At 63.3% G+C, this 228,138-nt stretch carries 206 protein-coding genes, 3 tRNA genes, 3 pseudogenes and 1 riboswitch (1 of these 213 running past the window's edge); of the genes and pseudogenes, 63 read left to right on the plus strand and 149 right to left on the minus strand.

Annotated features, from left to right (window positions below; all coding sequences use genetic code 11):
* The first annotated feature begins 67 nt into the window (after positions 1-67).
* Positions 68-502: an acyl-CoA thioesterase gene (locus KOM00_RS07595; RefSeq protein WP_216498320.1), complete on the plus strand. Its 435-nt coding sequence runs from the start codon at positions 68-70 to the stop codon at positions 500-502.
* A gap of 8 nt (positions 503-510) precedes the next feature.
* Positions 511-708, plus strand: coding sequence for a hypothetical protein (locus KOM00_RS07600; RefSeq protein WP_216498321.1), 198 nt, complete (start codon positions 511-513; stop codon positions 706-708).
* On the opposite strand, the gene gluQRS is transcribed toward KOM00_RS07600, so the two are convergent.
* The 3 genes from gluQRS to KOM00_RS07615 form a co-directional block, all read right to left on the minus strand.
* Entirely contained in the window at positions 699-1,634 is a 936-nt protein-coding gene (gluQRS, locus tag KOM00_RS07605) for a tRNA glutamyl-Q(34) synthetase GluQRS (protein ID WP_216498322.1), read from the minus strand. The genes KOM00_RS07600 and gluQRS overlap by 10 nt on opposite strands.
* A gap of 54 nt (positions 1,635-1,688) precedes the next feature.
* Positions 1,689-2,000 carry a pyrimidine/purine nucleoside phosphorylase gene (ppnP, locus tag KOM00_RS07610; RefSeq protein WP_216498323.1) on the minus strand — a complete coding sequence of 104 codons (312 nt, stop codon included), beginning with the start codon at positions 1,998-2,000 and terminating at the stop codon, positions 1,689-1,691.
* 72 nt (positions 2,001-2,072) lie between these two features.
* Positions 2,073-2,420 carry a hypothetical protein gene (locus KOM00_RS07615; RefSeq protein WP_216498324.1) on the minus strand — a complete coding sequence of 116 codons (348 nt, stop codon included), beginning with the start codon at positions 2,418-2,420 and terminating at the stop codon, positions 2,073-2,075.
* Between the two features lie 239 nt (positions 2,421-2,659).
* Here KOM00_RS07615 and KOM00_RS07620 point away from each other — a divergent pair, with 239 nt between their 5' ends.
* The gene (locus tag KOM00_RS07620; RefSeq protein WP_216498325.1) at positions 2,660-3,334 is read left to right on the plus strand and encodes a hypothetical protein; all 675 of its coding nucleotides are present in this window, start codon (positions 2,660-2,662) and stop codon (positions 3,332-3,334) included.
* Positions 3,335-3,413: 79 nt separating this feature from the next.
* Here KOM00_RS07620 and glnA read toward each other — a convergent pair whose 3' ends face one another.
* The 3 genes from glnA to KOM00_RS07635 form a co-directional block, all read right to left on the minus strand.
* The gene (glnA, locus tag KOM00_RS07625) at positions 3,414-4,826 is read right to left on the minus strand and encodes a type I glutamate--ammonia ligase (RefSeq protein ID WP_216498326.1); all 1,413 of its coding nucleotides are present in this window, start codon (positions 4,824-4,826) and stop codon (positions 3,414-3,416) included.
* A 38-nt stretch (positions 4,827-4,864) separates the two neighbouring features.
* Entirely contained in the window at positions 4,865-5,203 is a 339-nt protein-coding gene (locus KOM00_RS07630; RefSeq protein ID WP_012531513.1) for a P-II family nitrogen regulator, read from the minus strand.
* 373 nt (positions 5,204-5,576) lie between these two features.
* Positions 5,577-7,658, minus strand: a complete 2,082-nt coding sequence (locus KOM00_RS07635; RefSeq protein ID WP_268898990.1) for a glutamine synthetase III family protein — start codon at positions 7,656-7,658, stop codon at positions 5,577-5,579.
* Positions 7,659-8,012: 354 nt separating this feature from the next.
* On the opposite strand from KOM00_RS07635, the gene KOM00_RS07640 reads away from it, so the two are divergent.
* On the plus strand, positions 8,013-8,756 hold the full coding sequence (locus KOM00_RS07640) for a peptidoglycan DD-metalloendopeptidase family protein (RefSeq protein WP_216498328.1): 744 nt from the start codon (positions 8,013-8,015) through the stop codon (positions 8,754-8,756).
* A 64-nt stretch (positions 8,757-8,820) separates the two neighbouring features.
* Here KOM00_RS07640 and hrpB read toward each other — a convergent pair whose 3' ends face one another.
* The 9 genes from hrpB to KOM00_RS07685 all read right to left on the minus strand — a co-directional run bounded on the left by hrpB (position 8,821) and on the right by KOM00_RS07685 (position 16,283).
* Positions 8,821-11,301 (minus strand): ATP-dependent helicase HrpB, encoded by a 2,481-nt coding sequence (gene hrpB / locus KOM00_RS07645; RefSeq protein WP_216498329.1) that lies wholly within the window; start codon positions 11,299-11,301, stop codon positions 8,821-8,823.
* Between the two features lie 4 nt (positions 11,302-11,305).
* A complete protein-coding gene (locus KOM00_RS07650) occupies positions 11,306-11,980 on the minus strand; it encodes an HAD family hydrolase (RefSeq protein ID WP_216498330.1) in 675 nt (224 codons plus the stop codon).
* Between the two features lie 234 nt (positions 11,981-12,214).
* A complete protein-coding gene (locus tag KOM00_RS07655; protein ID WP_216498331.1) occupies positions 12,215-13,117 on the minus strand; it encodes a phosphatase PAP2 family protein in 903 nt (300 codons plus the stop codon).
* 138 nt (positions 13,118-13,255) lie between these two features.
* A tRNA-Glu gene (locus KOM00_RS07660) sits at positions 13,256-13,330 on the minus strand.
* Between the two features lie 38 nt (positions 13,331-13,368).
* Positions 13,369-13,442: transfer RNA gene (locus tag KOM00_RS07665), tRNA-Gln, on the minus strand.
* 41 nt (positions 13,443-13,483) lie between these two features.
* The gene (locus KOM00_RS07670) at positions 13,484-14,038 is read right to left on the minus strand and encodes a 2-oxoacid:acceptor oxidoreductase family protein (protein ID WP_216498332.1); all 555 of its coding nucleotides are present in this window, start codon (positions 14,036-14,038) and stop codon (positions 13,484-13,486) included.
* 65 nt (positions 14,039-14,103) lie between these two features.
* Entirely contained in the window at positions 14,104-14,844 is a 741-nt protein-coding gene (locus tag KOM00_RS07675) for a thiamine pyrophosphate-dependent enzyme (RefSeq protein ID WP_216498333.1), read from the minus strand.
* A 22-nt stretch (positions 14,845-14,866) separates the two neighbouring features.
* Positions 14,867-15,937, minus strand: a complete 1,071-nt coding sequence (locus KOM00_RS07680) for a 3-methyl-2-oxobutanoate dehydrogenase subunit VorB (protein ID WP_216498334.1) — start codon at positions 15,935-15,937, stop codon at positions 14,867-14,869.
* A 142-nt stretch (positions 15,938-16,079) separates the two neighbouring features.
* The gene (locus KOM00_RS07685) at positions 16,080-16,283 is read right to left on the minus strand and encodes a 4Fe-4S binding protein (protein ID WP_216498335.1); all 204 of its coding nucleotides are present in this window, start codon (positions 16,281-16,283) and stop codon (positions 16,080-16,082) included.
* A gap of 193 nt (positions 16,284-16,476) precedes the next feature.
* Between KOM00_RS07685 and KOM00_RS07690 the strand changes: the two genes are divergently transcribed.
* Complete coding sequence (locus KOM00_RS07690) at positions 16,477-16,983, plus strand: MucR family transcriptional regulator (RefSeq protein WP_216498336.1); 507 nt, start codon at positions 16,477-16,479, stop codon at positions 16,981-16,983.
* Between the two features lie 188 nt (positions 16,984-17,171).
* Here KOM00_RS07690 and KOM00_RS07695 read toward each other — a convergent pair whose 3' ends face one another.
* Positions 17,172-17,960, minus strand: a complete 789-nt coding sequence (locus tag KOM00_RS07695; protein ID WP_216498337.1) for a pseudouridine synthase — start codon at positions 17,958-17,960, stop codon at positions 17,172-17,174.
* Positions 17,961-18,179: 219 nt separating this feature from the next.
* Here KOM00_RS07695 and KOM00_RS07700 point away from each other — a divergent pair, with 219 nt between their 5' ends.
* Positions 18,180-19,151 carry a beta-propeller fold lactonase family protein gene (locus KOM00_RS07700; protein ID WP_216498338.1) on the plus strand — a complete coding sequence of 324 codons (972 nt, stop codon included), beginning with the start codon at positions 18,180-18,182 and terminating at the stop codon, positions 19,149-19,151.
* Positions 19,152-19,251: 100 nt separating this feature from the next.
* The gene (locus KOM00_RS07705) at positions 19,252-20,514 is read left to right on the plus strand and encodes a DUF445 domain-containing protein (protein ID WP_216498339.1); all 1,263 of its coding nucleotides are present in this window, start codon (positions 19,252-19,254) and stop codon (positions 20,512-20,514) included.
* Positions 20,515-20,913: 399 nt separating this feature from the next.
* Here the strand turns inward: KOM00_RS07705 and KOM00_RS07710 are convergent, their stop codons facing one another.
* Both KOM00_RS07710 and dnaE read right to left on the minus strand, forming a co-directional pair.
* A complete protein-coding gene (locus tag KOM00_RS07710) occupies positions 20,914-21,873 on the minus strand; it encodes an acetyl-CoA carboxylase carboxyltransferase subunit alpha (protein WP_216498340.1) in 960 nt (319 codons plus the stop codon).
* Between the two features lie 51 nt (positions 21,874-21,924).
* Entirely contained in the window at positions 21,925-25,401 is a 3,477-nt protein-coding gene (gene dnaE / locus KOM00_RS07715; protein ID WP_216498341.1) for a DNA polymerase III subunit alpha, read from the minus strand.
* 250 nt (positions 25,402-25,651) lie between these two features.
* Between dnaE and KOM00_RS07720 the strand changes: the two genes are divergently transcribed.
* Positions 25,652-26,350: a pirin family protein gene (locus tag KOM00_RS07720; RefSeq protein WP_216498342.1), complete on the plus strand. Its 699-nt coding sequence runs from the start codon at positions 25,652-25,654 to the stop codon at positions 26,348-26,350.
* A 246-nt stretch (positions 26,351-26,596) separates the two neighbouring features.
* Here the strand turns inward: KOM00_RS07720 and hisS are convergent, their stop codons facing one another.
* From hisS to KOM00_RS07735, 3 genes are all read right to left on the minus strand, one after another.
* The gene (gene hisS, locus KOM00_RS07725) at positions 26,597-27,850 is read right to left on the minus strand and encodes a histidine--tRNA ligase (protein ID WP_216498343.1); all 1,254 of its coding nucleotides are present in this window, start codon (positions 27,848-27,850) and stop codon (positions 26,597-26,599) included.
* A 238-nt stretch (positions 27,851-28,088) separates the two neighbouring features.
* Positions 28,089-29,468 (minus strand): GGDEF domain-containing response regulator, encoded by a 1,380-nt coding sequence (locus tag KOM00_RS07730; RefSeq protein WP_216498344.1) that lies wholly within the window; start codon positions 29,466-29,468, stop codon positions 28,089-28,091.
* A 75-nt stretch (positions 29,469-29,543) separates the two neighbouring features.
* Entirely contained in the window at positions 29,544-31,901 is a 2,358-nt protein-coding gene (locus KOM00_RS07735) for a DNA internalization-related competence protein ComEC/Rec2 (RefSeq protein ID WP_216498345.1), read from the minus strand.
* 369 nt (positions 31,902-32,270) lie between these two features.
* Between KOM00_RS07735 and KOM00_RS07740 the strand changes: the two genes are divergently transcribed.
* Positions 32,271-32,726 (plus strand): hypothetical protein, encoded by a 456-nt coding sequence (locus KOM00_RS07740; RefSeq protein WP_216498346.1) that lies wholly within the window; start codon positions 32,271-32,273, stop codon positions 32,724-32,726.
* Positions 32,727-32,730: 4 nt separating this feature from the next.
* Here the strand turns inward: KOM00_RS07740 and KOM00_RS07745 are convergent, their stop codons facing one another.
* From KOM00_RS07745 to sppA, 12 genes are all read right to left on the minus strand, one after another.
* The gene (locus KOM00_RS07745) at positions 32,731-33,618 is read right to left on the minus strand and encodes a radical SAM protein (RefSeq protein ID WP_216498347.1); all 888 of its coding nucleotides are present in this window, start codon (positions 33,616-33,618) and stop codon (positions 32,731-32,733) included.
* 91 nt (positions 33,619-33,709) lie between these two features.
* A complete protein-coding gene (glyA, locus tag KOM00_RS07750) occupies positions 33,710-34,957 on the minus strand; it encodes a serine hydroxymethyltransferase (RefSeq protein ID WP_216498348.1) in 1,248 nt (415 codons plus the stop codon).
* Positions 34,958-35,080: 123 nt separating this feature from the next.
* Positions 35,081-35,527, minus strand: a complete 447-nt coding sequence (rpiB, locus tag KOM00_RS07755; RefSeq protein ID WP_216498349.1) for a ribose 5-phosphate isomerase B — start codon at positions 35,525-35,527, stop codon at positions 35,081-35,083.
* 2 nt (positions 35,528-35,529) lie between these two features.
* Entirely contained in the window at positions 35,530-36,762 is a 1,233-nt protein-coding gene (gene fabF, locus KOM00_RS07760; protein ID WP_216498350.1) for a beta-ketoacyl-ACP synthase II, read from the minus strand.
* Positions 36,763-36,846: 84 nt separating this feature from the next.
* Positions 36,847-37,080: an acyl carrier protein gene (gene acpP, locus KOM00_RS07765; RefSeq protein ID WP_012531540.1), complete on the minus strand. Its 234-nt coding sequence runs from the start codon at positions 37,078-37,080 to the stop codon at positions 36,847-36,849.
* 137 nt (positions 37,081-37,217) lie between these two features.
* Positions 37,218-37,958 (minus strand): 3-oxoacyl-[acyl-carrier-protein] reductase, encoded by a 741-nt coding sequence (gene fabG / locus KOM00_RS07770; RefSeq protein WP_216498351.1) that lies wholly within the window; start codon positions 37,956-37,958, stop codon positions 37,218-37,220.
* On the minus strand, positions 37,958-38,890 hold the full coding sequence (fabD, locus tag KOM00_RS07775; protein WP_216498352.1) for an ACP S-malonyltransferase: 933 nt from the start codon (positions 38,888-38,890) through the stop codon (positions 37,958-37,960). The genes fabG and fabD overlap by 1 nt, the downstream gene beginning before the upstream one ends.
* Positions 38,891-38,992: 102 nt before the next feature.
* The gene (locus KOM00_RS07780) at positions 38,993-39,973 is read right to left on the minus strand and encodes a beta-ketoacyl-ACP synthase III (protein ID WP_216498353.1); all 981 of its coding nucleotides are present in this window, start codon (positions 39,971-39,973) and stop codon (positions 38,993-38,995) included.
* Positions 39,970-41,022 carry a phosphate acyltransferase PlsX gene (gene plsX, locus KOM00_RS07785; RefSeq protein WP_216498354.1) on the minus strand — a complete coding sequence of 351 codons (1,053 nt, stop codon included), beginning with the start codon at positions 41,020-41,022 and terminating at the stop codon, positions 39,970-39,972. Before plsX ends, KOM00_RS07780 begins: the two co-directional genes overlap by 4 nt.
* A gap of 53 nt (positions 41,023-41,075) precedes the next feature.
* Positions 41,076-41,258 carry a 50S ribosomal protein L32 gene (gene rpmF, locus KOM00_RS07790; RefSeq protein WP_015721360.1) on the minus strand — a complete coding sequence of 61 codons (183 nt, stop codon included), beginning with the start codon at positions 41,256-41,258 and terminating at the stop codon, positions 41,076-41,078.
* Between the two features lie 13 nt (positions 41,259-41,271).
* Positions 41,272-41,808 carry a DUF177 domain-containing protein gene (locus KOM00_RS07795; RefSeq protein ID WP_216498355.1) on the minus strand — a complete coding sequence of 179 codons (537 nt, stop codon included), beginning with the start codon at positions 41,806-41,808 and terminating at the stop codon, positions 41,272-41,274.
* Between the two features lie 147 nt (positions 41,809-41,955).
* Entirely contained in the window at positions 41,956-42,837 is an 882-nt protein-coding gene (sppA, locus tag KOM00_RS07800) for a signal peptide peptidase SppA (RefSeq protein ID WP_216498356.1), read from the minus strand.
* A gap of 478 nt (positions 42,838-43,315) precedes the next feature.
* Here sppA and KOM00_RS07805 point away from each other — a divergent pair, with 478 nt between their 5' ends.
* Positions 43,316-43,780, plus strand: a complete 465-nt coding sequence (locus KOM00_RS07805; protein ID WP_216498357.1) for a metallophosphoesterase family protein — start codon at positions 43,316-43,318, stop codon at positions 43,778-43,780.
* Here the strand turns inward: KOM00_RS07805 and KOM00_RS07810 are convergent.
* The 11 genes from KOM00_RS07810 to KOM00_RS07860 form a co-directional block, all read right to left on the minus strand.
* Complete coding sequence (locus tag KOM00_RS07810; RefSeq protein ID WP_216498358.1) at positions 43,777-44,166, minus strand: hypothetical protein; 390 nt, start codon at positions 44,164-44,166, stop codon at positions 43,777-43,779. The genes KOM00_RS07805 and KOM00_RS07810 overlap by 4 nt on opposite strands.
* Before the next feature lie 146 nt (positions 44,167-44,312).
* Positions 44,313-44,699, minus strand: coding sequence for a response regulator transcription factor (locus tag KOM00_RS07815; protein WP_216498359.1), 387 nt, complete (start codon positions 44,697-44,699; stop codon positions 44,313-44,315).
* A gap of 16 nt (positions 44,700-44,715) precedes the next feature.
* Positions 44,716-45,594: an ABC transporter substrate-binding protein gene (locus tag KOM00_RS07820; protein ID WP_239027613.1), complete on the minus strand. Its 879-nt coding sequence runs from the start codon at positions 45,592-45,594 to the stop codon at positions 44,716-44,718.
* 101 nt (positions 45,595-45,695) lie between these two features.
* On the minus strand, positions 45,696-47,954 hold the full coding sequence (locus KOM00_RS07825) for a porin family protein (protein WP_216498360.1): 2,259 nt from the start codon (positions 47,952-47,954) through the stop codon (positions 45,696-45,698).
* Between the two features lie 14 nt (positions 47,955-47,968).
* Positions 47,969-48,970 (minus strand): DmsE family decaheme c-type cytochrome, encoded by a 1,002-nt coding sequence (locus KOM00_RS07830; protein ID WP_216498361.1) that lies wholly within the window; start codon positions 48,968-48,970, stop codon positions 47,969-47,971.
* Positions 48,971-49,804 (minus strand): ABC transporter ATP-binding protein, encoded by an 834-nt coding sequence (locus KOM00_RS07835; protein ID WP_216498362.1) that lies wholly within the window; start codon positions 49,802-49,804, stop codon positions 48,971-48,973.
* A 183-nt stretch (positions 49,805-49,987) separates the two neighbouring features.
* The gene (locus tag KOM00_RS07840; RefSeq protein ID WP_216498363.1) at positions 49,988-50,422 is read right to left on the minus strand and encodes a hypothetical protein; all 435 of its coding nucleotides are present in this window, start codon (positions 50,420-50,422) and stop codon (positions 49,988-49,990) included.
* A 42-nt stretch (positions 50,423-50,464) separates the two neighbouring features.
* Complete coding sequence (locus KOM00_RS07845; RefSeq protein ID WP_216498364.1) at positions 50,465-50,869, minus strand: CoA-binding protein; 405 nt, start codon at positions 50,867-50,869, stop codon at positions 50,465-50,467.
* A 256-nt stretch (positions 50,870-51,125) separates the two neighbouring features.
* Positions 51,126-52,070: a tetratricopeptide repeat protein gene (locus KOM00_RS07850; protein ID WP_216498365.1), complete on the minus strand. Its 945-nt coding sequence runs from the start codon at positions 52,068-52,070 to the stop codon at positions 51,126-51,128.
* 20 nt (positions 52,071-52,090) lie between these two features.
* Positions 52,091-52,894, minus strand: a complete 804-nt coding sequence (locus tag KOM00_RS07855; protein WP_216498366.1) for a hypothetical protein — start codon at positions 52,892-52,894, stop codon at positions 52,091-52,093.
* Positions 52,872-54,029: an acetoin utilization protein AcuC gene (locus KOM00_RS07860; RefSeq protein WP_216498367.1), complete on the minus strand. Its 1,158-nt coding sequence runs from the start codon at positions 54,027-54,029 to the stop codon at positions 52,872-52,874. Before KOM00_RS07860 ends, KOM00_RS07855 begins: the two co-directional genes overlap by 23 nt.
* A gap of 239 nt (positions 54,030-54,268) precedes the next feature.
* Here KOM00_RS07860 and KOM00_RS07865 point away from each other — a divergent pair, with 239 nt between their 5' ends.
* Together KOM00_RS07865 and KOM00_RS07870 are read left to right on the plus strand one after the other, a co-directional pair.
* Positions 54,269-55,489, plus strand: a complete 1,221-nt coding sequence (locus KOM00_RS07865) for an ammonium transporter (RefSeq protein WP_216498368.1) — start codon at positions 54,269-54,271, stop codon at positions 55,487-55,489.
* Positions 55,490-55,622: 133 nt separating this feature from the next.
* A complete protein-coding gene (locus KOM00_RS07870) occupies positions 55,623-56,468 on the plus strand; it encodes a response regulator (protein WP_216498369.1) in 846 nt (281 codons plus the stop codon).
* Positions 56,469-56,521: 53 nt separating this feature from the next.
* Here the strand turns inward: KOM00_RS07870 and KOM00_RS07875 are convergent, their stop codons facing one another.
* Positions 56,522-57,823: an aspartate aminotransferase family protein gene (locus KOM00_RS07875; protein ID WP_216498370.1), complete on the minus strand. Its 1,302-nt coding sequence runs from the start codon at positions 57,821-57,823 to the stop codon at positions 56,522-56,524.
* Between the two features lie 199 nt (positions 57,824-58,022).
* Here KOM00_RS07875 and KOM00_RS07880 point away from each other — a divergent pair, with 199 nt between their 5' ends.
* Positions 58,023-58,295 carry a PilZ domain-containing protein gene (locus tag KOM00_RS07880; protein ID WP_216498371.1) on the plus strand — a complete coding sequence of 91 codons (273 nt, stop codon included), beginning with the start codon at positions 58,023-58,025 and terminating at the stop codon, positions 58,293-58,295.
* 54 nt (positions 58,296-58,349) lie between these two features.
* On the opposite strand, the gene hypE is transcribed toward KOM00_RS07880, so the two are convergent.
* The 15 genes from hypE to KOM00_RS07955 all read right to left on the minus strand — a co-directional run bounded on the left by hypE (position 58,350) and on the right by KOM00_RS07955 (position 75,442).
* On the minus strand, positions 58,350-59,360 hold the full coding sequence (hypE, locus tag KOM00_RS07885; protein ID WP_216498372.1) for a hydrogenase expression/formation protein HypE: 1,011 nt from the start codon (positions 59,358-59,360) through the stop codon (positions 58,350-58,352).
* 79 nt (positions 59,361-59,439) lie between these two features.
* Positions 59,440-60,531 carry a hydrogenase formation protein HypD gene (gene hypD, locus KOM00_RS07890; RefSeq protein ID WP_216498373.1) on the minus strand — a complete coding sequence of 364 codons (1,092 nt, stop codon included), beginning with the start codon at positions 60,529-60,531 and terminating at the stop codon, positions 59,440-59,442.
* Positions 60,528-60,758, minus strand: coding sequence for a HypC/HybG/HupF family hydrogenase formation chaperone (locus KOM00_RS07895; protein WP_216498374.1), 231 nt, complete (start codon positions 60,756-60,758; stop codon positions 60,528-60,530). The genes hypD and KOM00_RS07895 overlap by 4 nt, the downstream gene beginning before the upstream one ends.
* Before the next feature lie 201 nt (positions 60,759-60,959).
* Positions 60,960-63,227 (minus strand): carbamoyltransferase HypF, encoded by a 2,268-nt coding sequence (hypF, locus tag KOM00_RS07900; protein WP_216498375.1) that lies wholly within the window; start codon positions 63,225-63,227, stop codon positions 60,960-60,962.
* 21 nt (positions 63,228-63,248) lie between these two features.
* Positions 63,249-64,106 carry a hydrogenase nickel incorporation protein HypB gene (hypB, locus tag KOM00_RS07905; protein WP_216498376.1) on the minus strand — a complete coding sequence of 286 codons (858 nt, stop codon included), beginning with the start codon at positions 64,104-64,106 and terminating at the stop codon, positions 63,249-63,251.
* A gap of 18 nt (positions 64,107-64,124) precedes the next feature.
* Positions 64,125-64,307 (minus strand): twin-arginine translocase TatA/TatE family subunit, encoded by a 183-nt coding sequence (locus KOM00_RS07910; protein ID WP_216498377.1) that lies wholly within the window; start codon positions 64,305-64,307, stop codon positions 64,125-64,127.
* 164 nt (positions 64,308-64,471) lie between these two features.
* Positions 64,472-64,957, minus strand: a complete 486-nt coding sequence (locus KOM00_RS07915; RefSeq protein ID WP_216498378.1) for a HyaD/HybD family hydrogenase maturation endopeptidase — start codon at positions 64,955-64,957, stop codon at positions 64,472-64,474.
* Positions 64,958-65,246: 289 nt separating this feature from the next.
* Complete coding sequence (locus tag KOM00_RS07920) at positions 65,247-66,926, minus strand: nickel-dependent hydrogenase large subunit (RefSeq protein ID WP_216498379.1); 1,680 nt, start codon at positions 66,924-66,926, stop codon at positions 65,247-65,249.
* 34 nt (positions 66,927-66,960) lie between these two features.
* Positions 66,961-68,292: a Ni/Fe-hydrogenase cytochrome b subunit gene (hybB, locus tag KOM00_RS07925; protein WP_216498380.1), complete on the minus strand. Its 1,332-nt coding sequence runs from the start codon at positions 68,290-68,292 to the stop codon at positions 66,961-66,963.
* Positions 68,292-69,218 (minus strand): hydrogenase 2 operon protein HybA, encoded by a 927-nt coding sequence (gene hybA, locus KOM00_RS07930; protein ID WP_216498381.1) that lies wholly within the window; start codon positions 69,216-69,218, stop codon positions 68,292-68,294. Before hybA ends, hybB begins: the two co-directional genes overlap by 1 nt.
* Complete coding sequence (locus KOM00_RS07935; RefSeq protein ID WP_216498382.1) at positions 69,202-70,311, minus strand: hydrogenase small subunit; 1,110 nt, start codon at positions 70,309-70,311, stop codon at positions 69,202-69,204. The genes hybA and KOM00_RS07935 overlap by 17 nt, the downstream gene beginning before the upstream one ends.
* Positions 70,312-70,526: 215 nt before the next feature.
* Positions 70,527-70,859 (minus strand): hydrogenase maturation nickel metallochaperone HypA, encoded by a 333-nt coding sequence (hypA, locus tag KOM00_RS07940; protein ID WP_216498383.1) that lies wholly within the window; start codon positions 70,857-70,859, stop codon positions 70,527-70,529.
* A 64-nt stretch (positions 70,860-70,923) separates the two neighbouring features.
* Positions 70,924-71,844 (minus strand): sensor histidine kinase, encoded by a 921-nt coding sequence (locus KOM00_RS07945; protein WP_216498384.1) that lies wholly within the window; start codon positions 71,842-71,844, stop codon positions 70,924-70,926.
* A 358-nt stretch (positions 71,845-72,202) separates the two neighbouring features.
* A complete protein-coding gene (locus tag KOM00_RS07950; RefSeq protein WP_216498385.1) occupies positions 72,203-73,570 on the minus strand; it encodes a sigma-54-dependent transcriptional regulator in 1,368 nt (455 codons plus the stop codon).
* 27 nt (positions 73,571-73,597) lie between these two features.
* Positions 73,598-75,442: an MEDS domain-containing protein gene (locus tag KOM00_RS07955; protein ID WP_216498386.1), complete on the minus strand. Its 1,845-nt coding sequence runs from the start codon at positions 75,440-75,442 to the stop codon at positions 73,598-73,600.
* 219 nt (positions 75,443-75,661) lie between these two features.
* On the opposite strand from KOM00_RS07955, the gene KOM00_RS07960 reads away from it, so the two are divergent.
* The gene (locus tag KOM00_RS07960) at positions 75,662-75,943 is read left to right on the plus strand and encodes a hydrogenase maturation nickel metallochaperone HypA (RefSeq protein ID WP_216498387.1); all 282 of its coding nucleotides are present in this window, start codon (positions 75,662-75,664) and stop codon (positions 75,941-75,943) included.
* A 137-nt stretch (positions 75,944-76,080) separates the two neighbouring features.
* Here the strand turns inward: KOM00_RS07960 and KOM00_RS07965 are convergent, their stop codons facing one another.
* Positions 76,081-76,803: a spermidine synthase gene (locus KOM00_RS07965; protein WP_216498388.1), complete on the minus strand. Its 723-nt coding sequence runs from the start codon at positions 76,801-76,803 to the stop codon at positions 76,081-76,083.
* A gap of 18 nt (positions 76,804-76,821) precedes the next feature.
* On the minus strand, positions 76,822-77,742 hold the full coding sequence (gene rsgA / locus KOM00_RS07970; protein ID WP_216498389.1) for a ribosome small subunit-dependent GTPase A: 921 nt from the start codon (positions 77,740-77,742) through the stop codon (positions 76,822-76,824).
* A gap of 298 nt (positions 77,743-78,040) precedes the next feature.
* Here rsgA and KOM00_RS07975 point away from each other — a divergent pair, with 298 nt between their 5' ends.
* Positions 78,041-78,478 carry a GSU0071 family protein gene (locus tag KOM00_RS07975; protein ID WP_216498390.1) on the plus strand — a complete coding sequence of 146 codons (438 nt, stop codon included), beginning with the start codon at positions 78,041-78,043 and terminating at the stop codon, positions 78,476-78,478.
* Here KOM00_RS07975 and KOM00_RS07980 read toward each other — a convergent pair.
* The 6 genes from KOM00_RS07980 to KOM00_RS08005 all read right to left on the minus strand — a co-directional run bounded on the left by KOM00_RS07980 (position 78,427) and on the right by KOM00_RS08005 (position 85,195).
* A complete protein-coding gene (locus KOM00_RS07980) occupies positions 78,427-79,083 on the minus strand; it encodes an HAD family hydrolase (RefSeq protein ID WP_216498391.1) in 657 nt (218 codons plus the stop codon). The two genes, KOM00_RS07975 and KOM00_RS07980, sit on opposite strands and share 52 nt — an antisense overlap.
* 40 nt (positions 79,084-79,123) lie before the next feature.
* Positions 79,124-81,304, minus strand: a complete 2,181-nt coding sequence (locus tag KOM00_RS07985; RefSeq protein WP_216498392.1) for an alpha/beta fold hydrolase — start codon at positions 81,302-81,304, stop codon at positions 79,124-79,126.
* Complete coding sequence (locus tag KOM00_RS07990) at positions 81,301-82,062, minus strand: glycerophosphodiester phosphodiesterase (protein WP_216498393.1); 762 nt, start codon at positions 82,060-82,062, stop codon at positions 81,301-81,303. The genes KOM00_RS07985 and KOM00_RS07990 overlap by 4 nt, the downstream gene beginning before the upstream one ends.
* 87 nt (positions 82,063-82,149) lie before the next feature.
* Positions 82,150-83,640 carry a phosphate acyltransferase gene (locus KOM00_RS07995; RefSeq protein ID WP_216498394.1) on the minus strand — a complete coding sequence of 497 codons (1,491 nt, stop codon included), beginning with the start codon at positions 83,638-83,640 and terminating at the stop codon, positions 82,150-82,152.
* Positions 83,624-84,709: a butyrate kinase gene (buk, locus tag KOM00_RS08000; RefSeq protein ID WP_216498395.1), complete on the minus strand. Its 1,086-nt coding sequence runs from the start codon at positions 84,707-84,709 to the stop codon at positions 83,624-83,626. The genes KOM00_RS07995 and buk overlap by 17 nt, the downstream gene beginning before the upstream one ends.
* An 18-nt stretch (positions 84,710-84,727) precedes the next feature.
* Entirely contained in the window at positions 84,728-85,195 is a 468-nt protein-coding gene (locus KOM00_RS08005; protein ID WP_216498396.1) for a pyridoxamine 5'-phosphate oxidase family protein, read from the minus strand.
* A gap of 286 nt (positions 85,196-85,481) precedes the next feature.
* Between KOM00_RS08005 and KOM00_RS08010 the strand changes: the two genes are divergently transcribed.
* The 3 genes from KOM00_RS08010 (at position 85,482) to KOM00_RS08020 (ending at position 88,852) form a co-directional block, all read left to right on the plus strand.
* Positions 85,482-85,985 carry a chemotaxis protein CheW gene (locus tag KOM00_RS08010; RefSeq protein ID WP_216498397.1) on the plus strand — a complete coding sequence of 168 codons (504 nt, stop codon included), beginning with the start codon at positions 85,482-85,484 and terminating at the stop codon, positions 85,983-85,985.
* A 61-nt stretch (positions 85,986-86,046) separates the two neighbouring features.
* Entirely contained in the window at positions 86,047-88,083 is a 2,037-nt protein-coding gene (locus tag KOM00_RS08015) for a HAMP domain-containing methyl-accepting chemotaxis protein (RefSeq protein ID WP_216498398.1), read from the plus strand.
* Between the two features lie 274 nt (positions 88,084-88,357).
* Positions 88,358-88,852, plus strand: coding sequence for a chemotaxis protein CheW (locus KOM00_RS08020; protein WP_216498399.1), 495 nt, complete (start codon positions 88,358-88,360; stop codon positions 88,850-88,852).
* 332 nt (positions 88,853-89,184) lie between these two features.
* Here KOM00_RS08020 and KOM00_RS21000 read toward each other — a convergent pair.
* From KOM00_RS21000 to KOM00_RS08075, 11 genes and pseudogenes are all read right to left on the minus strand, one after another.
* Positions 89,185-90,893: pseudogene (locus tag KOM00_RS21000) on the minus strand (methyl-accepting chemotaxis protein).
* Between the two features lie 258 nt (positions 90,894-91,151).
* The gene (locus KOM00_RS08030) at positions 91,152-91,397 is read right to left on the minus strand and encodes a response regulator transcription factor (RefSeq protein ID WP_216498400.1); all 246 of its coding nucleotides are present in this window, start codon (positions 91,395-91,397) and stop codon (positions 91,152-91,154) included.
* A gap of 94 nt (positions 91,398-91,491) precedes the next feature.
* A pseudogene (locus KOM00_RS21005) lies at positions 91,492-91,785 on the minus strand (response regulator); the annotation flags it as partial.
* A 123-nt stretch (positions 91,786-91,908) separates the two neighbouring features.
* The gene (locus tag KOM00_RS08040; protein ID WP_216498401.1) at positions 91,909-92,559 is read right to left on the minus strand and encodes a response regulator transcription factor; all 651 of its coding nucleotides are present in this window, start codon (positions 92,557-92,559) and stop codon (positions 91,909-91,911) included.
* Positions 92,560-92,577: 18 nt separating this feature from the next.
* Positions 92,578-93,651 carry a PAS domain-containing sensor histidine kinase gene (locus KOM00_RS08045; protein ID WP_216498402.1) on the minus strand — a complete coding sequence of 358 codons (1,074 nt, stop codon included), beginning with the start codon at positions 93,649-93,651 and terminating at the stop codon, positions 92,578-92,580.
* 2 nt (positions 93,652-93,653) lie between these two features.
* A complete protein-coding gene (locus KOM00_RS08050) occupies positions 93,654-94,541 on the minus strand; it encodes a Rossmann-like and DUF2520 domain-containing protein (protein ID WP_216498403.1) in 888 nt (295 codons plus the stop codon).
* 178 nt (positions 94,542-94,719) lie between these two features.
* Complete coding sequence (locus KOM00_RS08055) at positions 94,720-94,944, minus strand: hypothetical protein (protein ID WP_216498404.1); 225 nt, start codon at positions 94,942-94,944, stop codon at positions 94,720-94,722.
* 159 nt (positions 94,945-95,103) lie between these two features.
* Entirely contained in the window at positions 95,104-95,421 is a 318-nt protein-coding gene (locus tag KOM00_RS08060) for a DUF3553 domain-containing protein (RefSeq protein ID WP_216498405.1), read from the minus strand.
* Positions 95,422-95,657: 236 nt separating this feature from the next.
* The gene (locus tag KOM00_RS08065) at positions 95,658-96,533 is read right to left on the minus strand and encodes a L,D-transpeptidase (RefSeq protein ID WP_216498406.1); all 876 of its coding nucleotides are present in this window, start codon (positions 96,531-96,533) and stop codon (positions 95,658-95,660) included.
* Between the two features lie 184 nt (positions 96,534-96,717).
* Positions 96,718-97,359: a hypothetical protein gene (locus KOM00_RS08070; RefSeq protein WP_216498407.1), complete on the minus strand. Its 642-nt coding sequence runs from the start codon at positions 97,357-97,359 to the stop codon at positions 96,718-96,720.
* Positions 97,360-97,520: 161 nt separating this feature from the next.
* Positions 97,521-98,438 (minus strand): PLP-dependent cysteine synthase family protein, encoded by a 918-nt coding sequence (locus KOM00_RS08075; protein WP_216498408.1) that lies wholly within the window; start codon positions 98,436-98,438, stop codon positions 97,521-97,523.
* Between the two features lie 223 nt (positions 98,439-98,661).
* Here KOM00_RS08075 and KOM00_RS08080 point away from each other — a divergent pair, with 223 nt between their 5' ends.
* The 3 genes from KOM00_RS08080 to KOM00_RS08090 all read left to right on the plus strand — a co-directional run bounded on the left by KOM00_RS08080 (position 98,662) and on the right by KOM00_RS08090 (position 103,525).
* Positions 98,662-101,367, plus strand: a complete 2,706-nt coding sequence (locus tag KOM00_RS08080; protein ID WP_216498409.1) for an MSCRAMM family protein — start codon at positions 98,662-98,664, stop codon at positions 101,365-101,367.
* A 253-nt stretch (positions 101,368-101,620) separates the two neighbouring features.
* Complete coding sequence (locus KOM00_RS20900) at positions 101,621-102,610, plus strand: M23 family metallopeptidase (protein WP_216498410.1); 990 nt, start codon at positions 101,621-101,623, stop codon at positions 102,608-102,610.
* A gap of 159 nt (positions 102,611-102,769) precedes the next feature.
* Positions 102,770-103,525 carry a substrate-binding domain-containing protein gene (locus tag KOM00_RS08090; protein WP_216498411.1) on the plus strand — a complete coding sequence of 252 codons (756 nt, stop codon included), beginning with the start codon at positions 102,770-102,772 and terminating at the stop codon, positions 103,523-103,525.
* A 38-nt stretch (positions 103,526-103,563) separates the two neighbouring features.
* On the opposite strand, the gene KOM00_RS08095 is transcribed toward KOM00_RS08090, so the two are convergent.
* A complete protein-coding gene (locus KOM00_RS08095; RefSeq protein ID WP_216498412.1) occupies positions 103,564-104,022 on the minus strand; it encodes a DoxX family protein in 459 nt (152 codons plus the stop codon).
* 450 nt (positions 104,023-104,472) lie between these two features.
* On the opposite strand from KOM00_RS08095, the gene KOM00_RS20635 reads away from it, so the two are divergent.
* The 4 genes from KOM00_RS20635 to KOM00_RS08110 are packed head-to-tail and all read left to right on the plus strand — an operon-like array spanning position 104,473 to position 109,186.
* On the plus strand, positions 104,473-105,495 hold the full coding sequence (locus KOM00_RS20635) for a hypothetical protein (RefSeq protein ID WP_236026825.1): 1,023 nt from the start codon (positions 104,473-104,475) through the stop codon (positions 105,493-105,495).
* The gene (locus tag KOM00_RS08100; protein WP_236026826.1) at positions 105,414-106,463 is read left to right on the plus strand and encodes a sensor histidine kinase; all 1,050 of its coding nucleotides are present in this window, start codon (positions 105,414-105,416) and stop codon (positions 106,461-106,463) included. Before KOM00_RS20635 ends, KOM00_RS08100 begins: the two co-directional genes overlap by 82 nt.
* Before the next feature lie 12 nt (positions 106,464-106,475).
* On the plus strand, positions 106,476-106,919 hold the full coding sequence (locus KOM00_RS08105) for a response regulator (protein WP_216498414.1): 444 nt from the start codon (positions 106,476-106,478) through the stop codon (positions 106,917-106,919).
* Positions 106,916-109,186 carry a hybrid sensor histidine kinase/response regulator gene (locus KOM00_RS08110; protein ID WP_216498415.1) on the plus strand — a complete coding sequence of 757 codons (2,271 nt, stop codon included), beginning with the start codon at positions 106,916-106,918 and terminating at the stop codon, positions 109,184-109,186. Before KOM00_RS08105 ends, KOM00_RS08110 begins: the two co-directional genes overlap by 4 nt.
* Positions 109,187-109,278: 92 nt before the next feature.
* Here KOM00_RS08110 and KOM00_RS08115 read toward each other — a convergent pair whose 3' ends face one another.
* Both KOM00_RS08115 and KOM00_RS20640 read right to left on the minus strand, forming a co-directional pair.
* Positions 109,279-110,616, minus strand: coding sequence for a sigma-54 interaction domain-containing protein (locus KOM00_RS08115; RefSeq protein WP_236026827.1), 1,338 nt, complete (start codon positions 110,614-110,616; stop codon positions 109,279-109,281).
* Positions 110,511-110,909, minus strand: coding sequence for a response regulator (locus KOM00_RS20640; RefSeq protein ID WP_328758202.1), 399 nt, complete (start codon positions 110,907-110,909; stop codon positions 110,511-110,513). The genes KOM00_RS08115 and KOM00_RS20640 overlap by 106 nt, the downstream gene beginning before the upstream one ends.
* 349 nt (positions 110,910-111,258) lie before the next feature.
* Here KOM00_RS20640 and KOM00_RS08120 point away from each other — a divergent pair, with 349 nt between their 5' ends.
* From KOM00_RS08120 to KOM00_RS08205, 18 genes are all read left to right on the plus strand, one after another.
* Positions 111,259-111,576 (plus strand): STAS domain-containing protein, encoded by a 318-nt coding sequence (locus KOM00_RS08120; protein ID WP_216498416.1) that lies wholly within the window; start codon positions 111,259-111,261, stop codon positions 111,574-111,576.
* Positions 111,577-111,955: 379 nt separating this feature from the next.
* Positions 111,956-112,366, plus strand: a complete 411-nt coding sequence (locus tag KOM00_RS08125) for a YbjN domain-containing protein (protein WP_216498417.1) — start codon at positions 111,956-111,958, stop codon at positions 112,364-112,366.
* Positions 112,367-112,530: 164 nt separating this feature from the next.
* Positions 112,531-113,637 carry a dipeptide epimerase gene (locus tag KOM00_RS08130; protein WP_216498418.1) on the plus strand — a complete coding sequence of 369 codons (1,107 nt, stop codon included), beginning with the start codon at positions 112,531-112,533 and terminating at the stop codon, positions 113,635-113,637.
* A complete protein-coding gene (locus KOM00_RS08135) occupies positions 113,634-114,803 on the plus strand; it encodes a DUF819 family protein (protein ID WP_216498419.1) in 1,170 nt (389 codons plus the stop codon). The genes KOM00_RS08130 and KOM00_RS08135 overlap by 4 nt, the downstream gene beginning before the upstream one ends.
* Complete coding sequence (locus KOM00_RS08140; protein WP_216498420.1) at positions 114,800-115,132, plus strand: hypothetical protein; 333 nt, start codon at positions 114,800-114,802, stop codon at positions 115,130-115,132. The genes KOM00_RS08135 and KOM00_RS08140 overlap by 4 nt, the downstream gene beginning before the upstream one ends.
* A gap of 29 nt (positions 115,133-115,161) precedes the next feature.
* Positions 115,162-115,815: a hypothetical protein gene (locus tag KOM00_RS08145; RefSeq protein WP_216498421.1), complete on the plus strand. Its 654-nt coding sequence runs from the start codon at positions 115,162-115,164 to the stop codon at positions 115,813-115,815.
* Positions 115,816-115,874: 59 nt separating this feature from the next.
* Complete coding sequence (locus KOM00_RS08150; RefSeq protein ID WP_216498422.1) at positions 115,875-116,321, plus strand: hypothetical protein; 447 nt, start codon at positions 115,875-115,877, stop codon at positions 116,319-116,321.
* Positions 116,322-116,346: 25 nt separating this feature from the next.
* Positions 116,347-117,114 (plus strand): M23 family metallopeptidase, encoded by a 768-nt coding sequence (locus tag KOM00_RS08155; RefSeq protein ID WP_216498423.1) that lies wholly within the window; start codon positions 116,347-116,349, stop codon positions 117,112-117,114.
* 73 nt (positions 117,115-117,187) lie between these two features.
* On the plus strand, positions 117,188-117,604 hold the full coding sequence (locus KOM00_RS08160) for a hypothetical protein (protein WP_216498424.1): 417 nt from the start codon (positions 117,188-117,190) through the stop codon (positions 117,602-117,604).
* A 311-nt stretch (positions 117,605-117,915) separates the two neighbouring features.
* Entirely contained in the window at positions 117,916-118,053 is a 138-nt protein-coding gene (locus tag KOM00_RS08165; protein WP_216498425.1) for a hypothetical protein, read from the plus strand.
* A gap of 25 nt (positions 118,054-118,078) precedes the next feature.
* Positions 118,079-119,773: a hypothetical protein gene (locus tag KOM00_RS08170; protein ID WP_216498426.1), complete on the plus strand. Its 1,695-nt coding sequence runs from the start codon at positions 118,079-118,081 to the stop codon at positions 119,771-119,773.
* Between the two features lie 46 nt (positions 119,774-119,819).
* Entirely contained in the window at positions 119,820-120,479 is a 660-nt protein-coding gene (locus KOM00_RS08175; RefSeq protein WP_216498427.1) for a hypothetical protein, read from the plus strand.
* Between the two features lie 180 nt (positions 120,480-120,659).
* Positions 120,660-121,133 carry a nucleoside 2-deoxyribosyltransferase gene (locus tag KOM00_RS08180; protein WP_216498428.1) on the plus strand — a complete coding sequence of 158 codons (474 nt, stop codon included), beginning with the start codon at positions 120,660-120,662 and terminating at the stop codon, positions 121,131-121,133.
* Positions 121,134-121,340: 207 nt separating this feature from the next.
* Positions 121,341-122,579, plus strand: coding sequence for an MFS transporter (locus tag KOM00_RS08185; RefSeq protein WP_216498429.1), 1,239 nt, complete (start codon positions 121,341-121,343; stop codon positions 122,577-122,579).
* Between the two features lie 18 nt (positions 122,580-122,597).
* Entirely contained in the window at positions 122,598-123,200 is a 603-nt protein-coding gene (locus KOM00_RS08190; protein WP_216498430.1) for a transglutaminase-like domain-containing protein, read from the plus strand.
* Between the two features lie 14 nt (positions 123,201-123,214).
* Positions 123,215-124,120, plus strand: a complete 906-nt coding sequence (locus tag KOM00_RS08195) for an MBL fold metallo-hydrolase (RefSeq protein ID WP_216498431.1) — start codon at positions 123,215-123,217, stop codon at positions 124,118-124,120.
* Positions 124,121-124,216: 96 nt separating this feature from the next.
* A complete protein-coding gene (locus tag KOM00_RS08200) occupies positions 124,217-124,615 on the plus strand; it encodes a hypothetical protein (RefSeq protein ID WP_216498432.1) in 399 nt (132 codons plus the stop codon).
* Between the two features lie 111 nt (positions 124,616-124,726).
* Entirely contained in the window at positions 124,727-125,239 is a 513-nt protein-coding gene (locus tag KOM00_RS08205; protein WP_216498433.1) for a lipocalin family protein, read from the plus strand.
* Between the two features lie 108 nt (positions 125,240-125,347).
* On the opposite strand, the gene KOM00_RS08210 is transcribed toward KOM00_RS08205, so the two are convergent.
* Complete coding sequence (locus tag KOM00_RS08210) at positions 125,348-129,796, minus strand: translocation/assembly module TamB domain-containing protein (protein WP_236026828.1); 4,449 nt, start codon at positions 129,794-129,796, stop codon at positions 125,348-125,350.
* A complete protein-coding gene (locus tag KOM00_RS08215) occupies positions 129,793-131,562 on the minus strand; it encodes an autotransporter assembly complex protein TamA (RefSeq protein WP_216498434.1) in 1,770 nt (589 codons plus the stop codon). The genes KOM00_RS08210 and KOM00_RS08215 overlap by 4 nt, the downstream gene beginning before the upstream one ends.
* A 502-nt stretch (positions 131,563-132,064) precedes the next feature.
* Between KOM00_RS08215 and KOM00_RS08220 the strand changes: the two genes are divergently transcribed.
* Together KOM00_RS08220 and KOM00_RS08225 are read left to right on the plus strand one after the other, a co-directional pair.
* Complete coding sequence (locus KOM00_RS08220) at positions 132,065-132,577, plus strand: GNAT family N-acetyltransferase (RefSeq protein ID WP_216498435.1); 513 nt, start codon at positions 132,065-132,067, stop codon at positions 132,575-132,577.
* Positions 132,574-133,779: a M20 family metallopeptidase gene (locus KOM00_RS08225; protein WP_216498436.1), complete on the plus strand. Its 1,206-nt coding sequence runs from the start codon at positions 132,574-132,576 to the stop codon at positions 133,777-133,779. Before KOM00_RS08220 ends, KOM00_RS08225 begins: the two co-directional genes overlap by 4 nt.
* Positions 133,780-133,876: 97 nt before the next feature.
* On the opposite strand, the pseudogene KOM00_RS20645 reads toward KOM00_RS08225, so the two are convergent.
* The 3 genes and pseudogenes from KOM00_RS20645 to KOM00_RS08240 form a co-directional block, all read right to left on the minus strand.
* Positions 133,877-133,942: pseudogene (locus KOM00_RS20645) on the minus strand (hypothetical protein); the annotation flags it as partial.
* The gene (locus KOM00_RS08235) at positions 133,924-134,118 is read right to left on the minus strand and encodes a hypothetical protein (protein WP_216498576.1); all 195 of its coding nucleotides are present in this window, start codon (positions 134,116-134,118) and stop codon (positions 133,924-133,926) included. The pseudogene KOM00_RS20645 and the gene KOM00_RS08235, both read right to left, overlap by 19 nt.
* 28 nt (positions 134,119-134,146) lie before the next feature.
* Positions 134,147-134,434: a hypothetical protein gene (locus tag KOM00_RS08240; protein ID WP_239031683.1), complete on the minus strand. Its 288-nt coding sequence runs from the start codon at positions 134,432-134,434 to the stop codon at positions 134,147-134,149.
* A 162-nt stretch (positions 134,435-134,596) separates the two neighbouring features.
* Between KOM00_RS08240 and KOM00_RS08245 the strand changes: the two genes are divergently transcribed.
* The 3 genes from KOM00_RS08245 (at position 134,597) to murB (ending at position 139,009) form a co-directional block, all read left to right on the plus strand.
* Positions 134,597-135,799, plus strand: a complete 1,203-nt coding sequence (locus KOM00_RS08245) for an exo-beta-N-acetylmuramidase NamZ family protein (protein ID WP_236026829.1) — start codon at positions 134,597-134,599, stop codon at positions 135,797-135,799.
* Positions 135,800-136,221: 422 nt separating this feature from the next.
* On the plus strand, positions 136,222-137,916 hold the full coding sequence (locus KOM00_RS08250) for a methyl-accepting chemotaxis protein (RefSeq protein ID WP_216498437.1): 1,695 nt from the start codon (positions 136,222-136,224) through the stop codon (positions 137,914-137,916).
* 127 nt (positions 137,917-138,043) lie between these two features.
* The gene (gene murB / locus KOM00_RS08255) at positions 138,044-139,009 is read left to right on the plus strand and encodes a UDP-N-acetylmuramate dehydrogenase (RefSeq protein WP_216498438.1); all 966 of its coding nucleotides are present in this window, start codon (positions 138,044-138,046) and stop codon (positions 139,007-139,009) included.
* On the opposite strand, the gene KOM00_RS08260 is transcribed toward murB, so the two are convergent.
* The gene (locus KOM00_RS08260) at positions 139,006-141,504 is read right to left on the minus strand and encodes an ATP-binding protein (RefSeq protein WP_216498439.1); all 2,499 of its coding nucleotides are present in this window, start codon (positions 141,502-141,504) and stop codon (positions 139,006-139,008) included. The two genes, murB and KOM00_RS08260, sit on opposite strands and share 4 nt — an antisense overlap.
* Positions 141,505-141,655: 151 nt before the next feature.
* Positions 141,656-142,333 carry a PilZ domain-containing protein gene (locus KOM00_RS08265; protein ID WP_216498440.1) on the minus strand — a complete coding sequence of 226 codons (678 nt, stop codon included), beginning with the start codon at positions 142,331-142,333 and terminating at the stop codon, positions 141,656-141,658.
* Between KOM00_RS08265 and KOM00_RS08270 the strand changes: the two genes are divergently transcribed.
* A complete protein-coding gene (locus tag KOM00_RS08270) occupies positions 142,332-142,619 on the plus strand; it encodes a hypothetical protein (protein ID WP_216498441.1) in 288 nt (95 codons plus the stop codon). The two genes, KOM00_RS08265 and KOM00_RS08270, sit on opposite strands and share 2 nt — an antisense overlap.
* 307 nt (positions 142,620-142,926) lie before the next feature.
* Here KOM00_RS08270 and KOM00_RS08275 read toward each other — a convergent pair whose 3' ends face one another.
* From KOM00_RS08275 to KOM00_RS08315, 9 genes are all read right to left on the minus strand, one after another.
* Entirely contained in the window at positions 142,927-143,127 is a 201-nt protein-coding gene (locus KOM00_RS08275; protein ID WP_135870683.1) for a cold-shock protein, read from the minus strand.
* A 137-nt stretch (positions 143,128-143,264) separates the two neighbouring features.
* Positions 143,265-143,993, minus strand: coding sequence for a hypothetical protein (locus KOM00_RS08280; RefSeq protein WP_216498442.1), 729 nt, complete (start codon positions 143,991-143,993; stop codon positions 143,265-143,267).
* Between the two features lie 71 nt (positions 143,994-144,064).
* The gene (locus tag KOM00_RS08285; protein WP_216498443.1) at positions 144,065-146,602 is read right to left on the minus strand and encodes a response regulator; all 2,538 of its coding nucleotides are present in this window, start codon (positions 146,600-146,602) and stop codon (positions 144,065-144,067) included.
* Positions 146,603-146,701: 99 nt separating this feature from the next.
* Complete coding sequence (locus KOM00_RS08290) at positions 146,702-147,460, minus strand: NADH-quinone oxidoreductase subunit B family protein (RefSeq protein ID WP_216498444.1); 759 nt, start codon at positions 147,458-147,460, stop codon at positions 146,702-146,704.
* 232 nt (positions 147,461-147,692) lie between these two features.
* Complete coding sequence (locus KOM00_RS08295; RefSeq protein ID WP_216498445.1) at positions 147,693-149,204, minus strand: hydrogenase large subunit; 1,512 nt, start codon at positions 149,202-149,204, stop codon at positions 147,693-147,695.
* The gene (locus KOM00_RS08300; protein ID WP_216498446.1) at positions 149,201-150,634 is read right to left on the minus strand and encodes a proton-conducting transporter transmembrane domain-containing protein; all 1,434 of its coding nucleotides are present in this window, start codon (positions 150,632-150,634) and stop codon (positions 149,201-149,203) included. Before KOM00_RS08300 ends, KOM00_RS08295 begins: the two co-directional genes overlap by 4 nt.
* A gap of 4 nt (positions 150,635-150,638) precedes the next feature.
* The gene (locus KOM00_RS08305) at positions 150,639-151,280 is read right to left on the minus strand and encodes a hydrogenase (RefSeq protein WP_216498447.1); all 642 of its coding nucleotides are present in this window, start codon (positions 151,278-151,280) and stop codon (positions 150,639-150,641) included.
* A gap of 4 nt (positions 151,281-151,284) precedes the next feature.
* Positions 151,285-152,193 carry a respiratory chain complex I subunit 1 family protein gene (locus KOM00_RS08310; protein WP_216498448.1) on the minus strand — a complete coding sequence of 303 codons (909 nt, stop codon included), beginning with the start codon at positions 152,191-152,193 and terminating at the stop codon, positions 151,285-151,287.
* Between the two features lie 101 nt (positions 152,194-152,294).
* Positions 152,295-154,271: a proton-conducting transporter transmembrane domain-containing protein gene (locus tag KOM00_RS08315; RefSeq protein ID WP_236026830.1), complete on the minus strand. Its 1,977-nt coding sequence runs from the start codon at positions 154,269-154,271 to the stop codon at positions 152,295-152,297.
* 398 nt (positions 154,272-154,669) lie between these two features.
* Here KOM00_RS08315 and KOM00_RS08320 point away from each other — a divergent pair, with 398 nt between their 5' ends.
* The 3 genes from KOM00_RS08320 to nrfD are packed head-to-tail and all read left to right on the plus strand — an operon-like array spanning position 154,670 to position 157,175.
* Positions 154,670-155,146, plus strand: coding sequence for a cytochrome c3 family protein (locus KOM00_RS08320; protein ID WP_216498449.1), 477 nt, complete (start codon positions 154,670-154,672; stop codon positions 155,144-155,146).
* Positions 155,143-155,925 (plus strand): 4Fe-4S dicluster domain-containing protein, encoded by a 783-nt coding sequence (locus KOM00_RS08325; protein ID WP_216498450.1) that lies wholly within the window; start codon positions 155,143-155,145, stop codon positions 155,923-155,925. The genes KOM00_RS08320 and KOM00_RS08325 overlap by 4 nt, the downstream gene beginning before the upstream one ends.
* A gap of 2 nt (positions 155,926-155,927) precedes the next feature.
* Positions 155,928-157,175 carry an NrfD/PsrC family molybdoenzyme membrane anchor subunit gene (nrfD, locus tag KOM00_RS08330; RefSeq protein ID WP_216498451.1) on the plus strand — a complete coding sequence of 416 codons (1,248 nt, stop codon included), beginning with the start codon at positions 155,928-155,930 and terminating at the stop codon, positions 157,173-157,175.
* Between the two features lie 269 nt (positions 157,176-157,444).
* Here nrfD and KOM00_RS08335 read toward each other — a convergent pair whose 3' ends face one another.
* The 6 genes from KOM00_RS08335 to rnc all read right to left on the minus strand — a co-directional run bounded on the left by KOM00_RS08335 (position 157,445) and on the right by rnc (position 164,867).
* Positions 157,445-159,448, minus strand: a complete 2,004-nt coding sequence (locus tag KOM00_RS08335; protein WP_216498452.1) for a proton-conducting transporter transmembrane domain-containing protein — start codon at positions 159,446-159,448, stop codon at positions 157,445-157,447.
* Between the two features lie 2 nt (positions 159,449-159,450).
* Positions 159,451-160,128, minus strand: coding sequence for a PTS sugar transporter subunit IIA (locus KOM00_RS08340; protein ID WP_216498453.1), 678 nt, complete (start codon positions 160,126-160,128; stop codon positions 159,451-159,453).
* A gap of 157 nt (positions 160,129-160,285) precedes the next feature.
* Complete coding sequence (locus KOM00_RS08345; RefSeq protein WP_216498454.1) at positions 160,286-161,809, minus strand: NapC/NirT family cytochrome c; 1,524 nt, start codon at positions 161,807-161,809, stop codon at positions 160,286-160,288.
* 273 nt (positions 161,810-162,082) lie between these two features.
* Positions 162,083-162,979 carry a GTPase Era gene (era, locus tag KOM00_RS08350; protein WP_216498455.1) on the minus strand — a complete coding sequence of 299 codons (897 nt, stop codon included), beginning with the start codon at positions 162,977-162,979 and terminating at the stop codon, positions 162,083-162,085.
* 140 nt (positions 162,980-163,119) lie between these two features.
* Positions 163,120-164,172, minus strand: coding sequence for an elongator complex protein 3 (locus KOM00_RS08355; protein WP_216498456.1), 1,053 nt, complete (start codon positions 164,170-164,172; stop codon positions 163,120-163,122).
* Positions 164,169-164,867, minus strand: a complete 699-nt coding sequence (rnc, locus tag KOM00_RS08360) for a ribonuclease III (RefSeq protein WP_216498457.1) — start codon at positions 164,865-164,867, stop codon at positions 164,169-164,171. Before rnc ends, KOM00_RS08355 begins: the two co-directional genes overlap by 4 nt.
* Positions 164,868-165,113: 246 nt before the next feature.
* Between rnc and tmk the strand changes: the two genes are divergently transcribed.
* The 4 genes from tmk (at position 165,114) to metG (ending at position 169,361) form a co-directional block, all read left to right on the plus strand.
* Positions 165,114-165,761 (plus strand): dTMP kinase, encoded by a 648-nt coding sequence (gene tmk, locus KOM00_RS08365; RefSeq protein ID WP_216498458.1) that lies wholly within the window; start codon positions 165,114-165,116, stop codon positions 165,759-165,761.
* Entirely contained in the window at positions 165,762-166,724 is a 963-nt protein-coding gene (gene holB / locus KOM00_RS08370; protein WP_216498459.1) for a DNA polymerase III subunit delta', read from the plus strand. It begins immediately after the preceding gene.
* A gap of 172 nt (positions 166,725-166,896) precedes the next feature.
* Positions 166,897-167,835, plus strand: coding sequence for a PSP1 domain-containing protein (locus KOM00_RS08375; RefSeq protein WP_216498460.1), 939 nt, complete (start codon positions 166,897-166,899; stop codon positions 167,833-167,835).
* Positions 167,832-169,361: a methionine--tRNA ligase gene (metG, locus tag KOM00_RS08380; protein ID WP_216498461.1), complete on the plus strand. Its 1,530-nt coding sequence runs from the start codon at positions 167,832-167,834 to the stop codon at positions 169,359-169,361. Before KOM00_RS08375 ends, metG begins: the two co-directional genes overlap by 4 nt.
* A gap of 189 nt (positions 169,362-169,550) precedes the next feature.
* On the opposite strand, the gene KOM00_RS08385 is transcribed toward metG, so the two are convergent.
* Positions 169,551-170,141, minus strand: a complete 591-nt coding sequence (locus tag KOM00_RS08385) for a YdcF family protein (RefSeq protein WP_216498462.1) — start codon at positions 170,139-170,141, stop codon at positions 169,551-169,553.
* A gap of 105 nt (positions 170,142-170,246) precedes the next feature.
* Here KOM00_RS08385 and rpmB point away from each other — a divergent pair, with 105 nt between their 5' ends.
* The gene (gene rpmB, locus KOM00_RS08390) at positions 170,247-170,438 is read left to right on the plus strand and encodes a 50S ribosomal protein L28 (RefSeq protein ID WP_012531640.1); all 192 of its coding nucleotides are present in this window, start codon (positions 170,247-170,249) and stop codon (positions 170,436-170,438) included.
* 73 nt (positions 170,439-170,511) lie between these two features.
* Here the strand turns inward: rpmB and KOM00_RS08395 are convergent, their stop codons facing one another.
* The 12 genes from KOM00_RS08395 to KOM00_RS08450 all read right to left on the minus strand — a co-directional run bounded on the left by KOM00_RS08395 (position 170,512) and on the right by KOM00_RS08450 (position 184,180).
* The gene (locus KOM00_RS08395; RefSeq protein WP_216498463.1) at positions 170,512-170,892 is read right to left on the minus strand and encodes a RidA family protein; all 381 of its coding nucleotides are present in this window, start codon (positions 170,890-170,892) and stop codon (positions 170,512-170,514) included.
* Positions 170,893-171,045: 153 nt separating this feature from the next.
* Entirely contained in the window at positions 171,046-173,196 is a 2,151-nt protein-coding gene (locus tag KOM00_RS08400; protein WP_216498464.1) for a RelA/SpoT family protein, read from the minus strand.
* 122 nt (positions 173,197-173,318) lie between these two features.
* On the minus strand, positions 173,319-173,525 hold the full coding sequence (gene rpoZ, locus KOM00_RS08405) for a DNA-directed RNA polymerase subunit omega (RefSeq protein ID WP_085813544.1): 207 nt from the start codon (positions 173,523-173,525) through the stop codon (positions 173,319-173,321).
* Between the two features lie 30 nt (positions 173,526-173,555).
* A complete protein-coding gene (gene gmk / locus KOM00_RS08410; protein WP_216498465.1) occupies positions 173,556-174,164 on the minus strand; it encodes a guanylate kinase in 609 nt (202 codons plus the stop codon).
* Between the two features lie 72 nt (positions 174,165-174,236).
* Positions 174,237-175,115, minus strand: coding sequence for a YicC/YloC family endoribonuclease (locus KOM00_RS08415; RefSeq protein WP_216498466.1), 879 nt, complete (start codon positions 175,113-175,115; stop codon positions 174,237-174,239).
* 27 nt (positions 175,116-175,142) lie between these two features.
* On the minus strand, positions 175,143-176,129 hold the full coding sequence (galE, locus tag KOM00_RS08420) for a UDP-glucose 4-epimerase GalE (protein ID WP_236026832.1): 987 nt from the start codon (positions 176,127-176,129) through the stop codon (positions 175,143-175,145).
* 323 nt (positions 176,130-176,452) lie between these two features.
* Positions 176,453-177,901 carry a pyruvate kinase gene (gene pyk / locus KOM00_RS08425; protein ID WP_216498467.1) on the minus strand — a complete coding sequence of 483 codons (1,449 nt, stop codon included), beginning with the start codon at positions 177,899-177,901 and terminating at the stop codon, positions 176,453-176,455.
* 176 nt (positions 177,902-178,077) lie between these two features.
* On the minus strand, positions 178,078-178,674 hold the full coding sequence (locus tag KOM00_RS08430) for a DNA-3-methyladenine glycosylase I (protein ID WP_216498468.1): 597 nt from the start codon (positions 178,672-178,674) through the stop codon (positions 178,078-178,080).
* Positions 178,646-179,362 (minus strand): hypothetical protein, encoded by a 717-nt coding sequence (locus tag KOM00_RS08435; RefSeq protein ID WP_216498469.1) that lies wholly within the window; start codon positions 179,360-179,362, stop codon positions 178,646-178,648. Before KOM00_RS08435 ends, KOM00_RS08430 begins: the two co-directional genes overlap by 29 nt.
* A 24-nt stretch (positions 179,363-179,386) precedes the next feature.
* Complete coding sequence (locus tag KOM00_RS08440) at positions 179,387-181,171, minus strand: putative bifunctional diguanylate cyclase/phosphodiesterase (RefSeq protein WP_216498470.1); 1,785 nt, start codon at positions 181,169-181,171, stop codon at positions 179,387-179,389.
* 197 nt (positions 181,172-181,368) lie between these two features.
* Positions 181,369-181,444: riboswitch (cyclic di-GMP riboswitch) on the minus strand.
* A gap of 186 nt (positions 181,445-181,630) precedes the next feature.
* On the minus strand, positions 181,631-183,646 hold the full coding sequence (locus KOM00_RS08445) for a PAS domain-containing protein (protein WP_216498471.1): 2,016 nt from the start codon (positions 183,644-183,646) through the stop codon (positions 181,631-181,633).
* Between the two features lie 42 nt (positions 183,647-183,688).
* Positions 183,689-184,180 (minus strand): tetratricopeptide repeat protein, encoded by a 492-nt coding sequence (locus tag KOM00_RS08450; protein WP_216498472.1) that lies wholly within the window; start codon positions 184,178-184,180, stop codon positions 183,689-183,691.
* A gap of 714 nt (positions 184,181-184,894) precedes the next feature.
* Here KOM00_RS08450 and KOM00_RS08455 point away from each other — a divergent pair.
* Positions 184,895-186,391: a sigma-54-dependent transcriptional regulator gene (locus tag KOM00_RS08455; RefSeq protein WP_216498473.1), complete on the plus strand. Its 1,497-nt coding sequence runs from the start codon at positions 184,895-184,897 to the stop codon at positions 186,389-186,391.
* Between the two features lie 99 nt (positions 186,392-186,490).
* Here KOM00_RS08455 and KOM00_RS08460 read toward each other — a convergent pair whose 3' ends face one another.
* Positions 186,491-187,459 carry a peptidylprolyl isomerase gene (locus KOM00_RS08460; RefSeq protein ID WP_216498474.1) on the minus strand — a complete coding sequence of 323 codons (969 nt, stop codon included), beginning with the start codon at positions 187,457-187,459 and terminating at the stop codon, positions 186,491-186,493.
* A gap of 243 nt (positions 187,460-187,702) precedes the next feature.
* The gene (locus KOM00_RS08465) at positions 187,703-188,149 is read right to left on the minus strand and encodes a hypothetical protein (protein WP_236026833.1); all 447 of its coding nucleotides are present in this window, start codon (positions 188,147-188,149) and stop codon (positions 187,703-187,705) included.
* 183 nt (positions 188,150-188,332) lie between these two features.
* Between KOM00_RS08465 and KOM00_RS08470 the strand changes: the two genes are divergently transcribed.
* Together KOM00_RS08470 and KOM00_RS08475 are read left to right on the plus strand one after the other, a co-directional pair.
* Positions 188,333-188,497 carry a hypothetical protein gene (locus KOM00_RS08470; RefSeq protein ID WP_216498475.1) on the plus strand — a complete coding sequence of 55 codons (165 nt, stop codon included), beginning with the start codon at positions 188,333-188,335 and terminating at the stop codon, positions 188,495-188,497.
* A gap of 135 nt (positions 188,498-188,632) precedes the next feature.
* Positions 188,633-189,592 (plus strand): CHAD domain-containing protein, encoded by a 960-nt coding sequence (locus KOM00_RS08475; protein WP_216498476.1) that lies wholly within the window; start codon positions 188,633-188,635, stop codon positions 189,590-189,592.
* On the opposite strand, the gene KOM00_RS08480 is transcribed toward KOM00_RS08475, so the two are convergent.
* From KOM00_RS08480 to KOM00_RS08540, 13 genes are all read right to left on the minus strand, one after another.
* On the minus strand, positions 189,537-190,475 hold the full coding sequence (locus KOM00_RS08480; protein ID WP_216498477.1) for a M28 family peptidase: 939 nt from the start codon (positions 190,473-190,475) through the stop codon (positions 189,537-189,539). The two genes, KOM00_RS08475 and KOM00_RS08480, sit on opposite strands and share 56 nt — an antisense overlap.
* Complete coding sequence (locus KOM00_RS08485; protein WP_216498478.1) at positions 190,472-191,062, minus strand: DUF4124 domain-containing protein; 591 nt, start codon at positions 191,060-191,062, stop codon at positions 190,472-190,474. The genes KOM00_RS08480 and KOM00_RS08485 overlap by 4 nt, the downstream gene beginning before the upstream one ends.
* 199 nt (positions 191,063-191,261) lie before the next feature.
* Positions 191,262-194,846, minus strand: a complete 3,585-nt coding sequence (nifJ, locus tag KOM00_RS08490) for a pyruvate:ferredoxin (flavodoxin) oxidoreductase (RefSeq protein ID WP_216498479.1) — start codon at positions 194,844-194,846, stop codon at positions 191,262-191,264.
* Between the two features lie 59 nt (positions 194,847-194,905).
* Complete coding sequence (locus KOM00_RS08495) at positions 194,906-195,067, minus strand: DUF6290 family protein (protein WP_216498480.1); 162 nt, start codon at positions 195,065-195,067, stop codon at positions 194,906-194,908.
* A 40-nt stretch (positions 195,068-195,107) separates the two neighbouring features.
* Positions 195,108-195,980, minus strand: coding sequence for a succinate--CoA ligase subunit alpha (gene sucD, locus KOM00_RS08500; RefSeq protein ID WP_216498481.1), 873 nt, complete (start codon positions 195,978-195,980; stop codon positions 195,108-195,110).
* A gap of 10 nt (positions 195,981-195,990) precedes the next feature.
* On the minus strand, positions 195,991-197,160 hold the full coding sequence (gene sucC / locus KOM00_RS08505; RefSeq protein ID WP_216498482.1) for an ADP-forming succinate--CoA ligase subunit beta: 1,170 nt from the start codon (positions 197,158-197,160) through the stop codon (positions 195,991-195,993).
* A gap of 497 nt (positions 197,161-197,657) precedes the next feature.
* Positions 197,658-199,907: an NADP-dependent malic enzyme gene (locus tag KOM00_RS08510; protein WP_216498483.1), complete on the minus strand. Its 2,250-nt coding sequence runs from the start codon at positions 199,905-199,907 to the stop codon at positions 197,658-197,660.
* A gap of 136 nt (positions 199,908-200,043) precedes the next feature.
* Positions 200,044-201,357: a dicarboxylate/amino acid:cation symporter gene (locus KOM00_RS08515; RefSeq protein WP_216498484.1), complete on the minus strand. Its 1,314-nt coding sequence runs from the start codon at positions 201,355-201,357 to the stop codon at positions 200,044-200,046.
* Positions 201,358-201,756: 399 nt separating this feature from the next.
* A complete protein-coding gene (locus tag KOM00_RS08520; RefSeq protein WP_216498485.1) occupies positions 201,757-203,163 on the minus strand; it encodes a sigma-54-dependent transcriptional regulator in 1,407 nt (468 codons plus the stop codon).
* Positions 203,160-204,971, minus strand: a complete 1,812-nt coding sequence (locus KOM00_RS08525) for a transporter substrate-binding domain-containing protein (RefSeq protein ID WP_216498486.1) — start codon at positions 204,969-204,971, stop codon at positions 203,160-203,162. Before KOM00_RS08525 ends, KOM00_RS08520 begins: the two co-directional genes overlap by 4 nt.
* A gap of 123 nt (positions 204,972-205,094) precedes the next feature.
* Positions 205,095-207,116 carry a heterodisulfide reductase-related iron-sulfur binding cluster gene (locus tag KOM00_RS08530; protein WP_216498487.1) on the minus strand — a complete coding sequence of 674 codons (2,022 nt, stop codon included), beginning with the start codon at positions 207,114-207,116 and terminating at the stop codon, positions 205,095-205,097.
* Between the two features lie 94 nt (positions 207,117-207,210).
* The gene (locus KOM00_RS08535; protein WP_216498488.1) at positions 207,211-208,167 is read right to left on the minus strand and encodes a YbgA family protein; all 957 of its coding nucleotides are present in this window, start codon (positions 208,165-208,167) and stop codon (positions 207,211-207,213) included.
* An 85-nt stretch (positions 208,168-208,252) separates the two neighbouring features.
* A complete protein-coding gene (locus tag KOM00_RS08540) occupies positions 208,253-208,438 on the minus strand; it encodes a hypothetical protein (protein WP_216498489.1) in 186 nt (61 codons plus the stop codon).
* Positions 208,439-208,758: 320 nt separating this feature from the next.
* Here KOM00_RS08540 and KOM00_RS08545 point away from each other — a divergent pair, with 320 nt between their 5' ends.
* Entirely contained in the window at positions 208,759-211,557 is a 2,799-nt protein-coding gene (locus KOM00_RS08545; protein WP_216498490.1) for a hybrid sensor histidine kinase/response regulator, read from the plus strand.
* Positions 211,558-211,565: 8 nt separating this feature from the next.
* Here KOM00_RS08545 and fusA read toward each other — a convergent pair whose 3' ends face one another.
* Complete coding sequence (gene fusA / locus KOM00_RS08550; protein WP_407931684.1) at positions 211,566-213,638, minus strand: elongation factor G; 2,073 nt, start codon at positions 213,636-213,638, stop codon at positions 211,566-211,568.
* Positions 213,639-213,858: 220 nt separating this feature from the next.
* On the opposite strand from fusA, the gene KOM00_RS08555 reads away from it, so the two are divergent.
* The gene (locus tag KOM00_RS08555; protein ID WP_216498492.1) at positions 213,859-214,299 is read left to right on the plus strand and encodes a BON domain-containing protein; all 441 of its coding nucleotides are present in this window, start codon (positions 213,859-213,861) and stop codon (positions 214,297-214,299) included.
* Positions 214,300-214,390: 91 nt separating this feature from the next.
* On the opposite strand, the gene KOM00_RS08560 is transcribed toward KOM00_RS08555, so the two are convergent.
* Both KOM00_RS08560 and KOM00_RS08565 read right to left on the minus strand, forming a co-directional pair.
* Positions 214,391-214,564 (minus strand): hypothetical protein, encoded by a 174-nt coding sequence (locus KOM00_RS08560; RefSeq protein WP_216498493.1) that lies wholly within the window; start codon positions 214,562-214,564, stop codon positions 214,391-214,393.
* Positions 214,565-214,580: 16 nt separating this feature from the next.
* Positions 214,581-214,940, minus strand: coding sequence for a VanZ family protein (locus KOM00_RS08565; protein WP_216498494.1), 360 nt, complete (start codon positions 214,938-214,940; stop codon positions 214,581-214,583).
* A gap of 224 nt (positions 214,941-215,164) precedes the next feature.
* Between KOM00_RS08565 and KOM00_RS08570 the strand changes: the two genes are divergently transcribed.
* Complete coding sequence (locus KOM00_RS08570; RefSeq protein ID WP_216498495.1) at positions 215,165-215,587, plus strand: pyridoxamine 5'-phosphate oxidase family protein; 423 nt, start codon at positions 215,165-215,167, stop codon at positions 215,585-215,587.
* Positions 215,588-215,810: 223 nt separating this feature from the next.
* Here KOM00_RS08570 and KOM00_RS08575 read toward each other — a convergent pair whose 3' ends face one another.
* From KOM00_RS08575 to KOM00_RS08640, 14 genes are all read right to left on the minus strand, one after another.
* A complete protein-coding gene (locus KOM00_RS08575) occupies positions 215,811-216,410 on the minus strand; it encodes a hypothetical protein (RefSeq protein ID WP_216498496.1) in 600 nt (199 codons plus the stop codon).
* Between the two features lie 75 nt (positions 216,411-216,485).
* A tRNA-Leu gene (locus KOM00_RS08580) sits at positions 216,486-216,572 on the minus strand.
* 23 nt (positions 216,573-216,595) lie between these two features.
* Positions 216,596-216,877, minus strand: coding sequence for an integration host factor subunit beta (locus KOM00_RS08585; RefSeq protein ID WP_216498497.1), 282 nt, complete (start codon positions 216,875-216,877; stop codon positions 216,596-216,598).
* Positions 216,878-216,930: 53 nt separating this feature from the next.
* Positions 216,931-218,685, minus strand: a complete 1,755-nt coding sequence (locus KOM00_RS08590) for a 30S ribosomal protein S1 (RefSeq protein ID WP_216498498.1) — start codon at positions 218,683-218,685, stop codon at positions 216,931-216,933.
* 68 nt (positions 218,686-218,753) lie between these two features.
* On the minus strand, positions 218,754-219,605 hold the full coding sequence (gene ispH, locus KOM00_RS08595) for a 4-hydroxy-3-methylbut-2-enyl diphosphate reductase (protein WP_216498499.1): 852 nt from the start codon (positions 219,603-219,605) through the stop codon (positions 218,754-218,756).
* 2 nt (positions 219,606-219,607) lie between these two features.
* Complete coding sequence (gene cmk / locus KOM00_RS08600) at positions 219,608-220,309, minus strand: (d)CMP kinase (protein WP_216498500.1); 702 nt, start codon at positions 220,307-220,309, stop codon at positions 219,608-219,610.
* On the minus strand, positions 220,306-221,595 hold the full coding sequence (gene aroA, locus KOM00_RS08605) for a 3-phosphoshikimate 1-carboxyvinyltransferase (protein ID WP_216498501.1): 1,290 nt from the start codon (positions 221,593-221,595) through the stop codon (positions 220,306-220,308). Before aroA ends, cmk begins: the two co-directional genes overlap by 4 nt.
* A gap of 160 nt (positions 221,596-221,755) precedes the next feature.
* Positions 221,756-222,616, minus strand: coding sequence for a prephenate dehydrogenase (locus tag KOM00_RS08610; RefSeq protein ID WP_216498502.1), 861 nt, complete (start codon positions 222,614-222,616; stop codon positions 221,756-221,758).
* A gap of 12 nt (positions 222,617-222,628) precedes the next feature.
* On the minus strand, positions 222,629-223,708 hold the full coding sequence (gene pheA, locus KOM00_RS08615; RefSeq protein ID WP_216498503.1) for a prephenate dehydratase: 1,080 nt from the start codon (positions 223,706-223,708) through the stop codon (positions 222,629-222,631).
* 93 nt (positions 223,709-223,801) lie between these two features.
* Positions 223,802-224,545: a hypothetical protein gene (locus KOM00_RS08620; protein ID WP_216498504.1), complete on the minus strand. Its 744-nt coding sequence runs from the start codon at positions 224,543-224,545 to the stop codon at positions 223,802-223,804.
* A gap of 178 nt (positions 224,546-224,723) precedes the next feature.
* The gene (locus KOM00_RS08625; RefSeq protein WP_216498505.1) at positions 224,724-225,881 is read right to left on the minus strand and encodes an ABC transporter permease; all 1,158 of its coding nucleotides are present in this window, start codon (positions 225,879-225,881) and stop codon (positions 224,724-224,726) included.
* Between the two features lie 30 nt (positions 225,882-225,911).
* A complete protein-coding gene (locus KOM00_RS08630) occupies positions 225,912-227,078 on the minus strand; it encodes an ABC transporter permease (RefSeq protein ID WP_216498506.1) in 1,167 nt (388 codons plus the stop codon).
* On the minus strand, positions 227,079-227,768 hold the full coding sequence (locus KOM00_RS08635; protein WP_216498507.1) for an ABC transporter ATP-binding protein: 690 nt from the start codon (positions 227,766-227,768) through the stop codon (positions 227,079-227,081). It abuts the gene before it with no gap.
* Between the two features lie 2 nt (positions 227,769-227,770).
* Positions 227,771-228,138: the 3' end of an efflux RND transporter periplasmic adaptor subunit gene (locus tag KOM00_RS08640; RefSeq protein ID WP_216498508.1), read on the minus strand. It continues 850 nt past the right edge of the window; 368 of the gene's 1,218 nt are visible here — the last part of the coding sequence; its start codon lies beyond the right edge, outside the window; the stop codon is at positions 227,771-227,773.

Below are 228,138 nucleotides of genomic sequence, written 5' to 3' on the forward strand. Positions count from 1 at the left end.
GCAGACATCGGAGCGCTCGAGTGAGTCCTTCACCTGCAGATAAAATCAGATTTGAAAAGGAGACCCCATGGAGAACAGAAAAGCGGAGCTGATCGAAACGTTGCTCCCCAAGGATACCAATTCTTACGGTAACATCTTCGGCGGCGTGATCATGAGCATCATGGACAAGACCGCCGGCGTGGTCTGCTGGCGTTATTCCCGCAAGCGGGTGGTGACCGCCTGCGCCCAGCGCATCACCTTCCACACGCCGATCAACGTCGGCGAGGTGATCTACTCCCGGGCCACCATCATCCACGTGGGGCGCACCTCCATGGAGGTCGAGGTGGAGGTGGAAGCGGAGAATGTCACCGACGGCAACAAACGGCTTGCCGCCAGCGGCGTCTTCACCATGGTTGCGGTCGACGAAAACTGGCATCCGGCACCGGTGCCTCAATGGCAGCCGGTTACCGAGGCGGAACTGGAAAAATGGCGCGAGGTGGAGAAAAGGAGAAAAAAAGGGTGAGTTTCCGGATGTCCCTGCTGCTGATGCTGCTGTTTCTGCCTGGATGTGAAACGCTGAACGATGCGATGATCCGGTACACGCTCAAAGAACCAGGACTGAGCGGGAGGATCAGCGACCAGATCAGAGAAGGACTGAAGAAACGGGAACAGGCACCGCCGACGGCGAGACCTCAGGAAACCCCACCCCCCTTTATGGATCAGGGGTAGACAAAAGGCGCGGGGGTGCGGGGGATGGCGGATACGTCGAGATGGGCGATTCCCCACTCCAGAAGCTCCGCCGGCGCCGCATCCTGCAATTCCGGCGGGGGAGCTTGCCCGAGAAAACGGAGCGCCGCGAACAGCAGGCGCCCCCCCTCCCGATCCAGGTCACGGCCGGCAGCGAGGGAAACCGCGTTGTCCCGCTTGCTGAGCTTCGCGCCATCAGGGCCGGTTACCAGCGGCAGATGGTAGTAGGAAGGGGTGGGGAAGCCGAAGATGCGCTGCAGGTAGATCTGGCGCGGCGTCGAGGCCAGCAGGTCAGCCCCCCGCACCACCTGGTTCACCCCTGAGGCGGCGTCGTCGACCACGACAGCCAGATGGTAGGCGTAGGGACCGTCGGCCCGGTGGATCACGAAATCGCCGCAGGATGCGGTGAGATGCTGGCTGTAGCGCCCCATGATCCCGTCATCGAAGGAAATCACCTCGTCGTAGACCTTGATCCGCAGCGCACGTTCCACCTTTTCGAGCGGCAGTCCATTGCGACACAGCCCCGGGTAAACCAGCCCATCTTCGTGGGGGGCCGAGGCGATCTGGGCTATTTCGCTCCTGGTGCAGCCGCAGGCATAGGCGAGACCGCGTCGCTGCAGTTGCTCCGCGGCGGCCCGGTAATGCTCGGTCCGCCTGCTCTGGTACAGCACCTCGCCGTCCCATTGAAAGCCGAGCTTCTCGAGGGTCGCCAGCATATCGTCGGCGATGCCCGGCACCACGCGGGGCAGGTCCAGGTCCTCCATACGTAACAGCCACAGCCCCCCCGCCCTCTTGGCGACCAGGTAGCTGCCCAAGGCGGCGACCAGGGAGCCCAGGTGCAGCGGTCCGGTTGGAGACGGCGCGAAACGGCCGACCTGCTTTTCCGTGTCTGATGCGGTGGATGTCAAGGGTTCACCAGGAGCGCCCCCGCCCCAGGGAAAGCCGGGGCGGGGGCAGCTTTATTAGAGGAAAGAGCAGCAGTAATCGGAGACGGCGGTGACCTTCAGCTTGAAGCTCGAGTTTTCAGGAACCTCGAAGGCCTCGCCACCCTTGACGGTAACCCAGTCGGGGGAGCCGGGGAGCAGCACGGTCATCTCGCCGGACATGATCTCCATCAGCTCAGCGGAACCGGTGTTGAAAGTGTACTCGCCCGGCATCATGATGCCCAAGGTCTTGCGCGACCCGTCGGCGAAGAAAATGGTACGGCTGGTCACCCCACCGTCGAAATAGACATTGGCCTCTTTGACGACCGTTACGTTGTTGAACTCAGACACAGTAACCTCCCTCAATGGTATGAAATCGGGCGCAAACCCTGTAGTACGCACTCCGGCGGAGGCTAGCCGCCTCTACTTCTCCCACTCGCCGCTCTCCCAACGCTCCAAGGCGGCCTGGGCACGAAAGCCCATCAGTCCTGGCTCGCGGGCGATGACAGTGAGCGTCGCCACGCAGCGCTCGGGAGCTTCCCCCATGGCGTAGACGGCCACCATGCCGGCAACGACGGGATCGGGGTCTTCAAGCAGGCGGAGCAGTTCGGCCACCCCACCTTCACGCTGCAGAGCGCGGTAGTAGCGGGTGAGATCGGCGACTTCGGCGGCGGCCAGGTCCTCTGCCATGACTTCCAGGGCCTCGGCATGGCGCACGGCCGCCTTGGCAAACCACCCCACCAGCTTTGTCACCTTCTCATGCTGCTGCAACCCTTCCTCCCGGACATGGCGGCCTCTCGTCTGCCGGACCGCGAAGGCTGAAGGTAGCAGTTTTTCCCTGTGTCTTCAAGGATAAAGACTCCACCCGCTGCCTTTGAGTCGTCCTACTCCACAGGTAATCACACACCCAGAATCCTGCGGTTACTGGGTTTCCTATTGCATTGACAGGAATTAAGACGACCTGTATAGTCCCGCCTAATTAGCTTACCGTTACTGTAAGGAGCCTTTGAATGCTTAAGAAGCAAACAGTACCCGCCTTGGCCATGTCGTTTCTCGTGATGATGAGTAGCGGCTGCACTCACAACATGAGGATCACCAATGCCGATGACTATTTCATTCCTCCCGCCGCTGTGCCTAAGCAGACAGTAAAGCTCGGCGTGACTTCGGCCAACAGCAGTCAGCCCCAGAACAGCCGGTACATTTCCGCCATAGTCGATGCTTTGCAGAGAAACAGTGCCGTCGAGAGGGTCATCTATCCATACACCGCGGCGAACAAGGACCAAGCCGATGCCGTCATCGACCTGTCCGTCAACCCTCGTTACGACGGCAAGGGCTCGAACTTCTTCGTGAACTGGCCGGGCTTCCTGATCTTCGCACCCGCCATCTGGGGCTACGGCTATACCGTCGACATAAGCACCGAGGCCACCATCACCAATCTGAAGAACGGCAAGTCGCAACAGCTATCCGTCCCCGCACATTACGAGTTCAGGCAGGCTGAAATCGACAGGACCTGGACCGAGGTCGGCTGGTTCGAAGTCGGGATCATCCCGCTCATCGGTGGCATCGCCTTCACCGGCTATGACGATGATCTCACCCCCGAGTTCATCAAGAACGTGGGGCCGAGCTACGGTCCGTACGTCGCCACCAAAACCACAAAAGCCGTCTTCGACAGCCTGGGCTACTGAGCCAAGTCAGCAAAGAGCAGACGCAAAAAAGGCGGGGGAAAATCCCCCGCCTTTTTTGCTGCCCGTGTGAGCAAACTGCTTAGATGTCGAAGTACAGGGCGAACTCGAGCGGTACCGGACGCATACGAACCGGGTTGACTTCGGCTTCGGTCTTGTACTCGATCCACTTGTCGATGACGTCCGGGGTGAAGACGTCGCCCTTGAGCAGGAACTCGTGGTCGTCCTTGAGCGCGTTGAGCGCCTCCTCCAGGCTGCCCGGAGCGGACGGGATGGTGGAGAGCTCTTCCGGAGACAGACCGTAGATGTCCTTGTCCAGCGGCTGGCCCGGATCGATCTTGTTCTCGATGCCGTCGAGGCCCGCCATCAGCATGGCGGCGAAGGCGAGGTAGCCGTTGCAGGACGGATCCGGCGTACGATACTCGATCCTCTTCGCCTTCGGGTTGTTGGAGAACATCGGGATACGCAGGGAGGCGGAACGGTTACGGCTGGAGTAAGCCATGTTCACCGGAGCCTCAAAGCCCGGCACCAGACGCTTGTAGGAGTTGGTGGTCGGGTTGGTGAAGGCGCAGAGAGCGCGGGCATGCTTGATGATGCCGCCGATGTAGTACAGAGCCATCTGGGAAAGCCCGCCGTATTTGTCGCCGGCGAAGAGGTTGGTGCCGTCTTTCCACAGAGACATGTGGCAGTGCATACCGGAGCCGTTGTCGCCGTAGAGCGGTTTCGGCATGAAGGTTACGGTCTTGCCATTGCGGTTCGCGACGTTCTTGATGACGTACTTGAACCACTGGAGCTGGTCAGCCATGTCGACGAGCGAGGAGAAGCGCATGTCGATCTCGGCCTGGCCGCCGGTGGCGACCTCGTGGTGCTGGCACTCGACGCGGATGCCGACCTTCTGGAGCTCCATCACCATCTCGTTACGGAGATCGTTCTGGGAGTCGGTCGGAGCTACCGGGAAGTAGCCTTCCTTGTGGCGCGGTTTGTAGCCGAGGTTCGGGAACTCTTCGCGGCCGGTGTTCCAGGCGCCTTCCACGGAGTCAACTGCGTAGAAGGAGGAGTTGGAGTTGGAGTCGTAACGGACGTCGTCGAAGATGAAGAATTCGGCTTCCGGTCCGAAGTATGCGGTGTCGGCGAGGCTGGTCGACTTAAGGTAGTTCTCCGCCTTCTTCGCGATGTTGCGCGGGTCGCGGGAGTAGCTTTCCTTGGTGATCGGGTCGAAGATGTCGCAGATCAGGGAGAGGGTCGGCACCGCGGTGAACGGATCCATTTTTGCGGTGGTCGGATCCGGGAGGATGATCATGTCGGAGGCGTGAATCGGCTGCCAGCCACGGATGGAGGAGCCGTCGAAGCCCTGGCCTTCCTCGAAAGTGTCCTCGCCAAACTCGCTCATCGGCACGGTGAAGTGCTGCCAGATGCCGACGAAGTCCATGAATTTGAAATCGACCATCAGCACGCCGTTTTCTTTGGCGAACTCCACTACTTGTTTTGGTGTCATCTACTGTCTCCTTTCGAATTAAGTAAAGAATCAGCCAATTAGAGAGCGTCCTCGCCCCTCTCACCGGTCCTGATCCGGACTACCTCTTCAACGGGGGTGACGAAGATTTTACCGTCGCCGATACGCCCGGTCTTCGCGGCCTGCTCGATGGCGTCAACGACCTTGCCAACCACTTCGTCAGAGACGATGATCTCCATCTTGATCTTAGGAATGAAGTCAACGACATACTCGGCGCCGCGGTAAAGCTCCGTGTGCCCTTTCTGGCGACCGAAGCCCTTCACCTCACCGATGGTGATCCCCTGGATGCCGATCTCATTGAGTGCTTCTTTCACTTCATCAAGCTTGAAAGGTTTTATGATTGCTTCGACTTTTTTCAAGGCAGTTATCCTCCGCTTGTCGTTCAGTGCGCCGCGAATTATAGATACCTTGCCGTGGAATTGCAAGTTTTAATAAACCGCGGGCTGATGGTTGGTAACTCTACTGCAAGACTTCGGCCAATCGGCAGGATGCCAGCACCTGCGTGACATTCCGGCAACTTAGCCAACCAGGTTCACTATCCGATATCGAAGAGAGCAAGGCCGCTGCCGAAAAACTAGGCAAACAGTTGCTTACAATATATCCGGTGAGCCCTCGGGCTTATTAAACGTTTCTTGTTAAGAACAGTTCTAGCGAGGTACCCGACTGTGGCAAAGCTAAAATAGGAGCCCCCGTAAAGAGGCTCCTACTATCAGCCAGGTCAAGATCCAGAGATTACAGAACGAAAAGCATTTCCCTGTAGGTCGGCAGCGGCCAGTATTTGGCAGCTATGATCTTCTCCAGCGCATCGCCGGTGGCACGCAGTTCAAGCATCTTGGTAAATACGTTTGCCCTGAATGCGGCTGCCTGCTTCTCGGCATCGGCAATGTTCAGGGCGTCTTCAAGTGCCTTCTCAAGCGCCTTGGTATTGGCGCTCATCGCGGCCAGTTTGTCGCTGAGCTCTTCCAGCAGTTCCTTCTGGGTGGAGACATCCAGCTTGCCGGAAACGGCGGTAACCGCATTGATCGACGATGCCACAGTTGTCGCATACTCGAGGGCGGTGGGGATGATGCTGTGGTTGGCCATGTCGATCATGGTCAGGGCTTCGATGTTCAGGGTCTTGACGTACTGCTCGACCATGATCTCGTAACGTGCATGAATCTCTTTTTCGTTGAAGACGTTGTGAGCAGCGAACACCTCGACCGCTTCCTTGGAAACGAGCTCCTTGAGCGCGTCAGGAGTGCTGGGAATGTTCGGCAGGCCGCGTTTCGCGGCTTCCTGCACCCACTCGTCGGAGTAGTTGTTACCGTTAAAGATCACGCGCTGGTGTTTTTTCGCGGTTTCCTGCAGCAGTTTGTCGAGGTCGGCATCGAAGTCGGTGGATTTCTCCAGCACGTCGGCGAATTCCTTCAGCGCCTGGGCAATGATGGTATTGATGATGATGTTGGGGCCCGAGATGGAGAAGGAGGAACCGAGCATCCTGAATTCGAACTTGTTGCCGGTGAAGGCGAACGGCGAGGTCCTGTTCCTGTCGGTGGCGTCCTTGGGCAGCGCGGGAAGGGTGCTTACGCCGATGTCCATGTGACCGCTCATGGAGGACGATTTCGCTACGCCCTTAACGATCTGGTCGATGATGTCGGCAAGCTGCTCGCCGAGGAACACGGAAATGATCGCCGGAGGCGCTTCGTTGGCGCCAAGGCGATGGTCGTTGCCGGCATTGGCGCAGGAGCAGCGCAGCAGCCCGGCGTAGGTGTCGACGGCCTTGATGGTGGCCATGAGGAAGGTGAGGAACTGGGCGTTTTCGTGCGGGGTGTGACCCGGCTCGAGCAGGTTCTGGCCGTCGTTGGAGCTCATGGACCAGTTGTTGTGCTTACCGGATCCGTTGACGCCCGCAAACGGCTTCTCGTGCAGCAGGCAGACCATGTCGTGCCTGAGGGCGACACGCTTGAGAACTTCCATGACCATCTGGTTGTGGTCGGTAGCGATGTTGGTATTTTCGAAGATCGGCGCGATCTCGAACTGGCCAGGTGCCACTTCGTTGTGCTGGGTCTTGGCGGTAACGCCGAGCTTCCACAGCTCTTCGTTCACTTCCTTCATGTACCCCAGCACTCTTTCCTTGATGCTGCCGAAGTAGTGGTCTTCCAATTCCTGCCCTTTCGAGGACATGGCACCGAAGAGGGTCCTGCCGGCCATCATCAGGTCGGGCCTTTGCAGGTAGAAAGACTTGTCGACCAGGAAGTATTCCTGCTCGGCGCCGACAGTCGAGGTAACCCTGGTGACATCGTTATTGCCGAACATCTTGAGAACGCGCACTGCCTGCGCGGACAGCGCTTCCATGGAACGGAGCAGAGGGACCTTCTTGTCCAGGGCCTCGCCGGTGTAGGAGCAGAAGGCGGTCGGGATGCAGAGCGTGACGACGTCGGCCTCTTCCCTCAGGAAGGCAGGGGAGGTGCAGTCCCAGGCGGTGTAGCCCCTGGCTTCAAAGGTCGCCCTCAGGCCACCGCTCGGGAAAGAGGAGGCATCCGGCTCACCCTTGACGAGTTCCTTGCCGGAGAACTCCAGCAGTGCCCCGTTCTCTGTGGGCGAAAGGAAAGCGTCATGCTTTTCCGCGGTGATGCCGGTCATCGGCTGGAACCAGTGAGTGAAGTGCGTTGCGCCTCTTTCAACTGCCCACTCTTTCATTGCCGATGCGACAACATCCGCGATAGAGGGATCCAGCGGCAGACCTTCGTCGATGGTTTTCTTGAGGTTCTTGAAAACAGCTTTCGGCAGTTTGTCTCTCATAACGGACTGGTTAAACACGTTTTGCCCAAACATCTCCACGGTACAGCCTCCTTTTTATGCAGCGGTGTCTAAAAAATAAGCAGAATGCTTATCAAGCAGAATGAGGTTCCAATGACTTACAGGATCATTGCGTCAGGTCTTCAATCTGTAGCAAGAGAAGTGCCCAGTACAACACCCTCCTGATTAATATTTACACACCACTGCGACCGCTGGCGCAGCTGATGTCTATTCCGCGTTCTCGCGGCAGTTCAGGGGCGGCACCTACCAGACAATGAGCGGCGAGCGGGTGAACCTAGTCACCACTTGCCAAGAGCCGGCTGGCATACTATAGTACGGCTTGCTGTAAGCACGAGAGCAGGCAGCCCAGAGTTTAGGCAAAGGATTTAGGTGAAGAAACAGGCAATCGCACTACGGTGGAAGGGAAGATCACGGCTGGCGGGTGTACTGCTGCCTGCATCCTTTCTTTGCGCGCTCTCCGTCTCCCCTGCGCAGGCGGACTTTTTCCGCTACACCGACGAGAGCGGAGTTGAGGTCTTCACCAACACCCCCACCACCAGCGGCGCGGTCCGGGTGCTGCGCGAAGCTAAGCAGCCAAAGCCAAAGGCCAGGATGCAGCAGGCTCCCCCCGTTTCCGCGTCCGGCAAGGAAGCTCCGGACCTTGGCGGGCTGGATGCCAAACTTCCCGTGCAAGGGGTGATCACGTCGGGGTACGGCATGCGGCACGACCCGATCGATGGCGGCCTGAGGCATCACAACGGCGTGGATATCGCAGTGCCGACCGGCACCAGGGTGAAGGCGATTGCGGCGGGGAGGGTGATCGAGAGCGGAGTGCACGGCGGCTATGGAAACCTCGTCACCGTCCAACATGCCGACGGCATGGTTTCCATGTACGGGCATAACTCGCAGCTCGAGGTCAAGATAGGGGACCAGGTGGAGGCGGGGCAGACCGTGGCGCTGTCGGGATCCACCGGAAGGTCGACGGGGCCCCACGTGCATTTCGAACTCTGGAAAAACGGCATCAACGTGACGCGGAACTACCTCGACAACGGCGCCGGCATACCCGAGGTGACCGGCAGCATCAGAAGCTACCTCCACAAGGACGGCTCACTGGTCTTCACCAATATCAACTGAGGCAATTGACCAGAGCCACTTTTCCTCAGGCGTGACCTTCCGCCACATGCGTCCACATCCCCTCTCACATTCTCTTCTTCACATGCCTCGTCGCCTGAGCGTTCCAGGGGTCGTCAGGCCAGGGATGCCTCGGGTAGCGACCTTTCAGCTCCTTGCATACCTCACGATAAGCCCCGTTCCAGAAACTTTTCAGGTCGGCGGTGACCTGGATGGGACGCCTGGCCGGTGACAGCAGGTGGATCAGGACCGGCACCCTTCCCCGGGCCAGCCTCGGCGTCTCGGCCAGCCCGAACATCTCCTGGAGCTTCACCGCCAGAAAAGGTTCCCCCTCCGCCGGGTACTCCAGTGAAACGCGGGACCCGCTGGGGACCTGCAGGTGGGTGGGCGCTTCCCGTTCCACGAGCTGCTGCTGCCGGTAGTCGAGGAGGGCCTTCAAAGGCTGCAGCAGATCTACCTTGGCAAGCTGGGCCAGGTTCCGCACTCCCTGCAGGTATGGAAGAAGCCACTGTCCGGCGCTCTCGGCGAGGACCTGATCGGAGAGGTCGGGAAGGTCCTCTTCGGGTAGCGCCCGGGCCAGGAACCGCACCCGGTTCCGGTACTGGGCGGCCTGGTCGCTCCAGTTCAACCCGCCAATGCCGGCCCCCGAGAGAATCCCCTGCAAAAGCGCCGCGGCAAGCTCTTCCTTCTCGGGAACCGCCACCCGCTCCGAAAGGACGACGGCACCCAGCCGCTCCTCGTCGCGTGCCACCACCCTCCCCTCGCGCTCGTCCCAGAACACCCTGCGTTCCCGCGTTATGGCACCCGCGCATCCCGAGCGGACCGCCTCCAGCGAAACCGCGCTGGCCACGTGAATGTCCCCTTCGCCCGCTCCCCCTTCGACCTCGACGGCAACGATGAAAGGTTGCGCCCTCAGGTTGCTGCGCGGAGAGAGCTTGGCACCGGTGCCGTTGGCCATCAGGTAGCGTCCGGAGCCGGAACTCCTCTCGCGCGCCACCCGATCCGGGTAGGCCATGAGGAGCAGCCTGCCGACGATCGCCGCATCGGCACGCAAGGAACCGTCCGGCACGCCGAGGGCGCCGCGAAAATAGGCGGCCAGGCGTTCAACCGTCCGCGCACCCTGCGGGTCGCGTCGTTCGTGCACCGCGTCCAGCCGGTCCAGCAGGTCGCTTTCGGAGACGCTTGCGCTGCCGCGCGGCATGATATCACGCTCGGAGAGGACGGCAGCCAGCATGCATGCGATCTGCGCCTGGCCAGTCGCGATGGAGCCGATCAGCATGGCGGCTAGGCGCGGGTGCATGGGGAGCGCCGCCATCTTGCGCCCGAGCTCGGTGATCGTGCCGCGCTCATCGAGAGCGCCCAGCGCTTTCAACAGCGACCGTCCCTCGGCAAGATGGGCGGGCGGCGGGGCATCGAGAAAGCTCAGCGAGGCGGGGTCGGCCACCCCCCACTGCGCCAGGTCGAGCGCCAGGGGAGCCAGGTCGGAAACCTTGATCTCGGGGGGAGTGAAGGGAAGGAGCGTGTTCTGGGTGTGCTCGCTCCAGAGGCGGTAGCAGACGCCGGGGGCGACCCTGCCGGCACGACCGGCGCGCTGCTGGGCAGAGGCGGCGGAGATGCGCATGGTGTCGAGGCGGTTGAGGCCGGTGGAAGGATCGTAACGGAGCTGGCGGGAATAGCCCGTATCGACCACCACCCGCACCCCTTCGATGGTGAGGCTGGTTTCGGCGATGTTGGTGGCGAGCACCACCTTGCGGCGGTCTCCTGGAAGGATGGCCCGCTCCTGGGCGGCGAAGGGGAGGTCGCCGTACAGGACCGCGATCATCACCTGCGAGCCGACCTGCCCCTGCAGGATGCTTTCGCAGCGCCTGATGTCCCCCGCCCCCGGCAGGAAGACCAGGACGTCCCCTTCGGTCTCGGCCAGTGCCTTCATCACCCCCGCGCAGGCCGTTTCGGCCAGCCTCGTCGCGGGCTCGGTCTTGAGATAACGGACGTCGACGGGGAATTGGCGCCCTTCGCTGGTAACCAGCGGCGCGCCCCCCAGGAGCCTCGCCACCGGATCGGCGTCGAGCGTCGCCGACATGACCAGCAGGCGCAGGTCCTCGCGCAGCCCGAGCTGAACGTCGCGGCACAGGGCGAGGGAGAGGTCGCAGGTAAGGCTTCTTTCGTGGAATTCGTCGAAGATGACCGCCGCCACGCCTTCCAGAAGCGGGTCGCTCTGCAGCCGGCGGGCCAGGATTCCCTCGGTCACCACCTCGATGCGGGTCGCCTTGGAGACCTTGCGCTCGAAACGGATGCTGTAGCCGACCGTTTTCCCCACCTCCTCGCCCAGACACTGGGCCATGTAGCGGGCGGCGTTGACGGCGGCCAGGCGGCGCGGCTCCAGCATGATAACGCGGCCGCCGTCCAGAAGCGGCGTCCTGAGCAGGGCCAGCGGTACCCGCGTGGTCTTGCCCGCACCGGGAGGCGCCTGCAGCACGGCGACGTTCCCTTTTTGCAGTGCCGCGAGCAGTTCCGGGAGTATGGTGTCGATGACGGCCGGTTTCAACATGGGATCAGACGAGCAGACGCAGCCCCTCGAGGTCGACGCCGGAGAGCGAGTTGACCACGCGGCAGGCACCGGTCAGGCGCTCCCTGGGGTAGCTGTTGGTCACCGCCAGAACCTTCAGTCCGGCCCCGGTCGCCGAGGCGATGCCGGCAGGGGTGTCCTCGACGGCGATCGAACCCGCCGCATCGACCTTGCCGGGGAAGCTTTCCTGGAGCCGCTGCACTGCGAGGCGGTAGCTTTCGGGATCGGGCTTGCTCGCCGCGACCTCGTCGGCGGTCACCTTGACGTCGAACGCCTCGGTCAATCCGAGCTGGCCCAGGATCGGCTCGATATCGCTCTTGAGGGCGCCGCTGCAAAGGGCAAGGGGGAGGTTGCCGGAGATGGAGCGGATCAGCTCAACAACGCCCGGGTACGGTGCAACGCCGCCAGACACGATCTTCAGAAAGGCCTCGGCCTTCCCCTTGATCAGCTCCTTGAGTTCCCGGTCGGCAAGCGCCCGGCCATGCACCCGGAAGGCCTCGCGGAAGGCGTCGCGGTCATCGAAGCCGATGTAGAGATCGAGGTACTCCTCCCAGGAATAGCCCAGGCCGAGCGGTACCAGCAGTTCCTGGAACGCCTTGTAGTGCAGCGGCTCGGTATCCACGATGATCCCGTCGAAGTCGAAGATGACTGCCTTCAGCATGCGAAGCTCCTTAAAGGTGAACAGCGAGAGGGTTAAAAAAATGCCGGTTAGCAGCTTTCCGCTGCAAAAGTACCCCATTGGCAAAAGGGGGTTTAGGGGGATTCGCTTTTGCTTGAGGAAAGACAAATCCCCCCGTCCCCTTTTGCAAAGGGGGACGGGGCAGGTAGCGGAAGATTGTCGCTGATCGGCCTTGTCCTCATCCCCTGCGGGAGGGGCAGAGGGCCGGGGCCGGGTCTAGAACTTGCCGACCAGCGCGACCGCGGGCGCGCCGTCCATGGAGAAGGGTGCCACGGTGACGCTTCCGGCGGGGGCGGAACGATACCTGGTGACGGCAGCGCCGGCAAGCTCCCCTATGGCCGCGCCCAGGACCACGTCGCTCGCCCAATGCTTGCCCTGGTACACCCGCGAAAATCCTCCCAGGCCGGCGGCGGCATAGCAGGCCGCCTTGCCGTAGAAGCTGTCAATTTTGGAGGCAGCCACATGGGCCAGGGCGAAGGAGCTCGCCGTGTGCATCGAGGGCAGCGAGTCGTAGCCGTCCTTGAACTGGAAGGGGCGGTAGCTCGAGTTGTTGTCGGTCTGGTACGGGCGTCCCCGCCCGATGACTCCTTTGAGAACGAAGGTGGCGCCGTCGGCCAACAGCAGCGCCTCCCCCATCTCCTCGCCCAGTTGCATGACCTTCACCTGGTCCGTAAAGGCACCGGTGCCGTAGAAGGCCGCGGCGACGCCCAGGTGGAGCAGCGGGTTGCTCACCGCGTTGCCGGCATCCGTGATCCCCCTCATCACCCCGTGATGTGAACCGGAGAACTCTTCCCTGATGTCCTCATCAAAGATGTAGGTAAGACCAAAGAGACCGGCGGTCACGAAGGTTCCGGTGAGATAGGGATCGACCGGCCCTTTCAGAAAGAGTTTCCCCTCACCTGCGAAGCGGCCGGCCTCTTCCTTGATGGCGGTCACGCTGGTGAAGACATTTTCGGCGGCATAAAGCGGCGTGACGAGCACCAGTTGGCAGATGGCGAGCCAGAAAAGGAGCAGGACGGGTAATGCGCCAGCCAGGAGGCGGCGAGAAACGGTGCGGAGATTTGGTTCAGACTGCTGCGCTGGCGAGGTGCTTCCTGTAACGGTCCCTGTCCTGGTCATCGACTTTCTCCGTTCTGTATTTATCTCACTCTTCGAGCGACTTGGGAGGGGACGGCGACCACTGACGCTACGGCAGCCTGGTCCGCGGGGTACAGCTTAAAAAAAAACAGCGCCCTGCTTCTGGCGCTGTTTTTAAGGTGGTGATCCCAAGGGGACTTGAACCCCTGTTACCGACGTGAAAGGCCGGTGTCCTAACCACTAGACGATGGGACCTGATTATGTAGCAGCTTGCAATGAAGCTGGGGATGGTATGGCTGGGGTACAAGGATTCGAACCTTGGATGACGGAGTCAGAGTCCGTTGCCTTACCGCTTGGCGATACCCCATCGCGAGAGACCAGTTTAATACCAGAACTGAGACGCCAAAGTCAAGCTTCTTTTTTCGCCCTGGCCGCCTCGGCTCCGGTTTCTATCGCCTTGACGTTGGCCGGGATGAACCTGTGGTTGCGCTCCGGGAGCGCCTGGGACAGCGCGGCAGCCAGGGACGTGACCTGCACCGCATCGGTAAGGGCGGCGTAGGCACCCAGAGCCACCATGTTCACCATCCTGGGATCGCCCAACTCGGTTGCTATCTCGTTCATGGGGACCGACACGATCTCTATGTCGGTGCGCCCCAGGGAAGAGACGTCGACCAGGGACGAGTTGGCGATGAGGACGCCGCCCGGGCGAACCCGCGCCCCGAAACGCTCCAGCGACGCCTGGTTCAGCACCACCAGCACCGAGGGCTGCCCCACCACCGGAGAGCCGACCGCGCCGTCGGCGATCACCACCGTGCAGGTGGCGGAGCCGCCGCGCTTCTCGACCCCGTACGCCGGGAAGTAGCTGACGTTCTTTCCTTCATCTAGCGCCGCATAGGAAAGCAGGTTGCCGGCCAGAAGCACCCCCTGGCCACCGAACCCCGCTATCAAGACATCTTTACGCATCCGCGTCCCTCCGGAACATCAGAACCTGTGCTACGTTCTATGTTCTACGTTCTAAGTTACCTGCCCTACGCCTCTTCCTTCTTAAACACGCCCAGCGGGAAGTAGGGGATCATCTCCTCCCCTACCCTGGCGTTGGCCTTCAAGGGGTTCATGCCCCAGTTGGTGGGACAGGCGGAGAGGACCTCGACGAAGGAGAACCCCTTGCCCTCGACCTGGTAGCCGAATGCCTCGCGGATCACCTTCTTGGCCTCCAGGACGTGTTTGGGGGAATCGACTGCTACACGAGCGGAGTAGGCGACGCCGCCCAACTGCGCCAGCAGCTCCGCCATCCTGATGGGGGAGCCGTCCTTGGACTTGTCCCTGCCGTAGGGGGAGGTTGACGTCTTCTGCCCCACCAGGGTGGTCGGGGCCATCTGGCCACCGGTCATGCCGTAGGTGGTGTTGTTCACGAAGACGACGGTGATGTCCTCGCCGCGATTGGCGGCGTGGATGATCTCGGCGGTGCCGATGGCGGCCAGGTCGCCGTCCCCCTGGTAGGTGAAGACGAAGCTCTCCGGTTTGGCGCGTTTGACGCCGGTGGCCACCGCGGGCGCCCTGCCGTGGGGAGCCTCGACCACGTCTATATCGAAGTAGCCGTACAAGAAGACTGAGCAGCCGACCGATGCCACGCCGATGGTCCGGTCCTGCACCCCGTAGAGGTCCATGGCATCGGCCACCAGGCGGTGGATGGTGCCGTGGTGGCAGCCGGGGCAGAAATGGGTCTGCACGTCCTTCAAACTCTGCGGTCTTTTGAAAACCTGTTGCATATGGATCAACCCCTCTCCCGGCCTAGCGCGCCGTCCCCTCGTAGTTCTTCCTGATCACTTCGAGCAGCTCCTCCGGTGACGGAAGGGAGCCCGCTCCCGGCGGCCTGCCGTAGAAGGAGACCTGCGCTGCGGCACCAACGCTGAGACGGACGTCCTCGACCATCTGTCCGGTGTTGAGTTCAACGACGAGCACCTTGCCGGCTCGTCCCGCGGCTTGCGCCAGCGCCTTCTCGGGGAACGGGAACAGGGTGACCGGACGGAACAGCCCCACCTTCATCCCCTCCGCGCGCGCCATGGTCACTGCGGTGTGGGCGATCCGGGAGACGGAGCCGAATCCGGCGACGATGAGGCGGGCGTCTGCGGTCTCGTACTCCTCCGAGATGCACTCCTTCTCCTTCATCACCTGGTACTTGGCGTGCAGGTGCCAGTTGTGGGCCTCCAGCTCCCCGTCGCCCAGGAACAGGGACTTGACCACGCGCTGCTCAGCCCCGCTCTTGCCGCGCACCTCCCACCCCTTGGCCGGGAGCTCGCGAACCGGACGCGGGTTGGGAACCAGCGCCTCCTTCATCTGGCCGATGACGGAATCGCCGAGGAGCATGACCGGGGTACGGTACAGGTCGGCCAGGTCGAAGGCGTGCATGGTGAGGTCGTACATCTCCTGGACGGAGTTGGGGGCGAGGACCGGGATGTGATAGCCGCCATGGCCGCCGCCTTTCACGCATTGAAAGTAGTCCGACTGGGAGGCGTCGATGCCGCCGAGACCGGGACCGGAACGGGATATGTTGATGATGACCCCGGGGAGCTCGGCTCCGGCCATGTAGGAGATCCCTTCCTGCTTAAGCGAGATGCCGGGGCTCGAGGAGGAGGTCATGGCGCGCGCACCGGTTGCGGAGGCACCCAGCAGCATGTTGATAGCCCCTATCTCGCTCTCGGCCTGGATGAACTCGCCGTTCAGCCCGGGCAGTTCGCGGGAAAGGTATTCCGGTATATCGCTTTGCGGTGTGATGGGATATCCGAAGTAGTAACGGCAGCCGGCCTCTACTGCGCCCATGGCAGCGGCCTCGTTTCCCTTGACAAAAAGCCGTTTAGACAATTGACCCTCCCACGGATCCTGCCGACCGAGGTGAAGCACCGAGGTGGAACACCGAGGTCAACGCGGCACGGTCGCTGCCCGCGCGGCGGCCGGTCGCTCAATCAGCAGGTAAAACTGATTATTAAAGTGTTAGCGGAAATGATTATTTGAACACGGTTATGGCAACATCGGGACAGATTTCGGCGCAGAGAGCACACCCGGTACACTGCTCCAGATCGGGAGCCTCGGCCGGAGCATACCCCTGGATATTGACCTTCTCGCAAAGCCTGATCAGCTTCTTCGGGCACGCAATGGTGCAGATACCGCACCCCTTGCAGCGCATTTCGTCTATTACAATTCTCCCCATGCCTTAAGTCCCCTCATTGTCTCCTGGCCTACTCCGACCATGCAATCAGCGCTGGAAACTAGCAGAAATTTGTGAAGCCAGTCAACTTTTTTGTTTACACTTGTGATTTATCACTTGCTTTTGAACCTGTGTATAGTTTAATAATAAGCGTCTAATTTGCGCACCTTAAAACTCTAAAAGGAGGAGCGAAACGATGGCATCATCACTGCTCGAATTGACGGCAAGCATAGTCTCTTCACATGCCTCGGTTACAGAGATGTCAGGCGAAGATTTGCTTCTTGAACTGCAGAAGGTGCACGGCGCCCTGCAGAAGCTCGAAGTGGAAACCGGTGAGGGGGTGGAAAGGGGCGAGGGCAAAGGACCTGCCGTTCCCCTGAAAAAGGCGTTCCAGCCTGATCAGGTGAGCTGCATGCTCTGCGGCAAGAGCGGCATGAAGACCCTCGCACGCCACCTGGCACAGGTGCATGGCATCAAGCCCGGCGAGTACCGCAAGCAGTTCGGTATTCCCAGCAACCAGGCCTTGACCGCGAAGAACTTCTCCGAGGCGCGCAGGAGGATGGCGCAAGAGAAGGGGCTGGCGGACAACCTGGCGAAAGCGCGCGCCGTACGGGCGGCGAAGTTGGCCGCCAAAGGTGGTGCCGAAAAAAAGCCCGCGAAGACGCCGCGCGCGCCGAAACAAAAGCAGCAGATGAGCGCGTGACACGACATGCGATGATGCCTGCTTGCTTTCAGTGGGACGGTTCGGGTTTTCCGGAGCCGGAACGGGACGATTCCGGCGGGAGCTGCCCGGTCTGACGACTCCCCGTGCTTGCAGCTTTGAATATATGTGAAAAAAGCCGCCTCCCAGGCGGCTTTTCTTCTGTTGGACTGCCGGCTCAAGAGAAAGCTTCACCTGCGCGGTGCGGTCTTTCTCCTTGCCACTACTCCCGTTTTCCTGGGGCCGCGTCCGGTGCCGCTTGGGACAGTCTTCCGCCTGAGTTTCGCCACCTCTTCGGCGCTCAAATGCCTGAACTCCCCGGGCTTCATGTCGCCGATCTCGAGGAAGTCGTAGCGCGACCTCTTCAGACGCACCACGTTCAGCCCCACCGCCTCGCACATGCGCCGCACCTGGCGGTAGCGCCCCTCGTGGATGGTGATCGATATCCAGGAGTTGTTCTCGCTTTCGCTCACCGGAAGCACCTTGGCGGGGGCGGTCATGCCGTCCTCAAGCTGCACCCCTTCGGTGAGCTTCCGGATCTGCTCAGCGGAGACGCGGCCGCTCACCCGCACCAGGTATCCCTTGTCAACCTCGTGGCTCGGGTGCATCAGCATGTTGGCGAACGCCCCGTCGTTGGTCAGAAGCAACAGACCTTCGGTGTTGTAATCCAGACGCCCCACGGGGTAGACGCGTTCCTTGATCCCCTTCAAGAGGTCGGTGACGATGGGACGCCCCTCGGGGTCCTTCATGGTGGTCATGTAGCCGACCGGTTTGTAGAGGAGCAGGTAGACCCGCATCTCGGTGACCAAAATGGGCTTGCCGTCCACGGTGATGGTGTCGCTGTCGGGATCGGCCTTGGTTCCCAGCTCGGTGACCACGACGCCGTTCACGGCCACTCTCCCCGCGGCTATGATGGTTTCAGACTCGCGCCTGGAGGCGATTCCGGCCTGCGAAAGTATCTTTTGCAAACGCTCCTGCATCTGTTCTCCTTACCCGGATCTTCCCGGTTTACTAAACGAAGCTACTCATAACATGGTGCTGTAGCAACCGCAAGCTTTAAGCCTTCGATGCCCATGCCTGCCATCGCCGCCAAAGATTATAGATTTCCAATCACACTTTGATACCCTTGCTTGGTTTGAGATCGGATACCCCGGCGTCGCGGCGCCACGACTTACCCATCACAAAGGAGACTCCCGCACATGACCAATCCCTACCGAAGAAACGGCCAGCAGTACCTCTACTTCTCCCAGAAAACAGGCGACAGCGTGTGCGTCATGGACATCGGCAAAGACAGGCCGAGGTTGGTGGAGACCATCAAGGTGGGCATCCAGCCGGAACGGCTCGTCACCAACAGGAGCAAGACGCGGCTGTATGTCGTTAACCGGGGATCGGACAGTATCAGCATAATAGACACGACGACCGACCCCATGGGGATCATTGCCACCCTGTCGCTGGGGGCGGAACCCTACGCGGTATCGGTAGACCCCGAACAGACCAGGGTATTCGTCAGCTGCGGACCGATGGATGCCGGCAGCATCAAGATCGTCGACCTGACCGTCACCCCCCCGGTCCTGAGAAGCACCACGCCCGTGCGGGGCATAGTGTTCCGAGGCATGGCAGTGTCGCCTGACGGCAAACGCCTGTTCGTAGCCGGCGGCCTCAAGGACGACACCATCAACGACAGCCTCTCCGTCTACGACATCACCGGCAGCACGCCGGTACTGATAGCCGCCGTGGCCGGGCAGAACGAAAGTCCGGAATTCGTCTACGTCAACCCGACAGGCTCGTTTGCCATCGCGAGCTTCAGACAGGGGGGGATCAACGTCTTCGATGCGGCCGCCACCCCGCCGGTGCTGCTGTCGACGGTAGGCAGCGGCGAGGTGAACGGCTCGGCGCTGAGCCCCGACGGACGCCTGCTCCTCATGGGCTATGCCGAACCCGCAGGGGGACAAGGGAACTACGCGGTTTATGACGTCTCGACCATCCCCTTGGGCACCGGCCTCTTTTTCACCAGCGCCTATGCGCCCGGACCGATGACCTTCAGCGCCGATGGGGCGCGGTTGTACATGGTGAGCGGCAACGAGCTGGTAACCTTCGACATGACCATGCACCCGCCGGAAGTGGCAAACCACGTCACGGTTACCGGACCGGCAGGAGGCATCACCATTTGAGATCAGTGCAATTCTGGTTATTGCCTTGTTTCCGGCAACCTGATAAAAAGGTGGGCCGCCATCGGCAACCGAAACGCCAGGAAACAAGGAGTAGCCACAGATGGATACCAGACACACAGCACTTAAAAGAAACAAGACCATTGCCGGCGCCCTATTGGTGGGCGCCGCGCTGCTTTTCATCGTGGCACGACTCAACCACGGCACCGGGGCCTGGGGCTGGGTCGCCGCCTTCGCGGAGGCCGCCATGGTAGGCGCTCTCGCCGACTGGTTCGCCGTGGTCGCGCTGTTCCGGCACCCGCTGGGGCTCCCCATACCGCACACCGCCATCGTGGCGGAAAAGAAGGAGAGCATCGCCGACAACATGGGGCGCTTCATCCAGGAGAAGTTTCTCGCCACCGATGTCCTGGTAGAGCGGATGCGGGAATTCGATCCGGCCGGGCACCTTTGCAACTACCTCCTCTGCCGTGACAACGCCGAGGGGGTGGCCAGGGGCATCTCCCGCGTCCTCTCGGAGTCCATCGAATTCCTCGAGGACGAGCGTGTCAACAAGGTGGTGAGCGCGGCCCTAGGCGAGCGCATCGACAAATTCGACGCGGCCACCTCGGCTGGCACCCTCCTGGAGGGCCTGAGGAAGGAGAGCAGGCACCAGGTGGTGCTCGACGAGCTATTGAAGCGCCTGGGGGGGTGGCTGGCGACGCCGGAATCTCAGGAGAAGGTTGCGGTTGCCCTCGACAACTGGGTGGATGCCGAGTACCCCCTTTTGAGCAAGTTCATTCCTAACCGTCCCCAGTTCTCCCGCAACGCCGGCGAAAAGATCGTGCAGAAGGTGAGCGGGTTCCTGGACGCGGTCAACGCTGACCCGACCCACGAACTGCGGCACGAATTCGACCGTGCAGTGGGCGATTTCATCGTGAAGCTGAAACACGACGAGGGGATGAGGACCAAGGTGGCAGAACTGAAGCGGGAACTGGCCAACAACCAGCAGATCTCCCACTACGCGAAGAGTTTAGTCGGCGACCTGAAGAACTGGATGGTGCAGGACCTGGATCGGGAGCACTCCAACATCCAGAAGAAGGTTGCCGACGCGGCTGTGGCGCTGGGAAACACGCTTTCCCATAGCGGCGAGTTGAAAGATTCCATCAACGAGCACCTGGAGGGGGTGGTGAAAAGGTACGCAGGCGATCTGAGAAGCGGCCTCGCCAGACACATCTCCGGGACGGTGAAGGAGTGGGAGAACGAGGAATTCGTCAACGAGATCGAGCTCAGCATCGGGTCGGACCTGCAGTTTATCAGGATGAACGGAACCCTGGTAGGGGGCATGATCGGCATCCTGCTGCATGCAGCATCGCTGCTTCTCGACTGACCCTTCTGATCGCGGCACCCAAAAGGCCAAGACTGCCGGCCTTTCAAGCGGGAGCGGCCACACGAAGAGACGAAGTAAAGAAGGGGGCACGGCTAACATGGCCATGCCCCCTTCATTTCATCATCACATCATCAGTTCATCACTTCAATTCACTACAGCATCGCGTCATGCTGCTCCAGGGCAAATACCCAGTCCGACCGCAATCTGCTACGTTGAACCAACCGACCTCTCCAGATATGCATACCGAACCAGAATTGGCGGGCCGGAGATGTACTCTGACAATGAACCAGGAGTAGACGCAGCAATTCGCGACACCAGCATTTGGGGCGCCGATAGACCACAAAAAAGGCGCACCCCGTTTACGGGGTGCGCCTTTTTTTAAGTTATTTAAACAGACAACTACTCGGCGAAGCGGCTCATCTTCCTGAACTTCTGGTAACGCTGCTCGATCAGTTCCTCTGCGGGAATCGCCTTCAGCTCCTTCAGGTTCCTGGAAAGGGCCTCGTGCAGATTCTTCGCCATCGCCTCGTGGTCACGGTGCGCGCCGCCGGCCGGCTCGGGAACGATCTCGTCGATGACTTCGAGATCCTTGATGTCCTTGGCGGTGAGCTTGAGCGCCTCGGCGGCCTGGGCTCCCTTGGTGCCGTCGGACCAGAGGATCGCGGCGCAACCTTCCGGGGAGATGACGGCGTACACCGAGTGCTGCAGCATCAGGATCCGGTCGCCCACGGCGATGGCGAGCGCGCCGCCGGAGCCACCCTCGCCGGTGATCACGACGATGATGGGCACGGTGAGGCGGGACATTTCCCTCAGGTTCCTGGCGATCGCCTCGGCCTGGCCCCGCTCCTCGGCGCCGATGCCGGGGAAGGCGCCCGGGGTGTCGACGAAGGTGATGATCGGGAGCTTGAAGCGCTCGGCCATCTCCATCAGGCGCAGCGCCTTTCTGTACCCTTCCGGGTTGGGCATGCCGAAGTTGCGGAACACCTTCTCCTTGGTGTCGCGTCCCTTCTGGTGCCCGATCACCATGACCGGCTCGCCGTCGAGCCTGGCCAGGCCGCCCACTATGGCGTGGTCGTCGCCGAAGTTGCGGTCGCCGTGCAGTTCGACGAACTCGGTGAAGATGAGGCTCAGGTAGTCGAGGGTGAAGGGACGGTTGATATGGCGGGCCACCTGGGCCGTCTGCCAGCGGGAAAGGTTGGCGAACATCTCTTGGCGCATCCTCTCGGCCTTCTCCTCGAGATTGGCGACCTCGGCGGAGAGATCGACCCCTTCGGTGGAAAATGCCAGCAGTTCCTGGATCTTCTTGTCCAGTTCCGCCAGCGGCTTCTCAAAATCAAGATAGCTTTGCTGCAGTGCCATATATCTCTATCTCCTTGGTTTCAAATAAAAATAACCACATACGTCCTGAGGCTACTCGAAGGACACGGCATTATAGCCGAAGAGGTTACTCACTTCCACTGTTAATTCTTCGCTGGCCGCCACTTTGTATACATCGGAGAGCCGGATGGTGACTCGCGAACTGTTCTCAATGTCAAGGTGCAGGAAGCTGCGGCAGATCCCCTGGTAGCGGGAGATGATCTCTTTGAGCGTCTTGAGCTTCCCGGGATCGGCCTCCTTGGCGTCGATGGTGAAGTTCACCCTGCGCGTCTCGCGCTCGACCAGGTCGCGCAAGAGAACGATGTCGCTGGCCATGATCTTGGCCCCCTTCTCGCCGTGCTCGACCGTCCCGGTTACGTGCACCGGGTCGTCTCCCTTGAGGAACTCCGAGCAGCGCGCATAGACGTCGGAGAAGACCACCACCTCCAGCGAACCGATCAGGTCCTCGAGGGTGACGAAACCCATCCGGTCCCCCTTCTTGGTCATGATCTCCTTGAGGCTCGCCGGTACTCCGCAGATCTTCACCTCGCTCTTGTCCTTCGCCTCGTTGATGGTGAAACAGTCCACCGTGGAGAAGCGGCGCATGTCGGCCACGTAGCGGTCCAGGGGGTGGCCGGTAATGAAGAAACCGATCGCCTCTTTCTCGCAGCCGAGCCGGTACTTCTCGTCCCACTCCGGGATGTCGGGGAGCCGGTTACCCGACCCGGTGGAGCCGCGCTGGATTTCGGCCATGCCGAAGAGGGAGACCTGGGCGCTCTCGCGCTCCTGCTGCACGCGCTGTCCCTGAGCTGCGGCGTCATCCAGGACTGCCGTGAGCTGTGAGCGCTTGGCCCCGGTGCAGTCGAAGGCGCCGCTTTTGATGAGCGCTTCTATGACCCTCTTGTTGCAACGGCGCAGGTCGACCCGCTCGCAGAAATCGAAGATGTCCTTGAAAGGCTCGTTGCCGCGGGCTTCCAGGATGGCCTCTATGGCCCCCTCCCCCACGTTCTTGACGGCACCAAGGCCGAAGCGCATCGCGGTGTCGAGCACCCGGAAGGAGCGCAGCGACTCGTTGATGTCAGGCGGAAGCACCTCGATGCCCATCTCGCGGCAATCGCCGATGCTCTTGATCACCTTGTCGGTGTTGCTCATGTCCTCGGTAAGGAGGGCTGCCATGAACTCGACCGGGTAGTGCGCCTTCAGGTACGCGGTCTGGTAGGCGACGAGCGCGTAGGCGGCGGAGTGCGACTTGTTGAAGCCGTACTCGGCGAACTTCGCCATGAGGTCGAAGATGGCGGCGCACTTCTTGGAATCGAGGCCCAGCTTTTCGGACCCCTCCATGAACTTCAGGCGCTCCTTCGCCATCTGCTCGGCGTCCTTCTTACCCATGGCGCGGCGCAAGAGGTCCGCGCCGCCCAGCGAGTAACCGGCTAAGGAACGGGAGATCTGCATGACCTGTTCCTGGTAGACGATGACGCCGTAGGTGTCCTTGAGGACAGGTTCGAGCTGCGGCAGGTCGTAGACGGTCTGCTTGCGGCCGTGCTTTCTCTCGATGAAGTCGTCCACCATGCCGGAGCCGAGCGGGCCCGGACGGTAGAGGGCGCAGACCGCGATGATGTCCTCGAAGCAGGAGGGCTTCAGCTTGACCAGGAGCTCCTTCATGCCGCTGGACTCGAGCTGGAAGACGCCGGTGGTGTTGCCGGCCTGCAGAAGCTTGTAGGTTTCCGGATCGTCGTCCGTCAAGAGCGTGATGTCGAAGTTGGGATCCTTGCCGTTACGGATGTGCTTGCAGGCGTTGTCGATGACCGTCAGGTTCTTGAGGCCGAGGAAGTCGAACTTCACCAGGCCGACCTTCTCCACGTACTTCATCGAGTACTGGGTGGTCAGCGAGCCGGTCTTCTGGTCCTTGTAGACCGGGCAGAATTCCTCCATCTGCCTCGGTGCGACAACGAGACCCGCGGCGTGGGTCGAGATGTGGCGGGCGAGTCCTTCCAGGCGCAGGGCGACGGTCATGACCTCGTTCACCTTCGCGTCGGCCGCCATCAGCTCCTTTATCTTGGGCTCCTGCTCGATCGCCTTGTCCAGCGTGATGCCCAAAACCTCGGGGACCAGCTTGGCGATCTTGTCCACGTCGGCGAAGGTGAGGTCCAGGGCGCGCCCCACGTCGCGGATGACGCCGCGGGCGGCCATGGTACCGAAGGCGGCGATCTGGCACACCTTCTCCCTGCCGTAGCGCTCGACCATGTACTGGATCACCTCTTCGCGGCGGTCCTGGCAGAAGTCGACGTCGATATCCGGCATGGAGATACGTTCGGGATTGAGGAATCGCTCGAACAGCAGGTTGTACGGCATCGGATCGATGTCGGTGATCCTGATGCAGAAAGCGACCAGCGAGCCGGCCGCGGAGCCCCTGCCAGGCCCGACTGGGATGCCGTGGTCTTTGGCCCAGTTGATGAAGTCCGCAACGATCAGGAAGTAGCCCGGGAACCCCATGTGCTTGATACAGTCCAGCTCGATGCGCAGGCGGTCGTGGTAGGCCTGCTCCTGCTCGGGGGTCAGGTTCGGGTACTTGATCTTGATCTTCTCGAGGCGCAGCTTGAGACCTTCGATGGACTCGCGCTCCAGCTGCTGGTCGAGAGTCTCCCCCGGCGGCGCCTCGTAAGCCGGGAAGTGGTAGGTTTTGAAGTCGAACTCGTAGTGGCAGCGCTCGGCGATCTTGACCGTGTTTTCCAGCGCCTCCGGGCAGTAGTGGAAGTCTCGCGCCATCTCCTCGGGGCTCTTCACGTAGAACGCCTCGGTGGTGAAGCGCATCCGGCTCGGGTCGCTCATGGTCTTGCCGGTCTGGATGCAGAGCAGGATCTCGTGCGCCTTGGCGTCTTCCTTGTTGAGGTAGTGGCAGTCGTTGGTGGCGACCAGCGGCAGGTTCAGCTCGCGCGCGATCTCCATCACGCGACGGTTGGCGATGGTCTGCTCGGGGAGCCCGTTCTCCTGGATCTCCAGATAGTAGCTCCCCGGGAACATGTCCGCGTACCAGATGGCGGCGGCCTTGGCCTCGTCCATCTTGTTCCTGCCGGCGAGATAGGCGATCTCGCCCTGGAGACAGGCGGAGAGGCAGATCAGGCCTTCCCGGTGCTTCTCCAGCAGTTCCTTGTCGATGCGGGGGCGGCGGTAGAAGCCATCCTTGTAACCGGCGGAAGTGAGGTAACAGAGGTTCTTGAAGCCGGTCATGTTCTCGGCCAGCAGGATGAGGTGGTAGCTGGTGACCGGATCAGCCGCGGTGGGGGCTTTCTTGTCCAGGCGGGAGCCCGGGGCGATGTAGACCTCGCACCCGAGTATCGGCCTGATTCCCTTGTCCTGGGCCTTCAGGAAGAATTCGAGTGAGCCGAACATGTTGCCGTGGTCGGTAACGGCCACCGCGGGCATGTGGTATTCCTTGGCCTTTTTGACCAAGTCGCCGATACGGATGGCGCCGTCCAGCAGGGAGTACTGGGAGTGGAGATGGAGATGTACGAAATTGGCTGGTGCATCCATAAATCGAAGGCCCTAACTAAAAGCGAAACTGATTGATTTGAAAAGACAAAAGGAGCCGTGACTCAGCGGGCTCCAGTTGCTGATGAACAATAAAAATAAGGGAAGTTTTAGCACTAGGCGGCTGTCGATGTAAAGGCCAAAGTATGCGCCCCTGTTGACAAACAGGGAGGATATAATTTAATATCAAATCATACAAGGTCAAACAGTTTGGCTTTCGTAAGGATTCGTGAAACTTAGGCAGGAGGACGCCATGATCACCATCAGAAGAGCAAACGACAGGGGCCACGCCGACCACGGTTGGCTCAACACCTACCACACCTTTTCCTTCGCCGACTATTACGACCCGCGTCACATGGGGTTCAGGAACCTGCGAGTCATCAACGAGGACCGCGTCAGGCCGGGCGTGGGCTTTCCCACCCACCCGCACAGCGACATGGAGATCATCTCGTACGTGCTGGAAGGTGCGCTCGCGCACCGCGACAGCATGGGGACCGGCTCGGTGATACGCCCCGGCGACGTGCAACGGATGAGCGCAGGCACCGGCATCACCCATAGCGAGTTCAACCACAGCAAAGAGGAGCCGCTGCACTTTTACCAGATCTGGATACTGCCGAAGCGGGCCGGGATCACCCCGAGCTACGAGCAGAAGTTCTTCTCGGATGAGGAGAAACGGGGGAGCCTCAGGCTGATCGCCTCACCGGATGGGCGCGACGGTTCCGTCACCATCAACCAGGATGCCAGGCTGTACGCCACGCTCCTGGACGCCGGCGACGAGATCGTGCATCGCCTACCGGCGGGACAGCACGCCTGGGTGCAGTTGGCGCGGGGGAAGGTGTTGCTGAATGGCCATCTTCTGGAGGCAGGAGACGGGGCGGCGGTCAACAGCGAAGAACTGCTGCGCCTGACGGGGAAGGAGGCGAGCGAGTTGCTTCTTTTCGAACTGCCGTAAGCGGCTGGTACGATGCAAACACCAACGCGGCAGGACAGCCCCCTGATCGAGTCGGGAAGCCAGTCCTGCCGCGTTCTGTTTTGGGACCCCGTCCCCCTCCGGGGGAGGGTGGCCGATGGCCGGGTGAGGGAGCCGGCACTGCAGCACTATCTTGGTACACCGCCCTCACCCCACCCCTCTCCCAGCGGTAGAGGGAGAGGGGGCAGGAGGGGGAGTTTGCTGTCGGGTAAAACTGCCCTTGAAAGATTAGGCCCCGCCGGTCATGGCGGCCTGGATGCTCGCCGCATCGAGCGCCACTTCGTCCTGCGTACCGCCGTCCATGTTTTTCAGCGGCGCGGTGCCGCGAGCCAACTCGTCGCCGCCGATGATCAGGGTGAAGCGGGAGTTAAACTTGTCGGCGCGCCTCATCTGGCTCTTCAGGCTTTTGCCTTCGTAGTCGATCTCGACGGCAAAACCCAGGCGCTGCAGGGCGCTCATCAGTCGGAACGCCTCGGGATGCGCCTCGTCCCCAAGTGCTGCGATGAAGAGATCCGGACGGCGCGAAAAATCCTTCTCGGCCAAAAGGAGCGCCACGCGCTCGACGCCCATGGCGAAGCCGATACCGGGGATCTGCGGACCGCCGATGGAGGAGATCAGACCGTCGTAACGACCGCCGGCGGCGACGGCGCTCTGCGCCCCCAGCATGGTGGTGACCATCTCGAAGGTGGTCCTGGTGTAGTAGTCGAGGCCGCGCACCATGCGCTGGTTGATGCTGTAGGGGGTGCCGACCAGTTCCAGGTGTTTCCTCGTCTTGTCGAAGTGGTCGCTGCACTCGGCACAGAGGTGGTCAAGCATCGAAGGCGCCCCCTGGGTCGCCTCCTGGCAGCCGGCGGATTTGCAGTCCAGCGCCCGCAGCGGGTTGGTATCGTAGCGACGTTTGCAGTCGTCACAGAGCTTGTCGATGCGGTCGAGCAGGAACTTCTTGAGCGCCTCGCGGTAAGCGGGACGGCAGCAAGGGCAGCCCAGCGAGTTGATCTGCAGCGAAGGCTCGGTAAGCCCCAGTTCCTGGAAGAAATGGGTCAGCATGGTGAGCACCTGCGCGTCGACCGTCGGAGCGGCGACACCGGTGATCTCGGCGCCGATCTGGTGGAACTGGCGGTAGCGCCCCTTCTGCGGGCGCTCGTAACGGAACATCGGCCCCATGTAGTACAGGCGCGCAACCGGGTCCAGGGCGTGCATCTTGTGCTCGACGTAGGCGCGCATCACCGACGCGGTCCCCTCCGGGCGCATGGTGACCTTGTTGCCCCCTTTGTCCTCGAAGGAGTACATCTCCTTTTCCACGATGTCGGTGGCGTCGCCGATGGAGCGGCAGAACAGCTCGGTCTTCTCCAGGATCGGGATCCTGATCTCGGAAAGCCCGTAAAGCTCGAAAACCCGGCGCGCCGTGGCCTCGATGTGCTGCCACTTCTCGACCTCGCCCGGGAGGATGTCGTTGAAACCTTTAATGCCGGTGATTGCCACGATTAATCCCTCTCTTCACTCACGAAATAAAAAAACCGAACGACTTAACGCAGAGCCGCAAAGCCGCTAAGGCGCAAAGAAAAACTGACGCTGGGGGGGGGAAATCAAACCTAAAGCGTTGGGTTCACCTTTGCGACTTTGCGCCCCTGCGTCTTTGCGTTCAGTCTTTTTGGAAACAAAAAAAACCGGCGTAGACTACTGTCCGGTCCGTTGCAACGTTTTGTCGCCACCGCGCAGGTCAGGGAGGCGTGGACAGCCGTTCCGCATGGAAGGCCCGGTTCTTGCCGGCGCTCTTGCCGCGGTACATCGCCTGATCCGCCATCTCCAGCAGTTCCGCCTTGCTGGTGGCGTCATCGGGGGCGCAGGCGTAACCGAGGCTCACGGTGAGCTTGATGGCGAGACCGTCGGCCTTGGCAAAGGTATGCGCCTCGATGGTCTTCCTGATACGCTCGGCCACGATCGCGGACCCGTCCATCCCGGTCTCCACCAACACGATGGTGTACTCGTCGCCACCGTAGCGGATCACCGCATCGACGTCACGCACGCTCTTTCTGACCAGCGAACCGACCTCGCGCAGCACGCGGCTGCCGATCAGGTGGCCGAAATTGTCGTTCACCGACTTGAACAGGTCGATGTCGAGGAAGAGGATGCCGAGGTTGGAACCGTAGCGCTCGCAGCGCTTCAGTTCCCGCTCCAGCACCACGTCCAGGTAGCGGTAGTTGTACAGGCCGGTCAACTCGTCTATGTAAAGGAGATCCTTGGCGATGTTGTAACGTGCCGCGTTGTCCAGGGCCAGCGAGCCCTGGTCGAGCAGGAAGGAGATGTGTTTGCGGTTGATGTCCCTGGGCAGCAGGACGCCCGGGTCGTTGAACAGGATGATCACCCCCTGCAGCTCGGCCTTCTGCCGCAGGTAAACGCACATGGCCTCGGTGACTCCGTTGCCATAGTCGGCGTCCCCCGGGAGAAAGTTCCTCAGGAGCAGCAGGTTGGAGCTGCCGTCATCCCTAAGATCGCACTCGCTGATCACCGCCTGTCCCAGCAGGTGCGCGTTCAGCTCCTCGATCCCCTTCAGCTCGCGCAGCATGAGCTGACCGTTGTCGCTGAAATAGCCGAGCGCCCGGGTGACACCCACTTCCTTCACCACGGCATCGGTGAGCATCGAGTAGATACGGTCGAGTTCGAGGCAGTTGGCGATGTTCTGGCTCACCTGGAACAGGTTGACCAGTCCCTTCAGCTCGAGGTTCTCGTCCAGGAGCCTGCGCTGCTCCATGCAGTGGGCTACTATGTGGCGGAACTCGTCCTGGTTGATGGGCTTGATGAGATAGTCGGTGGCGCCGTTTTTAAGGGCGTATATGGCGGTTTCCACGTTTGCATGCCCGGTGACCATGATCACCGCAGTAGCGGGATCGAGCCTCTTCACTTCGGAGAGGATGTCGAGGCCCGAGACGTCGCGCATCACCAGGTCGGTGACGACCAGGTGGTACCCCCCCTTGCCGATCATTTCCAGCGCCTCTTCCCCGGAGGCGGCCACTTCGACGCTATAGCCGTCTTCCTTGAGCAGATCTGTATAGACCTCCCGGAAAAAGCTGTCGTCTTCGACTAAAAGAATCCTCTCCATGCAACGGATCTCCTGGAATGTCGGGTTATACGCGGGACAATGCCAGCATAAACTAGCAGATAGGACTCTTGAGTGTCAATTAAAATGCCCCCAAGGGGTCGATAATATAACCACACCGTCCGCTTTGCAGTCCGCCTCGACCGTGCCTTCAAGGTCGGTGCGGCAGATCCTGACACCGTGGCGTTGCAGTCGGTACAGCGTTGCTGGCGCAGGGAGATGGAAAGCGTTCCGGTACCCTGCGGAAATGACCGCGGCAGTCGGCTGCACCGCGGCTATGAACGGCTCGCAGGATGAGTACCTGCTGCCATGGTGCGCCACCTTCAACAGACTGCACCGTCGCAAGCCTCCCCGCTCAAGAAGCTCCTGCTCTTCCCTGACGCCGATATCGCCGGTGAAAAGTACGGATGTCCTGCCGTAGGTCAGCCTGAACACCAAAGATGCGGCATTCGCGTCCGCCTGCAGCGCCGTACCGGCAACCGGCCACAGCGTCTGCAGCTGCACGCCCCCCACCTGCAGGGGTGCCTTTTCCGCTCCAAGCTCCCGCACCGGGACGTCGCGCGCGGCAAGAACCCATTTGAGCTGCTGCAGCTCGGGAGAGGCCAGCGTCAGGGGGTGGACGAGGAATTGACCGACCTCGTAGTTGGCCGCCAGGTACAGCACACCCTGCAGGTGGTCCGGGTGTCCATGGGACAACACCAGGTAGTCGATGCGCCGCGCCGAGAGTGCCCTCAAGGCCGGCAGTAACAGGCGCGATCCCACAGGGGTACCGGAGTCCGTGGCGTTGCCGCCGCCATCAACCAGCATCCACTTGCCGTCCGGAAGGTGAACCAGCGTGGCATCCCCCTGCCCCACACTGAGGAAGGAAAGCCGGAGGGTTCCTTCCGTCGCCCGGGCGGGGGGTACCGCACGAAGCACGAGGACGACCATCAGCGGAATCCCGATCGCTGCACGCCAACGTTTCGATTTGAAGAAGGTGATCGCGCAGAGAACGAGGCATGCCAGCAGGAGGTCCAGGCGGTCCGGGATGTACCCGGTGATAACCGGCGCCCGGGACAACTGCTCGACCACCCGATCCGACCAGCGCACCAGGGCGGCGGCAAGGTGCAGCAGCACGGCCGCGGGCCTTTCCCACAGGCAACTTACAACCAGGGCGCTGAAGCCGAGAACAACCGCGCCGTAGCCCATGAGCGGCACGACCAGGAGATTGGCAACCAGTCCCACCAGCGCTATGCGCTGGAAGTAGTAGGCAACATGGACCGAGGTGGCCAGTATGGCAGCCACTGAAGCGATGAAAAGCAGCAGCAGCCACCACACAACCCTTCCCGCCTTATTTTCGGGGTGGGCGAGGGTCGGCGTCAGGACGGACAGCCCCCAGATGGCCAGGAAGGAGAGTTGGAATGAGACGTCGAAGGCGGTTTGGGGTGCGCAAAACAGCATGGCGCAGGCGGCCAGCATGATGGTGTGGACCAGATCCACTTCGCGCTTCAATCGCAGCGCCGCCACCACGATACAGATCATCAAGACGCTGCGCAGCGTAGCGGGAGCCTGCCCGGAAAGGACTAGGTAAAAGACCACCATCGGCAGGGATGCCAGCATGACGAGCGGCCTCAACTTGAGATGCAGGGCGAGCCATTCCGAACGCCGGGCCAGGTAATAGAGGAATTGGCACAGGGAAAGGAAGAGGATGCCGACATGGAAGCCTGAAATGGAAAGGATATGGTTCACCCCGCAGCGCGCAAATGCCTCCTGCAACTGCTCCGGAACGTCCCGCCTGTCTCCCAGCAGGAGCGCCTTCAGGACTCCCCCTTCTGTCCACGGTTCCACCCTGGTGATGAAGTTCCCCAGCCTCGCCGCCAGCAGGTCGATGTCGTGCAGCCACCCCGCTCCCGGGCGCAGCAGCACCAGGTCCTCCGCGGCAAGGACGAAACCGGTGGCGTACACCTGTTGGTAGGCCAGTCTGCGCACCGAGTCGGATTCGCCAGGCAGCCCAAGGTTGCGCGGCACCCTGATCCGCGAAGCAAACCTTATCCTGTCACCGGTGCTGAGTTCGGCCCGCCCTTCTTTCACGTAGACCAGCAGACGCCCCGATGCCCGCTGTTCCTGGCCGGCAACGCTCACCCCTTCTACCTGCAGATAAACCCTGCTCCCTCCGGTCATGGTCGGCTCAGGCCGGCAATCCAGCACCCCCTCGATCGCCACCGGCCGGTCGGAGGCAAAGCGCTCCAGGCCGGGCCGCGGCCTCAGAAGCGGCTGCAGCGACAGTTGGCCCCACGCGAAAAAGAGCAGGGCGAGGGCGAGCAAAAAGGGGAACCGGGAACTCACGAAGGAGGCGACGAGAACCGCGACAAGGAGGGCTGGCAGGACCCAGGTGGGCGGGAAGGTATTGAGCAGGTGTGTGGTGGCCAAACCTGCAAGCGATGCAGCCAGGGGCACCAGCAGAGGTCTCTCCAGAGGTCACCTCCCCGCTTCAGGGTTGTGAGCGCCATCACAAAAAAATTAAAAACAACACACGTTATAGCAGATGGCACGTGTTGCACAACGAAGCCTGTGCATTCCACTCCTGCTGTTCAGACTTCGCAACGTCCTCAACCACCCGTAATTGCTATAGAATTTCACAACGCAAAGACAGTCTTGTGCAGGTTTAGCACAGACAAGGCATCTCGATGCCTCGCTGGGAATGCGCTGCAAGCAAAGAATTTACTATGAAATTTCAATGACTTACTGCAAGCAACCACCCCGGGACACTTTTGGTACGCCAGTTGAAAAAGAAGAGGAAAACGGCACGACTACCGGGAGGACATCATGGCACACAGAGATCGCAGCACCAATGAAAGGTCCGGATCTTACGCTTATACCATCATGGAAGTACGCCTGAGGAAGAAGGGAGCACCGGAGGGAACCAAGGATGACCTCCGCTTCATGACCGTGGACAGCCACTGGGACACCTTGCGTTTCGTGCAGGACAACATGGATCAGTGCGTGGGGAACGTGGTGCGGCTCAAGCGGACCGAACCGGTGCGCCACACCGTGAATGAAAGCGCCGAGCTCTTCCAGAAGAACCTGGAACCGCTGGTCTCTTCCCTGGCCGCAACCCATGGGCAGGGGGTCATGGACAAGCTCTCGGCCTCGCTGAAGAAGGCCCTGCTGCTGATGGTCATGGAGCGCTATCAAAGCGACCGCGAGACGGCCTGCCGCGTGCTCGGCATCTCCCGCGAGAAGCTGGAAAACGAGTTGAGACTCTGCGGCGTCTCCAGGTAGTCCGCTAGTAGTATTCCTCTTGATAAGAAGGGATTTCCGCACACCAGCGGGGGTCCCTTTTTGCTTGTGCGATTGCTGCGTCGACCGTATCGATCAGGCGCTGCCGGTCTTTCGGGTAGCTCCCGGCGAGCTCGAGGAAGTTCGAGACGTGGTTTGAGCGCAGGATGGTCCCCTGCGGCTCGAGCCCCTCGAGAAGCACCTTCGTCTCCAGCAGGATCTCGCCGTGGCTCAAAGGCTCGATCAGCTTGAGGAAGTCGTCGTTGTGACGCTGGAACATGGTGAGCAGCGAAAAGTACTCAGGTGAAAGGGCGGTGATCCATTGTGCCGTCGCGGCGGCATGTTCGGCGCTCCGCTTCCTCCCGGCAAGCCCCAGGATCGCGGTGACCGACAGCTTCATCCCGGCAGCCATGGCCTTTCGGCACTGCTCGAGCATCTCCTCCGGCGTGAATCCCTTGTCCACCAGGCTGAGCGTCTCGGCGTCGCCGCTTTCCAGGCCGTAGTAGAGGATGCGCAGCTTCCCCGCGCGCAGCACCTGCAGTTGTTCGAGGCTCTTGCCGCTCAGGCTGTTCGGCGAGGCGTAGGCGCCGATCCGGGTGAGGGAGGGAAAGACGGCGTTCAGTTCCTCAAGGATCCGCTCCAGCCCGTTTTGGGGGTAGATCAGCGCGTCGCCGTCGGCGAGGAAGACGCGCCGGACCGCGTCCCGGTAGCGTGGAGGTATTGAGCGGATCTCTTTCATGACCTCGTCCAGAGGTCGCACCCGGAAGCGCTTCATCTTATACATGCCGCAAAACTTGCAGCGATTCTGGGAACAGCCGATGGTGATCTGGAAGATGAGGCTGTGCGCCTCGGAGGGGGGACGAAAGAGGGGCTCATCGTAATTGAAGAAGTACATCGAAGCTCCGCCTGAAAAATGAGGTTTGCAAAAAGGGGGGCGACTCACGTCGCCCCCCTTCCCTTTTTTCCAATATGAAACCGGCCGCCTTCTAGGCGAGGCGGTCGGCGTACATCGGGAAGCGTTTCATCAGCGCGTTCACCTGGGTCTTGACCGCGGCGAGCTTGGCTTCGTCGTTGACGTTGCCCAAAACATCGGCGATGAAGCCGGCTACCTGCTCCATCTCGGCCTCTTTCAGGCCGTGGCTGGTGGCCGCCGGGGTGCCGATGCGGATACCGGAGGTGATGAACGGCGAACGGGTGTCGAACGGTATGCCGTTCTTGTTCACGGTGATGCCGGCGCGGTCGAGCGCCTCCTCGGCGACCTTGCCGGTCAGCTCGGTCTGGGAGAGATCGACCAGCATCAGGTGGTTGTCGGTGCCGCCGGAGGTGAGCTTGAAGCCGCGGCTGGTGAGGCCGGCGGCGAGCGCCTGGGCGTTCTTAACGATCTGCTGCTGGTACTGTTTGAACTCCGGAGTGAGCGCCTCTTTGAAGGCGACCGCCTTGGCGGCGATCACGTGCATGAGCGGGCCGCCCTGGATGCCCGGGAAGATGTTGGAGTTCAGGGTCTTGGCCCACTCTTCGCGGCACATGATCATGCCGCCGCGCGGTCCGCGCAGGGTCTTGTGGGTGGTGGTGGTCACGAACTCGGCGTAGGGAACCGGGCTCGGGTGCAGGCCGGCAGCAACCAGGCCGGCGATGTGTGCCATGTCCACCATGACCACCGCGCCCACCTTGTCGGCGATACGACGGAAGGCCTCGAAGTCGATGATGCGCGGGTAGGCGGACGCCCCCACAACGATCATCTTCGGCTTGTGCTCGACGGCGAGACGCTCGCACTCCTCGTAGTCGATGGTCTGGGTCTCCTGGGAGACGCCGTACGGGACGATGTTGAAGAGTTTACCGGAGAAGTTGACCGGGGAACCGTGGGTGAGGTGGCCGCCGTGGGCGAGGTTCATCCCCAGCACGGTGTCGCCCGGCTTCAGCACGGAGAAGTAGACGGCCATGTTGGCCTGGGAACCGGAATGCGGCTGGACGTTGACGTGGTCGGCGCCGAACAGCTCCTTGGCGCGCTCGATGGCGAGGTTCTCGACCTTGTCGACCTCGTGGCAGCCGCCGTAGTAACGCTTGCCGGGGTACCCCTCGGCGTACTTGTTGGTGAGAACCGAGCCCTGCGCCTCGAGCACCGCGGGGGAAACGAAGTTCTCAGAGGCGATCAGTTCGAGGTTGTACTCCTGGCGCTCAGTCTCGTGCCTGATGACTTCCGCCACTGCCGGGTCGAATGTTTCCAGTACTGACATGTCTGATTTCTCCCTAATCTGAAATTGCTGGTGAAATGAGAAAACGGGACTCTGGGAGTCCCGTTCTTTGCTTAGATCGTGTGTCTTACCCGTGCTGCCGCCGAACCGCCTTGGAAAGCAGCATCATCCCTTCAGTTCGCGCTCCAGCTGGGTGATCTTGTCCAGGCGGTTCTGGTGTCTGCCGGCGGCGTACGCGGTGTCAAGCCAAGCCGTCACCATCTCGCGGGCCTTCTGGGTGTCCAGCACGCGGCCGCCCAGCACCAGGATGTTGGCGTTGTTGTGCTCCTTGGCCATGGTCGCCATGAAGACGTCGGTGGCCAGCGCCGCCCGGATGCCGGGGAACTTGTTGGCCACGATGGACATCCCGATGCCGGTGCCGCAGACCAGGATCCCCTTCTCGGCGCTACCCTCTGAGACGCGGCGCGCCACGGCCACCCCGAAATCGGGATAGTCGACGGAATCGCCGTTGTGGGTCCCCAGGTCCTCGCAGGGAAGCCCTCGTTCTTCGAGCAGCTTCTTTATCTCGTTCTTCAGCTCCAGGCCGCCGTGATCACTACCGAGAACTATCATCCTTACACCTTCTTGAAGAGCAGCGACGCGTTGGTGCCGCCGAAGCCGAAGGAGTTGCTCATGGCGTACTCGACCTTCGCTTCGCGCGCCGTGTTCGGTACGTAGTCCAGGTCGCACTCGGGGTCAGGATCGGTGTAGTTGATGGTCGGGGGCACGACCGAGTTCGTCATCGCCATCAGGGAGAAGACAGCCTCCACGCCGCCGGCGGCACCAAGGAGGTGGCCGGTCATCGACTTGGTGGAGGAAACCATCAGCTTGGTGGCGTGATCGCCGAAGACGGTCTTGATGGCCGTGGTCTCGCCGACGTCCCCGAACGGAGTCGAGGTGCCGTGGGCGTTGATGTAGTCGACCTGCTCCGGGTTTACGCCCGCCGTGCGGAGCGCCATCTTCATGCAGCGCGCCGCCCCTTCGCCGCCGGGGGCGGGGGAGGTCAGGTGGTAGGCGTCGCCGGAAAGGCCATAGCCCACGATCTCGCCGTAGATCTTGGCGCCGCGCGCCTTGGCCGCCTCGTACTCCTCGAGCACCACGATGCCGGCTCCCTCCGAGAGGACGAAACCGTCCCTACCCTTGTCGAACGGGCGCGAGGCGCCAGCCGGGTTCTCGTTGTTGGTGGAAAGCGCCTTCATGACGGAGAAGCCGCCGATACCCAGAGGGGTCACGGTGGATTCGGTCCCCCCCGCGATCATGGCGTCGGCGTCGCCGCGCTGGATCATGTGGTAGGCGTCCCCGATGGAGTGGGTGCCGGTGGCGCAGGCGGAGACGGAAGAGACGTTCGGGCCTTTCGCCCCGTACTTGATGGAGATGTGCCCCGGAGCCAGGTTGATGATCAGCATCGGGATGAAGAACGGGGAGACCTTCTTGTACCCCCCCTCCAGCAGCGCGGAGTGGTAACGCTCGATGGCCGGGAGCCCGCCCAGGCCGGCGCCCACCAGGACGCCAACGCGCTCGGCGTTCTCCTCGGTGATCTGCAGACCGGAATCCTCCATGGCGAAGTGAGCCGCGGCCAGCGCGTACTGGATGAAGAGATCCATCTTCTTGATCTCTTTCTTGTCGATGAAATCCTCAGCGACGAAGTCCTTAACCTCGCCAGCGATCCTCACCGGCAGGTCGGAGGCATCGAAACGGGTGATGGGAGCGATGCCGGACGTGCCGGACACCAGTGCGTCCCAGTTCTTGCCGTTACCGGTCCCCAGCGGGGAGACCACGCCTACCCCCGTGACAACAACTCTTCTCATACTCTGAACTCTCCTTAGGTACTGTTGACTCATGGCCGCCCGGAGGCGGCATGAAAAAGGGGAAGCATAACTCCCCCCTCTCTACTAGGTGTGATCAGTGATGTAGTCGATTGCGTCCTGAACCGACTGGATTTTCTCGGCGTCCTCGTCGGAGATCTCGATTTCGAATTCCTCTTCAAGGGCCATCACCAGTTCAACGGTATCCAGGGAGTCGGCGCCCAGGTCGTCCATGAAGGAGGACTCGTTGGTCACCTGAGCCTCGTCAACACCAAGCTGCTCAGCTACTATCTCTTTAATGCGTTTCTCGATCGAAGCCATTCAATTACCTCCATTTGATTGTAACGTTAGACGTTATTTGATTTGTTATGCCCAAGACTGCTATTTCATAGCATGAAACGTAGAATTTGCAAAAGGTATTTTTGGCGCTGAAAGTAAAAACAACGCCGCTACCCGGCTCACATGTACATGCCACCATTCACCGAAAGAACATGGCCGGTAACGTATGCCGCGGCGTCGGATACGAGGAACAGGACCGCCCCAGCTATGTCGTCCGCACTCCCGAGCCTCCCCATGGGAATCTGCTCCTGGAGCGCTTCCCTGGTCTTTTCGGAGAGCTCCGAGGTCATGTCGGTCTCGATGAAGCCGGGAGTCACCGCGTTGACGGTGACGTTTCTCCTGGCGAGCTCCTTCGCCACCGACTTGGTGAGGCCGATCATGCCGGCCTTGGAGGCGCAGTAGTTGGCCTGACCCGGGTTCCCCATCTCGCCCACCACGGAGGAGACGTTGACGATCCGGCCGAAGCGAGCCTTGGACATCAGCTTCGCCGCCTCGCGGGTGCAGTTGAAGCACCCCTTGAGGTTCACGTCGAGGACCGCGTCCCAGTCATCTTCCTTCATGCGCAGGAGCAGGCCGTCCTTGGTGATGCCGGCGTTGTTGACCAGGATGTCTACCTTGCCGAACGCCTCCACCGACTTCTTGAAGAGGTTCTCCACCTCGGCGACCACCGAGACGTCGACCTTGACCGCCAGGGCCTTGCCGCCCGCGGCGACGATTTCATCGGCGGTCTTGGCAGCGCCCTGCTCGCTGGTGGCAGTTACCACCACGGCGGCGCCCTCTGCGGCGAGTTTCAGGGCGATGGCCCGGCCGATGCCGCGGGAGGCACCGGTGACGACTGCTACCTGTCCGTTCAGGCTCATTACGCGACCTCCGTCATGGCTTTTACGCCTGCTGCGTCCTGCACGTTGGAGCAGGCAGCTTCCTTGTCGATCCTCTTCACCAGGCCGGCCAGCACCTTGCCCGGGCCGATCTCGACGAAGTTGGTGACGCCTGCCGCGACGATGCTCTGGATGATCTGCTCCCAAAGGACCGGGGCGCACACCTGCTCGACGAGGAGCGGCTTCACGCGGGCGGCGTCGGAGTTTGGTTTCGCCTCGACGTTACTGACTACCGGGGCGGTGATCGCGCCCACCTGCACCGACTCGAGCGTCTGGGCTAGGCGGTCGGCGGCCGGCTTCATCAGCGCGCAGTGGAAGGGTGCGGAGACCGGAAGCAGCATCGCCTTCCTGAAACCCCTCGCCTTGGCGATCTCGATGGCGCGGTTCACGGCACCGGTGTGGCCGGCGACCACGATCTGTCCCGGCGAGTTGAAGTTGGCCGGGGAGACCACCTCGCCCTGCGCTGCCTCGGCACAGATTTCTCTGAGCACGTCGGCCTCGGCTCCGAGGATGGCGGCCATGGCCCCTACCCCGACCGGCACCGCGTCCTGCATGAAGCTGCCGCGTGCCCTAACCGTCCTGAGCGCATCTGCGAAGTCCAGCGCGCCGGAGGCGACCAGGGCCGAGTACTCGCCCAGCGAGTGGCCGGCCAAGTAGGACGGTGCGATGGGGCATTCCTGCTTGAGCACCCTGAATGCGGCCACGCTGGCCGCCAGGATGGCCGGCTGGGTGTTCGCGGTGAGTTTCAGATCCTCCTCGGGCCCCTCGAAGCAGAGTTTCGAAAGGGAGAAGCCGAGCGCGTCGTCGGCCTCCTCGAAGGCGACCTTGGCGGTCTTGAAGTTATCCGCCAGATCCTTCCCCATCCCGGCGTGCTGGGACCCCTGCCCCGGGAAGATGAATGCATAGGATTGCATAGGTAACCTCTTTTCTTTAATTAACAGCGCGGCTTGGACAGCGTGTCACAGCTGCCGGCGCCCTCACCCCTGCCCCTCTCCCGAAGGGCGAGGGGAGGCGTTTTACCAGCGCACCAGCGCGGAGCCCCAGGTGAGGCCGCCGCCGAAGGCGTCGAGCAGCAGTAGGTCGCCTTCCTTCAGACGCCCGGCGCGTACCGCCTCGTCCAGCGCGATAGGGATCGACGCAGCCGAGGTGTTGCCGTAGCGGTCCAGGTTGACGAAGACGCGGTCGCCGGTGATGCCGAGGCGCTTGCCGACGGAGTCGACGATCCTCTGGTTGGCCTGGTGCGGGATGAACAGGTTGACGTCGGCGGGGGTGAGACCGTTGGCCTCGAGTGCCTCCATGGCCACTTCGCCCATGGAGCGGACGGCCAGCTTGAACACCTCGTTGCCCTGCATCGTCAGGAAGACCAAGCCGTCGTCCACGTTCTGGTGGGTGGCCGGGTTGCGGCTGCCGGCCCCCTTCTGGTACAGGATTTCCCAGTAGTTGCCGTCGCTGTGCATGTGGGTGGAGAGGATGCCGTTCTCGCCTTCCTGCGCCTCGAGCACCACGGCGCCGGCGCCGTCGCCGAAGAGCAGGCAGGTGTTACGGTCGTTCCAGTCTACTATGCGGGAGAGCACCTCCGCGCCGATCACCAGGGCCTTCTTGACCTGACCCGAGACCATGAACTTCTGGGCGGTGGCGAGGGCGTAGATGAAACCGGAGCAGGCGGCGGAAAGGTCGAAACAGAAGGCGTTGGTGGCCTTGATGGCCTGCTGCACGATGCAGGCGGTGGCGGGGAACGGGAAGTCCGGGGTGAGCGTGCCCACCACGATCATGTCGATCTCCTCCGCCTTTACCCCGGCGGCGGCCATGGCCCGCTCGGCGGCGGCGATGGCGAAGGTCGAGGTGTACTCCCCCTCGGAGGCGATGCGGCGCTCGCGGATACCGGTCCTGGTGACGATCCACTCGTCGGTTGTGTCCACCATCTTTTCCAGGTCGAAGTTGGTCAGCACTTTCTCCGGCACGGCGGAACCGGTACCGGTGATTCTCGGTCTAATCATGAAGCAACCCTTTCTGTGGCGTCCGGATTTTGGCCGGCACGCTCGCGAGGCTCGCCGGGGAAACTCTCGTTGAGTTTTTCGGCCATGCGGCCGTTTACCCCTTTGAGTGCGTATTCATGGGCAAAGCGGATTGCGTTCTTGATTGCCTTGGTGTTCGAACCGCCGTGGCAGATCATCCCCACGCCGTTGATCCCAAGCAGAGGCGCACCGCCATACTCGGCATAGTCTACGGTCTTCTTGAAATTATTGAAAGCCTTGCGGCTTAGCAGGTAGCCGATCTGGGAGAGGAAGCTGCGCTTGATCTCGGCCTTGAGCATCTTGCCCACCGCCTCGGCGAGTCCCTCGGACAGTTTCAACGCCACGTTGCCGACGAAGCCGTCGCAGACAACGACGTCGACGGAGCCGTTGAAGATATCCCGCCCTTCCACGTAACCTATGTAGTTGATTGGCTTTTCGCGCAGGAGGGCGCTGGTTTCCCGGGTGAGTTCGTTCCCCTTGCTATCCTCCTCCCCGTTGGAGAGCAGGCCGACCTTGGGCTGGTCGACTCCCATCACGAACTTGGCGTACACCTCACCCATGACGGCGAACTGGACCAGGTGGATAGGCTTGCAGTCGACGTTGCCGCCGACATCGAGAACGAGGGTCTTACCGGTAACGGTAGGAAAAAGTTGGGCGATTGCAGCGCGGTCGATCCCCTTCATCCTTTTCAGGACGAACATGCCGGCCGCCATGGTGGCGCCCGAGTTCCCCGCGCTTACCACGGCGACGGCCTCGCCTCCCTTTACCAGCTCGAAGGCGACGCGGATCGAGGAATCCTTCTTCTTGCGCACCGCATCGGAGGCGGAGTCGTGCATGCCCACGACCTCGGAGGCATGCCAGACCTCGATGTCCAGCCCCTTGCAGTCGTGGTGGGCCAGCTCGGCTTGCACTTTTTCAACGTCTCCAACCAGAGTTACCGGGATGCCGAACTCTCTGGCCGCAGCTACTGCACCTTCTACTTCAACATGAGGGGCGTTGTCGCCCCCCATTACATCGACAGCAACTCTCATATTTCCCCTAGGGAGCGGATTCCGAACAGTCACGGCTTAGATGGAACGAAATCCTAGAGCTCTTCAGCCTTCAGCACCTGACGCCCTTTGTAGGTGCCGCAGGACGGGCAGACGCAATGCGGAAGCTTCGGGGCCTTGCACTGCGGGCAGGTCGAGACGGTGGGAGCGGTGAGGAAATCGTGTGCACGCCTCATGTTCTTGCGCGACTTGGAGGTCTTCTTCTTAGGTACAGCCATGGTGTTCTCCTTTTTACTTTTCTATCTTGATCTTCTTCAGGGCGGCCATTTTCAGATTTATCCCGCCGCGATCGCAGCCGCATTCTCCGGCGTTCAGGTCAGCTCCGCACTCGGGGCACAGGCCGCGGCACGTCTCGCTGCATAACGGTTTATAGGGTACTTCCAGCATGACCTGCTCGGCGATCTCGGGATCCATTTCGATCTCGTCGCCGCTGTAGGTGGCCGAAACGAGTTCCTCGTCGGAAAGCTCGACTTCCTCGTCCAGCTCCTCACCCTTGCTCTCGGTGTAGAAGATGGTGAAGTCCGAGGAGATGGGGAGATCGTACTCGACGAGGCAGCGGGAGCAGGTGAGGCGCACAGCGCTCTCCACCTTGCCGGCGGCCCTCACATGGTCGTATTCCCAGATCGCGGCGACCCGGGCGTTCACCGGCGCGGTGAAGACACATTCACCGGCTTTTTCCATCGCTACCAGGGTCGGGAAGTGTGAGGCAGGCTCCGACTCCGAGAGGTCGAGCTGCTTCTTTTTCACCTTTTCAATCTCTATCTTCAAAGGAAGATCTCCCCTTTTTCAAAGTTTCCCAGTATATAGATGGCGGTTTTTTTGTCAAGGTAAATCTAAAGAGAGCGGCGGGGCCACAGGCAAGGCTTCAGCCACTGACAGAGCCGGCAAAAAGGGGCTCTCTTTGCCTTCTTCGCCCTACCAACCGAGCCGATAGTCGACGCTCACACCGCTGTCCGAATCAGACAGCACCCCCAACCGCTGGGCCGCACTCTCCACCAGGTAGTCGAGGGCACGCCCTCTCTTTTTGGCCGGCCGGATCAGCCTCGGCTCGCCCTCGATCCCTCCCAGCCGGGCGGCCTCGTCGATCGCGTCCTGCATGGAGCCGATCCGGTCCACGAGCTTCAGGGCAAGCGCCTGCTCCCCCGAGAAGATCCGGCCGTCGGCGATGCTCCGCACCTGGGCCTCCGGGAGCCTCCTCCCCTGCGCCACCGCCTTCACGAACTGGCCGTGGGTGGAGTCGATCACCCCCTGCAGCATCGCCTTTTCCTCGTCGGTCATGGCCCGCGCGGGGGAGCCTGTGTCCTTGAACTTGCCGGTCTTGATGGTGAAGGCCTTCATGCCGACCTTGTCCATCAGCCCCTGCAAGTTGGAGAACTTCATCAGCACCCCGATGCTCCCGGTGATGGTGCCGGGGTTGGCGTAGATGAGGGAAGCAGGTGCCGAGACGTAGTAGCCGCCCGAGGCCGCCACGCTTCCCATGGAGACGACCACCTTCTTCGCCTTGGCCAGGTCCTTTACCGCCGCGTAGATCTCCTGCGACGGGCCGACCACGCCTCCGGGGGAATCCACCCTGAACACCACGGCCTTCGCGTGCTCGTCCTTTTTCATGGCCCGCAACTGGCGTATGGTTTCCTGCCCGTCGACGATGACCCCTTTCAGCTCGACGACGCCTACCCCGTCCCCCCCGGCGAGGGTGTCATGGTCGCCGACCAGGGAGTTGACGATGGCGACGCAGGCGCCGAAAAGAAGGACCAGGCCGAAAACGAAGGCGGCGATCCACAGTAACAATTTCTTCATGACTCCTCCGTCTCTTCCATCTGCAGCCGTTCACTGTAGGGGCGAATGCTCATTCGCCCGCCTTTACCGCATCTGATAACCTCGGCATCTCACGCCATCGGAAGTGACCGGGCAACGGTGCTGGGCAAATAATTATGTGCCCCTACAACAACTCAACCACCACGGGAACTATATATACAAGAGGCGAATATCGTTCGCCCGGCCTCTGCTCACTGTCACGATGAAAGTGATGCAGCGGGATAATGAAACAAGGGCGAATGGTTATTCGCCCCTACAGGATCAAACGTTTACAGCTTATTTTGCTTGTCTTTTGCCATTACTCTGTCCTATATCTGAACAGTAGAGACAGGACAAACCGGTAGGCGCAACGCCAACCACTCTACACTATGCAGGCGACTGCGCAAAAGCAAATATGACTTCAGGCGGACCCGTCGCTATGCAGTGTTCGCCTTAAAGAGATGCGAAACGAAGAGGCACTATGAGAGTACTGGTAATCTCCGACAGCCACGGCAACTACGCCCACGCCTTCAGGGCGCATGAACTCGCCGGTCCGGTGGATCACATCGTTCATCTCGGGGATGGCTGCGAGGATGCTCGCATGATGGAGGAAGTGCTGGAGGTGCCGGTACACCGGGTCGCGGGGAACTGCGACCTGGATCGGCACGTACCGGCGGAACTCACCCTTGAACTGGGGGCATGCAGGTTCCTGCTGACCCACGGCTACCGTCAGCACGTGAAGAGCGGACTGTCCCTTCTGATTAACAGGGGAATGCAACTGGGAGCGTCGGTGGTGCTGTACGGCCATACCCACTGCGCCGCGGTCCAGTCAACCGACGGCATGCTGCTGGTGAACCCGGGAGCCCTGAAGGAGGGGCTGCCCGGGAGCTACGCCATCGTCACCATCGAAGGGGGCACGGCAAAGGCCGAGATCTTCCCTCTCTAGCAGCCGCAGCCGCAGTTGTGGCAGACTTTCCGGTTCTCGGCATCGGGAGCGACGGTCTCCGGCGCGAAAGCGATGCGGTTCACCGCACGCCGGATGTCCTCCTGGAGGTCAAGGCGCGGACTCTGGCCGATGACGTGTCCGATGCAGATGTTGCTGATGCCGTCCGACGGAGAGGCGATGCGAATCGAATTCAACAGGTCGCCGTAGCCGTTCACCTCGATCACCTGCCCGGGGCCCTCCCCCAGTTCCAGCGTGATGCCGAAGCGCTCCAGCTCCTGGGCCAACTCGGCGAATAAGATATCGAAGGTAAATCCCGAAAGGATCGCTTCCCACTCCGGCTTGCTCTTGCTGCGTCCGTAGCAGGTCAGTCTCATCTGTTTTGCCATGCTGTGTAACTCCTAAAACCAAGGGGCCAGGGGTGGTGGCCAGGGACTGATGAAAACCATCCCCTACCTTCTCAACGCCTGTCCTTGTAATAATTTTTTCTCCCGCTGCAGCGATCAACCAAGTCCCTAGTCCCTAGTCCCTGCAGTCAACTCCCCGCGGCCTTTCTCTGCATCGAGCTGAAGATCATATCCAGCACCGCCTTCTGCTTTGCCTCGTACTTGTTGAGAACCGCCAGGCAGGTACCCATGGGAAACTGCTCGTGCAGGTAATCTGAGTCCCGCCCGGAAAGGATCACGATCCGGTTCTTGTCCATCCCGACCGACAGGGCGTAGCTGAAAATCTTGGAACCGTCGAGGGTCGGCATCTCCAGGTCCACCAGCAACAGGTCGACCTTCCCCTGCTTCAGTATGGTCAAGGCCAACAGCGGTTCGGTACACGTTATCACGTCCAACAGCGGGTAGAGCGCATGTATCTTATCCCTCAGTGCTCCCACGAAAGCGGCGTCGTCATCAACGATCAGAATTTTTCCCATCCATACCTCTATGTATCTATTTAAGCACCCGGGTCGCAGCGGTGAGCACCGGGAAGGGGACGTTCAGGTCAAGCAGCCGCGCGGCTTTCAGGTTCACGATCAGGTCCACCCGCTTGGGCGTGGCGACCGGCAGGTGCGACGCCTTCTTCCCGCTCAGGATGCGCGCCACGTACTCGGCCGCGATCTGCCCCTGCTCGACAGGGTCTGCCTCCAGGGAGATGACGGCACCCTTGTGCGCCGCCCCCGGCATCTGCGATATCACCGGGATCTTCAACTCGTTGCAGCGATGGACGATCTTCTCGAAGTAGCGGCTGCCGGCGGTGCATTCGGTAACGTAGACGCAATCGACCCTGGTGGCGAAGAGGGTGGCCAAAGCCGCATCCAAGGCGGTCGGAGAGCCGACGTTGGTTTCCACCAGCACCACCCCCGATTGGGCCGCGATCTTGCGCGCCTCCTTTAGCTGCGCCAGGGCTCCTTCCTCGCGGTTGGCGCAGATGATGCCCAGGGTCTTGATCGACTTGAGCTCCATGGCCGTCTTGATCAGCGTGACCAAGGGAACCTTGGAACTGACCCCGGCGCTGTTGCGCCCGCTGGAGGTCATGCTCTTGGCGATCCCCGTCTCCACCGGGCCGTAGACGTCGGCATAGACCACCGGGATGTCCTGGGCTTCGCGCAGGGCGGCCAGGGTGGCGGAGGTACCGTAGGCGACGATGACGTCCGCGCCGATGGCGTTGAATTTCCTTACGCTGTTGGACCACGAGATGAGGTCGGGGTTCGGAGTCTGGGTGATGACCTCGACGTTGCTCTGATCGTATCCCTTCTGCACCAACGCCTTCACGAAGGCCTTGTGGGCATCCCGGTAGCGCGGCAGGTCGCAGGTCAGCAATGCCGCCACCAGTTTTCCGGCCGCACGGGAGTCCGCCGCGGGGATCACCGCGCAAAGCAGCAGGAGCAGAAGTATGGAACGGACCAGTGTCTTGATACGTTACCCCTTGGTCACCACTTGGCCGCCAGGCCTGCTACGATGGCGTGGACGGTGCCGCTGTAACTCTTGTACGCGGACTTTAGCTCGTTGTAGTCGTTCAACGTGTACTCAAGCGTCGTGGACAGGACGCTCGAGAAGCGGTACTCACCCCGTGCGGAAAGGGAGCTGATGACGGTGTCCTGTTCGGTTATCGCCTTGATTCCCGTCGTGCTGCCGGGGATCACCGTGAAGGTGGTATCACTCGGTGTAAAGGCGGCCGCAGACCTGATCTGCTGCGCCGTTACCGCGAGGTCGCACTTTTCTCCCAGGGTGTACGAGGCGTTCACGCCGTAGACGTGGGACCTGCTGGAGAACTGCGAGGCGGCCTCGCTGCCGTTGAAGACGCCGGTAAAGAGGATCCCCTGCTCCACCTCCTGGTGCAGGTAGGAGTAGTTGGCCCCCACGGTCAGTTTCGGGATGGGCACCCACCACACGCCGATGTTGGCGTTCTCGCTGTTGCCGCTACGGGAGGTCAGCGGGGCGAGCGAGTAGCTGAGGGGCTGGAAGGGGTAGTTTATCAGGAACTTATCGATATCTTTGTTCTCATCCCGGCGCAGGACGGCGTGGCTGGTGAGCCCCCAGCGGTTGTTGAGCGCGTAGGTCAAAAGGACCTTCGCCTCCTGCCGGTTCTGGAAGGAAGCGCCGTAGCTCGGGTTGTCGGTGGTGGCGTAGCTGTAATGGACGCTGCTTCTGAGCCCCTTCACGGGGCGGTAATAGACCGACAGCGACCCGGTATGCGTCGCGGTGCTGTCGGGCAGGGCCCAGGTCGTCGACGAGGGGACCGGGCTGACCTCGCTTCTCCTCTGGAAATCGCCGCGGTACTCGCCGACCAGGGCAAGCTTGAGGCTCGGCCGGTAGGATACGGTGCCGGTTACCAAGTCGCGGGTGGTCTCCACGGCCGGTTTCGCCAGCACGGGATCCACGTAGGAGTTGTTGGTCAGCGGACCGCGATTGCCGTGATCGATCTCCTGGCGCCGGTACTTGAGGGCGAAGGTGTAGGTCCGGCACGGCGTGTAGACCAGGTCACCGGCCGCGTTCTGCAGATAGACCTTCATGCGCCGGACTCCGGTGGTATCGCTCAACTCGGTCAGGTTCTCGCGTTGCTCGAAGCTGTAAGAACCGGACCCGACCAGACCGCCCGCCAGGGAGGAGTGCAGCTTGATCGTGTGGGAAAAAAAGCTGCTGTCGGGGTTCTCGTTGTGCTGCCGCAATCCGCCCAGAAAGTCCGGTGTGCTGTCGATGGCGTTACGCGGCTCGTAGGAGGCTACCGGGGTGGAGAGCCGGTCCTCGAAGTAGCGCACCTTGAAGTCGTAGACCAGATCGACCGGGCCGAGGTGGGAGTCGAGCCCCACGCGCCCCTCCTGGATCTGGTGGTCAACGCTGCGCGGCTGGGCATAGAGGGTGTTGGTCGTTCCCTCAAAGGCGGTGTCCGCGAAGCGCTGCTGGATGGTCCCCTCCTTGACGTAGCGCCAGTAGCCGAGGTTCACGTGCAAGGGGAAGTTGTGCAGCCGGTAACGGAAGTCGGCCCGGTCCTGAACCACGCTCACCCCGTAATCTCGCACGGGATCCTGAACCGCACTGTAGGTGGCCGGAGTAGGCCCGTCGTTCCTGCCAGCCTGGAAACTGGGGGTGAACAGGAGCTCCCGGTCCATGTTGTGGTACAGGGATTCCGTCCTCAGATGCAGGCGGTAGTCCCCCCGGTAGTCCATGAGCAGGTCTCCGTGGTAGTCGTTCTCGTTCAGGTAGAACCCTTCCAGCTCGAGGTTGGTGTCCTTCTCCATGTGCCGGTAGAAGAGCCCGCCGCTGCGGCTGGACTTGAGAAAGCCGTACTCCAGGGCCCGGGCGCGCTCCCCCTCTCCGAAGACGAAGTTGTAGCCCAAAGCCCCGCCCTTTCGTTCCAGCACCTCCACCTGGCGCTCGTCCTCGGGAAGTGGTCCCCCCTCGATTACGTGCGGCTGCACTTCGGGTCCCTGGACTGCCGGATACGGCAACGCCTCCCCTCCGGCAGGCGGCTGGTCCGCAGGCACGGGAGCGACGGCATCCCCCTGCTCCTCTTGGCCCGCAGCGGTGCCGGCCGGTTCGTCGGCGGGAGCGTCCTTTTCCGCCGCCGTAGCCGCCTCCAGGTTCGCGGCCGGAACCGGCTCCAGTTCCGCCGCAGCCACGCCCCCCACGGCCAGGAGCAGAAGCAGCAGAGGCGAGACGAACGTTGATATGAGTGGTTTTTCCACCATCCGGCTCCTTTCCTTTACTGGCGCAGCGTGCCCCTGCCGGTTATGGCCGGGGAGGGGGTATCGGTGCCATGCACCTGGGAATGACAGTCCGTGCAGCGGTTGACGAAAAGTTGCTTCAGCCCCGGCGTGCTGGTGGCCAGGTGCCCGGTGTGGCACTGCAGGCACAGAAACGGCATCGCGGCATTGAGGAGGTTGTTGTTAACCGACCCGTGCGGGGTGTGGCAGTTCATGCAGTTCTCGGTGACGTCGCCATGCTCGAAGGCGAAGGGGCCCTGCTTTTCCATGTGGCACCTGGTGCAGGTTTCCTTCGGGGTGTTCCCCCTGAGCAGGCGGTCCTGCGTCGAGCCGTGCACCTCGTGGCAGTCCACGCAGAACATCTTCTTCTCCCGCAACGGATGGTGCGAGAACAGTGAGTTCTCCGCCTTTACCTCGGGGTGGCAGGTAAAGCACATCTCGGACATCTGCTGCCGGCTCACCTTCTGCTGCGGCCCCTGGTGCAGCTTGTGGCAATCGAAGCAGCTCACGTCGTGCAGCGCGTGCGGACTGGCGTTCCAGTGGGAGAGCACGGGGATCGAGGCGGCCGAGTGGCACTTCAGGCAGATCAGGGACTGGGCCTGGGGCGGGAGGTGCATGATGTCCAGGAAGGTCGTGGTGTCGCACTTCTTCTTGAGGCGGGTGTTCTCCTCGCGGTCGTCGCCCAGATGGGCGATGGCGAGGCTGCCGGGGCCGTGGCACGATTCGCAGTTGACCAGCGGCAGGCCGGTCTCGGGCTTGATCTGCTCACCGTGGACGCTGTGGCTGAAGTCGTCGGTTATCTTGTCGTGGGCGTGGCACTTGGAGACGCAGTTGTTGGTGCCGACGTACTCAGCATCGAGGCGGCCTACGATCATCTTCTCGTAGTCGCGAATGGGGAGGATGGGTTTGCTCTGTTTGAGCTCGGCGCAGGAGACCGACAAAAGGGGGAAAAGCGCCATGAGGATCAAGAATTTGCCGCGGCGCAGAAGACGTGCTGACATCTATTCCCCCCTTATCCCCTTGGTCGTGGTGTAGATGAAGCCGCGCACGATGGGATTCTCGCTGTTCTTTATCTCGCGTGGCGTGCCGATTTCGACCACGGAGCCGCCGTGCATCATGGCGATCCGGTCCGAGATGTACAACGCGAAGTTCAAGTCGTGGGTCACGATCACGGTGGTGTTCCTGGTACTTTCCTTGAGCTTCAGGATCGTGTTCGCCAGTTCGTCCGTGGTGACCGGGTCGAGCTCCGCGGTCGGCTCGTCGTAGAGGATCAAGTCCGGGTTCATCGCCAACGATCGTGCGATGGCCACGCGCTTTTTCATACCGCCGGACAACTCGGAGGTGCGCAGCTCCTCCTTCCCCACCAGCCCGACCATCTCCAGCTTCTGCTTGATGATCTCGCGGACCTGCAATTCCTTGCAGACCCTCTTCTCCCTGAGCCAGAGCCCCACATTCTCCCCGACGGTCAGCGAGTTGAACAGGGCCGAGGACTGGAAAACCATGCTGTAGCGGTAGTCGTGCGCCGCGGGCTTGGCCCCCGCCCCGAAGATGGGGAGGTTGTCGATGTAGATCTCGCCGCTGTCCGGGGTCTCAAGCTTCACGATGTGCTTGAGCAGAACGCTCTTGCCGGTACCCGACGGTCCGATGATGCAGAAGGTCTCCCCCGCCTGGATCTCGAGGTTCACGTCCTTGAGCACGTGGTTGGGCCCGAAGGACTTGTTCAACTGCTCGATCCTGATCCCCACGCCCCTGGTGTCGTGCAGGTTGACCGGCTGCTGGCCGTTCTCGGAGTGAAAGAAAGACCCGGGAAGGCCGTGTTTTAGCTTCTCGAACATCGGTATCCTTTTGAGAACGAAGTGTCATACCGGCCACCGCGATAAGACCGGCTTTGCCAGTAAATTCTGCCACCTGCCGTTGCAAAGAAGCGCGCACATACTACCAGAGTTGTGAGGCCGCTGGCAAGGGGGAATATTTGAGGACACTTAACGTTTACACAATCTTCGTCGGACGCGTGAGAATCAGAAAAGGTAGGGAGAAGGATTGTCGAATTCACGCCTGATCCTGAAGATGTACAAGTTCATGAGGATCAGGGCAATGGACGCGAGCAGCGTCGAGGAAAGGAGATCCCCCTCGGGGACGGGAGAGTCGGCCAGACGGGCGTACTCGGCCGCGGGGATCAGGTAGAGGTTCGCCCAGGCGTTGCAGATGTCGAACAGGTTGTAGCCGATCAGCAGCCAGACGGTGAGCCGCTGCCGCTTGAGCACCCCGAGCAGCAGGTACAGCGAGATCAGGCTGTCGGCGAGGACGAAGCGCTGGGCGGTCCCCCCCTGGTACAGGGTCCCCATGAAGGGGAAGGGGTTGCCGTAGCTGGAAAAGCAGAGCATCAGCGAGAAGGAGGTGAGCAGGACCAGGGGCCAGAGCGAGGCGGGGCGCCTGCCGCTTTCATACGACATGGATCACCCCGCCGTTTCCGAAACCAAAGCGCAACGAGCAGCTCAACGTTTCACCACCTTGACGTGCTCCTTCAGCATGCAGCGGTCCATGACCACCTCGAGCCCGGCCTCGCGGGCGCGCCGCGCGGCCTCCTCGTGGACCACCCCTTCCTGCATCCAGATCACCCTGGCCCCCTTGGCGATGGCCTGCTCCACGATCTCCGGCACGAACTCGGAGCGGCGGAACACGTCGACGATCTCGACCGGCTCGGGTATCTCGGCGAGGCTCGGGTAGCTCTTCTCGCCGAAGACCTCGTCCACGGCCGGGTTCACCGGGATAATGCGGTAGCCGGCGCGCTTGAGATAGGCGGCGACCTCATGACTGGGCTTGCCGGCGTCGGGGGAGAGCCCCACCACGGCGACGGTACGGTACTTGGTCAGAATTTCCTTGATATCCGGAACTTGCATGGGCACCTCCCTTGAGACCAGAGTCAGGATGCGTTGTTGAGATTGCGCGGCACTGACCGCGGGCGCCGCTGGCAGCGAAGCGGTGCCCCTTCTCTTGTCCTTATCAGCGCTCTTCGCGGTTGTCTTGCGTTCGCGTGACCGCTATTGTCAGTTCACCGTTTGCGCATCCCGCTCACGGCGACAAAGAAGAAGATTACCACCATTACGCCGGCGATGAAGATCCAATCTGCCGGGGTCAATCCGAACATAGTTCCTCCTACTGTTCCAGTTGCTGCAGCGTGGTCTTCGCCTCTTCAAAGTCAGGGTTGATCTTCAAGGCTTGGCGCAGGTAAAAACGTGCATCCCCTGCGGCGCCGAGATCCTTGCAGCATAGCGCCAGCAGGTACGGGATCTCGGCCATGGGGAACTCCAGGGCGAACCAGGCGTCGGCCATGACATCGTTCAGGATGGCGGTCGCCTCCTGGTAGCCGCCGTCCTCGCGCAGGGCCATGGCGCCCGCGATAGCTTCGAGGTAATCGACGGCGGGCACCCGGGGCACCTCGCCCCGCTCGATCCTCTCCAGGCGCGCCCTCAGCTCGGCCTGGGCGGTCGCCTCGACCTGCGGCATCAGCGCGCTCCAAAGGGAGGCAGCCTTGTCGTACTTGCCCAGGAGGAAAGAAACCTCCGCCAGGGTGGTCAGGCAACGGGGCTGGTCGCCCCCTAGCTGGCGCGCCCGGTCCAGGTATCCCTCCGCCTTGAACAGGGTGACCGTGGAGAGGTGCAGCGCCGAGAAGCGGCAGGCCTGCTCCAGCAGGGTCGCACCGATCTCCAGCGGGAAGTGCGCGTTCTCCGGCTCCATCAGGGCGAAGATGCGCAAAAGCTTCACGCGCCGCTCCAGGTAGGGAACCTCCACGTCCTTTTCCCCGAGCATCAGGATGTGGCTGGCCAGCTCGGACACGTAATGGGGATACCCCTTGAGCATCTCCGCGTAGAGTTCGCAGTAACGGCAGCCGGGATCCATGCGCAGGGCCTGGTACACCCCTCGCCCCACGGCGTCGTAGCCGGGGAGCTGCCCCTCGAGGGCTTTGTAGTCGTCGTCCAGAAGCGGAATCGGCTCCGGCCCGACGGTGAAGACGACCTTGCCGTCCAGCCCGCTCACCTCCGTCCCCTGGGGGGGGCGATAGTAGGTTATGCCCGTGAGGGGGGTCATTTCTCTTTCCATGAAACGCACTCCTTTTTCCGCTAACGCTCCCGTCCCGGGAACGTGTTGACACCGGCGTGCACGCCGATGGTCTTGTAGATGCGCACCTCGTCCCATGGTTCGTCGAGGATGCCGTCGTGGATGGCCCAACTGCGCCCCTGCACGCTTTTTTCCATCCCCGGCCGACGGAAAGGGGTGGAGCCGTCCAGCCTCTGGTACAAGACTCCGCCCGGGGCGAAGCCGGAGTCGATCTCCTGCATCAGCCTCTTGCCCACGGTGTAGTCGAAGCCGTACTTCTCGTAGCGGATCGCGTTGTCGTAGGTGAGGGGCTCCCCGACGATGAGCTGCATCCCCAACGCCGCGGTGAACCGCTCCAGAAGCGGCAGAAACTCCCCGAACATCCTCAGGCCGCGCCGGGTTTGGTTCGGGAACAGCCCGGCGTCCATGGCGCGCTTCTCCTCCGCCAGGTTGCGCCCAAGCGTCGCGAAGAGGTTGTTTTTGCCATGCTGGTCGAGGTCCACGTCGAAACGGGGCGCCGTCGGGTCCGCTATGGTGCAGAAGGAGAGTTCCATCTGGCCGTGGTGTGTGTCGCACAGCTCCAGGAAGAACACCGGGTCACGGTCCTCGGGGGCGCGGCGGGCCACCAGGCGCAGGAAGCGAAGCCCCTGCGGCGCGATCACCTCGACGCTCCCCCTGCCCCGGATCAGCTCCAGCAGTCGCTCGGGCAGAAGTCTGCCGTAGATCGCCTCCTTCTCCGCGGCAGGCAACCGGTTGATGTCGTACAGGGAGAAGAGCTGCCTCCCCCCGCTGTCCCTCAATACCTCATGTCCGGTATCGTTTGCCATAGTCGCCGATAAGGACCGGGAAGATGTTGTCGCGCACGTAGGCGATGCTCTTCTCCACCGCGTCGAGCGCTCGGTTGCGGTCGTCCTCTTCCGCCCAGTGCATGGCGTCGAGCAGCATCCGGTGCGGGTAGCCAAGCTGCGAGATCAGCTCGACGAACGGTGCGGGGAGGCGCGGGGGGAGTTCCCGGTCGTTCATGATGCCCCAGGCGATGGTCCAGGCCCTGGCCACGTTCATCTGGTCGTAGCCGCCTCCCCCCACGGCGACCCACGGGATCTCCAGGGCGCGCAGCTTCCTCATGATGTAGGAGTAGGCGTGGGTGGTCACCTCGAGACGCGTGAGGGGATCGGTCCTGAAGGTGTCGGCGCCGAGCTGGGTGAAGAGGACGTCGGGGTCGAAGGCCGCGATCAGGGGGAAGGCCACCTCGTCGAAGGCCTTCATGAACAAAGCGTCGTCGGTGTGGGCCAAAAGGGGGAGGTTCACGCAGTATCCCAGCCCCGCGCCCTCCCCGGTCTCGTTTTCAAAACCGGTCCCCGGGAAAAAGTAGACCCCGCTCTCGTGCAGGGAGATGGTGAGGACCCGGTCGTCGGCGTAGAAGGCGTTCTGCACGCCGTCGCCGTGGTGGGCGTCCAGGTCGAGGTAGACCACCGTCTTCCCCTGCTCCAGCAGGTGGTTGATGGCGACCACGGCATCGTTTAAATAGGAGAAGCCCGAGGCCCGCCCGGCCTGGGCGTGGTGGTACCCTCCCAACGGGTTGAAGGCGGCGGCGTAACCCTCCTCGGAGACCAGCCGCGCAGCCTCCAGGGTGCCGGAGACCCCAAGGCAGGCCCAGTCGTAGACGCCGGGGAAGACCGGGTTCTCCACGTCACCCAGCCCGTAGCGGAAGTCGGCCCTGGGCTCGCCGGCCGCGCTGAACTCCCGTAGCCGCTCCAGGTACTCGGCGGAGTGGGCACCGAGCAGCTGCGGCTCGCTCACCGGGCGGGGACGCACCTCGGTCATGGCGGGCAAGTCCAGCAGTCCGTAGGCGTCCATCAGGTCGCGCGCCAGACGGTAGCGCTGCACCTTGAACGGGTGCTGCTCGCCGTAGCAGTACCCGGACAGGTCGGTACAGGCAATGAGTGCGGTCTTGCGCGGCAACTGTCCACCTCCGGCGAAAATTCTGCACAAATTTACCTGCTGGCCGTTTACAGGTCAACCTTTAAATCCTGCCCACGCCTTAAGCACCAATGCCTATTTTCCGGGCATCTTTCCGCCACACTCTCATTAGTCCCGGACCGTCCCACTCGTAATTTCAAGGGCATAACGGCTTGGCAGACTGCTTGCTTGTGTCTGGCGTTCTCCAACGACGGGGAGCGAGATACCAACGGAGGTAGTAAATGAACGGGATGTCAACGATGACGACGCTTGCCAACAGTAGCGATGTACTTTTCCTGATGCTCGGGGCGGTCATGGTGTTCGCCATGCACGCTGGATTCGCCTTTCTCGAAGTGGGAACGGTGCGTCAGAAGAACCAGGTGAACGCCTTCGTGAAGATCCTGACCGACTGGTCCGTCTCCACCGTGGTCTACTTCCTGGTCGGCTTCCCCATCGCCTACGGCATCAGCTTCCTGAAGCCGGTGAAAGAGCTCCTGGGGCCGAACCAAGGCTATGACATCACCCACTACTTCTTCCTGCTCTGCTTCGCGGCCTGCATCCCGGCCATCATATCCGGCGGCATCGCCGAGCGCGCCAAGTTTTGGCCGCAGGTAGTGGCAGGCGCCGTTTTCGCCGGCCTCACCTACCCTCTCTTCGAATCTCTCATCTGGGGCCAGAACTGCTCCGCGCTGCAGGGGCTCTTCAAGCAGTTCGGCGGCGCCGAGTTCCACGACTACGCCGGCTCCGTGGTGGTGCACTCCATCGGCGGCTGGCTGGCCCTTCCCGCGGTCCTGATCCTCGGGCCGCGTATGGGGCGCTACCTCAAGGGTAAATCCCACCCGATCCCGATCAGCAACATTCCCTTCCTGGCCCTTGGCTCCTGGATACTCGCCATAGGGTGGTTCGGCTTCAACGTCATGAGCGCCGGGCACCTGGACAAGATCTCCGGCATCGTCGCCGTCAACTCGCTTATGGCCATGGTGGGCGGGGTGCTGGCGGCCCTCATCGCCGGCAAAAACGACCCGGGCTTCGTGCACAACGGAGCACTCGCCGGGCTCATCGCCGTTTGCGCAGGCTCGGACATCATGCACCCCCTCTTCGCCTTCGTGACCGGCGCCATCGCCTCGGTGATCTTCGTGTACGGCTTCCACATCGAGCAGGAGAAACTCAAGATCGACGACGTCCTGGGCGTCTGGCCGCTGCACGGCATCATCGGCTCCTGGGGGGGTATCGCCGCCGGCATCTTCGGGCAGGAGGCGCTGGGCGGCCTGGGTGGCGTCACCATCGTCTCGCAGTTCCTGGGCTCGCTCTGCGCCATCGCCTTCGCCCTGATCAACGGCTTCATCGTCTACGGCCTTCTCGCCAAGACCGTGGGGATCAGGCTCAGCCAGGAGGAAGAATTCGCCGGTGCCGACCTCTCCATCCACAGCATCGGCGCTTACCCGGAGGAGCACATCCGCTAACCCGGCACGGACGTTCCCGACAAGATCGAGGCCCCCCAAAGGGGCCTCTTTTTTTTGTTTTGTATTTTCCCGAGAAGAATGTATTATTTGCAATGTTAATAAATTCTAATTACAGTAAAAGGCGTACCTTATCATGAAGATACCCTTGGGGCAGTTGCTGGTTCAATCCGGCATCATAACGGTAAAGACACTGGATCGGGCCTTGGCGCGGCAGAAGAGCTGCGGCCTGAGGCTTGGTGGAGTGCTCCTGGAGATGGGAGTGATTACCGATGAGGAACTGCTCGAGGCGCTGGGCCAGCAGTCGGGACTCGAGACGGTTAAGAGGATCCCGCTCGACCACTTCTCGCCGGAACTCCTGGCCCTGGTTCCCGGCGAACTCGCCATGGCGAAGCAGCTGTTTCCGCTCAGGCAGCAGGACGGCGCACTGTTTGTCGCGGCGGGGGACCCGCTGGACGGCGCGACGCTGCGGCAGTTGGAGCGCGGCAGCTCGCGACGCATCGTGCAGTTGCTGGCTACCCCGGACGAGATCAAGAACGCGGTGAAGCTGTATTACCGCCAGGCCCAGGCGCTCGCGGAAATGAAGATCCTGCTGGTGGACGACCCGGCGGCCATGAACTGCGATGTTGAAGGGGCCCTCAGGAAGGAGGGATACCAGGTCTTCATCGCGCGGGACGGGGTGGAGGGGCTGAAGATCGCTTTCTCCCAGAAACCCGACCTGATCCTGTGCGACGCCACCTCCCCGAGGATGGACAGCTACGCCCTGATGCGCGCCATCAAGGCCAACCCAGCCAGCGCCGGAACCCCGATGATCCTGCTCACATCAAAGGCATCTCCCGAAGAGGAGCACCGTGCCCTCAAGGCCGGGTTCCATGACTTCATCGCCAAGCCGGTGATGACCATCCGCGTGGTCTCCCGCGTCAAGCGTGCTTTCGAGATCATGGACAAGTACCGCGAGCCTCAACCGGCTCCCCCCGCCTGAGCAGATTCGCCCAGCTTCCCGGCAGCACCGCCTGTTGCTGCCGGGATCCCTTCCTAGGAATTCTTTCTCCTGGTCAGCTCGATCAACGCATCGGAAAATTTCCCCAGCGCCTCCTTCAGTTCTGCGTCTTTCACGTTCAGAGGCGGTATCAGACGGACCACGTTGCGTTTCAAACCGCAACCGATCAGGATCACCCCCTTGGCCAGACACTCGTCGATCAGGTTTTGGCAGAGCCTGCCGTCAGCGGCACCCGCCTCGTCCACGAACTCCACCCCGACCATGCACCCCATCCCCCTTACCTCGCCGACGCTCGGGTTGTGCATGGCCACCTCCTGCAGGTAGGAAACCATCTTGGCGCCGGCCACACAGGCGCGATCCAGGAGCCCCTCTTCCTTGATCACCCGCAGTGTAGCGAGAGCGGCGGCGCAGGAGACCGGGTTCCCGCCGAACGTCGAGCCGTGGGAGGGGGAATCCCATTTCGTCATGAGCTCTTTGGAAGCGACCACCGCCCCCAGCGGCAGACCGGAGGCGAGCGCCTTGGCGGTGACCAGGATGTCCGGGTGCACCCCGGCATGTTCGCAGCAAAACCACTTCCCGGTCCGGCCTATCCCGGACTGCACCTCGTCGAAGATGAGCAGGATGCCGTACTCGTCGCAGATTTTTCGCAACCCCTTGAGGTAGGTCCTGGGAGCCGGGTAGTACCCCCCCTCGCCCAGAAACGGCTCGACGATGATGGCAGCAACCTCCTCGGGGGGTATCTGGCGCTGGAAGAGCCGGTCGATCTCCTCGAGGCATTTCCCGCCGCAGGCCTCGGCGTTCATGCCACAGGAACAGATGAAGCAGGCTGGATAGCTGACCTGGTACACGGAAGGTAACAAAGGGTGGTAGCGCCTGCGGTAGGCTGATGAGCTGCTGGTAAGTGACAGTGCCCCCATGGTGCGGCCGTGGAAGGCGCCGGTGCAGGAGATGATGGCCTGGCGGCCGCTGGTGTAGCGCGCCACCTTCAAGGCTCCCTCGACTGCCTCGGCACCGGAATTGCCGAAGAAAAGCATGTTCAACCCGTGGGGCGTGACCGAGACGAGTTCTTCCGCTGCCGCCATGGTGGCTTCGCTGTAGTAGATGCCGCCGGCATGGAGATACCGATCGGTCTGCTCATGGACGGCCTGTATCACCCTGGGGTGGTTGTGTCCCAGGTTGAGCACGGCCAGCCCTGAGGAGAAATCGAGGAAGCGCCGGCCATCCTTGGATACCACCTCGGTCCCGCTGCCGTGGGCAATGGTGATCGGGTAATAGTGATGCGCCGGCGGCGCCATGACAGCCAATGCCCTTTGAACCAGCCTGTCGTCCTCGATCATCGTGCACCCCCGAATCAACATTAACTAAGACAAATGAAGAGTAGATGATAGCAGAGTCATGAGGGTGCGCAACACCACCCTTAATCCCTACGGAGAACTTTTTTCGCGGCTGTTGCAAACAGAAAAGATTAGACTACACTAACGTCTGTGCCGAAAACGCCGGTCAAAAAACCAATGAAGGACAAAAAAAGGAGGGGCGATGTACAAGGAAAAAAGAAACTTCGCCAGGCTGGCCTTACACGCGAAAGCGAACCTCCACCAGGGAGAGCGCACCATCGAGGGAGAGGTCGAAAATCTCAGTATGAAGGGTGTGTTCGTGACGGTGGCACGGAAGCTGGAACTCAACGACACCGTGGCCGTTACCATCTATCATACGCTGACGCCGCAGGTGCTCTGTGACTTGAAAGCGAAGGTGGTCAGGGTCACCGACCAGGGGATGGGACTCCAATTTGAAAAGACCCTTCTCGACTGAGAAGGGTCCCGATATACCTGCCTGCAAAGGGGGAGTTGGTCGAGACGTAGCGCCTCAGCAGATGCGCGGCAGTTGTTCCCCTGCCAGCATCTCCACTCCCCTCACTCCACCAACGACGGTTTCCATCTGCACCTTGCCGGACGAAGTCCCGGTGACCTCGCCGATGATGGCGGCATCCTCTCCGAGAGGGTGCCGGCGCATCACCGCCAGGGCCTCCTCGGCCCGTTCCGGCGCCACGAATGCCAGCAGTTTCCCTTCGTTCGCCACGTAGAGCGGGTCGAGCCCGAGGATGGAGCAGACCCCCTTGACCCCCGGGTTGATGGGGAGGCTCTTCTCGTCCAGGGTAACGGTCACCCCCGACTGCAGGGCGATCTCCTTAAGGGTGGTCGCCACGCCGCCGCGGGTGGGGTCGCGCAGCACGTGCAGCGCGCTCCCCAGCGGCAAGAGGCTTGTCACAAGGCCGTTGAGCGCGGCCGAATCGCTTTGGATGCCGCTGTCGATCTCGAGCCCTTCCCGGGCCGAGAGGACGGCGATGCCGTGGTCGCCGATGCAGCCGTTGACGATGACCTTGTCGCCGACCTGCGCCGAGGCGCCGTCGATCTGCAGGTTGTGCTCGACAGCCCCGATGCCGCTGGTGTTGATGAAGATGCGGTCCCCCTTGCCCTTCGGGACCACCTTGGTGTCGCCGGTGACGATGGCGACCCCGGCGGCCTCAGCCGCCTCGCGCATGGAGGCGAGGATGCGGGCGAGCTCCTCCTTGGAGAAACCTTCCTCGAGGATGAAGCCGACGGACAGGCACAACGGACGCGCTCCCATCATGGCCAGGTCGTTGACCGTGCCGTTGATGGCCAGATCGCCGATGTTGCCGCCGGGGAAGAAGATCGGATCGACCACGTAGGAGTCGGTGCTGAAGGCGAGCTTGATGCCGCCGATGTTGAGCAGTGCCGCGTCGTTCTGTCCTGCCACCGGCACGCTGGAGAGTTGCGGGATGATCAGTTCCTCCAGTAGCTGGTGTGAAAGCCTGCCGCCGCTGCCGTGGCCCAGGAGGATGAGGTCGTTGTTCAAGAGGTTCTCCTTTTTCTGTCGGACTTGTCTGACGGGTCTGACCAGTCGGACAGGTCAGAGTCGGACTTTTTTTGCCGGCCTAGCGGCCGTACTTGTACGCGGCGGCGCAGGTCCCTTCCGAGGAGACCATGCAGGCGCCGACGGGGGACTCGGGCGTGCACTTGCCGCCGAAAAGGGGGCAGTCGAAGGGGGAAACCTTCCCCTTCAGGATCTCGCCGCACAGGCACCCCTTGTGCTCCTTCAACTCCTCCACCTGCACCGGTATGGCCAGCTCGGCGTCGAAGGCGGCGTACTTGTCGGCGATCCTCAGGCCGCTCCCCGGCAGCACGCCGATGCCGCGCCAAGGGGCGTCGAACGGGGTGAAGACGTCGGCCAGCATGGCCTGCGCCTTGGCGTTTCCTTCCCAGCGCACCACGCGCGAGTACTGGATCTCCACCTTGCTCTCGCCTGCAAGCGCCTGGCGCACCAGCAGCTCCACCCCCTGCAGCACGTCGGCGGGCTCGAATCCGGTCACAACGCAGGGGACCTTGTACTCCTCGCACAGGAAACGGTAGGCGTCGGCGCCGATGATGGCGCTGACATGGGCCGGGCAGAGGTAGCCGTCGACCTGGAGCTCCGGGTCGGCCGACAGGATGGCCATCGGCTGGGGCATGGTCTTGTGCGAGGCGAGCACGAAGTAGTTCGTCACCCCCTGCGCCTCGGCAGCCAGGATGCTCCCGGCGATGGTGGGGGCGGTGGTCTCGAAGCCTACGCCCAGGAACACCACGCGCTTCCCCGGGTTCCTGGCCGCAATCTGCACGGCGTCCAGCGGCGAATAAACGACCCTGATGTCGGCACCCTTGGCGCGCTCCTCCATGAGCGAGGAGCTGGAGCCGGGCACGCGCAGCATATCGCCGAAAGTGGTGATGACCACGTCCGGGAGACGGCACAGGGCGATGGCCCGGTCGAGGTAGCTGTTGGGGGTGACGCAGACCGGGCACCCCGGGCCGGAGATGAGCTTCACCTGCGGGGGGAGCAGGCTTCTCAGGCCGAACTGGTAGATCGCCATGGTGTGCGTGCCGCAAACTTCCATGAAGACCAGCGGCTTGTCCAAGCCTTTGGTCAGCTCGGCGATGCGACGCGCCAGCCCCTGCACGAGTTCCTTGTCGCGAAAGCTGTCCGAATAGTTCATCCCATCAACTCCGGCGAGTAGACTTCACGCATCAGTTCCAGGGTCGCCTTGGCGTCCTCCTCGTCCAGTTTCGAGATGGCGAAGCCGGCATGCACGATAACGAAATCGCCGACCTTCACTTCCTGGTCCAGCATCATGAGGCTCGCCTCGCGCTTCACGCCGTCGACCTCGGTCATGGCGAAATCGCCATCAATGCTGATCACCTGCATCGGTACACCTACACACATCTTCAGACTCCTTTTTACAAATGGCTGAACCGGCAAAATATCGTTGTAGATCCCCCCTCCCGTCAAGGGAGGGGAGCGCGTCCCTGTAGGGGCGAATAATCATTCGCCCCCCTTAGTCGCACCTGCGCCGTTCATGGCATGCGCGGTGGTCGGGGAACGGGCGGCTGGGCAAATGATCATTTGCCCCTACAGTGCCATCCCTTATGTTTCCTGAAGAAACCTGGCGGCGATGACCGCCTGGCCCAGGGCAAGACCGCCGTCGTTTGGTGGCACCAGCCGGTGGCAATAAACCTTGAACCCGGACGCGGCAAGCTTGTCCGCCACATCTTCGGTCAACAGCCGGTTCTGAAACACACCGCCGGAGAGGACCACCCGATCCTGCCCGCTTGCCGTCCTGATCCCACCGCAGACCTCCACGATTCCCGCGGCGACGGTGCGGTGGAAGGCGCGGGCGATATCGGAGCGGTTCCTGCCGGTGGCAAGATCGGAACAAATCGCCGCGACGGCCGGGCCGAAATCCAAGACTCCCCCATCGGTCACCAGGCACGGGTACGGCTCGCTCGGACTCCCCGTCTCCGCCAGCGCCTCCAGCTCGATGGCGGCCTGCCCCTCGTAGCTGATCCGGTGCCGTACCGAGAGGAGTGCCGAGACGGCATCGAAGAGCCTGCCGCAGCTCGAAGTGAGCGGGGCGTTGATCCCCTTCTCCAGCATCTTCAGAAACAGCGGGCGGTCACCCTCCTGCACCTGTCCGCAGACGGCGAGCGGCTGGCGGAACAACCCGTCGCCGTGCAACCGGTACAGCGCCGAGAGCGCCATGCGGTACGGCTCCTTCACCGCCGCGTCACCCCCGGGCATGCGGAGCTGGGCGAAGTGCCCACGCCGCTCGAAGCCTTGGTAGCCTCCCACCAGGAACTCGCCCCCCCAGATGGTGCCGTCGCTGCCGTAGCCGGTCCCGTCCAGGATCACCCCGATGGTCTCTCCGTCCAGACCGTTTTCGGCCATGCAGGAAGCCATGTGGGCGTGGTGGTGCTGCACCGCGACACAGGGCAGTCCCAGCCCCTGTCCATAGACGGTGGAGAGGTAGTCCGGGTGCAGGTCGTGGGCGACCAGTTCGGGGCCGATTTCCAGAAGACGCTGCAAGTGCACCGCACTTTCCTCCAGCGAGGACATGGTGGCTGCGTTCTTCAAATCACCAATGTGCTGGCTCAGAAAGCCCCGGTTTCCCCGGGTGAGGCAGAGGGTCGCCTTCAGCTCCGCCCCCAGCGCCAGCACGCTCGCCTGTTCGCCCGGAAGCGCCAGCGCCCGCGGCACGTAACCGCGCGAGCGGCGCAAAAAGAGTGGTTCGCCCCGGTAGAGGCGGATTACGGAGTCGTCGGTCCGGGTGTGGATCTCGCGATCGTTGGTCAGAAAGAGGTCCGCGATCCCCGAGAGCATCCGGAGCGCCTCGTCGTCGCGATAGGCGATCGGCTCGTCCGAGAGGTTGCCGCTGGTCATCACCAGCGGTCCGCCAAAGCCGTGCGCCAGCAGGTGTTGCAGCGGGTTCCCCGGGAGCATGAAGCCGAACCAGCCGTTGCCGGGTGCCACTGGTTCCGCTATCGGCGTCTGCGGCCGCTTCCGCATCAGGACGATGGGACGTTCCACGCCCGACAGGAGCCTTCCTTCCAGCTCGGAGCACTGCACGAAGCTGCGCACCGAGTCGAGGTCGGCCGCCAGCATTGCGAACGGTTTTTCGTCCCGCTTCTTGCGATGGCGCAACAGCCCCACCGCTGCCTCGTTGCAGGCATCGACCGCCAGGTGGTACCCCCCCACCCCTTTCACCGCGACGATGCGCCCTTCCCTGAGCGCGGCAAGTGCCCTCTCAAGAGGATCGCCGGCGACTACGGCGCCGGCGCGATCGACGAGACTCAGGCGGGGCCCGCAGACCGGGCAGGCGTTGGGCTGGGCATGGAAGCGGCGGTTCAGGGGATCGTGGTATTCGGCCAGGCAGTCGTCGCACATGGCGAAGCCGGCCATGGTCGTGGCAGGGCGATCGTAGGGGATGCCAGTGATGATCGAGTAGCGCGGGCCGCAGTTGGTGCAGTTGATGAACGGGTAGAGGTAGCGCCGGTTGCCGGGGTCGAAGAGTTCGGCCAGGCAGTCGTCGCAGACGTTGCAGTCGGGAGAGATCTCGCCCCCCGTCCCCGCCTTGGCGCTGTCCAGGATGACGAATCCCTCCCCACCTGCAGGCGTGAGGTTCTCGATCTTGAGCGATCCGATCACGGCCAGCGGGGGCGCCTCGTCGCGCAGGGCGTGGCAGAAGGCGAGCAGGTCGCCCCCCTCCCCTTCCGCTTCGATCTGGACCCCTTGCCCGGTGTTGCGCACCCATCCGGAGAGCCTGAAACGCAGGGCGAGACGGTACACGAAGGGGCGGAAACCCACCCCCTGCACGATGCCGTCGATCTCCAGGCTGGCGCGCTCGCGTGAAGTCATCTCGTTACCGAAAGGTCCGGGCTAGGCCTTGGACCGCTCCATCCCTTTCTTGAGCCAGGCGTACCACTCGTCCATCCCCTCACCTGTCTTGCTGGAGACCTCGAGGATATGGATACCCGGGGAGACGCGGCGCGCCATCTCCTTGCACTTCTCGACGTCGAAGTCGAGGTACGGGAGCAGGTCGACCTTGTTGAGCAGCATGATGTCGGCGGCATGGAACATCTGCGGGTACTTGAGCGGCTTGTCCTCGCCCTCGGTGACGCTTAGGACCACCACCTTGTGGTGCTCGCCGAGATCGAAGGAGGCGGGGCAAACCAGGTTGCCGACGTTCTCAATCAGGAGCAGGTCCAGGTGGTCCAGGTCGAAGCTCTCCACGGCGTGCAGCACCATGTGTGCATCGAGGTGGCAGCCGGCGCCGGTGTTGACCTGCTTCACCGGGACGCCGGTGGCGGCGATGCGCATGGCGTCGTTATCGGTCTGCTGATCACCCTCGACCACCGCGCAGCGGCAGGTGTCGGAGAGATCCTTCAGCGTCCGCTCCAGGATGGTAGTCTTGCCCGAACCGGGTGAGGAAACGAGGTTCAGTACGAACAGGCCCTTCTCCCGGAACAGCGCGCGGTTGCCCGAAGCCATCCTGTTGTTCTTGGCAAGGATGTCGGTCTCGATCACGACCTTTCGGGCAGGCTGCTCCTCGCCGGCATGCTTGTGGTCATGCTGGTGTTTATGCCCCTCTCCGTGCTGATGGCCATGGTCATGGTCATGCCCGTGATGGTGGTCGTGACCGTGGTGGTGCCCATGGCCGTGTCCGTGATGGTCGTGGTCATGATCGTGGTCATGATCGTGGTCGTGGTTCGGGCCGCAGCCGCAGTCTACGCACATATCGGTTCAACCTCCGGTCTAGCCTTCTTTCTTCTCGTTCTTCTCGTTGATCTGGACCACGTCCTCGCCGTTCATGGCCTTCTTGAAGCCCCTGATGCTGCTCCCCAGCGCCTGTCCGAACTGCGGCAGTTTGCTGGGACCGGCCACCACCAGGAGGATGACGGCGACGATGCACAACTCGGGCAAACCAAATCCAAACATATCGTTTCTCCTTTTCACGCTGATCCGCTGACCGAATCAACTGTTTTCCCAACATCCGTCCACATTACCTCTCCCGCTGGGAGAGGGTCAGGGTGAGGGAACACAGCCGACAGAGCCCTCACCCGCCCTTCGGGCACCCTCTCCCGGAAGGAGAGGGACGAGAGCTAAGCAGCTTTTCTTCTGAGTTCCACACCGACTTTCGCCAGTTCTTCAACGACGAGCGCGGCCACCTTCTCGAGCCCGGCCTGAAGCGGCGGGGTGAGCTGGTCGCCCGGGTCGAGCGACTTCGCCACGATGCCGAAGAAGGTGAGGTCGGGTTTAGGGGCGTCGCGCATCTCGGAGATCAGGAGCATCTCCTGCAGCCCGATCTGGTGCGGCGACATCTTCACCGGGATGTTCTTCAGCATGATATCTTCGCGCTCGTAGCGGAAGATGTCGCCCGGCTCCCCCTTGGCTTGCACCACGTCCACCAGGATGACCTTGTCGGCCTCCTCGAACTTGAAGTGCACCATGATGCCGAGGGTCCCGCCGTCGTAGAGTTCGACGTTGTCCGGTATCTGGTAGTGCTGCTCTAAATGTCTGACGAAATGTACGCCGAACCCCTCGTCTGAGAGGATCAGGTTGCCGGCGCCATAGATGAGGACCTGCATGTAACCTCCAGAAAAAAAGAAAGGCCGGGGGGAAAACCAGGGGCTAGAGGCTAGGGACTGGGGGCTAGCAAAACCAGGCTCTAAATTAAACGAGTAAAGGCGGCGGCACAAGCTTTTTTCGCTGCTGCGCACCCCTTAAGCCTTTTGATTTTGCCCTGTCTTTACCGCCCCCAACCCGAACATCCCTAACCGCTTGTCTTCCCGTCCCGGCCCTTGATTCGGGGAGCCGGGGAGCGGGAACCAGTCGCCTTTTCCGGCCCCTAGCCCCCTCTCCCCAGCCCCTGTTTTTCTACAGCACCTTCACCTTGGTGATTTCCGCCCCTTCCGGGTCCACGGTGTGGACGGCGCAGGCGATGCACGGGTCGAAGGAGTGGATGGTACGGAGCACCTCGAGCGGCTTGCTGGCGTCCGCGATCGGGTTCCCCATCAGGGACGCCTCGTACGGCCCCATCTCGCCCTTGTCGTTTCTGGGCGCCGCGTTCCAGGTGGAGGGAACGACGGCCTGGTAGTTCTCGATCTTCTTGTTCTTGATCACGATCCAGTGGGACAGGGTGCCGCGCGGTGCCTCGTGGAAGCCGACACCGCGGTACTCGCCTTTCGGGATCACGGTGTGGTTCGCGTAGGTCTGGTCGCCGGACGCGATGTTGGCGATCAGCTTGTCCAGGTTCTCCAGCGACAGGTCGGCCATGACGTGGGCGCGGGCGCCGCGGCAGAAGAGACGGCCCATGGTGGAGTGGATGTCCTTCAGGGAGATCCCCAGGGTGGATACCGCGCCGTCCACGAGTTTCTTCACCTTCGGGTTGCCCGCGGCGTAGGCCGCCATGATCTGGGCCGGCGGGCCGACCTGGACCGGCTTGCCGTCGAGGGTCGGAGCCTTGCACCAGGAGTACTTGCCGTTTTCCTTGAAGTCGGTGTAGTCCGGCTTGGTCTCGCCGTCCCACGGGTGCAGGGTGCCGTTACCCTCGTACCAGGCGTGGGTTACGTTCTCCTTGATGTTCTTAATCAGGTAGTCGTCGCGGTGATCCTTGACCATCCTGATGCCGCCGATGTTGCCGCCCATGACCACGCCGCCCGGAAGCATGAACTTCGTGTTCTTGGTGTCCTCCGGGAACTCCGGCACCGCCATGTAGTTGGTGACGCCCGCGCCGTACTTGAACCAGTCCTTGTAGGCGCCGGCGATGGCGAGGAGGTCCGGGTAGTAGACCTTCTGGACGAAGTCGCGGGTCTCTTCCATCAGGGTCCGCAGGTAAATCAGGCGCTCCATGTTGAGGGTGGCGATGTTCTCGGTGTTGATCGCGGTGGCGACGCCGCCGACCACGAGGTTCTGGATGTGCGGGTTCTTGCCGCCGAGGATCGCGGTGGCCTGGGAGGCCTTTCTCTGGTAGTCGAGCGCCTTCAGGTAGTGGGCGACCGCCATCAGGTTCACTTCCGGGGAGAGTTTCATGGCCGGGTGACCCCAGTAGCCGGTGGCGAAGATGCCGAGCTTGCCGCCTGCGACGAAGGCCTTCAGTTTGTCCTGGACCGCCTTGAACTCCTTCTCGGAGTTGCCCGGCCAGTCGGAGATGCTCTGCGCGATCTGCGCGGTCTTCTTGGGATCGGCCTTCAGCGCGGAGACGATGTCGACCCAGTCCAGAGCCGAGAGGTGGTAGAAGTGGACGATGTGGTCCTGTACCGAGTGCTGCGCGATCATGATGTTACGGATGTACTGTGCGTTCAGCGGCACCTCGACGTCGAGGGCGTGCTCGACGGCGCGGATGGACGAGATGGCGTGCACGGTGGTGCAGACGCCGCAGAAGCGCTGCACGAAGCTCCAGGCGTCCTCCGGGGCGCGCCCCTTGAGGATGACCTCGATGCCGCGCCACATCTGGGCGGAGGACCAGGCATTGGTGACCTTGCCGCCGTTTGCTTCGACATCGATCCTCAGATGTCCTTCGATTCGGGTGATGGGATCAAGCGTGATTCTAGACATTTATTCCTCCAAAAGGCTAATTGCTTAATTAATGTTAGTGCGCGTGCGCCTCGGTCTGCGGCAGCGGCTTCTCCGCCCCCTTGTGCTTCTTCGCATGCCCCTTCTTCTTGTGTCCGCCGTGCAGGTCCATGTTGGGGAGGACCGGGAACAGTGCCACGAAGACCTTGTAGCCCAGGATCTCCAGGGCCACGATGCCGACCGTGATCATCACCTCGGCGAAGGAGGGGAAGTACTTCCAGCCCTGGCCCGGGTTGAAGCCGATCAGGTAGACGTTGAAGCGGTACAGGGCGCCGCCCAGAACGATCATGGATGCCGAGATGAAGAGCCAGCGCGCCGACCTTCTGCACTTCTTGAAGAATAGAATCAGCGAGCCGCCGGCGACCAGCAGGAACTCGGTCATGAACCAGCCGGAGTAGAAGTCGCCCTTCAGCGCCGCGTGAATCTGGCCGCGGTAGGAGAGGTCGCCGATCACGACGGTAAGCCAGATCACGGTGACGAACGGGATCAGGCCGGCCAGGCCGGAGAGTTCCTCGATCTCGAAGGGACGCTTGAAGGAGTAGCTCGAGATGATCGACTCGAGGATGGCGATGGAGTAGCCGATGAAGACGCAATTCAACAGGAACAAAAGCGGCAGGAAGCCGGTGTGCCAGAGCGGATGCAGCTTGGTCGAGGCGATGAGGAGCAGGCTCCCCAGCGAGGACTGGTGCATGGTCGGCAGCGTGATGCCCAAAACGATGAAGAAGATGAGGACCTTGTTCAGTCGCGGGTTGAGCCAGGCGGCCCCGAGGCGCACCATCTCCAGCTTGTCTTCCATGGTCTTCTTGTCCGGCGCGATTTTCGGGTGCAGCCAGTTGCGGATCGCGTTCATGCGGTCCCACTTGCTCTTTTCGATCGAGGTGAGGATCGCCGGGAGGAACTCCAGGATGAGAACAGTGGAGTAGGCCATGACGCAGAGGGCAACCTCGAACATGGCGGAGTTGGCCTGCCACTTGCTCGGGATGAAGAAGTTGTAGGCGTTCCAGGGACGGCCGAGGTCGACCATGACCGAGAAGCCGGCCAGGCCGTAGCCGAACATGGAGGTGAGGATCGCGGAGCGGATCATCGGGTGGTACTGCATCCGGTTCCGGATGTAGACCAGGATGGCGACCGCGTAGCCGCCGCAGGCGATGGCGGTGCCGGTGGCGACGTCGTAGGTGATCCAGATGCCCCAGGGGTAGCCGTCGCTCATGTTGGAGACGGCGCCGATCCCCTTCACGTAGCGCACGCCCACGAAGTAGAAACCGAGCAGCACGACCGAGAGGAGGATGAAGAAGGATTTGGTAAAGATCTTACCTTCCAGCTTTTGGAATTCTTCGCTGTGTCCCATTACTTATCCCCCTTCTTGTGATCGTCGTCGTGCCCTTGGTGTTTCTTCATGTTCTTCACCGCGATGAAGCAGAGGGTGCTGTACAGGGCAACCGGGGCGATGAAGCCCTTGTAGATGGTGTGCTGGATCTTCTCGGAGAACTCGGCCGGCGCTTCCGGCTTGATCTCGGGAAGACCGAGCTTGTTGAACGGCATGGAGGCCAGGTAGAGGTGGTTGGTGCCCCCCCCTTCATGCTCGCCGTAGACGTGGGCCACGTACTTGTCCGGCGCGTCCTTCAGCCTCTGGTGTGCCTCCTCCAGGAGATCCTTCCTCTTGCCGAACTTGATGGCGCCCGCCGGGCAGGTCTCGGCGCAGGCCGTGATCCCCTTCTCGCGCAGGTTGGTCGCCTTGCACAGGTCGCACTTCACGATCTGCGGCACCGCCTTCTCCCACTGGAACTTCGGGATGTTGTACGGGCAGGCGATCTGGCAGTAACGGCAGCCGATGCAGGTGTTCTTGTTGTAATCGACGATGCCGGAGATCTTCTCCTTGGTCATGGCTGAAACCGGGCAGACCGAAACGCAGGAGGGTTTCTGGCAGTGCATGCAGGAGTACTTCACGTAGCTCCAGCGCTTCTCGCTCTCCTTGAAGAGCTTGATCAGGGTACGGGTCGAGCCGGAGAGATCGCTCGGGGCATCCCACAGGCCGTCCTCGTCGAACTTCGCCTTCTCGTAGGAGAGTGAGCCGTAGTCGGAGTTGACCCTCTTGCAGGCCGACATGCACGCCTTGCAGCCGACGCACTTGGTGGCGTCGTAGAGCATGCCGAGTTCCTCGTTGTTGACCTGGAGTCCCTCGTTGGCCAGGGCGTTACCCGCGCCGCAGGCGAGAAGCCCCGCGCCGGTGGCGCCGGCCAGCTTCAGGAAGTCGCGTCTACTTGTCTTTTTCATGGGCATCCTCCTGCGCCTCACCGCCCGGAAGCTTCTTGGCGAGCATTGCGCCGGCGCCAAGTGCCGCACCTGCCGCGAGTCCGACGAAGCCGGTGGTCAGCGGGTCCGGACCCTTCCCTTTCTCCTTCAGGTCGACCGGGGCGTAGCTGTCGAACGGCGTAGGCTCGTGGATCTGCACCTTCTCGGCAATGGCGGTCTTGAAGAGGATATCCGGCTCGGTGCAGCCGATGCAGGGGTGACCGATGGAAACCGGCCAGGCGCCGACGTCGTTGAAGCGCTGCACGGAGCAGTTGGCGTAGGTGGCGGGACCCTTGCAACCCAGCTTGTAGAGGCAGTACCCCTGGGCGTGGGTCGGGTCGCCGTAGGCCTTGGCGAAGCGGCCGGCGTCAAAGTGCGGACGACGCTCGCAGTGCTCGTGGATCCTCCTGCCGTAGGCGAACTTCGGGCGGCCCAACTGATCGAGCTCGGGCACCTTCTTGAAGGTCAGGTAGTACAGCACGGTGGACAGGAAGTTGTAGGGGTTGGGGGGGCAGCCGGGGATGTTGATGATCGGCTTGTCCTTGATGATGTCCTTCACGCCGACCGCGCCGGTCGGGTTCGGGGAGACGGACTGGATGCCGCCGTAGGAAGCGCAAGTGCCGATGGCGATGATGGCGGCTGCGCCTTCTGCCGCGTGCTGCAGCGATTCGAGGGCGGTCTTGCCGGAAACCTTGCAGAAGATGCCGTTCTGCTTGGTCGGGATGGCCCCCTCCACGACCAGGATGTACTTGCCGTGGTTGGCCTTCATGGAATCGTGCAGCGCCTGCTCGGCCTGGTGGCCGGCGCCGACCATGAGGGTCTCGTGGTAGTCCAGCGAGATCATGTCCAGGATCAGCGTGGAAATGGTCGGGTGGGACGAACGCAACAGCGACTCCGAGCAGCCGGTGCACTCCTGGAAGTGAAGCCAGATCACCGCAGGGTTGCCGTTTTTCTCAACGGCCTCGGCCACCTGCGTATGCATGGCGAAGGGAAGCCCCATCATCGCGGTGGCGGTGACACAGGCCTTCATGAAACTCCTGCGGGTGACCCCTTCGCAAAACATCTCTTCTTTCATAACAAGCCTCCTCGAGATAAATCAAACCGCACGTATACGGCAACACCCGTGCCAATCGAGTAAACAAAATTTGAAAATGTAATACACTGGAATCATTGGCCAAAAAAAATGGCGCCCGCGGGGGTCCTCCGCGCTGCGCCTTTGGTTGCTTCATTTTGTTGGGTACTTCTGTCCCGGTTTTGTATCATTTTGTCCCGAGCGTGATACAAAACGGATCAGGCAAGCTCCAGTTCCTTCACCCTCAGCTCCTCACCCGAGACGACGGAGAGACCGAAGGCACCGCACCCGGGGCAGGGGGAGAAGAGGCTTTGCAGCGGGAATTCGCCGTGGCAGGCAGGGCAGCTCCCGCGCCCTGGCACCTCTTCGATGGTCAGCTTGGCCCCCTCCAGCAGGGTCCCCTTGCTGCAGGCCTCGAAACAGAACTCCACGCTCTCCGGCACCACACCGGATAGCTCCCCGATCTCGAGAACCACCTCCACCACCTTGCGCCCCGCCGCGTGTCCCTCGCAGATCTCCACCACGCTCTGGGTTATGCTCATCTCGTGCATGCCCGCCTCCGATTTTAATGTGAAGGGATGATAGCAGATCGGGCCGCGCAGCAAAAGGGACTTTTCAGGTTATGCACGACTGCAGCGTGAAGTAGAAGGTGGCCCCCTTGTCGATCTCTCCTTCGGCCCAGATGCGCCCGCCGTGGCGGTTGATGATGCGCTGCACGGTGGTGAGGCCGATGCCGTTTCCGGGGTATTCGCTCGAACTGTGCAGGCGCTGGAAGGCGTGGAACATCCGCTCGGCGTTGGCCATGTCGAAGCCTATGCCGTTGTCCTTCAGGAAACAGGTCTTGTCCGAGGCGCTCTCCTGCGCCCCGAACTCTATGCGGGCGGCCTCCCGCATCTGGGTGAATTTCCAGGCGTTCCTCAGAAGGTTTTTCATGGCGATTTCGAGCAGGTTATGGTCGCCGAAGGTGCGGATCCTGGGCTGGATCACGAATTCGACCTTGCGCTGCGGGGTTCCCTGGGCCAGGTCGGCCGCGGTGTCGCTGACTATCTCGGAGAGGTCCACCACCTCCCGCTTCAGGTTCAGGTAGGAAAGCTGGGAGAGCTGCAAAAGTGCCTCGATCAGGTCGTTCATGTGCTGGCTGGACTTGAAGATGCGCTCCAGGTAATCCATCCCCTCCAGGTCGAGCCGTCCGGCGTACTGCTCCTGCAGCGCGCGGGTGAAGCCGCAGATCCTCCTGAGCGGCGCGCACAGGTCGTGGGCCACCGAGTAGTTGAAAGCCTCAAGGTCCCGGTTGATGGATTCCAGCCGCTCGGTCTGCTCGGTGAGCAGGCGCTCCACCTGCTGGGTCAGCAGGCTGATCTCCTCGTTGTTAGGGCGCTCAAGGAGCATGTTGCGAATGGTCTCCAGCGAGTTATGCACGGCCGACTTGAGATCGACCGCGTAAGACGCGTTCAGCATGCTCGACGCTATTTCCTTGTCTATGCTCAAAAAACGCCCCTCCCCGTTGTTCCTCTTTGCCTTGTACGTGTCGGTCATGGGGCACCCCCTGTTGACCTTGCCCCCTTGCGGGGCTCGCCATGTGACGTCTTTCCCGGTGCACCTGGAAGCGGCCGCGGCCGCTTCCCCGAACAGACGTCCCTGCTACCCTGTAAAGATCCCATTTTTCGCCATTGCGACTCGATCCGTCCTGGTACATCAGCAGCAACCGTGCCCATGCCCCCCTCCCGATCTGCCCGCGACATTCCGGCCACTTACCCATGCCGGGTACCAAGCGCGGCGCTGGGACAGGCAACAAAGGTTTACCGTTTTGGTGGCTGAGGGCGCCGAGGCCTTGCTGGCGGCGGATCGGAGGCAGGCAACGTTTGTGGCAGGTGCAACTTCCGTTGCAACCGGTTCAGGCCGACCTCCTCCTGAGCCGGTTGTTGAGGGCTTGCCTGGAGATCCCCAGCAGAGTCGCGGCCTCGCCCTGATTGCCGTTGGACATCCGCAGCGCCTCGCTGATCAGGTGCGACTGCGCCTCCTTTATGCTGGGAAACCCGTTGAAGATGACCGTGACGATCTCGTGCCCCTCAACGGTGAGTCCCTTGCCGGAGGGGGCGCTCATGTTGGTGCGGAAGGCCGCCAGCGAAAGGGGGCCCTTCTCGTGCAGGGCGACTGCGTCGTAGACCATGGCCTGCAGCTCGCGCACGTTCCCCGGGAAGTGGTACCGCTGCAACAGCCGCGGCAGCTCGGAAGGGTACCATGGTCGCTTTTTCCCCATCTGCCGGGAGGCCAGGGTCACGAAATGTTCCAGCAGCAAGGGGATGTCCCCCTGCCTCTCCCTAAGCGGCGGGATGTGGAGCCGGTGGCAGCTCAGCCGGTAGTAAAGGTCTTCGCGCAACTTCCCCTGCTCCAGAAGCTGCTTCAGGTCCCGGTTGGTGGCCACCACGATGCCGGCGTCCGTTTTCGCCGCCACATCGCAACCAAGCGGCAGGTACTCGTGCTCCTGGATCAGCCGCAGCAGTTTGACTTGGGCGCCCTCGCGCAGGTCGCCGATTTCGTCAAGGAAGAGGGTCCCCCCCGCAGCCTTCCTGATCAGCCCCTCGCGGTTCTCCTGGGCGCTGGTGAAGGCCCCCTTGCGGTGGCCGAACAACGTGTCGGAGAAGACGGCATCGTCAAGCCCCGCCACGTTCACCGTGACCATCGCCCCCTTTTTCCCCGAGCAACGATGCACCGCCTCGGCGAAGAGCTCCTTGCCGACGCCGGTTTCCCCGGTGATCAGCACCGGCTGCCCGGTATGGGAGACCGCCTGGGCCCGTTTCATGAGCCGCAGCATCTGCGGGTCCTCGGTGACGATGTCGGGGAAGGGCATGCGCCGCCGACGCAGCCGGTTCTCGTCCTCGGATAGCCCCAGCGCGCGGTCGATGGCAGCGAGGAAGAGCGCGTTGTCGATCGGCTTCAACAGGTAGTCGCAGGCCCCGGCACGCATGCAGGAAACCGCCTGCCCCACCTCGGCCAGGCCGGTGATGATCAACACCGGCAGATGCGGAAATTCCTCGACCAGGCGGGGCAAAAGATCACGCCCGGTTACGGTGGGAAGCGCCAGGTCCAGGACCACCAGGGCCGCCTCGTTGCGGCGCAGGTAGAGAACCAGCGTCTCGCCGTCGTCGAAAGTCAACACCGGCCCGACGCCGTGCCCCTGCAAAAGCGCCCGGTAGATCTGCAGCATCTCCTGGTCGTCATCCACCACCACTACTGCCGGCGTCGCTTCGTTGCTTTTCATGACCAGCCTCTCTGCCTTAAGGCGTCGCTAGACCTGGAAGTAGAGGGTCCCCCCCTTCCCTGCCTGCTCCGCGCTCCAAATCCGCCCCCGATGCAGGTTGATGATGCGCTGTACCGTGGCGAATCCGATGCCGCGGCAACTTCCTTCCGGACCGCTCCCGCCGCCGGTCGCCTCACACAGGCTCGCGCTCAGCCGGGGGCCGTTGTCGCTCACATAGCAACTGCGCTCCCCCTCGACCTGCGCGGTGCCGAACTTGATCACCGGGTGTTTGACGCCGATGGTGCAGTGCCAGGCGTTCCCCAAAAGCTGCTCCATCGCCAGCCGCAGCATGTCCTTGTCGCCGGTGACCGTCACCCCATCCTCGATCCGGAAATCGACCGGGCGTTGGGCGTGGTCGCTTAGCTGGGCCGCGATCTCCGATGCCATGGCGCTCAGGTCCACCTCCACCGGCTGCAGCTCCGCCGCGGTCAGCGCGGTCATGCGCTCCAGGGCGGCGACGGCCCCGGAAAGCTCCCGCGCCGCGGCGCCGATGTCCTCCAAAAGCTCGCGGCAGGGAGGGTCGAGCTGGCTTTTGTTGAGCTTTTGCAACCTGCCGCAATCCCCGCTGATCCGTGCCAGCCGCGCCCCCAGATCTTGGGACACCGCCTGTCCGATGGCCTCAAGCTCCGCGGTGCGGGCCTCCAGCTCTCCCTTTAGCGCCCTGAGCCCGTTCTCCGCCTGCACCCTCGGGGTCACGTCCAGCCCGATGATCCAGTTCACCCACCCCGTGATCGGCACGTAGCGCGAGATGTTGGACCAGGAGATGAGTTTGGGGGAGCCATCCCTGCAGCGGAGATTCCATTCCCGCCCCCGGTAGTCCCCCCCCTGCGGCGGGTGCGCCGACACCACATCCTCGCGTAGCGCACCGTCGACCTGGAGCAGCTCCAGCATCGGTTTCCCCATCACCTCCTCGCCCCGGTAGCCGGTCACCCGCTCGAACTCGTGGTTGCAGGCGGCCAGGCGATCGGCATTGTCAAAGGCCATCATGACCGCCGGGAGATGCTGCAGGATGGTCTGCAGGCGCCTGCGGTTGGCGAGGAGCGCCTCGTCCTTCTCGTGGATCTCCTGTTCGCTGGCCCGCAAGGTGTCCTCTTCCTGCCAGTTCTCGTAGATCTTGCGGGCCAGGGCCGCATAGGCCTGCTCCAGTTCCTGCTTGAGCCGCTCCGTTTCCGCCTCCACCGTGGTGATGCGCTGGGAGGCGGCCAAAAATACGTCCAGTTCGCACACCGCAGCCTTCTTGCGCGGCTGCGCCCCCGGCGGGATGAACAGCGGGTTGCCGCAGACCCTGCCGCCGCTGACCACCCCCGGGTGGATGCGGGCCAGTTCCAGGAGCAGTTCCGGGCTGAACAGCCGCCGGTCGTACAGGCAGAGCAACGCCGTATCGTGTTCCGCTGCAAACGAGGTGAGGTCGCGCTCGAACCGGTTCAAAAGCTCCAGCGACTTGGCGTCCTTCACCGCCCAGGCCATGTCGCAGATGATCCGGGTCCCGCTGAATCCCTCGGCCGCGGCGCCAGCACAGATGTTGCGCAAAAGCTCCAAGACCCGCTCCTGCCTGAACGTCCCTCCCCTGAGCCAGGTCTGCTTCACCGGCAGCAGGACCAGCGCGCCTGAGTCCTGTTTCTGTACCTCGACTACGTTTTGCAGCAGCCGCTCCAGCTTCTGCTGGGCGGCGTTCAGGTAGACGCAGCGCTCCCCTATCGCCACCCCCTTCTGGATGAAGTGGAGCACCAGGTTCAGCACCTCTGTCTCTTCCTGGTACAGCAGGCAGAGGTGATCGTGGCTGTTGACGATTCCGATGTCTGCGATTTCCACGCTCGGTTTCTCTTCTTCCATCTGGGTCGTCTCCTCGCTCGCGGATTTACATTAAAAAACACCAACACAATATACTGGAAGCGGGCGCCTTTGCAATAAGCCGAGGGGCGAATTTAGCGACTGTCGGGGGTGGAAATCGTTTGGTAAGCGCGGTTTTTTGACCGAGGTCAAGGAAGGCGGGAGCGGCGCCGTGCTAGCCTGCGGCACGCTGGTGAACCAAAAAGAAACAAGGGAGGAAGGATGTGCGATTGCGGTTCGGGTAGCTCCAGGAGCGGTGGCCCCTACGCTACGGGAAGGGAACTGGTTGAGTTTGTACTGGCGGCTCACGGCGGGCGGGTGGCATGTTCGCCGCTGCCCAACGCGCTGGAGGTACGATGCCAGGAATGCGGCAGGGAGTTCGTGCTGCGGACGTTCGTGCAGGGGTGCCCCTCCTGCGGCGGCGTGCACGCGGTGTCCCCCCCGAGGGCGAACGATCCCGCCGCGGTGCAGTACGCGGGCGCCGATTTCGGCGCGGCCGCCTGAGGATAGGGGGCAGCGGTGGGCGGTGCCCTGCGGCTGGCAGGGAGACTTTCGCCTCCCCTCTCCCTCAGGGAGAGGGGGGTGGGGGTGAGGGCGCGGGAGAGTCGGGGGCGGTTGGAATTGTTAGCTGGAGGTACCTGTCACCGGCGGGACGGCCGTTTCGGGCGCCCTTCCGGACGAGATTCAGGACGGGCCGCCAGGCGGGCCAGGTAGACGACGTGCCGCAGTCCGCCGCGGCCGGGACGGTCGCAGGTGACCGAGAAACCGGCCTGGCGCAGGCGCTTGTCGAAGCCCTGGTCGTAGTTTTCACCCCAGACGGCGAACACGCCGCCAGGCTTTAGGGCCCCCTTGCTCATCTCGATGGCGATCTCGCCGTAGAGCGGGTCCGCTATCTTGTCCGTCTTGGCATGGGGCCCGGTGTAGAGATCGAGCACGATGGCGTCGAAGCTGCTTTTCTGCATGGCGCTTCGCCTGATCACGTCGGCCACGTTGGCGATCTCCACTTCGACCCGGGGATCGTCGGCCGCCCCGGCGGTGAGCGGCGCCAACGGTCCTCGGCACCACTGCAGGACCACCGGGTTCAGTTCCGCCACCAGCACGCTCGCCTTCTCCGGCAACTGGTCCAGCACCGCCCGCAGGGTGATCGCCATCCCCAGTCCCCCCACCAGCACCCGGGGCGCCGCCTCGTGCTTCAGATGGCCGCAGGCCACCTCCCCCAGCGCCACCTCCGACCGGTGCAGAGAGCTGTTCATCAGCACCAGTCCGTTCACGGTGATCAGGAAATCCCGCTCGCCGCGCTGTCTCAGTTCCAAGATCCCGTCGCCGGTGCTCACGCTTTGCAATACTTTCCAGGGTACGGCCATGTATCTCCTCTTTACTCTCTATTTCTTCCAGTTGCGCCGCAGCGCCTCCTCTTCCAGCGCCTCGACCTCGCCCAGGAGCACCAGGTAGGTCTGGTAGCGTTCCTCGCTGATCCCCCCCGAGGTGACCTCGTCGCGCACCGCGCATCCCGGCTCCTGCCGATGGCGGCAGTCGTTGAACCGGCAACGGTGGTCCTGCAGCGACTCGAAGCCGGGAAACCAGGCGGCAAGCTCCTGCACGGTGATGTCCACGAGGCCGAAGTCCCTAAAACCCGGGGTATCCACCAGTTCTCCGCCGCCGGGAAGGGCGTGCAGGGACGAAACGGTGGTGGTGTGCCTGCCGGTCCAGTTGTAGTCGGAGAGCGCCCCGACCTTCAGGTTGAGCTCGGGGCAGAGCGCGTTCATCAGGGAGCTCTTCCCCACCCCGGTGGTGCCGACGAAGGCGCCCCGGTGCCCCTGGCGCAGAAAGTCCCGCAGCGGCTCGATGCCGGCTCCGGTGACGGCGCTCAAGGGGAACAAGGGAAGGATGCCGTCGTAGACCGAGCCGATCACCCTGCCAAGCTCTAAGGCCTCGGGAAGGTCGCACTTGTTGAGGACGACGAAGGGGGCCAACCCGGCGGTGCGGGCTGCGACGATGGCGCGGTCCAGGAATCCGGAGGGGGTGCCGGGAGCGAGAACCACGCCGAGCACGTCGAGGTTGGCGGCGACCAGGTGGATGCCCCCGCGGGCGTCACGCCGGCTCAACTCGGTCCTCCTGGGGAGCCTGTGCAGCACCTCGCCGACCACCGTGACCCCGTCGCCGACCACGTGCCCCGAGTTGCGCTTCACCTTCACCATGCGCCGCTCGCCCGTCTCAAAGAGCACCTCTACAGCAACCCCGAAATGGGAGACGATGAGCCCCTGCTCGGCCAGGCCTTTCCCGTGCTGATGTTTGTTCCCCATACCCCTCCAGATCGAAGTTTCAGGCAGTTGCGCCGCGATTCCCTTCAAGACAGGCTCCGAGAGTACGGCAGGAGCAGAAAGTTGTCAACTAAAGCAAAGTTGCGCCGATAAATGGGACAGATACGCAAGGGGAGAGCTGTTGACACCTAGGCTCTTTTGCACCATAGTTTTCCTTATGCAAGGCTCGACCTCCGCCGATGCCAGAGCCCTTTCCCCCTACTTGATCCGAAGGGCGAATGAACGCCCCTCACATAGAGATCCGACCGGATGCAGGAACAGGCATCCAAAGGTGGCAGCCATGAGCAAAGAGACAGTGGACGAAGCGATCGACATGTACGTGAAGGAACGGATGGCGAAGGGCAAAGAAAAGGCGAGCACCCATTTCCTGGCCAGCCTGTACCTGAAGGAGCAAAGCGAAGGGATCATCGACTGCATGCGCAGGGTGCGGGGGCTTACCCGCTACTACATGGACCTCACCAAGGTCATGCTCAACCCGTTCAAGGGTCCCGAGGTGGCGTGGCTCTTCTCCATGGTGAACATCGCGGTCTACGCCTGCTTCCTGTTGTCGGTCGAGGAACAGAGAATGCTGGGCATCGCGCTCCTTTCCGGGACCCTGGTGAACGGAGGCTACCTGATCCACGCCATGACCAGGAAGTGGTGCGACATGCACGTCATGCTGGCCATCTACGACGAGATCGTGCAGATAGCCGACCATGAGCTGGAGACGCTGGCCTGAAGCGCCTGCGCCAGCTCGGCCAGGCTCCCGACCGCGAGGTCGGTGAGCTCGGGCCAGCGGAAGGCGCGGGCAGGATCGACATGAACGGTGCCGGCGCCGGCCGCGCGACCGGTCTGCAGGTCGAAGGCGTAATCACCGACCATTACCAGTGCCGCCGGGGAGACTCCCCAGCGGCACGCCAGTTTGTGGATGCCGTCCGGGTCGGGCTTGGCCCGCGCTTCGTCCCGCCCCAGCACGTCCCCTGCCCCGATGAAGGGAGTGAGCCCGATGCGCGACAGGGTGGCCAGTGCGTTTTCCCTGGTGTTTCGGGTGAGGACCCCGATCCGGGTGCCGCGCTCGTGCAACAGCTGCAAAAGCTCCAGCGCCCCCTCGGCCGGTTCCGTCCTTCCCGCCAGCTCTTCCTCGATCGACTGCAAAAGCGCCCGCGCCCGTATCCCCTCCGCCTCGGGTAGCTCGTCCAGGTGCCCCAGGATGTCGCTCCCCTGGGGGACCCCCAGCACGCTCCTTATGTGAACGAAGTCGTGGATGGCCACGGTGAGGGTGCCGTCCAGGTCGAAGACCCAGTGCCTCTTCTGCAATATCCCCTGCCAGTTGTCGTTTCCCATACCACCCTTGTAGCAGATCCCGACAGATCTGAAAAGCCCGCTACCCCTGCTGCGGTCCCTCCCCGACGCCCCGAGCCCCCGGCATGGCGTCGAGGAAAGCGCCCACCGCGGCGTGCACCTCCTCGGAGCCCGCGCCGGCCAGGATGCCGTGGCGCTTGAGCGGGAACCTCCGGTAGCTCTTGTGCTCGCTCCCCAGCATCTCGAAGAGCCGCTGCGAGCCGCGCGGGTCGACCACCGGGTCCCCCTCGGACTGCAGCACCAGGACCGGCGTCCGGATCCCGGCCAGCTTCGGCTCCAGCTCGCTCATGAAACGCTCCATGGCACGCAGCGCGCTGACCGGGATCCTGGTGTAGTTCAGCTCCGGGCGTTCCGGGACGCTCTCCACGAACTCCTTCTTGGCCCACTGGTAGCTGAAGACGTCCATGACCCGGTTCCAGACGGTGACCGCCGGCGCGAAGCGGGAGGAGATGTCCAAAAGCCGCTGCGGCGGGCAGACGGCGAAGACTCCCGCCGCGTCCCCCACCCGGCTGGCGCAGTCCAGCGCCACTCCCCCTCCGAAGGAGAAGCCGCCGACGACGACCCGGTCGCAGAGGGCCTTCATCAGGGCGTAGCCGAGATCCACCGATGCCACCCAGTCGTTGCCGTTTCTGAGGGCGAGGTCCTCCGGGGAGGTGCCGTGCCCTTTCAGGCGCACCAGGTAGACCCAGAGCCCCTTCCCCTGCAGGTAGCGGGCGAGCTCCAGCATCTGCGCCGGTACCGAGAGAAGGCCGTGCACCAGCACCACTCCCAGGCGGCGCGAGGTCCCCTTCAGGAGCACGGGCATCCCCACCTCGCTCTCCTTGCTCTCCCCCTCGCGGAAGTATGTGCGGTAGTCGGCGTCGAATTCCTCCAGCGCCTGGGTTTCAAGGATCTGCGCCACCTTCTTGCGCACCAGCCAGACCGGCAGCCACGCCATGAGGTGCACCTCGCGCTGCAGCGGGGTGAGCGGGAGCACCTCGTTGGCGATGACGCCGATGGGGTTGTCGATCCTGGCGCGCTGCATCTCGAAGGGAGCGGAGAACTTGGCCCGGTCCTTCACCAGTTCGCCGTCCTTTTGCACCACCACCCCCTTCTCCAGCGCCAGTTCGCGGAACTCGCGGTACTTATGGTAGCGGTCGTCGGTCAACAGCGACACCTGGTCGGTACTGAGGCTTTGGTGCAGCCTGCAGGCGGTGTCCCTCAGGCAGAGCTTGGTCAGCAGGAAGACCCTGCGCCTGAAGTCGTCCTCGTCGATCGCCTTGAAGGGATAGGCCCTCAGAAGAGAGGCGAAGAGATGGTCGTGGTTCACCGTGGTGAGGCTGTAGATGCTGCTCATGTAGCGCTGCATGAGGCGGTTGGCCGCGTGCTTCATCTCGCTCAGCGAGGGGAGGTTATCGTCGAAGCCGTAGCTTGCCGTGGAGACGATGTCGGCCTCGACGCCCCGGCTCGTGAGATAGGCGGAAGGGTCGATGGGGCTGCCGAAGCGGATGTCGATGTCCACGCCGGAGAGGAGCATGCTCCCCTCGGTGAGGATCTCCTCTTTCAGGTGCAGGGGGGCCTCCCCAAGGAAGAGCTCGGTGAGCCTGCTGAGCGCGTTCTCCCGTGCACGCAGCGGGTAGTAGGTGATGTTCACCGGGACGATGTGGCACTTTACCTTCTTGAGCGGCCCGAGGTCGGGGATCTGGAACATCCCCTGGAGCCTCGCCACCTCCTCCGGCGCCACCCCCTGCAGCCTCAGCATCCTCTGCCGGTAGAACTCGGTGCGCAGCGCGAGCGTGGCGGCGCCGGAACGGGGACGCACCCCGCTGGGAGGAAGGAGCAGGTGCTTTTTGAACAGCTCCTTGTCCTTCACCATCCTCCCCTCCGGGAAGATGATCCAGCTCGCCTCGCCGGTGAGCAGGGTCTTGACGATGACCCGGTCGCGGTCCGGGTTCTTGGTGGAGACCGCCCCCATCAGGTCAAGAAAGCGCCCCAGCGGACCCGCGAACAGCGAGGCGTCGGCCAGGGACCAGACCGGGATTTTGGTCAGGCGGTAGATGTGGTAGGGAAGCAGCACCGTCTCGATGCGGGTGAAGTGGTTCACCACGAAGACGACGGGACCTTCGGGGATGTGCTCCTTGCCGTGGACGTTAACCCGCAGCTTGGAGAACCCCTGGAGCATCGCGATCATGCGGCCGGTGGCGAGGTATGCCTTGCGGTTCATGCTCTCTCCTGCGGCAGCTCCAGGGCACGGCGCAGCCATCCCGGGCGGTTGGTCATGATGGAGTCGACGCCGAGGTCGCAGAGCCTTTTGGCGTCCCGTGCGGAGTCGACGGTCCAGACGTGGATTTCCAGCCCGCGTTCCCGCACCCCCCCCACCAGCGAGGCGTCGAGTATGGCGCGGTCCCTGCTGGCCAGGCCGTCGGCGCCGATCTCGTCCAGCCGGGAGAGTACCTCTCCGGCCGAGGGATGCCAGCCGCCGCGCCAGCGGTAGTCGCAGAGCCAGCAGGCGCGATGGTCGGGAAGGCGCTTCTTGAGCGCGGCCACCAGCAGGTGGTCGAAGGCGAGGAAGCGGATCCGTTCCGCCGGGACCCCGGCGCGGGCGAGGTCTGCGGCCAGGGGGGGGAGGATCTCGGCCCCGCACTTGAGCTCGATGAAGAGCCTCTTGCCGGCGGGGAGCGTCTCGAGCACCTGTGCCAGGGTCGGGATGCGCTCGTCACGCCACTCCCCCCCCTTCCAGCTCCCGGCGTCGAGACGCTGCAGATCGGCCAGGGTCGCCTCGGCCACCTCGAGGTCGCTGCCGGCGGTGCGGGAGGCGCCGGCGTCGTGCAGGCAGACGATGCGGCCGTCACGGGTGAGCCGGAAATCGGCCTCGATGCCGTCCGCCCCCTGCGCGAAGGCGAGCCTGAACGAGGCAAGGGTGTTTTCGGGAGCGTCACGGGAGGCGCCACGGTGGCCGATGATGAGCGGGATGCTGGGCATGCTTTCCTCGCGTCGGAGTGATCAAACGTTCATTAGCATACCCGGCCGCCGTGGGGAAAGCAAACGGCAAAGGGAATCTCCCCCTTTTCACCCTTCCCGGCGCAGGTAGTGGCCGTAGAGGGAACTGGCGCAGATGGTGAGGAACTTGGTGAGGTCGCTGTCGCTTCTGGAGGTAAGGATGATGGGGGCGCGGGCGCCCAACACCACGTTGGCAACCTCGGCCCCCATGGTGAAGACCCAGCTCTTGTAGAGGAAGTTCCCCCCCGAGATGTGCGGCACCACGATGATGTCGGCCTGGCCGGCCACGGGGTTCCCGGTAAGACCCTTCTTGCGCACCGACTCCGGGTAGAGGGCGAGGTCGTAGGAGAGCGGACCGTAGACGTCGGCCTGCGGCCATTGGCGCCGGGAAAGCTCCTGTTCCAGGAGCGTGGTGGGGATGTTGGCGGAAGGGACCTCGTTCGCCTCCAAAAGCGCCACCTTGGGACGCTCGACCCCCAGGGCGCGCGCCACGTGGATGGCGTTTTCGATGATGTCGATGGCCGAGGCGGCCTCCTGGTGCGCGAAGAGTTCGGGGTTGATGGCGGGGTCGGTCAGGAAGATGAGCCGCTCCACGCCCGGAAGCTCGAAGATGCTGACGTTGGAGAGCCTCCTGCCGGTGCCGATCCCGGTCTTCTTGGCGAGGACCGCCTTCATCAGGACTGCGGTGTTGATCCCCCCCTTCATGAGGAGGTCCCCCTGCCGGCCAGCCACAAGCTCCACGCCGGCCAGCGCCGCCTCCCGCTCGTGGTCTGCTCCGGCGGGGACGGTGACGAAACGGTACTGCTTCTCGAAGATCATGAGGTCGGCGCAGGATGCGCGCACCTGGACCGGATCCCCCACCAGGAAGGCGGTCTCCAGGATCCCCTCCTCGATCCCCTTGTTCACCGCCTTGAGGGAACAGGGGTCGGGGCAGACCAGGACCACGTTCTGGCGCGGGGCGAGCCTCGCCGCCTCGATGAGGCTCTTCATGCCGTGCCCCTTGGTGAGCTGCAGCATGGACTCGCCCCGGTAGAGCACCGCCATCAGCCGGGTGTGTTCGCTGAGGGAGACCAGCACGTGCGGCAGCAGGGAGTCGAAGTACAGTGAGTCCCCCTCCTCGAGGTGGAAGGGTTCGCCGTCCACGTTGACCTCGAGCTCGCCGGAGAGGACGAACAGGAACTCCTCGCCGGGGTGGCGGCTCAGATCCGGCTCCGTTTCCGGGGCGCGGTACAGGTCCACCACGAAAGGCTCCAGGTGCCGGCCGGCGAAGGCCTGCGCCAGACTCTCGTAGTGCAGGGCGTTGCGCCGGTCCACCCCGACCCGCTCGTCCTTGCCGGTCTTCACCGCGCGCCGCCCCGACTCCTGGTCGCCCCCCAAAAGCCGGGAGATGCCGACCCCCAGGAAGGTGGCGAGCCTCAAGAGCTCCGAGATGCCGGGGGAGAGCCGGTCGGCGAGCACCCGGTCCAGGGTCTCCCGGTCCCACCCAAGCGCCTCGCGCACCTCGTCCATCGGCACGCCCTTGGCCGCGACCACGGCCCTCAGATTAGGTCCGATCTTCATCGGTTCCTCCCGGGTAACGCCGCGCCTCTTCGGCGCCGGAGAGGACCCTTGACGCCCCCCCGATCAGCGCCTCTATCTCGAACTCCCCCGGCAGCACGAATAGCGGCGCGATGAAGGCCACCCGCCGCCGCACTCCCGACACCACGGCGTCGCTGAAGGCGAGCCCACCGGTCAAGACGATGCCGTCCACCTCCCCGGAAAGGGCGGCGGCCAGGGCGCCGATCTCCTTGGCGACCTGGTAGACCATGGCCTCCAGCACCAGGGCCGCCCACCGGTCCCCCTTTTGGGCGTTTTCCTCCGCCTCGCGCAGGTCCACCGTCCCGAGGTAGGAGAAGACGCCCCCCTTGCGCGCCACGATGCTCTTCAGCTGCTCCGTGGTGAAGGCCCCCTGCTCCACGAGCTGCAACACCCCGATCACCGGGAGGCCGCCGGTCCGCTCGGGGGAGAAAGGGCCGTCCCCGTTGAGGCCGTTGTTCACGTCCACCACCAGCCCCTTGCGGTGCGCTCCCACCGTGATGCCGCCCCCCATATGCGCCACGATCAGGTTCAGCTCCTGGTACGGCTTCCCCAACTCCCGCGCCACCTCGCGCGCCGCCGCCTTCTGGTTCAGGGCGTGGAACATGCTGCGCCGCTCGATCCCCGCCATGCCGGAGATGCGGGCTACCGGCCACATCTCGTCGATGACCGGCGGGTCCACCACGAAGGCCGGTGCCCCCTGGCGCGCCGCCACCGCGTGGGCCATGACCCCGCCTAGGTTCGCCGCGTGCTCGCCGTTCACCCCCCGCATCAGGTCCCCAAGCAGCGGCTCCTCCACCAGGTAGACCCCGCTCGGCACCGGGCGGACCAGGCCGCCGCGCCCGACCACCGCGTCCCAACGCAGCTGCTCGGCACCGGTTTCACGCAGGTAGCGGACCAGGTGTTCCATCCGGTAGTCCAACTGCTCCATCACGGCGTGGAAACTCTCGATCTCGAGGCGGGGGTGTTCGATGGTCGCCTTGACGAGTTTCCCCGCGCGTTGCACCCCTACCTTGGTCGACGTGGATCCGGGATCGATGGCCAGGATGTTCATGAGGACCTCGTTTTGCGGTCAGTGGTTGCTCTTGGCAGCCATGGACGAGATGTCCACGACGAAAACCGTGGTTGCGGCCAGGGTCGCCTCCGGGAACTCGAAACTGTCACCGGGGGCGTACTGAGCCATGATTATACCCAGCGCCTCGCATTTTTCCCGGTAGCCGTCGATCACCCGCGCGGTGCCGTACCCGACCACGCTGCGGTACTTCATGGTGAAATCGCAGGCCTTGTCCGCGGGCAGGACTGCGCCGTGCTCGACTACCGTGAAGCAGACCCGGTTGTTCTGCTCCAGAATTTCCAGCTTGCGCCCCGCCTTCGCGCAGTGGAAATACAGGGCGGAGTCCCGGTAACCGTAGTTCAGCGTCACCAGGTAGGGCTCCCCCTGCGCCGCCATTGCCAGCTGGCAGATGCTCCCCTGTGCCAGGATCTCGTTGGCGGCCCGCGCCGAAAGTTGCCGGTCCTTTCTTCTCATCGTGTCATCCATGTCATCCTCCTGTATTTCCTGTACCCCCATTCATAGCCGCAGGTCAATAAGTTCAATCATATCTCACACAAAGGGGCACATAATGCATCGAACGAGAGACGAAGTCTAGGACTTTTAGAACACAGCAGATCCAACTTTCCTACGGCTCATCGAAAATTTTTCTTAATCCGCCCGCAATGAGGCCGATATATACAGATAGTTCAACCGATCCCACCCCGCCTCTGACATTGACCTCCCCAACAGCTAGGGTCACACCAGTATCTTAACAGAAACAGGAGGACGTCCCATGGCAGTTGAGACCATCACTGAGACAATTCAGTACCTGACCTTCAACCTCGACCAGGAACTGTTCGCGCTCGATATCGGCAAGGTCCGGGAGGTGCTGGATTTCACCTCGGTCACCAAGGTGCCCGGGACGCCTGACTTCATGCGGGGGGTGATCAACCTGCGCGGCAGCGTGGTGCCGGTGCTCGACCTGCGCCTGAAGTTCGGCATGAACGGCACCGAGCAGACCGTAAACACCTGCGTCATCATCACCGAGATTGAACTGGAAGGGGAAACGCTGATCATGGGAGCCATGGCCGACGCGGTCCAGGAGGTGCTCGACCTCGAGCCGGAGCAGATCGAGCCTCCCCCGCGCATCGGCACCAACCTGAACGTCGACTTCATCAAGGGGATGGGAAAGCACAACGAACAGTTCATCATCATCCTGGACATCGACCGGATCTTCAGCAGCCACGACCTGGATGCGGTCCAGGAGATGGAGGATGCGGCTGCGGTGAACGCGTAACCCCGGCAGCACGACCGGCCGCGGCAGCGGCCCTGACACCAACCAAGAAGAGGAGTGAGACATGAAATGGTTCAATGACATGAAGATCGGCGGGAAGATCCTGGCGGTCGTAGCGTCGGTACTGCTGCTCGCCACGACACTGGGACTCTTCTCCATCTGGCAGCTGGCACGCCTGAACCAGGACACCGTCGAGGTCACCACACAGTGGCTGCCAGGCGTAAACGCCCTGGACGACATGCGCATAGGGATGGGGGACGTGCGCAACACCGAATTCCAGCACGTCCTGGCCACCACGCAGGAAGAGATGAAAAAATGCGAGAAGACCCTGGAAGAGGAGATCGCCGGCATCAGGAAGGTGACGGCCCAGTACGAGAAGGTGACCGATACCCCGGAGGAGAAAAGGAGCCTGCAGGAGTTCACCGCCGAGTGGGGCCAGTACCTGGCAGACCACCAGAAGGTCATCGAGTTTTCCCGCCAGAACAAGAAGCAGCAGGCCCTGGCGCTTTTGCAGGGTGACGGCGCCAAGAGCTTCAACGAGGCGGTGGTTTCCATCGAGAAGGGTGTGGCCATGAACGACAAGGGGGCCGAGGAGGCGGCGCACCGCGCCACCCGGACCTATGCAAGTTCCCGCTGGATGATCATCGCCGCCCTGGTGGCCGCGGTCCTGATCGGGGCCTTCCTGGCGGTCCTGGTCTCCCGCATGATCAGCCGCGCGCTCGGCACCGGGGTCGACATTGCCGAAAAGCTGGCGCGGGGGGACCTCTCCGTCAGCATCCCCGAGACGGGAAAGGACGAGACGGGGCAGCTTCTTCGGGCCATGCAGACCATGGTGGCGAGCATCAAGGGGCTGGTGGCGGACACCATGGCTCTCTCATCTGCCGCCATGGAAGGGAAACTGGCCAGCCGCGCGGACGTCTCCCGGCACCAGGGCGCCTATCGCGAGGTAGTGGAAGGGGTGAACGGCACCCTCGACGCGGTGATCGGCCCGCTCAACGTGGCGGCCGAATATGTGGAGCGCATCTCCAAGGGGAACATGCCCCCCGAGATCACCGAAGAGTACAAGGGTGACTTCAACGAGATCAAGAACAACCTGAACGTGCTGATCCGGGCCACCGAAACCATCACCGCCGCCTCCAGGGAGGTGGCCGGCGGCAACCTCACCGTGACCATCACCGAACGTTCCGCCGAAGACGAGCTGATGCGCTCGCTGGCCAACATGGTCGGCAAGCTGTCCGAGGTGGTCAACGACGTCAAGAACGCGGCGGACAACGTGGCGGCCGGCAGCCAGCAGATGTCCTCCAGCGCCGAGCAGATGTCCCAGGGCGCCACCGAGCAGGCCGCCGCCGCGGAGGAAGCCTCCTCCTCCATGGAAGAGATGTCCTCCAACATCAGGCAGAACGCGGACAACGCCCTGCAGACCGAGAAGATAGCGGTAAAATCAGCGACGGACGCGCAGGAGGGGGGCAAGGCGGTGGCTCAGACGGTGACCGCGATGAAGGAGATCGCCGGCAAAATCTCGATCATCGAGGAAATCGCGCGCCAGACCAACCTGCTGGCCCTGAACGCTGCCATCGAGGCGGCACGCGCCGGCGAGCACGGCAAGGGGTTCGCCGTGGTCGCCTCCGAGGTGAGAAAGCTTGCCGAGCGCTCCCAGAAGGCGGCAGCCGAGATCTCGGAGCTCTCCTCCTCCAGCGTGGAAGTGGCCGAAACCGCCGGCGCCATGCTGTCGACCATGCTCCCGGACATCCAGAGAACGGCCGGGCTGGTACAGGAAATTACCGCGGCGAGCAGGGAACAGGACACCGGAGCTGAGCAGATCAACAAGGCGATCCAGCAACTGGACCAGGTGATCCAGCAGAACGCCTCTGCAGCCGAGGAGATGTCCGCCACCGCGGAAGAGCTCGCCTCGCAGTCCGAACAGCTGCAGCACACCATCAGCTTCTTCAGGGTGGCCCACTCCGCCTCGACGGCGACCGCCCCGCGCAAGGCGGCACCCAAGCCGGCTAAGAAGGTGGCCGCGCAGGCTCGTCCGCTCACCCGTGCGGCGGGCCATGCCGTCGAACTGGACCTGAGCGACGAGGCCTTCGAGAGCTTTTAGCAACCGATTCCCGCCGGCGCAGCGGCATCCTGCCTGGGACCGCTGCGCCACCTCCTCCCCTCTCCCCTCTCCCCTCTCCCCCCGGTCATGGAAGTCCCGGACAGATTATAAGTTACTAAGCACGTTTTTTTTGGCTCAACCTGCATGAGAAAGTGTCGATATAGTCAATGGGTTCCGGCTGCACGGCCGCGGGCCCGGTTCGAGCCAACCCCTTATTTCGTCGTTACTCATAGCGGGGCGCACCGATAGTCAACACTGAGAGAGGAGAGCAAACATGGCGGTCGAGACAATCACGGAAACCACCCAGTACCTGACCTTCAAGCTGGAGGACGAGCTTTTCGCCCTGGACATCGGCAAGGTACGGGAAGTGCTGGATTTCACGTCCATCACCAAGGTGCCTCAGACACCGGACTACATGCGCGGTGTCATAAACCTGCGCGGCAGCGTGGTCCCGGTGGTGGACCTGCGTCTGAAGTTCGGCATGGCGATGGCGGAGCAGACGGTCAACACCTGCGTCATCATCGTCGAGGTGGAGCTGGAGGGCGAGAAGGTGGTCATGGGGGCCATGGCCGACGCGGTCCAGGAGGTCATGGACCTGGAGCCGGACCAGATCGAGCCGCCGCCGCGCATCGGCACCAAGCTGAACACCGACTTCATCAAGGGGATGGGCAAGCACAACGAGCAGTTCATCATCATCCTGGACATCGACAAGGTCTTTACCGGCGGCGAACTGGAAATGGTCCAGGAGCTGGAAGGGGCCGCGGCCTAGCGGGGTGAAAAGCAGAGAATAACAAAGGGGGGCAGCCGCATCGAGCGGCTGCCCTTTTTTTTGCGCGTACTCCAGGCTTTTCTTTTTTCCGTCTCTCCCCCCTCCCACCGAACGCCATGCCCCCCCTCTCCCTCCGAGAGAGGGGCTGGGGGTGAGGGCGCCGCCATCGGCACCGCCATCGGCACCGCTGTCGCTTCTGCCATCTGCCTCGGCCGCCCTTCGGGCACCCTCTCCCGGGGGGAGGGGAAACGTAAAAAAAAGCGCCGTCCCGGAGGACGGCGCTTGATGGCATGGCACCGCAGGCGTCCCTCAGGACGCCGATCAAGTGAAGGCTAGTACTGCTCGAAATCGGCGTCGCTCACGCTCTTGTCGCTCAGGTCGAGGTCGTGTCCCACGACCTTCTTCACCGCTGCATTTGTACCGCCGGGTGTTGCGGTTTTGGAACGGGTGAACTGCTTGCCGTGCGCCGCGCCGGGCTGGGCGGTGGGCGCCGCCTTGGACACAGAAGCCGCCTTTCTCGTGCGCTCGTCGCCGATCTTGAAGAAGGAAACAGCGGTCTGGAGCTGCTCGGCCTGGCTGGACAGCTCTTCGGCGGTCGAGGCCATCTCTTCCGACGCACCCGCGTTGGCCTGGATCACCTGGTCCAGCTGCTGGATCGCCTTGTTGATCTGATCCGCCCCGGTATCCTGCTCCTTGCTGGCAGCGCTGATCTCCTGTACCAGTTCGGCGGTCTTCTGGATGTCCGGAACCATCTTCACGAGCAGGTCCCCCGCCTTGACCGCGACATCCACGCTGCTCGCCGAAAGCTCGCTGATCTCCGCGGCCGCCTTCTGGGAGCGCTCGGCAAGCTTTCGCACCTCGGATGCGACAACGGCGAACCCCTTGCCGTGCTCCCCCGCCCTGGCCGCCTCGATGGCCGCGTTCAGGGCGAGGAGGTTGGTCTGGCGTGCGATCTCCTCGATGATGCCGATCTTGCCGGCGATCTCCTTCATGGCGCCTACCGTCTCCTGGACGGCCTGTCCCCCTTCCCGGGCATCCTGGGCAGACTTCACCGCGATCTTTTCGGTCTGCATCGCGTTGTCCGCGTTCTGCCGGATGTTGGACGACATCTGCTCCATGGAAGAAGAGGCTTCCTCGGCGGAGGCCGCCTGCTCGGTGGCCCCCTGCGACATCTCCTCTGCCCCGGAGGAGAGTTGCTGGCTCCCCGCCGCCACGTTGTCCGAGGCGCTCTTCACCTCCGCGACGATTCCCTTCAGGCGCGCCACCATGATATTCAGGGCCGCCGCCAGTTGCCCGACCTCGTCCTTCTGGTCGACGCCACTGTCTGGGTAAGATCCCCCTCCGCCACGGCGGCCGCAAACTCCACGCCGCGCCTGAGCGGTACGCTGATCATGCGCGAGATGATTATTCCCAGTGCCAGGCCTATCAGGACGCCTCCCGCCACCAGAGCCGCCATCAGGGTGAGACTCGCCTTGTAGATCCTGGTGGTTTCCACGGACGCATCCTTTGCGTTTTCCTCCTTCAGCCGGGCCAACTCCGTCAGTGTGTCGTCTACCGCATTCTGCTTTATGTGCGCCTCTCCGAAGGAAAGAGCCACCGCGGGCGAACTGTCGTTGAGTTTGTCACGCATCCCAAGCTCGATCACCTTCTGCTGCAGGGCAAACCACTCGTCGTTCGCCGTCTCCAGCTTTTTCAGGATCTGCTTCCCCTTCTCCGAATAAAACAGCGGCCTCGCTTTGTCCAGCCACTCCTTATAGCCGGCCTTGTATTTGTTTATGTTGGTGACGTACTTCTCCCGCTCCTGCTGATTGGTGGCAAGGAGAAAGTTCTTTTCGGCCCGCGAGACGTAGATCAGGTTGATGTTGGCCTCCTTGATGTAGGAGACCCCCATCAGTTCCCTCAGGTACATCTCATCTGCCTTCTCGTTGATGGTCCCCATGTTGCGGATGCCGATGATGCCTACCACGGCGGTTATGACCGATACCGCTACAAACGCCGCAACAAGCTTAGTGCCGACTTTCAGATTGGTGAACCATTTCATGTTCGCTCCGTCCTCTGGGTGTGGTTGTCGCTTTGCGAGTCACCCGCTGCGTGTGGGATCCTCGCCGACCGTCCCATGCTTCATCGACAGAAAAGGCACGCCGTGAATCAGAAAAAGGCCAGGTTCGGGCGGCATTTTGGCCTAGTCGCGGAAGAGGCGACGAGTCGCGGGCGGCGGCGCGGACACGTAAAGACGAGGGAGCATGTGAAGAACATCAGAAGAGGGGTGAGGCAGGACAGGCAGGCGTGCGGCCGGCGATCAATCGAGCGGCAGCAGTCCTTCCCTGATGGCGTACTTGGTGAGGCCGGCGATGCTGGTGAGGTTCAGTTTTTTCATGAGGTGCATGCGGTGGGTTTCCACCGTCTTGGGACTGATCTGGAGCAGGACGGCGATCTCCCGGGAGTTCCTCCCCTGGGCCATCAGCACCAGCACCTCCTCCTCGCGCGAGGTGAGCGGCAACCTCCCGGCTGCCGATGCAAGTTCGTGTTCCAGGACCCCCTGCACGTGGGATCAGGTAGAAACCGTTGTCAGAAACGATGCGGATGGCTTCGATGATCTCGTCGGACGGGCTGCTTTTGACCAGGAACCCGCGCGCCCCTGCGTCCAGGGCCTGCCGCACCGAGCGGGCATCGCCGTACATGGAGAGGATCAGCACCTTCATTTCGGGAAAGGCGCTGAGGATGCAGCGGCTCGCTTCGATGCCGTTGCCGTCGGGCATCATGAGGTCCATGAGGACGATGTCCGGTTGCAGATCGTAGGTGAGCCGCACGGCCTCCATCCCGCTCGCGGCCTGGGCCACGACTTCGAGTTCGGGGGATTTCTCAAGCATCGCGATCAGGCATTCTCGGATCAGCGTATGGTCGTCGGCAAGGAGGATTTTTGTAGTCCGCATCGGTCCCGGTAGTTGCTTTCGCGAGGTGGTTTAAGATCGCAAATGAAAGGCAACTCTAACAAATAGAAACCGGTCTCGATATCAGGGTTTATATGAGGTGAAGCGGAAATTTTCCTGACCTTGTCAATTCTCCAGGCTGGTGACCCCTTCCCGTATGGCGAACTTGGTCAGTTCGGCGATGGAGTACAGCTTCAGCTTCTTCATGATCTGCTGACGGTGGGTGTCGACGGTCTTCACGTTGATTTTAAGCAGGAAGGCGATGTTCTTGGCGTTGTTCCCCTCGGCGATCAGCTGCAGTACCTCCCTTTCCCGCGGGGTCAGCGCCGCATCGCTCTGTCCGAAGGAATCGGGGATCCTCTTTATGTAGTCGTCGATGACCACGCCGATGATGCCGGAGCAGACGTAGATCTCGCCCGCCGCCACCGCCCGCACCGCGTGCACCAGCTCGGCGGAGGTGCAGTCCTTGAGCAGGTAGCCGCGCGCCCCCGCCCGGAAGGCCTGGGCGACGAAGCGCTTGTCCTTGTGCATGGAGAGGATCAGTACCCGCGCCGACGGGCATTCCACGCCGAGCCGCCGGGTCGCCTCGATCCCGTTCATGCCCGGCATGCTGGTATCCATCAGCACGACTTCGGGCGAGGCCTCCCCGGCAATCTCCAGGGCGGACCGGCCGTTGTCGGCGTCTGCTACCACCATGATGTCCGGAAATTTCTCCAGCAGGATCCGTATCCCCTCCCGGACTATGCTGTGGTCGTCCACTATCATCACGCGTATCATCGCGAACTCCCTGCGTTGTTAATGGTCGGCGTCGGACAGGGGGACGCGGACCGTGACCTCGGTGCCGCCGGGGCCTGAAGAGAACTCCAATTGGCCGCCGAGATGCTGCACCCTTTGCCTGATGTTGAAGAGGCCGAACCCGGACCTCACCCCACCTTCGTCGGCCTGGGTGGGAAAGCCTCTGCCGTCGTCGGAAACCTTGAGTTCGAGCCGCTGCGACGTTTCGCTGAGGGTTATGGAGACCTTCCCGGCCCGGGCGTGCTTGACCACGTTCACCAGGAGTTCGCGCGCCACGTGGTAGAGGGCCGCCCCCAGCTCCTCGTGCAGCGGGGAGCGGAGGTCGCTCTCGACCGTCACCTGCAACTTGTGCTTTGCCTGGAACTGTTCCGCAAGCCAGTCCAGCGCCGCCTCCAACCCCACCTCGTACAGCAGCGGAGGGCTGATCTGGAAGGTGAGGGTGCGGACTTCCTGGATGGTCCGCTCGAGCAGAAGCTCCAGTTCCCTGACCGTCCGGGTCGCGGCGGCGGGAAGCTTGAAATCCTGCCGGCAGTCGCTGAGCTTCAACTTGGCCAGGGCCAGGTTCTGCCCGATTTCGTCGTGCAGGTCCGCGGCGATGCGGCGGCGCTCCTTTTCCTGCGCCAACGACAGCTCGATGGCCAGCGCACTTAGCTGCTCCTGGTTGGCGAGCAGCAGTTCCTGGGCCTGCACCAGCTCGGTAATGTCCCGGGAGATGCTGAAGATGCCGCTCACACGGCCGTTGGCGTCGAAGAGGGGTCCCTTGGTGGAGAGGAAGACGCAGGGGCGCCCCAGCCGGTCGACGACCCGTTCCTGCAGGGTCGAACTGGCGGCCGAGGCCATCACCCGGTGGTCGTTTTCGCGCAGGACCTGCACCACTTCATCCGGGAAGAGGTCGCTGTCGTCCAGCCTCAGGATCTCCTCGGCCGGTTTGCCGTACCACTCGGCCGCCTCGCGGTTGATAAGCAGGTAACGTCCCTCGAGGTCCTTCGCGTAGATCAGATCTGAGGTCCCGTTCACCACCGCATCCAGCAGTTCCCGGGTTTTCCGCGGCTCGTGCTTCAGGCAGCAAGACATGACTACGACGCTCCCGCCCTTCGCGCCGCCAGCAGTTCCTCGATCGCCGCCAGCCCGGGGGGCGATGCCTGCCCTCGCTCGCGCGACAATTCGAGCGCGACGCTCCCCAGGGCGCGGTAGATGGACGCCAGTTCGCCGTCGAAGCTCTCCAGTGCATCCAGTTGCCGGGCCACGACTCCCGCGTCGCCGCGGGCGATGGGGCCGGTCAGGGCCCCGGCGGTGCCTACGCGAAAGACATTGTCGACGGTGCCGCGCACCAGCGGCTCCATGACCTGCAGCGCGGTCTCGCGGGGGACCCCCCCCTTCTGGTAGGCCCTGAGCCCCGCCTCCAGCAGGGAGGTGAGGTAGTTGCAGACCAGCACGGAGCCGGCGTGGTAAACGGTCTTGAAACGGGGGTCTATGCTGAATATTTTCCCGCCGATGCCGCTAAAAAGCGCTCCCAGGAGTTCCTGCGCCTCCCGGTCCCCCTCGATACCGCACCAGGTCCCGGCGAAATCCCCGACACAGACGGCGGGGTCGGCGAAGCTTTTCACCGGATGAACGCTCGCCACCTGCGCCCCCAGAGCCGCGGCGGGTCCCAGCACCTCGCTCCCCAGCGCGCCGCTTAGGTGACACACCGTGGTGTGCCGGTCGAGGAGCTCGGTGCGGCAGAGCCCCCGGACGCAGCCGGCGATGGCGTCGTCGGGACTGGCCACCAGGTACAGGTCGGCGCGCTCGAGTTCCCCGAAATCGGCGACCGGGCGCCCCCCCCCGATGAAATCGGCCGCCGCCTGCGCGCTGGCCGCAGAACGGGTCAGGATGTCCCTGAGTTCCACGGTGCCCGACTGCCGCAGCAGGCGTCCCACAGTCTTACCCACTGCGCCGCAACCGATGATGCTGAAGGTTTTCATCGCCTCTCCCCCTGAGTCCGGACAACTCGCACAGGTTACGCTAAATCAAACGGGGGTGTCAACGCTACCGGCACCGGGAGGAGAGGAGTTGCGAAAAGGATGAGGAAAAAGCCGCTGAAAGAGAGAATCCCCCTCCGGGGGGAGGGGGATTCTTTGGGAGAATAGCAGGAACGGGGACTCAGGACTTGCCGTCCAGGGTGAGGCTGTAATCGTCCCCCTCGACGGGCTCGCTCGCGGCCTGGAGAAACGATTCCGCCTGGGGGTCCTTGACGATCTCGATGACGCCGTGGTTTGCGGACCAGACCGTGCCGCAGACGCTGCATTCCGTGATCCCCTCTTTGAACCCCTCCGAATGTAGGTTGGTGTCGACCTGCGCATGGTTCTTACATACCGGGCATTGCATGGCTCTCCTCCTCCCGCGGCAACTGCGGTCGCTGATCTCATGAGAGAAATTATGACGGCATTTCCCCCCGTGGCAAGTGACAATTATACGACCCGCCGTCCCCTGCACCGACGGGAACCGGCACTGCGCAGCTCGACTACCCGCTGCCGCCTCCGAGCCCTACTGCGGGGTCGCCCCGGCCGCGGCCTTCTTGCCGCGGGGCGCCTTAGCAGCACAGGGCGCCTTGGCAGCACGGGGCGTCTTGGCCCGCGGCGTCCCCGTGCGCCCTTTCTCTCGCGCCTTCTGCTCCTTCACCGGCGGATGGTAACTGGCCGGGTCGGCGGGATGGAGGTCGTTGAAGTGCGAGGAGATGATCTTGCGGACCATGCCGTCGCTGAAGCGGATGGTGGCCCTGATGTCGTCCACCTCGACCACCTTGCCGATTCCCCATTGCTGCGCCATTGCATGACTCACCACGCTGCCGCGCTTGACGATCATATTTTTACCCTCGCTGTGACGTTTTCGGTCCAGGGCGGACGCGTCGACACGCTCGGCCGGAAGGGTCGAGGCTGCTGGCTGCGAACTTGGATCGATTGTTGGAAAGACAGATCAACTGATCAAGAGATGTGGCGACTGCTGCTGCAGGGAGCGACGCCCCGGAACCTAGGCACCATGAGAATATACACCGGAAACGGGAAATGGACAGCGGGACGGCAATTTTTCCGGCAGAAGCGTTACGGTCCCGGCGCCCGACCCGACGGCCCAACCTGGGCAGGAGGCGCAGCCGCCGGTTCGGCAAGCGGCTGCAGCTGGTCGGGAGGCACCTGCGGCTCACCCATGATGATGACAGCGGGTCCGCGCAACCTCTGCAGCCTGCCGGTGTCTCGCGAGCCGACCGCCCAGCGGTAGAGCGTCTTCGCGTCCATGAGCAGGGGCTTGGCAGGCTCCCCGTAATAGGCAAGCTGCATTTCCTCGTCCGTTAGCCCGATGCAGCCGTGGGAGGCGGGATAGCCGGGGAGGTCGCGGCCGTGGATCCAATAGGAGGTCCAGCCGTCATCCTTCTTGTCCACGTGGAAGCGCAGCCCGTAATGCATCGGGTAGGGGCGATCCGTCCCCTCCACCGGGAAGAGGCTCGACTCGTGCACCGGATCGACGGCATCCACCCGGTAGCTGCCGTTCCTGAGGCGGTACTCCTCCACCCCGACCGCGACCGGGGCCGAAAAGACCAGGGTGCCGAACTCGTAGGCTCCCAGGAACATCTCGTTCTGGTCGATGAGGATCAACTGCGGCTCCTTCTCCGCATCGTGGTAGAAGGGAGGCATGGGGTTGAACTCCTTGATGTCCTCCATGTGCTTGGGAACCTTGACGGACATGCCGGCCAGGAAATGACGCCGGTCCATGCGGTTGAAGCGCAGGCCGTCCTGCCACTGCTTGCCGAAGATCTTGTAGGGGGAGTCCTTGCTGGTGACCTTGACGCAGTCCCACTCATAGAGGTAGTCGGTGGGATAGTGGATTTCGCATAGGGATCGTATCTTTTCGGATGCAGAAGAGGGGAGGATGGTTGCACCCAGGAGTATCAGGACGGTAAGCAGTATGTGCAGCGGTCTCATTGTGCGCCTCTTCCTGGGCCAGTGAAGCGGCTGGCAGCCGGTCGGGAGACGAGTACATTGTACCAAAACACTCATGAAAGGGAAAGGGAGCACCTGCTCATCAGGGAGCGGCTCCCCACGTTCATCAAATAAAAAGCCCCGTGACTGTGTCCGGGGCTTTGGTCTTGTACAGTTTGTGGCCAGGTCAGACGGTCGAGCGCAGCAGTCGGTTGACCTGGCCCCACCCCCCATGGGCGCCGGTCGCGGCCAGGAACTCCTTCACCGCCGGTTTCATCTCCTTGGCGATCCGGCTCACCTCGTCGTTCAGATGAAACACGCCTTTTCCGGTCGACACCTCGCCCCCTGCGGTTGCCGCCAGGGTGAAGCCGAAGCTCCTGTCGGTAAGCTCGGCGGTGCTCCCCTGGTAGCCGAGGGAGATGCCCTCGGCACCGCTTTGGAGGGTGGCGGAGCGCTGCTCGACGGAGAAATGATCATACTGCAGTTCCAGACCGTAGCTCACTTCCTTGCCGTCTTTGGTCGAGATGGTTCCGCTGAAGGAAAGCGAGGCCTGCTCCGCGGAGAGTTCGGTCTGCTGGTAACTCAACTGCTGGACGTCGCCGCCGGTGATCCGGGTTAGGAGGTCCCCCAGCAGCTGCAGCGTCGCGTCCCCGGTTGCCGACGTTTTTTCACCGGCCTCCCTGGATGCTGCCAGCGCCTGGTCCGAGACGTCCACCCGGTCCGTTGCAGCCGCACCCGGAACGGTCTCGGCGCCAACGGTCTCGCTGCGTTTAAATGGCTGCCCTACAAGTGGAAGAGCCGTCGAGCTTTGCGTCGTCGCAACTTGCATACCCCGCCTCCTGACTTTGTCGTGGCTAACAAAGTGAAATATCGGCAAAAGCGGACGGTCACTTTAACGTTTTCCGATCATGCCCCGAGACGGCACCACGAAAAAAGCCCCGCGGCTGCAATAGCCTCGGGGCTCGGTGGTTGCAGCGCAGACGTCCCGTATCAGGGGGGGCACTGCGCGCACATCGATTTGAAGAGGTTGGTGCTCAGGTAGCGGTCGCCGCGGTCGGGGAGGATGACCACGATGGTGCCGGACTCCAGTTCCTTCGCCAGCTTGAGCGCGCCGAAAACGGCGGCCCCGCCGGACATGCCGCAGAATATGCCGTGCCGCGCCGCGAGGAGCCTCGCGGTCTCGAAGGCGTCGTCGTCCTCCACCACGAGCTTTCGGTGGTAGGCGCTTGGGTCGTAGATGGGAGGGACGATGGCCTCCTGCATGTTCTTCAGCCCCTGGATCTTGTGCCCCAGCACCGGCTCGACGCCGACCACCCGGACCTGCGGCGACGTCTCACGGAAGAAGCGGGACAACCCCATGAGCGTGCCGCCCGTGCCCATGCCGGCCACCATGTGGGTGACGGCGCCGCCGGTCTGCCGCCAGATCTCGGGCCCCGTCGTCTCGTAATGGGCGAGGACGTTGTTCGGGTTCGCGTACTGGTTGGGCATGTAGTACTTCCCGGGGTGCTCCTCGAAGATCTTGTGCGCCAGCCTGATGGCACCGTCGGTCGCCTCGCACCCGGGGGAAAGGACGATCTCGGCGCCGTAGGCCTCCAGCACGCTGCGCCGTTCCATGCTGACGCAGGCCGGCATCACCAGCTTGATGCGGTAGCCCCTGGCCGCGGCGATCATGGCCAGCGCGATCCCGGTGTTGCCCGAGGTCGGCTCAAGGATCACCTTGTCCACCGTCAGCTCGCCGCTTTTCTCGGCCGCCAGGATCATGTGGCGGGCCGGGCGGTCCTTGACCGAGCCGCCGGGGTTGCTCCCCTCGAGTTTCGCCATGATCTTCACGGCGGGGTTGTCACAGAGAGAGTCGATCTCGATGAGCGGCGTGGAGCCGATGGAATCGATCAAGCTTTGCCCTTTCAATATGCGCCTCGCTTTCTATCAACGTATCGAACTATACCGGTTTCACGGACAGCTCGGGAGCATAGCACGGCAGCTCTGCAATCAACAACCGATAATTTTGGCTCTTGATCCAGTCGCCGCCGCCGACGGCCGCCGCCCCATCCAATCCTATTTTTATTTACAGATCATGAGTATTCCCATATATTCCGGCAGCACAGCCGACTCCTTACCGTCCGGAGGAATGATGATCAAGTTGCTGAAACTGGCAGTAGCGTTGCTGTTTTTCGTTTTCCACCTCGCCGCGGGTCACCCCGCAGTCGCCGCGGAAAAGCCCGCCGCCCCCAAAGTGAACGGGGCCATCGCGGGAAGGATCACCGACGAAGCCGGGACTCCGATAGCCGGGGCCGCTGCGGAGGCCTTCCCCTGCTCCGCCGACGACACCCTGGCCGGTTCCGCCGTCACGGACCAAAACGGCGAATACCTGATCAAGGGGGTGGTCGACGGCTGCTACCGGGTCCGCTTCAGCGGCAACGATCTCGAATCCTCCTGGCACGGCGGGAAACAGCTGAAGGACGACTGCGCGGAGGTGACGGTCAGCGGCGACCAGCAGCAGGGGATCGACGGCAAGCTCTCCGAGGCGGGGGCGGTTCTGACCGGCAGCGTCACGTCCACCGAGGGAACGCCGCTGGCCGGCGCCTGGGTGACGGTGATCCAAAACAGCGGCACGGAGAGCGGACCTTCCGTGAGCGACGGCCGCAGCGACGACAAGGGAGCCTTCTCGGTACGCATCTTCCCGGGCAAGTGCATCGTGGTCTTCGCCCGCAAGGGGTACGTCACCAAGCTGCACGGCAAGTCCGCGACGGAACCCACCGTGGTGGAAGCCGCCAAGGGGAAGACGGTCAGCGGCATCAACGGCTCTCTCGCCAAAGGGGGGCGCATCGCTGGGAGCGTGACCGACGGCAGCAAGCCGCTCCCCGGCATCTACGCGGTCGCCTACTCCACCGACACGAACGTCCTGCCGGTCTTCGCGCGCAGCGACTCCTCCGGCAAATTCGTCCTCGACGGCCTGGGGAGCGGCAAGTACAGGATCGCCTTCGGAGACCGGGAGCAGAAATTCCTGCTGCAGTGGCACGACGGCAAGACCAACCCGGACGAGGCTACCGTCATCACGGTGACGGCGCCCGCTACGGTCTCCGGGATCAAGGGGGTGCTGCGCCAGTCCGGCGGGATCGCCGGCATGGTCACCGACGAAAGCGGCAAGGCCATCCCCGAGGTCATCGTGATAGCCGAACCGCTGGAGCGCAACTCCCGCGGCGGCAGCGCCGTCACCGACCAGACCGGCTCCTACGCCATTCACGGGCTCGACTCGGCCCACTACCACCTTTCCTTCCGCGCCACCTCGACCCACCACCTCCCCCTTTACTACCGGGATGCGGCGAAAAAGGAGGAGGCGCAGGTCGTGGAGGTCACCGCACCGCAGACGGTTTTGGGGGTGAACCAGTTCCTCCGGCAAGGGGTACTCCTGACCGGGAAGGTCTCCGACTCCTCCGGAGAACCGGTCCAGGCCGCGGTGATGGTCTACCCCGCCCAGGCGAAGGAGGAAAGCGGCGCGGAATACGGGACCACCCAACCCGACGGCACCTTTTCCATGGCGGTGGCGGACGGGGCCTACCTGGTGGAAGTCCGGGCGCCGGGTTACCTCCCCCAGTGGTCAGGCAAAGCCGCCACCAGGGGTGAGGCGGCACCGGTGACCGTCTCCGGGAAGGAGGGCTCCCAGCCGCTGGAAGTGGTACTGGAACGGGGCGCCTCGATATCGGGCACGGTCAAAGACCGCACAGGGGCGGGGATAGCCAGGGTGCGGGTCTCCGCCAGGGATGCCGCCACCGGGGACAGGGGCGAATCGGCCGTCACCGAGGAAGGTGGGAAGTTCACCATCCAGGGGCTCAAGTCGGGGGCCTACCGGCTCAAAGCCGACGGCAGCGAGCAGGGGTACATGGAGGCGAAACTGCCGCAGCCGGTCCAGGTCACGGCGCCGGGTGGCGCCGAGAACATCAACATCGTGCTCGCCCCGGGGGGGGGCTTCTCGGGCAAGGTCACCGACCCCGCGGGCGCCCCCTTGGCCTCGGTCAGCGTCGCCGCCTACGACCCCGCCACCTGGGACGAGGTCGGCAGCGCCTACACGGGGATCTCCGGCGACTACAAGATCGGCGGCCTCCCGGAGGGGAGCTACGCCATCCGTTTCGAGAAGAGCGATTCGAAGTACCCGGTGCAGTGGCACAAAGGGAAGTACCGCCGCGAGGATTCGGCACGGGTGGAGGTGAGCGGCACCGCCACGCTGGGCGGCCTCGACGCGGTGCTGCAGCCCGGCGTCTCCCTCACCGGAGTGGTGACCGACACCGGCGGAGTCCCGCTCGCCAACGCCAAGATCGAGGTCTACGGCGGCAGCGAGGACGAGCCCTTCTCCGACACGCGCACCGATTTCCAGGGCTCCTTCACCATCCCCTCGCTGGCTCCCGGCAGCTACCGCATCCTCTTCAGCCACAGCGACCACGTCTCCAGGTGGTATGGAGGGAGCGACCGCAGGAACGCGGCCCGGCTGGCCGTCAAGGAGGGAGCCCTCCCGCCGCTGTCCGTCGCCCTGGCGCCGGCCCGGGGGAAGTTCTCCGGCAAGCTGATGAATCCGGAAGGGAAGAAGATCGGACAGGCCTGGTTAACGGCGATCGACGCCCTGAGCGGGGCCGCCGTCGCCGACGAGAGGATCTGCGAGTGCTCCGGCGAGTTCCACACCCCGGTACCCGGCGGGATGTACCGGCTCCGGGTGGAGCGCCACGGCCAGGTCGTCTGGTACGGCGGAAACAGCCAGGAGGAGGCCCAGCAGCTCCCCGCCGTCGGCGAGATATCGGGCATGGAGCTGGTGATAGACGACAGGGGCGTGCGCGGCAAGCAGTAGCAGTAGCAGTATCAGTAGCAGCGGTAGCGCGAAGCGGGAAAGGACGGCCGGTGTCGGGGCAAAGTCCAGAGTCAGGATGCGACAAGGGAGCTTGTACAGGGTGAAAGATTGCAGATGGATGGTAGCGCTGTCCCTTTTTTCTTTGGTGGGATGCGCCGGTGGCCTCTCCCCCTCCAGGGGGTCATGGCCGTGGGATTATGACGGGGATTACGGGAAAGCCCGGACGGGAAACTACATCGGCGTCAGCGGCGCGGTGGCCAAGTTTGGGGATCCGCCTCCTGCGGCCGGCAAGGCGGCAAGCGCCGAGAACATCGCGCTCCCGGAACGGATCTCCGAGGAGAAAGGCGCTCCCTTCGCCAAGGCGGCGGACACCACCCGCTCCTTGCCGGAGGAACCGGCTCCTGCCAGGTCGAAGAAAATCTACGACTTTACCGTGCGCGACGTCAAGAACGTCCCCCCCGGCTACGTACCCGACGGGTCGGTCGACACGACGCACGCCATCACCGCGGTCAACCACGGCATGGCGCCGGTGTCGGTCGTGTTGGATATTGACAGGGACCGATCGGACAACCTGAGGATAGACGGCGAAGGGCCGCTTTACGCGGTGGTCCCTCCCAACAGCGAACAGGTTCTTTTTCGGGCCAGGCCGGAACAAAGGGGGAGTTCCTACCGGGCAAGGTACTCGTACTCCTGGGGCATCGGCGTCTACACCGCGAAGCACAGCTGCCCTGAGCGCTACCGCTTCCCCTTCGGCGGCAAGGTGAAAGCGTTTGCCAGCCTGGCCGAAGGGGAGCAGCCTCCCCCCGACCGCTTTGCCATCACCTTCTCCATGCCCGCAGGTACCACCGTCCTGGCAGCGCGCAAGGGTGTCATCAGCAGGATCAAGGAAAACCACACGATCGACATCCTCCACGACGACTCCACCATCGCCACCTACCAGCATATCGGCAGGATCGGCGCAGAGATCTCCGAAGGGAAAGTCGTTTCGGCAGGAGACCCGCTCGGCGTGCTCAGTCCCATGGGCAAAAGCGGTGACTCTTACCTGCATTTCATGGTCTGGCGCCCGGAACCGCAGCATTTTGACGGCGCCGCGCCGCAGAACTCCTCCCTGGGATTCTCCTCGGTCTCCTTTCCGGTCGAATTTTGCACCGACACCGGCACCTGCTCCGTCCTGACAAAGAACCAGCCGGTGCCTTTTGTTCCCGCGGCAAAGGCAAAATCGCGGGGCCGGGGAAAATCGTGATAGGGACCCGCCATGCCCTCCATGCTCTTTCGTAGGGTCCGTATTGTATCAGTACCGCCACTCGTATCTTACTTGCTGATGGTTTTTCTGTTTTACATTACATGAACATTAACCTATAGTCCGCTGATCACAGTATCATTGGTTGCTGACGGGGGAGCAATGAAGGAAATAGTTGTCGCGGTCGCGTTGAGTATGGCGTTGTGTATTGCGTTGTGTGTGCCGGCTTTTGCCGATGAGATAAAGATCGAGGGGGGCGGGACGGCGATCAACACGGTCTTCCTCCCCATCAAGAAAAGGTATGAGAAGCTGCACGGGGATTACCTCACCATAGTGCAGTCCTCGGCGGTCAAAGGGCTGATCGCCCTCAACGAGGGCAAGGTGGACATAGCGACCGGTGCTCATCCGCTCGAGGACATCGTCGCCGGCGCCGCGAAGGACGGGGTCGTCATTGATCCGTCCACGTTCGTGTCCACGCAGATAGGGGACAACGAGCTCGTGGTCATCGCCAACCGCGACAGCGAGGTGCGGCAATTGTCGAAAGAGCAGCTGAAAGGGGTCTTCACGGGGAAGATCGGCAACTGGAAGGAGGTCGGAGGCAGGAACCTCCCCGTCGTCGTGGTCTGGGGGAAGGAGACGGAGGGACAAAACGTCCAGTTCACCCGCATCGCGCTGGACGGAGAGCCGGTCACCGCGACCAGGCACCCCGCCGCCACCTACCGCGACATAGCGGAAACGGTCGCCAGGGTCCCGGGGAGCGTCGGCGTCGTCTCCCACGAAATGACCACCGCCGCCACCCGCTCCATCGACACCATAGCCATAGCCAGCCCGATCTACGCCTTCACCAAAGGGGCTCCCAGCGCCAAGGTGCAGACGGTGATCGACTTCTACAAGACCGAATACGGCTTCCTGAAGTAGCCCCCAGGGCGGCCGCACCCGCGCTCCCGGCCGTTACCTTACCGGCTCGCCTCGACCCGCCGCGAGATGAGCCGGTCCAGAGACCAGCTCCCCCCCCCGCCTATCAAGAGCGCGAGCGCCATCCCCAGCACCAGGAGGTGGTACTCGAACCCCTCTCCGGCCTGCTTGCCGCTCCAGTTCATGAAGAACCCGTTGTGCAGGTGCACCAGGATCGCCGCCACCGCCATCTCGATGCCCATCACCAGGGCCGCCGCCCTGGTGGCAAGCCCGGCGACCAGCAGCAGCGGCCCCACGAACTCGGTCAGCACCGCCATCAGACTGAAGAGGTAGGGGATCCCCATCATCTTCGTGAACATGTCCATGGTGCCGGGAAAACCGGGGCCGCCGAACCAGCCGAGCACCTTCTGCGCGCCGTGAGGAAACATCACCAGCGCAAGGAACAGTCTCAAAACCGCCAGGCTCGCCGTTTCCTCCGTTGCCAACACTCTCGCCAACATAGCGCCTCCTTGCCCCACGCGATTAAAAACCGGTCAACGATATCATTCTCACCGCAGCCTGCAAGCCGACCCTCCTCCCCTCTCCAACATAACCTTGGCGCTGTCACATAATTTTGTCGCGTCGCCAGCAAAAACAGTCACTAAAAACACTTATCCTGCGTGAAATTACTCATTAGAAGTAGCACCACACCCACAACTAGAGAAGCATTATCAAGACCTTTGGTCATTGAAAGCCTCAAATGTAGTTATTATAGGGGAAATGCACCCTTAGCCTCTAGATATTCCTATGCGGGGTGGTATACGTTTTTCTCATTTATTATATTACATCGCACCCACCCAGTGAGCAGCACGATGACCGAGTCGCAAAGACAGTCCATGGGACCGCACAGACAGAAAACGCCCCTCGCGTTGTTTCTGAGGCGACTGATCTGGCTCAGCATTCTACCGCTCATGCTGCTGTCCCTATGGCTCGCGGTGGACACCCTGCGCGCCCGGTACCAGCAGGACCGTCGCCAAGCCGCGATGCTGGCCGGCAACTTCGCCACCGACCTGGACCAGTTCCTCGCCTCCCGGATCGGCGCCCTCCAGATGCTGGCCAATTCCCCTCTGCTGGAGGACCAAAGCCGGTGGCCGGACCTGTACCGGGAGGCCCAAGGGTTCCGGAGCGTTTTCGGCAGCCATGTCATCCTGGCCGATGTCGGGCGCCCGATGCAGATGCTTTTCAACACCAGGGTCCCCATGGGGAGCGGGCTCCCGCCGCTGCCGGTCCCAACGGGAAGGGCAGCCGCACCCGCCGCCGTGGCCACGGGGAGGCCGGAGGTGGGTGACCTCTTCATCGGGCCGGTGAGCAAGAGTCCGCTTTGCTCCATCGCCGTCCCGGTACTGCGGGAAAACCGCCCCCGGTACGTGCTGCTCACCCTGCTGGACTCGAACCTTTTGCAGCAGCGCATCGACCAGCGCCTGCTTCCCGAGGGGTGGGCCATCGCGGTCAAGGACAGCGTCGGGCGGGTGATCGCGCGCCGCAACGCGGCCCACCACCAGGAAAGGGACCCGGCCGACCGGGTGGTGGTGAAATCCGGGCTCGCCCCCTGGACGGTGGTCCTGGAAATCCCCCAGGCCGCCTACCGGGCTCCCCTGGTGCGATTTGCCTTCCTGCTGGCGCTGGGACTCCTCTTGGCCACCGTCGCCGGCGTCCTCGGCGGCAGCCTCGCCGCCAGACGCCTGGGATGGGCGGTCCGGGGCCTGGTTCATTCGACACCTGCGCCGCAGCCGGACACGGAAATCGCGGAGATAGCGGAGGCGCGCGAGTTTTTGGAAAGACGGCCGCAGCAAGGCGGGAGAGCGAGGAACGCCAGAAGATTTTCATCGAACACGCCCCCGCCGCCCTGGCCATGTTCGACCGGCAGATGCGCTACCTGCATGTCAGCCAGCGCTGGCTCAAGGATTACGGGCTCCTCGGCCGCGACATCGTAGGCCAGTGCCACTACGACGTCTTCCCCGAGATTTCCTCCGAATGGCGGGAGTTCCACCGTCGCGGCCTGTCCGGCGAAGTCATCCGTGCCGATGCGGACCGCTTCGTCCGTGCCGACGGCTCGGTGCAGTGGGTACGCTGGGAGATACGCCCCTGGAGCACGGCGGACGGCGGCATCGGCGGCATCGTGCTCTTCTCCGAAGACATCACCGGCCTGAAGGAGGCGCAGGAGGAGATCCAGAGCCTCAACACGGACCTGGAGCGGCGCGTCGAGCAGCGCACGGCCGAGCTTAAGGCGGCGAACGAGGAACTGGACGCCTTCGCCTACGCGGTATCCCACGACCTGCGCGCGCCGCTGCGGGCCATGATCGGCTTCAGCCAGGCGCTGCAGGAGGATTGTTCGCAGCAGCTTTCCGAGGAGGGGCTCGACCACCTGCGGGAAATACGGCAGGCAGGACACAAGATGGGTGAACTGGTCGACGGCCTCCTCGCCCTCTCCCGCAGCCTCCGGGGCACCCTGGAGTGCCACACGGTAGATGTCAGCGCCCTCGCAAGGCGACTGCTCCAGGACCTGGAGCGGGCTGAGCCCGGACGAAAGGTGCAGTGGCAGATAGACGAGGAACTCAAGGTGAATGGAGACCCGCGCATGGTCGAGTTGCTGCTCACCAACCTGCTCTCCAACGCCTGGAAGTACTCGGCGGCGGCGCAGAGCGCCCGCATCTCGGTAAGTGCTGAGCAGCGCGACGGCAAAAGCTTCATCCGCGTCGCGGACAACGGCGCCGGCTTCGACATACGGCACACCGAGCGGCTTTTCAAGCCATTCCAGCGGCTGCACCGCCAGGACGAATTCCCCGGCATCGGGATCGGTCTTGCCACGGTGCAGCGCATCGTTAATCGCCACGGCGGCACCATAGCGGCGGACGGGGAACCGGGCAAGGGGGCCACCTTCCGGTTCTGGCTCCCTTCATGACAGGAGAAATCGATGGCAGAACAAAAGACCATTTTGCTGGTGGAGGACAACGCCCAGGACGAGAAGCTGATCCTGCGCACCCTGCGCAAGATCAACCTGGCCAACGACGTGTTCGTCGTGCGTGACGGCCAGCAGGCGCTGGACTACCTGTTCCGGGAAGGGGAGTTCGCCGGGCGCGGCGGGGATGATCCCACGGTGGTGATGTTGGACGTGAACCTCCCCCGGGTGAACGGCCTCGAGGTGCTGGCGCGCCTCAGGGAGCGCCAAAGCACGCACCTGCTCCCCATCGTCATGCTCACCTCCTCCGACGAGGAGACCGACAGGTTGAGGAGCTATGAGGGGGGGGCGAACAGCTTCGTGCGCAAGCCGCTGGACTTCGCGGAGTTCGCCGAGACGGTGGCGCAACTGGGGGTCTACTGGCTGGCCGTGAACCAGTCGCCGGAGGGACCGGCATGACCGGCGCACCGCTGCGCATCCTGGTGATCGAGGACTGCTCCACCGACTTCAAGCTGATCAGGCGCCAGGTGGAGGGGCTGGGCTTCGCCGCGTCCTTCTCCTGGATCGCCGACCGCGACCAGCTGTCCCAATCCCTCTTGGAGAGCTGGGACCTGGTCCTTGCCGACTACAACGTCCCCCACATGGTGTTCGAGGAGACCCTGGAGACCATCAGGGGGCGCTATCCGGAACTGCCGGTGATCCTTGTCTCCGGCAGCGTGGGCGAGGAGCAGGCGGTCGAGCTTTTGAAGCACGGCATGTCCGACTTCGTGCACAAGGACAACCTCCCCCGCCTGGCTCCCTGCATCACCCGGGCGCTCAAGGAGGCGAAGGAGCACCGCGCCCGGCTGCTGGCGGAGGAAGCCCTCATGCTCAGCGAGCGCAAGTACCGCAGCATGTTCGACCACGCGCCGGTCGGAGTGGGGATCGGCGAGCTCGATACCGGGCGCTTGGTGGAGACGAACCAGGCCTGGCTCGAGATCTTCGGGTTCGAGCACGACGAAGTGGTGGGGAGGACCGGGACCGAGCTCGGCATCTACCTGAGCGGCGTGCAGCGCCAGGCGATAGTCCGGCACCTGCAGGAGCACGGGCGCATCATCAACCAGCCTCTCAGGCTGCGCAAGAAGTCCGGCGAGGCGGTGGATCTGCTCTACTCCGCTGAGATCCTCAGCATAGGGTCAACCTCCTATCTGCAGTTCATGCTGACCGACGTGACCCAGGAGATGCAGACCCGGCAGGCCCTGGCGACCTCCGAGGAGACGCTGAGAAAGCTCTACGTGGCGGTGAACCAAAGCCCGACCGCCATCGTCATCACCGACCGTCACGGCACCATCGACTTCGTCAACCCGCGCTTCTCGGAGCTGACCGGCTACACAGCTGAGGAGATGGTTGGGAAGAACCCGCAGCTGCTCTGGGCGAACCTGTGCAAGGGGGAGGTCTGGCAGGGGGACTTCTGCAACACCAGGAAGGACGGCACCGTGTACTGGGAGCACGACATCATCTCGCCGATCAGGAACCAGGCGGGGGAGATCACCCACTACATGGCCATCAAGGAGGACGTGTCGGAGAAGCGCGCCATGGAGGAGCAGCTGCGCCAGGCCCAGAAGATGGAGGCTGTGGGGCAGTTGGCCGGGGGGGTGGCGCACGACTTCAACAACATCATGCAGGTGATCACGGGGAACGCCTACCTGCAGATCATGGAGAACCAGTTGCGCGGCGTGGAGACGCAGCACCTGGACGAGATCGTGAAAGCGGTGGAGCACGGCTCCTCGCTTACCAAGAGCCTCCTCGTCTTCAGCCGCAAAAACGCCGTCGAGCTCACCAACTTCGACCTCAACGACCTGCTCGGGCAGAGCCGGAAGCTCGCCACCAAGCTGGTCACCGAGGAGATCGCCATCGAGCTCGAGCTGTGCCCTGAGCCGCTGCACATCCTGGCGGACGTGGGACTGGTTCAGCAGATCGTCTTCAACCTGGTCACCAACGCCCGGGACGCCATATCCGCGCGCGGCAGCATCACCATCAAGACCCTTCGGGTCGAGGCGGGACAGGCTACCCTCCCTTGCGGCTGCGGCGCCACCTGCGGCAGCTACGCCCAGCTGTCGGTGCGCGACACCGGGCACGGCATCCCCGAGGAGATCAGGGGGCGCATCTTCGAGCCCTTCTTCACCACCAAGGAGGTGGGCAAGGGGACCGGGCTCGGCCTCTCCATGATCTACGGCACCGTGCAGCGCATGAACGGCTTCACCTCGGTGAGCGCGCCGCCGCAGGGGGGAACCGAGTTCATCATCTGCATCCCGCTGACGGCACCGCCGGCGGAGGCACCCAAGCTGACCGAGCAAGGCGGACTGGCCGGCAGCGGCGAACTGGTCCTGGTGGTCGAGGACGAGGAGGCGGTGCGCAGCGCCCTGACCCGCACCCTGGTTTCCTCGGGATACCGGGCCATCGCGGCCGGCAGCGGGGAGGAGGCCCTGGCCCTCGCCCGCAGGAACACCGGGATCGCGCTGGCCCTGATCGACGTGATCCTTCCCGGGATCAACGGCATCGAGTGCGGGCAGGGGCTCAACGCCCTGCACCCGTCCCTGCCGGTCATCTTCCTCACCGGCTACGACAACGACATCCTCGCGGGAAGGGGGATCATGGCCAACGTGCTGCACAAGCCGATCCAGAGTTCCCGGCTGATACAGCGCATCAGGGAAGTGCTCGAGGCGCGGGCGGCGCAGGGAGGGTAGCGGGAATCAGGTTGTTCGGATGCATATTCCCGCGAAGCGCTGCACGTCCCCTCACGCCCCCCCTTTTGCGAAGGGGGGCAGGGGGGATTTGACTACGGGGGGGTGTCCGAGATCCCGTACTCCTGCATCTTGCGGTACAGGGTCTTGCGGTCGATGTTGAGGGCGCGGGCGGCGCGGGACTTGTTGCCGGCGTTGCGCGCCAGCGCCTCCAGGATCCGCTCCCGCATGGTCGCCCCGTCAAGGGCGGCGGCAGCATGGAACACCGGCGGGAGATGGTCGGGCAGGATCATCCTGGTGGGGCACATGATGAAGGCGTGCTCCAGTGCGTGTTCCAGCTCGCGCACGTTGCCGGGCCAGGGGTAGCCGGACAAAAGCCGCAGCGCCTCGTCGGAAACCCCGCTGATGTTGCGCCCGAGTTTCGCATTGAGCCTCCCCAGGAAATGTTCCACCAGAAGCGGCAGGTCCTCCGGCCGCTCCCTCAGGGGCGCCACGGTAAGCTCCACCACCTTCAGGCGGTAGTAGAGGTCCTGGCGGAACCTCCCCTCCTCCACGTCTTTCGCCAGGTCCCGGTTGGTCGCGGCGATGATGCGGACATCGACCTTGATCGGCTCCGTCCCCCCCACCCTCACCAACTCCCTCTCCTGCAGCACCCGCAAAAGCTTCACCTGCATCTGCGGCGAAACCTCGCCGATCTCGTCCAGAAACAGGGTCCCCGAGTCCGCCTTCTCGAAAAGGCCCGCCTTGTCGCGCAGCGCGCCGGTGAAGGCCCCCCGCACGTGGCCGAAGAGCTCGCTCTCCAAAAGCGTCTCGGTCAGGGCGGCGCAGTTCACCTTGATGAACGGGCGGTCGTGGCGCCCGCCGTTGGCGTGCAGCGCCGCTGCCACCAGCTCCTTCCCCGTGCCGTTCTCGCCGCGGATCAGCACGGTGGAGGGGACGCCGGCCAGGCGCTCGATCATCGAGTAGAGCATCTGCATCGGCGAGCTCTTGCCGATCAGGCCGGAGAACGAGCTGCGCGGCATCTGCTTCTTTTCCAGCCGGTACAGGGAACTCTCGTCCCGAACCACGATCACCGCCCCCTCGACCTGCCGCTCGGTGACCCGGCGCGGGGTGACCGATACGCTCACATACTGCTCCCCGCCACCCCCCCCTGCCCCGCCGCACTTGAAATAGCGGGTCTGGACCGGCTTCCTGGTGTGGATGGCGGTCTCTAGGGCGCCGCGGCATTTCTTGTCGCACTTCAAGGGGAGGTCGTAAAAGGAGGTGCCGGGGGCGGCACTGTCCAGCCCGCAGATGGTGGCGGCCGAGCTGTTGAAGTTGAGGACCCTCAGGTCACGGTCCACCGAGATGATGGCGTCCTGGACGCTGGTGAAGATGGCCTCCAGATCATTCCGGAAACGGTCGTTTTCCTGCGATACCCGCCTGAATTCCAAGGCGCGCCGAGCCTCAGCGCCTCGGAGGCGCTCTCCACCATGGGCGAGCCGGTGATCATCACCACCGGGCAGGGGTCCTCCAGGCTGCGGACCGTGCGCAGCACGTCAAGCCCCGACCCCTTGGGCATCACGATGTCGGTCACCACGAGGTCGTATTCCAGGGCGTTCAACAGGGCGAGGGCCTCGCCCACGTCGGCCGCCTGGGTGACGAAGCAGCCGAGCTCCTCGAGGAACTTGGCCAGGGTACAACGGATGGAAGGCTCGTCGTCGACGAGCAGTACCTGTGCGATCACGTTGCCTCCGCAACTACTCCAGTGCCAGGGTGTCACAGTCACGGGGCGCCCGCTCACTGTCGCAAGGAGCCGCGCCGCTCTTTGTACGACCCGCACGGCCGCCGCCCAGCTTGGCGTGCCACGCTTTTGTTTACTTCATTAGAAGTCGGCCACCCCCTTTTCTCGCCCCCGTCCCGTTTTATTTCTGCAGACAACCCGAATGGTTCCAGACAGTTGTCACCCGGCCGGCGGGACTGCCCTCTTTTTTTCACTACACCGGCGGCCGTGGGAGTGGATCTTGTACCAATAGCAGGCAATCAGGGCGGACCGGCAAGCCGGCGCCCGCTCACCAACGCCATAGGAGGAAACCATGCTGACCGACGCACGCTGCTACCTGGAAGGGGAATGGACCATGGACCACGTGAAGGAACGTTCGCTCAACCTGAGAAGCCATCCGCTGTTCGCCCTCACCACCGAGGGGGGTAAAGCGGCGTCCAGGCTGATCATCAACGTGGAGGGGGTGACCACCATAGATGCCGCCGGGTGCCAGCTCCTGACGGTGTGGCTCTCCTACCTGGAGTTCTTCGGGGTGCACCCGGCGCTCGAGAACGCGCCGGAAACGCTGCTCGAGGCCGCGCGCCGCATGGGGTTCGACTACACGATCGAGCAGTACCTGGCCGACAGATAAAGAGGAGGTGACCCGTGGTCGACCTGGCGCAATTACACCAGCTCTTCTTCGACGAGAGCGAGGAACAGCTGCTCCAGGTGACCACGCGCCTGCTGGGTGCCTGAGGTCCGCACGCCCTGTCGCACCTCCGGACAAGCTCCACCCCCCCAAAGGGGAGGTTGGGAGGGGGGGACCTCCGCCCCGGGCTCCCCTCCCCTTGCCTTTCCGCTCCTCCCCATGCCTGGCTCCTCCGATGACGCAATCCTGGAACAGGCACTCTCCAAAGCCCCGCCTCGACTGTCATAGACGCGCTTTACCGGCTCTTTTTAATTTACATCACATAAATATTCACATATATTTCCCGCCATCGACCGTACTGCGGCATTCCAGGAGGAAAAAGATGGCACAAAACGCATCTGCGTTTGAGCAATACCTGAAGGGGCAGGAAATCACCCTGGAGAAGAACACCCACGAAGACAACACCCTGTACGTGATCCGGGAGAATATCGAAGAAGTCGGCCCGGTTTCTCTCATGGCCCTCTTCAATGACAGCGACAGGTATGTTACCCTTATCTGCTACAAGTATTTCGCGTTCCCGTCGGAGAAGAAACCGGCGATGCTCGAGATGATCAACACCCTCAATGCCGAGTACACCATGGTGAAGTACGTGGAAGCCGGGAATGCCCTCTCTATCCAGGTGGTGGTTCCCTTCCATGACAACTTCTCCAGTGAAGTGATCGTCGACATGATCGCACTCATCTTCCGCGCCATGAAGGAAGAACACCCGCGCATCCTGAAGGCTTTGCAGTAATCGCAGCGCCCCCCCCAGGGGGAGGAGCGCTGCGGGACGAGGAAAGAAAGGCCGGCCTTTCATCGTCAATCGTCAATAATCCGTTGTCAGTTGCCTTAGACTTTTATGTTCCGCAATACCACGAGCTTCGATAGGAAAGCGATCGCCCCCGGAGGAACATTGATATGGAGAAGGTCTCTTTTGTAATCGACGATGCGCTGGCGTTCATCGTCCGGGCGCCGCTGGTGACGCCGTTTAGGATCTCCACCGGCCAGCACGACGAACTGGAAAACGTCTTCATCCGGCTGCACGCAAGCGACGGCGCCTGCGGTTTCGGAGAGGCGGCCGTCGCGACGCACATAACCGGCGAGACCGTGGCCGAGACCCTGGAGAACCTGCAGAGCGCGGCATCGGCGCTGCGCGGGCGCAGGATCACCGACCCGGCCGCCGTCTGCCGCGAGTTCGCCCCCGCCTTCGCCGACAACCACGCCGCGCTGGCCGCGCTGGAGATGGCGCTGCTCGATCTATCCTCCCGGGTGCAGGGTATCCCCCTTTACCGGCTCTTCACGCCGATAGCGGGGCAGCCGCGGCTTACCTTCAAGACCGACATCACCGTGGTGATCGGCTCGGTCGAAGAAGCCCGCGCCACGGCGCGGCGGTTCGCACAGCGAGGCTTCGACTCCTTCAAGATCAAGATCGGCAAAGACGAAGAACAGGACCTGCAGCGCGTCCTGGCGGTACGGGAGATGGCGCCGGGCTGCACGCTCATCCTCGACGCCAACATGGGCTTCAGCGCGCAGCGCATGCTCGCCTTCCTGGACCGGCTCGACGCCGGGGGGGCGCGCCCCCTGCTGTTGGAGCAGCCGGTCCCCAAGCAGGACTGGGAGGGGCTCGCCGCGATCACCGCGGCGCTTGAGGGAAGCGGCACCCTGGTCTGCGCCGACGAAAGCGTCGGCTCGCTCGCCTCGGCCCGGCGCGCCGTCGAAACCAACGCGGTCAGCGCCATCAACATCAAGTTCATGAAAAGCGGCATCCTGGAGGGGGTCGAAATCGCCCGGCTCGCCGCGGCCAACGGCAAGCGGCTCATGCTGGGGGCCATGATGGAAAGCGCCCTGGCCATCACCGCCTCGGCCCACTTCGCCGCGGGCCTTGGCTGTTTTGACTTCATCGACCTCGACACCACCTTCTTCCTCAAGGGAGACCTGTCCCGCTCCCCCTACCTCGACGACAGCGGCAGGTTCGACCTGACCGGCGCGGGCAGCGGCATAGGCGTGGTGCCTGAACTGCCATGATCAGCAACCCGCTGCTCATCGTCGCCTCCCTCCTCGGTATCGAGGCAGTGGTGCTGTGGCTTTCGCGCCACGAGCGCACCGCGCGCTACTTCGACCTTTTGCCCGCGGTGTTTTGGATCTATTTCCTCCCCATGCTGGCCGCGACCTTCGGCATCATCTCCACCGAGAGCCCGGTCTACGCCCTGATCAGGACCTGGCTTTTGCCGGCGAGCCTGGTGCTGTTGCTGCTGCCGGTGGACGTGAGGGCGATCCTGAGGCTCGGGCCGACCGCGCTGGCCATGTTCTTCATCGGCGCAGCCGGCATCATCGCGGGGGCGGCGCTCTCCTTCGCCCTGTTCCGCCCCGTGATCGGCTCCCAGTTCTGGTCCGGCTTCGGCGCCCTTTCCGGGTCGTGGACCGGGGGGAGCGCCAACATGATCGCGGTGAAGGAGGCGCTTTCGATTCCCGACGCGGTCTTCGCCCCGATGGTCATCGTGGACACCGTGGTCCCCTACCTCTGGATGGGCTTCATGATCGCCATCGTGGGGCTGCAGCCGGCCTTCGACCGGTGGAACCGGTCCGAGCGCGGGGTCCTGGAGCACCTGGGTGAACAGGCGGTCCAGCACCTGGCCAGCAAAGGAGGGCGCAGGACGCTCGGGGGGATCGCCGCCTCCCTTGGCATCGCCCTGGCAGGAGGCGTGCTGTCGCACCTTTTGGCCGGGCAACTGCCGCAGGTCCCGGACGTGATCACGCGCTACACCTGGACCATCATGATCGTGACCCTGCTCGGGATACTGCTCTCCTTCTCGCCGGTCCGCAAACTGGAGCGCGCCGGCGCCTCCCGCACCGGCTACGACCTGCTCTACTTCGTGCTGACCGCCATCGGCGCCAAGGCCTCGGTCGCGAGCATCGGCTCCGCCCTGGTGCTGATCGCCGCGGGGCTCCTGATCGTCGCCATCCACGCGCTCTTCCTGCTGGTCGGCGCACGCCTTTTGAAGGCGCCCATGTTCCTGGTCGCGGCCGCCAGCCAGGCCAACGTGGGAGGGGTCGCCTCGGCGCCGGTCGTGGCAGAGGTGTACCATCCGGGACTCGCCTCGGTTGGGCTCTTGCTCGCGATCCTGGGCAACATCGTGGGCACCTGGCTCGGCATCCTGGCCGCTCAGCTTTGCCGCCTCTTCACAGCATGACGACCCTGCGCCGCCTGAAACTGCTACTCTCCGCAGCGGAACTGGTCTGCGTCGCGGCGTCGCTGACGGCCGCCTGGCAGGCACACGCGTCGATGGAGATGAGCGGGCTCGGCGACCTGGACCGGTTCGCGTTCTGGAACAGCATTATCGCGCTCAGCCTGATGCTGTTCTTCCTGCTCTGGGTGGCGGCGGTACTGCTGGCCCTGTTTGCCAGGCAGCGTGAGCATTTCGGCTCTGCGGCGCGTTACTGGAAACACCTGGTTCCTGACGTGCTGCTCCCGCCGGTGCTTCTTGCCGCAGGGTGGCTCGCTTTCGTGGTGCTCCAGTGATTCCGAAACATCGAGGTGCGCACATGCACATGGTCAGGATTCTATTCGCGGCGTTCTCCCTGATGCTTGTGACGGCAACGGCTTCCCAGGCCGTGTGGCCCGTCTACCACGAACCCGCCTTCGACGGGAAGGTGCTGGACATCGATACCAAGCAGCCGGTCGAGGGGGCGGTGGTGGTCGCCATCTACAACAAAAGGTCCATCGGCGCCGGAGCGGGACAGTCCGCCGCGGTGATCAACATCAAGGAGGCGCTCACCGACAAGGAGGGGAAGTTCCACATCCCCTCGTACACGACCATCCTGGCGCAGCCCTTCACCCGGCAGGACCGCACCGGTTTCCTGATCTACAAGCCCGGCTACGCGAGCGTCCTGCTCCCCCTCAAGAACCACTTCACCGGAAAAACGACCGCCGAGCGCGAGCTCTCTCCCTGGTACGACCCGGTCTTGAGCGGGAAGTACAAGATCAGGCTGCGCGGTGCCGGCATCGTGGAACTCCCGAGGCTCGCCACCAAGGACGAGAAGCTGAGGAACCTGCCGGCGCTTCCGGACCAGTTGGAAAACCTCGGCAAACAGAAGAACCTGACCAGGCTGATCAACGAAGAGAAGAAGGAACTGGGCGAACCGGCGCTCGATCCATACAAGGTCCGCCAGTACCTGATGAACCCGGCCAAGGGGCAGAAGTGACGAGACTCCTGGCAACACACAGACCATAAACTGGATCCCTTGAAAAGGCAGCACCCACCATGAAAAGACACCTGATTCCCGCGGTCGCGCTCGTCGCGCTCCTTGCCGCGCCGGCCGGCGCCGGCTCTCCCCGCGCCGTGCAGCAGACCGCAGACTCCATCGCCGCGACCATGAGCAGCAGCACCTCGTCTGCACGCAAGGAAAGCTACCAGTCCATCCATTTCGACGGATGCCGCCTCGGTTATACCGTCTCCGGCACCTACCCTTCCGGAGGGCTCTACACCATAGAGTTCCAGGACCTCGACTTCTCCGCCCTCGATGTCGCCGCCTCCAAGACGGGGCAGGACTACACCGACTACGTGGTGCTGAGGTTCCAGAACCCCTTCAGCTACCGTTCCCTGACCGACACCCTCTCCGTCAGCACCACGGTGATCAACGTTGCGGACCGCGAGGCGGCGCAGACCCTCCTGGAGGGGTTTGTGCGGCTCGCCGGCCAGTGCCGCTAAGCCCCCCCCACGGAGCCCTTACAACATGACCCGACTTTTCTCGTTCCGGCGCCTGGCCCCCCTATTCATCACCCTCGTGCTCTTCGCCGCGCCCTCCACGCAAGCGCAGGGGGGCGACACGGAAAGGCTGCGCGCCCTGGCCCGGGAGTTCAACGCGCTGAACACGCAGATCCGCGACAACGAAATCCCCCGGGCCGAGGCGAAGGAGCGCTTCAGGGGGATGATCCAGGCGTTGTCGCGGGAATACCGCGCGGCGGGCGGCGTGGAGTACCCGGAAAAGAGCTGGTGCTTTCCGCTCAAGGGATACGGCTACCGAGCCATCGGAGGGGTCCGCGGCAACGGCTACCAGTTGGGGGGGTACGACTACTTCGCCGGCAACAGGCACACGGGACACCCCTCGCACGACATCTTCATCCATGACAAGAGGCAGGAGGGGCTCGACGACCGCACCGGAGAACCGGTGCAGGTGCTCTCCATGACCGGGGGAGTGGTGGTCGCCGAGGAAAAGGAGTGGCAGCCCGGCAGCCGGCTGCGCGGCGGGAAATACCTCTGGATCTTCGATCCGGCCACCGAGTCGCTGGTCTACTACGCGCACAACCGGGCACTGCACGTGGAGGTGGGCGACCTGGTGCGGCCGGGCGACGCCATCGCCGAAGTCGGCAGGACCGGCCTCAACGCCCACAAGAGAAGATCCCCCACCCATCTGCACCTGACCCTTCTCTCCGTCGCCGGCGGCCTCCCGGTCGCCAGGAATCCCTACCGCGCACTGTCAACGGGCCGGTTGACTGACTGATTCTTTCTCTGGCGCTTTTTTCACAGTATCGGGTAAGATAATGGTCGATTCAGCACACTGAGGAGGTGTCTTGATGATCTCAGCACTTTCGGCATACAAGGCGATGATTCTGGAATCAGCCGGCGCCAAGAGCCCGGCCAAGGAGAAGGAGTCCGCCGCAGCCGGCTCTATGCCAGACGGCGCCGAGGAAAACCGGGCAGCCGATGCCGACCTGGTCAACATATCCACCTCGCAGGACGTGTTCAGCGCGGTCGACAGCTTCTTCAACCTCGGCAAGTCCAACCGCTTCGACGCCTTCCACAAGCTCTCCCCCCAGGACAAGGAACAGTTCGTACAGATCGTCGCCGACCTGGCCAAGGCCGGCTACATGGGGTACGAGGAACTCGTGGTGAACAACAAGGTCGAGCGGCACGACCTGGAGAACAAGATCGGCGACCAGCGCATCCGCGGCGCCAAGGTCTACGACAACGCCAAGGACACCAACCGCTGACCACCACTTCAAATGGGTGACCGGCACCCGCCGGTCGCCCCCCTTCTCCCGCCCGATTGCCCCTTCCCGTCTTACCGGCAACAACTCTCATAGCTCGTCCTCCTTCTGTCTCGGCACACCATCCACACTAATGCTATTCCATTTCTTGCACTCCCTGTTCAGCAGTTGCACAGACACGGCACCTCTCCCCTGGCAGATTTCAGCCTAACATCAGCCAGTTACAACTGGCACGCGATCTGCTAACACGGCCATCATGACTTCATCTATAAGCTCGTTGATCAGCGAGTGAAAACGAAGAGGAGGGAGGAGCTATGAAGAAGACAACGGCATTGATAGTGGCAATGGTGACAGTGATGGCCCTTAGCTTGACCGGCTGCGGCGGTGGCGGCGGCACGCAACAAAACCCCGGTGGCGGCACCAGCGGCACCATCCAGGGGAGCGCCAAGTAACCCAACCGATCAAGGAGGAAGTGCCATGAAGAAAATTTCCAGTTCCATACTTGCCGCCGCCACCCTGCTCAGCTTCGGGGCCGGCACCTGCTTCGCCCTCACCGCCAACAGCAACTACACCATCACCACCAGCAAGCTCAAAAGCGACGGCAAGCTGGCCACCATCGAGACAAAGCCCGCGGTGACCGACGCGGACGGCAAGCTGACCTTCACCCTGACCACCCTCCCCACCAACGCCGAGGTCAACTTCATCGCGTTCACCATCAAGGACGCCGCGGGCACCATCGTACGCCAGGGCGTCGCCCCCGCGCCTCCCGACGGCGACGTGAACCAACTCGGCATCAACGACCTGGCCACCGTCCAGGCCGCCACCTTCCTGAAGGCGGCCGAGCTTGCCGGCACCGACGATCCCGTCCTGGCCGCTTACCTGCTGACCCTGCTGCGCTCTCCAGACCTCCAGGCGGGCGACCTGCTAAAACTTGCGTCTCTGGGGCAGGGCGCCATCAAGGGGCAAGGCGGCTTCGAGGACTACCTGCTGGGTAACGGCGTCTCCGACGCCAAGCTCGCCGCCCTGAAGAGCTGTCTCGTCTACAACCCCGACAGCACCAAGGCAACCCTGCGTGACTTCACCAAGGGTTACTACACAGCAGTGCAAAGCGGCAGCACCGCCACCGAAACCAGCGAGACCCAGAAGGCCGGGGGACTCATGGCCGACGTCTTCATGAACGCTGCGGCCTGTGCCGACGTGGAACTGGAACAGATCACCAACGCCCATGAGGCAGCCGGAGCCGCAGCCGACGCAACCGGCCTCTTCAGCGGCCCCGGCGGGATCTCCACCAACCTCAGGGACTCCATCGACCAGTCCATGTCCACCTTCAACCGCAAGATCAGCATGGTCAAGATGGTGACCGACTACACCAACGCCCTCAACACGCTGCAGGCAAGCGGCACCCAGGTCTCCACCTTCATCTCGGCCGCCCAGGCCATGGCGGTGTCGACCGCGGGCGTAGACGCCCAGTACGGCGACTTCTTCCGCGATCCCGCCGCCTACCTGGCCGCCCACCCCGGCACCGACGCCCAGACGGTACAGCAGGCGATCAACACCATCTTCCAGAACGCCTGGACCACCTTCCAGAACGCCATCGCCTCCAGCAACGCCGACATCACCGCCCTGAAGGCCACTATCACGAGCGCCTTCCCCGGCATCATGCTTCCGCCCGACTTCGGGACCAACTACATCGGGCCGCAGACCCAGGTCAACTGGCCCATCCAGCAGGTAGTCATGGTGAACTGGATGCTGAACCTGATCCAGGGGGGCGGCAGCATCAGCTACACCCGGGACACCACCCCCATCCCGCCCATGATGCAGCAATGGCTCGGCTCCTGCTCCAACACCCAGTACTGGGACCAGCAGAGCTGCACCGGTCACGGCGGCACCTGGACCTCGCAGCGCAGCACCTTCGACACCCCGTCCACGGCCTTCAACGCCTACCTCGCCATGCAGCAGGACGTGAACATCGTGGACATGGCCCGGAATTCCATCTGGGATAACAACAACCAGCCGACCCAGCAACAGCGCATGCAGGCGGCTTCCGACTTCATGACCCGGCTCGGCGTCATCGAGGGGAAAATCGTCGCCACCAAGGCCGGCGGAGCCTCGGCAAGCTCCGCCGAGAAGAAGGCGATCATCAAGCTGATGCTGCAGCCAAACGCTAACTAGGGATACGGCCCCTTTCCCCGGGGAAGGGGCGCTCTCGGGTGCGACCATGAAATCAACACCTCTGCTCATATCGGCACTGCTGCACCTGGCGCTCGGCGCGGCCATCTGGTGCTACAGCGAGACCAAGCCGGCGGTCAGGCCGCCCATCCTCTACGTGGACCTGGCGACTTTCGACGCAGCCTCCCCCCCGGAACCGCCGGCAGCGCGGATCGAACCACCCGTCGAACCGGCCGTGGTACAGGAAGACGTGGCCGAGACTGTCGAGGCGAAGCCGGAACCGGCGCAGGCGATAGCCGCCGAGACGGCTGCCGGCGAGGTACAGCCGCAGCAGGCACAAGTCGCCCCCGAAATCAGCCGTGCCTTCGCCGGGGCATGGCACGCACAGGAAATGATGTACAACACGCGCCGCTACCTCCAGGTGGCGGGGCTCGCCATGCGCCAGGTGCTGGAAGGAAAGCTCGCCGCAGCGGAGCGGGAGCGGCTCGCCGGGGCCAAGGTCCGGATCACCGCAAGCTACGACGCCGGCGCGCCCCCGGACTTCTCGGTGCAGACGGACAGCGAGGAACTGCGCGCCCTTCTGGTAAACGACAAGAATGCCTGGTCGCGGGTTCCCTCCCCCGGAGAATGCAAGGTGCAGTACAAGAAAGTTGCCTTCCTGGTAAGCCTGGAGCGCGGAACGATCCAGGTCGGGCTCTCACCCCAGTAACGAGCGGGAAGGCGTAACGTCTTCCTCCGGCGCTGTTCGCAGCGACGGAATTTGGCCCCCGGCACCATGCCGGGGGTCCTTTTTCATTTACACCGCACCCGTCTCGACCTATATTCTCCCTACCTTTGCACCACACCACCCGAAGGTGCGCCGGCGCAGGCGGCGCAGACGGAGAAGGCCATGACCGAGAAACGAGCCACAATCTACCTCGCCTCCCCCTTAGGCTTCAGCCGGGAAAACAACCCGTACCGCGAGCGGATCAAGAGGCGCCTGGGGGAGCTGGGCTGCAGCGTCTTCGATCCCTGGGAGCAGGAGGAAGTGGCGCAGCGGATCAAGGAGGCGATGTCCGTCGAGGACGGGGCCGAGCGGGTGCGGGCGATCAAGGAGGCGGCGCGGTTCACCGGCGCGGTGAATGCACAGGGACTCAAAGGGAGCGACCTGGTGCTGGCGGTCCTGGACGGCACCGAGCCCGACAGCGGCACCGTGGCGGAACTCGGCTACGGCTGCGGGATCGGAAAGAAGTGCTACGGACTGCGCACCGACTTCAGGGACTGCGGCGACTTCCCCGGCGTACCGCTGAACCTCCAGGTCCTCTACTTCATCGAGGAGAGCGGCGGCCGGCTGTTCAGAAGGATCGAGGAGATCGACCTGTAGCAGCCGCACGTTACCATCCCCGCGATGGAAGCCCACTCCCCCTTCGGAAGAGATCCGCTCCCTCCCCCTCCGAAAAAGGTCCACCTCCCCTCTCCCTCCGGGAGAGGGGAGGGGTGAGGGGAATTCTGTGCGAGCGAACCTCCGGAGCCTCTCTCCCGCGGGTTTAATGTTGACAGCGCTCATCGTTGCGGCTAGCTTGGCCGGATCATGAGCGATACCGACCTCGACATCGACCTCACCCGGCAATACCGGACGCCCGGCCATCGCCAGAGCATCCAGGTGCTCACCTGCTGCGTCATCGGCTTCATCTGCTTCCTCGGGGCCTACATGCGCATACCGGTGCTCCCGCTGCTGGCCAGCAGTATCGGCGCCGGCACCGCTCAGATCGGGCTCATCAACGCCGCTTTCATGCTTTCCGCCGGCATCCTCGCCGTCCCCTCCGGCCTGCTCTCGGACCGGATCGGCATCAGGCCCGTCCTCATCACCGGCCTGGCCCTGATGAGCTGCGCCTCCCTTTTGATCCCCTTCTGCTATACGCCGCTGCTGCTCGGCTCCGTCTATCTCATCTTCGGAATGGGGCTCTCCGCCTTCACCCCCACCATGATGTCCTCGGTGGCCCGGGTCGTGCCGCGCACCCACGTCGGACGCGCCTACAGCTGGTACACCACGGCCGTCTACCTCGCCATGACCTTCGGTCCCGCCAGCGGCGGCTGGTTCGGCAAGGCGCTGGGAATCCGGGAAGTCTTCTTCATCTCCGGAGGGCTCATCGTGGCGGCGCTCGCGGCCGTCCTCTGCTTCCTCCCGACCCCGCAGGAGCAACCCCACGACGAGCACGCCGAACAGCTCCCCACCGGCATCCTCGCCAACCGCCGTCTCCTGGCGGCGCTGGTGGGAACGCTGGGGGGATGCTTCGGTTTCGGCATGTTCATCTCCTTTCTTCCCCTGCATGCCCGCGCCCTTGGCCTCAACGTCGGGCAGATCGGCATCATCTTCGCGGCACAGGCACTGGTGAACGTCCTTTTGCGCATCCCGTTCGGCCACCTGAGCGACCGGGTGGACCGCGGAGTCATGTCCGGCATCGGCCTCGTGCTCTGCGCGCTCGCCGTGGGCGCCGCCGGGCTGGCCCACGGCATGGCGACGCTCCTCATCTGCGCCTGCGTCCTCGGGGCCGGCATGGGGATCGGATTCACTGCGCTGAGCGCCCTGGTGGTTGTCGTGATGCCTCCCAAACAGCGCGGTCTTGGGCTTGGACTGTACAACAGCTGTATCTACCTGGGCATGATGCTCAGCTCCGCCACCATGGGCATGGTCATCAAAGCGGCGGGCTTCTCCACCGGCTTTTTCACCGCCGGCGCCGTCACTTTTATCCTGGCGGTGCTTTTCTCTTATCTATACCGTGATAGTATGTTGACTCTGAAAATGCAGGATCAGCAAGCACAGAGATGATGCAGGAAAGGGTGGAGCATGGATCAATACCTCGAGGCGACGGAATACATCGATTGGCATCATCCCGCCGTATTTGAAAAGGCGCAGCTTCTGTCTGCCGGCGGGCTCAACAAGACGGAGATCGCCAGGCGCTCTTTCGAGTTTGTCCGCGACCGGATAAAGCACAGCTGGGATTACAGGCTGGAACCGGTGACCTGCCGCGCATCCGAAGTGCTCGAACACGGCACCGGCTACTGCTACGCCAAGAGCCATCTGCTGGCCGCCCTGCTGCGCGCCAACGGGATTGCCGCCGGCCTTTGCTACCAGCGGCTGTCCCTGCACGACGGCGGTCCCCCATACTGCCTGCACGGCCTGAACGCCATCTGGCTGCCGGACCACGGCTGGTACCGGGTCGATCCCCGCGGCAACAAGCCCGGTGTCGACGCGCAGTTCAGCCCCCCGGATGAGCACCTTGCCTTCACGATCAGCGAACGCCTGGAAGCAGACCTCCCCGAGATCTGGCCCGAGCCGCTGCCGGTCGTTATCCGCGCACTCACCACCCACAAGACCGTCGCCGAGGTTTGCCAGAACCTGCCAGACATCGAACTGGTCGGTTTCGGTTCCGAAACCATCACTTTCTGAAAAAGGAGCACGCGATGAAACGCCCCGCGATACTGACCGAACTCGTCCTGGCCCTTACCCTGCTGCTGGCCCAGGGTGCCTGCGCGGAACTCACCAAACTCGCCGACAACGTCTACTCCTACGTCGGCTCCAAAGACGCCTCCCCGGCCAACAGCTTCGCCGCCAACGCCGGCATCGTAATCGGTAAGGACGGCGTGCTGGTGATCGACACCCTGATCTCCGCTAAGGAAGGGCAACGCTTCCTGGCCGACATCCGGAAGGTCACCGACAAGCCGATCAGGTACGTGGTGAACACCCACACCCATCTGGATCATGCGCTGGGCAACTGCGTCTTCGCCAAGCTGGGCGCGACCGTCATCTCCCACGAAGCCGACCGCAACTATCTCGCCGCCAACGGCGCCGGACTGTTGCAGAGGGCCGCGAGTTACGGCCTGAAGCCCGAGGACATGGCGGGGACCGAAATAGCCGTGCCGACCCTCGCCTTCAGCGACGAAATGCTGCTCGACCTGGGCGGCGAGGAAGTGCGTCTGATCCGGACCGCCCCCTCCCACACCGCAGGGAGCCTCGTGGTGTACCTCCCGGCGAGGAAGATCCTCTTTGCCGGAGACATCCTCTTCACCGACTTCCACCCCTTCCTGGCCGACGGCGACTTCGGCGGCTGGATTCGGACCATCGACGCCCTGCTGGCCATGGACGTTGAAAAGGTCGTCCCCGGTCACGGTCCCCTTTCCGGAAAGAAGGATTTGAAGGAGATGAAAGAGTACATCCGGCTCTTCGACAAGAAGGCGACCGAGCTGGCGGCGAAGACAAGTGATGCCGACGCCATCAGCGCCGAACTGTTGAAGACCCTCCCCAAGCGCACCATGGCCGAATGGATGGTGACCTACAACGTGAAGAGCCGCTACCTCGCGAAGAAGTAGCGGCATTTACCAGATCAAATGCGAGAGTAAAAGGAGGTAATGCAGCCTGTTCCCTTTTCTTTCAAGTGAACCGCCCTCACAACGGAGGTAGCTCCGATGAAGAATGTATTTTTCTCATGTACATTGCTGCTGATGACGCTAATCACAGGTTGCGGAAGCGACGACTTGTCGATAGTTCCGCAGCCCGCAACCCATCCCACCATCACCTCCTCGAACTTCGTCAATGACACCGCCGGGCAAAAAATCGATGTGACCCTCGGATTCAATGCCCCAGTCGACGATCTCGCAGCCCGTACGGCCTACTTCACGAATGCACAGGGGATTGAAGTCTTTCGAGAACAACCGGGGGTGGACGCACCAGCACAGCGCAGCGGTATCCTGACCTTCTCCGAAAGCTATGCCGGTTTTGCCGCCGGAACCTATACATTGACGGTGTACATCTCTAACATGGTAGCCGGATCATCCAACAGGGTGACATACACCTTTACAAAGTGACGCCGTAACCATTCGACAAGACCTGCCCCCCCCTACGCACTGCATTGGGCAAGGCAGACAAACTGCAGACCTACGTGCAAAATATCCATTATCGCGCAAGGACCTCCCGCCATGAAAAAGCTGTCACTATTGTTGACCGTGCTCCTTACCGGTTGCGTGGGAATACCAGAAGGGGTGAAACCGGTCGATAATTTCGATGTTCAGCGGTACTTGGGCAAGTGGTACGAGATTGCGCGACTGGATCATTCCTTTGAACGGGGGCTGACACATGTCAGCGCAGAGTACGCTTTACGAGAGGATGGCGGGCTGAAGGTAATAAATCGCGGCTATTCAGCAAAGGATAACAAGTCGAAGGAAGCCATCGGGAAGGCTTACTTCGTGGAAGACCCGACCAAGGGGTACCTGAAGGTTTCATTCTTCGGACCCTTTTACGGCTCCTACGTAATCATCGATCTTGATAAGGATCAGTACCAGTATTCCCTCGTCTGCGGGCCGGACCGGTCGTATTTGTGGATTCTGTCCAGAACTCCGACGATGCAGCCGGAGGTAAAAAGTAGTTTAATCTCCAAGGCTGCGGTACTGGGGTTCGATACAAGCCGCTTGATAAATGTCATCCAGGAGTAGCCGAGACGAAATGGCTGGTGCGCCCTTCGGGCACCCTCTCCCTGAGGAAGAGGGACTAGCGGAAGATCCCCGCTAACCGGTAACGAGAAGTGGAATGAAACTCCGGGATCACCTGAATTCCAGCTTGTAATAGAGGTCAACGCCGGACTCGGAGCCGCTCTGGGTCTCGATCTGCATGCGCTTGAAGATGTCGTAGCGCAGCCGGAAAAGGTTCTGTCCCGTGATCAGCGACCTGCCGTAGCTGAGGTAGAGATCCGGGGCCAGGTACTTGCCCACCGAGAAGACGGACTCGCCGGCTACGGGCGTCTTGGCGGAAATCGCACCGGTCGGGGTGGTGGCGATCTCCTTGTACCCCATCCGGCCGGTGCTCGATGTGTCGACCGACTCCAGTCCCAGCGTGCTCAGGCCGAGCCGGTCCTTGATCTGCTCCTGCAACGACTCCGACTTCCCGAAGGAGAAGATGCCGGCGGCAGCGGTGGCCAGCGCGCTCCCCTGCTCGCCGCTGGTCCCCATGGGGTGTCCGAGCACCATGTAGGCAAGGATGTCCACCTCGGGCATGGTGGGCTCCGAGTGGAGCTTGACCACCGGTGCGTTCAGGAACCCGCCCACGGTGACCCCCGCCTTGACGTCGCCAACGGTGCGCAGGGCCAGGACGTCAAGGGTGGGCCGGGTCACCGGGTCGTTCACGTAGTAGATCCGTCCCCGCACGATCTCCAGGTTCATGCCGTAGGCGCGGTAGCGTCCCTTGATCACCTTGATCTCCCCGGAACTCTCGATCTTGTCGATCCCGTTCAGCACAAGGTCCATGCTCCCCCCGAGCTGCGCGTCGATTCCTGATGCCTCCACCTGCACCTTGTCCCCGAGCACCACCTTCACCCTCCCCTCCACGAGCAACGGGATGCGGGGCTCCTTACCCTTGGGGGGAGCGCCCTCGAAGACGACGTCCTCGCTCGGCGCGACCACGTGCTGCGTGGGGGAGCCGGAGATCAGCATCTCGGGGACCCCGATCTCGCCGTTGATGGTGGCCTTTTTGGCGTCGCCTTCGAAGGTGAGTTGCGGCGAGGTGTACATGGTGAGTTCCGGCAGGTACACGGTCTGGAAACGCTGCCCGCTCAGGGTGCCCCGGTAATCCTGCACCTGCCACCCCTTGAGCCTCATCAGCAGGGTGCCGGTCAGTTCGCCGCCATCGGAGAGCGCCCTCAACCTCTCGATGCGCATCTCATCGTGGTCCAGGCGCGCCAGGAGTTGCACCCCGGTGAGGGTGATCCCGGCACTGGGGAGATAGGCACCGGCATCGGCGAGCTCCAGGGTCCCGTTCACGGTAGGATCGCCCCAGGTTCCCGCCGCCTTGATATCGACGCTGAGCGTGCCGCGGGTTTCCTGCACCACCCCCGGGAAGAATGCGGTGAGGAAGCCGTGCTCCTGCAGCGTCCCCGACAAGCGCCCCTGCACCGCGCCGGCCTGGTTCGGAGTCACCGGCAGCCGGGCCGGGATCGGCAGGAGGAAGTCGCCCTTGGCCTGCCCGTAGTCGGCGAGGGAAAGGTCCAGGTTTCCGGTCAGGCTCTCGCCGCGCCAGGCGAAGCTCACCAGGGCCGAGCGGATCGCGGCGCTCGCCTCGCCGGTACTTCCCTGCCACCGGGCGCTTCCCTGCGAGAAGCCGGCTTCGCCCGCCAGATCCAGCCGCTTGCCGGGAAGGAGCCTCCCCTTGGCGTTGCCGTGGAGCTCCCCCTGCAGGTCCATGGTCCCCGGGAGCCAGGGACGCAGCAGGGCCGGCTTGATGTCGCTCCACTCGACGCTGAAGTCTCCGGTCTCGGGAAGGGCGCTGCCGGCGGGAGAGTCGGAGGAGAGCACGCCCCTGAGGCTTCCACCGGTGTCGAGCCAGAGGTCGGCGGCGGCACGGGTCCCTTTGCCGTCGGCATCGATGCGGACGGTGAACTGGCTCCCGATCACCTTTTCCCCTTTGGACTGGTAGGCCCCGGTGGCGTCGGCACTGCCGTGCAGGACCAGCTCCCCCCCGGGCTTCCCGGTGTCGTGCCGCTGGAAGGAGAGTTCCGCCCGGTCGATGGAGGCGTCGAACTCGTCCCCCTTGGCCCGCCAGATGACCCTGCCGCCGGCAAGGGAGGTGTTGCCGGCCAGGTCCATGCGCCGTCCCGGCAAGAGTCGCCCCTTCACCTCTCCGGCAAGCCTCCCCTCCAGGCTCAGTTCGGGCGAGAGGTAGGGGCGCAGCAGCGCCAGGTCGAGATTCGCCCAGTTCAGGGTAAGGTCGCCGCGCCGCGGCAGCGCCAGGGCGGCGTGCTCGCCGGAATGGAAGGTGAGACGGGCGCTGCCGCCCCCTTTTTCCAGCGCGAGATCGGCGGTGGCGTCGACTCCCCCTTCCCCTCCCTGCAGCGTGGCCAGCAGCCGCTCCAACCCGACCCGCCTGCCGTCGGCGACAACGGCGCCGCTCGCCTCGGCACGTGCGTTCAGGGTGGCTCGCCCACCGGGGGCGAGCCTCAGGTCGAAACTGCCGGAAGAGGCGCCGGAGAGTTCCCCCTTGGGGAGCCAGACGCCGGCCCGGGCGAGGTTGAGGCCGCTCCAGCTCCCCCGGAAGGCGCCCGAGCGGTCGCGGTTCAGGTTACCGGCCAGCTCAATGCGCTCGCCGGGCGCCCCGTCGATGACCAGCGGCGTGGTGCTGAAGCGCCCCTGCCCGACGGTGAGCCGCGCCGGGGCGGCGAGCGCGAAGGGGCCCACGCCGTCGTTGCCGGAGAAGCGGGAGAGTTCGCCGCGCCAGACGCCGTCGGCGTAGCCGCCGGAGGCGAGGAGATCGACCTTGGCGACGCCGGAGGTGAGCTGCGCCTCGATGGTGTGCCGCTTCGAGGTGCCGCGCAGCGCGAAGGTGGCCGCGTCCACAGCAAGCTCTCCCGCGCGCACGGTACTCGCCGTCCCGCGCAGGGAGACCGGGTAATCCTTACCCTCCCCGAGGCTTGCCTGCAGATCGACGGCACCGGTACGGACGCCGGCCGCCGCAAGGTTGCGTCCCCTGGCAGCGGCCGCGCCGGAGAGCATCCCATCGCGCCAGCGCAGCCAGCCGTCCGCGGCAACGGCACCCGCGCTTCCCGGCAGCAGACCGGAGAGATCGGTCACGTCGGCGGTGAAGTCGAAGCGCCGGTCAGGCTCGCCGCTCCCCCGGAGCCGGAACCCTTTACCCGCCAGCATCAGGCGCTTCACCGCGACCTTGGCCCCGGCGAAGCTACCCTCGAGCTCGCCGGTCAGATCCCGCCCCTTGAGCCTACTCTGCAGCAGCCGCGCCTGAACGCTCCCCTGCACCGCCCCCCGGTCCCGCTGCCCCACCACCCCGGTGAGGTCGAGGTTCACCCTCCCTTTCCAGTCGGCGGCGAGGCTTTCCGGGTCAAGTCCTCGGCCGGTCAGCTTGCCGCTCACCCGCCAGCCGCCGCTCCAGTCCACGTCGAGCGCGCCGCGCACGCTCCCCTTGAGCCAGTTGCCGGAGAGCGGGTCCAGGCGCACGCCGTTCTTGCCACCGCGATAACGTGCGGCTAGCCCCATGCTCTCCCAGCCGGGGCCGCGGTTGGTGAGGGAGAAGGTACCGAGGTAGCGGGCGGGGCTGCCGGAGAAGGTGAGGTCGCCGTCGAGGAGGGCTGGATGGGCGAACTCCCGCCCGAGGTCGAGATTGTCGGCGTGAAGGGCGAGCGCGAAGAGGGGCTCGTCCTTGGTGAGGGTCATGCTGCCGTTGCCGGTGAGAAGCCCGGGGCGGCCGGGGCGCAGCATTCGAAAGCTCCTGAAGTTGAAACCGGCACGGGTGATGCCGAGCTCGCTGGAGATGTCGAGGCGTTTCCCTCCGTCGCGGCTGCCGGTGAGCGCGACCGGCCCGGCCAGCTGCTCGGGCTCCCCCCCCGATTCGAGGCGCGCCTGCACCGAGAAGGCGTCCAGGTCGGCCATCGGCTGCGACGGGGCGAGGTGCAGTTCAAGATGCAGCGATGGGTGCCGCAACCCTGCCGTGAGTTCCCCCGAGGCGCTCCCTTGCGCCGCGGAAACGCTCCCCCCGGAGACGGCCAGGACGCCGTCGCGCAGGGTCAGCCCGGCCGCCAGCTCGCTCAACAGGAAGGGTTCGCCCTGGAGGTGGCGGTAGCTCATCCCCTTCAGGCTGAAACGCTCGACCCGCGCCTCCAGGCGCCGCACCGTTTCGCTCACCTGCGGCCAGCGCAGCTCCGGCGTCTTGGCGACCAGCGGGGTGTCGTCCTGGATGCGCAGCGCGGTGAGGGAAAGATCGTGCACCAGGAGCTTGCCGTGCAAAAGGCGCACGGGCTCCCAGGAAAGCTCCAGGCGCTCCAGCTGCAGCACCACCTTGGGGCGGTCCAGCCGCACCCCGGTCAGCCGCAGCCGGTCCCAAAGCCGCCCCTCGACCTGCCGCACCGAGACCTTCTCGCCTGAGAGCCCCCCGAGGGTGGTCAGGGCGAAACGAGCGCCGGAGCTGGTACCCAGAAGCCAGAAGAGCCCCAGGACCATGGCGAGGAGGAGCCCCAGCAGGGGGAGCCCTATGTAGAGCGCGAACCGTCTCAAAATTCAAACCCCACGGAGAAATGGATGCGAACGGGGGGGGCGCCGGCTGCCAGCGGATGGGCCAGGTAAAGGTTAAGCCCCCCCACCGGCGTGTAGTAGTGGGCGCCCACCCCCACCCCCTGCATCAGATCGATGTTGCCGAAGTCGTTGAAGGCGTTGCCGATGTCGTCGAATATCGAGACGCCCCAGTTCTTGAACAGGGCCCGCTCCAGCTCGACGCTCCCGACCAGCAGGTGTTTTCCCCCCACCACCCTGCCGGCCGCGTCCTTGGGACCGAGGCTTTGATAGGCGTAGCCGCGCACGCTCTGGTCGCCGCCGGCGAAGAAGCGGATCGAGGGAGGGAGTTCCGCAAGCGGGTCGGTGAGGAGGCTGTACCCCGTGTTGGCGCGCGCATGGAAGGTGAGGCGCCCGGGCATGGGAATCAGCACGCTGGCGTTGCCGATGGCCTGGACCAGTCCGGTATCCGAGCCGAGGTACTGGTGGGCGCCGCGCAGGTCGACCGAGAAGCGGTAACCGCTCGTCGGGCGGACCAGGTCGTTGAACTTGTCCTTGGAGAAGCGAAAACCCGGGAGCACCAGCCGAGACTGGGAGTTCACGTTCGCCACCTTGTAGTTTTCCTGTTGGATCTTCAGGTAGGGGGTGGCGACTTCGCCGCGCCCCAGGCCGAAGTTGCGGTCCACCTCGATGGCCGCCAGCCGGCTTTGATAGGTGGAGACGGTCTCGCGCTGCAGGTTCAGCTGGATCGAGGTGGAGCTCCTGAGATCGCTCTTGCTGGGTACGGTGTAGCGCCCCGCAAACCCCTGCAGGCGCTCCGCCACGTAGAGGCTCAGGTCGAGATCGTTCCCCTCGTGGGCGAGGTTGAGATCGCGGTAGTGCACCGAGAACCTGCCGCCGGTATCGGTGCCGTAGCCAATGCCGGGACGCAGGGTGCGCCGCGGCGCACTGGTGAGGCGAACCAGGATCGGGACCTTGTGCCCCTTCGCCTCCTCACGTTGCGGCGTCACCACCACCTGCCGGAAGCGCTCCGCATTGGCGAAGTTGAGCTGGGTCTCGCCGAGCTTGGCGTAGGAGAAGGGCTCCCCTTCCTTGAAGGCGATGAACCGCTTCAGGAAGATATCCGGATATTCAGCGCCCCCCTCGATGCGGGTGCCGTCGAAGTAGTAGCGGGCGCCGGTATCCAGGGTGAGGTGGATACGGGCGGTGGCAAGATCGGGGGAGATCCGGATCTCGTGGCGGGGGAAGCCGGCATCCAGGTAGCCAAGGGTCTGGGCCTGCGCCTGTAGTGCACTCTTGCCCCGCTCGTAGTCGGGCTGCAACAGCACCCCCCCGGCGGCAAGCGGGAAGGAGGCGGCCTGGCGGCGCAACTCCTTTTGTTGCGCCCCTTCCCCCTCGAGCTTCAGGTCGACCTCGACGACCCGCACCGGTTCGCCCGGATCGACCACCACCTCCACCCTCCCCTCTCCCCCCTTCCCTTCCCGCACCGTGGCAGTCGCCTTGGCGCGGTAGAAACCGTAAGGCTGCAGGGCCACCCGCGCCTTTTCCGGCGCCTGGCGCGCAAAGCGCTCCAGCCAGAGCCGGTCGACCTTGCCGTCGCGCACCAGGCCATGCGGCAGTTCCAGCGCCCGGCGCACGTTGTCCTGGGCATCCCCCTCGACGCCGGAGACGGCGACCTCTACCGGCTCGGCGGCACGAAGCGGTGCGGCAAGGCAAAAGAGCCAGGCGAGGCAGAGGGCGATACGAAAGTGTGTGGCAAGGGATCGGGACATGAGGCTCCAGGCGCGTCGGCTTTCCCTTTTTCGCCCCCGCCCCTCCTCGCGCCGGAGGAGCTGCAGATCGAGATAGGAAACGCCTAACCTTTCCAGATTACGAACCCATGAAGTTTACCATGTCGGACGACGATGTTCTTGTTTCCTCAACAATATCCGGCAGGCAGAGCGAAGATGCGGGAGCAAAACCACGACAGAGTTTTCTGCCTATGAGCACGCGACCACGGATTGAACTTGAAAAGCATCGCCGCAACTGAAGTTACGCTCTCCCCCGCCCCGCGACGTCCTGGGAGAAGAAGGTGGAGCTGGGTTCGAATCTCATATTCCCTGCGCCTTTGCGGCTCCGCCTCTTAGCGTAGAAGCTTTTGATGCCATCGACGCCTTACCGTCTTGTCACCCCGCATCCCCCTTGCCAGAAGGGAGGACTGCTGTCTCAGTCCCCCGCGTCGCAACTCTGTTATAATGTCAGCAGCAGCCAACTAAGCCGTTCACGAGGTAGGTCATGCCGCACAACGACCAGCACGAAGAGGAGGCCCCCCGCATCCGGCAGATGATCATCGAGGACCTGCCGGAGGTGTTTCACATCGGGGAGGAGGTCTTCACCGCGGAATATTCGCAAAGCCTCTACCGCACCTGGGACGAATACGAGATCACCACGCTGTTCAACTCGGACAACGAGCTCTGCATCGTGGCCGAGCACGAGGACCGCATCCTGGGGTTCGCCCTGGGCACCACCGTCAAGAAGCACCACTCGCCCTGGAAGTACGGCTACCTGGTCTGGCTCGGGGTGCGCCGCGAGCTGCAGAAGGTGCAGGTCGGCGCCCGGCTCTTCAAGGAACTGAAAAGGCGCTTCAAGGAACAGGGGGTACGCATGATCATCATCGACACCTCGGCCGACAACGAACCGGCCATCCGGTTCTTCAAGAAGCACGGTTTCGACAACGTGCAGGAGCACCTCTACATGACGCTCAACCTCTCCAAGCGGCAAAAGAAGAAGCCGGTGAAAAAGCCATGAGCGGCCGGCTCGAAGAGGTCATGGCCGCCATCGCCCCCGCACGGCTCAAGGGGACCCTCACCGACCTGCTCGACATATACTCACCCTCGGGAAAGGAGGAGGACATCCAGCTCTACCTTGAGGACCTCCTCTCCCGCGCCGGATTCTCCGTGGAGCGCCAGGAGGTCGAGGAAGAGCGCTACAACCTGCGCGTCACCATGGGAGAGGACGAACCGAGGCTCTATCTGGTGGGGCATGTGGACACGGTTCCCGCCTGGGACCTGGAGGAGTTCGGGGCGCGGGAGGATGGGGACTTGGTCCGGGGGCTGGGGAGCGCCGACATGAAGGGTGGCTGCGCCGCCATGCTGGAGACCTGGCTCGCTCTGGCGCAGGCGCTCAAACCTGCGCGACGCCCGAGCGTTGGGCTACTGCTGGTGGTGGGTGAAGAGGAGAACGGGGACGGCAGCGCCGCCTTTCTCAAGCGGTGCAGCGCCCCGTGGGCCGTGATCGGGGAACCGACCGGCCTCTCCGCCTGCTTCGCGCACTTCGGTTACCTGGAAGCGGGGTTCGTCACCCGGGGGGTGCGCAGCCACTCCTCGCTCCCCGAGTTGGGGCACAACGCCGTGGAGTCGATGCTGCGGGTGCTTCTTCACCTCGGGAAGGACTCCCTGTTCAAGCGGGGCGAATCCGAGATCGTCTACTCGATCAGGGAGATGCGCTCCTCCCAGAAGGGATTCGTGGTGCCGGACCGCTGCGAGGCGTGGATCGACCTGCACCTCCCCCCCGAGCGCGATCCGGGATCCGTGGAGCAGGCCATCCGCCGCATCACCGCCGGCGCCGGGCAGTACATACCGGGGCTCGACCTCTCGGTCGCCTTCGACTTCGCCTCCCCCGGCTACAACCTGGGGACCGACAACCCGCTGGCCCGCATCCTGGAACAGACCTACCAGCGCCTCGGGCTCACCCTGAAGTTCGAGGCCTTCCGGTCGCACTCGGACGGGAACCTGTTCCACGCGGCGGGATGCCGGCCGCTCATCCTTGGGCCGGGCGCGCTGGAGATCTCCCACACCCCCGAGGAGCAGGTAAGCTTCCCGGAAGTGCTGGCGGCGGCGAGGATCTATGCGGCGCTCTGCCTGGGGATGGACCAGTACGCGGGGCTCGCCCTGGAGCGCAGGGGGTCTCTGAACTGCTTCGATCGGCAGGCGAGCTGGGTGGGGTGCTAGCGGGAGGGGCGCTACTGCCGAAGCTGTCGCTCATCCCTTTGTGGCAGCGCTTGCAGTCGTTCATAGGGGAGGCGACCAGCATGTGGCAGGCACCGCAGAAGTTTCCGTAGATGTTGGTGTCCATGGTAAAGGCGCTGGTCGACTTCACCTTGATGTTGAAGATGTCGGGGTGGCAGCTGGAGCAGTCGAGCTCGGCGAAATGTTCCTGGTGGGAGAAACCTTGGCCGGCTCGCTGCGGTCCATGGCCGCCCCTCCGGAACTCAGGACGAGCACGAGGGCACACGCCGGCACGGCACGCAACAGCATCCTCATCCCCTTCCCCAGCACCACCGACTCCATCCTGGCACTCCCCCCACCCCGAACAGGTCTACTTGGCCTGGTTGCTCTGCTTGTACTCCAGCATGAACGCGTAAAGGTTGCGGCACAGCGACAGGCGTTTCAGGTACACCTTGCGTACCGACTCCTCCTGGGTCTCGATCACCTTCTGCAGCGCGTCGCACGTGGCCAACAGGTCGCGCAGCTCCTGCACCGACATGGTCATGGCCTGGTTGCTCTTGGAGCAGGTATCATCGAAGGTCGCCTGCCAGGCCTCCTCGGCCCAAACCGGCTGTGCCAGGGCCAGTACCAGCATGGCAGTCGCGATCGCGCCTTTCACGTTTGACAGACCCCCGGCCGAGACAAATTGTGATGCAACTCACCGAAGAACCGCATAGGGCTTGCCTTCGCAGAAAGTTGTGGAGTAAGCTCTGCCATCATCTGAACCAGAAGGCGGTACATCGTGTTTCGAGTTGCACCATCCGTTCTCGCAGTGACCCTGATGCTGTTCCTTTTGTTCCCACTCTCCTCCCGGGCCGAACCCGTCAAGACCGGCGCCGAGATCCTGAGCGAGCAGGGGTTCCCGCCGCTACAGGGAAAGCGCTTCGCCCTGATCACCAACCAGTCCGCCATGGTGGGGGACACCCACGTCCTGACGCTGATGGAGCAAAAAGGGGTGAAGCCCGTAGTGATCTTCTCTCCCGAGCACGGCCTGAAGGGGAATGCCGAGGACGGCGTCAAGCTGGCCGACGACAACGCGGCGGCCATACCGGTGAAGAGCCTGTACGGCGCCAGCAAGAAGCCGCGCCCGGACGACCTCAAGGGTATCGACCTGTTGGTTTTCGACATCCAGGACGCCGGCGCGCGCTTCTACACCTACATCTCCACCATGGGGCTCGCCATGCAGGCCGCCGCCCAGGCCGGCATCCCCTTCCTGGTGCTGGACCGTCCCAACCCCCTTGGGGGGGACTACGTCGCCGGCTTCGTGAGGGAGAAGATCCCGGGGAGCTTCACCTCGCTCTACCCGATCCCGTTGGCCCACGGCCTGACGGTAGGGGAGCTGGCCGGGATGATCAAGGGGGAAGGGATGCTGCCGGACCTGGAGAAGCTCGACCTGCAGGTGGTGCGCATGCATGGGTGGCAGCGGGAGATGCGCTGGCCGGATACGGGGCTGCGCTGGGTCGCCACCAGCCCAAACCTGGCCGCCATCGACTCGGTGCTGCTCTACCCCGGCACCGGCCTGCTGGAGGGGACCGGCGCCTCGGAAGGACGCGGCAGCACGAGACCGTTCCAGATCGCCGGTTGGCCCGGCATCGACGCCAAGGCCCTCGCCCTGCGTCTGAACGAAGAACGTCTCCCGGGACTGCACTTCGATCCGCTGCAGTTCACCCCGGTCCGGCTCCCCGGCATCTCCAGCGCGCCGAAGTACCGCGACCGCGAGGTGGCGGGGGTGAGCATCGAGATCACCGACTACCGCAAGGTCTTGCCGGTGCAGACCGGTGTCGCGCTTTTGGCCGCGCTGCAGGCGGCGCTCCCCGACCAGGCCCGTCCCCTGTTCTTCCGGGGGGGGATCGACGACATGGCAGGTTCGCCTGAGCTGCGCAAGGGGCTGCAGGCGGGCGAGACACCGGCCGCCATCGAAGCCCGCTGGGCGCCAGGAGTGAAAAGCTTCCTGGAGCTGCGCAAGCCCTACCTCCTCTACTGATCCCTCCTCACCACTTCCCGCCCGGACTCCCCCGGAAAAAAAGCAGGGGTACCCTCTCGGGTACCCCTCGGTGCGACTCTCATCGGTATCGGCCGCCAAAGAGCACCGATTACATGGCAGAAGGGACAGTGTTGCCGCGGGCGCCGTTCTGGCACCGGGGCCGGCCCTAGCCCGGCCTGCGCACTTCTGTGCCTGGCATCCCCTCCATGTCAACGCTGTGACCTTATCGCCAGGGTTCGGCACTACTTGAGAGATTTCTGCTGGGCACGCCTGCAGCCGGACCTGATCCGCCTCGAGCGCGCTGCAACTGCAATCGGCGCGGGTTCCCGTTCAAAAAGTCCTCAATCTATTGCTCGATCTGCCGATACGGAAAGGCGATGGAAAAGAGTAAGGCGACGTCGCCATTGGATGAGGTAACACACATGAGCACAAAATATCGGCTGTCCTTTCAAGCAAAGATCCTCCTACTGGTACTGGTAAGCTGCTGCGTACTTGGCGCCCCCACCGGTCTGACAGTTATGAAGCAGTTCTATGACCTTACCACCAGGTTCAACGAGTCCTACCGCGAGTCCCTCTACGCCAACTCCGACCTGCTTGCCAAGGCCGAGGTACAGACCGCTGTCAGCCTGCTGCAGCAGATCAGCGACCGGCAGCAAAGGGGCGAGATCACCGTTGAGGAGGCGAAGAAGCAGGGTGCGGACCTGCTCAGGGGGCTGAAGTTCGGCAAGGACGGATACTTCTGGGCCGATACCTCCGACGGCACCAACGTGGTACTGCTCGGGAAACCCGCCGAAGGGAAGAACCGCATGGACCTCCAGGACGCCAAGGGGAAATACCTGATCCGGGAGATCATCAAGAACGGCAAACGGCCGGGGGGCGGCTTCACCGACTACCATTTCCCGCGCCCGGGCAGCGACACGGCCGCCCCCAAGCGCGGCTACTCGCTCTACTTCCCCCCCTTCGACTGGGTCATCGGCACCGGCACCTACGTGGACGACCTGGACAACCTGGTGGCCAAGGCCGCAGACGCGAACAAGCAGTTGATCCTAAAGGACGTCTACCTGGTGGTGGCGCTCACCGTTGTGATCCTGGCCATCATCTGCCTGGCGGCGGTCCTGGTGGTGCGCCGGCTGATCGCCCACATCGGCACCGAGCCGGAGGAACTGGAGGAGATCGCCCAGCAGGTGGCGTCGGGCGACCTGACCGTGCGGCTGGAGCCGGGGAGAACCGGCATCTACGAGGCGATGCGCCGCATGGTCGAGGGGCTTCGGGAGGTGATGGAAAAGGTGAACCGCAGCGCCCTGGACGTCTCGGCCGCGGCGGGGGAGCTAAACGCCAACGCCCGCAGCATGGCCGACGACGCCGGCGCCGTGGTGAACCAGGCCGAGACGGTGGCGGTGGCCAGCGAGGAGATGTCCTGCACCAGCAACGACATCTCCCGCAACTGCCACCTGGCCGCCGGCAGCTCCGGGCGAGCCAGCACTTCCGCGCAAAGCGGTGCCGCCATCGTCAAGGAAACGGTTCAGGGGATGAACAGGATCGCCGACCACGTGCGCAATTCCGCCGGCGTGGTGGAGCAGTTGGGGACCCGCAGCGACCAGATCGGCGAGATCGTGGCCACCATCGAGGACATCGCGGACCAGACCAACCTCCTGGCGCTCAACGCCGCCATAGAGGCCGCCCGCGCCGGAGAGCAGGGGCGCGGCTTCGCCGTGGTCGCGGACGAGGTCCGCGCGCTGGCCGAACGGACCACCAAGGCGACCCGCGAGATCGGCACCATGATCAAGAACATCCAGCAGGAAACCAAGCTCGCGGTGCGGGCCATGGAGGAAGGGGTCGAGGAGGTGACCCGCGGCACCGGCGAGGCGGCCCGCTCCGGCGAGGCCCTGGAAGACATCCTGACCCAGATCAACGAGGTGACCAGCCAGATCAACCAGATCGTGACGGCAGCAGAAGAGCAGACCGCCACCACCCAGGAGATCACCAACAACATCCACCAGATATCCGGTACCGTACAGCAAAGCGCCAGGGGGGCGCAGGAGATCTCGGCGGCCTCCGAGCGCCTCTCCACCCTCTCGGGCGAGATGCAGGAGATGGTGCAGAGGTTCAGGCTTTAAAACGCACCACTGGCACGGCCCGGCGTTCCATCGGCACCGCCGGGCCGTCCGCCCACTCCGACCGGTCCGCCGTTCATCATCCTCACCACCAATTGGCATTCCAGCTAACTCGTGTATCATATTCGCTATGCCAAAATCCGACCTCGACCGACAATTCCGCCTCAACATCGAAGAATACGTGCCGCTGGCGCCGTTCACCTCCTTCCGGGTCGGCGGGCCGGCCCGCTTCCTCATCGGTGCCCGGACCCTGCGCGAGCTCCGGGAAGCGCTGCGCTTCGCTGACAGGATGAAACTCCCCTTCTGCATCCTGGGTGGGGGGAGCAACCTCCTGGTGAGCGACGAAGGCTTCCCGGGGGTCGCCATACGGCTGCTGATGAACCGGGTCACCCGGTCGGGCGGCATGGTCCGGGTCCAGGGAGGCTTCGACCTGACCGCCCTGGTACACCGGACGGTGGGATGGGGGCTGTCGGGACTCGAATCCCTGGCGGGCATCCCGGGGACGGTGGGAGGCGCGGTGCGGGGGAACGCCGGGGCCTACGGCGGCGCCATCGCTGATGCGCTGGCCACGGTCTCGGCGCTGGACGCCGCCACGCTCCATTCGGTGACGCTGCGCCGCGACCAATGCGCCTTCGGCTACCGGGACAGCCGCTTCAAGCGGGATCCCGGATTGATCGTGGTGGGGGCGCTGCTGGCGCTCACCCCGGGAGACCGGGACGAGATCGGGACGAAGGTCGCGGAAACCCTGGCCAAGCGGGAGGCGAAACAGCTTTCCTGCGACCTGAGCGCCGGTTCCTTCTTCATGAATCCGGTGGTGGACGACGCGGGGCTGATCAGGAGGTTCGAGGAGGACCAGGGGGTGCGCTGCCGGGAATGCCGCATCCCCGCAGGCTGGCTCATCGACCAGGCCGGGCTGCGCAGCCTGAGGGTGGGGGGAGCGGCGGTGAGCCACCGGCATGCCAACTACCTGGTCAACACGGGAGCGGCCACGGCGGCGGAAATCGTTGAACTGGCCAGACAGGTGCGCAAGGAAGTGCAGGTGAAACTGGGGGTCGTACTCAGGGAGGAGGTGAGCCCCCTCGGGGTGGTCATCTAAACGGGCGAGGCCACGCGCCTGAAATCCGCCAGGGCCTGCTCCAGCACCCCGAACAGTTCCGGCAGTCCCGCCCGCTCCTGTTCCTTTTGTGCGGACTCCTCAATCAGCAGCGCCACCGCGCGCATCACCTCGGCCCCGATACTGGCGGCGGCTCCCTTGATGCTGTGGGCCTGCAGGCGCACCTCCGGGTAGTCCTCCGCCTCGATCGCCCGCTGCAAGACCTTCATCAGTTTATCGGTGCTTTCAAGGTACTTCTCCACGAACATCTCCACGAACTCGGCATCACCCAGCCTCCGCACCAGTCCCTTGCGGTCGAAGACGGGAACCTCCACCTGCTCCGGCGAGCCGGCGCTGGGCGAACCGGTGTTTGGCGAGCCGGCCTGCATCGGACCCGCCTGCTCCTCCCCCCCCCGCGCGACGCCGTCACATGGCCCCGGCGCGGTGCAGTCATCTGGGCAGACGGTGGCACGCTCGGGGATCCAGCGCAGCAGCACCTCGGCCAGTTGGCCACAGTCGAAGGGCTTGCTGAGGTAGTCGTCCATCCCGGCGGCGAGGCAGAGCTCGCGATCGCCGGCCAGCGCGTTGGCGGTCAGCGCCACCACCGGCAGGTGCCCTCCCCCCTCGCTCTCCTCCCGATCCCTGATGGCGCGGGTCGCGGCGAAGCCGTCCATGTGCGGCATCTGACAATCCATGAAGACCAGGTGGTACTTCCCCTCGCCGGATGCGGCGACGGCAAGCTCTCCGTTGGCGACGATGTCCACCCGGCAGTTCAACTGCCCCAGCATATGCCGCACCACGTCCTGGTTCACCGGGTTGTCCTCCGCCACCAGGATGAGGGCGTCGAAGCAGGGCTTAGTCCCCCCTTCCAGCGGAGCCTGCTGGTTCGCCAGGCTTTCCGGTACTTCCTTGAGCACCTCGAGCCTGACGCTGAACCAGAAGGTGGAGCCGACGCCGTACTCGCTGGTAAGCCCGAGCTCCCCTTCCATCAACTGGGCCAGTTGCCGGGAAATGGCCAACCCCAGCCCGGTGCCGCCGAAGGTCCTGGTGGTCGAATAGTCCGCCTGGGAGAAGCTCTCGAAGATGTGCGCCTGCGCCTCGGGCCGGATGCCGATCCCGGTATCGGCCACCTCGAACCTGAGCCATCCCTCCCCCTGCTCGGCGAGGCGTGCCGCAGTCAGGCGCACTTCGCCGCGGCTGGTGAACTTGACCGCGTTGCCCAGCAGGTTGACCAGGATCTGGCGCAGGCGGACCGGGTCGCCCACCACGTAGCGCGGCAGGGCCGGGTCGAGTTGCAGCGAGATCCCCACCCCCTTGCGCTGCGCCACCGCGGCGAACATCTCCAGCACCCCCCCGAGAATGTCATGGAGGTCGAAGGGGGCGGGCTCGAGTTCCATGCGCCCGGCCTCTATCTTGGAGAAGTCCAGGATGTCGTTGATGATGGACAAAAGGGACTCGCCGGAATTGCGTACCGCTTCCGCAAACCGGCGCTGCTCGCCGGCCAGCCCGCTTTCCAGCAGCACCCTGGTCATCCCCAGCACGCCGTTCATCGGGGTCCGGATCTCGTGGCTCATGTTGGCAAGGAACTGGGACTTGGCGAGGCTTGCGGCCTCGGCCGCCTCCTTGGACACCATCAGCTCGGCCACGGTCTGGTTCAATTCACGGTTGGCAGCGGAGAGCTGCGCGGTGCGCCGCTGCACCTCCCCCTCGAGTTCCTGTCGCTGCGCCTCCAGTTGCTGGTCGCGCCGCTGGATCTGGACAAGCATCTCGTTGAACCCCTCGATCAAGGTCCCCAGTTCGTCGTTCCCCTGCTTTTTGGCCCGCATCGAGTAGTTCTTCTCCGCCGAGACCGCCTTGATCACCTGCGCCAGGTGCGTGATGGGCGCCGAGATCAGGCGCTGCAGCCACGACGCGAGGAAGTACACCAGGAGCAGGGCGCTCAGCATCACCCCGGTCACCAGGAGGAAGAAACGCGCCAGCCGGTCGGTGAACTCGCGGGGGTCGGATTGCAGCACCACGGTGCCGATCTGCTGGCCGTCCAGCAGGATGTGGTTGACGCCGTAGATGTCTTCGCCTATGGCCAGGGGTGAACGGGATTGCTGCAGGGTGGAGCGGAAGCTGTTCTGGTCGATGCTGATCCGGGTGCCGTCGATTACGGCAAAGGGGAGCGGACGTGCCTGCCTCTCCGGCGCCAGGTACCGGGCCAGCACCGTGTCGTCCTGCAGCACGATGAGGGCCGTGCGTATGTACGGTTTGGCCCGAAGGGCGGCGAGGGTTTCCCCGGCGGCCTGCCGGTCGTTGAAGGCCACCGCGGCGGAGCTGTTGTTGCCGATGACCTCCGCGAGCGCCGTGAGCTCGGTCTGCATCTCGCTGCGGAAGCGGTCCGCCTCGTTCACCACGAACGCAGCCGAAACCAGCGCCAGCACCACGGCGTTGGTGAAAAGGAGCATGGCGATGAGTTTTCGTCGGATGGAGAGGTCGCGGAGCCGGTTGATCATCTACTATCCCGTGGTGCCGGGGAGCGCAGCGCAGGCCGCGGGGTCCCGGGGAGCTTTTAATCCTTAGCTGATTACTCGGCATCGGGCGCGGATTCTTTAGCACCAAATGCTTCGGCAAAACATTGTCGGCGAGGTTTCAGTCGGGCGCGACCTATTTCAGCCATTCGACCTGGCGCGGCGACATCCCCTGGTCGAACATCACACCTATCCCGGGGATGCTGCGACACCGGCCCCAGGGGATGCACCAGCAGACGCCGGCCTCGATCGCCGCCTCGCCGGACAACTCAGGGAAGCGGAGCCGGACGCGGTCGCCCTTGGCGAAGGGGTGGGTGGTGTGCACGAAGGCGCCTCCCTGGGAGATGTTGACGGTGAAGGTCTTGAGGGGGGCGGCGGCGCAAAGGGCGGTGCTGGAGGAAAGCAGCAGGCTCAGGTAGCTGTCCTTCCTGGCGAAACGCCTCAGGCAGCGGGCGGAGAAGCTGCCGCAGCGGTCCTGTACGAAGCGGGCGAGCGCGGCGTCGGTGTCGGCCGCGGCGGGGGAGTTTTCCTGCGGCCCCAGGGTGATGCTCTGCTGCCTGGAGTCCCACTTGATGCGCAAGGTCGGGTAGAAGTTGATGCAATCGTAGGCGATGCTCTTTTCTTCCTTGGAGCAGCGCACCAGGGTCAGGATGTCGATCAGCAGCCCGTTGTAGGCGGACTGCACGGTCATGCGGAGCGCCTCGTTGAAATCGCCGGCGGTGTGGTAGCTGACGCCGATCCGGTCCAGGATCTGTTCGTAGGCCGATCTCGCCTCCGGCTCGCGCACCACCATCAGTATCCTTGGATCTTCCATGACGTCCGATAGCCTCTGTCCCAGAAAAGCCGGTGCCCGGGGGAGCGCCCCCCCGGGCACCGCAGGTAAAGTCCGCACCGGCGCCTATTTCTCCTCGGTCGCCCTGCTCAGCTCCTGCCGCAGCCGGTTGCTCGCCGCGAGCCTCTTGCCGGCCTTGCCCGCCATGATGTCCTGGGTGGGAAACCTCCTTGCCGTAGTAGGAGGCAGCGGCCTCATCGTCGACCTGGAGCGCCGCACCTTCCAGCGAGAGCCGGAGCTGACGGCCCCGGAACTCGGTCCTTTCTAGTGCTGTGTTTGTGTCACACCCCCGTGATACGTCGTCATGCCCCGGTCCCTGACGACCGCGTGTCCCACCACTGCGATGCCAGCCACAATGACCGCGATGCAGCAATACCTCGTTTTCCGGTTGATCTTCATGAACGAGCCCCCCGTTTAAATTAATTTTGACCAATAATGGATATCATAGGGGGAGAGGTTGTCAACGACGGCGACGGCGCCAGGGGCGCGGGGAGGAGGAGGGTATTGCGGAGGAACGGGACAAAAAAAAGTCCCGGATTGCTCCGGGACTTTTTTGCAGCGCTGAGGATGACCTTTTAGACGCGGCTCACATTGGCGGCCTGCAGCCCTTTGGGGCCCTTTGCCACTTCGAAGGTGACGCTATCGCCTTCAGCCAGGGATTTGAACCCGTCGCCGGTAATGGCGGAGAAGTGCACGAACACGTCGTCGCCGTTCTCCTGCTCGATGAAACCAAACCCCTTGCTGTCGTTAAACCACTTCACAGTTCCGTTAACCATTTACTTTTACCTTCTCCATGCTTTCTGCTTGTTATTTATTGGCCGGGTCATTCCGAACCTTGGCCACCTTAGCAGCTTGCCCCTGACAAAGCAAGCTATTTAAGTTTTCGGCATTTTCGCAGCGATCTCCTCGCCGGCTACGGGGTCAGCTTCACCGGATAGTCGATGCCGTCGATGGTCAGGGTAGTGGTAGCCCCTGCGTTGACGACGCTGGTGAAGTTGCGCACGAAAATTTTCTTCGTGATGAAAGTCTGTGTCTGCGTGACGCTGCCAAAGATGACCGTGGAATCGGGATTGACCACACCCGGTTCGGTAAGAGCGAAGATGGCGCTACCGGATGCGGAATCCTTGATGCTGATAGTGTGGGATGCCGCGATATTATCAACACTGCGAATTTCCGCATCGGCCTGGAGATAGGAGCCCACCGTGACCGGTGTACTGAAATCCCCGAGGATTTTAGTGGAACTGACGAAGTTGGCGCTCACGTTGCCAATCGTGAGCGTGCTCACGGTGGACGTTCCGGGGGTGCTTGCCGAGGTATGGGTCACCGTGACTTTCTGGCCGTTACTGACGGAGCCGCTTGATGCAGCGGCGCCGCCGTCGATGGAGAAGGTGCTGTTGCTCCAGGCAGAGCCGGTTATGGATACGGGGCTGGATGCACCGGTAAGACCTGTGACGGTGATGGCATCGGAGGTAACCGGTGCGCTTATTTCAGTGTTTGTTTTTGGCTGGAAAGAGAAGGAATCCGGGGTCGTCGGTTGTCTCACGTAGGGGGGGAACCACTCGATATCGCCGCAGCCGGCGATGCCGAGAACCAGCAACAAGGGGACCGTCCGCAAAAGGGCGCGAAAGAAAGAGGACTTCATGAGATGCCTCGCTCAGGGATTATTGGGCAAAGCCCGGATAGTACGCAAAGAAAGGGGCGTTGACAAGAGGATTAACGGCGCGGGGGGGAGCTCTCCAAGTTCAGCGAGGAGAGCACTTCCCGCAACGCCGAGAGCTTGTAGGGCTTTTGCACGAAACCGGAGATCCCCTTGCCCAGGAATTTGCCGGAGACCTCGTGCTCGCTGAACCCGCTGGACATGACCACCCTCACCCGCGGGTCGATCCGGCGTAGCTCCCTCAAGCACTGCTCCCCATCCATCTGCGGCATGGTCAGGTCGAGCAGCACCAGGACGATGTCGTTGCGGCTGCAGAAAATCTCCATCCCCTCCCGGCCGTCCGCGGCGCTCACCACCTGGAACCCAAGCTCCCCCAGCATCTCGCTGCCGAGGGCCCTGATGTTGTCCTCGTCGTCGATCAAAAGGACGGTCCCGCTCCCCCGCCAATTCTCACCAGACTCGGACTCAGCGTACCGAAGTCGGGCCGGCGCGTCGCCCGCGGGGAGTACCACCCTGAAGGTGCTCCCCCGCCCAGGTTCGCTCTGGACCCGGATCGCGCCAAGGTGGCCGCGCACGATGCCGAGCACGGCCGCCATCCCCAGCCCCCGCCCGGTGAACTTGGTGGTGAAGAACGGCTCGAAGATCTTCGCCATGGTGTCCCGGTCCATGCCGCAGCCGGTGTCGGACACCTCCAGGTAGACGTAGGGCCCCGGCTGGACCGGATCGGAGAGCCACCCCCCGTCGAGGCGGGACTCGGTGCACTGCACGCAGCCGGTCGAGACGGTGATGACCCCGTTCTGGTCGCCGATCGCCTCGGAGGCGTTGATTACAAGGTTCATCAGCACCTGGCGAATCTGGGTGGCATCGGCGGTGACGGCCGGCAGGGGACGGCTCAGGTGGTAGGAGAGCCGGGCCTTCTTGGAGACGGAGACGCTCAGCATGTGCCCCATCTCCTCAACCAGGCGGTTCAGGTCCAGTTCCTCGGTTATGAAATGCCCCTTTCCGGAGTAGGCGAGCATCTGGTGTGCCAGGTCCGAAGCCCTGGTCGCCGCCATCTCGATGCGGCGCAGGTTCTCGACCGCGGGGGAGTCGGGGGTGAGCCGCATCAGGGCCAGGTCCGTGTTGCCGACGATGACGGTGAGGATGTTGTTGAAATCGTGGGCGATGCCCCCCGCCAGCACACCGAGGCTCTCCAGCTTCTGGGCGTGCAGCATCTGCTTTTCCAGCTTCAGGCGCTCTTCTTCGGCCCTCTTTCTCTGGGTGATGTCGTGGGCGGACCAGATCACGCGCCCGCCGGGCATGGGAGTGACGTTGCCGGTGAACCAGACCTCCTCCCCCTCGATGTTGAGGCTGTAGTCAACCGTGACGGTCGTCCCGGCGGCAAGGGCCTTGCCGATGGTGGAGACGAAGAGGTCGGCCTGCTCCTTGGGGAAGAGGTCGGGGATCTTCTTCCCCAACAGCTCGTCGGGGGGGAGATACAGTTTCTTGGTGCTGGTGGGCGCGATCTCCAGGTAGCGCCCCTCGGCGTCCAGGACCAGGATGACCTCGGTGAGCGAGGCGAAGATGGAGCGCAGTTTCAAGTCCGATGCCTGCAGCGCCTCTTCGGCGTGCCTGCGCTCGACCACCTCGCTCTTAAGCCTGTCGTTTATCTCGGAAAACTCGCGGGTCCTCTCCTCCACCATGCGGCGCAGGACGACGGGCTGGCGGGCGAGCCAGTAGGCGGTCAGGGCGGCGAGGGTGCTAAGGACGAGGACCACTCCCCCCTCGGCAAGGAGCACCCGCCACTGGTACCACCCCCCCACCGGCTCCACCGAAAGGTTCCATTCGCCGTTCGGGATCACGATCTTCTGGCTCACCGGTCGCGTCAGCTCCCCCCCCTGTTTCCAGAAGAGGTCGAGCGTCCCGGTGTCGGGCTTGATCCTGGAGATGCGGTAGTTGAAGTCGGCGCTGAGGGTCCGGTGCAGTTGCAACGTGTCGAAGAAGGCCTCCAGCCTGATCATGGCCGCGGTGAAGCCCCAGAAGCGCTTTTGCCCCTCGGCCCCCTTCACGTACACCGGGAGCCTTCCCATGAGCGCCAGTCCCCCCTGGACCAGCTCGAACGGCCCCGCCAACGTGAGCGAACCGTGGCGCAACGCCGACAGGGCCTCCTTGTTGGTGTTGGATTTGTCCAGGAGGTTCAGGCCGATTGCCTTCTCGTTTCCCTGCAGGGGGAAGATCTCGGTGATCACCCCCCCGGGGACGAGTTGCAGGGCCGACAGTCCCGGGTACAGCTCGAGCATCTCCTTGGCCAGTTCCTGGAAGTTGTCGATCCTGCCGTTGCCCTGCCGGATGACCGCGGCCAGCGCGTAGGTGGAGGAAAGGGAGCGGTTCAGCTGCTCCTGGATGTCGTGGGCCGCCTTGATGGTAAGGTCGGTGACCGCCTGGCGGCGGAGGTTCTGGCGCTTGGTCTCGTACAGCAGCATGATGGAGCCGGAGAGTAACAGGCCGATCAGAAAGGCGAGGAGCGCGATGCTCCAGACACGGACGCTGTCCGAGCGGGGCGGGGGGGAGGAGGGTGATGCGGTCGGCGCAGGGCTCATGTGCGCATTGTACATGGGAACTCACTGTAACGGGTGCAATACGGCGAAGAAAGCTGCAACATCTTGAATAGCCGAAACTTCGCCGGAGTGCAAGCCTTTTCAGAGTCCGCCGTTTCAGCCCATCCGGTTCAAAAGGCGCAACAGTCCGTCGAGGATGGTCACCGGGTGCGGCGGGCATCCCGGGATGTAGAGATCGACCGGCAGCAGGGCGTCCACCCCGTCGTGGGCGGCGGGGGAACCTATGAAGGGGCCGCCGTTTATGGCGCAGGCGCCGCAGGCCACCACGAGCTTGGGGGCAGGGATCGCCTGGTAGGTCTGCAGCAGCGCCTCGCGCATGTTTTCGGTAACCGGGCCGGTGACCCAGAGGGCGTCGGCATGGCGCGGGCTGGCGACGAACTGCAGCCCGAAACGCCCCATGTCCCAGCCGATGGTGGAGAGGACGTTGCTGTCGGCCTCGCAGGCGTTGCAGCCGCCGGCGACCACGGAGCGGAACTTGAGCGAGCGGCCGAAAAGGGCCAGCATCTTCTGGTCCAGGGCCTGCGCCAGCCTGCGCTCCTCCCCTCCCCGCACCACCAGGTCCCCGCGTCGGTTCACCGCCAACCGGGGGTCGTTGGTGTAGGAGATGGCGCCGCTTGGGCAGGCGTCGGCGCACTCGGCGCAGAACAGGCACTTACCGAGGTCGACGGAAAGCCCCTCCCCACACCCAAGCGCCCCCACCGGACAGGCGTCGGCGCAGAGGCGACAGTCGGGCGGACAGAGGGAGCTTTTCAGCTCTGGGTAGCCACGGAAGCGCTCCGGCAGCGGCAGCGGCTCCTTCGGGTACGCCATGGTGCGGTGCCCCTGCTTGATGCGGGCGAGTATGGCCTTGATCATGATGCGACTCCTGTCTTCTGATAACCAAAACGTCGATTCATCCCCCCTCTCCCTTTGGGAGAGGGGCGGGCGGGAAGGACAGCACTTCGTGGCTACGCCCTCACCCGCCCTTCGGGCACCCTCTCCCGGAGGGAGAGGGGTTACGATTCCCCACCCACCGGGGAGGGTAAGATCCCCTCGCGTTCAAGGGAGGGAAGGTGCGATTCCCTGTCCCGTCCAAGGGAGAGGGAGATTAAAGGTCGAACCCGCAGTAGGAAAGGTTGAAGCTCTTGTTGCACAGCGGGAAGTCCGAGATCTGCCCCCCCCGGAGCGCCAGCGCGAGCCCGGTCCAGTTGTGGAAGGAGGGGTCGGTCACCTTGTAGCGCTGGAAGTGTCCCCGCGCGTCGGTAACCGCCACGTGACAGATCTCGCCGCGCCACCCTTCGGTGAGCGCCACGGCGAGATGGTCCCCCGCCACCTCGCGCACCGGGTTCGCCACGGAGACGCCGGGAAGCTGGGAGAGCTGTTCCTCGATGAAGTCGAGCGACTTTTCGATCTCCAGCCAGCGCACCAGGGTCCTCGCGTAGACGTCGCCGCTCTTCGCGGTCTCCACAGGGATCTGGCTCATGCTGTAGATGCCGAAGGGGTGGTCGCGGCGGATGTCCCGGTTGAGGCCGCTGGCGCGGGCAGCCGGTCCCACCAGCCCCAGCTCGATCGCCGTCTGCTCGCTCACCACCCCGGCTCCCTCCAACCTGGCGAGCACCGACGGGGTATCCCAGAGGAGATCGACCGCGTTTTGCACCTCCTCGCGGGCCACCTTGATCCGGTCCGAGAGCTGCCCTGCCCCATCGGCGGCGAGATCGAAGCGCACCCCACCCGGAAGGACCAGGTCGCGGCCGAAGCGGCTGCCGCAGATCCCCGCGGTCATGTTCAGAAAATCCCCGCGGATCCTGCCGCAGAAGGAGGCGGTGGGGAGGTACCCGACGTCCCCCGCTATGGCGCCCAGGTCGCCGGTATGGTTCGCCAGCCGCTCCAGTTCGAGGGCGATGCCGCGCACCACCTGGGCCCTGGCAGGCACCCGCGTCTCGGAAAGCGCCTCGACGACCATGGCGTAGGCGGTGCCGTGGCCGATGCTGGTGTCGCCCGCCACGGTTTCCATGAGCTTGCGCATCCGCTCGCCCGGGCGCCCCTGCATCATCCGCTCGACCCCACGGTGCTGATAGCCGAGCGAGATCTCCAGGTGCATCACCTCCTCGCCGAAACACTGGAAGCGGAAATGACCCGGCTCGATGATGCCGGCGTGCACCGGGCCGACCGCCACCTCGTGCACCTCCTGCCCCTCCACCCGGTAGAAGTCCATCACACCGATGGTGGGTGGGGGCTCGGGGGTCTCTCCGGGAAGTGAGCCCAGGGGGGGGGCGAAGCGAACCGGCTTGGGCCAGGGGTGCCCCTCCAGGTTCAGGTAGAACTGCTCGGCGATCTCGCGCTCGAACAGGTGCAGCTGCGGCGCCTGGGGCACCAGCGAGTAGAAGCTCTTGCCGGTGACCAGGGTGCTCATGACGCCAATGGTTGCGTGGCTCTTGAAGGAAAGGAGGCAGAACAGGCGCACCCCGTCCTCCTCCTGCATGCCGAAGTAGGAGACCACCCGCCAGCCGCCGGTAAGCGCGGTGAGAAGGGCCTGGGCGAAACGCTCCGGCGCGTGCTGCGGGATCTCCCGGCGCGACAAGACACCGCCGTTTTGGGTGAAGACCATGGCCGGACTCATGCCTCACCTCCCAAAAGCCGCGCCGCCTCGTGCAGGAGTTCCTGCAGCGGCGACGGGATCCACACCCCCAGCAACAGCACGAGCCCCATCAGCACCAGGGGGGGAAGTACGGTAGGAGCGGCATCGCGGTAGCGGGTCCGCTCGAGGTCCGGCGGCAGCTCTCCCAGGACCACCGGGAGCACAGTGGAGGCCATGCCGATGAAGATCAGCGCCAGGAAGAGGAGGAACAGCCCGCCGGTCCAGTGGTTCCCCTGCCCGAAGGCCGAGGAGACGATCAGGAACTCGCTGACGAAGGGCGCGAAGGGTGGCGACCCGGTGATGGCGAGGAAGGCCGCCAGGAAGAGCGCCGCCGACCAGGGGGTGCGCCGGAGGGCGCCGCGCACGAACTGGGTGCTCTTGGAGTTGAAGGCGCGGTGGATGTTGCCGCAGGAGAGAAAGAGCACCCCCTTGGTGAGGGAGTTGTTGATCATGTGCAAAAGCCCCGCGAAGAGCGCCCCCTTCCCCAGCCCGAGCGCCACCGCGATGATGCCGACGTGCTCGACGCTTGAGTAGGCGAGCATCCTCTTGAAGTCGCTCTGGCGCGCCATGAATACGGCGGCGAAGGCCATGGAGACGAGCCCCATGGTCAGGAGCACCTGCTGGAAGAGTGCCCCCTCACTGGAGGCGGCGGCCACCTGGTAGACCCGCAACAGCGCCAAGAGGGCGCAGTTCACGAGTCCCCCCGCAAGGAGCGCCCCCACAAGCCCCGGGGCCTCGCCGTAGGCGTCTGGCTTCCAGGTGTGCAAGGGTGCGAGCCCCATCTTGGAGCCGAAGCCGACCAGCAGGAAGATGAAGGCGGCGTGGCGCCACCCCGGGTGCAGCGCAGCCGCGTCCCGGATCAGGGAGGGGAGCAGCAGGCTCACCTCCTGCTTGGCCACGATGGTGGAGTAGGCCAGGAAGAAGAGTCCCAAAAGGGCGATGGCGATCCCCACCGAGCAGATGAGGAGGTACTTCCAGGTCGCCTCGATGGAACGGGCATTGTGGTTGAAGTAGATGAGCGGCGCCATGGTCAGGGTGGTGGCCTCCAGCGCGATCCAGAGGAGCCCCAGGTGCTGCGAGACGACCACCAGCGAGGTCGCGGAGAGGCAGACCAGCAGCGAAGCGCAGAGGACCCGGTTCGGGCGCTTGAGCCGGTAGCTTAGGTATCCCACCGCGTAGAAGGAGCAGATGGTGAAGAGAATGCTGTTGGCCATGAGCACCAGCTTGCCCAGGGCGTCGAGCAGTATCCATCCCGCCGGTGAAGCGGGGGGGGTGTGGACCAGGAGCGCGACGCTCACCCCGAGCTGCGCCAGGGAAAAGACGGGGAGCACCCAGACGCGCCTGCGGTTGTCCGGAACGAGCCAGGAAAATGCGGCGCCAAGAAGCGGAAGAAGGACCAGGGCCCACATCATGTCGCTATTCCTCCCTCAGCGCGGAGAGTCTCGAGGTGTCGATGCTCGAGAACTCGCGGCTGATGTGGTTGATGACGATCCCCATGACGAAGATGCCGACCAGGAGGTCGAGGAGCGCCCCCGCCTCCACCATGACCGGCATGGCGTCGGCGAGAAGCAGGCCGAACAGGAAGATGCCGTTCTCCATGAGGAGGTACCCCAGCACCTGCGAGATCGCCTTGCGCCTCCCCATGAGCACCAGGAAGCCGCTCATGAGCGTCGCGGCGGCGGCCGGCACGATCAGGAGCCCCTCGTGCTCAGGAGCGAGCGGGAGCCTGGCGGCGAAGATGAAGGCGAGCGAGGTGAAGAGCGCCCCCAGCACCAGCGAGGGGATGTAGCCGATGAAGGGAGAGAACTCGCGCTCGATCTCGGCCTTTTTGATGGCACGGATGATCAGGACCGGGATCAGCCCCCCCTTGACCAGGATGATGCTCACGACGATGAAGCTGACGTGCCAGGAGAAGGGGTGCACCAGCGCCGGGAGCGTCCCGAGCAGCACCCCCTGCACCGCCACGCAGCGCACCGAGAAGGCGAGCCGGCTGGTGCCCAGGACGGCGAAATTGATCAAAAGGCAGAGTACCAGCAGCTGGTCGGCCAGGGAATTCATAGGGTCACCTCACAACCAGAACCAGGGAGAATGCGGTCAGGATCAGCGCCGCCACCAAAAGCTGCGGCACGCGGATCAGCCTCAGGCGTGCCATCACCGACTCGACCACCCCGATGGCCACGGCGAGGAGGAGCATCCCCGCCGCGAACACCACCCAGTCGACATAGGGGTTGCCGGAGGCAAAGGGGAGCGCGATGTTCACGAAGAGGGCGCCCAAAAGGTAGAGCTTCAGCGCGGCGCCGTAGAGGACGCAGCTGAAGTAGGGGCCGCTGTGGTCCAGCACCATCACCTCGTGGATCATGGTGAGCTCGAGGTGGGTGTTGGGATCGTCGAAGGGGATGCGGCAGTTCTCCGCCAAAAGTACCACGAAGAGGCCGGCCAGAAGCAGGAGGAGCGAGGCGCCGGTCGCCATCCAGACCGGGAGCGTCACGTGCTGCAGCATGGGGGTGAGGCTCATGGTCCCGGAGAGTCTGGTCAGGGTGATCAGCGCGAAGAAGAGCGTCGGCTCGGCAAGACAGGAGAAGCTCACCTCGCGTGCCGCCCCCATCCCCTCGAAGCTGGAGGCGGTGTCGAGCGCCGCCGTCGTGGTGAAGAAACGCCCCAGGGCGAAGAGGTAGGCGAAGAGGATCATGTCCCCCTCGAAGGAGACCGGGGCCGGGTGCTTGCCCAGCGGCACCAAAAGCGCGGCAAACAAGGTGGCGGCAAGGGTGACCACCGGCCCGGCGCGGAAGATCCAGGTGGTGCTGTCGGAGAGGACGATCCCCTTTTTCATGAGCCGAGCCATGTCGTAGTAGGGCTGCAGGAAGGGAGCGCCCACCCGCCCGGCGAAGGCCGCCTTGGTCTTGCCGATCACCCCCAGTAACAGCGGGGGCATGGCCAGCACCAGCACCACGTGGAAGATTGTGTCGATCATGTCCAACTCCTATTGAGTAAGAGTCGCTCAGGGTTTCGTTGTTGCGTTCTTGTTGCCTTCCCCATGCTCTCCCTCTCCCCCTGGGAGAGGGCACTCTCATCTTAATGCACCCACAAAAGGAGCAGCATCAGCGTCACGAAGATGTAGAGGATGTAGATCTGCACCTCGCCGTGCTGCAGTCGTCTCACGAAGGCGCAGGCGATCCCGGCGACGCTCAGAACCGGCAGCACCACCCGATGCAACAGGGTCTCTTCGGGGTGATACGTGAAGTGCGCCACGGCAGGAGCAAGGCCGCTCACGGGGTCCACGGTGATCCGGGTGCGGATCAGGGCGCCGGACAGCGATGAGAAAAAGGCGCCGAAAGAGCTGCCGGTGTACTGGATGCGCGGCGAAGGGCGCAGATAGCCGCACCCCCAGGTCGAAGCGGTGGCGGTGCGCCCCTTGGTCTTCCCCTGCAGGAACAGGAACAGCCCCGCTGCCAAACAGATCACGCTCCCCCCCGCCAGCGTGAACCAGACCGGTGCTATGGGGAGCGCCATCGAGCGTGCCAGATCGGGGGCGAGCCCCCTGATTGCGGGCTGCACCAGGGCCAGGAAGAGCTGCGGGAAAAGGCCTCCGGTGAGGGCGAGGCATGCCAGCAGGGCGATGGGGGCGAGCATGGTCCCGGTCGCCTCGTGGGCCTTGGCTGCGGCGGCCGTGCGGGGCTCGCCCAGGAACGCGATGCCGTAGAGCTTCACGAAGGAGATCACCGCGACACCCCCCACCAGCGCCAGCACCGGCGCCCCGAGGGCCAAAAAGGGCTGGCCGGCGCGCGCCTCTCCGAAGAAACCGAGATACAGGAGCATCTCGCTGGCAAAGCCGTTGAAGGGGGGGAGTCCGCAGATGGCGACGGCGCCGCACAGGGTGAAGAATGCGGTGTAGGGAAGCCGGCGCGCCAGCCCCCCCATCCGGTCCAGGTCGCGGGTGCCGGCGGCGTGCATGACGCTCCCGGCGCAGAAAAAGAGCAGCGGCTTGAAGATGACGTGGTTCAGCACGTGGAAGAGCGCACCGGCGAGCCCCAGGAAGGCGAGCCGCTGGTTCCCGGTCCCCTCCCCCAGGAGGAACATCCCGATACCCGCGCTGATGATGCCGAGGTTCTCGATGCTGCTGTAGGCCAAAAGGCGCTTGATGTCCTTCTGTGCAGAGGCGACGCAGATCCCCATCACGGCCGAGGCGAGGCCCGCCACGACGAGAACCCCGCCCCACCAGAGGGGGCGCTCCGGGAAGAAGGAGATCACGCGCAGGATGCCGTACACCCCGATCTTCAGCATGACGCCGGAGAGAATGGCCGAGACGTGGCTCGGGGCGTTGGCGTGCGCGGAGGGGAGCCACAGGTGCAGCGGCATGATGCCCGCCTTGGAGCCGAAACCGGCCAGGGCGAGCCAGAACAGGGTGGCGGCAAGCCCCGCGCCGACGGCGAGGGAGCCGGCCGCGGGAAAGCCGAAACTGCCGGTGATCATGAACAAAGAGGCGAACAGGAGCAAAAGCGCCGCTCCACCCAGGTGGCTCGCCACCAGGTAGACGGTCCCGGCGCCACGCACCTCTCCCTCGCGGTGCTCCGCGACCAGCAGGAAGTAGCCGGAAAGCGCCATGAGCTCCCACGCCATCACGAACAGCGCTCCGTTACGGGACACCACCACGAGCGCCATGGCGCAGGCCAGCAAACCGTAAAAAAAGGTGACGCTTCTTTGGGAGCTGTGCGAGGCGGCGGGCCAGTAACCGAGGGCGTAGAGGGAGCCGGCGGGGAAGATCAGGAAGATGGGGATCAAAAAGAATAGAGAAAGAGGGTCTAGGGCGACTTCGCAGGGGCCGAAGGGGAGGTTCCAGTTCAGGAGGAAGCTTGCTTCTCCTCCCCCGAGCAGCAGGTAGAGAAGAGACGGTAACGCGAGGAGAGAGCTTGTCAGCGCGGCTACCGAGGCCAGCCGTTGTCCGAGTGTCCCGTCTCTCAACAAAAGACCGGGGAGCCCCGAACAGCCGGCTAGAGCTATTGAGCAAAGGACCAGGGAAGCCGGGTCCCGCATCATGTCAAAAAACAACATAACCCACCCTTTCGAACCAGGAACGGATCTTCAATCTGCCCATCGAGTTTCAACCTCCCGCCCGGCCGGGATGCCGGCGGTGCGGGAGGGGAGCAAGGCTGCCAGAGCTGCCACTTTTCCCTTCAACCGCAGCGACTGGGTGTCGATACGGTATACAGGGGCGACAGGGACCTCACCATACTCCCTGAAAATCGATTTGTCAAAAAAAGATTGTTAATCTCGCAAGGAAGGCAGATAGAACAACAATACTGGCGGAGTACCTTGTTTTCAAGCGGTCTGACGTTATCATTGAGCACGGATCTCTTTTTTGTTTCGAACATTGTTATAGGAATAAGGACTGCGACGTTTTTTTGCGGCGCCGTCGAGAACTGTTACCACTGGATGAAAGGAGGGAGGCTGTGAAGAGTCATGTTTGGCGCCCGCTAGTCGTGGTGCTGGCGGTAATCGCCGTGGTGCTGGTGGCCCGCAAGTTCCTGGTCCCCGCCGATTTCGGGATCGGCGCGAGGGGGTACATGTACGGCTGGCACCGCGCCGGCAACGAGCAGCAGTGGAAAGAGGTGAAGGTGAAGTACAAGACCGCCGCGTTCTGCAAGGATTGCCACCGCGACAAGTACGACGAGATAAAGGAGTCGCCGCATCGCAACATCAACTGCGAGAACTGTCACGGCCCCGCCCTCAACCACCCGGACGATCCCAAGTCGCTCACCATCGACCGCAGCCGGGAACTCTGCGCCCGCTGCCACACCCGCCTCCCCTACCCCAACAGCAGCCGCGGCGCGATGAAGGGGATCGATCCCAAGAGCCACAACGTCGGTCTGGACTGCGTCACCTGCCACTGGCCGCACGATCCCAGGAAGGAGGGGCACAAGAGATGATTTCGAGACGATCCTTCTGCAAGAAATCCCTGCTCATCGCGGGCGGTCTGGCGATTCCCCTATCCTGCCTGGAACTCTTCGATCCCAAGCGGCTTTTGGCCGAGAAGGACGAGAAGGGGCCGCGCTGGGTCTTTCTGGTGGATACCCGGAAATGCGTGGGGTGCGGCTTCTGCGTCAAGGGGTGCAAGGTGGAGAACGAGGTCCCCTACGACGCCAACGTGACCCGCACCTGGGTGGAACGCTACGTGGTGACCAAAGACGGCAAGACCCATATCGACTCCCCGAAGGGGGCGCGCGACGGCTTCCCCAACAAGGGGATCGACATCGGCCACGGCAAGCTGGAAGAGATCAGGGACGAGGATATCGAGAAGGCCTTCTTCGTGCCCAAGCTCTGCAACCAGTGCGACAACCCGCCCTGCGTCCAGGTCTGCCCGGTAGGCGCCACCTACCAGACCGCGGACGGCGTGGTACTGGTGGACCGCAACTGGTGCATCGGTTGCGGCTACTGCATCATGGGATGCCCCTACGGGGTGCGCTTTTTCCATCCGGTCTTCCACGTGGCCGAGAAGTGCAACTTCTGCTACCACCGCATCACCAAGGGGATGCAGACCGCCTGCGTCGACAGCTGCGCCTTCGGTGCCCGGCGCGTGGGGAACCTAAGGGATCCGGAAGACCCGGTGACCAAGATCATCATGACCGAGCGGGTCAACGTGCTCAAAGAAGAGTACGGCACCAAGCCGCAGGTCTTCTACCTCGGCCTGTCCAAGGAGGTGAAATAGCCATGGTGCACGGAGAAGCCTGGACCATAAAGGAGTTTTTCACCTATCCCAACGAGTACATCTACTGGACCATCCAGATTGTCATGTACCCCTTCATGACCGGCCTCGTGGCCGGAGCCTTCGTCCTCTCCTCGCTGTACCACGTCTTCGGGGTGAAGCAGTTGAAGGGGATCGCGCGCTTCTCGCTGGTCTTCTCGTTCGCGCTGCTGCCGGTCGCCATGCTGCCCCTTTTGATGCACCTGCAGCAGCCGCTGCGCGGCATCGAGGTGATGCTGACGCCGCATTTCACCTCAGCCATCGCCGCCTTCGGCATCGTCTTCAGCACCTACGGCATGATCGTCGCCTCCGAGCTCTGGTTCATGTACCGCAAGCACTTCGTGGAGACCGCGCAGTCGCTAAAGGCAATCGAGGGGCGCAGCGCGCTGCAGCAGGCGCAGTACCTGCTGTTCAGCATCCTGACACTTGGCGCATGGGACATCTCGCACGAGGCGCTCGAGGCCGACGAGCGGGCGGTCAAGAAGCTCGCCGGAGCCGGCATCCCGGTCGCATGCTTCCTGCACGGCTACGCCGGTTTCATCTTCGGCTCGGTGAAGGCGAACGCGCTCTGGATGACGCCGCTCATGCCGGTCATCTTCATCTGTTCCGCGGTCGTATCCGGTATCGCCCTCTGCATCCTGACCTACATCCTCACCATGGAAATCAGGAAGCAGCTGGCGCTTCGGCACAGGCTCGCCCACCCGGAGCTCCCCTCCATGGACGAATTGAAGAGCGCCGAGTCGCACGTGGTGGCGATGACCTCGCGCTACCTGCTCATGTTCATGGTGGCGGCGATCACGCTGGAACTTTTGGACCTGATCTTCAGGGGGTACACCGCGGTGAAGTCGTGGGACATCCTGAGAAGCGTCATCTACGAGCGGGACTTCGTGAACATCTTCGTGGTGCAGTATGGGCTTGGAAACCTGGTTCCCTTTGTCCTGTTCCTGATCCCGGGGTTGACCATCCGGCGGGCCGTGGTGGGGACCGTGCTGGTGCTCCTCGGCGTCTTCATGATGCGCTGGAACGTCGTCATCGGCGGGCAGGCCTTCTCCTCATCCTTCTCCGGCTTCATGCACTACGTCCTACCGCTGTGGCCGGACAGCATGGAAACGCTGAAGGAAGGGCTGGTCGGCGCCCTCATCGTCGCCGGGACCCCCTTCTGCATCTTCTACCTGCTGAACAAGGTGATGCCGGTGTTCAAGGAAACGCATTAACGGCGGTTCTACGTTCTAGGTTCTACGTTCTAGGTTCTAGGTTCTACGTTGCCCCCCTCGCCCTCCGGGCTTGTCCACCAAGGCCTCGGCGTAGGTGGAAGAGGGGCTGGGGATGAGGGAGAGGCAGTTGGTCGCCGTCACGGCGGTACGTTAAAAACAGAGGCGGGCGAATGATTATTCGCCCCTACAGTGCCCCGGGTATTTCCCGAAGGGGACATCCGTAGGGGCGAATAATTATTCGCCCGCTTTTGTTTGAAGGCAACGGGCCGCTACTGCCCGGAGGTCAGCGCGAGCAACAGCACCAGGGTCACGAAGGTGTAGAAGATGTAGATGTTCAGCTTGCCGTGCTGCAACCGACGCACCGGCTGTGCCTTTTCGAACAGGTACTCCAGGAAGGGGAGATACCCCTTCTCGAGTACCGTCTCCGGAAGGTGGCTTTCATGGCGGGCAGGGCCGGGGAAAAGCCCCCTCACCCCTTCCCGGTGCTGCTCGGGGCGGAGCAGCACGGCGAACCAGTGCACCAGGATGGCACCGAACGAGGAGGCGGTGTACTGCATCCTGGGTGCGGGCCTCAAATAGCCGCAGCCCCAGGTGGGAGCGACCGGCACCGGCAACCTGGCGGCGCGCCTGGCGAAGAAGATCCAGAGCAGGGCCAGGAGCAGAAGCAGCCCCACCCCCAGGATCGAGATCCATGAGAAGGGAACCAGGCTCGCAACCCCTTGCGACGCAAGCGACTCGCCGTAATCGCCCAGGGCCGCGTTCAGGACCTCGACGAAAAGGCCAGGCGCCAACCCGATCAGCGCACAGCAGACGGCAAGTACACCCATGGGCACCAGCATCCCCGCTCCCGCCTCATGCCCCCCCTCGTGCTCCTTCGAGCGCGGCACCCCCAGGAAAACCACCCCGTACACCTTCACGAAGCAGGCTACCGCCAGCCCCCCCACCAACGCCAGCACCGGCGCGGCCAGCGCTGGGAGCGACGGTGCCAGGCCTACCGCGGCCTCGATCGCGTGGAAGGCTCCCAGGTAAACCATCAGCTCGCTGACGAAGCCGTTCAAGGGGGGAAGGCCGCAGATGGCAACGGCGCCTACCAGGAAAAACAGTGACGTGCGGGGCAACCGGCGCGACACGCCTCCCAAGAGGTCGATCTCCCTGGTGCCGGTGGCATGGATCACGGAACCTGCGGAAAGAAAGAGCAGCGACTTGAACAGGGCGTGGTTCACGACGTGCAGCAGCGCACCCGCCGCGCCGAGGGCGACGAGCGCCTCCCATCCCTGGTTCGCGCCGATCAGCGCCATGCCCAGCCCCATCATGATGATGCCGATGTTCTCGATGCTGTGGTAGGCCAGGAGCCTTTTCAGGTCGTGCTGACCGATCGCGTAGGCGACCCCGAGGACGGCGGAGACGCTTCCCAGCACGAGCACCACGGCTCCCCACCAAAGCGGCGGATCGCTGAAAGCGGAAAAGACCCTCATCATCCCGTAGATGCCGGTCTTCAGCACCACCCCGGACAGGATCGCGGAGACGTGGCTGGGGGCGTTGGCGTGCGCCGAGGGGAGCCAGACATGCAGCGGCATCACCCCCGCCTTCATGCCGAAACCGAAGAGGGCGGTCAGGAAGATGGTCGTGGCGATGGGACCTGCGGCAGTAAGGGAGCCGGGGGAGGGAAAAAGGTAGGCGCCGGTCGCCGAGTTGAGGAGCGAGAAGGTGGCGAAAAGCGCCAGCGCGCCCAGGTGGGCCGTGATCAGGTAGAGCACCCCCGCCTCACGCACCTGTGGTTTTTCATCCTCGGTGGTGAGGACGAAGTAGGCGGCGAAGGCCATTACCTCCCAGGCCATGAGAAAGAGCATGGTGCTCCTGGCAACGAGCACCATGGTGAGGGCCGCGGAGAGCAGTCCCAGGAAGAAGGCGAGCTTGCCGCCGTGCTCGGGGTGCCGCGCCACCGGCCAGTAGCCGGCGCCGTAGACGGCGCAGCAGCCGGTTACGATGAAGACGGGGAGGAGAAATACTGCGGAAAGCGCGTCGACGCCGACCTCGAGCCTTCCGAAGGGAAGCCCGGAAGGGATGAGCCAGGTTCCGGCGCCGGGAAGGAAGACGGCGCCCAAGGCACCGGCGCAGCCGATGAGCGACGCTGCGGCCATGAGGACGACGCCGGCGCGCTGGGCGGTGCTCGATCCCCTGCGCAGCAGCAGCGGCAGCCCCGACGCGCCCTGGCAGCAAGCGGCGAGCAACAACAGCCCAAGAGAGGTCGCAGGCTCGCCGGAGAAGGTCATGATCAGCTCCTCTTGCCGCGCTCGAAGCGCCGGGCGGCCTCCATGATGGCCGCGGGATCACAGGCGTTGTTGAGGATGCCCCGGAACTCCTGGTCGTGCAGGGCGTAGGCGAGCCGGGACAGAAGGTGCAGGTGCACCTTCACGGTGGGACTGGTTATCAGGAACAGGATGCGCACCGGGATGTTGTCCAGGGCCCCGAAGTCGATCGGGTGCTCCAGGAAGCAGAGGGAAATGGCGGGTTGCGGCTTGGTCTGCAGCAGGATCGGGTTGCGGACGTGGGGTATCGCGATGCCGTCGCCGACGGCGGTGGTGCCGAGGGCCTCGCGGGCCAGCAGCACCTGGAGCAGGAATTCGGGGTCCACCTGCGCCGGGAGCTTGAGAAGGTTCACCACGTTGCGCAGCACGGAGAGCTTGTCGTCTCCGGGCACACCGCAGTGTATGCCCCCCGCCTCCAGGGCCTGGGCCAGGGTCGGGAGGTCCAGGTCCGCCTGCACCGCCTCGAACAGCTCGGGGGGGACCTTGGTGCCGTGCTCGGTGGCCCACTCAAGGAGGTCCACCCGGTTGATCTGGTAGGTGCCGTGCACCAGGGTGGCGGGAAGCTTTTCCTTCTTGATCCACTTGAGGACCGTCCCCTCATCCTGGTGCAGCAGCGCGGCCACTTCTGAAGCCTTCATCAACATCGACTGTTCCCCCCATTGCTGAACACGGAAAGGTATAGCACCGTTAAGATGAAGATGCAACGGCGTTAATGTTGAAAAAGCGAATCGTACCGGCCGGTTGCCGGGCCCGGCCATCAAAAAAGCCCCCGGATCGCTCCGGGGGCTTTCTGTTGCCGCTTTACTTCTTGGCGTGCTTCTCGCCGCCGGGGACGTCCTGGCCCCCTGCCGCATGGCAGTCGCTGCAGTTTGCCTTGTGCAGTTCGTCGCCGATATCGACCGGGTGAACGAACTCTTTCACCACTGTGCCGGCCGGGATGTTCTCCTGCTTCTGGCCCAGCACGGTGTGGCACATGTTGCAGTCCTTGGAGATCACCTTGCCGGAGGCGGTCTTGTGCTTGCCGTCGTGGCAGCGGAAGCAACCCGGGCTGTAGAAGTGCCCGATATGGTTCGGGTAGGTGTTCCAGGTGATCTTCATGGCCGGGAAGAAGTTCCTGTTGTAGATGTCCTGCACCACGGTCACGGCGTGGGCAAGCTCCTTCGCCTTGTCCTTGGCCACCTGCGGGTAGTTCTTCGCGTAGTACTCGGGAATTTCCTTGGCGATGGTCGCCTTGGCCTCTTCCTTGTTCTTGTACGGCCTAGTCAGGATCTCCACCGCGGTCTTCTTCAGGTACGGCAGGCCGAGGTCGATGCGCTTGGCGGCGAAGGCCTCGTCCATCTCCACGCCAGGGGAGCGGTAGACGTGCGCCGGACGGTTGTGGCAGTCGAGGCAGTCCATGACCCTCTTCTGGGCCTTCGCCACGTCATCCTTGGAGAGCGGCTTCTCGGTGTCCATGTACTCGGTCACGGAACCGTCCTTCTCCTTGACCGCGATGTACGGGATGTTCATGCGCTGCCTGTCCAGGGCGATGTAGGAAACCTCCTGGCCGATGTGCCAGTGGATGCCCCTGTGGTGCTCGCTCTTCGGGGTCCCGCCGATGTTGATCAGCATGTTGATCTCGCGCGGGGTGTTCGCCTCGTTGGGAGCGTAGTGGTAGAACACTTTCTGGCGTCCGGCGTAGAACTTCTCGGGCCAGTGGCAGTGCTCACAGGTATCGCGCGCCGGACGGAGGTTGTCGATCGGGGTCTCGATGGTCTCCGGGTAGGTGTGGAAGGCGACCGCGTAGAGCTGCCTCATGCCGGAGATCTTCGCCTTCACGTACCAGGCGGCGCCGGGGCCCACGTGGCACTCGACGCATTTCACCTTGGCGTGCGGGGAATTGGCCCACGCCACATGCTCGGGCTCCATGACCTGGTGGCAGAGCTCGCCGCAGAAGGTGGTCGATTCGGTGAACTCGTACCCCTTCAGGGAGGCGACGGAGACGATGAGCACGAAGCCGATGCTGGCGACGACGAAGAAGAGGAACAGATGGCGCTTGTGCGCGTCGTTGAAGTCCACCCGCGGGAAGGGGGGGATCACCTCGTCCGGATGCCTGCGCCTCTTTTCCCTCACGATGTAGGCGCCCAGCGGGACCAGGATGAGGCCCATGATGAGCATGCCCGGGAAGAGGAAGTAGGTCATCAGGCCGAGGTAGGGCTTCTCGACGCCGGTTATCCCCTCGTAGGAGAGGAAGCCGATGATCAGGCCCGTCGCGGTGACGGCCAGGATCATGCCGACCAGACTGATCAGGTTCCAGGCGTAGCCGGCATACTTTCTAAGTGCCATAGTGTCTTCTCCTTGCGTGTTTTCGTATGGTTCCAGGGAAAATAGGGCAGAACCTTACTATCCGACATGACTTATGTCAAAAAAAACTATGTTAATGTATACGCTGTATTTTAAAACGGCTATCTACTAAAAACCCACAGAAATCATGCGGAATACGCAGTGAGCGTCCGGACCGGCTCCCCGGAAATAAAAAACGATGTTATACTATCAGACAAACTTATAGAATGCAAGCAACTACTCATGAGGAGAGCCCGGAGGACCTCCCCGCCCCCCTCACGACTCGTAGCCGAACTCCTTGAGCATGCGGCTGTTGTCGCTCCACTCGCCGCTCACCCGCACGAACAGTTCCAGGAACACCTTCGCATCCAGCAGCCGCTCGATCTCCTGGCGCGCCTGGGTCCCGATCTTCTTGAGCATCTCCCCTTTGCGGCCGATGATGATCCCTTTCTGCGAGTCCCGCTCCACGTTGATGGTGGCCTGGATCGCCACCACCCCGGTTTCCCGCTCCTTGAAGCTGTCCACCACCACCGCCGTCGAGTAGGGGACCTCGTCGTGGGTCAGCCTGAAGATCTTCTCCCGGATGATCTCGGCCACGATGAAGCGCTCCGGCACGTCGGTCAGGATGTCGTCGGGGAAGTAGCAGGGGCCTTCGGGCAGCAGGGTGTGTACCAGCAGCACCAGCTGCTCGACGCCGTCGCCGGAAGCGGCCGAAACCGGGATGATCTCCTTGAAGGGATAGGTCTCGCCGTAGACGGCCATCCGCCCCAAAAGGTCGCCCTTCGGGATCAGGTCGATCTTGTTCAGCACGAGGATCACCGGTGCTTCGACCCCGGAGAGGACCTCCCTGATCATGCCCGCCTCCTTCTCGGGATCGAAGGCGCCGTCGACCAGGAACAGGATCAGGTCCACCCCCTGCACCGAGGAGAGGGCCTCTTCCACCATGAACTTGTTCAGGCGGGTCTTGGCCCGATGGATCCCCGGGGTGTCCAGGAAGACGATCTGACCTCCCGGCACGTTGTGGATCCCCTTGATCTGGTTGCGGGTGGTCTGCGGCTTGTCCGAGGTGATCATCAGCTTCTCACCCAGGATGCGGTTCAACAGCGTGGATTTCCCGACGTTCGGCCGCCCCACGATGGAGACGAAACCGGAACGGAATATCTTTTCAGACATCTCTAAATGCCCTCCTGGCTCTTGTTACGGTAATCAAAGCGTTACAACATACGGGAATTGGTACGGCAAGGAAAGCGTTACTTCGCATCCGCACCGGTGTAAGGCGCACCGACAGAGTATACCTCGAACAGGCGTTCTGCCTAGTGGCGGGGGCAAGACTCGAAGAGGCGGGCGTGCCGGCTCAGCTCGCCCCACTGCAGGGAGATGACATCGGGGAGGAGTTCGCGGTCCTCACTCACGGAGGCAGCCACGCCGTAGCGCGTCGCCAGCCGCTGCAGGTTTCCCCTTCTCTGCCCCACCAGGTCGGAAACCCTGCCCGGGGGAGCGCCGAAACTGACCCGGCTTCCGGGGGGGATCCCCTCGAGCAGGCCGCACATGCGGTCGAAGCAGAGCTCGGACTCCACCAGCTGTCCGAAGGCGGGATGGTAGGGACCGGCCAGCACCACGCCGGGGGAGTCCAGCTCGGAGGTGGGTTGCAGGCCGAAGCGGATCACCGGGATGCCGGCCTGCCCGGCGGCCTCCAGCATCTCCTTGCACAAGGTCACCGCCTGCGGCAGGGCAAGGGGGTGATAGCTTCCCTCACGGTAGCGCCGCGCCAGTTCGGTCCCCTCGATCACCAGGGTGGGGTAGATGCGCAAAAAGGCGGGTTTCAGGTCGAGAGCGCGCCGCAACGAGGCAAGCGCAGCCTGCGGCGTGTCGCCGGGGAGCCCCGGCATGAGCTGGATGCCGACCTCGATCCCCGCCTTCTTGAGGGTGGCCACGGAGAGTTCCACCTCGGACGCCCCGTGGCCGCGCCCCGAGAGCAGGAGCACCTCGGGGTCCAGGGACTGCACCCCCAGCTCGACGGTGGCGACCCCGTGCGCCTTCAGAAACTCGGCAGTGTCCGGGTCGACGGCGTCGGGGCGCGTGGAAAGCCGGACCGATTGCACAACGCCTGCGGCAAGCAGCGGCTGCAAGGGGAACAGCAGCGCCCCCTGGTCCCGGCGGGGCAACGCGGTGAAGGTGCCGCCGTAAAAGGCGACTTCGAGTTTCCGCGCCGGCGCCCCCAACCGGTACTCCTCGATGCGGCTCAGCAGTTGCCGGGCGGTGGGCAGCCCCCCCCCGACCCCGGCCACCCGCTCCTGGTCGCAGAAGACGCAGCGGTGCGGGCACCCCTGGTGCGGTATGAAAAATGGGACCAGCAGCGGCCTCAACTCTCCCCCTTGAGCAGGAGGGTGGCGGCGCGGGCGGCATCCTGTTCGGCCTCCTTCTTGGTCCTCCCCACCCCTTCCCCCATCAGCTCCTCGCCCAGGTAGATCTGCACGGTGAAGCGGCGGTCGTGGTCGGGGCCGGTCGCCTCTTTCAGCTCGTAGCGCGGCAGCTCCCGCCGCAGGAACCGGGCCCGCTCCTGCAGCTCCGTCTTGGCGTCCCGGCCAAACAGCTGCTCCGGGGAGTCAAGCAGAGGTTCGAACAGCCGGTGCACCACTAGCCGCGCCGGTTCGATGCCGCCGTCCAGGTAGAGCGCGGCAAGCAGGGCCTCGAAGGCGTCGGCCAGAAGCGAGCGTTTCTGCCTCCCTCCCCCCTTCTCCTCGCCACGTCCAAGGCGCAGCGACGCCCCAAGCTCCAGTTCCGCCGCTATGCGCGCCAGGCTCACCTCGTCCACCAGCGCCGCCCGGATCTTGGTCAGCTCCCCCTCGCGGCTCTCCGGAAAACGTCGCAGCAAAAGGTCCGAGAGCAGGAAATCGAGCACCGCGTCGCCGAAGAACTCCAGGCGCTGGTTGTCCTTCCCCCCCGACTCGTTCACGTAGGTGCGGTGGGTCAGCGCCTCTTCCAGGAGCTCACGATTAAGAAACCGGTACTTGATCCGTGCTTCAACCCCGGTGAGGTTGTCATCCTGCTTCTCTTTCATAATAAAAGCCCGTGCCCATTCTTAATTTGAGCCAAATATAGACAAAGGGGCGCGGCATGGCAATAGGCTTCTCCGCGGCGGCCGCCCTGCCAGGAGAGGGACCTGGTCCGGAGGCATTGCGCAAACCGGCACCAGTGGCGGCCAAGGCCTGCGCGGCGCGGCTTCGCGGGGGCATTTAAATCTTGCATAATAATCACCCCTCCCATATAATTCAGTGATTTTATAGGGGATCATGAGACCATAGACATGGGCTTTTTCATTACATTTGAAGGCGTTGAGGGGTGCGGCAAAACGACCCAGTTGAGGCTCCTCAAGGAGCGTATGGAGTCGGCCGGAGAGAAGGTGGTGGCGACCCGCGAGCCGGGGGGATGCCCGATCGCCGACCAGATGCGCGCCATCCTGCTGGACGCCAAGAACAGCGCGATCACGCCGCTGGCCGAACTGCTGCTCTACGCCGCGGCGCGGGCCCAGCACGTTCAGGAGGTGATCGTCCCGGCGCTGGAGCGGGGCGAAACCGTGCTCTGCGACAGGTTCACCGACGCCACCCTGGCCTACCAGGGGCACGGCAGGGAGCTGGACCTCGACGTGATCCGCCAGCTGAACGCACTGGCGACCGGCGGGGTGCAGCCGGGCCTCACCGTGCTCATCGACTGCCCGGTGGAGACAGGTCTTTCGCGGGCGCTGTCCCGCATCGAGGCGACCAGCGGCGCCCGGGAAGAGCGCTTCGAGCTGGAATCGATACGCTTCCATGAGCGGGTGCGCGAAGGGTACCTGTCGCTGGCGCGCGCCTTCCCCGAACGTTTCGTGGTGGTGGACGGCTCCGGCGACGTAGCCCGGACCGAGGTACTGGTTACGGCGGCGCTCATGGACCGGCTCCCGGCGGGCAGGCGCTAGATGCCCTTCTCGGACGTCATCGGACAGGACCGTGCCATCTCGGTGCTGAAGCGCTCCATCGCGCTGGAGCGGGTGGCGCATGCCTACCTATTCTCCGGCATCGACGGGTGCGGCAAGAAGAAGACCGCCCTCGCCATGGTGCAGGCGGTTTTCTGCGGCAAGGAAGAGGCCTGCGGCGTCTGTTCATCCTGCCGCAAGATCGCGAGCGGCCAGCACCCGGACCTGCACATACTGGAGCCCGACGGCGCCTTCATCAAGATCGACCAGGTCCGGGAACTGCAAAAGGAGCTCTTCTACCGCCCCTTCGAGGCGCCCAAAAAGGCGTGCGTAATCGACGGCGCGGAAAAGCTGAACCTCTCCTCGGGAAACGCCCTGCTAAAGACGCTCGAGGAGCCCCCCGGCAACGCGCTGATGATCCTGATTACCGCCGAGCGCTCCGCCGTCTTGCAGACCATCCTCTCCCGCTGTCAGACGCTCGACTTCCAGCCGCTGCCGGCGGAGCTGATCGAGGGGCGCCTGGTGCGGGATCAGTTCCCGGCAGAGGTGGCGCGGGTGGCGGCCTCGCTGTCCGGCGGCAGCCTGAGCCGGGCACTCGAGATCGCCGGGGACGGCGTCCTCGAAGGCCGGGTGAGCTTCCTGGAGCGGGTGCTCGCCCTCAACCTGAAGGACATCAACGCCCTGTTCGCCACGGCAGAGGAACTCGCCGCGGACAAGGAAGGGCTCCCGGGGTTTCTCGAGTTGCTCCTATCCTTTCTCCGGGACGTGCTCATCTACCGCTCCACGCCGGACGCGCTGGCCAACGCGGACCTCGCGCACCTGGTGGCCAGGGAGGCGGAGCGCTGCACGGAGGAGCGCAGCATCGAATTGATCGAGCAGCTCGTCAGCATGCGCCGTCTGCTCGTTCGCAACGTGAACGCGAGGCTCGCGCTGGAAATCTTTTTCATGCACCTGGCGGAGCGGTAGCTCGCTTCGCGAGCAGGTTAAGGTTAAGGTTGAGGTTGAGGTTGAGGTTAAGAAAGGCCCAGCCCCACCTTTTTGACACGACGGCAGTAAAAAAGACATTGCAACCCCAGGTCGGTAGAGGTTCTGCTCAACCTTAACCTCGACCTCAACCTGTTTCTCCTTGGAGGCATTTTTGGCAAAGATCGTAAGGATTCAATTCACCACCGCGGGCAAGCTCTACGACTTCACCGCCAGCAAGGCAAACGTCAAGGCGGGCGACCGGGTCATCGTGGAGACCGAACGGGGTAAAAGCATAGGACAGGTCGTGGCGGGGCCGATCGAGGTGGACGACGCGCTGGTCCCGGAGGGGACCAAACCGGTGCAGCGTCTGGCCGAACTGGCCGACCTGGCGACCTTGGCCGCCAACACGGCAAAGGAAAAGGAGGCGCACAAGTTCTGCCTGGCCCGCATCAAGGAGCGGAACATGGACATGAAGCTCGTCAAGGTCGAATACCTCTTCGACGGTTCCAAGGCGATCTTCTACTTCACCGCGGACGGCCGGGTGGACTTCCGGGAGCTGGTCAAGGACCTGGCCCACGCCTTCCACACCAGGATCGAGATGCGCCAGATCGGGGTCAGGGACGAGTCGAAGATGGTGGGGGGCATCGGCATCTGCGGCCGCGAGCTCTGCTGCTCCTCGTACCTGCGCGAGTTCGAGCCGGTCTCGGTGAAGATGGCCAAGGAGCAGAACCTGGCGCTCAACCCGAGCAAGATCTCCGGGCAGTGCGGCAGGCTCCTTTGCTGCCTCTCCTACGAGTTCGACACCTACTGCTCGCTCAGAAAGGGGCTCCCGAAGTGCGGCAAGCGGGTGCAGTGCGGCTGCCACGACGGAGAGGTGGTCAAGGTGAACGTGCTGGAGCAGACTGTCACGTTGAAGACGGCCGACGACTCGCTGGTCGTCCTGAAGGGTGAGGACATCGCCCCGGAGAACATCAGCGACCGCGTGAAGAAGCCGCCGCAGGGCAAGGGTGAACAGCAGGGGGGCGACAAGGGGAAATCCCAGGGCCCCGGCAAGCAGCGCCGCAACAGGCCCGTCGACGTCAAGGAAAGGAAAAAGGAGAAACCACAATGAAACCAGCTTTTTACGTCACCACCCCCATCTACTACGTAAATGACGTCCCGCACATAGGGCACGCTTACACCACCCTGGCCGCGGACGTGGTGGCGCGCTACAAACGGCTTAAGGGTTTCGACGTCTTCTTCCTCACCGGCACCGACGAACACGGCCAGAAGGTTGAGAAGGCCGCCACCGCCGCCGGGGAAACCCCGCTCGAGCTGGCCGACCGGGTCATGAAGCGCTTCCAGTCGCTCTGGGAGAAGCTGGAGATCTCCTACACCGACTTCATCCGAACGACGCAGGAACGGCACAAGAAGGGTGTTTCCGTCCTCTTCGACCGCGTCATGGCGAAAGGGGACATCTACCTCGGCGAGTACGAGGACTGGTACTGCACCCCGTGCGAGACCTTCTGGACCGAGACCCAGCTGATCGACTACAAGTGCCCGGACTGCAACCGCCCCACCGAGAAGCTCAAGGAGGAGTCCTACTTCTTCAGGATGAGCAAGTACCAGGAGCAGCTTCTGGCCCACATCGAGGCCAACCCGGACTTCATCCAGCCCAAAAGCCGCAGAAACGAGATCATCTCCTTCGTGAAGGAAGGGCTGCGTGACCTCTCCGTCTCACGCACCACCTTCCAGTGGGGCATCCCGGTCCCGGGCAACGACAAGCACGTGGTCTACGTCTGGTTCGACGCGCTCACCAACTACATCACCGCGCTCGGCTACCCCGAGGAGGGGGGCAATTTCGAGAAGTACTGGCCCTGCGACGTGCACCTGATCGGCAAGGACATCCTGAGGTTCCACACCGTCTACTGGCCGACCTTCCTGATGGCGGCCGGACTTCCCATCCCGAAGCGAGTGTTCGCGCACGGCTGGTGGACCGTCGAGGGGCAGAAGATGAGCAAGAGCCTGCAGAACGTAGTCGAGCCGAACATGCTGGTCGACAAGTACGGCGTGGACGCGGTGCGCTACTTCCTGTTGCGCGAGGTCCCCTTCGGCCTTGACGGCGACTTCTCGCACCAGGCGCTCATCCACCGCATCAACTCGGATCTGGCCAACGACCTTGGGAACCTCTTGAACCGCTCCACCGCGATGCTCGGCAAGTACTTCGGCGGCGTGCTGCAGGCGCCGGGCGAGGAGACCGAGCTGGACCAGGCCTACCGGGAGAAGACCGTGGCCATGATCGGGCAGGTGGACAGCTTCATCGACGAACTCGCCTTCAGCCGTGCCCTGCAGGCGATCTGGGAAGTGATCTCCGCCGGCAACAAGTACATCGACGAGACCGCCCCGTGGACCCTGGCCAAGGACCCGGAAAAGCGCGAGCGTCTCTCCACCGTCATGTACTACATGCTGGAGAGCCAGAGGGTGGTCTACACGCTTCTCTCCGCGTTCATGCCCAAGACCGCACAGAAGGGTCTGAGCTGCCTTGGGTGGCCTGAGGAAGCCACAGCCGAAGGGCTTGCCTGGGGAGGGTTGAAGCCGGGCACCGCCATCGCCAAAGCCGAGGCGCTCTTCCCGAGGATCGAGGAAAAAGGGGAGTAAAACCGGCCTCACGCAAAGACGCAAAGATGCCAAGCAAAGCAAGCGAGGCAAAACATTAACAGGGATGAAAGGGATAAAGGGGATTACCAACCAGGACTTGGTTTGGTTCATCCCGTTCATCCCCTTCATCCCTGTTTGTTTGTGAAGTTGGTTCTTTCTTTGCGCCTTTGCGGCTTTGCGTGAGGCGCCTTAGTTGTTCCCCGGAAGCGGCCTCAGCTCCCCTGGCGCGAACATGAAGAAGAAACGCAGGATGCAGTACTTGTAGAACTCGGAGAAGAGGAGCTTGAAGCTCCCGGAATGGCTCCACCACTCCTCCTTGAGGTTGCTGGAATCGACCGGGTGCGGGTAGATGGCCACGTCCTTCGGGAGCGCGTTCCTGAACAGGATGGTGGAACGTTTCATGTGGTAGCGCGAGGTGATCAGCTTGATTGAGCCGACCTTGTACTTCATGATCAGATCCCGGGCGTAAATGGCATTCTCCAGGGTGTTGCGTGAGTTCTGCTCCAGGTAGACGTCCGCCGCCCCCGCCCCCTGGTACAGTTCGCGCTTTTTCACCGCGGGATCGACGCCGATCAGGAACAGCTTCTTCCCCTGCCCGGCCCGGTACAGACGCACCCCCTCCTCAACCCGGCCGCGGCCGCCGGTCAACACGACGATGGCGTCGCTCTTCACGTCGCGCGGGGTGAGGGAAAAGGTCTTGTAGACGAAGTCCACAAAGAGAACACTCAATACGATCAGTATCAGCAAAAATAGGGAAAACAGCCCCTTCAATAAAGCCATGATTTAGCACCTGAAAAAACAAGAAGACCGCCACTTTTTGCTTGCAAGCGTGACGCGTTTCTGCTATTAGTTACGACTTCAGTAATCACCGGAGGGTACAAAGAAATGTCCAGAATATGCGAGATTTGCGGTAAAGGCCCTAGCTTCGGGAACAACGTTAGCCACGCCAACAACAAGACCAGCAAAATTTGGCGCCCGAACCTGCAGAAGATCAAGGCCGTGAAAAACGGTACCGTCAGGAGCATCAAGGTCTGCACCCGCTGCATCCGCTCCGGTCACGTCACCAAGGCTCTCTAAGAAGATCTTCCGCACAGTCACTAAAGCCGCGGCGCAAATAGCGCCTGCGGCTTTATTTTTGTCCGCGCCTTCACTAGCGGCAAAGGGCGGTGACTTCGATCTCCACCAGGACGCCGCGCGGCAGCCCCTTGACCTCGACGGTGCTGCGTGCCGGCGGGTTTTCCTGGAAGTGGGCCCCGTAGATGCCGTTCACGGTGGCGAAGTCGCCCATGTTGGCCAGGTAGATGGTGGTCTTGACCACGTCCTGAAAGCCGAGGCCGGCGGCCGCGAGCAGTGCGCCGATGTTCTTCATCACCTGCTCGGTTTCCGCCACGACCCCTCCCTGCACCACCTCGCCGGTGGCCGGATCGAGCGCTATGGCGCCGGAAAGAAAGAGAAAGCCCCCGGCTTTCACACCCTGGGAATAGGGACCGATCGCCTTGGGTGCGTTTTCAGTGCTGATGATTTCCTTCATGCCTTCCTCCTTGATGCTGTCTTCAACTCCTGCAAACGCTTCTTCTCCCTTTGGGATAAGTCGGGGTGAGGGGATCGCCCCCACGCACCACCCTGCCTCTTCGCAGCGCCCTCCCCCCTGCCCCTCTCCCGGAGCGCGAGGGGTAGAAGGAAGCTAGCTCTTCAACCGCTCCACCTTGATGACCCCCTTCACCTTCATGATGGCGGCGAACACCTTCTTCAGGTGATCGAGATCGGTCACGTCCACCTCGAAGAGGTTCTCTCCACGCTTGTCCAGGGTGCTCTGGATGGAGGCGCTCGAGATGTTGGCCTCACAGTTGGTGATCGCGGTGGCGATGTTGGCGAGGATCCCCTTCTCGTCGTTGCACACCACCCGGATCTTGACCGGGAGCGCGCTCTTTTTCCCCTTGTTCCAGGCCACCTCGATGCGCCGCTCGGGCTCGAGCGCCATGGCGAAGGGGCAGTCGGCCGTGTGCACGGTGACGCCGCGCCCGCGGGTGATGAAGCCCGTGATCTCGTCGCCGGGAAGGGGATTGCAGCACTTGCCGAAGCGCACCAGCACGTCCTCGACGCCGTTGATCTGGATGGCGGAGGAGGATTTCCCTTTGAGCGCCCCGATCACCTTGCCGATGCGGGTTTCCTTCTGCTCCTTGGCCGCCTCTATCTTGTCGGCCGGAACCAGCTTGCCGACCAGCTGGTTCGCGGAGAGCTTCCCGTAGCCGACCGAGGCCATCAGGTCATCCTCGGTCTGGAAGCCGAACTCCTGGGCCACCTTCTTCAGCTCGCCCGTCTTTTGCAGCTTGCCGAAGTTCAAGGAGTAGCGGCGGAAATCCTTTTCGCAGATCTCGCGCCCGAGGGTGATGCTCCTCATCCGCTCCTCGGTCTTCACCCAGGCCCTGATCTTGTTGCGCGCCCGCGAGCTCTTGACGATCTTGAGCCAGTCCTTGCTCGGGGTGTGGTGCGGCGATGTGATCACCTCGACGATGTCACCGGTCTTCAGCTCGTACTTCAAGGGGACCAGCTTGCCGTTCACCTTGGCGCCTACGCAGCGGTGGCCGACGTCGGTGTGCACCGAGTAGGCGAAATCGATGGGGGTGGACCCTTTCGGGAACCCCTTCACGTCCCCCTTCGGGGTGAAGATGAAGACGTCCTCCGGGAAGAGCTCGACCTTCACCGTGTCCATGAACTCCTTGGAGTCGTCCAACTCCTGCTGCCACTCGAGAAGCTGCCGGATCCAGGTGAAGCGGCGCACCTCCTTCTCGTCGTACCCCTTCCCTTCCTTGTACTTCCAGTGCGCCGCGATGCCGCTCTCGGCCACGCGGTGCATTTCGGCGGTGCGGATCTGCACCTCCATCCTCTCGCCGTAGGGGCCGATGACCGTCGTGTGCAGCGACTGGTACATGTTCCCCTTCGGCATGGCGATGTAGTCCTTGAAGCGCCCGGGGATCGGCTTCCAGGTGGAATGGATGATCCCCAGCACCTCGTAGCACTCGCGGATGTCGTCGACGGAGACCCGGATCGCGATCAGGTCGTAGATCTCGTCGATGTCGACGTTTCGGCTCTGCATCTTCTTGTAGATGGAGTAGAGGTGCTTGGAGCGGCCGGAGACGTCCCCCTTGATGCCGTGCTCTTCGAGCTGCTTCTTGATGATGTCCTTGACCGTGGCGACGTAGGACTCGCGCTCCTGCTTCTTCTTGGCGACCTTGCCCGCCAAGTCGTAGTAGAGCTGCGGCTCCAGGTAGCGGAAGGAGAGGTCCTCCAGTTCGCCCTTGACCCAGGAGATACCGAGCCGGTTGGCGATGGGGGCGTAGATGTCCAGCGTTTCCTTGGCGATGGTGCGCTGCTTGGGCTCGGGCTGGTACTGCAGGGTGCGCATGTTGTGCAGGCGGTCGGCGAGCTTCACCAGGATGACCCGGATATCGGTGGCCATGGCGAGCAGCATCTTGCGGAAGTTCTCCGCCTGGCTCTCCTCCTTGGTCTTGAAATGGATCTTGCCGATCTTGGTGACACCGTCCACCAGGCGCGCCACCTCGGCGCCGAAGAGCGACTCCAGCTCCTCGTGGGTGGTCAGGGTGTCCTCGACGGTGTCGTGCAAAAGACCGGTCACCACGGCAGGAAGGTCCAGCTTCAGGTCGGCCAGGATCCCCGCCACCTCCATCGGGTGGATCAGGTACGGCTCCCCCGAGAGCCGGGTCTGCCCCTGGTGCACCTTGGCGCAGAAGACGTAGGCCTTGCGCAAAAGGTCCAGGTCCGCGCCCGGGTTGTACGAGGAAACCTTGTCGAGTATGTCGTTGAGTCTTATCATCGCGCCCGTTTCATCCGGAAAAAGAAGGGGCTAACAGCACCGGGGCAGATGCCCCGTCAGCCGATAGCCCCAGCCGGTTTGAAAAAAAGGGAGACCCGTGCATGCGTCTCCCTCTCGATCTGTTAACGACCTTTCTTGCCGATCTCGCAGCCAATCTTGCCGGCGGCGATTTCCCTGAGGGAAACGACCACGTTCTTGTTGGCGCCCCTGTTGTCGATGAGCGGCTTCGCGCCCTTGAAAAGCTGCTTCACCCTCTTGGAGGCGAGCATGACCAGGAGAAAGCGGTTGTCCACCTTCTCGAGGCAATCTTCTACGGTAACCCTTGCCATAAGTGAAATCCCCTTTGTGATATTAAACGTCTAAATCGTGAAGATCCTGGAAAGGCCTTGCAGCAGGCGGGTGGTGCGGCACTGCTCGGCAATCAGCACGCTTTTCAGCTGGTCCAGGGCCACGGAAAACTTGTCGTTGACGATGATGTAATCGTACCAGCGCGCTTCCTTAATCTCGCCGGCGGCGTTGTGGATCCTGCGCTCGATGACGTCCTGCGAGTCGGAGGAGCGGTTGTCCAGGCGGCGCCTGAGCTCCTCGATACTGGGCGGGAGTACGAAGACGTAGACCCCTCCTTCGAAACGCCCTTTCAGCTGCCGCGCACCCTGGCAGTCGATGTCAAGGATAAGGTCGATCCCCTCGGAACGGGATTCCTTGAGGGTGGCAAGCGAAGTCCCGTAGAAGTTGCCGTGCACCTCGGCCCACTCGGCAAACTCCCCGGCCTCAACCATCCGGTCGAACTCTTCCTTACCCACAAAAAAATAATCACGCCCGTGCACCTCTCCGTTCCGGGGAGGGCGCGTCGTGTAGCTGACAGAATGCCGCAAGTTAGGAAAGATGTCAATTATTTCCTTACAGAGCGAGGTCTTGCCCGCCCCCGAAGGGGCCGAAATCACGTACAGTACGCCTTCACGTTTCATAGTTCACCCGTTGCCGTTGTCGGGATCCGCTACAAAAAGAGGCAAGCGGAACCCCCAGACTGTAAAGTTCCCCTACTCTATGTTCTGCACCTGCTCGCGGATCTTCTCCAGCTCCGCCTTCAGCTCCACCACCAAGGCCGCCATCTGGGCATCGTTACCCTTGGAGCCGATGGTGTTCACCTCGCGGTTGATCTCCTGGAGCAGGAAGTCGAGCTTTCGTCCCACCGGCTCGCTCTTGGCCAGCGTCTCGTCGAACTGGCGCAGGTGGCTCTCCAGGCGCACCAGTTCCTCGGTGACGTCGCACTTGTCCGCCATGACCGCGACCTCCTGGACCAGGCGTTCCTCCGGAAGGGATGCCTCACCAAGGAGCTGCGCGATCCTCTCCTTCAGGCGCTGGCCATACTCGGCGACTACCTGCGGGGCGCGCTCGGCCACGCTGCCGATCAGCCGGGCCAGGGTTTCGCGGCGCCTCTGGAAGTCGGCGTAGAGGGATTCCCCCTCGAACAGGCGCATCTCGTCCACCCGGCGCAGGGCGTCCTCCAGGGCGCTCACCAGTTCCTGCGGGATCTCCTCGAGGGTCGCCTCGGCCTCGGCGGCGACGGTGACCACGTCACGCTGCGACGCGACCAGGGCGAGATCGACCTCGCCGGAGAGCCCAAGCGCCTCGCCGATGGCCTGGAACGCCTTGAGATACCCCCGCGCCAGCGGCAGGTTGGCCGTCGGCACCCCGAGCGCCACCGCGTTCTCCACCTGGATGAAGACGTCGATCTTGCCGCGGACCAGCGTCTCACCCACCCGCTTCTTGATCTCGTTTTCGAACTGCAGCAGCACGCGCGGGAGCTTCACGGTGATCTCGCCGTAGCGATGGTTCACACAGCGCACCTCGACGATGAAACGTCCACCTTCGTGGACGGCCTCGCCCTTCCCATACCCGGTCATGCTCTTTATCATGCCTTCTCCTTGTCCCCGCTCTTCAAGCTAGCGGGATTGCCAAAGCTTTTGTTCCCAGCGCCACGCGTCGGCGACGATGGTGTGCAGGTCGTTGTAGGACGGACTCCACCCAAGGACGGTACGGATCTTTTCGGCGACGGCGACCAGGCTGTCGGGGTCGCCGGGACGGCGCGGCGCCTCGTTGACCTTGAAATCCACGCCACTCACCTCCTTCACCACCTTGATCACCTCGCGTACGCTGCTCCCCTTGCCGTACCCCACGTTGATGACGTCGGAAGTCCCGCCCCCCTCGAGGTAGCGCAAGGCCGCCAGGTGCGCCGAGGCGAGGTCCTCGATGTGGATGTAGTCGCGGATCCCGGTGCCGTCGGGGGTGGCATAGTCGGTGCCGAAGATGGAGACGCCGTCGCGAGCGCCCAGCGCCGCCTGGCAGGCGACCTTGATCAGGTGGGTCGCCTCAGGCGTTCTCTGCCCCATGCGCGCCTGCGGATCGGCGCCGGCCACGTTGAAATAGCGCAACGCCACGTAGGAGAAGCCGTGGGCGAAGGCGGCGTCCCGCAGCATCCACTCGCTCATCAGCTTGGAGGTGCCGTAGGGGTTGATGGGGGCGGTGCGGCTCTCCTCCGAGGCGCATCCCTCCTCGGGCATGCCGTAGACCGCGGCGGTGCTGGAGAAGATGAAACGCTCGACGCCGTGCTCGACGCAGGCCTGCAGGAGGTTCAGCGTGTTTCTCGTGTTGTTGCCGTAGTACTTAAGCGGCAGGGTCACCGACTCCGGGGCGATGATGGCAGCGGCGAAATGGAGTACCGACTTGGCGCCGGTCTCCCTGAGGACCTTTCTTATCCCGTCCTGGTCGGCCAGGTCGCCGATGACGAGCCGCTCCCCGTGCACCAGCGCGTCTGCAGAGCCGGTGGAGAGGTTGTCGTAAACCACCACCTCGTGCCCCGCCTCGGAGAGCTGTCTGACCACGTGACTTCCTATGTAGCCGGCGCCGCCGGTAACGAGAATCACACTCAAAGCAATTACCTCCATTACAAAGATAATGAAAGAGGGTCTAGCCATTGGACTAAACCCTCGACACGCGGCAACGGGGCAGGTACGGATGCTGACAGTTCCCCCTGTCCCAGGCCCAAGCGCAGCGCCGATCCTTGTGCAAGCGATCGCGTAAAGTTATAGCACCTACCCCAACACAGCGCAACGCTTAAATCACCGGTTTGCCTGAGCGCTTCCGGCACTAGGCTACTGGCACTGCCACCAATAGTTCCCCCTTCTGACCTTCTGAGCCAAAACGTCACCCGCAAAAGGAACCTGAATAGCGGCGAGCGGAGCGGCGGTTGTTTTCAGCTCTGCGGCAGCGCCCCCGGCTCCTCCAGCCGGTGCACCTTCATCAGGTTCGTCGTGCCGGGGCTCGACAGCGGGCTCCCCATGGTGATCACCACGAGGTCCCCCTTTTCCAGCCACCCCATGGCAAGCACCGCCGCCTCCACCGAGAGGATCTGCGACTCGGTGTCCCCCTCGATGTCGACCCGCAGCGCGTGCACCCCGGCGTAGAGAGCGAGCCGGCGGCGCACCTGCTGCGAGGGGGTCACCGCGATGATGGGCTGCGCAGGGCGGTACTTGGAAACCAGCGCGGCGGTGCTCCCGGTCTGGGTGAAGGCGAGGATGGCCGAGGCATTGACGCTCTCCGCCGCGCGGCAGGCCGCCATGCCGATCACCTCGGAGATGTCGGGAAGGATCCCCTGCCCGTTGGGCGCCTTGCAGCACTGCGCCATGAGCTGGGGGTCGTTCTCGATGTCGCGCGCCACCTGCACCATCATGGAGACCGCCTCGATGGGGTATTTGCCGGAGGCGGTCTCGGCGGAGAGCATGATGGCGTCGGTGCCGTCGAGTATCGCGTTGGCCACGTCCGAGGTCTCGGCGCGGGTCGGGCGCGGGTTGTTCACCATGCTCTCCAGCATCTGGGTAGCCGTGATCACTGGCTTTCCCGCATCGTTGCAGCTACGGATGATGCGCTTCTGGATCAGGGGCACCTTCTCGGGGTTCAACTCCACCCCCAGGTCGCCGCGCGCCACCATGATGCCGTCGGACACCCTGAGGATGGCTGCGAAGTTGAGCACCGCCTCCGGCTTCTCGATCTTGGCGATGATGCGCAGCGACGAACCGGCCCGGTCAATGATCTCCTTGAGCTCGGTCACGTCCGAGGCCTCGCGCACGAAGGAAAGGGCGACGTAGTCGAGCTGCTGGTCCATGCAGAACTGCAGGTCTTCCCTGTCCTTGTCGGTGAGCGCGGGGGCGGATACTTTGGCGCCGGGGAGGTTGATCCCCTTGCGGTCCTTGAGCAGTCCGCCGGTCACGACCTGGCAGCGCACGTCCTCCCCGGAGACGGCGAGCACCTTCAGCTCCATCAGCCCGTCGTCCAGCAGAATGCGGTCCTCCGGCTTCACGTCGCGCGGCAGCCCCTTGTAGATGGTGGGGATGACGTTGTCCTGTCCCAGCACCGCACGGGTGGTGACGACCACCTCGGAGCCGGCCACAAGCTGCATCGAGCCGCCGACCATGAGGCCGGTGCGGATCTTTGGTCCCTGCAGGTCGCCGAGGATGGCCACGGCGTGCTCGTGCTCCTGGGAAAGCTTCCGGATATGGCCGATCACCGCGGCCTTGGAGGCGTAATCGCCGTGGGAGAAGTTGAGACGGAAGACGTCGACGCCGGCGTGGATCAGGGCGTCCAGCATCTGTTCGGAATCGGAAGCGGGGCCGACGGTGGCTACGATCTTGGTGCGACGGAACATGGGTTCTCCTGGTCGAGCCGGACGAGCGCGGGGGGACGGTCCATAGGGACCATCCACCGCGCGCCGCCGGCTCGCGAAAGGGGGATGTGCGGTTTGAGGAACGACCCTAAATAATTACCCGAAATCGGGGCGGGGCGCAATGTGTATCGGCAGGTTTTTGCTGGGGGTTTTGGCGGTCAGCCGTTTTGCAGCTCGCGCCAGCGGAAGCAGTCGACGGTGTGATCGTTCACCATCCCTACCGCCTGCATCATGGCGTAACAGATGGTGCTCCCCACGAAGCGGAAGCCGCGCCGCTTGAGGTCGCGACTCAACCTTTCCGAGACCCCGCTCGCGGCGGGCACCTCGGAAAGGCTGCGCCAGGCGTTTTGGACGGGGACGCCGTCCACGAAGCGCCACAGGTAGGCGTCGAAGGAGCCGAACTCCTGCTGCACCGCGAGGAAGGCGCGCGCGTTGTCCACCGTCGAACCTATCTTCAGGCGGTTGCGGACGATGGAGGGGTCGGCCATGAGTCGGGCCGTGTCCGCGTCGGAGAAGCGGGCCACGAGCTCGGGATCGAAGCCCGCGAAGGCGCGGCGGTACCCCTCGCGCTTTCTCAGGATGGTGATCCAGGAAAGCCCCGCCTGCGCCCCCTCCAGGGTGAGGAACTCGAAGAGGAGGCGGTCGTCGTGCACCGGCACCCCCCATTCGAGGTCATGATAGGCACAGTAAAGGGGATCGTTCCCGGCCCAGCCGCAGCGGTTCGGGCTAGTCGCGGCCGTGACGGTCGCGGTCAAGGTCCCTCTCCTCCCTGCGCTGCTCGTGTTCGCGGTGTTTCTGCTCTTTTCTCTGCTCCTTATCGAAGCGCTTGTCTTCCTTTCTCTGCTCCTTCTCGAAGCGCTTCTCTTCCTTTCTCTGCTCCTTGGCGTACCTCTTCTCGTCCTTTAGGTGCTCGTGGCGCGCCTTCCAGTACCCCCGGTCGCTGCGGTGCCTGCCGTGGTAGTGGTCGCGGTCGTGCTGGTAGACGGCGTACTCGCGGGCACGGTACTCCCGGATCCGCTCTATGCGGTAGCGGCGCAGCGGCGAGGGGAGCTCGCGGTACCCGACCGGGACCCAGCCGCCGCGGTTGTTGGGAGAGCGGTACCAGCGCCCGTCACGGAAGACGAAGTAGACGTTGTTGAGGTAAAAGAGGTCGTAGGGGACCCCCACCGCCACGTAGAAGCCAAGCGGCTGCGGGTAGATGAACTCGACGTCCTCCTCGGGCTCGTCGTAGTAGGGCTCCGGCTGGTACACCGGCACCGGGGCCGGCGCCACCACGACCGGGCGGGGGGCGGGAGCCGGGGCCACCACCACGGGTCGCGGCTCGTTGCCCAGATGAATGTTGACGTCCACTCCGACATTGCCTGCCTGGGCCTGGGCGAGCATGAGCGGCAGGGCCACGGCCTGCAGCACGAGGGCACGCGCTATCTGTTGTATCGTTGACATCTAGTTCCTCCTTGGATGATGAGGTCAGCCTGCGACACTCAACGGTTTGGAATCATCTTCAAGCCCGGAAAAGCGCTTGACGTAGCTGGTGAAATCCTCCCCGGGCATGGGGGGGGCGAAGTAGAAGCCCTGTGCCTCGTCGCAGCGCCGGTCCGCCAGGAAATCGAGCTGGTCGTCGCTCTCGACCCCCTCGGCGATGACCTTGAGCTTCAAGCTGTGGGCCATGGAGATGATGGCCTCGGCGATTGCCGCGTCATCGCTGTCGGTGACGAGGTCGGCGATGAAGGAGCGGTCGATCTTGATGGCGTCGATGGGGAAGTGTTTCAGGTAGTTGAGCGAGGAATAACCGGTGCCGAAGTCGTCGATGCTGAGCCTCACCCCCATCTTTTTCAGCGCCTGCAGCGCGTCGATGTTCTTCTCGGCACGTTCCATGATGACGCTCTCGGTGAACTCGAGCTCAAGGGAGCTTGGGCGGACCCCGGTCTCCTCGATGACGCTGGCGACCGTCTGCAGGAAGTCGGGTTGCCGGAACTGCCGCCCCGAGATGTTGACGGCGACCTTGAGCCCCGGGCAGACGCCGTCCCACGCCACCGCATGCAGGCAGGCCTCCCTCAGCACCAGGTCCCCCAGGTCGAAGATGAAGCCGCAGGACTCGGCGATGGGGATGAACTCGTCCGGCCCCACCATGCCGAACTCGGCGCTGTGCCAGCGCAAAAGCGCCTCGGCGCCGGTCAGTCGCAGGGTCTTCAGGTCCCACTGGGGTTGGAAGTAGAGGTAGAACTCACCCCGGGCCAGCCCCTGGCGCATCCCCGTTTCCAGCGCCACGCGGCGCATGGTGACCTGGTTCATCTCCTGCGAGAAGAACTGGTAACCCGCCTTCCCCTCGCTCTTGGCCTGGTAGAGCGCCGCGTCGGCGCAACGCAAGAGGCTCTCCACGTCCCGGCCATCCTCAGGGTACAGGGCGATGCCGATACTGGTGCTGCCGTAGAGCTCCTCCCCGTCGATGATGAAGGGCTCCGCGAAGAGGGCCTGCAGCCTGGCGGCGGTTGCCGCCACCCCCTCCTCACCCGGGACCGGGTTGATCACGATGACGAACTCGTCCCCGCCGAGCCGTGCCAGGGTGTTGGAATCGCACAGGCAACCGGCGAGCCTTGCCGCCACCTCCTGCAGGAACTTGTCCCCCACCTCGTGCCCCTTGGAACTGTTCAGGTCCTTGAAGTTGTCCAGGTCGAGAAAGAGCAGGGCCAGCTCGCGCCGCTCACGCTGGGCGAGGGCAAGGGCCTGGTGCAGGCGGTCCATGAGGAGCGCCCGGTTGGGGAGCTTGGTGACGCTGTCGTAGTAGGCGAGGGTCTCGAGCTGCTGCTCGCAGAGCTTGCGCTGGGTCATGTCCTCGCAGGCGGTCAACAAGCCGAGGTAGTCCCCGCCGGCGTTTCTGATCGGCAGTGAGGTCAGCTGAACCGGAAAGATCTTGCCGTCCTTGCACACGTTCAGGCACTCGCGTTTCCACAGTCCCGCGGTCCGGTGGTTGATCCGTTTCCCCCCAGCCTTGGCCTCTGGGGCCAGCATGCGGGCCGGCCTGCCGATCAGCTCGGTGCAGGCGTAGCCATGCATCGCCGCCTCCGCCTGGTTCACGTAGACGATCTTCCCTTCCTTGTCGCTGATGGTGATCCCGGCACCGATGGGAAGGAAGTCGATGGTTTCCTTCAGCATCGCAAGGCGCTCCTCGTCCTGCTGCAGTTGATCGAGCGACTGCAGCGAGCAGGAACCCGGCTGCAAGCTCCGTGGTGGGTCGATAGCCGCATCGTGCATGAGGGTCTCTCCTGCCGCCGGCCTGCTGTGGCCTCGGCATGAATATCTGGGATTGACGGAAAAAGTCGATGGGGAGAAGGCGGCTGCCCGACCACGCCGATCACGCCGGCGAAGAGGGAAATGTTTGGGAGAAAATCATTAGAAGCGGGCAAAAAAAAACGGGTTGCCGGTATCTTAGCTGGACCTTTGCTAGATATTTCGGCAACCCGGCTGTCTCAGGGAGACCCTTGGGCTTTCCGTCCCACCCTCGCGGATGGTTTAGTATTATCGTTTATCTTTTTTCCGGTGCTGTCCGTTCTGGCACGCTTAGAGCCGGGCTCGTTAGCCCCTCCGATTGTCTCCGGCAACCGTTACTACCCTTGCCATCGAGTAGAAGGTTTAACCAGATGAGGAGGGAAATGTCAAATGAAATTAAGCTCATCATGAGGGAGAGGCCGGGCAGACGCCGCCCTCGCCAGGTCATGAGGCCTGGTAGGCGGTCATTTTCTGCTGCCGGACCGGGACGGTGACCGTCACCTCGGTCCCCTTCCCCACAGTGGAACGCACGTCGATATCACCTCCGTGCCGCTTGACGATGCCGTAGCAGACGGTGAGTCCGAGCCCGGGCCCCTTCCCTACCGGCTTGGTGGTGAAGAAGGGGTCGAAGATCTTGGCCAGGTTCTGCGGCGGAATGCCGCAGCCGTCGTCGCGGATCACCACCGAGACCTGCAGCGGCTCCCCGTATTTCTTCACGAGGCCGGTGCTGATGTCGATCCGGCCGCCGTTGGGGAGAGCGCTCTTAGCGTTCTGCAGGAGGTTAACGTATACCTCCAGCAGCTTCACGAAGTCCCCCTCGATCCGGGGCACCTCCGGGTCCAGATCCAGACTGACATCGATCTTTTGCTCCTCGAAGGGCCCCGACATGATATCGAGGGTGTCCTTTAGCACCTCGTTGATGTCCATGTCGCTGAAGTTGCAGCGGGCCTGTGTGGTGAAGCGGACCAGATCCTCGACGATCTTCTGGCAGCGGACCGCGGCGCTCTCGATGCTCTCCAGCACGTCGATCCCTTCCATCAGGTCCGGGTCGATGGGATTCGCCAAGGCGTTGCTGCGCAGCATCTGGATGGCACCCAGGATCCCCGCCAGCGGGTTGTTGAGCTCGTGCGCGGCACCCGCGATCACCTCGCCCAGCGTCGCCATCTTTTCCGACTGGATCAGCTTGGCCTGGGCCTCCTTGAGGTGCCGGGTCTTCTCCTCCACCATCTTCTCCAGGCGGCTGTTCAGCTCCCTGCGCTGTTCCTCTACCTGCTTGCGCTCGGTGATGTCCCGGATGATGACCTGGATCGCCTGCTGTCCCTGGAAGACGATCCCCGTCGCCACCGCCTCCACGTCGATCACGGTCCCGTCTTTTTGCACCATGCGCGATTCCCGCAGCGGCGAAGGCTCACCGGTTTCCTCGATGCGCTGGATGCGCTCGAGCACCATGGCGTGGAATTCAGGATCGACGAAGGAGAAGATCGACTGGCCGACCAGTTCCTCGGGGCGGTCCACACCGAGAAGCACGCAGGCCTGCTTATTGGCGCACAGGTAGCGCCCGCCGCTTTGCACCAGGATCGCTTCCGGGGCGTTCTCGAACAGCTTGCGGTAACGGTCCTCGCTCTGCGTCAGTTCGGCCTCCATCTTCTTGCGCTCGGTGATGTCGCGGAAGATCCCCCTCGTGCTGATCGCCTGCCCGTTACTGGTGTTGCAGTTGATGCTCCCCTCGAGGATGATGTTCCGCCCGTCCTTGGCGACGAACTCCACCTCTACGCGGGGGATCCTGGCCCCGCTCTTCAACTGGTCAAACATGGTGGCGCAGTGGCTCTGGCAGCAGGGCTTGATCACGTCGAAGATGTTCATCGAGGCGAGGTCCTGGTCGGAATACCCCATGGTCTTCTTCCAGGCGCTGTTCACGTAGATGAAGTTCCCCTTGGCGTCCACGCTCTGGATCAGGTCGTTGGCGTTCTCCAGGATGTCGCGATAACGCTCCTCGCTCTCCCGCAGTTCCTCCTCGGCCCGCTTTCTGTCGGTTATGTCCAGGAAGCTCTCGATCAGGTGGTCCCGCCCGTACAGTTTCACCCGCGCCACCGTTTTCACGACTGTGATGGAGGCGCCGTTGGGCCTTAGCAGCTGTCGCTCGGCGTTGTCGATGCGCTGTCCCTGGTCGGTGATGGGGCAGTGACCGTCCTGTTCGGGGCAGATGAAGCAGTGGCAGACGGAGCCGACCACCTCCTCCCTCCCGGTACCGATCATCTCCACCGCCTTGGGGTTGGCATCGACGATGGTGTGGGTTTCGGCATCGATGATGACGATGCCGACCTGGACGGTGTCGAAGACGGCGCTCAGCCGCTTGCGGCTCTCCTCCAGTTCTCCGGCGACGTGGCTGAAATCGAAGCAGGCTCGGGAGGCGGGCTCTTCCCCGGCGGCCGCGTTCTGAGAATTGAATGTGTTAGACATGTAATACTCCTGGAATGTTGGGCTGCGGACCGGCCGCCGAGGTCAGCTGCTCGCGGCCAGATCCTTCAGGATCTTCTTGGCATCCCGGTTCCCCTGGGCGGCCGCCCGCCGGAACCAGACCTCTGCCTTCTCTTGATCTGGCGCCGGAACGGCGAGCCCCTGCAGGTACATCATGCCGAGGTCGTACTGGGCGCTGTCATAACCGGCGTCTGCGGCCTTCTGGAGCAGATCGAACGCCTTTTTGAAATCCTGGGGTACCACGTCCCCCCGAATGTAGACGAAGGCCAGGTTCCACAGCCCCGGTGCGTACCCCTGGTTCGCCGACTTCTCGTACCATTTAAGCCCCTCCTGCTTGTCCAGCGGGACCCCCACCCCGGAGGAGAGCATCACCCCGAGCTTCATCTGGGCCTCGGGGTTCCCCTGCTCCGCCAGCGTCCTTATGGCCTTCAGATCGGTGCCGTCGTACCCGTACCCCGGCCCGGCGCCGACGACGACCATCAAGCACATCCATAACACCACCTGTTTCAATTTCATGGCACCCACCTTTCGCATGGAAATAGAATCGTTTCTATGCATTTTACTTGCCAGAACGCACGACGAGGTGGCGGCTCGGCGCCCCGGGGGGAGCGGTGTGGTGAAGGGGCGGGGGTGCGGCGACGACAGGGGAGGCTCGGCACGCATCCTGCTACGGTACCCCCCGCCGATGGCACATTGGCCGGTGTAAAATGCGGGAACGAACCCCCTCTCCCGCTCGAAGCGGTGCTGTCTACGCGCTAACGCAAGGGAAGTTGGTCATTTGCCCCACGGGGGGGCTTGACACCTGCACCGCCGTCGCGGATGGGCAGCAGGGGGCCCGGACTCGTCCCGGGAGGGCATTGCTGCTGCAAAAGCCCCACATCTTTGCGTCAAATCGCGCAGCGACGAGAAAATTGCCCCGGAGGGCCGCGAGACCGCCCGTTCTCCTCCTCAGCGGCGGACGACGCGGGGCAAATGCCGCAAAAGTGGGTGATATCACCCATCACCTGGGTGGGATCCGGGTTTCGGCCCGGGAAGGTCAGCCTCTGCTGTCGTCTGCAGGGATCACGTCACATGCGAAAAAAACGATACACAAATTATTAAATAAATGATAAAGTCCGGCCGCCTGCTGACCGGCATGGGGAGCCGTCCCCCCAACCCGACCGATACCGGTCTCAGCCCATCGAGAACCTGCGGACGCTCCCGCAGCAGGTCCAGGAAGGAACGTTCAACATGAGTAAAAACAGGATCTTGGTCGTCGACGATGAAAAGCTGATCTCCTGGTCCCTCGCCGCCAGCCTCAAAAAGGACGGTTACGAGGTGGACACGGCGGCTTCCGGTGCGGAGGCCGTGCAGAAATTCGAGAGTTTCAAACCGGATCTGGTCATGCTGGACATCTGCCTTCCCGACACCAGCGGTCTCGAGCTTTTGAAACGGTTCAAGGCGGCCAACGAGGACCTCTACGTCATCATGATCACCGCCTACGCCAACGCGGACTCCGCCGTGCAGGCGCTGCAGGACGGCGCGGAGGATTACTTTGGCAAGCCCTTCAACCTCGAGGCGGTCAAGCACGTGGTCGAGCGGGCCTTCGAGAAACGTCGGCTCAAGAAGGAGGTCGACTACTTCAGAAACGAGCTGCGCAGGAAGTCGGACCACGAGAAGATGGTGGGCAACAGCCCCAAGATGATCGAAGTCTTCAAGATGATCAAGATCTGCGCCGACGCCGATGCCAAGACGGTGCTCATCACCGGCGAGAGCGGGACCGGGAAGGAGCTGGTCGCCAAGGCGATCCACTACCACAGCGCGCGGGCCGACGCCCCCTTCATCGAGGTGAACTGCGCCTCCATCCCCGAAAACCTGTTGGAAAACGAGCTCTTCGGCCACGAGAAGGGGGCCTACACCGACGCCTCGCGCCGGCAGAAGGGTGTTTTCGAACTGGCCGAAGGGGGATCGGTGTTCCTGGACGAGATCGGGGACATGCCCTACCAGATGCAGGCCAAGATCCTGAAGGCGACCGAGACCAAGCGCTTCAGGAGACTCGGCGGCCAGGAAGACGTCGAGGCCAACGTCCGGATCATCACCGCGACCCACCAGGACCTCCCCCGGATGGTCAAGGAAGGGAAGTTCCGCGGCGACCTTTTCTTCAGGCTCAACGTGATGAACATCTGCCTCCCGAAGCTTCGGGAGCGCAAGGAGGACATCGAGTCGCTGGTGCAGTACTTCATCGAGACGCTCAACGAGGAGTACGGCAGGAGCATAACGCATGCGGCGCCGGACACACTGGAGTACCTGACCAGGTACGACTGGCCCGGCAACGTCCGCGAGCTGCGCAACTGCATCGAGCGCCTGATGATGCTGGAACAGGGGAAGGTGCTGACCCCGGAGTTCCTGAACCCGGAAATCAAACAGAGCAGGGTCGCGGCGCAGGACCCCGAATCCTCCGGGGTGATCAGCACCGACTTCGCCGGCGAGCACATCGTGCTTCCTTCCACCGGCATCTCCCTGGAAGAGTTGGAAAAAATGCTGATCCAGCTGGCTTTGAAGAAATCCGGCGGGAACCAGTCCAAGGCCGCCAAGTTCCTAAAGACCAGCAGGGACACCCTTCGTTACCGGATGAAGAAGTTCGGGCTTTCCGATTCGGGCAAGGAAGGGGAGAACGAGAATTTGGAGACGCCGGTCGCCGGCAGCGGCGTGCCCCACGCCTCCGCCGACGGCCTGAGGTGGGCCTGACCCCACCCGGCTCACCCCGCAGCGGCACCCCAGGCAAAGGCAAAAAAACGGCCCGAAGGGAAGCTCCCTTCGGGCCGTTCTGCGTCCGGGCTGCCCGGGCTAGACCTTCTCGACTTTCGCCTTGTGACGCAGCTCGGTCAGAAAGGCTGCCACCGCCTTGCGGGTCTGCTCCATCTTCAGGTACTGCACGATCTGGAACTTCACGTCCTCGAAGCGGTCGGTGGAGGGGGCGATCCGCTCCTGCAGCTTGATGATGTGATAGCCAAACTCCGTCTCCACCACCTTGCTGATCTCCCCGTTTTTCAGGGCGAAGGCCGCCTTCTCGAAGGGAGGGGTCATCTGCCCCTTGCCGAAGACGCCCAGCTCTCCCCCCTTGGTGCGGCTGGGGCAGGTCGACTCTGCCTTGGCAACAGCGGCGAAATCCTCCCCCCTTTGCACCCTCTTCAGCAGCGCTTCCGCCTTCTCACGCGCCTTTTTCTTCTCCTCGGCGCTCCCCTTCTGGTCCACGCTCACCAGGATGTGGCTGGCCCGCAGGCGCTCACCCTTTTGGAACAGTTTCGCCTTGTTGTCATCGTAGAATTTCCTGGCCTCGTCGTCGGAGCAGGTCGCCTTGGCCGAAAACCGCTGGTCCACGAAGTGGTTAACCACGATCTCCCTGCGCATCGACTCGCGCACCTCGGCCTCGGTCATCCCGGCTGCCCGCAGCGCCTTTTCGTATTCTTCCTTGGTGGGAAAGGCGGCCCGGTTTTTCTGGTATTGCTGCTCGACCAGCTGGTCCAGGTTCTTGATTTCCAGCTTTTTCCCTTCCTGGTAAAGAAGCTCCGCCGAGGTGAGCTGTTCCAGGGCGACGGCGGTCGCCTTCTTCATCTGTTCCGGCGGCAGGGCCTGGTTAACCCGGTTTTGCGCCAGGAGAGTCTTCACGGCACGGTCCAGCTCCGGCTTGGTGATCGCGGTTCCGTTCACCTTGACGACGGGGGCACCGCCGCCCCCCTTGTCAGAACAGGCAGGAAGCACGCACAGGGCCAGTACGGCCATTGTGGCCGGAATCCAATTCTTCAACGCAGACATGAAAATCTCCTTTTATGAAATGTACGCCTGAAACTGCTGTGAAAGAGCAAGAGCCGTACCCAGAAGGGACCGGAACCCGAGCCGGGCGCCTCGCCACGTTGCCGCACCGGGGGGATTCATGTAATGGCATGTAATTGCGATGGTTTGCCGGGTACCGGTTCTCCTTGAACGCGGCTGAGCCCGGGGTGCCGTGACGCTGCCCGGGAGGGGGTGGGGCATATCGCACACACGTGGGGAAAGCGGTCACCTTGCCTTAGTCGACATGCGCGGGAAGCTTTCGCGACGAAAAAGGCCGCACCTTGCGGCGCGGCCGAGCTGCTGCGGATCCCTAGCGTCCACTTCCTTCGGTGCTTCCAGCGCCTGTGCCTTGGCCGCTCCCCATGTTGCCGCTTGGGCCGCCCATGGCCGGGGTGCCGTAGTTAGGCTGGTGCCGGTGACGCCGGTCCGGGTGCTCCTCCTGGTCTGTTTTTTGGACTTCTTGCCGCTTTTCTTTCTTTTCTTCTTGGTCTTCTTCGTCTCCGGCTTGGCAGGTTCGGCGCTCCCCTGGTCGCTCTGGGTCCCGGTCGACATGCCGGTCCCCGGGCCGACAGAGGACCCCGTATCGGTTCCGGTCGTGTCTGCCGCCCAGACCATTCCAGCGAAGGATACGGCTACCAGTGTGGCTACGATGGTGGATAGCACTCTTTTCATAGTCAGCCTCCCGAATTTGGTAAACAACCGCCACACTATAGCACAACATTAATTTTTACCAATTGACAGTCGCTTTTTTCCGCTACCCATACACCCGGCGTTTTTTGACCATGGCCGCTTGACATATTATTCTAACATGGTTATAAATTTCTAATTCAATATCGCACAAAGGAGAGCGGCACGTTGAAAAAGATGAAACCCTTCGATCTGGCCCACGAACAGTACCAGCTGCTGATGGCGAAGTTCAAGACCACCAAGGACCTGCAGGAAAAGAACATCCTCTTCAGAAGGCTCACCAACCTTTTGGCTGTCATGGAATTCCTGATCTCCATCCACAAACCGCACTGAGCGGCGTTTCTCCATAGGGACGCATGCAGCGCCCGGTGGTATCAAGTGTGCGCGACCTTACAGCCTTGCCTTTGGACCGGCAGTGATATCCTTTATGCAATGATGCTATAATACTGTCAGTCCTGGTGAAGGCTTATGAGTATTCCCGCCCATAGCACCGCTTCCCTGCAACTCCGTCCGACACGCCTTTGGTTTGCCGCATCCTACCTGCTTGCCACGCTCCGCGAGGAATTCTTCGCCCACTGGCGCGGGGCAGCCCGTGGCTTCGACCTGGACGAGGTGCATGACCTGCGGGTGGCCTCGCGCCGACTGCGCGAGGGGCTTGCCCTTTTTGCCCCCCTGCTGCCGGGCAAGAAGGTGGCACGGCTGTCGCGCAGGGTGAAAAGGCTCACCACCCTGCTGGGAGAATTGCGCAACATCGATGAGGCGCTGCTCTTTTTCTCAGGGCTGGAACCGGAAGAGACGAGCGGCTGCCGCGCCGAGCGCGAGGAATTGCTGCGATCGCTATCAAAGGAGCGGGAGATCACCCGAGAGGGGCTGTCCGGGACGCTGGCGGGGGTCGGCGCGGGGAAACTGCAAAAGGAACTGGGCGGGTTGGCGAAGAGACTGAACCCGTTCCAAGAACGCGAAGCCCCCGGGTTCGACCCCTTCACCGAGGTCGGTCTCTTTGCCGAAGGGGCGTTTGCCGAGCGGGTCGAACTGGTCGAGGAACTCTTCCCGGCGGCGCTGCGCGAAGAGGACACGGTGGCACAGCACAGACTGCGCATCGCCTTCAAGAAGCTGCGCTACCGGCTGGAGATCCTGGCACCGCTTCTGGAGGACGGGGGGGAAGAGCTGCGCCGGCTCCTCAAGCGCTACCAGGACCTCCTGGGGAAACTGCACGACCTGGACGTCTTTGCGGAGATGGCAGAGCAGCGCTTAGCGCCGGGGACGGGACGGGACGAGCTGCTGCAGCTGCTGGCGGCCCACCGGGGCGCGCTCTTCGCCGGCTTTGCTCAGACGAGCCGGGAGCAGCCGCTCGAGCCCCTGACGAGGCGGGTCAGCTTGGAGCTGCGCCTTCCCCACCAGCCATCCCCAGCAGGAACGCGGCCGTAGCTTGGCAGACGCGCACGGCGAAGGCGAGGTTCAGGGTCTCCAAGGTGTCGCTTGGCTCGTGGTAGTGGGGATTGCGGAAGTTTGTGGTGTCGGTCAGCATGATGGCGGGGTAGCCGGCATCCCAAAAGGGAGCGTGATCGGATCTGCGGGTATCGGGCAGGAGTTCGCCGTTGTCCGGCACCACCAGGGGCACCACGGGGAGGGCGATATCGAAGCTGTCCGCGGCCAGCGCAAAGCGTGCCACCACCCCCTGCGCGAGCTCGTTGCCGATCACGGCGAGAAAATCACCGTTGGGCGGCACCTGCAGCGGCACTCCTGCCGGAGCGGCCTGGCGCACCGAGCCGCCGGCGAACGCCACCGATTCCAGCACCACCACGGCTTCAATTTCCCACCCCTGTTGCAGCGCGAAGGCGGCCAGGGCACGGCTCCCCCTGAGGCCGGTCCCGTGCTCGTCCCGGTCCGAATTCTCCTCAAGGTTCACCCCGACGAACTGCAGCGTCAGTTCCGGCCGCCACTCCTTGAACATCGTGGCCAGCTCCAGCAGCAGCGCGACGCCGCTTGCGTTGTCGTCCGCCCCCGGAGAACCGGCGACGGTATCGAAATGGGCCAGCACCAGGACCCGTTTTTCAGGGCGGCGCGTCCCCAGCCTGGTGGCGACCACGTTGTGATACTCCTGTCCGCCGTCGAAAAAACCGTGCAGGTCGACGGCGTACCCCAGTGCGCGCAGCGTGTCTTCCAGGTAGGAGCAGGCCCGCTGCAGGGCGGCGGGTGCCGCCACGGGATGCCGGACCCCCACGAGGAACTTCAGGTGTTGCTCGATCCGGTCCCTGGAGACTGCAGACAGCGACCTTCCTTTACCGGCGGCTCCAGGCGGGGAGCTCACTTCAGCGCCTCGAGTTCCCGCTCCAGCTGTTGCACCCGGGCATCGTCCTCGCGCACTTCCACCAACTTCTTGTAGTAGGCGGCACGGGCGGCGCTCGACGAAGACAAGGCGCGGTTCTTACTGACGTAGGGATTCTTCTCGTCGGTCGTCTTCCCCTCGGCAAGCTGTTTCTGGAATTCCTTGGCCTCGTCCGGGGTCGGGGTGCGTCCCTTGGTCACCATCCACTTGTGATGCAGCTTCTGCAGCTCCTGCTTTTTCCCCTCCAGGCCGCTTCGAGCCTGGGCGAGCTCGGCGGCAACACGCGCCCGCTGCGTGCTCTTGGCATCGGCAGCGGTTGCCGCGGCGGCAGCTTCCTTTGCTGCCGGGGGCACCGCCGGAGCTTCCGGCTTCGGCACGGTCGCCGCGGGCTTCGCGGCGCTCGCCGGATCGACCTCCCGGGCGCGCTTTAGGTACTTGTCCGGTATGCGGTCGGAGTCGTCGGTGAAGTGAACGGTTCCGGCATCGTCGCGCCACTGGTAGGTGCCGCCCAAGGCCAGCGCGGGCGCTGCAAGGAGAAAAACCGTGGCAACCATCGTCGTTCGTCGCATGTCCCCTCCGGGAATGGCAAAAAGGTGCAGTCCAAGGGTGAAGATAATATGCAAGTAGCCGCGTTTGTCAATTTTCTTTTGCCGCGTCTCATCTTTTCAGATCGCAGGGCAGCCGCTCCCGTAGAGCGTGGCGTCCCGGCAGACGCAAAAGGGCCGGGGAAAACCCCGGCCCTCTCTGTTGCCGCAGCATCGGTTGCCGTTACTGCTTTCCTTCCCCGCCGAAATCCAGAGCCGCCAGCTTCGTGTAGTAGTCGAAGCGGTCCGCGGCCCAGGCGCTCGCCTTCTGCATCAACTGCTCGGCCGCCTCGGGGTTCATCTTCCTGAGCACCTTGTAGCGGTTCTCGCCCCCCGCGTACTCCTCGAAGCTGGTCGTCGGGGCCTTGCTGTCCAGCTGCAGCGGGTTCCTCCCCTTTTCGGCCAGTGCCGGGTTGTAGCGGTACAGCGGCCAGTAGCCGGAGGAGACCGCCTTCCTCTGCTCGTCCACGCCGCGGGTCATGTCGATGCCGTGCGCGATGCAGTGCGAGTAGGCGATGATCAGCGAAGGTCCGTCGTGGGCCTCTGCCTCGATGAAGGCCTTGACCACCTGGCCGGGGTTCGCCAGGGATACGGACGCCACGTAGACGTGGCCATAGGCCATGGCCATCATGCCGAGGTCCTTCTTGGCCATGGACTTGCCGCCGGCGGCGAACTGCGCCACCGCGCCGATCGGGGTGGACTTGGAGGCCTGCCCGCCGGTGTTGGAGTAGACCTCGGTGTCCAGCACCAGGATGTTGACGTTCTTGCCGGAGGCGATGACGTGATCCAGGCCGCCGTAGCCGATGTCGTAGGCCCAGCCGTCGCCGCCCACGCACCAGACCGACTTCTGCACCAGGTAGTCCGCGATGGGAAGGAGCTGCGCCGCGGCCTCCTCGTCGCAGCCGGCAAGGGCTTCCTTGAGCCGGGCCACCCTCAGCCGCTGCGCCTCGATGGCGGCCTGCCCGGACTGCTCGGCGTCCAGGATCTCCCGCATCAGGGGGGCGATGGTCGTGCAGGAGACGCAGCCGCAGTCAAGAAGCTGCTCCAAAAGCTCCCGGGCCGCCTGGCTGAACTTGTCCACCGCGAGCCTCATGCCGTAGCCGAACTCAGCGTTGTCCTCGAAGAGCGAGTTGGACCAGGCCGGGCCGCGCCCGTCGGCCCGCTTCGCCCACGGCGTGGTGGGGAGGTTGCCGCCGTAGATCGAGGTGCAGCCGGTCGCGTTGGCGATGAGCGCCCTATCGCCGAAGAGCTGGGAGAGAAGCTTCAGGTACGGCGTTTCCCCGCAACCGGCGCAGGCGCCGGAATACTCGAACAGGGGGCGCACCAGCTGGCTGCCGCGCAGGGTGTCCAGCTTTACCACCGCCGGATCGAGGTCGGGAAGCCCCAGGAAGAAGTGGTAGTTGGCGGCCTCGGCCGCGCGTAAGGGGGGCTGGAACCGCATCTCCAGCGCCTTGTGCCCCGGGTTCTCCTTGTCCTTGGCCGGGCAGTTGTGGGCGCAGGCGCCGCAGCCGGTGCAGTCCTCGGGGGCGACCTGGAAGGTCACCTTGTGCTCCTTGAGCTCCGGCATCTTGGAGTCGGCGCACTTGAACCCTGCCGGCGCGCCGGCGAGTGCCTCGGCCGGGTAGGCTTTCACCCGGATGGCTGCGTGCGGGCAGACGAAGGAGCAGATGGCGCACTGGATGCAGAGCTTCTCGTCCCAGACCGGGATTTCCACCGCGATGTTGCGCTTCTCGTACTGCGAGGTCGCGGTCGGGAAGGTGCCGTCGATCGGCATGGCGGAGACCGGGAGGTCGTCGCCGAAGCCGGCTATGATGCGGCCGGTGACCTCCTTCACGAAGTGGGGAGCGCCCGCCCCTACCGGCGGCGGCATGGTGATGGTGCTGGAGGGTACCGCGGGGACGGCCACCTCGTGGATGTTCAAAAGCGCCTGGTCGACGGCGGCGTTGTTCATGGCCACCACCTTCTCGCCCGCCTTGCCGTAGCTCTTCTTGATGGCCCCCTTGATCTCGGCGATGGCGCTCTCAAGCGGAATGATGCCGGAGATCTTGAAGAAGGCGGTCTGCATGATCACGTTGATGCGGGCGCCCAGGCCGAGCTCCTCGGCGAGCTTGATGGCGTTGATGGTGTAGACCTTGAGCTTCTTGTCGATGATCTGCTTTTGCACCTCGACCGGCATCTTGTCCCAGACCTCGCTCTGCTCGAACGGGGAGCAAAGCAGGAAGGTGGCGCCAGGCTTCGCCTTGCCCAGCATGTCGTACTTCTCCAGGAAGGTGAAGTTGTGGCAGGCGACGAAGTCGGCGTTGTCGATCAGGTACGGCGCGTTGATCGGCTTCTTCCCGAAGCGCAGGTGCGAGGTGGTGATGGTCCCGGCCTTCTTGGAGTCGTAGACGAAATAGGCCTGGGCGAAGTTGTCGGTCGCCTCGCCGATGATCTTTATGGAGTTCTTGTTGGCCCCCACGGTGCCGTCGGAGCCAAGGCCGAAGAACATGGCCTCGTAGGTCCCCTCCATCCCGGTCCTGAAGGAGCTGTCGTAGTCGAGGCTCGCGCCGGTCACGTCGTCGTTGATGCCGACCGCGAAGTTGCTCCTGGGCTGCGCCTCGTTCAGGTTGTCGAACACCGCCTTGGCCATGGCAGGGGTGAACTCCTTGGAGCCCAGGCCGTAGCGCCCCCCGACGATGGTGGGGTAACCGACGAAGTTGCTGAAGCCGGCGGCCATCCCCTCGCCGATGGCGGTGCGCACGTCCAGGTAGAGCGGCTCGCCCAGCGCCCCCGGTTCCTTGGTGCGGTCGAGGACCGCGATCCTGCGTACCGAGGCGGGGAGCGCCTCGACGAAGGCCTTGAGCGGGAAGGGGCGGTACAGGTGGATCTTGACCACGCCCACCTTCTCGCCCCGCGCGTTCAGGGTCGCCACCGTTTCCTGCACGGTGTCCGCGCCGGAGCCCATGATCACGATGACCCGATCGGCGTCCGGCGCGCCGGCGTACTCGACCACGCTGTACGCGCGTCCGGTGAGCGCCGCGAACTTCTCCATCTCCTTCTCCACGATGTCGATGGTGGCCGGGTAGAAGCGGTTCACCGTCTCGCGCCCCTGGAAGTAGACATCCGGGTTCTGGGCGCTGCCGCGCAAGACCGGGCGGTCCGGGGTGAGGCAGCGGGCACGGTGCGCGTTGACCAGCTCGTTGTCGATCATGGCGCGCATGTCGTCTCGGGAGAGCGCCTCGACCTTCTGCACCTCGTGGGAGGTGCGGAAGCCGTCGAAGAAGTGCAGGAACGGGATCCGGGAGCGCAGGGTCGCCGCCTGGGCGATCAGGGCGAAGTCCATCACCTCCTGCACGTTGTTGGAGCAGAGCATGGCCCAGCCGGTGGCGCGGCAGGACATCACGTCCGAATGGTCGCCGAAGATGGACAAAGCCTGGGTGGCAAGCGCCCGGGCCGAGACGTGGAAGACGGTGGAGGTGAGCTCGCCGGCGATCTTGTACATGTTCGGGATCATCAGCAAGAGCCCCTGGCTCGCCGTGAAGGTCGTGGTGAGGGCGCCCGCCTGCAGTGCGCCGTGCACCGCGCCGGCGGCGCCGCCTTCGGACTGCAGCTCGGAGACCAGCGGTACCGTCCCCCATATATTCTTCTCACCCGCGGCGCTCTTCGCGTCGGAGATCTCCCCCATGACCGAGGAAGGGGTGATCGGGTAGATCGCGATGACCTCGTTGGTGGCGTGGGCCACGTGGGCGGCCGCGGTGTTGCCGTCGATGGTTACCATTTTTCTGCTCATGCTCTAGCTCCTCTTTACATAAATGCAGTGAAGTTCTGGTCCCGTCTCCCGAGCCGGCGCTACGGCGCGCCCTGCCAGGGAACCATGTCCTGCAGGGCCTCCCGCATCAGGTCGGACACCTTCATGTTCACTTCCTTGGAAATCTTCTCGATGGTCTCGCGCTCCTCGCGGCTCACCCGCACCGAGAGCACGTGGTAACGTGCGTTTTCTTTCTTTTTCATGACGATCTCCGCCGCCACCTCGCGGTGGCGCCCTTTCTCGCTACGGTGTGTAGACCTTGAGCAGCGCCTGCGCCATCTCGGCCGGGGTCGCCGCGACGCTGATGCCGCACTCCTTAAGGACCGCCACCTTCCCGGTCGCGGTCCCCTTGCCGCCGGAGATGATCGCGCCGGCGTGCCCCATCCGCTTGCCCGGGGGGGCGGTGACCCCGGCGATGTAGGCCGCCACGGGCTTCGACATGTTCTCCTTGACGAAGCGGGCCGCCTCCTCCTCGGCGCTGCCGCCGATCTCCCCGATCATGATCACCGCCTCCGTGTCCGGGTCCTCCTGAAACAGGCGCAGGCAGTCGATGTGGCTGGTGCCGTTGACCGGGTCGCCGCCGATCCCAACGCAGGTAGACTGCCCGAGGCCGATGCTGGTCAGCTGCCAGACCGCCTCGTAGGTGAGCGTGCCGGAACGGGAAACGACGCCGATCTTGCCGGGCTTGTGGATGTAGCCGGGCATGATGCCGATCTTGCACTCGCCGGGGGTGATCACGCCGGGGCAGTTGGGGCCAACCAGCCGGGTCTTCTTGCCCACCAGGTACTGCTTCACCTTCACCATGTCCAGGACCGGGATCCCCTCGGTGATGCAGCAGACCAGCTCGACGCCTGCGTCCACCGCCTCCATGATGGAGTCGGCGGCGAACGGCGGCGGGACGTAGATGACGCTCGCGGTGGCGCCGGTCTCGTGCACCGCCTCGGCGACCGTGTCGAACACCGGGAAGCCGTCGATCACCGTCCCCCCCTTGCCCGGGGTGACCCCACCCACCATCTGCGTGCCGTACTCGCGGGCGCCCTGCGCGTGGAACAGGCCGGTCGCGCCGGTGATCCCCTGCGTGATGACCCTGGTGTCCTTGCCGATCAATATGCTCATGGCGTCCCTCCTAGGCGGCGGCCGCGACGGCGGCCACGATTTTCTGCGCACCGTCGGCCATGCCGTCGGCGGCTACTATGTTGAGGCCGCTCTCGGCCAGAAGCTTCTTGCCCAGCTCCACGTTGGTCCCCTCCAGGCGCACCACCAGCGGCACCTGGATCCCCACCTGGCGCGCCGCCTCGATGACGCCGGTCGCGATCACATCGCACTTCATGATGCCGCCGAAGATGTTGACCAGGATCCCCTTCACGTTCTTGTCCGAGAGGATGATCTTGAACGCCTCGGTGACGCGCTCGATGGTGGCCCCGCCTCCGACGTCCAGGAAGTTGGCCGGGTCGCCGCCGTAATGCTTGATGATGTCCATGGTGGCCATGGCGAGACCGGCGCCGTTCACCAGGCAGCCGATGTTGCCGCTAAGCGAGATGTAGGAGAGGTCGTGCTGGGAGGCCTCGATCTCGTTGGGGTCCTCCTCGTCGAAGTCGCGCATGTCGCCGATCTGCAGGTGCCGGAAGAGGGCATTGTCATCGAAGCCGAACTTGGCGTCCAGGGCGATCAGCTCCCCCTCCGCGGTGACCACCAGCGGGTTGATCTCCAGCAGCGAACAGTCGCAGGCGATGAAGGTGGCGTAGAGGTTGGTGAGTACCTTGACCGCCTTGCCGGTCAGCTTCCCCTTCAATCCCAGGCTGAAGGCGATCTTGCGGCACTGGAACTGGGTGAGCCCGACCAGGGGATCGACCGCCTCGGTGACGATCTTTTCCGGAGTGTTGGCCGCCACCTCCTCGATGTCCATCCCCCCTTCGGTGGAGGCCATCACGGTGACGCGGGAGCTGCCGCGGTCCACCAGAAAGCTCACGTAGAGCTCGTTGGCGATGTTGCAGCCGTTCTCGACCAGCACCCGGTGCACCACCTTCCCTTCCGGGCCGGTCTGGTGCGTGCGCAGGGTCATCCCCAGCATGTCGCGGGCGATCATCTGCACCTCGCTGGAGGTCCGCGCCAGCTTGACGCCGCCACCCTTGCCGCGTCCGCCTGCGTGGATCTGCGCCTTCACCACCCAAGGGCCCTCGCCCAGGCGCTTGGCCCATTCCCTGGCGCTCGCGCCGTTGTAGCAGACGTGGCCGTCGGGAACCGGCACGCCGAATTTCCTCAAGATCGCTTTGGCCTGGTACTCGTGGACGTTCATACTCCCTCCTTAAAGCCTCTGTTTTAGCAAACCTGCCAAGGGTACAACATTAATCGATTCTTGTTTTATTTTGACCAAAAAACGGGGGTCAACGTCGCACCACACTCATATACTCCCCTGACAAAAATTTAGCAAACACTTTTATAATGCGTCGGTAAAAAAATTGGTAAGACCAAGATTGCGACCAGGATCCGAGACACATCCCTGCCATCCGCCTTCTGCAATTCAATCGAACGAATGTTTGAATTATCGGTATTTACAGGCAAATACAAGGACTAGCATAAGGGGCGAAGGGACGGGAGCGCGATCCTAGAACAGAGCCGGCAACGTTATTTGGTTACATTGTAATACAGCGACATTCACCACCAACTGAGGGGACAAACGTTCACGCGCGAAAATAAAACACAGCGTAAACATCTCATGGTCCCGACACAAAAAAATCCCCCACTCCTCGCCTGAACGGGAGGAATGGGGGACCAGGACACGCGGTCCCGCGGCTAGGGATTCTGGGCGTCCACAACGGCAATGGCGGCCATGTTCACGATGTCGTTCACGTCGTCACCGCGCTGCAGCACGTGCACCGGCTTGTTCATCCCCATGAGGATGGGGCCGATGGACTCGGCGCCGCCCAGGCGGCGCAAGAGCTTGTAGCAGATGTTGCCTGAGTTGAGGTCCGGGAAGATCAGCACGTTGGCCGGGGTCTTAAGCTTCGAGAAGGTGAAGCCGTCCAGAAGCTCGGGAACCACGGCGGTGTCCGCCTGCATCTCACCCTCCACGACCAGGTGCGGCGCACGCTCCTTGACCAGTTCCGCTGCGCGCTTCACCTTGTTGGCCTGCGGATGGTCCACCGAACCGAAGTTGGAGAAGGAGAGCATGGCGATCCTCGGCTCGATGTCGAGCATGGCGACCTTCTCCGCGGCGAGGATGGCGGTCTCGGCCAGCTCCTCCGCGGTCGGATCGATGGTCACCGTGGTATCGGCCAGGAAGTAGACCCCCTTCTTGAACACCATCATGTACAGGCCGTGCACGCTGGAAAGCCCGGCCTGCTTGCCGAGCACCTCGAGGGCCGGGCGGATCGTCTCCGGGTAGTGGGTGTCGATACCTCCCAAAAGCGCGTCCGCGTGCCCCTTGTGCACCATCATGGTGCCGAAGTGGGTCCTCGATTTTCTGCGCATGATGCGGCTACTCTCGGAACTGGTGATACCCTTCCTCTGCCGCAGCCGGTAGAGTTCCTCGGCGTACTCCTCGGTGAACTCCGACTCGGTCGGGTCGACGATGGGGACCTCCAGGTCGAGGTTCAGATCGTCCATCTTCTGCTGGATCTTCTTGCGGTCACCCACCAGAATCGGCTGGGCGATACCCTCCTCGACCAGGATCTGGGTCGCGCGCAGGATCTTCTCGTTGTCACCCTCGGGGAAGACCACCTTCTTGGGGTCGCTCTTCGCCTTGTTGATGACCATGCGCATGATCTCCTTGGAGCGCCCCTGCGAACACTCCAACTGCTCGATGTACTTCGCCATGTCCTCGATGGGCTGGCGTGCCACGCCGGTGTCCATGGCGGCCTGGGCGATGGCCGGCGCCACGTGCAACAGGACCCGCGGGTCGAACGGCTTGGGGATGATGTAGTTCGGCCCGAAGGAGAACTTCTCGTTGCCGTAGGCCTTGGAGACCGAGTCGGGTACCTCCTCCTGGGCGAGCCGCGCCAGCGCGTGCACCGCGGCAAGCTTCATCTCCTCGTTGATCGCGGTGGCCCGCACGTCCAGCGCGCCGCGGAAGATGAAGGGGAAGCCGAGCACGTTGTTCACCTGGTTCGGATAGTCGGAACGGCCGGTGGCGATGATCACGTCGCCGCGCACCGCGTGCGCCTCCTCCGGGGTGATCTCCGGGTCGGGGTTGGCCATGGCGAAGATGATCGGGTTGGGCGCCATGCTCCGGATCATCTCCGTCGTGAAGGCCCCTTTCACCGAGAGGCCGAAGAGGACGTCGGCGCCGTTGGCTGCCTCCTCCAGGGTGCGAAACGGTGTGTCGGCGGCGAAGAGCTCCTTGTAAGGGTTCATCCCCTCGACTCTTCCCTTGTAGATGACCCCCTTGGTGTCGCACATGATCATGTTGTTCGGCTTGACACCCAGGGCGATGGCGAGCTTCGCGCAGGAGTTGGCCGAGGCGCCGGCGCCGTTCACCACGATCCTGATGTCCCCGATCTTCTTGCCGGTAAGCTGCAGCGCGTTCAAAAGGGCCGCCGAGGAGATGATGGCGGTGCCGTGCTGGTCGTCGTGGAAGACCGGGATGTTCATGGTCTTTTTGAGCTCTTCCTCGATGTAGAAGCACTCGGGGGCCTTGATGTCCTCGAGGTTGATGCCGCCGAAGGTCGGCTCCAGGAGCTGGCAGGCCTTGATGATCTCGTCCGGGTTCTCGGTGTTGAGCTCGATGTCGAAGACGTCGATGTCGGCGAAGCGCTTGAAGAGGATCCCTTTCCCCTCCATGACCGGCTTGCCGGCCAGCGCCCCCAGGTTGCCCAGGCCAAGGACCGCGGTGCCGTTGGAAACGACGGCCACCAGGTTCCCCTTGGCGGTGTACTTGTAGGCGTCATCCGGGTTCTGCTGGATGGCGAGGCAGGGCTCGGCGACCCCCGGAGAGTAGGCAAGCGACAGGTCTGCCGCGGTCTGGCACGGTTTGGTGGCGACGACTTCGATCTTCCCTTTCCTGCCGTTTGAGTGGTAGTCGAGGGCTCCCAGTTTCTTACTCATCTATGCATTCCTCCTCGTTCAGCCATTTTTTGGTTCAAAAAAAGAGGGCAGCAGCAACAATGGTGCTAGCCCTCTCTCGAGAAGCCCCTCTCGGGGCGAAAATGAAGGGGACGGCCCGGCCGCCCCCGTGAAAACGCTATGCCTCTTCCGGCTCCGGCTCCAAGAGCCCCATCTCGGGCTCCTCCTCGATCTCCTGGTGGTTCAGCACGCGGGACATACGCTCCATGTCGAGCTCGTTCTCCCAGCGGGATACCACCACGGTGGCAACACCGTTGCCCACCAGGTTGGTGAGGGCGCGCGCCTCGGACATGAAGCGGTCGATCCCAAGGATCAGGGCCAGTCCCGCCACCGGGATGGTCGGGATGGCGGCGAAGGTCGCGGCCAGCGTCACGAAGCCGCTGCCGGTGACGCCTGCGGCACCCTTGGAGGTGAGCATCAGCACGCCAAGGATGGTCAGGGTCTGGGTCATGGTGAGCGGGGTGTTGGTGGCCTGCGCCACGAAGATGGCGGCCATGGTCAGGTAAATGGAGGTGCCGTCCAGGTTGAAGGAGTAGCCGGTCGGGATGACCAGGCCGACGACGGACTTGGTGCAGCCGAGGTTCTCGAGCTTCGCCATCATGCGCGGCAGCGCCGATTCGGAGGAGGAGGTTCCCAGTACGATCAGGAGCTCTTCCTTGATGTAGGAGATGAACTTGAAGATGTTGAAGCCGCAGATCTTGCCGATGGTGCCGAGCACCACGAAGATGAACAAGAGGCAGGTGAGGTAGAAGCTACCCATCAGCATCCCCAGCTTCGCCAGCGAGCCCAGGCCGAACTTGCCGATGGTGAAGGCCATGGCCCCGAACGCACCGATGGGGGCGAACTTCATGATCAGGTTGACCACCCCGAACAGGGCGTGGGAGACGTCATCGATGAACTTGTAGATCGGCTTTCCCTTCTCGCCGAGCGCGGAAAGGGCCAGGCCGAAGAAGATGGCGAAGAAGAGCACCTGGAGGATCTCCCCCTTGGCGAAGGCGTCGACCACGCTGTTGGGGATGATGCTCAGGGCGAAATCTGCGAAGCTGTGCGACTTGGCCGCGGTAGCGGTGTAGGTGGCGAGCCCTTTCGTATCCAGCTTGGTGACGTCGGCGTTCATGCCCACACCGGGCTGGATCACATTGATCACCAAAAGGCCGATGCCGAGCGCCACGGTCGAGACCACTTCGAAGTAGAGCAGCGCCTTGCCTCCCACGCGTCCCACCTTCTTCATATCGTCCATGCCGGCGATGCCGGTTACCACGGTACAGAAGATAACCGGGGTGATGATCATCTTGATCATCTTGATGAAGCCGTCGCCCAAAGGCTTCATGGCCGCTCCGGTGTCAGGCAGGTAGTAGCCAAGCGCGACACCGATGGATATCGCCAGCAGCACCTGGAAGTACAGAACCTGGTAGAACTTCTTCGTTTTCATGGTCTCTCCTTTTGATTGGCTCTCGTGAACCTGGATTATAGATCCGACAAAGGCGTTAGCCGATAACACTGTTTGACACTCCATATCAGCAAGAGCGGTACCAAGAGGCCGTATACGGATGCAAGTCGTCGATTTTACATCGGAAAATAATGTTTTACGAATGAAAGGGGCCCGAAAAGGTATTAACCAAAGTGAATACCTTTGTTGTTGCAATCGGGGAAGTGTCTACGTTTCGGGAAGATGCAGGCGCTTAACCATGGTTAAGGAGTTAACCTAGGTTAAGACCATTAGTGCTGCAGCGGGGGGTGAGGCGCGGGCAGAGTGTATTTCGGGGCAGGGGGATAAAAAAAAAGTCGCGGCGGCCGCGGCGGAGAGGAAGGTGGCTCTCCGCCGCGTTGCCTACTTGCGCGACATCTTGAGACGCTTGTTGAGCGCGGGTGCGGAGATGCCCAAAAGCCGCGCCGCAATGGCCTGCACACCGTTGGAGCGGCTGATGGCCTCCTCCACCAGCAGCTCGGCAGCCTCGACGAAGGTGGGGAGGCGCTCGAAAGTCGCAAACGGGTTTTGACTCTGGAGCGGCGGGTTGGCCGTGTCGCGGCTCTGCCCGATCGCCTTGAGGAAACTCTCCATGGAAAGGATGCGATCCTTGTGCAGGCTGACCGCGTTGTAGACCATGCCGCGCAGCTCGCGGACGTTGCCGGGGAAGCTGTAGGTGGCAAGCACCTGGGCCAGCTCCTTTGGGGGGGTGGGCTTCTTCTTCCCCAGCGACTTGGCCGCCTCGTTCAGGAAGTAATCGAGCAGCAGCGGGATGTCCCCAACCCTCTCCCTTAACGGCGGAATGCTGATGCGGTGGGTGCAGAGACGGTAATAGAGGTCGCGCCGGAACTCCCCCGCCGCCTCCCTGGCGGCCAGGTCGCGGTGGGTCGCCACCACGATGCGCGCGTTCATCCTCTTGGGGCGGTCGCCACCCAGCGGGAAGTACTCCCCCTCCTGGAGCAGGCGCAACAGCTTCACCTGGGAAGCGATGCTCAGGTCCCCTATCTCGTCCAGAAACAGCGTGCCGTTGCCGGCCTGCTCGATCATGCCGGGGCGGGCCTGGTCGGCGCCGGTGTAGGCGCCGCGCACGTGGCCGAACAGCGTGTCAGCGAAGACCGTGTCGTCGAGCCCGGCCACGTTGACGGCGACCAGCGGCCCGGAGCAGCCGCTCAGGGTGTGCACCGCGCGGGCCACCAGTTCCTTCCCCACCCCGCTCTCACCGGTGATCAAAAGCGGCTGGTGGCTGGGGGAAACCGCCTCCACGTAGTTGAACAGGTCGTGCATGCGGGGGTCGCAGGTGACGATGTCCACGAAGGCCTCGGGGTGCTTCAGCTCCCGCGACAGCATCCGGTCCGACATGGTGCGGAACTCCTGCTGCAGTTCGAGGATCCGGACGGCGCGCAGCACCCCGCTCACCAGGCGGTCCTCCTCGTCGGTCTTGACGATGTAGTCGAAGGCACCCAGCTTCATGCAGCGCACCGCAGTCTCCAGCTGGTTCATGCCGCTCACGATGATGGTCATGATGCCCGGGTGGCTCTCCCCGATCTGCTGCAACAGCGTTTCACCGCAGGGCTGCGGCATGGTGAGGTCCAAAAGCACCAGCCCGATCCCCCCTTGGTCGAGGAGCCCCATCACCTCCCGGCTCTCCTGGCAGGTGACGATGTTGTTGATCCCGGCGCAGCTCTTCAGGGTGAGCGCGAACGACTTGAGCCAGGCCGGCTCGTCGTCCACCAGAAGGATGCCAAAGGCGGGGAAAAGGGTCTTTTTCATGTCGACGGACTCCTGTCGGGGACGGGAAAAGAGAGGGTCACCGTGGTGCCCGCCCCCGCGTTGGACTGGAACTGCAGGGCCCCGCCGTGCTCCTTGACGATCCCCGCGGAGACGGAGAGCCCGAGGCCGGTGCCGCCGCTCTCCCTCTTGGTGGTGAAGAAGGGATCGAGCAGGTAGGGAAGGTGCTCCTGCGCCACTCCCACCCCCTGGTCGGTGACCTGGAGCAGGACCTGGCCGCGCTCCGCGTCGTAGCTGGTGCCGAGAAACACGCCGCACTCGCGGTTGGGGAGTGCCTGGCAGGCGTTCAGCACCAGGTTGACGATGACCTGCTCGATGCGCTGGCCGTTGCCCGAAATCTGCGGCAGCGACCCGTGGAAGACGGCCTGGAAGTGGTCGGTGGAGGAGCGGATGGTCGGGTCCACCAGGCGCAGCGCGGTCCTCGCCACCGCATCCAGGTCGATGAGCGACTTCTGCCCCATGTCCTTGCGGGCGAAGTCCTTCAGGTCGTTGACGATACGCTTGATGCGCTGGGCGCCGTCCTGCATCTCGTCCAGGATGCGCGGGATCTCGTCGCGCATCTCCGAGTAGGGGACCCCGCCGAGCATGAAGTCACCCTGCTCGCGGTAATGCGCCTCCAGGATCTCCTCCGCGTCGTCATGCACCCGCTTCAGCACCGGGATATCGAGAAGGAGCAGGCCGTTGGGGTTGTTGATCTCGTGCGCGACGCCGGAGACCAGGGTCCCCAGCGAGGTCATCTTGTCGGCCTGGATCAGCTTGTCCTGGTGGCGCTTCAACTCCTCCAGGGCCTTGTTGCGCTCGGCCACCTCCTGGGCCAGCGCCGTGGTCCGCTCCGCCACCCGCTTGTGCAGGGTCTTGGACCAGAGCACCGTCACCGCCAGGATGATCAGCAGGGGAACCAAGACCATCGCCCCATACCTGAGGGCCAGTTCGCGGGTCACCCTGGGTGGATCGTTCACCCCGAGCCAGCGGTTGTAGATCTGGGCGTACTGGCCGGTCTTGATGACGATGGCGAGCCCCTCGTTGAAGCGGGCCAGGAGCTCCTTGTCGCCGCGCTCGACCGCGTAGCAGTACTGCTCGCTCACCACGGCCTTCGCGACCGGAACCAGGTTGGTGAGGCGCAGTTCGCGGATCAGGTAGATACCGGGAAGTTGGGCCACCACCGCGTAGTCACCCTGCCCCGAGGCGAGCAGCCTGAGCGCCTCGGCGGGCGTGGGGGTGAGCACCAGGTCCTTTTCGAACCCCATCTGCTTCAGGCGCTCGTGCATGATGCCGGCCTGGAAGACCAGCACCTTCCTGCCGCGCAGCTCCTCTAGGCTCTTGACCGGTTTGGCGTCGCGCCGGGCGAAGATGGCGTGGTGCACGATGGTGTGCGGCGGCGAGAATTCGACCGAGTTCAGGCGCTGCGCTGAATAGGAGAGCCCTTGCAGGATGTCGATGCTGCCGTTTTGCAGCCCGGCGCGCATCTCGGACCAGTTGCCGAAGACAAAGCGGACCTTCATCCCCATCACTTCGGCGATGGCGCGGGTCAGGTCGACGTTGTAGCCGGCGGGGTTGCCGTCCCTGTCGATGAACTCATAGGGGGGATAGGCGCGGTCCCCCCCCACCACGACGGTCGCGGGAGCCTGGTGCGCGGGATCGGGGATGAACTCGGCGAAGGCGGCAAGACACAGCGGGACCAGCAGCAGGAAGAGGGCGAGCAGGGTGATGCCGGAGCGGAGCTGGGGGAAGCGGGGCCGAAAACTTTTGCCGAAGCGCTGCTTTTTGCCTGTCAAGGCGTGGTGGACCACTGCTCCATCCTTAAAGCTGGGGTGCGGCCTCCCCCGCCGCCGGACGGCAGCGGGAAGGCCCATCACACTATCGCACGCCTGAAGTGCACAAGTCAATGAAGCTCATGAGAAAAATGTCCCGAGCTACGAGGCAAGGGGACAGGCACCTCCGGGGCCGCTCCCCGAAAGCCGCGCCGCCACCAGTTCGGCCAGGTCGCGCGCCGCGAGGTTTCCCTCCAGTCCGCCGGTCTTGATGCCGTCCTCGAACATGGTGAGGCAGAACGGGCAGTTGGAGACCAGCATCGGCGCTCGGGTCGCTCCGGCCATCTGCACCCGGGCGGTGCTGATGCGGGTGCCGACCTTCTCCTCGGCAAGGATGCGCCCCCCTCCCCCGCCGCAGCAGAAGCTCTCCCTGCGGTTTCGGTCCATCTCGGCTATGTTCCCGCCCATCCGTTCCAGGATCTCGCGCGGCGGCTCGAAGATGTCGGCGTAACGGCCGATGTAGCAGGAATCGTGGTAGGTGCAGTCGAAGCCCTCGCCGGGGTCCAGCTTCAGGCGCCCCTGCTCCAGGAGCTCCGCCAGCAACGAGGTGTAGTGGCGCACCGGGATCTCCAGGCCGAGGTCGCGGTAGTCGCGCGCCAGCGCGTTGAAGCAGTGCGGGCAGGTGGTGACGATCTCCCGCACCCCGTACCCCTTGATCCTTTCGATGTTCTCCTGCGCCATGGTCTGGTACAGGTACTCGTTCCCCAGTTTCCGCGGCGGCTCCCCGCAGCACTTCTCCTCCTTACCCAGGATGCCGAGCCTGATCCCGGCCGCTGAGCAGATCTTTGCGAACGCCTTGGCCACCTCCTTGTTCCTGCGGTCGAAGGAGGCATAACAACCCACGAAGTACATCACGTCGAAGGGCTCACCGCTCTCCAGGGTGACCACGTCGAGCCCCTCGGCCCAGGCGCCGCGCTCGGCCCAGGCGAGGCCAAAGGGGTTGCCGTTCACCTCGTAGTTGCCCATGGCGGTCCGCACCTCGTCTCCCGGGAAGCTCCCCTCCATGAGCGCGAGGTTTCGGCGCATCTCGAGGATCTTGTTGACGTGCTCGATGTCCACCGGGCAGATCTCCTGGCAGGCGCGGCAGGTGGTGCAGTCCCAGAGCACCTCCTCGGTGACGTAGCGGCAGAGATCCCCCTGCGGGTCGTTGAGCGCCATCTCCCCCACCTGCTGCACCACCCTCATGGGTGAGAGTGGCTTTTCGGTGTTCCAGGCCGGGCAGCGGTCCTGGCAGCGCCTGCACAAGGTACAGGCATCGGCGTCGTAGATGTCCTTCCAGGCGAGATCGGTCGCCTTGGCGGCGCCGAACTGCTCCGCGCTCTCGTCCTCGAGGTTGATGGTGGCGATGGCCCCCTTGGGGCGCAGGTCGGTGAACAGGTAGTTGGCCGGATCGGTGAACAGGTGCCTCAACTTGGTGAAGGGAATGGCGACGATGAAGCCCATGGCGAGGAAGAAGTGAACCCACCAGAGGGCCTTGTGCGCGACCGAGATGCTGCCGAGGTCCATCCCGGAGAACAGGGGAGCCAGCAGCAGCCCACCGGGCGAGAACCGGGCCAGCTCCGGGTTCACCGTCACCTCGGTGGCGGCCATCCGCAGCGACTCCACCACGAACCCGGTAACGAGGATGGTGAAGAGGAGCGCGTGCGCCAGGTAGTCGTCCCCCTTGGTGGGGAGCGCCGGGGGCCTGACCAGGAAGCGGCGCACGAACAGCCCCCCGAGCATCAGGATCGCGATGATGCCGGCGAGGTCGAGGACCAGAGAGTATGCCTTGTAGAAGGTCCCCTTCAGGAAGGTTATGGCCAAAAGCGGAGCGGTGAAGTCCGCCTGCAGCATGATGAGCAGGGTGCCGATGAAGAGCAGCAGAAAGCCCCAGAAGAAGAAGGCATGCAGCGTCCCCGGCACGGGAACCCGGAGCACCTTGGCCTGGGTAAGGGCGCCGCGCGCCATGTGCTTCAGGCGCAGCGAAAGCCGGTCCAACCGGTCCAGGGGCTTGCCCTGCCGGTAGAGCGGCAAGCGCGACCGGAACCCCCAGGCGCACCCTCCCAGGGCCAGGAAGGCGAACAGGTACATGACCCATATCAGACCATGGTTGACATTCCAGTAGATCTCGCGTGTCGCTTCCATACGGCACCTCTGCAGTTGCGGAATTGGCAAACTATAGCCGAAGCGGGCGCTCCAGGATAGAGAAAAACTAATGGGGGGTGTTTCGGCGGGTCGATCAGGCGTGGTTGCGCAGCATCAGCTCCGCCGGGTGGGGGGAAAGGTACACCTGCTGCTGCAGGTACTGCTGCCGGTACTTGGCGATGTAGTGCCTGAGGAGAGTCATGGGCACCACCAGCGGCACCAGCCCGTCGTGATACTGGCCGATCAGCTGCACGAGCTCATGCTTCTCCTCGGCGGTGAGCTCCTTCTTGAAGTACCCCATGATGTGCATCAGCACGTTGGTCTGCTTCTTCACCGTCGCGTGCAGTTCCAGTGCCTTCATGTAGAGCCCCTGGTAACGCTCCAGCAGTTCCGGGAGCGGGAGCTCCTTCCCTTTGGCGACCAGTGCCCCGAGCTCGCGGTAGAGCTGGGTGCTGTGCGACATGACCAGCAGCTTTTGGCAGGTATGGAACCGGACCAGCTTGCCGAGGTCGGGTTCATGGGCCAGGAAGTCCTTCCAGCGCCGGAAAGCGAAGACCCGCTCGATGAAGTTTTCCCGGAGCACCGGATCGTTCAGCCTCCCCTCCTCCTCCAAGGGAAGCTGCGGGAAGCGCCGCGCCACCGCCGCTGCGAAGAGGCCGCTGCCGCTTGTGGGGGGCATCCCCTCCCGGTACACCTTGACCCGGAACAGCCCCGAGGACGGGGAACCCTTCTTGAAGACGAAGCCGCAGAGATCCTCGCCCGCGAGCTGCTCCACCTTGTCACGGCAGAAGCGGAGCATCTGTTCAGTCTTGTCGACGCGCGTCCTGTGGGTCATGAGCCGCGGCTTGTCCGGGTCCCCCTCCAGGCGCATCGCCTCGCGCGGGGTGCTCATGCCGCACTCAACCTCGGGGCAGACCGGCACGAAGCTGAAGAACCTCCCCAAGACCTCCGTGAGGTAGGGGTCGTGCTTGTGGCCGCCGTCGTAGCGTACCTTCTCACCCAAAAGGCAGGAGCTGACGCCAATCCTGATGGGCGCGCCGGATCCGGACATGGAATACCTCCCCAGTACCCCTTTGCGGGGCGGTAGACATTGTGGCAGAAAAAACGACCCTGCGCCAGCGCAAAGGGCCGGGTCTTCAGAGTAGCGGCGCTTCCTGCTGGCAGAAAAGCCCTTCGCCGACGAAGATACGCACCTGCCGGGAAGGCAGCGGCATCCTCAGGTCGTGCCGGGGAACGAGGTGGGCGTTGCGGTCCAGCAGAGGCCGCTGCTTAGGCAGGCGGTTCTCCCTGCGGTCGGGTGTGGATCTGAGGATCAAGAACACGAGTTTGCTCCTTTTTAGACAGTATCTGCAAACCTGCACCTCTTTGCAATAATCCAACCAAAGTCATAAGATGCCGATTTATCTCCGGTGCCCCATGACAAAGCGGTGCAACAAATACGACAACCATCCAGAATATCGTCACGGAGTGCCGAGACATTGACAGCAGGCAGTGTCGACCGCGGTCATGGCACTATCAAGTGTTTAATACTTTCACTTGGCAGGTAGAGTCTCGCTCAATTGAACTCTCTGCGCTATCTGATATAACCCTATCTGTGGTCTTCTCCATCCTTACCGGCTAAACGAAAAGCGGAGACATGCCGATGTTCGACTCGCTGGAGCAATGCCGTGCGCTGTTCGACGAACTGCCTGTGGGAATGTTCATCCAACGCTCGGACGGCACCCCGCTTGCGGTGAACGCGGCGGCCCTTGAGATCTTCGGGATGGAGCGGGACCTGTTCCTGCAGCACAGCCCCGAGCACCCCCAATGGCACCTCTGCACATCACAGGGCTCCCCTCTTCCGCCCGACCAGCATCCCGCCACCGCCGTCCTGCGCCTTGGCAAGGCCGCGCGCGACGTCAACCTCTCCATCCACAACCGCCGCAGGGGGAGCCCCGTGCCGGTCTGCATCGACGTCATGCCGCTCAGGGCTCAGGACGAAACCGTCCCCTCCCACGTCTGCGTCGTCTTGAGGGAAACCAAGGAGGCGGAAAGGGCGCTTCACGAGAGCGAATCCCGCTACCGGGCCATGGTGCAGACCCAGGGGGAGTTCGTGGTCCGCTACCGGCGCGGCGGCATGCTTACCTTCGCCAACGACACCTATTGTCGATACCTGCAGAAGGAGCAGGAGGAACTGCTGGGGCAGAACTTCTATGTCTTCTTCTTCCTGCAGGACCGAGAGGCCTTGATCCGCGGCGTCGAGACCATGACCGAGGAAAACCAGGGGCAGTCGCTGGAGGTACGGGCGTGGCTCCCCGACGGCCGCCTGGTATGGCAGAAGTGGAACAATAGCGCCATCGTGGACGACACCGGACAGGTGGTGGAGTTCCAGGCGACCGGCATGGACATCACCAGGAGCAAGCATGCCGAGGAGAGCCTGAAAAAAAGCGAAGAACGCTACCGTTCCCTGTTCGACAACATGCTGAACGGCTTCGCCTACTGCAGGATGATCCTGGACTCCTCGCGGCCTCTGGATTTCGTATTCCTTGAGGTAAACCAGAGCTTCGAGCGGCTCACCGGGCTTCGTGCGGTGGGGGGAAAGCGGATGAGCGAGATCCTCCCCGGAGTGTGGGAGTCGGACCCCGAGCTGCTGGCCGCCTTCCGGCGCGTGGCCCTGAGCGGGAAGCCGGAGCAGATGGAGTGTTACGTCAACGCCATAAGCGAGTGGCTCTCCGTGTCGGTTTACAGCCCCGAGCCGGGGTGCTTCGTCATCGTGTTCGAGGTGATCACCAAGAGGAAGCGGACCGAAGAGTGCCTCGCCTTCCTGGCTCAGTCCAACGCGACCGCCACCCCTGACGAGCAGTTCTTCCACCGCCTGGCCCGCTACCTGGCCGGCACCCTGGACATGGACTTCATCTGCATCGACCAACTCGAGGAGGGAAACCTCTGGGCCCGCACGGTGGCGGTCTACTACAACGGCAGCTTCGAGGAGAACGTCCGTTACACGCTCAAGGACACGCCCTGCGGCGAGGTTGTGGGACGCAACATCTGCTGCTACCGCGAGGGGGTACGCCAACTGTTCCCCAACGACCAGGTGCTGCAGGACTTAAACGCCGAGAGCTACCTGGGCGTGGTGCTCTGGGGCTCAACGGGGGTCCCCATCGGGCTGATCGCAACCATCGGCCACAAACCGCTTTTGAACCGGGAGCTGGCGGAAGAGATCCTGCAGATGGTGAGCGGCCGGGCCGCGGCGGAACTCGAGCGCCGGATCCACGAGGAGGAACGCCTGAGGCTTGAGCAGCAGCTGCTGCACGCCCAGAAGCTGGAGAGCCTGGGGATCCTGGCTGGGGGGATCGCCCACGACTTCAACAACATCCTCACCGGGATCCTCGGCAACTCCAGCCTGGGACTGATGCGTATCGACCCCGGCTCGCCGGCGGTGGAAAACCTGCAGAACATAGAGAAGGGGGCGGTCAGGGCGGCCGACCTCGCCAAGCAGATGCTCGCCTACTCCGGCAAGGGGATGTTCGTGGTCGAGCCGGTCAGCCTGAACAGCCTCTTGACCGAGATGGTCCACCTGCTGGAGGTCTCTGTTTCGAAGAAGTGCCGGCTGGTAATGGAACTGGCGCAGGAGCTCCCTCCGGTGCAGGCGGACTCCACCCAGTTGCGCCAGATCGTGATGAACCTGGTGATCAACGCCTCCGAGGCGATCGGCGACCGAGGGGGGACCATCACCATCCGTAGCGGCTTCCGCCACTTCGACGAGCAGTACCTGAAAGGGGCGTGGTCCGAAAAGGAGATAAAGGAAGGGGATTTCCTGTTCCTGCAGGTGGAGGACGACGGCTGCGGCATGGACGACGGGACGCTGTCGCGCATCTTCGACCCGTTTTTCACCACCAAGTTCACCGGCCGCGGCCTGGGGATGTCGGCTGTGCTCGGGATCATCAGGGGGCACAGGGGCGCCATCAAGGTGGAGAGCAAGCCGGGCAAGGGGACCACCTTCACCGTGATCCTTCCCGCCAGCGACCTCCCCATCCAGGACCAGGCAGGTCAGCCGCCGCCGGAGGAAAGCTGGCAGGGGAGCGGGACCGTGCTTTTGGTGGACGACGAGGAGTTCATCTGCAGCGTGGGGGCTTCCATGCTGGAGCAGTTGGGCTACCAGGTGGTGACCGCGCTCAGCGGCAGCAGGGCCGTGGAACTGTACCGTGAGCGCGGGGACGTGCGCTTCGTGGTCCTCGATCTGACCATGCCGCAGATGGACGGGGAACAGACCTACCAGGAGCTGCGGAGGTTCGACCCCGAGGTGAAGGTGATCATCTCCAGCGGCTACAGCGAGCAGGAGGTGACCCGGAAGCTTGCAGGCGCCGGCTACCTCGCCTTCATTCAAAAACCGTACAGCATGCAGGCACTCTCCGAGGTGATGAAGCGCTGCGACAACCGGCGCAGGGTTCCGAAACGCTGAGCGTTGCCCTACCGGAGCAGCCCGAAGCGCTCCTGCACCTCCGCCGGAGCCTCCTCGAATCCCTGGAACTCCATGGTGTAGCTACCCCGCCCCTTGGTGGCGCTGCGCAGCTCGGTCATGTAGCCGAACATCTCCGCCAGGGGAACGGTGGCCTTCACCAGCTCGAGCTCCCCGCGCCGGTCCAGCCCCTCCACCCGCCCCCTTTTCTGCTGCAGCCCCCCAAGCACCTTCCCCAGGTGCTCCGCCGGCGTTTCCAGCTCCAGTTTCATGATCGGCTCCAGCAGCATGGGGGCGCCCTCGCGTGCCGCCAGCACCACGCCACGCTGGGCCGCCCCGCGCAGCGCAAGTTCGGAAGGGGCCGGCGCACCCGGCTCAACCGGGAGCTCCTCTACCCGCACCTCCAGGTCGGTCAGGGCATACCCGGTCAGGCAGCCGCCGCGGCACGCATCGAGCAGGCTCTCCTGCACGGCCGCCAGGAGCTCGGGGGTGATGGGCGCCGCCGGGGCCGGAAGCACGGTCCTCACCCCGCCCCCCCGGGGGAGCGGAACCAGGCGCAGCAAAAGCTCGGCGGGTTCAGGGTGCTTGTCCGCCATGGCCTGGAACAACTCGCGTCTGGACACCTCGCGCCGCAGCGTCTCGCGGTACACCACCCTCGGGCGCCCCGTCTTCACCTGCACGCCGTACTCGCGACGCAGGCGGTCGATGATGATCTCCAGGTGCAGCTCCCCCATTCCGGTCAGGATGGTCTGTCCGGTCTCCTTATCCTCGTGCACCCGGAAGGTCGGGTCCTCCCACTGGAAAAATTCGAGCGTCCCGAGGAGGTGCGCCCGGTCCTCCACCCCCTTCGCCTCCACGGCCAGTGAAACCACCGGCTCGGGCACGCTCACCCCTTCCAGGAGCAGGGGGTGACCTGGATCGCAAAGGGTGTCGCCGGTCAGGGTCGATTGGCAGCCGGTCACCGCCACGATGTCCCCCGCCAGCGCCTCGGCGACCTCCTCCCTCCGGTGTGCGTGCATCCGGAACAGGTGCCTGATGCGCTCGTTGCCGCCGCGGCTTGCGTTCAGCAGGGTGGCCCCCGTCTTCACCCTTCCGGAGTAGACGCGCAGGTAGGTGAGGCGCCTACCCTCCTCGGCCATGACCTTGAATGCCAGTGCGCGCAGGGGCTGGTCGGGATCGCACCTGAAAACCTCGGCCTCACCGTTGCCGGGATGCCTCCCCACCATGGCCGGGAGGTCCGTCGGGGACGGCAGGTAGAGACAGACCGCGTCGAGGACCGGCTGCACCCCCTTGTTGCGCAAGGCCGACCCCAGCAGCACCGGGAAGATCTCGCAGGAGAGCGTCCCCCTGCGCAGTGCCCGGTGCAGATCTTTCGCCGCCACCTTGCGCCCCTCCAGGAAGTCCGCCATCACCTGGTCGTCAAAGTCTGCGGCCACCTCCGTCAACTGCAGGCGCGCCTTCAGTACCGAGTCCGCATACTCGGGCGGCACCGGTGCACGGAGCACCGTCCGTCCCAGATCCTGCTCGGAGAACGTGAGCGCCTCCTCGCCGACCAGGTCTATTACTCCGGAAAAAGCAGCCTCCGTTCCCATGGGGAGCTGCAGCAAAACGGCCCGTGCCCCCAATCGCTCCGCCATGTGCTGCAGCACGTGACCGTGGTCCGCTCCCAGACGGTCCATCTTGTTGATGAGGCAGATCCGGGGTACGCGATAGCGATCCGCCTGGCGCCATACCAGCTCGCTCTGGGGCTGTACCCCTTCGACCGCGCTGAAGATGGCCACCGCTCCGTCCAACACCCGGACGCTCCGCTCCACCTCGATGGTGAAGTCGATATGCCCCGGGGTGTCAATGAGGTTGAGCCGGTGCTCTCCCCAGCGGCAGGAGGTGGCGCTTGCGGTGATGGTTATGCCCCGCTCCTGCTCCTGAGGCATCCAGTCCATGACCGCCTGGCCGTCGTGCACTTCCCCCATCTTGTGCGTTTCACCGCTGTAGAAGAGGATACGCTCGGTGACTGTAGTCTTCCCCGCATCGATATGAGAGATGATGCCAATATTTCGGATGTGAGAAACGTCGGGGGATGGAATCGTCGTTCTCCTTTGCATCGTGATCATCGAACTGTGGCCGGAAAAGTCTAATAATATCCGACATTCTGCAGAAGTCAAAAAGGGAATCCCAGGTATTGCCGTTCCCTCTCTGTTACTTTGCATGCGCGATGGGTTGACATCCTGCACGCTTTACATTAATTTTTACCAATCAAAAAAGAGCAATCCCCAATAACACAAACCAAAGGAGGAAGTTACCACGATGAAAACACTCAATCTTCTACTCGCCGCCACACTGTCAACCGCCATCGCCTTGGGCGCACCGCATGTGCTGCAGGCCGCCCAGGACAAGAACGACACCACCAAGGCCGATAACACCAGGAAGAACAGGGAAGAGAACAAGGGGGCGACCGCCGACCAGCAGAAGGAGAACAAGACCGACCGGGAGATCACCCGGGAGATCCGGCGCACGGTGGTCAAGGACAAGTCGCTGTCCATCACGGCTCACAACGTAAAGATAATAACCAAGGACGGGCGCGTCATCCTGAAAGGCCCGGTCAAGAGCGAAGACGAGAAGAAGGCGGTGGAAAAGGCGGCTGTAGCCGTGGTCGGCAAGGGGAAGGTGAGCAACGAACTGGAGGTTGCGCCCCCCAAGGATAAGACAGAAAAGAAGGAAAAGAAGGAGCAGAAAGAGCAGAAATAACGGAGTAAAAGACGCGTAACGAAAGCGTATCGCAAAGGCCAGGCTGCCAGGGGAGCCTGGCCTTTGCCGTGGCCGGGGCAGCCGGCATATCCTAGCGGTTGCGACGCTCCTGCTTGCGTGCCAGGAGGAGCTCCCACTGGCGCTGAACCTCCTCCGGCGCATAGCGCTTAAAGAACCTGGGGAAAAACCGTGCGATGAGCCTGTCTTCCCAGGTGAAGGTGGCAACCCAGCGTTCCGCGGGATCTGTATCGCGTTCTTCCTTCATGTTTCCCACCTCGACATCACCAACGCCCGGTCAACTGCACCTGGCGCGCCGAAGCCTTCACCCACAGCCGACCGTTGATGAGTTCACCCGCCAACATGCCGGTCGCCGAGCCCAGGCCGTCTGCTAGAAGATCATACCAACTGAAGTGTGTTCCTGTAAACTCGTCTGCCACTTCGATAGCGAAGCCCGGGATCATGGCAAGCCCCGTGGCAGCTATCATCCGCTTTGGCCGTTCCAGGTCCGTAGCGTGATACAAGACCGTGTCCGATGCCAAGCCCAAGATGGCGCCGCCGCAGAAGTGGGAGATCTTGTCCTTGTCGAGGGCGTAAGCAGGCAGGGCTAACAGTAGGGTGAGAAGAACGACGGCTGCTTTCATCGCTGAAACCTCCTGTAACTCGTGCTGCGAACGATTGCACTATGCCTACAGGAAAGCCGCTACAGGGCAACATTCTACCGGATTGCCGGTTAATAACCACCCGCATCTCATTTTTTTATTAGGCAGCACCAATCGACATACGCTACCCTTGCAGCATCCGCCATTGTTGTATAATATCCCTTGTCGCAACCGACAGCGACTTACCAGGCTTGGAAGGAGTATATATGAACAGAAAAGAGATCCTTGAATTCGTGAACTCGAATCCTATCTTTCATATGGCCACAGTGGACGGGGACACCCCTCACGTGCGCGGTATGCTGCTGTACCGGGCCGACGAGAACGGCATCGTCTTCAACACCGGCAAGATCAAGGATCTGTACCGCCAGTTGACCAAGAACCCCAAGGTCGAGCTTTGTTTCAGCAACGGCATCTTCGAGAACCTGATCCAGGTCCGGATTGCCGGAACGGTCGAGGCGCTCGAGGACCTGGAGCTTAAAAAGGAGATCGTTAGCAAGCGGGATTTCCTGAAGCCGTGGATCGACAAGGTGGGCTACGAGCAACTAGCGGTGTACGTGCTTAAGAAGGGTACCGCTACGGTATGGACCATGGCGACCAATACCGAGCCGAAGGAGTTCATCCAGCTCTAACATGCGATTCTTCCCGGCCACAAAAAAGGCGTCCTCCCACACCAGGAGGACGCCTTTCTAATATCCGCTCATCTCTGCTTCGGAGTAAAAGCCAGCATCGGCGACCACGGCCCCGCAACGGCGCGGCTATCCCCCTGACCCGGAAGCCGTGTTCCCGCTCTCGCATGTTCTCAGGAGGGAACCGATGGCTGGGCGTGCGAGCGGTTGGTGGTATATCAGCGGGCTAGGTCTTTGCCCGTTCGATAATCTCCTCCAGGGAGAGTCCGCGGTTGGCCCAGAGGGGGAGTTGGTCGACGGTATCGAAAAAAGCGATCTCGCCGGCGAATGCTTCGTCCCAAGGGGTACCACCGGGAGCGAACTTGCCGCACGGCACGAAGGTGACGTAGCCGGGATAGGAGTCATCGACGTAGTCCGGATCTGGCTCGCCCGGCAGGGGTGGAGGAGCCAGTTCCCCGTCCTTAATGGTCAAGGGGAAGAGCCAGCATGCGGTCGGCTTGAAGGTCCATTTGTGGACGCCGAGTTCCACGGCAAGGGACTGCAACATGCACCTCTCGTCGCTGGTGGCGAAAACACACTTGGTGTTGTTAAAGTGGCGGGGAAAATCTGCAGTTGTGAAAGTAAAGGGCCTGGTCGCGCTCTTAACCCCCTTGGTGCCATCCGGCCACGCGCCGTCGACTAGGTAATCGGCGGGCAGATCCTTAAAATGATCCGGGTATTTTCGTACCACGGCCCGTATCAGCTCATCTTCCCCCGCCAGCAGGTAGACGCCGTCGTAGCAACAAAGCCCCTGGCATCCCGCCGGATCGCACCCTTTGACACGCATCGACACTTCACTTTTCATAGGTTTGAAAGGAAAAAGGGCTATGCGGTGAGCATAGCCCTTCTTTTTGGTTTACCGTGGTGCCCGGAGCCGGGGTCGAACCGGCACGGCTGTGAGGCCGACGGATTTTAAGTCCGTTGCGTCTACCAATTCCGCCATCCGGGCCGATTCCCGTCGGTGTCAACCTGCTAGATGTTGTTCACGCGCTCCCGCAGGTCCTTCCCGGTCTTGAAGAACGGGGTCTTCTTGCTCGGGATGCTGACGATCTCACCGCTCTTCGGGTTCCTCGCCTCGCGCGGCTCGCGGTCACGGATAGTGAAGCTGCCGAATCCGCGGATCTCCACCTTGTCACCGGCGGTCAGAGCCTCGCTCATGGCGTCGAACACCATGGAGACCACAGCTTCGGAGTCCTTGCGGGTCAGAGCACCGCGTACTTCCACCAGTTTGTCGATCAGTTCGCTCTTAGTCATTTAACACCTCAAATACTAAACTATAAGATTATTCAGTCGGCGAAGTGACTGGTCTATTCTTCAGTGCTCTTCTTCAGCTTCTCCTTGAGGAGATCGCCGAAGCTGGAGGTTGCCTCGCCCTGGCTACCCATGTAGGAAGCCATCTCGGCTTTCTCCATTGCGGTCTGCAGCGCCTTGATGGAAAGGGCGATCTTCTTCTCGACCATATCCACGTTCAGCACAACTGCCTCGAGCTCGTCGCCCACGTTGGCGAAGTCTTTCGGGGAAGCCACCTTCTCGTAGGAGATCTCGGAAACATGGATCAGCCCCTCGATGCCTTCCTCGATCTCGACGAAGATGCCGAAGTCGGTCACGGAGGTCACCTTGCCCTTGACCTTGGAGCCAGGCTTGTACTTCCTGGGGATCTCTTCCCACGGATCCGGAACCAGCTGCTTGATGCCCAGGGAGAGACGCTCGTTCTCGACGTCGATGTTGAGAACCACGGCCTGCACGGTCTGCCCCTTGCTGAACAGCTCGCCCGGATGCTTGACGCGACGGGTCCAGGAGATGTCGGAGACGTGGACCAGGCCGTCGATGCCGTCCTCGATGCCGATGAAGACACCGAAGTCGGTGATGTTCTTGATCTGCCCTTCGATCTTGGTGCCGACCGGGTAACGCTCGCCGATCACGGTCCAGGGGTTCACCTCGGTCTGCTTGAGACCAAGGGAGATCCTGCGGTTGCCCGGATCCACACCCAGGATCACCGCCTCGACTTCCTCACCTACCTTGAGGATTTCGGACGGATGACGCACGCGACGGGTCCAGGACATCTCGGAGACGTGCACCAGGCCTTCGATGCCGTCCTCGAGGGAGATGAATGCGCCGTAGTCGGTGAGGCTCACCACTTTGCCGCGCACGCGCTCGCCTTCCTGGTAGCGCTCGGCCACGTTGAGCCACGGATCGGGCACGGTCTGCTTGAGGCCCAGGGAAATCTTCCCTTTCTCGCGGTCGTACTTGAGCACCATCACCTTCAGGGTGTCGCCCACCTTGACCATCTCGGACGGGTGACCAAGGCGGCCCCAGGACATGTCGGTGACGTGCAGCAGGCCGTCCACGCCGCCCAGGTCGACGAATGCGCCGTACTCGGCGATGTTCTTCACTACGCCGTTGGCGATGTCGCCTTCCTTCAGGGTTGCCAGGGTCTCGGTCCTTGCCTTGTCGCGCTCCTCCTCGAGCAGCACGCGGCGGGACAGCACCAGGTTGCCGCGCTTCCTGTTCAGCTTGAGGATGCGGAACTGGTAGGTCTGGCCGACAAAGCGGTCCATGTTGCCGCCGGGACGCAGGTCAACCTGCGAAGCCGGGAGGAACGCCTCGACGCCGACGTCGACGGTCATGCCGCCTTTCACCTTGCCGGTGATCTTGCCTTCGATGACGCCGCCTTCGCCGGCAGCGGCGATGGCTTCCCAGGCAACCTGAGAATCGGCCTTCTTCTTGGAAAGGACCATGTGGCCGCGGATGTTTTCGCCGCGCTCGAAGTAGACGTTGACTTCGTCACCGACTTTGACGGTCAGCTCGCCGTTCTCGTCGATGAACTCGGCGATGCGGATGGCGCCTTCGGACTTGTAGCCGACATCAACCAGCACCACGTCCTGCTCGATCTGAACCACGACCGCCTTGACGACTTCGCCGCTCTGCGGCTGCCTCAGACTGTCCTGGAAAAGGTCGGCGAACTCGCCACCCATTTCTGCCTGGTCCAGCTCCTCGTCATTATCGTGTAACCGCCTAATCGGCATATCTTTTTTCTTGAACGTACGTTTTTCTTCACCCATTGAAACCGTTACCCCCTCGTGTAATCTCCATATAAAATCGAGCTAATTTAGCACATCGACCAAAAATATCAACCTATTTTATCTTTGTCGATAGCCGAAATTCTTTCCGTCACCTCGTCGATCAACCACTTCGGCGTCGAGGCCCCCGCCGTAACCCCGACCCGCTGCACACCTTCGAACCAGGCCGGGTCGATCTGGCCGGCGGTCTCGATGTGGTGGGTGCGCGGCAAAAGCTCGCGGCAGATCTGCGCCAGGCGCCTGGTGTTGGCGCTGTTGAAGCCGCCGATCACGATCATGCAATCCACCTCGCCGGCCAGCTTCTTCGTCTCTTCCTGGCGCACCGCCGTCGCGTCGCAGATGGTGTTGTAGACCCGGGTCTCGCCGCCGCGGGCCAGACAGGCGGTGACAACCTCGTTCAGGTGCTCGAAGGACTGGGTGGTCTGAGCCACCACACCCATCTTGGCCATGCGCGGCAGCCTCTCCACGTCCTTGCCGGAGCTGACCACGTAGACCCGGCCAGTGGCGTAGGAAACGATCCCCTGCACCTCGGGATGCACGGCGTCCCCCACCACGACCACGTCGTACCCTTCCCTGGAGAGCGTCGCCACGTGTTCCTGCGCCTTCTTCACGAAGGGGCACGTGGCGTCGACTATGGCGAGATCGGCGCGCACCGCGGCTTCGAGTTCCTCGGCGGCGACGCCATGGGAGCGGATGATCACGGTACTGCCGTTTTTGATCTCCCCCACGTCTTCGACCGACTTCACCCCCATCTCTTCGAGCCGCTGCACCACCTGCGGCGAGTGGATGATGGGCCCAAGGGTGTAGGTGTCCCCCCCCTTGTCGGCCGCGTCGAAAGCCAGATGGGTGGCCCTTTTGACGCCGAAGCAAAAACCTGCGTGTTTGGCCAGTATCACTTCCATAGTTACCCCTTGTCGCCCTGCACCAAGCGCTCGCGCACGGCGTTCTCCATGACCGTCAGCACCTGATCGATGGAGAGGCTGGTTGAGTCTATGGGGAGCGCGTCCTCGGCCTGTTTGAGCGGTGCGTGCTCGCGCCCCTCGTCCTGACGGTCGCGCTGGATCACCTTGGCGATGGTCTCCTCGAGGGTTGCCTGATCGCCTCGGGCGGCCAGTTCGAGGTAGCGGCGCCGGCCGCGTTCCTCGGCGCTCGCGGAGAGGAAGAATTTCACTTCGGCGTCCGGGAATACCACGGTGCCGATGTCGCGCCCCTCGAGGATGACGCCCCCCTTCGCCCCCATGGCGCGTTGCATGATCAAAAGCGCCTCGCGAACCGGCTTTCTTGCCGAGATGGCGGAGGTAAGAAGACCGATCTCCTCGCTGCGAATCTCCCGGGAGACGTCCTCGCCGTTGGCCAGCACCCGGCAGTTCTCGCCGTCCCTCACGAAGGTGATTTCCAACCCGCGGCAAAGCTCGGCCAGTCCCGCATCGTCATCGCTTGCGATGCCGGCCCGCTTGGACATGAGGGCGACGGCGCGGAACATGGCGCCGGTATCGATGTGGATGTAGCCGAGGCGCCGGGCCAAAAGCTTGGTAAGGCTGCTTTTCCCGGCCCCGGAGGGACCATCTATCGCTACGATTACTCCGTTTTCTCTCACTGCACTCAACGCTGCACTACCCCCTCGAGAAGTTCACGGAAGCCGGGGAACGAGGTGGCGATGCAGTCGACATCGGAGATCGTGGTCTCCCCCTGTGCGACCAGTCCTGCCACCATCATGGACATGGCGATCCTGTGATCGCCGAAGCTGTCGGCGGCGCAAGCCCTGAGGGCGGGCACTCCGGTGATTTCCATCCCGTCCGGCGTCTCCACCACGCTGACCCCGGCCCGTTTCAGGTTGTCCGCCATGGCGGCGATCCGGTCGGTCTCCTTGACCCGCAATTCGGAGGCGCCGCGCACCACGGTGGTCCCTTGTGCGAGCGATGCCGCCACGCAGATGGCCGGAAACTCGTCGATGGCGCGGGGCACCACCTCCCCGGAGATCTCCATGGCCTTCAGCTGCGAGTAACGCACCCGGATGTCCGCCACCGGCTCGCCGGTCTCGTCGCGCTCATTCAAAAGTTCCAGGTCGCCGCCCATACCCTTGAGGATGTCGATGATGCCGGTGCGGGTCGGGTTGACGCCGACCCCGCGGATGACAAGTTCAGCACCCGGGACGATCAGCGCGGCGACCATGAAGAAGGCGGCCGAGGAGATGTCGCCGGGAACGACGATGTCGCGTCCGGTCAGTTCTGCGCCGCCGCGAACCTTCACGCCTCCCGGGAAGGTCTCCACGTTGGCCCCGAAGGCGCGCAGCATCCGCTCCGAGTGGTCGCGGGAGAGGTGCGGCTCGCGCACCACGGTTTCGCCGTCGGCATAGAGCCCGGCCAGCATGATGGCGGATTTCACCTGGGCGCTGGAAACCGGGGAGTCGTACTCGATTCCCTTGAGTTGCGCCCCCTGGATGGCGAGCGGGGCCTTTTCGCCGCCGGCGCGGCCGCCGATGCGGGCGCCCATCTTGGAGAGCGGCCCGACCACGCGCTTCATGGGGCGGGCGCGCAGGTACTTGTCGCCCGAAAGTACCGAGAAGAAGCTCTGCCCGGCGAGAAGCCCGGTAAGGAGCCTCATCGAGGTGCCGGAGTTGCCGCAGTCCAGCACGTCGGTCGGCTCCTCGAGCCCGTGCAGACCCTTGCCCACGATGGTTACCGTCTCGCCGTCGTCGTCGATCTGGACGCCCATGGCGCGGAAGGCTTCCAGGGTGGCGAGGGCGTCCTCGCCGCGCAAAAAGCCCGAGACCTTGGTCACGCCGTTGGCGATGGAGCCGAACATGATGGAGCGATGCGATATGGACTTGTCGCCGGGGACGCGGATCTCGCCGCGCACTCCCTTGGCGGGTTGAACGGTGTAGCTTTGCATGTGAACACCTCAAAGGCGGGGCTAGGGGCTGGGGGCCAGGGGCTAGCGAAAACATACGCCGGCTCCCCTAGTTCCAACACACCCTACCCACGTCGGTTATTTATCCCCAGCCGCTAGTCCGACCTGCCAGTCACCAGTCACCAGTCACCAGCCCCTGCCGTTAAAGAATCGCGTCCCGCTTCTGTTTCGAGTTCAGGAAGAAGGCCTGCAGGCCGTCGGCATCGCCTTCGGCAACGAGAGTTCGCAGTTTCTCCAGGTACACGGAGAAGAAGTCCATCATCTCCAATATCGCCTCACGGTTGGTGAGGGCGATGTCGCGCCACATGACCGGATCAGAGGAGGCTATCCGGGTGAAATCCCTGAAACCGCCGGCGGAAAAGGAGAGGAGATCGCCGCCGAAACGGTCGTAACCATCCACCGCGTTCACCAGGGAGTAGGCTACCATGTGCGGCAGGTGCGAGATCGCGGCCACCACCCGGTCGTGCTGCACGGGATCCATCAGCGGCACGGTTGAACCGGCGATCTTCCAGAGCTCGACCACCTTCTCCAACGCGACCGGATCGGTGTTGGGGGTGGGGGTAACGATGCAGCGCCTTCCCATGTAAAGGGTGGAAAAGGAGGCCTCGACGCCGGAATGCTCGGTCCCGGCGATGGGATGCCCGCCGACGAAGAAGGTCCCTTCCGGCATGAGCGGCTCGCAGGCCGACACCACGGTCTCCTTGACGCTGCCGCCGTCGGTGACGATGCATCCGGGGGCCAGGCAGGGCGCTATCTCGGCGACCACGTTCGGTATGGTGCAGACCGGCGTCGCGATGAAGACGAGATCGGCCCCGGCTACACCTTCCCTGGCATCGGTGGTGTAGCTGTCCAGGACGCCAAGCTCGACGCCGCGTTTAAGGTTCGCTTCGCCGCGCCCGACGCCAACCACCTCGCCCACAGCACCCTTCTCGCGCAGGACGCGGGCCAGGGAACCGCCGATGAGACCGACGCCGATCACGGCCATTTTCTTGAAATAGACCATGCTACGCCCCCCTCACTGACGCGCCCGGGGGTACGATCCCAGAACCTTCACGAACTGGCAGCAGGTAGAGAGATCCTGCACCGCCTCGCCGACGGCGGGATCGGAGATGTGCCCGGAGAGGTCGAGGTAGAAGATGTATTCCCACGCCTTCTTCTTGAGCGGGCGGGACTCGATCTTGGAGAGGTTGATGCCGCGCTTGGCGAAGGGCTCCAGCATCCGGTGCAGAATCCCCGGCTCGTCGCGCACCGAGAACATGAGCGAGGTCTTGTCGTCGCCGCTGCGGTCGGCCATCTTCCGGCCGACGACCAGGAACCTGGTGAAGTTGTTCACTTGGTCCTCGATGCGGGCCTTGACGATCTTCAGGTTGTAGATGGAGGAGGCGTACTCGCTGGCGATGGCCGCCGCGGTGTAGTCCTCGGCCACGATCTGGGCGGCGAGCGTCGTGGAGGCGACGTCAACCAGGGGGACGTTGGGGAGGTTCTCGGCGAGCCACTTGCGGCATTGGGCCAGGGGCTGCGGGTGCGAGTAGACCTTCTTGATGTCCTCGAAGCGGCCGGTCCTGGAGAGCAGGAAGTGGGACACCTCCAAAAGGACCTCCGCGTTGATCTTCAGCTCGCTCTCCATAAACATGTCGAGCGTGTGGGAGATCATCCCTTCGGTGGTGTTCTCTACCGGGACCACGCCGTAGTACGCCTCGCCCTTCTCCACCGCCTCGAACACGGCCGGGATGGAACGCTCCGGCGAAAGCGAGGCGGAAAGGCCGAAATGCTGCATGGCGGCCAGGTGGCTGAAGGTGGCGTTGGGCCCCAGGAAGGCGACCTTCAAAGGCTTTTCCAGCGCCAGCGACGCCGAGATGATCTCGCGGAAAACGCCGCGCACCGCCTCGGCCGGGAAGGGGCCGGGGTTCGCAGCGGCGAGACGCTCGTAGATCTCCCTCTCGCGGCTGGGCACGTGAAAGTCGCTGCGGTTTTCGGTCTTTACCGCGCCGACCTGCATCACGAGCTTGGCCCGCTCGTTGAGAAGTTCCAGGATGCGATCGTCCACCGCATCTATTTCCTGACGGAGTTTTGCCAGAGTCTGCTTTTCTTTCAAAGCTTTCGGTCACCTTTCAGGAGGGATAGTGGCTTTTTGCGGAGCTGATATTTATAAGGCACCCGTCGCAAATATGCAACTTTTTTCTCTTTCTCAGGTCACCTCGGGGTGCGCCTCCGGGTTCATCGGGTTCATGCGGACCGCGAGCGAGAAGAGGTAGGGGTAGTCCTTCTGCAGGTGCGCCATGTAGGAGAGCCACTCCATGAGGAGGTAGGTATGTACGCGTTTCATGTCGCCGCTCAGGTGGTCCATGTCGCTGGCGGGGAGTCCGGTAAGGGAGCGGCGAGCCTGCAGTTCCTCGATCAGGTGGAAAACAGCCCAAAGGAGGTCGGTGAAGGATTCGTGCTCCAACAGGTTCGGGTTCTCCATGAGGGAGAGCATGACCCCTTTCTTTTCGGACAGGAAAGCCCTGAGGGCGGCGAGGTCGCCGGCGCGGGAATCGGGACGGATTTCGTGTTGCTTGAGGAATTCCCTGGCCGCGCGGTAATCCTCCTCGCGCCAGCGCACCGTGACCCCGAGTTTTTTGGAGAGTTCCTCGCCGTCGGGGTAGAAGTCGTGCAGGTCGCGCAGCAGCGGGGACCCCACCTCGCTGAAGAAGATCCCGATCACCATGTTGAGCTTCTTGATCATCGCCTCGCGCTCGCGCTCCTTGAGCACCCGCTCGATCATCAGCGTCACGAAGAGGACGTAGACCGGGAGGAAGGCCACGTTGGACATGAAGTTGAAACCGATCTCCTCGGCGCGGGGGAACAGGAAATAGTCGGCGAGGTACAGGATCAGGGAGACCAGGAGCAGCAGCCAGACGATGCGGTCCTTGGGCAGACGAAGAAATCTCAAAGAAGCCTCCAAGCAAAGCGCCTCACGCAAAGCCGCGAAGACGCAAAGAAAGTCAAAAACAAAAAAGGCAAAACGGGGTTGGCAATCTTATATGCTTTACGGCAAAAGGCAAAGATGAAATTAAGAGCTGGCCTTTGCGCCTTTGCGGCTTTGCGTGATCGGGTTTGTGTGAGAGGGTTCATCCGATCCGTTTCAGGCCGTCGGCGATGCGGATGGTGGCGCCGCGCCAGGTGGGGAAAATGCCCGAAACGACGCCGACCGAGAGGGCGGCCAGCAATTCGAGCAGCAGCGTCTCGCTGGAAACGCTGAAGTAGGGGAAAAACTGGGCGAGCTCGGTCTCGATCCAGCTCGCTGCCGGGAAGGTGGCGACAACGCCGAGTACGCCACCGAGAAAGGAGATGGCGACGGATTCCCCGAAGATCAGCCCCGCCAGGTGCCCCCCCTTGAAGCCGAGGGTCTTCAGGGTGGCGTACTCGCCGATCCGCTCGCGCGCCGTCATGGCCATGGTGTTGGCCGCCACCACCATGATAATGGCGATCACCATGTACGACACGATCTGGATGGCGATCATGATCGCCTCGGTCATGGACACGAAGCTCATGTGGAAGGCCTTCTCGGTTTCCGTCAGGGTCTCCGCCAGCGAGTTCTTGAAAAGCGAGTCGATGGCGAGGGCCACATCCGGGGCGAGTTCGGGCTTTTTCACCCCGACGATGAAGTAGCCGACCTGGTCGGCGCGCCGGGGAACGGTCTGGCGCATGGTCTCGTTCAGGTAGTTCCAGTGGAAGAGGAGGATGCGCTCCTCGGTCGCCTTCTCCTTGCCGTGGTAGATGCCGCGCAGCACGAACTCCCATTGACCCGGGTAGATGGTCCCCTTCAGGGTGATCAGGTCACCGACCTTCCAGCCGTAGGTGCGGGCCAGGCGCTCCCCGACGATGCACCCCTTGCGGTCCAGGAGGAAATCGTTCTTCTCCTTGGGAGAGAGGATGAACTCCGGGTAGAGCTCCATGTACCCCTTGGGCTCGATGGCGTAGTTGGCGAAGAAGTTCTTGGGCTCCTTGTAGTAGGCGCCGAACCAGCTGCCGTAGGAGACCGTGGTGACCCCGGATACGCCCCGGATACGTTCGAGGTAGGAGATGGGGAGCGGGAAGACGAGGGAGATGGCGTTACGGGTGACGAGCCGCGTGTCCGAGGCGTGCTCGGCGCCGGAGTACCAAAGGCCGACCAGGGTGCGCAAGAGGCCGAAGGCGAGCACCGCCACGGCCACCCCCACGACGGTGAGGATGGAACGGAGCCGGTGCCGGAAGAGATTCCTGAGGATGTATTTCAGGATAAACATCAAAACCTCAAAACCACCCACCACGTTTTTTCACGTGGCCCGCAGCGCCTCCACTATCTTCATCCGCGAGGCCCGGAAGGCGGGCAACACCCCGCCCACCAATCCCATGACGGCTGAAAACAACAGCGACTTCCAGACTATGCTGACGTTGAGCGTGAAGGAAAATGCCAACTCGGAGAAAGAGGCCCAGTTCATGGTGGAAATGGTTATGAGCTGCATGAAGGAGGCGGCAAACAACCCCAGCACCCCTCCGCACAACCCGAGCAGGAGCGCCTCGACGATGAACGCGGAGAGGATGCTCTTTCTCTGAAAGCCAAGGGCCCGCAAGGTCCCGATCTCCGTGACCCGGTTGGCGACGGCGGCGTACATGGTGATGGTCGCCCCGATCACCGCGCCTATGGAGAAGACGACGGTGAGCACGAGCCCCAGGATGCGCAGAAACTTCGCCATGGCCTCGGACTGGTCCAGGTAGTAGCGGGTCTCCCGCTTCGCCTCGACGGTGAGCCGCGGGTCCGATTCTATCCGCGCCTTGTAGGCGTCGAAGGCGGTGGTGTCGCGCAACCGGAATATGATCGAGGAATACACCGGCCGCCTGAACGCCTGCATCATCTGGTCGCGGTCCCCCCAGATCTCGGAGGAGAACCCGGTGGCACCGGCATCGAATACGCCGACGACACGCCAGTCGCGCATCCCGAAACGAAGCGTCTCACCAAGACCGCACCCCTTGAAGCGACGCGCCACGCTCTCTCCGGCGACGACCTCGGCGGAACCGGGACGCGGCATGCGCCCCTCCTTCAGGCGGACCGCAGGGCGCAACTTCAACGAGGCCGGGTCGATGCCGCGGATGATCACGTTGGAAGGCTTGTCCCCCACCCGCTTTTTCAGGTTGATCAGAACCACCAGCTCCTTGGCCAGCAGCGGCTCCCCATCCGCCCCCACGGCTATCTCGGGCTGGCTCTCCAGCAGGGAAGCCTGGTCCCTCTCCACCGCGCTTTGCACCTCGGAGTTGGAGGATTTCCTGAGCAGCACCACGTTGTCGCTGGATCCGGTCTGCACCAGGGTCTTTTGCAGCCCCTCGGTCAGCATGAGGGTCGCGGCAAAGACGAAGACGACGAGCCCCATGCCGCTCGCGGTGAGGACGGTGGTGAGGCGCCTGGTCCAAAGATTGCGGAAGCTGTAGGAATAGGGAATGCCCATCTAGGTCACGCTCAGTTCGCCCTTCTCCAGGTGACGGATGATGTGGGCTTTCTCGGCGGCGCGGGGGTCGTGGGTCACCATGACCACGGTCTTGCCGAACTCCCGCACCAGGCGGTCCATGAGCTGAAGGATTTCCTCGGCTGAGACACGGTCCAGGTCCCCGGTCGGCTCGTCCGCCACCAGGATCTCGGGATCGGTGACGATGGCGCGGGCGATGGCGACCCGCTGCTGTTGGCCGCCGGAAAGCTGGGAGGGGTAGTGGTCCATCCGGTCGGCGAGCCCGACCACGTCCAGCACCGCCTCGACGTGCTCGCGCCGCTCGCGCCGGTTCAGGTGGGTCAACAAAAGGGGGAGCTCCACGTTCTCGAAGGCGGTCAGCACCGGGATCAGGTTGTAGAACTGGAAGATGAAGCCGACGCTGCCGGCGCGCCAGCTGGCGAGATCGCTTTCACCAAGCGTCGTGATCTCGACGTCGGCCACCTGGATGGAGCCCTCATCGGCGCTGTCGATGCCGGCTATCAGGTTGAGGAGCGTGCTCTTGCCGGAGCCGGAAGGACCCATGAGGGCGACGAATTCGCCCCGGGCGATGTCGAAGTTGATACCGGTGAGGACGGGGATGATCTGGGCGCCCCGGCGGTAGGCCTTGGAGAGGTTCCTGATACGGACGATCGGCTCGCTCGCTTCGGCCATGGCTACTTTTCCGCCGTCTTGACGCGGCTGCCGTCACGCAGCTTGTCCAGGGGCTTCGTGGCGATCCGCTCTCCGGCCTTGACGCCGGATGCGACCTGCACCAGGTCGCCCATCTTCCCCCCAAGGACCACCGGGGTCAGCTGCACCCGGCCCTGCACCACCTTGAAGACGTAATCCCTGCCGTCGCGGCGGACCACGGCCGTCGGGGAGACGGCGACGCGCGGGGTCCCCTCCCCTTGCTTCATCTCGCGCTCCAGGAAGGCGACCTTCGCGCTCATCTCGGGGAGGATGCGCGTGTCCTTGTCCAGGAAGCGGACTTTCACCATGACGCTCCCCTTGCTGCGGTCGGCCGTGGGGACTATGGTGTAGA

The sequence above is a fragment of the Geomonas diazotrophica genome, assembly GCF_018919385.1.
GTDB classification, from domain to species: Bacteria; Desulfobacterota; Desulfuromonadia; order Geobacterales; family Geobacteraceae; genus Geomonas; species Geomonas diazotrophica.

Excerpts from the sequence above, each read along its gene's own strand:
- KOM00_RS07595 (WP_216498320.1), top strand. The coding sequence starts at position 68 with ATGGAGAACAGAAAAGCGGAGCTGATCGAAACGTTGCTCCCCAAGGAT.
- KOM00_RS07600 (WP_216498321.1), top strand. The coding sequence starts at position 511 with ATGTCCCTGCTGCTGATGCTGCTGTTTCTGCCTGGATGTGAAACGCTG.
- KOM00_RS07620 (WP_216498325.1), top strand. The coding sequence starts at position 2,660 with ATGCTTAAGAAGCAAACAGTACCCGCCTTGGCCATGTCGTTTCTCGTG.
- glnA (WP_216498326.1), bottom strand. The coding sequence starts at position 4,826 with ATGACACCAAAACAAGTAGTGGAGTTCGCCAAAGAAAACGGCGTGCTG.
- KOM00_RS07635 (WP_268898990.1), bottom strand. The coding sequence starts at position 7,658 with ATGTTTGGGCAAAACGTGTTTAACCAGTCCGTTATGAGAGACAAACTG.
- hrpB (WP_216498329.1), bottom strand. The coding sequence starts at position 11,301 with ATGTTGAAACCGGCCGTCATCGACACCATACTCCCGGAACTGCTCGCG.
- KOM00_RS07650 (WP_216498330.1), bottom strand. The coding sequence starts at position 11,980 with ATGCTGAAGGCAGTCATCTTCGACTTCGACGGGATCATCGTGGATACC.
- KOM00_RS07655 (WP_216498331.1), bottom strand. The coding sequence starts at position 13,117 with ATGACCAGGACAGGGACCGTTACAGGAAGCACCTCGCCAGCGCAGCAG.
- KOM00_RS07670 (WP_216498332.1), bottom strand. The coding sequence starts at position 14,038 with ATGCGTAAAGATGTCTTGATAGCGGGGTTCGGTGGCCAGGGGGTGCTT.
- KOM00_RS07675 (WP_216498333.1), bottom strand. The coding sequence starts at position 14,844 with ATGCAACAGGTTTTCAAAAGACCGCAGAGTTTGAAGGACGTGCAGACC.
- KOM00_RS07685 (WP_216498335.1), bottom strand. The coding sequence starts at position 16,283 with ATGGGGAGAATTGTAATAGACGAAATGCGCTGCAAGGGGTGCGGTATC.
- KOM00_RS07690 (WP_216498336.1), top strand. The coding sequence starts at position 16,477 with ATGGCATCATCACTGCTCGAATTGACGGCAAGCATAGTCTCTTCACAT.
- KOM00_RS07695 (WP_216498337.1), bottom strand. The coding sequence starts at position 17,960 with ATGCAGGAGCGTTTGCAAAAGATACTTTCGCAGGCCGGAATCGCCTCC.
- KOM00_RS07700 (WP_216498338.1), top strand. The coding sequence starts at position 18,180 with ATGACCAATCCCTACCGAAGAAACGGCCAGCAGTACCTCTACTTCTCC.
- KOM00_RS07705 (WP_216498339.1), top strand. The coding sequence starts at position 19,252 with ATGGATACCAGACACACAGCACTTAAAAGAAACAAGACCATTGCCGGC.
- KOM00_RS07710 (WP_216498340.1), bottom strand. The coding sequence starts at position 21,873 with ATGGCACTGCAGCAAAGCTATCTTGATTTTGAGAAGCCGCTGGCGGAA.
- dnaE (WP_216498341.1), bottom strand. The coding sequence starts at position 25,401 with ATGGATGCACCAGCCAATTTCGTACATCTCCATCTCCACTCCCAGTAC.
- KOM00_RS07720 (WP_216498342.1), top strand. The coding sequence starts at position 25,652 with ATGATCACCATCAGAAGAGCAAACGACAGGGGCCACGCCGACCACGGT.
- KOM00_RS07730 (WP_216498344.1), bottom strand. The coding sequence starts at position 29,468 with ATGGAGAGGATTCTTTTAGTCGAAGACGACAGCTTTTTCCGGGAGGTC.
- KOM00_RS07740 (WP_216498346.1), top strand. The coding sequence starts at position 32,271 with ATGGCACACAGAGATCGCAGCACCAATGAAAGGTCCGGATCTTACGCT.
- KOM00_RS07745 (WP_216498347.1), bottom strand. The coding sequence starts at position 33,618 with ATGTACTTCTTCAATTACGATGAGCCCCTCTTTCGTCCCCCCTCCGAG.
- glyA (WP_216498348.1), bottom strand. The coding sequence starts at position 34,957 with ATGTCAGTACTGGAAACATTCGACCCGGCAGTGGCGGAAGTCATCAGG.
- rpiB (WP_216498349.1), bottom strand. The coding sequence starts at position 35,527 with ATGATAGTTCTCGGTAGTGATCACGGCGGCCTGGAGCTGAAGAACGAG.
- fabF (WP_216498350.1), bottom strand. The coding sequence starts at position 36,762 with ATGAGAAGAGTTGTTGTCACGGGGGTAGGCGTGGTCTCCCCGCTGGGG.
- acpP (WP_012531540.1), bottom strand. The coding sequence starts at position 37,080 with ATGGCTTCGATCGAGAAACGCATTAAAGAGATAGTAGCTGAGCAGCTT.
- fabG (WP_216498351.1), bottom strand. The coding sequence starts at position 37,958 with ATGAGCCTGAACGGACAGGTAGCAGTCGTCACCGGTGCCTCCCGCGGC.
- fabD (WP_216498352.1), bottom strand. The coding sequence starts at position 38,890 with ATGCAATCCTATGCATTCATCTTCCCGGGGCAGGGGTCCCAGCACGCC.
- KOM00_RS07780 (WP_216498353.1), bottom strand. The coding sequence starts at position 39,973 with ATGATTAGACCGAGAATCACCGGTACCGGTTCCGCCGTGCCGGAGAAA.
- plsX (WP_216498354.1), bottom strand. The coding sequence starts at position 41,022 with ATGAGAGTTGCTGTCGATGTAATGGGGGGCGACAACGCCCCTCATGTT.
- rpmF (WP_015721360.1), bottom strand. The coding sequence starts at position 41,258 with ATGGCTGTACCTAAGAAGAAGACCTCCAAGTCGCGCAAGAACATGAGG.
- sppA (WP_216498356.1), bottom strand. The coding sequence starts at position 42,837 with ATGAAGAAATTGTTACTGTGGATCGCCGCCTTCGTTTTCGGCCTGGTC.
- KOM00_RS07805 (WP_216498357.1), top strand. The coding sequence starts at position 43,316 with ATGAGAGTACTGGTAATCTCCGACAGCCACGGCAACTACGCCCACGCC.
- KOM00_RS07810 (WP_216498358.1), bottom strand. The coding sequence starts at position 44,166 with ATGGCAAAACAGATGAGACTGACCTGCTACGGACGCAGCAAGAGCAAG.
- KOM00_RS07815 (WP_216498359.1), bottom strand. The coding sequence starts at position 44,699 with ATGGGAAAAATTCTGATCGTTGATGACGACGCCGCTTTCGTGGGAGCA.
- KOM00_RS07825 (WP_216498360.1), bottom strand. The coding sequence starts at position 47,954 with ATGGTGGAAAAACCACTCATATCAACGTTCGTCTCGCCTCTGCTGCTT.
- KOM00_RS07830 (WP_216498361.1), bottom strand. The coding sequence starts at position 48,970 with ATGTCAGCACGTCTTCTGCGCCGCGGCAAATTCTTGATCCTCATGGCG.
- KOM00_RS07835 (WP_216498362.1), bottom strand. The coding sequence starts at position 49,804 with ATGTTCGAGAAGCTAAAACACGGCCTTCCCGGGTCTTTCTTTCACTCC.
- KOM00_RS07840 (WP_216498363.1), bottom strand. The coding sequence starts at position 50,422 with ATGTCGTATGAAAGCGGCAGGCGCCCCGCCTCGCTCTGGCCCCTGGTC.
- KOM00_RS07845 (WP_216498364.1), bottom strand. The coding sequence starts at position 50,869 with ATGCAAGTTCCGGATATCAAGGAAATTCTGACCAAGTACCGTACCGTC.
- KOM00_RS07850 (WP_216498365.1), bottom strand. The coding sequence starts at position 52,070 with ATGGAAAGAGAAATGACCCCCCTCACGGGCATAACCTACTATCGCCCC.
- KOM00_RS07855 (WP_216498366.1), bottom strand. The coding sequence starts at position 52,894 with ATGGCAAACGATACCGGACATGAGGTATTGAGGGACAGCGGGGGGAGG.
- KOM00_RS07865 (WP_216498368.1), top strand. The coding sequence starts at position 54,269 with ATGAACGGGATGTCAACGATGACGACGCTTGCCAACAGTAGCGATGTA.
- KOM00_RS07870 (WP_216498369.1), top strand. The coding sequence starts at position 55,623 with ATGAAGATACCCTTGGGGCAGTTGCTGGTTCAATCCGGCATCATAACG.
- KOM00_RS07875 (WP_216498370.1), bottom strand. The coding sequence starts at position 57,823 with ATGATCGAGGACGACAGGCTGGTTCAAAGGGCATTGGCTGTCATGGCG.
- KOM00_RS07880 (WP_216498371.1), top strand. The coding sequence starts at position 58,023 with ATGTACAAGGAAAAAAGAAACTTCGCCAGGCTGGCCTTACACGCGAAA.
- hypD (WP_216498373.1), bottom strand. The coding sequence starts at position 60,531 with ATGAACTATTCGGACAGCTTTCGCGACAAGGAACTCGTGCAGGGGCTG.
- KOM00_RS07895 (WP_216498374.1), bottom strand. The coding sequence starts at position 60,758 with ATGTGTGTAGGTGTACCGATGCAGGTGATCAGCATTGATGGCGATTTC.
- hypF (WP_216498375.1), bottom strand. The coding sequence starts at position 63,227 with ATGACTTCACGCGAGCGCGCCAGCCTGGAGATCGACGGCATCGTGCAG.
- hypB (WP_216498376.1), bottom strand. The coding sequence starts at position 64,106 with ATGTGCGTAGACTGCGGCTGCGGCCCGAACCACGACCACGATCATGAC.
- KOM00_RS07910 (WP_216498377.1), bottom strand. The coding sequence starts at position 64,307 with ATGTTTGGATTTGGTTTGCCCGAGTTGTGCATCGTCGCCGTCATCCTC.
- KOM00_RS07915 (WP_216498378.1), bottom strand. The coding sequence starts at position 64,957 with ATGCAGGTCCTCATCTATGGCGCCGGCAACCTGATCCTCTCAGACGAG.
- KOM00_RS07920 (WP_216498379.1), bottom strand. The coding sequence starts at position 66,926 with ATGTCTAGAATCACGCTTGATCCCATCACCCGAATCGAAGGACATCTG.
- hybB (WP_216498380.1), bottom strand. The coding sequence starts at position 68,292 with ATGGGACACAGCGAAGAATTCCAAAAGCTGGAAGGTAAGATCTTTACC.
- hybA (WP_216498381.1), bottom strand. The coding sequence starts at position 69,218 with ATGAAAAAGACAAGTAGACGCGACTTCCTGAAGCTGGCCGGCGCCACC.
- KOM00_RS07935 (WP_216498382.1), bottom strand. The coding sequence starts at position 70,311 with ATGAAAGAAGAGATGTTTTGCGAAGGGGTCACCCGCAGGAGTTTCATG.
- hypA (WP_216498383.1), bottom strand. The coding sequence starts at position 70,859 with ATGCACGAGATGAGCATAACCCAGAGCGTGGTGGAGATCTGCGAGGGA.
- KOM00_RS07945 (WP_216498384.1), bottom strand. The coding sequence starts at position 71,844 with ATGACCGACACGTACAAGGCAAAGAGGAACAACGGGGAGGGGCGTTTT.
- KOM00_RS07950 (WP_216498385.1), bottom strand. The coding sequence starts at position 73,570 with ATGAAAAGCAACGAAGCGACGCCGGCAGTAGTGGTGGTGGATGACGAC.
- KOM00_RS07955 (WP_216498386.1), bottom strand. The coding sequence starts at position 75,442 with ATGGAAGAAGAGAAACCGAGCGTGGAAATCGCAGACATCGGAATCGTC.
- KOM00_RS07960 (WP_216498387.1), top strand. The coding sequence starts at position 75,662 with ATGTGCGATTGCGGTTCGGGTAGCTCCAGGAGCGGTGGCCCCTACGCT.
- KOM00_RS07965 (WP_216498388.1), bottom strand. The coding sequence starts at position 76,803 with ATGGCCGTACCCTGGAAAGTATTGCAAAGCGTGAGCACCGGCGACGGG.
- rsgA (WP_216498389.1), bottom strand. The coding sequence starts at position 77,742 with ATGGGGAACAAACATCAGCACGGGAAAGGCCTGGCCGAGCAGGGGCTC.
- KOM00_RS07975 (WP_216498390.1), top strand. The coding sequence starts at position 78,041 with ATGAGCAAAGAGACAGTGGACGAAGCGATCGACATGTACGTGAAGGAA.
- KOM00_RS07980 (WP_216498391.1), bottom strand. The coding sequence starts at position 79,083 with ATGGGAAACGACAACTGGCAGGGGATATTGCAGAAGAGGCACTGGGTC.
- KOM00_RS07985 (WP_216498392.1), bottom strand. The coding sequence starts at position 81,304 with ATGAACCGCAAGGCATACCTCGCCACCGGCCGCATGATCGCGATGCTC.
- KOM00_RS07990 (WP_216498393.1), bottom strand. The coding sequence starts at position 82,062 with ATGCCCAGCATCCCGCTCATCATCGGCCACCGTGGCGCCTCCCGTGAC.
- KOM00_RS07995 (WP_216498394.1), bottom strand. The coding sequence starts at position 83,640 with ATGAAGATCGGACCTAATCTGAGGGCCGTGGTCGCGGCCAAGGGCGTG.
- buk (WP_216498395.1), bottom strand. The coding sequence starts at position 84,709 with ATGAACATCCTGGCCATCGATCCCGGATCCACGTCGACCAAGGTAGGG.
- KOM00_RS08005 (WP_216498396.1), bottom strand. The coding sequence starts at position 85,195 with ATGGATGACACGATGAGAAGAAAGGACCGGCAACTTTCGGCGCGGGCC.
- KOM00_RS08010 (WP_216498397.1), top strand. The coding sequence starts at position 85,482 with ATGGCAGTTGAGACCATCACTGAGACAATTCAGTACCTGACCTTCAAC.
- KOM00_RS08015 (WP_216498398.1), top strand. The coding sequence starts at position 86,047 with ATGAAATGGTTCAATGACATGAAGATCGGCGGGAAGATCCTGGCGGTC.
- KOM00_RS08020 (WP_216498399.1), top strand. The coding sequence starts at position 88,358 with ATGGCGGTCGAGACAATCACGGAAACCACCCAGTACCTGACCTTCAAG.
- KOM00_RS08040 (WP_216498401.1), bottom strand. The coding sequence starts at position 92,559 with ATGATACGCGTGATGATAGTGGACGACCACAGCATAGTCCGGGAGGGG.
- KOM00_RS08045 (WP_216498402.1), bottom strand. The coding sequence starts at position 93,651 with ATGTCTTGCTGCCTGAAGCACGAGCCGCGGAAAACCCGGGAACTGCTG.
- KOM00_RS08050 (WP_216498403.1), bottom strand. The coding sequence starts at position 94,541 with ATGAAAACCTTCAGCATCATCGGTTGCGGCGCAGTGGGTAAGACTGTG.
- KOM00_RS08055 (WP_216498404.1), bottom strand. The coding sequence starts at position 94,944 with ATGCAATGCCCGGTATGTAAGAACCATGCGCAGGTCGACACCAACCTA.
- KOM00_RS08060 (WP_216498405.1), bottom strand. The coding sequence starts at position 95,421 with ATGATCGTCAAGCGCGGCAGCGTGGTGAGTCATGCAATGGCGCAGCAA.
- KOM00_RS08065 (WP_216498406.1), bottom strand. The coding sequence starts at position 96,533 with ATGAGACCGCTGCACATACTGCTTACCGTCCTGATACTCCTGGGTGCA.
- KOM00_RS08070 (WP_216498407.1), bottom strand. The coding sequence starts at position 97,359 with ATGCAAGTTGCGACGACGCAAAGCTCGACGGCTCTTCCACTTGTAGGG.
- KOM00_RS08080 (WP_216498409.1), top strand. The coding sequence starts at position 98,662 with ATGATCAAGTTGCTGAAACTGGCAGTAGCGTTGCTGTTTTTCGTTTTC.
- KOM00_RS08090 (WP_216498411.1), top strand. The coding sequence starts at position 102,770 with ATGAAGGAAATAGTTGTCGCGGTCGCGTTGAGTATGGCGTTGTGTATT.
- KOM00_RS08095 (WP_216498412.1), bottom strand. The coding sequence starts at position 104,022 with ATGTTGGCGAGAGTGTTGGCAACGGAGGAAACGGCGAGCCTGGCGGTT.
- KOM00_RS20635 (WP_236026825.1), top strand. The coding sequence starts at position 104,473 with ATGCTGCTGTCCCTATGGCTCGCGGTGGACACCCTGCGCGCCCGGTAC.
- KOM00_RS08100 (WP_236026826.1), top strand. The coding sequence starts at position 105,414 with ATGTTCGACCGGCAGATGCGCTACCTGCATGTCAGCCAGCGCTGGCTC.
- KOM00_RS08105 (WP_216498414.1), top strand. The coding sequence starts at position 106,476 with ATGGCAGAACAAAAGACCATTTTGCTGGTGGAGGACAACGCCCAGGAC.
- KOM00_RS08110 (WP_216498415.1), top strand. The coding sequence starts at position 106,916 with ATGACCGGCGCACCGCTGCGCATCCTGGTGATCGAGGACTGCTCCACC.
- KOM00_RS08120 (WP_216498416.1), top strand. The coding sequence starts at position 111,259 with ATGCTGACCGACGCACGCTGCTACCTGGAAGGGGAATGGACCATGGAC.
- KOM00_RS08125 (WP_216498417.1), top strand. The coding sequence starts at position 111,956 with ATGGCACAAAACGCATCTGCGTTTGAGCAATACCTGAAGGGGCAGGAA.
- KOM00_RS08130 (WP_216498418.1), top strand. The coding sequence starts at position 112,531 with ATGGAGAAGGTCTCTTTTGTAATCGACGATGCGCTGGCGTTCATCGTC.
- KOM00_RS08135 (WP_216498419.1), top strand. The coding sequence starts at position 113,634 with ATGATCAGCAACCCGCTGCTCATCGTCGCCTCCCTCCTCGGTATCGAG.
- KOM00_RS08140 (WP_216498420.1), top strand. The coding sequence starts at position 114,800 with ATGACGACCCTGCGCCGCCTGAAACTGCTACTCTCCGCAGCGGAACTG.
- KOM00_RS08145 (WP_216498421.1), top strand. The coding sequence starts at position 115,162 with ATGGTCAGGATTCTATTCGCGGCGTTCTCCCTGATGCTTGTGACGGCA.
- KOM00_RS08150 (WP_216498422.1), top strand. The coding sequence starts at position 115,875 with ATGAAAAGACACCTGATTCCCGCGGTCGCGCTCGTCGCGCTCCTTGCC.
- KOM00_RS08155 (WP_216498423.1), top strand. The coding sequence starts at position 116,347 with ATGACCCGACTTTTCTCGTTCCGGCGCCTGGCCCCCCTATTCATCACC.
- KOM00_RS08160 (WP_216498424.1), top strand. The coding sequence starts at position 117,188 with ATGATCTCAGCACTTTCGGCATACAAGGCGATGATTCTGGAATCAGCC.
- KOM00_RS08165 (WP_216498425.1), top strand. The coding sequence starts at position 117,916 with ATGAAGAAGACAACGGCATTGATAGTGGCAATGGTGACAGTGATGGCC.
- KOM00_RS08170 (WP_216498426.1), top strand. The coding sequence starts at position 118,079 with ATGAAGAAAATTTCCAGTTCCATACTTGCCGCCGCCACCCTGCTCAGC.
- KOM00_RS08175 (WP_216498427.1), top strand. The coding sequence starts at position 119,820 with ATGAAATCAACACCTCTGCTCATATCGGCACTGCTGCACCTGGCGCTC.
- KOM00_RS08180 (WP_216498428.1), top strand. The coding sequence starts at position 120,660 with ATGACCGAGAAACGAGCCACAATCTACCTCGCCTCCCCCTTAGGCTTC.
- KOM00_RS08185 (WP_216498429.1), top strand. The coding sequence starts at position 121,341 with ATGAGCGATACCGACCTCGACATCGACCTCACCCGGCAATACCGGACG.
- KOM00_RS08190 (WP_216498430.1), top strand. The coding sequence starts at position 122,598 with ATGGATCAATACCTCGAGGCGACGGAATACATCGATTGGCATCATCCC.
- KOM00_RS08195 (WP_216498431.1), top strand. The coding sequence starts at position 123,215 with ATGAAACGCCCCGCGATACTGACCGAACTCGTCCTGGCCCTTACCCTG.
- KOM00_RS08200 (WP_216498432.1), top strand. The coding sequence starts at position 124,217 with ATGAAGAATGTATTTTTCTCATGTACATTGCTGCTGATGACGCTAATC.
- KOM00_RS08205 (WP_216498433.1), top strand. The coding sequence starts at position 124,727 with ATGAAAAAGCTGTCACTATTGTTGACCGTGCTCCTTACCGGTTGCGTG.
- KOM00_RS08215 (WP_216498434.1), bottom strand. The coding sequence starts at position 131,562 with ATGTCCCGATCCCTTGCCACACACTTTCGTATCGCCCTCTGCCTCGCC.
- KOM00_RS08220 (WP_216498435.1), top strand. The coding sequence starts at position 132,065 with ATGCCGCACAACGACCAGCACGAAGAGGAGGCCCCCCGCATCCGGCAG.
- KOM00_RS08225 (WP_216498436.1), top strand. The coding sequence starts at position 132,574 with ATGAGCGGCCGGCTCGAAGAGGTCATGGCCGCCATCGCCCCCGCACGG.
- KOM00_RS08235 (WP_216498576.1), bottom strand. The coding sequence starts at position 134,118 with ATGGAGTCGGTGGTGCTGGGGAAGGGGATGAGGATGCTGTTGCGTGCC.
- KOM00_RS08245 (WP_236026829.1), top strand. The coding sequence starts at position 134,597 with ATGCTGTTCCTTTTGTTCCCACTCTCCTCCCGGGCCGAACCCGTCAAG.
- KOM00_RS08250 (WP_216498437.1), top strand. The coding sequence starts at position 136,222 with ATGAGCACAAAATATCGGCTGTCCTTTCAAGCAAAGATCCTCCTACTG.
- murB (WP_216498438.1), top strand. The coding sequence starts at position 138,044 with ATGCCAAAATCCGACCTCGACCGACAATTCCGCCTCAACATCGAAGAA.
- KOM00_RS08260 (WP_216498439.1), bottom strand. The coding sequence starts at position 141,504 with ATGATCAACCGGCTCCGCGACCTCTCCATCCGACGAAAACTCATCGCC.
- KOM00_RS08270 (WP_216498441.1), top strand. The coding sequence starts at position 142,332 with ATGACGTCCGATAGCCTCTGTCCCAGAAAAGCCGGTGCCCGGGGGAGC.
- KOM00_RS08265 (WP_216498440.1), bottom strand. The coding sequence starts at position 142,333 with ATGGAAGATCCAAGGATACTGATGGTGGTGCGCGAGCCGGAGGCGAGA.
- KOM00_RS08275 (WP_135870683.1), bottom strand. The coding sequence starts at position 143,127 with ATGGTTAACGGAACTGTGAAGTGGTTTAACGACAGCAAGGGGTTTGGT.
- KOM00_RS08280 (WP_216498442.1), bottom strand. The coding sequence starts at position 143,993 with ATGAAGTCCTCTTTCTTTCGCGCCCTTTTGCGGACGGTCCCCTTGTTG.
- KOM00_RS08285 (WP_216498443.1), bottom strand. The coding sequence starts at position 146,602 with ATGTACAATGCGCACATGAGCCCTGCGCCGACCGCATCACCCTCCTCC.
- KOM00_RS08290 (WP_216498444.1), bottom strand. The coding sequence starts at position 147,460 with ATGATCAAGGCCATACTCGCCCGCATCAAGCAGGGGCACCGCACCATG.
- KOM00_RS08295 (WP_216498445.1), bottom strand. The coding sequence starts at position 149,204 with ATGAGTCCGGCCATGGTCTTCACCCAAAACGGCGGTGTCTTGTCGCGC.
- KOM00_RS08300 (WP_216498446.1), bottom strand. The coding sequence starts at position 150,634 with ATGATGTGGGCCCTGGTCCTTCTTCCGCTTCTTGGCGCCGCATTTTCC.
- KOM00_RS08305 (WP_216498447.1), bottom strand. The coding sequence starts at position 151,280 with ATGAATTCCCTGGCCGACCAGCTGCTGGTACTCTGCCTTTTGATCAAT.
- KOM00_RS08310 (WP_216498448.1), bottom strand. The coding sequence starts at position 152,193 with ATGATCGACACAATCTTCCACGTGGTGCTGGTGCTGGCCATGCCCCCG.
- KOM00_RS08315 (WP_236026830.1), bottom strand. The coding sequence starts at position 154,271 with ATGTTGTTTTTTGACATGATGCGGGACCCGGCTTCCCTGGTCCTTTGC.
- KOM00_RS08325 (WP_216498450.1), top strand. The coding sequence starts at position 155,143 with ATGATTTCGAGACGATCCTTCTGCAAGAAATCCCTGCTCATCGCGGGC.
- nrfD (WP_216498451.1), top strand. The coding sequence starts at position 155,928 with ATGGTGCACGGAGAAGCCTGGACCATAAAGGAGTTTTTCACCTATCCC.
- KOM00_RS08335 (WP_216498452.1), bottom strand. The coding sequence starts at position 159,448 with ATGACCTTCTCCGGCGAGCCTGCGACCTCTCTTGGGCTGTTGTTGCTC.
- KOM00_RS08340 (WP_216498453.1), bottom strand. The coding sequence starts at position 160,128 with ATGTTGATGAAGGCTTCAGAAGTGGCCGCGCTGCTGCACCAGGATGAG.
- KOM00_RS08345 (WP_216498454.1), bottom strand. The coding sequence starts at position 161,809 with ATGGCACTTAGAAAGTATGCCGGCTACGCCTGGAACCTGATCAGTCTG.
- era (WP_216498455.1), bottom strand. The coding sequence starts at position 162,979 with ATGTCTGAAAAGATATTCCGTTCCGGTTTCGTCTCCATCGTGGGGCGG.
- rnc (WP_216498457.1), bottom strand. The coding sequence starts at position 164,867 with ATGAAAGAGAAGCAGGATGACAACCTCACCGGGGTTGAAGCACGGATC.
- tmk (WP_216498458.1), top strand. The coding sequence starts at position 165,114 with ATGGGCTTTTTCATTACATTTGAAGGCGTTGAGGGGTGCGGCAAAACG.
- holB (WP_216498459.1), top strand. The coding sequence starts at position 165,762 with ATGCCCTTCTCGGACGTCATCGGACAGGACCGTGCCATCTCGGTGCTG.
- metG (WP_216498461.1), top strand. The coding sequence starts at position 167,832 with ATGAAACCAGCTTTTTACGTCACCACCCCCATCTACTACGTAAATGAC.
- KOM00_RS08385 (WP_216498462.1), bottom strand. The coding sequence starts at position 170,141 with ATGGCTTTATTGAAGGGGCTGTTTTCCCTATTTTTGCTGATACTGATC.
- rpmB (WP_012531640.1), top strand. The coding sequence starts at position 170,247 with ATGTCCAGAATATGCGAGATTTGCGGTAAAGGCCCTAGCTTCGGGAAC.
- KOM00_RS08395 (WP_216498463.1), bottom strand. The coding sequence starts at position 170,892 with ATGAAGGAAATCATCAGCACTGAAAACGCACCCAAGGCGATCGGTCCC.
- KOM00_RS08400 (WP_216498464.1), bottom strand. The coding sequence starts at position 173,196 with ATGATAAGACTCAACGACATACTCGACAAGGTTTCCTCGTACAACCCG.
- rpoZ (WP_085813544.1), bottom strand. The coding sequence starts at position 173,525 with ATGGCAAGGGTTACCGTAGAAGATTGCCTCGAGAAGGTGGACAACCGC.
- gmk (WP_216498465.1), bottom strand. The coding sequence starts at position 174,164 with ATGAAACGTGAAGGCGTACTGTACGTGATTTCGGCCCCTTCGGGGGCG.
- KOM00_RS08415 (WP_216498466.1), bottom strand. The coding sequence starts at position 175,115 with ATGATAAAGAGCATGACCGGGTATGGGAAGGGCGAGGCCGTCCACGAA.
- pyk (WP_216498467.1), bottom strand. The coding sequence starts at position 177,901 with ATGTTCCGTCGCACCAAGATCGTAGCCACCGTCGGCCCCGCTTCCGAT.
- KOM00_RS08435 (WP_216498469.1), bottom strand. The coding sequence starts at position 179,362 with ATGTCAACGATACAACAGATAGCGCGTGCCCTCGTGCTGCAGGCCGTG.
- KOM00_RS08440 (WP_216498470.1), bottom strand. The coding sequence starts at position 181,171 with ATGCACGATGCGGCTATCGACCCACCACGGAGCTTGCAGCCGGGTTCC.
- KOM00_RS08445 (WP_216498471.1), bottom strand. The coding sequence starts at position 183,646 with ATGTCTAACACATTCAATTCTCAGAACGCGGCCGCCGGGGAAGAGCCC.
- KOM00_RS08450 (WP_216498472.1), bottom strand. The coding sequence starts at position 184,180 with ATGAAATTGAAACAGGTGGTGTTATGGATGTGCTTGATGGTCGTCGTC.
- KOM00_RS08455 (WP_216498473.1), top strand. The coding sequence starts at position 184,895 with ATGAGTAAAAACAGGATCTTGGTCGTCGACGATGAAAAGCTGATCTCC.
- KOM00_RS08460 (WP_216498474.1), bottom strand. The coding sequence starts at position 187,459 with ATGTCTGCGTTGAAGAATTGGATTCCGGCCACAATGGCCGTACTGGCC.
- KOM00_RS08465 (WP_236026833.1), bottom strand. The coding sequence starts at position 188,149 with ATGAAAAGAGTGCTATCCACCATCGTAGCCACACTGGTAGCCGTATCC.
- KOM00_RS08475 (WP_216498476.1), top strand. The coding sequence starts at position 188,633 with ATGAGTATTCCCGCCCATAGCACCGCTTCCCTGCAACTCCGTCCGACA.
- KOM00_RS08485 (WP_216498478.1), bottom strand. The coding sequence starts at position 191,062 with ATGCGACGAACGACGATGGTTGCCACGGTTTTTCTCCTTGCAGCGCCC.
- nifJ (WP_216498479.1), bottom strand. The coding sequence starts at position 194,846 with ATGAGCAGAAAAATGGTAACCATCGACGGCAACACCGCGGCCGCCCAC.
- KOM00_RS08495 (WP_216498480.1), bottom strand. The coding sequence starts at position 195,067 with ATGAAAAAGAAAGAAAACGCACGTTACCACGTGCTCTCGGTGCGGGTG.
- sucD (WP_216498481.1), bottom strand. The coding sequence starts at position 195,980 with ATGAGCATATTGATCGGCAAGGACACCAGGGTCATCACGCAGGGGATC.
- sucC (WP_216498482.1), bottom strand. The coding sequence starts at position 197,160 with ATGAACGTCCACGAGTACCAGGCCAAAGCGATCTTGAGGAAATTCGGC.
- KOM00_RS08510 (WP_216498483.1), bottom strand. The coding sequence starts at position 199,907 with ATGAGTAAGAAACTGGGAGCCCTCGACTACCACTCAAACGGCAGGAAA.
- KOM00_RS08515 (WP_216498484.1), bottom strand. The coding sequence starts at position 201,357 with ATGAAAACGAAGAAGTTCTACCAGGTTCTGTACTTCCAGGTGCTGCTG.
- KOM00_RS08520 (WP_216498485.1), bottom strand. The coding sequence starts at position 203,163 with ATGAAAAAGACCCTTTTCCCCGCCTTTGGCATCCTTCTGGTGGACGAC.
- KOM00_RS08530 (WP_216498487.1), bottom strand. The coding sequence starts at position 207,116 with ATGGAAGCGACACGCGAGATCTACTGGAATGTCAACCATGGTCTGATA.
- KOM00_RS08535 (WP_216498488.1), bottom strand. The coding sequence starts at position 208,167 with ATGTCCGGATCCGGCGCGCCCATCAGGATTGGCGTCAGCTCCTGCCTT.
- KOM00_RS08545 (WP_216498490.1), top strand. The coding sequence starts at position 208,759 with ATGTTCGACTCGCTGGAGCAATGCCGTGCGCTGTTCGACGAACTGCCT.
- KOM00_RS08555 (WP_216498492.1), top strand. The coding sequence starts at position 213,859 with ATGAAAACACTCAATCTTCTACTCGCCGCCACACTGTCAACCGCCATC.
- KOM00_RS08560 (WP_216498493.1), bottom strand. The coding sequence starts at position 214,564 with ATGAAGGAAGAACGCGATACAGATCCCGCGGAACGCTGGGTTGCCACC.
- KOM00_RS08565 (WP_216498494.1), bottom strand. The coding sequence starts at position 214,940 with ATGAAAGCAGCCGTCGTTCTTCTCACCCTACTGTTAGCCCTGCCTGCT.
- KOM00_RS08570 (WP_216498495.1), top strand. The coding sequence starts at position 215,165 with ATGAACAGAAAAGAGATCCTTGAATTCGTGAACTCGAATCCTATCTTT.
- KOM00_RS08575 (WP_216498496.1), bottom strand. The coding sequence starts at position 216,410 with ATGCGTGTCAAAGGGTGCGATCCGGCGGGATGCCAGGGGCTTTGTTGC.
- KOM00_RS08585 (WP_216498497.1), bottom strand. The coding sequence starts at position 216,877 with ATGACTAAGAGCGAACTGATCGACAAACTGGTGGAAGTACGCGGTGCT.
- KOM00_RS08590 (WP_216498498.1), bottom strand. The coding sequence starts at position 218,685 with ATGGGTGAAGAAAAACGTACGTTCAAGAAAAAAGATATGCCGATTAGG.
- ispH (WP_216498499.1), bottom strand. The coding sequence starts at position 219,605 with ATGGAAGTGATACTGGCCAAACACGCAGGTTTTTGCTTCGGCGTCAAA.
- aroA (WP_216498501.1), bottom strand. The coding sequence starts at position 221,595 with ATGCAAAGCTACACCGTTCAACCCGCCAAGGGAGTGCGCGGCGAGATC.
- KOM00_RS08610 (WP_216498502.1), bottom strand. The coding sequence starts at position 222,616 with ATGGTCTATTTCAAGAAAATGGCCGTGATCGGCGTCGGTCTCATCGGC.
- KOM00_RS08625 (WP_216498505.1), bottom strand. The coding sequence starts at position 225,881 with ATGTTTATCCTGAAATACATCCTCAGGAATCTCTTCCGGCACCGGCTC.
- KOM00_RS08630 (WP_216498506.1), bottom strand. The coding sequence starts at position 227,078 with ATGGGCATTCCCTATTCCTACAGCTTCCGCAATCTTTGGACCAGGCGC.
- KOM00_RS08635 (WP_216498507.1), bottom strand. The coding sequence starts at position 227,768 with ATGGCCGAAGCGAGCGAGCCGATCGTCCGTATCAGGAACCTCTCCAAG.